The organism is Limnohabitans sp. WS1, assembly GCF_003063265.1.
In the GTDB taxonomy this organism is placed as follows: Bacteria; Pseudomonadota; Gammaproteobacteria; order Burkholderiales; family Burkholderiaceae_C; genus Limnohabitans_A.
Window position 1 is genome coordinate 337924 of sequence record NZ_NERU01000001.1, and the last position, 225230, is coordinate 563153.

Genomic DNA, 225230 nt, shown 5'->3' on the forward strand with positions numbered 1-225230 from the left:
TCATGATCTGAAAATTCGGGAGTATTGGGTTTCGTGGCGGGACGACAGGATGGCCAGCATGGGGCTGAAGGCTTGCCGGTCTTCGTCGTTCGTTTGCATGGCGGTTTGCACCGCCAGCGGGATTTCGCGGGCCAGCCGCGCCAGCATGCGTTGACCTGCGCTTTGACCCAAAGGCACGGACTTGAGTGCTGCCTGGGTCATGTTCTCGGCCCAGCCAAAGGCATAAGCCTGCAGGGCTTGGTCCAGTGGCGTATTGGCCAGGGACAAAGCCAAGGACATGGCCAGCGGGTAGGTCACAGGCAGGCTGGCGCAAAACTGCAGTTGCGCGTGGCTGGCCTGCTGCAGGTTGCGCAGCCAGTCAAGCAGAGAGCGGCCCATTTGTTCGGTTTGCAAGCGCATCTCGGCGGTTTCTCGGGTAGCCATGACCCAGTCGTTCAGCGCTTGCAGGCGGGCGGTGTCATGGCGCTGCCAAGCTGGAATGGCTTGTGCCAGCACCGCCATGTCGCCGCGAGACTGCGTCAGGTGCAGCTGGTCCACCACCCAATCGGTGGCGCTGGCTTCGTTGTGCACCAGGCCTTGCTCGATGGCGGCTTCCAGGCCTTCGGAATACGAAAAGCCGCCGATGGGCAACGCTGGCGATGCGAGCCAGATCAGTTGCAGCAAACCCGAAGGCGCGGTGTCAGTGCTCATGCTCGCAGTCGGGGCCGAGCACATGGGGCGCGGCTTGCACGGTGCGGATTGGGATGCCGATAGGAATGCGCTTGGCCACTGCCGGGCTTGAAGCAGGTGCTGCATGCCCGTGTTGGCAATCTGGGCCATGCACATGCGGCTCGGCAGTTGCGGCGTTGTCGGTGTGTGGGTGATCGTGGCCATGAGCTGGTGAGTGTCCGTGACCGGCATGCCCACCGTGGTCACCATATGCACCGTTTTCGGGCTCAAAAGATTCAGACACCTCGATCACCGTCATGTGCATGGCACGCAGCATGTCGGCCAGCACATGGTCGGGTTCGATCTTCAGGTGGTCGGGTTGCAGCTCGATGGGCACATGCCGGTTGCCCAGGTGGTAGGCGGCGCGGGTCAGGTCAAAGGGCGATCCGTGCTCGGTGCAGGCGGTGATGCGCAGCACGGCTTGTGGTGCGGCTTGCACGCACACGAGCGAGCCGTCTTCGGCCACCAGCACATCGCCGCCGCGCACCACGGTGCCTCTGGGCAAAAAGATGCCCAGGGCACGGCCTTCGCTGTCGGTCGCATCAAAGCGGCTTTTCTGGCGGGTGTCCCAGTCCAGGGTGATGGTGCTGGCACGTTGGATCAGCACGCGGGCCAGTCCACGGCCTTGGGGCATGAGTTTGGAGCAGAGGAGTAACGAGGTCATGGCTTTGGGTTTTGTAGGAGCCCACCCTGTGGGCGATGCCTGTGTGGGGTGTGTGCCACGCCCATCGCCCAAGGAGTGGGCTCCTACAGAGGAGTTTGTTTTAGAACAAAAAGTAGCGTTGAGTCATGGGCAGGCTGGTGGCCGGTTCGCACACCAGCAATTGACCGTCGGCACGCACCGCATAAGTTTGGGCATCGACTTCCATGCGGGGCGCGTAGTCATTGTGGACCATGTCGCGCTTGCCTACTTGGCGGATGTTTTTCACGGCCGACAAGGTTTTTTGCAGACCATAACGTGCACCCACGCCCGCCTGCAAACCCGCTTGCGAGACAAAAGTCAGCGAGCCGCGCGACAGCGCCCCGCCATAGCTGCCAAACATGGGGCGGTAGTGCACCGGCTGCGGTGTGGGGATGGAAGCGTTCGGGTCGCCCATGGCGGCCAGCGCGATGAAGCCACCCTTCATGATGAGGGCGGGTTTGACACCAAAAAACGCAGGCTTCCAGATCACCAGGTCGGCCCATTTGCCCACCTCGATGCTGCCCACTTCGTGGCTCATGCCGTGTGCGATGGCGGGATTGATCGTGTATTTGGAGATGTAGCGCTTGACGCGGGCGTTGTCGTGCCGATCCGTGTCACCGGGCAGGCTGCCGCGCTGCTGCTTCATTTTGTGCGCGGTTTGCCAAGTGCGGATGATGACCTCGCCCACGCGGCCCATGGCTTGGCTGTCGCTGCTCATCATGCTGATGGCGCCCAGGTCGTGCAGGATGTCTTCGGCCGCAATGGTTTCTTTGCGGATGCGGCTCTCGGCAAAGGCCAGGTCTTCGGCAATCGCCGGGTCCAGGTGGTGGCAGACCATGAGCATGTCCACATGCTCGTCGAGCGTATTGATGGTGTAGGGGCGTGTGGGGTTGGTCGAAGACGGCAGCACGTTGGCCTCGCCCACCACTTTCAAGATGTCGGGGGCATGCCCGCCGCCTGCGCCTTCGGTGTGGAAGGTGTGGATGGTGCGGCCCTTGAAGGCGGCCACGGTGTCTTCCACAAAGCCCGATTCGTTGAGCGTGTCGGTGTGGATGGCGACTTGCGTGTCGGTCTCTTCGGCCACGTTCAGGCAGTTGTCGATGGCCGCAGGCGTGGTGCCCCAGTCTTCGTGGAGCTTGAGGCCAATCGCACCTGCGCTGATCTGCTCGTGCAGTGCGGCAGGCAAGCTGGCATTGCCCTTGCCCAGAAAGCCAATGTTCATCGCAAAGGCATCGGCCGCCTGCATCATGCGTTCGATGTTGAAAGGGCCAGGCGTGCAGGTGGTGGCAAAGGTGCCGGTGGCCGGGCCGGTGCCGCCGCCCAGCATGGTGGTCACACCGCTGGCCAGCGCTTCGTCGATCTGTTGGGGCGCGATGAAGTGGATGTGTGAGTCAATGCCGCCTGCGGTGACGATCAAGCCTTCGCAGCTGATGATCTCGGTGCCGGGGCCAATGATGATGTCGACACCCGGTTGTGTGTCGGGGTTGCCTGCCTTGCCAATGGCTGCGATGCGATTACCCTTGAGGCCGATGTCGGCTTTGACAATGCCCCAGTGGTCGATGATGAGGGCGTTGGTGAGTACGCAGTCCATGGCGCCAGGTGCTTCAGGGCCCGTTCCGTGGGCGGCATTGGTCCGCTGCGATTGCGACATGCCATCGCGGATGGTTTTGCCGCCGCCGAACTTGACCTCTTCACCGTAGCCACCCGCTTGCAGTGTGAAGTCCTTTTCGACCTCGATCACCAAGGCCGTGTCGGCCAGTCGGACGCGATCGCCCACGGTGGGGCCGAACATTTCGGCATAAGCGCGTTTGTCGATGTGGGCCATGTCAGAGTTTCCCTTGCGTTAAGCCGCGAAAGCCGTACACCACACGGTCTCCCGCATAGTCCACCAATTCGACGGTGCGTTGCTGACCGGGTTCAAAGCGCACCGCGGTCCCCGACGCGATGTTCAGACGCATGCCTCGTGCCGCGGCCCGGTCAAAGCTCAGGCCACCATTGGTTTCGGCAAAGTGGTAGTGCGAGCCCACTTGAATCGGGCGGTCGCTGGCGTTTTGCACCACCAGGGTGCAGGTGCGGCGGCCCACATTCAGCGCGTGCTGACCGGGGTCAATCAAAAGTTCTCCGGGGGTCATGCGGGGCTCACTTCTTGCCGAAATAAACAGCCACCGCCAGCACCGCGGCGATGGCGATGAAACCCAGCACATCGGTGGCGTGCCAATGGGTGCCACTCAGGCCGTGCCCATCGTGTGCCAAGGCGGTGTTGGCCAGCTGTGTGAAGGCCAAAGACAAAGTGAATGCAAATTTTTTCATGACAGCTCCTGGGTGTTTTTAAACAATGGGTTGGTGCACGGTCACCAATTTGGTGCCGTCGGGAAAAGTCGCTTCGACCTGGATATCGGGGATCATTTCAGCGATGCCATCCATGACGTCGGCACGCGTCAAAACGGTGCGGCCTTCGCTCATGAGTTGAGCCACGGTCTTACCGTCGCGTGCGCCTTCCATGACAGCAGCGCTGATCAGCGCGATGGCTTCGGGGTAGTTGAGTTTGAGGCCGCGTGCCTTGCGGCGCTCGGCCAAAAGTGCCGCCGTGAAGATCAGCAGTTTGTCTTTTTCGCGAGGTGTAAGTTCCATTTTGGTGCGTGCTTTGAATGTGTTGGGCGAGCTGAACATCAATGTAGCAAAGAGCATGCCTCTTTATAGGGACTGTGTGATTTCCCTAGGAAGTCGCTCAGGCATGTTCTGGTGCATTCCTGCATTTTGAAAAGTTGGCACGGTGATTGCAAGAGGGGTTGCAGCGTTGCAAGCGCTCCGCCCTTTTTTGAATCCATTTACTTTCCTGATTGGAGTGATCACATGATGAACCGCCGTGGCAATCTTAAAGCCCTCGCAACTGCTGCAGCCATTGTGGCTGGCAGCCTGAGTTTTGCAAACCAAGCCCAAGCGCAAGCGGGCAACACCATCAAAGTTGGCGTGCTGCACAGCTTGTCGGGCACCATGGCCATCTCTGAAACCGTGTTGAAAGACACCGTGCTCATGGCCATTGATGAAATCAACGCCAAGGGCGGCGTGCTCGGCAAAAAGCTCGAGCCCGTGATCGTGGACCCGGCCTCCAACTGGCCTTTGTTCGCTGAAAAAACCAAGCAACTGCTGGGTCAAGACAAGGTTTCGGTGATCTTCGGTTGCTGGACTTCGGTGTCGCGCAAATCGGTCTTGCCCGTGGTTGAAGAAATGAATGGCCTGCTGTTTTACCCCGTGCAATACGAAGGCGAAGAGCTGAGCAAAAACGTGTTTTACACAGGCGCTGCGCCCAATCAGCAAGCCATCCCAGCTGTCGATTACCTGATGAGCAAAGAAGGCGGCGGCGCCAAGCGCTGGGTCTTGCTGGGCACCGACTATGTGTACCCCCGCACCACCAACAAAATCTTGCGCGCTTACCTGAAAAGCAAAGGCGTGGCTGACAAAGACATCGACGAAAAATACACCCCGTTTGGTCACAGCGATTACCAAACCATCGTGGCCGATGTGAAGAAATTTTCTGCCGGTGGCAAGACCGCTGTGGTGTCCACCATCAACGGTGACTCCAACGTGCCTTTTTACAAGGAACTGGGCAATGCAGGCTTGAAGGCCAAAGACGTGCCTGTGGTGGCCTTCTCGGTGGGTGAAGAAGAGCTGCGCGGTGTGGACACCAAACCTTTGGTCGGCCACCTGGCGGCATGGAACTACTTCATGTCCATCAAGAACCCTGCCAACGACGAGTTCACCAAAAAGTGGGCGGCGTATGCCAAGGCCAAAAACATCGCAGGTCACAAAGACAAGCCTCTCACAAACGATCCGATGGAAGCGACTTACATCGGCATCAACATGTGGAAGCAAGCGGTTGAAAAAGCCAAGTCCACCGACACCGATAAAGTGATTGCAGCCATGGCCGGACAAACCTTCAAGGCTCCTAGCGGCATCACCAGCAAGATGGACGAGAAAAACCACCACCTGCACAAGTCGGTGTTCATCGGCGAGATCAAGGCTGATGGCCAGTTCAATGTGGTGTGGAAGACGCCTGGCCCCGTCAAGGCCAAGCCATGGAGCCCCTTCATCGAAGGCAACGACAAGAAGCCTGACGAGCCAGCCAAGAAGTGATCGTTTGAGCGTGTTCTGAAAAAGGGAGGGCACAGTCCCTCCCTTTTTCCAAATGGCAACAGCGTTTTGTAGGTCGGTGGCTTCAGCCCCGACATGGGTGCTTGTCGGAGCTGAAGCTCCGACCTACGGCCAAAGTCATGTGAGGCCAAGAGATGATCAAAATGAAAAGATGGATTGTGAAAGGCGCGTTGATCGCCAGTGCGCTGTGGGGCCTGACGGCTGCGCATGCTCTGACGATGGACGAGGCCCGAGGCATCGCGATTGGAGAGAGCGATGCGCGTGTTGAAGCCTTGGCCAAAGCGGTGGCCCAAGGCGATGAAAAAACGGCGGCCTATTTGCAAGCGCTGGCCGACGATGTGGTCAAAATTGCCAAAGACCAAGTGCTGGTCGTGCGCGACGGTCAGGGCACAGACCCGGTCACCGGCCAATCGGTGCCTGTGCCCGATGATGCCGAAGACGTGATGCTGAACAACCGCTTGCGGGGTGAACTCGACACCGCCTTGGCGGCGCTCAAGTTGTTCAGCACCGATGTGAAGGTGCGCCGCCTGGCCGCCTTGTCGCTGCTCAAAGAGCCGGACGCCAGCCGTGCGCCCCTGCTTGACAAAGCGCTGGCCACCGAGCCTGACGAGACGGTCAAGAGCTTGGTGCGACAGGCCCGTGCGGCTGCCTTGCTCAGCAGCGAGACCCCCAATGACCGCTTGCTGGCTGCGCAGGAATTGGCGGCCAGTCGGCAACCCGAAACACTGCTCTTGCTCAACCAGCGCTTGGCTCAAGAGCAAGACCTATCGGTCAAAAAACAAATTCAGACCTCCTTGGCTGCCGTGCAGCAAAGCCTGCGTTGGGGCGAGCGATTGGGCACCTTGTTCACAGGTGCCAGCTTGGGTTCCATCTTGTTGTTGGTGGCGCTGGGCTTGGCCATCACCTATGGCTTGATGGGCGTGATCAACATGGCGCACGGCGAGCTGATGATGATCGGCGCCTACGCCACCTATGTGGTGCAGGCGGCGTTTCGCCAATACCTGCCGGAAGCCTTTGACTGGTATTTGCTGGCGGCGGTGCCTTTGGCTTTCATGGCATCGGCTTTGGTGGGGGCCGTGATGGAGCGCACCGTGCTCAAGCATTTGTATGGCCGTCCTTTGGAAACCCTGCTGGCCACCTGGGGCATCAGCTTGGTGCTGATGCAAGGCGTGCGCAGCCTGTTTGGTGCGCAAAACGTGGGCGTGGAAAACCCCTCGTGGATGAGCGGCTCCTTGCAGCTCTTGCCCAATTTGCAACTGCCTTGGAACCGTGTGCTGATCATCGTGTTCGCAGCGGCTGTGCTGATCGGCATGTCGCTCATGATCGGCAAGACACGCTTGGGCTTGTTTGTAAGGGGCGTCACGCAAAACCGTCCCATGGCGTCGTGCATGGGCGTCAACACCGCCCGCATCGACACCTATGCGTTTGCATTGGGTTCGGGCATTGCGGGCCTGGCCGGTTGTGCACTCAGCCAGGTGGGCAACGTGGGTCCTGACTTGGGTCAGAGCTACATCGTGGACTCGTTCATGGTGGTGGTGCTGGGTGGTGTGGGCCAATTGGCGGGCACGGTGTATGCCGCTTTGGGCCTGGGCTTGGCCAACAAGCTGCTGGAAGGCTGGACCGGTGCGGTGCTGGCCAAAATCTGCGTGCTGGTGTTCATCATCGTCTTCATCCAGAAGCGCCCGCAAGGCATCTTCGCGATGAAGGGTCGCAGCGCCGAAGCGTGAATAGGGGCATGAACATGACTAAATTCCAATTACCCACAGCGGAGCCCTTGCTGACCCGCAAAGCCTGGTCGGTGTTTTTGCTGGCGCTGATCATCGTCGGTGTCGTGGCTCCGGTGTTCAACCTGCTGGTGCCTGCGGGCAGCGCCTTTCACCTGAGCGATTACGCCATTGCCCTGATCGGCAAGATCATGTGTTACGCCATCTGCGCCTTGGCCATGGATTTGATCTGGGGCTACACCGGCATTTTGTCCTTGGGCCATGGTCTGTTTTTCGCTTTAGGCGGCTATGTGATGGGCATGTACCTCATGCGCCAGATCGGCCAAGACGGCAACTACAAAAGCAACTTGCCCGACTTCATGGTCTTCTTGGACTGGAAAGAACTGCCTTGGCACTGGACGCTGTCGGACAGCTTCATTGCCACCGTGCTGCTGGTGGTGCTGGTGCCCGGTTTCATCGCCTTTGTGTTCGGCTATTTTGCTTTCCGCTCGCGCATCAAAGGGGTGTATTTCTCCATCATCACCCAGGCCATGACCTATGCGGCCATGCTGCTGTTCTTCCGCAATGAAACCGGCTTTGGTGGTAACAACGGCTTCACCGACTTCAAGCGGATTTTGGACCTGCCGATTGCCACCCCCGGTATGCGCATGGTGCTGTTCGTCATCACCGGCTTGACGCTGCTGGGCTTTTACTTGTTCTCGCGTTGGTTGGTGGGCAGTAAGTATGGCCGTGTGCTGATGGCCATCCGTGATGCCGAAACGCGCGTCATGTTTTCGGGCTATTCGCCCTTGCCTTACAAGCTGAGCATCTGGGTGATTTCTGCCGTGATGTGCGGCATCGCGGGCGCACTGTATGTGCCGCAAGTGGGCATCATCAATCCGGGCGAGATGAGCGCTGCCAACTCGATCGAGATCGCGGTGTGGGCGGCGGTCGGCGGCCGGGGCACCTTGATCGGCCCGATCGTGGGGGCCTTTCTGGTGAACGGCGCCAAGAGCTGGCTCACGGTCACAGCGCCTGAATTTTGGCTCTACTTTTTGGGTGCACTGTTCATTGCGGTGACCTTGTATTTGCCGCAAGGCGTGGTGGGCTTGGTCGCCAAGATCAAGGCCAAGACTCTGACAAAAAAAGGCGGTGCTGCATGACGCCCGATCTCTTGCAAAAAGGCGCCCAGCGCGTGGCCGAACACGCCAAGCTGATGAGCCAATCGACCGAGTCCGGTGGCCGCAGCGCAGGCTATGGCCGCGTGGTGCAAGACGCCAACGAAGTGGATGTGACCCATGGCCGCATCTTGTATTTGGAAGACGTGAGCGTGAGCTTTGACGGTTTCAAGGCCATCAACAAGTTGTCGCTCGACATCGCGCCTGGCGAGTTACGTTGCATCATTGGCCCCAACGGCGCGGGCAAGACCACGATGATGGACATCATCACCGGCAAGACCCGTCCTGACGAAGGCAGCGTGTTCTTTGGCAGCACCATCGATTTGCTGCGCCACAACGAACCCGAGATCGCGCAGCTGGGCATTGGCCGCAAGTTTCAAAAGCCGACGGTGTTCGAGCACCTGACGGTGTTTGAAAACCTGGAGTTGGCCTTGAAAACCAACAAGGGCGTGAAAGCCTCGATGTTCTTCAAGCTCGACTCAGCGCAGTCAGACCGCCTGGCCGAAGTGCTGCACACCATCCATTTGGCAGACAGCGTCAGCACCCTGGCCGGTGTGCTCAGCCACGGCCAAAAGCAGTGGCTGGAGATCGGCATGCTGCTCATGCAAGACCCCAAGCTCTTGCTGCTGGACGAGCCCGTGGCCGGCATGACCGACTTTGAAACCGAACGCACCGCCGAGCTGTTTTTGACACTCAAGGGCAAGCACTCGCTGATGGTGGTGGAGCACGACATGAGCTTCATCCGCACCATCTCGGACATTGTCACCGTGCTGTGCGACGGCTCGGTGCTGGCCCAAGGCACGCTCGATCAGGTGCAAGCGGACGAGCGGGTGATTGAAGTTTATTTGGGGCGTTGATGAGTCCGAGTTCTTATAGGTCGGAGCTTCAGCTCCGACAAGTGCCGCGATAAACCTTGTGTCGGACCTGAAGGTCCGACCTACTTGAAGAGTGAAACATGATGAGTCCGAGTTCTTGTAGGTCGGAGCTTCAGCTCCGACAAGTGCCCCCATTGACCTTATGTCGGACCTGAAGGTCAGACCTACTCAAAGAGTGAAACATGCTTGAAGTTCAAAACATCCATCAGTACTACGGTGGCTCCCACATCCTGCGCGATGTGAGCCTGAGCGCCGCACAAGGCCAAGTCACCGTGCTGCTGGGCCGCAACGGCGTGGGCAAAACAACCTTGCTCAAATCGCTCATGGGTTTGGTGCCGATCAAAAGCGGCACAGTGACCCTGAACGGCCAAGATTTGACACTCGCCAAGCCTTACGAGCGCGCCGCCGCAGGCATTGGCTACGTGCCCCAGGGCCGCGAAATTTTTGCCCGCTTGACGGTCGAAGACAACCTGCTGATGGGCATGGCCACGCAGCCCGGCGGCACCCCGATCCCGCCCGAGTTGTTTGAACTGTTTCCGGTGCTCAAACAAATGTTGCACCGCCGTGGCGGTGACCTCTCAGGCGGCCAGCAACAGCAACTGGCCATTGCCCGAGCGCTGGCAGCCAAGCCGCGTTTGCTGATTCTGGACGAGCCCACTGAAGGCATCCAACCCAGCATCATCAAAGACATCGGCCGCGTGATTCGCCAACTGGCCGACGTGGGCTTGCAAGGCCAGCGCATGGCGGTGCTGCTGTGCGAGCAGTACTACGACTTTGCCGAAGAACTGGCCGACCAGTACTTGGTGATGGAGCGTGGTGAGGTGATTGCACGCGGGCCGGGCAGTGAGATGAAAGAAAAGAACATTCAGCAGTTGGTGGCGATTTGATGTGCTTTGGACTACTGATGTGACAAGGGTGAGTTGGCCAATTACTGATATGCAGCGAAAGCAGTCGTCCGCATAAAACAGCTGCCCGTCTGCTACCTGCTTCAAGCCGTCATTAACTTGCATGCAGTAACAGATCAGATGATGTGGTGACCGGCCAATCGAAATGTGCGCTCCTAAAAGTGCACTAAATGATGAAACGCCGACGTGTGCCATTGCTGCCATATAACTTCCTAATGCACGTTGCGGTAGGCTCGCATCATGACTTCTCAACAACTCAAACGCACTGGCTTTGCGCTAACGATCTGGGCAATTGCCTGGGCTGCGATGACCCTGTTGGAGCACAAGCTGGATCTGGCCAATCTTGCCATGTTGCTGGTATTGGCCTCGGCGCTGTCCTCTTTATGGCTCGCAGGCTGGGCGAGCATGCTCGTCAGTTCAGGGGCTGTGTTGGCCTTCAACTGGTTTTTCGTCCCGCCAAAGTTCACCTTCACGGTGGATATTTACCAAAACGCATTGCTGCTGTTGGCATTGCTTCTGGTGAACTGGATCATTGCAGGACTTGTCATTCGCCAGCGTCGCTTGACAGAGGCCGCACGCAACTTGGCTGATCAGGAAGTACGACTTCGCCAATGGGGGGACACACTGCGTGATGCCAGCGACCCGGCGGCCCATGCCGCTGCGTTGCGCATAGCTCTTCAAGAGGCGACCGGCACCCCTGTGGCTGTATCGGTATTGCGATCGATCGATGAACAAACAGAAAAAACTGCAGCCTTGCTTCTTGGCGAAACCACCGATGAACAACGCTCTGGTCTGTCTCTGTGTGTACGAGAAGGCAATGCGATGGGGCCTGGAAGCGGTCGTTATGAACAATTGGCTGATGTCTATTTGCCATTGCGCGGTCGTCAGGTCACACTGGGCGCTGCACTGATCACCGGCTTGGGCGGTCATGCAAATGGGCTGCAGCTTCGACCCCATTTGCAGGCGCTCTGCGATCAAATGGGGGGTGCCTTGCAGCGCTCATTGATCACTGCACAGGAGCAACAGGCTCGGGAACAAGCCCAGCTGCAGGCTGTGCGCAATGCATTGCTGGCGGCCATCTCGCACGACTACCGCACGCCACTGGCCACCATAATGGGCGCTGCGTCTTCCATTTTGGAGCAAGGTGACCGTATGGAAGCTGATCAGCGGCGACGACTCGCCGCTGGCATCGTTGAAGAAAGTGAGCGCTTGGCGCGACTGACCGACAACACTTTGCAGCTGGCTCGCCTGGATGCTCCTGCAGTGACATTGCGCTGCGACTGGGAATCGACCGAAGAACTTGTGGGTGCGGTATTGCGCCGCATTCGGCGACGACCCGATGGAAGCCGGTTGCAGGTCTGGGTAGAGCCAAATATTCCCCTGCTGTGGTGTGACGCACTGCTGGTCTCGCAACTTCTGGATAACCTTTTAGACAATGGCCTCAAGTACAGTCCAGCCGACACGCTAGTGGAGTTGCATGCCAAATACGACAGCGAATTTTTAGTACTGACTGTCAGTGACCGTGGCCCCGGTATCGCTACATCGTGGCAAGAGAAAGTGTTCGAGGTGTTCCAGCGGGGCGAGATCGCGCCATCAACGAGCAATTCACATGTTGATCGAGGTGCTGGCGTTGGCTTGGCCGTGTGCCGTGCCATCGCTCGGGCGCACCATGGCGAGTTGCAGCTGCGTGCGAGGGGTGAAGGCGGTTGTCTCTTTGAATGCCGATTGCCTATTGCAGGCGGTGGCCCACCGCTACCAACGGCGCAAGTACCTGAGGTGCAAACATGAGCAGACGCATATTGCTGGTCGAAGACGACCGGTTGCTGCGCAGTTCTTTGTTTGAAGCGCTGTCAGTCGAGGGCTATGAATTGAAAACGGCCGCTAGCCTTGCCGACGCTCGGGCGCAGCTGAAGCACGTTACGCCAGGAATGGCCATGGACTTGATCGTGCTGGATCTGGGCTTGCCAGACGGGGACGGTCAATCGCTGTTGACGGATCTGCGCCGCAGCAGCAGCGTACCCGTGATTGTCATTTCAGCCCGCCAGGCCGAAGGGCAAAAAATTCAACTGCTTGACCAAGGCGCTGACGACTACTTGGTTAAGCCTTTTGGCATCGGCGAACTGCTGGCACGCATCCGCGTGGCCCTGCGTCATCGCGGCCACGCCGCCGAACCGGCACTACTGAATTACCAGCACGGTCCCTTGCAGGTGAACCTGAAAACCCGCAGAGTGCAACTGGCAGAAATTGAAGTACGGCTCACGCCTACCGAATACGCTCTCTTAGCTCGCCTTGTGCGCCAAGCGGGCCAAGTGGTCACACATCGCCAGTTGCTGCTGGACGTGTGGGGGGCTGAGCACACAGATCAGACCCATTACCTTCGTTTGTACATGGGCCAGTTGCGTGCCAAATTAGAAGCCGACAGCACCGATCCACAACACCTCCTGACCGAGCCCGGGGTAGGTTACCGCTTGGCTGAACCGGATGCCGATGCCTGAGTCAGCTCAGGCACTTATGCATTCCTAACGCGGTGTGAGGCATCGTCAAGGCTATGTTCAGCAATGGAGCCTCCATGCAAAATTCCCCAATGTCCGATACGCCCAATCCAGATGATCAAACGCCTGGCAAACAGGGCCTCGCGGCACTGACATTGGCCGCGATAGGCATCGTCTACGGTGATATTGGCACAAGCCCGCTCTACACCGTCAAGGAAATCTTTGCACCGCACACGGGCGTGCCTTTAGATGCGCTGCATCTGATCGGTGCGGTGTCCACCATTTTCTGGGCGCTGATGCTGGTGGTGACACTCAAGTACGTGATCCTGATTTTGCGTGCGGACAACCACGGTGAAGGGGGTGGACTGGCACTGACGGCGCTGGCCGCACGTGCAGTTGAAAAGCGTCCGGCTCTGCGCCGCAGTTTGTTGCTGCTGGGTGTATTGGGTGCCACTTTGTTCTACGGGGACAGTTTGATCACCCCGGCTATTTCAGTGCTCGGTGCCATGGAAGGCTTGGAGGTTCTGACGCCGGCGCTCAAGCCCTATGTGGTTCCGGCAACGATGGCCATTTTGATTGGCCTTTTCTTCATGCAGCGTTTTGGGACTGCCGTGGTCGGGCGATTCTTTGGACCCATCATCATTTTGTGGTTCGTCGTGCTGGGCGCAGTTGGGGTATGGCACATTGCTCAACAGCCTTCTATTTTGGCTGCCTTGAACCCGCTGCGCGCGTGGGAATTTTTGTCAAATCGTGGCTGGCACATGTTCGCGGCTGTGGGCGCGATCGTTCTGGCGTTGACGGGTGCGGAGGCGCTGTACGCTGACATGGGCCACTTCGGACGAAAGCCCATCCAAATTGCCTGGACCGGCTTGGTCTTACCGGGTCTGGCGCTCAACTACCTGGGCCAAGGCGCATTGCTGATGGGCGACCCCTCTGCGATCCAGAATCCGTTCTACCGCCTTTTCCCTGAAGCCTGGCTGATCCCCACGCTGGTGCTGGCCACGCTGGCAGCCATCATTGCTTCGCAGGCGGTCATTTCAGGCGCCTATTCGCTGACCAAACAGGCCATGCAAATGGGCTTTTTGCCGCGCATGAAGGTGCACTACACCAGCGCCCGCGAAATGGGTCAAATTTACATGCCTGGGGTGAATTGGGCGCTGTTGGCAGGCGTGTTGGCCGTCGTGCTGTTCTTCGGCAGTTCGTCGGCACTGGCCAGCGCCTATGGCATTGCGGTCACTCTGACGATGATGATCACCACCATGCTGACGTACTTTGTAGTCAGAGAATCCTGGCGCCTGCCTGCGCCTTTGGCCATCGGAGCCACCGTATTTTTCCTTTTGATTGATGTGCTGCTTGTAGCAGGTTGCGCTATCAAATTCCTCGACGGAGGCTGGTTCCCGCTGGCACTGGGTCTGGCGCTGTTCATTTTGATGAGCACCTGGCGGCGAGGTCGCGAGTTGATGATGGACAGCACTCGCCGTGACGGACTGTCGCTGCAAGATTTCATCGACCAACTTGACCCCGGCAGCTTGAACAGAGCAGAACGAACAGCTGTCTACGGAGTAGCCGACCCTGAGACAGTGCCCCAAGCGCTGCTCCATAACCTCAAACACAACCAGGTGCTGCATGTGCAGAACGTGATTCTCACGGTGCATTTTGAGGATGTCCCATGGGTTGCGCTGGCACGAAGACTAGAGGTCAAGCCACTGGGCAATAGCTTTTGGCGTGTTCAGGTGAACTATGGCTTTATGGATACACCTGACGTACCCAAAGCTCTGGAATTGACCTCGCCACACGGATTGACGGTACCCATGTTCGAGACCAGTTACTTTCTCAGCCGTGAAACCGTCGTACCGACCCCAGGAGCCGGCATGGCGATCTGGCGCGAAAAGCTCTTCGCGACCATGAGCCAAAACGCCGGTGGGGTAGTGGAGTTTTTCAGATTACCAGGCAACGCAGTGGTGGAACTGGGTACGCGAATATCCATCTGATGGTCAGATGATTGCGGATTTCTAGAGAGAGGTCCGCGCTACTCGAATTTATCAGTAGGCCTTCGGCTGGCATTCATTGCTAATGATCAAAATTCGCCAACAAGTGATTGGTGTCGGCTTTGGGTCAGCTACGGCCCGTCAATGACCTTGGCCTGATGTCTGCAACCAGCCTGAAGCGGAACTCAGCCTCTGGGCTTTAAGCCAATTTCTCCGCATCTTGGCTAGGGTGTCGAGGATCTTTGTTTCGCCACTGCTTCCAGCGCCTTCAAATCTTCCGCATCGGCGGCTTGGGCTTCGGCCAGGCGGCGCTGGGCGTCGAAGCTGTCGTAACGCTCGTGGGCGATTTGCTTGGCACTCTCATTGCTCAGCTTGCCGCTGCCTTGCAGGATGGGTTTGTCGTTGAAGCTCAGCAGACGATCCACTTTTGGCGCCAGTAGTCCAGTGTCAGGGGCTGTCGGTCTTTGACGCGCAGCTCGGCTTGTTCCAGAAAGATGACGACCAGTCGGTTGAGGGTGTCCACCTCGTCGGCGATCAGATAGTTTTTGGCCACAATCACGTCGGCCTTGCGAACACGGCTGCCTTCCCACGTGGTCAGACCCATGTTGGGGGCGTTTGCATTAGCCCGGTCTCGGATGATTTCGGCTGCGGTGTGTTGTGTGACGGCGTAGAGCAGCTTGTTTTGCACTTCGGCAAAGAAGAGTTGTGCGCTCTGTTAATTGGCCTGGTAGTCGCTGCTCAGGGCAAACAGCTCCCGCACCTTTTGGTAAAACCGCTTTTCGGACGCACGGATCTCGCGGATGCGCGCCAGTAGTTCGTCGAAGTAATCCCAGCCTCCCGGGTTCTTGAGGCGTTCGTCGTCCATGACGAAACCTTTGACCAGGTATTCGGTCAGGTGGGCAGTGGCCCATTGGCGGAATTGGGTGCCACGCACTGTACGCACGCGGTAGCCAACGGCCAAAATCAAAGGAAGGTTGTACAAAAAGGCCTGCCGTTGTACCTTGCGCCGACCTTCAGTTTGAACTGTCAAGGATTCCTTGACAGTTGCCTCTGACCTCAATTCGCCTTCGGCCAAAATGTTTTTGATATGCAGACTGGCGTTTTGTTTGCTTGTGTTGAAAAGCTCGGAAATCTCTTGCTGGTTCAACCAAATGTTCCCGTCCATGGGACGAAATTGCACGCCGGCCTTGCCATCGTCGCTCTGATAGATGATCAGCTCACTCATACCGTCTCCCCGTTTTTTATCCTGACTTGAGCCAAACGGTATTGTGCGGCCTAAAGATTCCAAAGCCGTGGCACAGCCCCTGGCAAGCCCCACATCTCATGCCGCCATGCCGCCCACACTTGCCGCAGCAGCTGCATCGCAGGTTCGGTGACAGGCGAAAGCACCCGCAGCACGATGACCTGTTGGTGTGGCGATGTGGCCCCGGCGGTCAGGCGCAGTTCAGCCGCTTCAAGCAATTCACGCGCACAGGCCAAGGCGCGATCTGAGCGTTCAGCCGCGATGGCGCTGCCCGCTGCAAACACCAGCGTGGCCATGCAGCGCTGGCCTGCCAGGCCCAGCGGGCTGTTCATCAATCGGGTGTCGGTGGCGCTGATCGTGCCGCGCTCCAGCCACACGCCGGGAATTTCCATGTGCTGACGGAAGGTGCCTTGAGCGAAAGGCAGGTCTGCGGCGGGCAAGCCCAAAGCGGTGATGTCCCAAGTGATCAACTCAGCCCCGGGTGCCAAGTCAAACACAGCGCGGTTGAGGCCATCACAGCCGTTGTAGGCAATGGCTTCGAGGGGCAGCCATTCCAGTCGGGCATCCGCCTCGACACGCGCATGAACCTGTTGCGTGGCCAAGCCCGCTTCTGACCGGTAAAAGCGTGTGGCCCCGGGCGTCGTGACCAAACCATGTGCGCCAGAGCCCACGGTGACACGCATGTCGAGCGTGTCGCCACCCACCAGGCCGCTGGGCGGGTGCACCAGCACGTTGTGGCACACCGCATCGCCTTCGGGGTAGAGGCTTTGCAAGATGCGCAGCGGGCCTTGGTGCAGGTAGCGGGCCACGCTGCGCTCGGCTTCGAGCGTGTAGTCCAAATCGAGTCGGGCCAGCCAAGTCATTGGATCCACTTCCTGAGGTTGGCCGACGGCATCACACGCACAAGAGCAAGCGCTTCACTCGCCTTGTGAGCCGCGATGCGCCCAGCCGGTGGTGTGCTTTTCGATGTAGCTGAACAGTTCGTACATGACCATGGCCATCGCGCCCACCACCACCAAGCCAGAAAACGCCAGACCCATCTGCATGGCCGAGCCTGCCGAGATCAGCAGGTAGCCAATGCCTTCGTTGGAAGCCGTCATCTCGGACACGGTGGTGCCGACAAAGGCCAGCGTGATGGCCACTTTGAGTGAGCCATAGAAGTAAGGCATGGAGCGCGGCAGGCCGACTTTGACCAACACGTCCCAGCGTTTGGCACCCAGCACGCGCAGCACGTCTTCGAGCTCAGGCTCCAGCGTGGCCAAACCCGTGGCGATGTTCACCATGATGGGGAAGAAGCTGATCAGGAAGGCCGTGAGGATGGCCGGGCCGATGCCGATGCCGAACCACACCACCAAAATCGGCACAAAGGCCGCTTTGGGCAGGGCGTTGAAGGCCGTCATGAGCGGGTACACAGCGGCATAGGCCAGACGTGAGCTGCCGATGACAAAGCCCAGCAGCACGCCCACCACGATGGCGATGCCAAAGCCCACCATGGTCACCCAAAAGGTGCGCCAGGCGTGACCGGCGATCACTTCTTTGAATTCGACGGTTTGCTGTGCGATGCGCGAGGGGCTGGGGAAGACGAATTCCGACACGTTGAAGGCGCGGCACAGGCCTTCCCAGATCAGAATGCTGAGGACCAGCAAAACCCAGGGGGACCAGCGTTCCAGCGTTTTTTGTTTCATGTGCGTAGCTCCCGTTTATTGGTTGATGGCTGTACCGGTCTTGCGCATGGCACCGATGTGGCCGCGCAGCTCGTGCACGATGTTGGTGAATTCGGGGGTGTAGGTGATCTCCAGATCACGCGGGCGCGGCAGGTCGATCTCGCGCTTGACCACAAAGCGGCCAGGGCTCTTGCTCATCACGTACACCGTGTCGGCCAAAAACACCGATTCGCGCAGGTCGTGCGTGACCAGAATGACGTTGAACTTTTGCTCGGTCCACAGGTCGCGCAAGATGCACCAGAGTTCTTCACGGGTGAACGCGTCGAGCGCACCAAAGGGCTCGTCGAGCAGCAGCATTTTGGGCTCATGAATCAGGGCGCGGCAGATGCTGGCGCGTTGCTGCATGCCGCCCGACAGTTGCCAGGGGAACTTGTCTTCGTAACCAGCCAAGCCCACGGTGTTCAGCAGCTTGCGGGCGCGTTCTGCGTACTCTTCGCGTTTTTGCTTGAAGTTTGACCGGTAGGGCTCCACGATTTCGAGCGGCAGCAGCACGTTGTCGAGCGTGGTGCGCCAAGGCAAGAGCGACGAGGCCTGAAACGCCATGCCGCTGATCTTGAGCGGACCAGTGACCGGCTGGCCGTCGACCAGGATGCGGCCTTTGCTGGGCATCTTCAGGCCGGTGGTCAGCTTCATGAAGGTGGACTTGCCGCAGCCTGATGGCCCAACGATGGCGATGAACTCGCCTTGCTTGACCTGCAGATTGATGTCTTCGACAGCAAAGTGGTTTTGCGCCAGCAACTCGTCGTTGTAGGCCAGCCAGACATTCTGGAAATCAACGAATGATTCTTGGGTCATGGTGAGAGCTCGAAAATGGTGTTCGAAAGTGTATACACGCTACGCCCTGTAAAAGCCCACCGACCCGTGCAGGGTGGCGGTGGGCCCGGAGCGCCGGGGCGGCATGCCCCGAAGCTGGCGCAGGATTACTTCTTGCCTTTGGGCAGGATGTCCAGCTCTTTGGCGGTGGGCAAGAACGAGCCGTTCCAGATGTCTTCAGACTTGACGCGGGTCTTGGTGTTGAAGGCATCCGACACTTGCGAAGCCATCAGCGTCATGCGGGGGCCGTTGATCTGGCCAAAGCCTTCGGCGCGGGCCGAGGGGCTGTTGATCACGGTGTCAATGGCCAGTTGCAGGCGGCGGGTTTCGAGCGCCACGTTGATGATGCCGTCGCGGGCCTTGACCGATTCAATGGCTTTGGCGGGGTCGGCCATCACGTCCTTGGCACCCTTGGTGAAGGCGGCCAGGAACGCTTTCACAGCGGCTGGGTTTTCTTTCAGGATCTTGGGCGAGGCGATGATCGCGTTGCCATACAACTTGACGCCGAAATCGGGGTACTGCATGACCACCACGTCTTCGGCTTTCACGCCACGCGCTTCGATGTTGAGCAGCGAGGTGAAGGTGAAGCCGGTGATGGCGTCCACGTCACCGCGCACCAACATGGTTTCGCGCAGCGGTGGGTCCATGGCCGTCCAAGCCACGTTGCCGATGCCGTTGGCTTTCTGGAAGATGGGGAAGGCGCGGCGGCCAGCGTCAAACACGGGCGCACCCAGCTTCTTGCCGGCCAGGTCAGCGGGGGTCTTGATGCCGGACTTCTTCAACGCCATCACCGAGGCGGGGGTGTTGTTGTAGACCATCATGATGGCCACAGGCTTGTTGGGGGCGTCGGGGTTGTTGGCGTGGAATTCCATCAGGGCGGCCAAGTCGGCAAAGCCCAAGTCATAGGTGCCCGAAGCCACGCGAGTCACCGCGCCACCCGAGCCGTTGCCTGAGTCCACCGTCACGTCCAGTTTGGCGTCCTTGAAATAGCCTTTGGCCGCAGGCAACAAGAAGAAAGCCGAAGGGCCTTCAAAGCGCCAGTCCATCTGAAATTTGATGGCCGTAGATTGGGCTTGTGCCAAACCAAAAGAGGCAACAGCAGCCAATGCGGCCGTGGCCTTGAGTAAGAAACGCTTGTTCATGAGGGGCTCCAGGGTCAAATAAACGGTGAATCTTGTCTAGCAAATTCGGTGCCATTATCGACCATGGTCCTGACGCTGAATGTCAGGTCCATCCCCTAGAGATGCGGCTGAGATGCCCTGTTGGGGTGCCATTTTGTGACAAATTCGCACCAAAAAAGGGCTTTTGAGCTGTTCAAAGCGCATGCAGCCCAGCCCCTGCGCACAGGGGCTGGGCTGCTTGAGTGCCTCAATGGTGCGCTTGCGCCACGGCCAGGGCCGTCATGTTGAGCACCCGGCGCACGGTGGCTGCAGGCGTCAGGATGTGCGCGGTGCCGGCCGCCCCCATCAGGACCGGGCCCACGGTCACACCGCCGCTGGTGGTGGTTTTCATGACGTTGTACAAAATGTTGGCCGCGTCCAAGTTGGGGCACACCAGCAAATTGGCCGAGCCGCTCAGGGTGCTGTCTTCCAAGTACACGTTGCGGATTTCAGGCTGCAGGGCGGCGTCGCCATGCAGCTCGCCGTCGCACTCGATCTCGGGGTGCTGCGCCACAAACAGGTCACGCGCTTGGCGCATCTTGCGGGCCGATGCCCGTTTGGACGAGCCGTAGCTCGAATGCGAAAGAAACGCTACCTTGGGCACGATGCCAAAGCGCTGAACTTCTTGAGCCGCCATGTAGGCGATCTCGGCCAGCTGCTCGGCGCTGGGGTCCTCATTCACATAGGTGTCGGTGATGAACAGCGGCCCCAAGTCGCTCATGAGTGCGTTCACGGCGGCGTAGTTGGTCACGCCCGCACGTTTGCCCAAAATGCTGTCGATGCGTTCCAGGTGCGTCATGTAGCTGCCTGTCAGGCCGCAGATCAGGCCATCGGCATCTCCCAGCGACACCATCAAGGCACCAATGATGGTGTTGGAGCGGCGCACCGCCGCCTTGGCCACCGCAGGCGTGGCGCCGTTGCGCTTCATCAGCTGGTGGTAGTGCTCCCAATACTGGCGAAAACGTGCATCGTCTTCAGGGTTGACGTTGTCCACGTCCACGCCCAAGCGCATGCGCAGCCCGGCTTTTTCGATGCGGGCAGCGATCACGCCGGGGCGGCCGATCAGGATCGGGTGGGCCACTTTTTCATCGATGGCCATTTGGGCGGCACGCAGGGCACGCTCGTCTTCGCCGTCGGCATAGGCCACGCGTTTGGCGTCTTGCGGCACCGCCTTGGCGGCATTGAAGATGGGGCGCATCAGGATGCCCGTTTGCGTCACAAAGCTTTGCAGCTGCTGGCGGTAGGCGTCCATGTCGGTGATGGGGCGCGTGGCCACACCGGAGTCGGCGGCGGCCTGGGCCACGGCCGGGGCGATGCGCAAAATCAGGCGAGAGTCAAACGGCGTGGGGATCAGGTAGTCGCGCCCAAAAGACAGTTCTTTGCCCGCGTAGGCGCTGGCCACTTCTTCGCTGATGTCGGCCTTGGCCAGGTCGGCAATCTGGCGCACGCAGGCGAGCTTCATGGCCTCGGTGATCTTGGTCGCGCCGCAGTCCAGGGCCCCCCGGAAGATGTAGGGGAAACACAGCACGTTGTTGACCTGGTTCGGGTAGTCCGAGCGGCCGGTGGCGATGATGCAGTCGGGGCGGGCGGCTTTGGCCAGCTCGGGGCGGATTTCAGGCTCGGGGTTGGCCAGCGCCAAAATCACCGGGTCGCGGGCCATGGTCTTGATCATGTCCACCGTCATCACGCCGGGGGCCGAGCAGCCCAGGAACACATCGGCGCCGTTGACCGCATCGGCCAGCGTGCGGGCGTCGGTCTTTTGCGCGTAGCGGGCTTTGGATTCGTCGTAGCCACCGGGGCGACCTTCGTAGATCACGCCTTTGGAGTCGCAGACAAAAATGTTCTCGATCTTGACGCCTAGGCCCACCATCACATCGAGGCAGGCGATGGACGCAGCGCCTGCGCCCGAGACGGCCAGCTTGATGCTGCCAATGTCTTTGCCCACCAGTTCCAGGCCGTTGAGCATAGCGGCCGAGGCGATGATGGCCGTGCCGTGCTGGTCGTCGTGGAAGACCGGGATGTTCATGCGCTCGCGCAGCTTCTTCTCGATGTAGAAGCACTCGGGCGCCTTGATGTCTTCGAGGTTGATGCCGCCCAGGGTGGGTTCCATGGCGGCGATGATGTCTACCAGCTTGTCCGGGTCGCGCTCGGCCAGCTCGATGTCGAACACGTCAATGCCCGCGAACTTCTTGAACAGGCAGCCCTTGCCCTCCATCACGGGCTTGGCCGCCAGTGGGCCAATGTCGCCCAGGCCCAACACGGCCGTGCCGTTGGTGATCACCGCCACCAGATTGCCACGCGAGGTGTACTCGGCCGCTTTGGACGGGTCGGCCTCAATGTCCAGGCAGGGATAAGCCACGCCGGGCGAATAGGCCAGCGACAAATCGCGCTGGTTGGACAGGGGCTTGGTCGGGTTGACTGAAACCTTGCCGCGTGTGGGAAAGCGGTGGTAATCGCGGGCCGCGTCGCGCAGGGCTTCTTCGGCGGGGGAGAGTGGTTTTTGGCTCATGGAAAGTGTCTCGTTGGCTCAGTAAGGGAATCCATTAGAAAGCGTAACCCATTTGGAGGACCGAATACCCTGCGGATTACCTGCATAAAAAGCAAAAAAGCCAAGCGCTGGGCTTGGCTTTTGGAGGGCTTGTTGGGAGAAATCATGCCGCACCCGGCGTGACCGGGTGGCCATGACTTCTGCCGCACCATCTCAATGCGAGTCGGCTTGTTTGGCCGCTTCGATGGCGTCGCTGCTGTCGCCCTTGGAGCCGTTGAAGTACAGGTTCAAGAGCACAGCGCTGATGGAGGCCAACAAGATGCCCGACTCGATCAGGGGGTGGATGCTGTGGGGCATCCACTGCAAATAGCGCGGTGCAATCAGCGGGATCATGCCAAAGCCGATCGAAATCGCCACGATGAACAGGTTGTTGCGGTTGCCCTTGTAGTCCACGTTGGCCAGAATGCGGATGCCGGTGGCGGCCACCATGCCGAACATCACCAAGCCCGCGCCGCCGAGCACAAAAGTGGGCAGCGACTCGACCAGGGCCGCCATTTTGGGCAGCAGACCCAGAACGATCAGGATCACGCCGCCTGCCACGCAGACGAAACGGCTTTTCACGCCCGTCACACCCACCAGGCCCACGTTTTGCGAGAAGCTGGTGTAGGGGAAGGTGTTGAAAATGCCGCCGATCAGGGTGCCCAGGCCGTCGGTGCGCAGACCTGCGGTGAGCATCTTTTGATCCACTTTTTTGCCGGTCAAGTCACCCAAAGCGAGGAACATGCCGGTCGACTCGATCATCACCACGATCATCACCAAGGTCATGGTCAGGATCAGGATCGGGTCAAAAACAGGGGCGGCAATTTCAAAAGGCAGCACCAGGTCAAACCAGCCGGCTTTGCCGACTTTGTCGAAATTCATGAGGCCTGCGGCCGTGGCCACGATGCCACCGATCACGATGCCCAGCAGGACCGAAATGTTGGCCACAAAGCCACGGGCGTACTTGGCAATCAACAAGATGGACACCAACACAATGGCAGCAATGCCGATGTGCGAGAGCTGTGCGTACTTGGGGTTGGGCACCGAGCCCACGATGTTCATGCCCGCTGGGACTGGAGGCACCGCGCCTGTGCTGGCCGCTTGTTTGGCGGCATCGAGCCAAGCCAGGTGTTCCGGGTTAGGGATGCTGGGCGCTGTGGGGCCAAAGGGGTTGCCAAAAATCCAGTTGATGCCCACACGCATCAGGCTGATGCCGATGACGGCAATGATGGTGCCGGTGACGACAGGCGGGAAAAACCGCAACATTCGACTGACTATCGGCGCAATCAAGATCGATATCACCCCCGCGCCAATGATGGCACCAAAGATCAGCCCCGCGCCTTGCACGCCCGGGTTGTTGTTGGCCATGGCCACCATCGGGGCCACAGACGCAAACGTCACGCCCATCATCACGGGCAGTTTGATGCCAAACCACTGTGTGGCACCCAGCGATTGGATCAGCGTGACCAAACCGCAGCAAAACAGGTCGGCCGAAATCAGCATCGCCACTTGTTCAGGGCTGAGCTTGAGGGCGCGGCCCACGATCAGGGGCACGGCCACCGCGCCGGCGTACATTACCAGCACATGTTGCAGGCCCAAAGCGGCGAGCTTGCCATTGGGCAAATGCTCGTCCACGGGGTGGATGGTTGAACTCATGGAGGGGTCTCCTGAAAAGTAAACAGAGGGGAAAACTGCAAAGAAACTAGATGTGTGCCTCTTTGTGTTCCAAACTGTATACAAAATAGAATGCGATGTGGATGCGTGAAAACCCTGTAATGACCCAGGTCAGACGATTTGCATCGGGCGGCAGACCGTCGCTGGTGCATGAGGGGGCATGCCAACCGGTGCGCCTTGGCGTGCGCTGGGCCAACTCAGCGCCAGAGGGTGAATCGATCGCGTAACATGAGCGTTCACGCCATGGGCGTGACACCACCTGCCTTCGAGGCATTGGAGCCCCGCTCCTCGTATGCGCCGACAGGTTTCTCCCTTCATTCACGGAAGTCCTTTATGACCCCCGCACGTCGCACCCTCCTCAAGGGCGCGGCAGCACTGGGCGCGCTGTCTGCTGCGTCCCGTGCTGTCATCGCTCAGCCATTTTTGTTTTCACCCACCACCGAGCTGATGCCCAAGGGCAAAAAACGCCGCGTGCTCATTTTGGGCGGCGGCTGGGGTGGCCTGGCCACTGCACGCCATTTGCGCGAAGACGCCCCCGACCTCGAAGTCGTGCTGCTCGAAAAGAACCCCATCTTCTGGTCCTGCCCGCTGAGCAACAAATGGCTGGTGGACGTGGTGGACACGTCTTTCCTTGTGCACTCGTACACGGCCGCGGCCGAACGCATGGGCTACACCTTTGTGCAGACCGAAATCACCGACATCGACCGCGACAAAAAGCGCGTGCACACCGCGCAGGGCTTTGTGGACTACGACTGGTTGGTGGTGTCCGCTGGCATTCGCGTGACCTACGAGCCCTGGTTTGGCAACGACCGTGCAGCGGCGGCCTACACCCAAAAGCATTTTTCCAGCGCCTATGTACCCAGCTCTGAGCACCTGGCGCTCAAGCAAAAAATCAAAGGCTTCAAGGGTGGCACGTTTGTGATGACGCTGCCCCCGCCACCGCACCGCTGCCCGCCCTCGCCCTACGAGCGGGCTTGCCTGATGGCTGACCATTTCAAGCGCAACAAGATCCCGGCCAAGATTTTGATCCTCGACCCCAAGCCCCGCATCATGCCCATTGGCGGCGGCTACCGCATGGCTTTTGACGAGCTTTACCACGACACCATCACCTACGTGCCCAACGCGGGCGTGAAAGAGCTGGACCCTTACAACAAGGTCGTCAAGACGATGGCAGGCGACTTCAAGTTCGACGATGCCATCTTCATGGGCCACCACCAAGCGGCCGATCTGGTCTGGAAAATGGGCGCCATTGGCAAAACACCGGACGGCAAACCCAGCACCTGGGCGGCAGTGCACCCCGAGTTCTACAACCTGAAGGACGACCCGAGCGTGTTTGTGATTGGCGACAGCGTGGGCGCGGTGTCGCCGCAGTTTGGCCACTACCCCAAGAGTGGCCATGTGGCCAACCGCATGGGCCGCAGCGTGTCGACCTACATCGCGCAGCAATCCAAAAACCAGGCCATGAAGCCGCTCATCATCGACAACCTGTGCTTCATGCTGGTGAACACCGAACCGCTCGAAGCCATCAGCGTGAAGTTTGATTACAAGATGGGCCCCGAGGGCCACATCCTGCAAACCGTGACCGACGACAACTTCCGCCGCCCCGCTCTGTGGCAAGAAGATTTGCAGTGGTACGGCAGCATGGTGAAGGACTTCACCGGAGGGTGATTGTTGGTGGCTCCGTGACGCTGAGGTGCGAAACATGGAGCCATGATCCCCATTGATCGATCGGCAGCCCGACCTTGGGTCAAGTTTGAATCAAGGGAAACAGCGCATGGTCCATCGGCACGCCTGCGGCCAGCTCTTGGTCCAGCCCGGGGAAGGGCGGTGAAGTCACCCAAGGGCGCGGCGCATGGGTCATGTCGTCACCCAAAAAGCGCACCGAGTACACGCGCCTGCGCTGCGTGCCGTCCACGCCTGCTGAGGCGTGCAGGCTGAGCATGTGAAAACACACCAAATCGCCCGGCTGCAAGTCCCAGCCCAAGATGGGGAAGTCTTCGCGGTGCTTGTCGATGTCGGGCAACTCGGCCAGCGAGCCTTCGGGGAACCATTTGGCCTGGTTCGTCATGAAGGTGCGCGGCATGAGCCAGGGGCCACGGTGTGAGCCCGCGACAAACTCCAGCGTGGAGGGGCGGGACACCGGGTCCACCGGAATCCAGAAGCTGATGTTTTGCAGACCGTCCACGTTGTAATAAGGCTGGTCCTGGTGCCAGGGCGTGCGCTGGCGCGTGCCGGGTTCCTTGACCAACAGGTGGTCGTGGTACAGACGCACCGTCTGGCTTTGCATCAACCGCTGGGCCAGTGCGGCCAGGGGCGTGTCGAAGATGAAGCGCTTGAACTGCGGGATGTCCTGCCAGTTGCAAAAGTCCTCAAAAAAGCGCCCCGGGTCGTCCGGCCGACTGGCCACCATGCCGCGTGGGCTGGGGTGGGCCAAGTTGGCCTCGATGCCGTCACGCAGCAGGGCCACTTCTTCGGGCGTGAACAAGTTGCGGATGCACACCGCGCCATCGCGCTGGTAGTCGGCCACGTCCTGGTCGGTGGTGCAGGCCTGCACACGCTGGCGCAGGGTGTTGAGGTCAGGTGAGGTCATATCGTTCAAGGTTGGTCAGTGGAGGCGGGCACAAACGGCTTAGCCAACTCGGGATTTTGCCTGCGTGCAACGATGAGATCGCGAACAAAAGCGGTTGGTAAATCTGGGTTGTCGAGCCCAGCTTTACCTACCATGGCCCAGAGATTGATCTGTTCAGCGATGGTTTGACGCTCAGCCACGGCATAGGCCTTGGCTTGGCTGTAAAGCCCATCGTGGATGTTCACTGGTTTGCCCATGGCGATCACCTTTGAAGGAAAAAAATGGCGTGGCGCTGAACTTGGAAAGTTAAGCGTGAATGAAACTCGCTTGATTTTTGAGTTCTTCAAGGTAGACACTCAACACCTCACGGGCGTGAGCCTCACTTCGCGCTGGCCCAAAAGTCATTTTCAACACCTTATCTGAATCCACACCCAGACTCGCCTTGTCATTGATCACCAGGTAACCAAAATGATCCATCAAGCCCAGCATGACGGACTCTAAGCAATCCGTACGCGTCTGGTTGAGGCGCAAGGAAAGGTTCAAATCACCTGAAACCATCCTTGCAATCTGCCGCAAAGCGCGTTTATCGCCTGTCACCAGCCGCGTGATGCGATGGTCTTCGACCAAGACAGCCAACATCTGCCGTTCACCCTCATCCAGCTGTTCGTAGCGCTCCAATAGCTCAATCGAGGCTTTAGGAATGGGCTGAGTCTTGAGCAAGAATGCTTCAAGGCAATCCAGAGCTGCGGGGTTGTTTTTGAGCTTCTTGCGGAGGACAAAAGGAATGCTCGGGATGACCCAAACTTCGGCTGGCGGTGACCCGATCCACTCCAAAAAAGAATTCAAAAGATCACAACATGCCAATTTGTGGACGATGTCGTTGTCGGCCAGGATGATCATCGCTGACAAGGCTCAAGTAAAGACGATCAGGCCAGAGCGGTCTGAAGGAATTCCAATTGATCTTCCGACACAGCTTCGGTGTCGAAGGACTGCCAGAAATAGGTGTTGACCAGTGCGCCACCGTCAGGCTCGCCGGCAATGTGCTTGAGGGCTTGGGTGGCCAAGGCATGGGCCTTTTGCGTGTTGCCGTAATTCAGGATGATGTGCCCCACATCGATGCGCTCTTTTTGGCTTAGCGCGAAGGCAGCGCGGTAAAGCGCAGCACCGCTGCGAAGGGCACCAGCGGCTGAATACGACACCGATTTGCCATTGATTAGACGGATGGCATAAGCATCTGCCTCTTTTTCGTCGGCGTCGCCTCGGTCTGCATCGCCAATTTTTTCATCCACCACAAAGCCGTTGCCCGTCAGGTGACCGTGGCCAATGTGGCCCAGCTCATGCGCCAAGTGGAACAGCAAATGCGAGGGCGAGCCTTTGCGTGATAGCACGACCGCAAAACGATCAGCGTCGCGCACCACCATGCCCGTCATCTTTTTGGCGGGCAGTTTGTGCACATACAAAACAGGGATGCCCGCTTGAGCGCACCAAGCCAGCAAAGAGGGCAGGCTCACGCAATCAGCCGATTGAAGGATGTGGTCGCGCAGTGCAGCCGCATCTTTGGGGATAGGATCTTGAGTGGGCTTGAAACCTTTGAGCGCCATCTTGGCCACAGCCGTGGCGTAGTGCGCACTGACGAAAACGTCAGCAGGGTCCACACGCTCGTTGAGCTTGAATTTGCGCTCCGTCTCCAAGAAAGTCACGGGCGCTTTGGGGTCAGCCAGACTGGCCAAGCTGATGTTGAAGGCTCGCGACAGATACATCTGGGCTTGCTGCAAGCCAGACGGGATGGTGGCGATGTCGTCGCTCCACCAGCTGGGCAAAGTTTTGCGAGCGAAAGACGCGGCAATACCCACTTGGCTCAGGCGAGCAAACAAGTTTTGGATGGGATTGACGGTAGCCACGATGTGCTCCTTGCGCTCGAAAATGACTTCTTGTATTTTGAAATCAAGAGGACTGATTCTAAAGGATTACTCATGACACTCAGAGTCGAATTCGCCGTCATTCAGACCGTCGCACACTGAGAGCAATACACATGACGCCAGAAACCAAGGCGCGCCAGTTCATTGCCCCAAAGCTTGAAAAAGCAGGTTTGCCTTTCTGAAGGTGCCTAAGCACCTTCAGTTTCAAGCCAGCAAATCCAGTAACGTCCGAGCCACCACCTTGGTCGCGCGGCGCAGGTCTTCCAGCTCCACATGCTCATCGGCACGTTTGGCGTTGGATTCGAGCACGGTGCGCGGCCCTGCGCCGTAGATCACGCCGGGGATGCCGCGCTCCACGTACAGGCGCACGTCGGTATAGAGCGGCGTGCCCAAGGCCGGGATGGCTTCACCGAAGACTTGCTCACCGTGTTTCTGGATGGCGCTGACCAGCGGTTGGTTGCCCGCCAGCGGTTTCATGGCGTTGGCCAGCAGCATGCGGCGCACATCCACTTTCAGCGCATGGCCACCGCGTGGGGGCTTGAAGCTGGCCGCAGCGTCGGCAATGGTTTGACGGATGGACGCCTCCACTTCGGCCGGGTTCTCTTCGGGGATCATGCGGCGGTCGAGCTTGAAGCTGACTTTGCCGGGCACCACGTTGGTGTTGGTGCCGCCTTCGATCAGGCCCACGTTCAGATAGGGGTGGGTGATGCCCTCGACCTTGGACGTGACCTTCAGGTATTGCGTGTTGAGCGCGAGCAGGGCGCTCAGGATGTGCACCGCGCCTTGCAGCGCGTCGGTGCCGCTGTCGGGGATGGCCGCGTGCGACATCTCGCCTTGCACGGTGACTTCCATTTGCAGGCAGCCGTTGTGTGCGGTGACCACCTGGTAGCTGAAGCCTGCCGCGATCATCAGGTCGGGTTGGGTCAGGCCCTTGGCCAGCAACCAGCCGGGGCCCATTTCGCCGCCAAACTCTTCGTCATAGGTGAAGTGCAGTTCCACGCCGCCTTTGAGCGGGGTCTTGAGTGATTCGAGTGCGCGTGTGGCAAATGTGAAGGTGGAAAAGTCGCACTTACTCACGGCGGTGGCGCGGCCGTACATGGCACCCCCATGGATCTCGCCGCCGTAGGGTGGGTGTGTCCAGCCTTCGCCGGGGGGCACCACGTCGCCGTGGGCGTTCAGGGCAATGGTTTTGCCTTCGCCATATTTGCGGCGCACGATCAGGTTGGTGATCGACTCCAGACCATAGGCGTTGACTTCGGAGGCAGGCACAGGGTGCTTTTCTGCGTCAAAGCCCATGGGCGCGAGCAGCTCGGCGGTGCGCTCGGCGTGTGGTGCGTTGTTGCCGGGTGGGGTGTCGGTGGACACCTGCACCAGAGCCTGCAAAAACTTGACCTGTTCGTCAAAGTGCGCGTCGATCCAAGTGTCGAGTTGTGCGTATTGTTGGGCGGTAGCGCTCATGACAGTTCCTGAGAGAGTTGGTTCAAAACATGGGTGAAAGCGTCGACACACAGTTGCATGTCGTCGCTGGTGGTGGATTCGCGTGGGTTGTGGCTGATGCCGCCGTTTTCGCCGCGCACAAACAGCATGGCTTGTGGCATGACTTCGTGCAGCTTCATCGCGTCGTGGCCTGCGCCGCTGGGCAGTTTGAAGAGCGGCACACCCAAGGCGCTCACGGCGCGTTCCCAGCGGGCTTGCCACTCGGGAGCGCTGGGCGCGGCGGCGGCGCTCATGGTGAGCTCGGCTTTGACGCGCACGCCACGGCGCTCGGCAATTTGGTCGAGTTGCGCCATCACGTCGGCCACCAGCGCGTCGCGCTGTGCATCGGTGGGGGCGCGCATGTCCAGGCTGAACAGGCAGCGGCCTGGCACGACGTTGATCGAGCCGTTGGGCACTTGCAGCTGGCCAATGGTGGCCACACTGTCGCCGTCTTTCGCGGCGCGTTGTTCCATGTAAAGAGCCAATTCGGCCACGGCGCAGGCGGCGTCGCGTCGGCGGTCCATGGGGGTGGTGCCCGCGTGGCTGGCCGTGCCCATGACTTCGCACAGGTAGCGCACGCTGCCGTTGATGGACGTGACCACGCCCAGCGGGATGTTCACTTCGTTGAGCACCGGGCCTTGTTCGATGTGGACTTCGATAAAGCCCAGGTATTGGGCCGGGTCGCGCTGGATGTTGGGGATGTCTTCAATGTTCAAGCCCGCGTGCTGCATGGCGGCGCGCATGGTGATGCCATCGGCGTCTTGCTGGTCCAGCCATTCTGGCTTGAAGTCTCCGATCAAGGCGCCAGACCCCAAGAAGGTGGCTTTGTAGCGCTGGCCTTCTTCTTCGGCAAAGGCCACGACCTCGATGCCAAAGGGAAGGCGCTGGCCTTGTTGGTGCAGCTGCTGCACGCAGGCCATGGGCACAAAAATGCCCAAGCGCCCGTCGTACTTACCGCCATTGCGCACAGTGTCGTAGTGGCTGCCGGTCATCAGGTATTTGCCGCCTGTGGTGGCCGGGTGGTAGCGGCCCACCACGTTGCCCACGGCATCGGTATAAACCTCGTCAAAACCGCAGTCGCGCATGTTTTGCGTGATGCGCTGGGCGCAAGCGCGGTGCGCGTCGGTGAGGTACGTGACGGTGAGTTGACCCAGTTCAGCAAAGCCGGGGTCGGAATGTTGCGCGAGTTGTTCTTGCCAGTCCCAGACCTGGTGGCCCAGCGTGGGTTCCGCACCGAACTTGTCGTTCAGCCGGATCTCGACGATGCGGTGGATGTTGCGCAGACACTCGGCCAACTCAAAGTCGGGGTGACCGAACAGGCGGCGCTCGAAGGCATCGATGATCTGTTTTTTGTTGTAGCCCATGCCGCGCGGACCACGCACCGCTAGGATGAAGGGCCAGCCAAATTTGGCGTTGTAGTCGGCGTTGAGCTTCTGGATCTTGGCGAACTCTTCGGGCGTGCAGTCGGTCAGGCCCGCCTTGGTTTGCTCGTTGGTGGACTCGGCCGTGAGCGACTTGCTCACCATGGCCTTGCCCGCCAGTTCGGGGTGGGCGCGGATCAGGCCCAGCTGCGCGTCGCGCCCGGCGTGTGCCAGCACTTCGCACATGGCGTGTTTGAGGTGCGCCAGCGAGGTGAAGGGGCGTTCGTTGAGCGCCTGCTCGGCGATCCACGGCGAATGCTCATACAGGCCGTCGAGCATCTGCGCGGCTTCAGCGTGCGATGCGCTGTTGAGTTGTTCAAGGGTCAAAGGCATGTGTGTCCTGGTGCTGTTTTTGACTTTTGTAGGAGCCCCGCCCTCGGGGCGATGACTCGTGGCCTGCGAGGATTCTTCGCGGCGGGGGCGCCGCTCCTACAGGGAATGGGCTTATCCAACATAAGGGTGTGTCGCTTTCCAGTGCCGCGCAATGTCGATGCGCCGCGCCACCCAGACCTTGTCGTGGGACTGGATGTGGTCCAAAAAGCGTTGCAGCGCGGTGATGCGGCCGGGGCGTCCCAGCAAGCGGCAGTGCATGCCGATGCTCATCATCTTGGGGGCGTTGTCACCACTGGGATCCCCCTCGGCATACAGCGCATCAAACGTGTCCTTCATGTACTGAAAGAACGGGTCGGCGTGCGAATAGCCTTGGGGCAGCGCAAAGCGCATGTCGTTGCAATCGAGCGTGTAGGGCACGATGAGTTGCGGCGCATCGGTGCCGTCCGATTTGCGCACCTTCATCCAGAAAGGCAGGTCGTCGCCGTAGTAGTCGCTGTCGTATTCAAAGCCGCCAAAGTCGGCCACCAGGCGGCGCGTGTTGGGGCTGTCGCGCCCGGTGTACCAGCCCAAGGGGCGTTCGCCCGTCAGCTTTTGAATGATCTCCATCGCCTCGGCCATGTGGGCGCGCTCGGTGGCTTCGTCGATGTTTTGGTAATGGATCCACTTGAGGCCGTGGCAGGCAATGTCGTAACCCAACTCCTGGAAGGCAGCGGTCAACTCGGGGTGCTTTTGCAGCGCGGTGGCCACGCCAAACACCGTGAGTGGCAAGCCGCGTTTTTCAAACTCCCGCAGGATGCGCCACACGCCCGCCCGCGAGCCGTATTCGTAAATGCCTTCCATGCTGATGTGCCGCTCAGGGAAGGACGCGGGGTTGAACATTTCAGACAAGAACTGCTCGGAACCCGCATCGCCGTGCAGCACCGAGTTTTCGCCGCCTTCTTCGTAATTCAACACAAATTGCACCGCTACGCGGGCGCCGCCGGGCCATTGGGCGTGCGGCACATGGCGGCCGTAGCCCTTCAAGTCGCGGGGGTAGGGGAGGGTGCTGTCATAGGTGCTCATGCTTGTACTCCGGGGGTCAGGCCAAGGCCAGGGAAATGTCGTGGGTGGGCACTTTGCGGTCAAAGGTCAGGCTTGCTTCGACGTGCAACAGGTGCTCGTGCATCAGGCGAACGGCCAAATCAGAGTCCTTCGCCTCCAGGGCGGCAACCAAGGCCACATGCTCGTCGGTGGAGTGTTCGGCCTCGTTGCGCGATTGGTACATCAGCGTGATCAGGGCGCAGCGCGAGATCAACTCGCCCAGCACTTGGGCCAGCACGTCGTTGTTCATGAGTTCGGCCATGCGCACATGAAAGTCACCCAGCAATTCGGTGCGCCCCGTGATGTCGCCCTGCGTGACGGCTTCGCGCTCTTGTTTGATGTGCTCTTTGAGGGTCACGATTTGTTCGGGCGTGACCTGCTGCACAAAGGCGCGGGTCATCTCGGCTTCGAGCATGCGGCGCACGGCAAAGACCTGTTGCGCTTCTTCAACCGAGGGGGCGGCTACAAATGCGCCGCGTGCGGGTTCGAGTCGGATCAAGCGGTTTTGCGACAGCTGAAACAGCGCCTGACGCACCAGCGTGCGCGACACGCCAAAGTGGTCGGCCAACTTTTGCTCGGCCAGTTTGGAGCCGGGCAAAAGCCGGTGCTCCACGATGGCGCGGGTCAGCGATTCGACGATGTGGTGCGTGGTGGAAGTTTCCATGTCTCGCGGTCCCTTGGGGGTGTGAACCCGGGTGTTTTTGTGTCGGTGGCGCAAATCATAGCCGCCGAAAGCAAAATTGTATACACTTCGGTCGACCGGTTTGAAGGGCTTTTGAAAGCCTTTCCAAAACCACCCTTTTTTGACCCCCATTCAAGACAAGCGAGCACACCATGGGATTGAGCACACACGTTCTGGACACCATGCACGGCTGCCCCGCCGCGGGCATGCAGGTGGCCCTCTACACCACACAAGGCGATCAGGCCACTTTGGTCAAAAGCTTCACCCTCAACCACGACGGCCGCAACCCCGACGGCATGCTCTACGACCACGCCAGCCTGCGCAAAGGCACTTACCGCTTGGTCTTTAATGTGAGTGACTACTTTAAAGCCAAAGGCGTGGAATTGCCCGAGCCTAATTTCCTGAACAAAGTCAGCCTCGACTTCGGCGTGGCCCACGAAGACCAGCATTACCATGTGCCACTGCTGGCCAGCCCGTGGAGTTATTCGACTTATCGGGGGTCTTGAGGTTCGCGAGAGGCAGGTCAGACCCCAATTAGCCCTGCGCCTGCTTCTTCACCAGTTACGACATGTTTGATCTGTGGTCATGTTTGACTGGAATTCAACTTTTATTCGGTAAGTTCCGTTAGAGTCCTTTGATGGCACCGACTGTTGTTCGCGATGGCGCATTTCGTTTGTTCTTCTTTTCGAGAGAAGAGCCTCGTATTCATGTGCATGTTGCACACCCAGACGGAGAGGCAAAATTTTGGCTTACCCCGGTGGTTGCCCTTTCAACGTCCACCGGGTTGTCAACAAAACAGCTCAAGGAAGCCCAGTCGGTGGTTGAGTCACACCTGAAGGAAATTCAAGATGCATGGAATCACCACTTCGGTGGCTGAAGTCACCAATGTGTCCAAACACGGCTTTTGGCTGCTGTTGGGCGATGAGGAACTGCTTTTGCCTTTTGATCAATTCCCATGGTTCAAGCAGGCCACCGTTGAGCAGTTGACAACTGTGGAGTGGCCAACGCCGGACCACTTGTATTGGCCGCAGCTGGATGTGGACTTGTCTGTGAGCTCTATTCGCAGGCCGCAAGATTTTCCCTTGGTTTCGCAGCACTAGCCTGCGCAATGCCATTGAAGTTTGGATGAACCGAATTTTGAGGCTTCGTTCAACCGCCTGACTCGGCTAAGCTGCAGCCATGATGAGGTCTTTGTTGTTCGTTCTTGCGGTGGCTTTGTCGGCATGCGGCGGCGGGGACGGCGCGAGTTTTGCGCCTGCATAGGGCAACATGCATTGCAGCGTGAACGTGGGCCAGCAGCAAAATTGGGGTTCGATCGGTCCAACCCCGATAAATACAGCCTAAAGACCGTTTAACTTGAGGCGGGCTTATTTCAGTTCGACTTTGGACAGGTCAAAACTGGGCTTCGGTGTCTTCAGTTTCATGTTTTCCAGGGTTTGCACGATCAGCCCGGCCACGAAGCTGTCGCGGTAGGGCTTGCAGTCGGCGGGCACCACATACCAAGGGGATTCGGGTGTGCTGGTGGCGCTCAGGGCCTCTTCATAGGCTTGGGTGAATTGGGGCCACAGCTCGCGGTCGTCAAAGTCAGAAGGCTGCAACTTCCAGTGTTTGCGCGGGTCGTCCAGCCGGGCTTGCAGGCGTTTTTTTTGCTCGGATTTGGAAATGTGCAAATAGCACTTCAACACCGTGATGCCTGCGTCTTGCAGCAAAGATTCGAAGTTCAAGATGTGGTTGTACCGTTGTTGGCAAGTTTCCTCGTCAATCAAGCCCCGCACTCGGGTGACCAGCACATCTTCGTAGTGGCTGCGGTTAAAAATCACCATTTCGCCCCGCGCAGGCGCTTTGGCGTGGATGCGCCACAAAAAGTCATGGCGGCTTTCCAGCTCGGTGGGCACGCCAAAGGCTTCGGCCCGCACGCCCAAGGGGCTGACGTGGGTGAAAACGCTGCGGATCACGCCATCCTTGCCCGCGGTGTCCATGCCCTGAAACACCACCAACAAGCCCCGGGTTTTCGCTGCGTGCAGGGTGCTCTGCAGTTTGTCGAGCTTTTGGCCCATGTCTGCCAAGTGCTCTTCCAATTCTTTGCCAGAGGCTTGCCCTTTGGCGGGGGGCTCGGTGTCAAAGTCTGAGAGTTTGCATTTGCTCTTGGGTGAGACATACCAAGGGGTGTAGTCAGTGTTGGGCATGGGGACAGTTTAGGCGCTCAGTCAGCGTCAGCTCATCTGTTGGCGCGTTGGACTATTTTTGAGCACTGGTCTGGGCCACCATGATTTGGAGGGGCGCCCCTATTTTGGCTTTGCGTACGTGCCTGGCTCGGCTAAGCTGCAGCCATGATGAGGTCTTTGTTGTTCATGATTGCAGTGGCCCTGTCGGCATGCGGTGGCGGGGACGGTGCGAGTTTTGCGCCTGCATCGGGCAACACCCATTGCGGCGTGAGCGTGGGCAAGCAGCGCATCACTGGCACGGTTACATCGGTGCACGACGGCGACACGATCACCGTGGGCGGTGAGTCGATCCGGCTGGCCAGCATCGACGCCCCTGAGTTGGATCAAGCCTATGGGCCATCGTCCAGGGCGAACTTGGCTGCCATGGTTTTGGGCCAGAGCGTGACCGTCACGTATGCCCAAAAAGACTTCTACGATCGGGTGGTGGGCACTGTCTTCAAGTCTGATTGCAGCCCCGTCAATTTGAACCAGGTTGCGTCGGGTGCGGCTTGGTATTACGAAGCCTACCAATGCGAAATTGACATCCGGCAACGCCAAGCCTATGCAGCGGCGCACTCAGCGGCCCGCACCGCCAAAAAAGGTTTGTGGGCCAACGTCGCCGTGGCCCCTTGGGTGCACCGCAATGGGGTGGAGGCCAAAGTGCCCGTTTCTTGCCCCAATGGGGATGCGGCTTCGGATTGAATGCGGGCGCTTTGTCTTGACCCAGGATGTTTGGGCAAGACCCAGGGTGTTGCAACCCCCCGTTTCAGGAGATGGAGGACGAGCCAAACGGCCAGCGACCCCCACAAATCCCCTAAAAACCCGCCATCCCAGCCCGCGCTTCCTTAGAATCGGGGGTCTTACCGTTTATTTACCCCACCCCCCGCACCATGACCCAAGTCACCAACACCGTGCGCTTTGTGCTCGACGGCCGCATCGTCGAAGCCCAAGGCGAGCGCCGCACCACCACCGTTCTGGACTATTTGCGTGAGCAACTGCACCGCACCGGCACCAAAGAGGGCTGCGCCGAAGGCGATTGCGGCGCTTGTGTGGTCATGGTGGGTGAGCTCAACGCTGCAGGCACGGGCGTGGACTATGTGGCGACCAACGCCTGCATCCAGTTGCTGCCTTCGCTGGACGGCAAATCGGTCAAAACCGTCGAGAGCCTGAAAAAAGCCGACGGCACGCTGCACCCGGTGCAGGAAGAAATGATCAAGTGCCACGGCTCGCAGTGCGGCTTTTGCACCCCCGGCATCGTGATGAGCCTGGTGAACCTGGTGCAGGTCTTGCCCATGCCCAACCGCCAGCAGATCACCGATTCGCTCAGTGGCAACCTGTGCCGCTGCACCGGCTACAAGCCGATCATCGATTCGGCCACCAAGGCCTGCGCCAAACCCGAAGCCTTGAAGCTGGACGACAGCGCCGATGTGCCGCTGCTCAAAGAAATCAAACGCGCCAGCGTGCCCACACTGAGCCTGGACGGCGACATCATCGTGCAGCCCGTGGTGCGTACTCGCAAAGGCAATGAGTTTGTCTCGCCCGCCACCCTCGCCGAAGTGGCCGACTACCTGGTCAAGAACCCCACCACCACCCTCTTGGCAGGCAGCACCGAAATCGGCTTGCAGGTCAACAAGCAGTTCAGCCGACCCGAGCACATCATGTATTTGGGCAACGTCAAAGAGCTGCGCCAAGTGACCGAGACCACCAGCGCATGGCGCATTGGTGCGGCCGTGTCGCTCACGCAAGTCGAAGCGCTGGTGGCCCAGGCTTACCCCGACTTCACCGAAGTGCTGCGCCGCTTTGGTTCGCCTCCCATCCGCTCCACGGCCACGCTGGCGGGCAACATCGCCAACGGCTCGCCGATTGGCGACACCATGCCTTGCCTGATGGCGCTGGGTGCCAGCTTGGTGCTGCGCCGTGGCGACAAGACCCGCAAGGTGCTGCTGGACAACTTCTACACCGGCATGAAGAAAAACGTGATGGAGCCCGGTGAGTTCATCGAAGCTGTGGAATTGCCCAAGCCCGTGGCAGGCCAGGTGTTCCGCGCCCACAAAGTGAGCAAGCGTTTTGAACAAGACATCTCGGCCACCTGCGCGGCCATCAACTACACGCTGAAAGACGGCAAGTTGAGCGGTGTGAAGCTGGCCTACAACGGCCTGGCCCCATCGCCATGCCGTGCGCCCAAGCTCGAAGCTGTTCTGGAAGGCCGTGCGCCTGCCGACGTGAAATCGGCCGACCTGGACGCCGCCATTACCGCCAGCTTCACCGCCCGCGACGGTCTGCGTGCCACTTGGGCCTACCGCGCCTTGGTCGCCCGCAACTTGGTGCTCGAATTCATTGAAGAACAGAAAGAGGTGGCTTGAATGAACGCTCCTACCCCCATCAAAAACCTGTTGCCTGCTTCTGACGTTCAGCAAGGCAAAGAACTGGTGCACGAGTCCGCACACCTGCATGTGACCGGATCTGCCACTTACATCGACGACATCCCTGAGCACGCGGGCACTTTGTATGCCGCGCTCATCTTGTCGCCCGTGGCGCATGGCGAGCTGATTGGTGACGGCATTGACCGCGCAGCCATCCTCAAGGAGCACGGCGTCGTGGCGGTCTACACCGCCAAAGACATTCCCGGCGAAAACAATTGCGGCCCCATCATCCACGACGATCCGTTCTTGGCTGCTGGCAAGGTCGAGTTTGTCGGCCAGGCTGTGGCCGTGGTAGTGGCGCGTGAAATGCTTTACGCCCGCGAAGCCGCCAAAAAAGCCAAAGTGCTGGTGAAAGAACTCACGCCCATCTTGACCATCGAAGAGGCGATGGCCGCCAACAGCTTCATCATGCCGCCCAAGGGCATCACGCGTGGTGACGCCGCTGCCGCCATTGCCAACGCGCCCCACAAAATCAAAGGCAGCACCAACACCGGTCAGCAAGAGCAGTTCTATCTGGAAGGCCAGATCACTTACGCGGTGCCCAAAGAAGACGGCCAGCTGACCTTGTACGTGTCGACCCAGCACCCCGACGGCAACCAGCGCGAAGCCGCCCACGCCCTGAACCTTCACACCAACGATGTGGAGGTGATCTGCCGCCGCATGGGTGGTGGCTTTGGTGGCAAAGAGGGCAACGCCAGCATCTTCAGCCAAAGCGCCGCCTTGGCCGCGCACAAGCTGCAAAAGCCGGTCAAGCTGCGCGTGAACCGCGACGACGACATGACCATCACCGGCAAGCGTCACGATTTCCGCATCGACTACGAAGTGGGCTTTGACGACAACGGCCGCGTTTTGGGCGCCAACATCACGCTCATGTCGCGCTGCGGTTACAGCACCGATTATTCAGGCCCGGTGAACGACCGTGCTTGCCTGCACATCGACAACACCTACCACCTGCCCGCGCTCAAGCTGGTCAGCCACCGCTGCAAAACCAACACCCAAAGCGCCACCGCTTTCCGCGGCTTCGGCGGCCCACAAGGCATGTTTGGCATCGAGACGGTGATGGACGAGATTGCGATGACTTTGGGCAAAGACCCACTGCAAGTGCGCAAGCTCAACCTCTACAAAGACCCGGCCATCAGCGGCTCGCCAGACACCATGACCACCCAATACAACCAGCTCATTGAAGACTGGGTGGGTGACAAGGTGATCGACCAGGTGGAGCAGGAATCCAAATACGCCGAGCGCCGTGCCGCCGTGCACGCCTTCAACGCCAAGAGCAAAACCCGCAAGCGTGGTTTGGCCTTGGTGCCGCTCAAGTTCGGCATCAGCTTCACCGCGACTCACCTGAACCAGGGCGGTGCATTGCTGGTGGTCTACATGGACGGCTCGGTCAGCTGCAACCATGGCGGCACCGAAATGGGCCAAGGCCTGAACACCAAGATGGCGCAAGTCTGTGCCGATGGCTTGGGCATCAGCGTGGACCATGTGCGCATCACCGCCACCGACTCGCAAAAAGTGCCCAACGCGTCGGCCACCTCGGCTTCGAGCGGTGCCGACATCAACGGCGCGGCCATCATGAACGCGACGATGCAGCTGCGCGAGCGCTTGAAGCCCGTGGCGGCCCGCATGTTGGGTTGCGCTGAAGGCGATGTGACTTTCGCGAACAACGAAGTCCACGGCGGCGGTAAAGCTGTGAAGTGGGCCGCTGTGACCAAGCAAGCGTACATGGAACGTGTGGGCTTGTCGGTCACGGGCTTCTACATGACGCCCGAAATCAAATATGACTTTGCGACCCTGAATGGCCGCGCGTTTTATTACTACTGCTACGGCGCTGCCGTGAGCGAAGTGGAGATCGACACCCGCACCGGCGAGTGGTGGCTCAAGGCCGTGGACATCGTGCACGACGTGGGCCGCAGCATCAACCCCGCATTGGACAAAGGCCAGATTGAAGGCGCCTATGTGCAAGGCATGGGCTGGCTCACCATGGAAGAGTGCATTTGGGACAAGAAGGGCAAGCTGCTCACCCACGGCCCCAGCACTTACAAAATTCCGGTGGCGGGCGACATCCCAGAACACTTCAATGTGAGCTTGTTCGACAACGCCAACTTGAAGCCCACACCGTTCAACAGCAAGGCCACTGGCGAGCCGCCATTGATGTTGGGTCTGTCGGCCTTCTTCGCCTTGCGCGACGCGGTGGCCGCCAGCGCCGACCACAAAGCCGTGGTCTACATGGACGCCCCGGCCACACCCGAGCGCATCCTGATGGCTTGCGAAAAAGCCAAGGCCACTGCAGGGTTGTGATGGGTTGAGCCGGATGCCTGAAACAGTTTCAGGCATCCTGTCACTTTGATCCTAAAAGCCCACAGGAGCAGGCCCATGTCAGACGATCCACGGTGCTGCGGCACCGGCACTTGCATCATCAACGCCGAAGGCCTGTGCTGGTGCGGCCAGCGCTGGGATGGCGAGAAGATGTGTTTCATGGCTGAGCCTGCGGCGCAGCCAGACCGCCAAGCCAAGAGCGACACATCTCCACAGTCGCCTCGCGCCGGGCAGGATTGAGCGCATGAGCGGCCTGCACCCGTGCCCCGGCCGCTGTGCGCTGTTGACCCATACTTTGTTCTGCACAAGGCCACGGCTGTGAGCCAGGCCACGCCGACGGCTGAACCTTCACCCGCCATGCACTGGCGAGACCCGTTCCGGGTCCGCAGTTTCCGCTTTCAGTGGCCTGCCGACCTGGCCACCTCCTGGGCCTTCGAGATGGAGTCCATCGTGCTGGGCTGGTTCATCCTGGTCGAATCCGGCTCGGTGATGATGCTGGTGGTGTTTGGCTCCTTGCAGTACCTGGGTTCTTTGGTCTCACCCATGTTTGGTGTGGCGGGCGACAGGTTGGGTTATCGGCGCATGCTGGTCCTGTCCCGTGCCCTGTATGCGGCCTTGGCCGCTACCTTCATGCTGCTGGCCTGGCTGCAAGCGCTCACGCCCATGATCGTGTTGTGCATGGCGGCCTTGGCGGGCCTGGTGCGCCCCTCTGACATGATGATGCGCAACGCCTTGATTGCGCAGACCTTGCCGCCCCGGCATTTGTTGGGCACTTTGGGCATTTCGCGCATCACCTCGGATTCAGCCCGCATTGCGGGTGCCTTGGCCGGTGCCGGTGTCGTTGCTTGGCTGGGCATGACCTGGGCCTATGCCCTGATCACGGCGCTTTACACACTCAGCTTTGTGCTCTCGCGCGGGGTGTCGGATGTGCCGGCTCCAGCCCGTGACACCGTGCGCGTGTCGCCCGTGCGGGATTTGCAGCAGGCTTTTGCTTACGTGTGGACGCGCCCGGTGCTGATGGCGGCCATGTCCTTGGCCTTCTTGGTCAACCTGCTGGCCTTTCCCTTTTCTTTGGGTTTGCTCCCCTATGTGGCCAAAAATATTTACCTGACCGACCAGACGGGCCTGGGCTGGTTGGGGGCGAGCTTTGCCTTTGGCGGGCTGGTGGGTTCGGTGGTGCTCAGTTCTCACCGCTTTGCGTTTCGCGCCGCGCAAACGATGGTGCTGGCGGGGGCGGTTTGGTTTGCGGTGGATGTGCTGCTGGCCTTCAGCACCCATTTGGGGGTGGGCATGGCTTTGCTGTGGGTGGCGGGCTTGGCACAAAGCCTGAGCATGACACCGCTGGCGGCCGTGATGCTGCGCGTGACCGAGCCCGCCTACCGCGGCCGCGTGATGGGCATGCGCATGCTGGCCATCTGGGGCCTGCCTTTGGGTTTGCTGCTGTCGGGCCCCTTGATTGTGCGCTGGGGCTATGCCGCCACGGCTGGTGCGTATTCTGTCCTGGGCTTGCTGCTCACGGTTGCCATGGCGGTGTATTGGCGGGCGCACATCTGGGACGCCAAAGCCCCAGCCAACGCGCCGTTGTGAGTGCAGCCTGATGCTGTCACGCTGTGACCAAAGCGACAGCGTTCAAATGGCCTTGAGCGCACAGTGCTGGTGCATCCTGGCCCGGGTAAATAAGCCTGTGTCTGAAAGCTGAAATTGACCATGACGACCTTGACCTCTTCTGCCGCCCCCGTGCTCGAAGCACCCGCCGACCACCCCCGCATGGTGCGCGGCCTGCTCAACATCGCGCACGCGCTGGACCATTTGTTTTTGCTGATTTTTGCGGCGGCGGTCAGCACCATCGCCCTCGACATGGGCATGGCCCAATGGCAAGACCTGATGCCTTATGGTGCGGGTGCGTTTTTCATGTTCGGTCTGGGTTCTTTGCCCGCTGGGCGCTTGGGCGATTTGTGGGGCCGCCGCAGCATGATGCTGGTCTTCTTTTTTGGCATTGGCGCGGCCTCCATCCTCACGGCCTTCGCGCAAACGCCTTGGCAGCTGGCTGGGTGCCTGACGCTGATCGGTGTGTTTGCCTCCATTTACCACCCGGTGGGCATTCCCATGCTGCTTGAGCGTTCGGCTAACCCAGGCGCGACCATTGGCTTCAACGGTCTCTCAGGCAATCTGGGCGTGGCCGTGGCCGCCTTGCTCACCGGCTTTTTGATCCAGTGGCAAGGCTGGCGTGCGGCCTTTGTTTTGCCCGGCTTGGTGGCGCTGCTGTGCGGCTGGCTGTTTGCACGCGCCTGCCCTCAAGAGGTCTCGTCGCCCGCCAAGCGCAAGGGCGGGGCCAAGGTGAGTCTGCCCCCGCCCTTGCTGATGCGGGCCATGGTGGTCATGACGGCAGCGGCCGTCACCAGCAGTGTGTTGTTCAACTTCACCACCAACGGCAATGGGCCTTTGATCACCGAGCGCTTCAAGGGGGTCATGGAAGACCCGGCCAGCTTGGGCCTCTTGCTGGCTCTGGTCTACGCCGTGGCCTCAGTCGCCCAGGTGGTGGTGGGGCACCTCATCAACCGGTTTCCGCTCAAACGCTTTTTCATGTTCATGGTCTTGGCGCAGATTCCCATGCTGGTATTGGCCTCGCAGGCGCAGGGCTGGTGGTTGTTTGCGGCGCTCATTGGGGTGATGGTGTTCATCTTCGGGGCCATTCCGTTCACCGATTTCATGATCGCCCGCTATGTGGACGACCGCTTGCGCTCGCGCGTGTCGGGCATGCGCCTGGGCGTGTCGTTTGCGGTCAGCTCCTTGTCGGTCTGGGCCCTGGGGCCGGTCGTCAAGGCCATGGGCTTTGGCAACTCGCTCTTGCTGCTGGCGGGTTTTTCGGTGGCCACTACGCTCATTTTGACTTTGCTGCCCGGCGCGGCCCACGAGCGAGAACAGGCGGCTTGAAGCCCCCGTTGCAGTTGTACCGGCTTTCTCAGGTCTTTCGGTGGGCGTGCGCGCTCAATCCTGACCTTCGGTCAGGGTGTCGAGTTGGAATTTGCCGCTTTTGTGCCACAGCCACACATCGGTATAGGTGACCTGGCTCATGTGGTAGGGAACAGGGTAGGGTGCAGCGGCTTTGACCATGCGCTCGATTTGTTGCATCACTTGGGGTGCATGGCGGGGTGCACGCATCCAGTGGATGGACTTGACTGAACCGTGCCGATCGATGTCCACGTTGAGCACGCCAACGGCCTCCAGCATCGGGGGCAGGCGACCTTTGTAGATGTGTTGGCTGTGTTGAGCGTAAAGGTGTGAAGCGGCTTCTCTTCGGTAGTCTTTGGCATTGCGAGCTGCTGATCGGACGGGCTTCGCAGGCGGCGGCTCCACCACACTGGGCTGGACAACCATGGGTTTGTCCGGCGGAGCTTGAACACTGGGGCGTGCTTCTGGTTGGGGTGCGGGTTTGATGGCGGGGCTTGAGCCGCAACCACTCAAGCAACTCAGGGCGGCGGCACCCAGAGACAGCAAGGTCAGAGTCAAGGGGCTTCGGTCTGCACTCTGGTGTCGTTGCATGTGTTTCATCGTTGAATCCTTCTCCTTGGCATACTCGGGGTTTGGCCGGGATTGTGGCATTGACAGCCAGGCTTGGCGAGTGCCTTTTTTGATGTGGGAATACTTGTGAACTGGACCTTGGCAGCGTTGGATCGATTGGCCCGTGAAGCGGCTGTGTGGGTGCTTGTGCAAGCCACCCAAGGCTCGGTGCCCCGAGGTCCTGGTACCCACATGTTGGTGTTTGCACAAGGTGAAGCAGGCACGATCGGGGGGGGGCATTTGGAGTTTCAGGCTTTGGCGCATGCACGGCGCTTGATGGTCGGGCTGACTGAACAAACGACCCTGCGCCAAGTGCTGGGCCCCAGTTTGGGGCAGTGTTGCGGCGGGGTGGTGAACTTGGCTTTTGAACGGGTGGGTGGTGCCGATGTGGCACGTTTGCGCACCTTGTTGATGCCCCCGCGCACCCCGTTGGCGCTGTTTGGCGGGGGGCATGTGGGCAAGGCTTTGGTGCACGCATTGGCCCCTTTGCCCTTTGCTGTGCGTTGGGTGGACAGCCGCGACGAAATTTTTCCGACCGATGTGCCTGATGGCGTGGACTGTGAGCACTCCAATCCGGTGCAGGCCGCCGTGTCCGATCTGGCCCCGGGCAGCCGGGTCTTGATCATGAGCTTCAGCCATGCCGAGGACCTGGACATTGTGGTGGCGTGCCTCAAACGTCAGCGAGCCCGGAACGACTTGCCTTTTGTAGGGCTGATTGGCAGTGCCACCAAATGGGCCACCTTTCGCCACCGGTTAGAAGACCGGGGCTTTAGCGCCGAAGAAATCGCCCACATCACCTGTCCGATTGGGGTGCCGGGCATCACGGGCAAAGAGCCTGAAGTCATTGCTGTGGCCGTGGCGGCACAACTCTTGCAGACACTTTGACGGGGTGCTGCTGGTTTTCCCTAGGCACAAGTGCAGAGGGAAGACTGGAAACCCAAGCTTAAACTGTATACACTTCGGTGCACTGGTCGCAGCGGCGCAGGAATCCTCGGGTTCATGTTCGCGACCGAATACCCGCTCACAGGGCCCGCGGTGGTGAGCCGGTTGGAGAATCCTTCATGGAATCGTATTTTCTGGAATGGGCCAATTTGTTGCTGCGATGGGTGCATGTCATCACCGCGATCGCCTGGATTGGTTCTTCGTTTTACTTTGTCTTTTTGGACAACAACCTGCAAAAGCCCAACTCGCCCGACTTGCTCGAAAAAGGCGTGGGCGGTGCCATGTGGGCCGTGCATGGTGGCGGTTTTTACAACCCGCAAAAATACATGGTGGCCCCCAAGATCATCCACACCAAACTCCATTGGTTTTATTGGGAAAGTTACTCCACTTGGCTGAGCGGCTTTGCGCTGTTCACGGTGCTGTACCTGTACAACGCAGGCACTTTTTTGATCGACAAATCGCTGATGGACTGGTCACCCGTGATGGCTGGCTCGGCCGCTGTGGGGCTGTTGGTGGCGTTCTGGTTGGTCTATGACACCATTTGCCGCGTGTTCGGTTTTCGCAAAAATGGCGAGTTGATCGTTGCGGGTTCGATGATCGTGGTGGTGGCATTTTGCGCATGGCTGGCCAATGAGCTGTTTGCTGGCCGCGCTGCCTTTTTGCTGGTGGGTGCCATGATCGCGACCGCCATGAGCGCCAACGTGTTTTTCTGGATCATTCCTGGACAGCGCAAAGTGGTGGCGGCCATGACGTCTGGTGAAACCTATGACGCCAATGCACTGGCCATCCACGGCAAGCGCGGCAAGCAACGCAGTGTGCACAACACTTATTTCACGCTGCCGGTCATCTTTGCCATGCTCAGCAACCACTACAGCTTTTTGTACACGCATGAACACCGTTGGGTGTTGCTGTTTGTGATGATGTTGGCCGGTGCCTTGATTCGTCAGTTCTTTGTGCAGCGCCACGCCTTCCATTTGGGGCGTGCCGCCAACCCTTGGCCCTTTGCTGCAGTAGGGGTGCTGATGATTTTGGGCGTGATCGTGGCCTTAAAGCCCGCTGCGCCCGTGGCTTCAGCCGCACCCGCTGCGCCTGTGGCTTTTGCCCAGGTCAAAGCCGTGTTGGAGCAGCGCTGCACCATGTGCCATGGCGAGCAAGTGCAAATGAAAAACGTGCGCCTGGACAACCCCGCCTTGGTCAAGCAACATGCGCAAAACGTCTACCAACAAGTGGTGGTGACCAAGCAAATGCCCATGAACAACAGCACGGGCATCACCGACGAAGAGCGCGCTTTGATTGGTCGCTGGTTTCAAGCAGGGGCCAAGGTCGATTGATCCAGGCAAAGCCTCTGGGCTGTGCGTTCCACGCACGCTCCAGCTGGCCACCTCAAGGGTGCTTGAGGCCAGCAGCAGGCAGGACGTTCGGTTTGGCCGAAGCGCCACCGTCCAGCCAGCGGTCCGTCAGGCCCGCGCCTGTCCACATGCCCACCAAACTTAGCCAAGCGGTCAGCGCAAAAATGGCCCCACCCGTCACGCCCGCGCCCACGGCGCAACCGCCTGCCAGCATGGATCCAAATCCCATCAAGATCGCGCCACCGATGTAGCGGCGCATGCTGTAACCGTCTGAAAAACCCTCCAGCTTCCAGTCGCCGCCAACCAGCGCTCCGATCAAGGAGCCGACAAACACACCCGGCATCAGACCAAAGTCAAAGCCCACATCCGGGGCTGGCCAATGCATCACGCGCATCAGCCACTCGGCCGAGGGGCCGCTGAAGGTCAGGCCCTGAATCTGAACCGGGTCAAAAGACTCGGCAGCCACCCACTGGCTAAAGCCCCAAGCGGCGGCCACTGACAAACCCGTACCCATGCCGCCCAGCCACATCCATACATTGCGTTGCGGGCTGCGCAGGGCAAAAAACAAGGCCGCAGCCAACCAGACGCCGCCCATGGCCAGGCCCGCCCAATGGTCCATACCCGCCAGTGCCAGCAGGTCACGCGGTGCACCACCCTCGACCGTCCACCAGCTGCTGATGTGCGTGCGCAGGGGCGACAAGGCCCCGCCCAAAGCCGCTTGGGCCGTGACCGCAAAAATCAAACCCGAGAGCAGGGCACGCAAATTACCATTGGCCGACAACACCAATAAACGGCTGGCACAGCCCCGTGTCATGACCATGCCCACGCCAAACAACAAACCGCCAATCAAAGCGCCCGAGATGCTGCCCTTGGCCGAAATCTGCCGCGCACTGCCTGTGTCCAGCCAACCCAAAAGCACCATCAGCTGCACGCCAATGACCGCTGAAGAAAAGGCCAACAGCCAAACAGCCAGTTTGTCGCCAAAGCGGCGGTGCCAAAATTCAATGACCGCTGCCCGCAGACAAAAGCGAGAGCGTTGCGCTAAAAATCCAAAAGACAAACCCAGCAGGCCACCCCCCGCAGCCAGCACGGTGCCTTGCCCATACGCCTCTAACCATTGCGCCATCGACATGGTTTTCTCCATTCATATCAGTGATTGCTGATATGAAATGTACGCTTTAACCGGTAGGGTGCAATTGACGCGGATCAAGCCTTCAGATCTGCCAGCCCATGCTGCGGTGAATGCGCCAAGACAAGCCTGCGCCCAACCAGATGGCGATCAGGGTCAACCAGGCGGTGAGTGAGAAGATCGAACCCCCAGACATGCCCGCACCCACGGTGCAGCCACCCGCTAACACCGCGCCAAAACCCATGAGCACCGCACCCGTCAGGTAGTGGCCGAGCTTGTTTTCGGTCTTGAAGCCCTCGAACTTGAAGTCTCCCCCCACCAAGGCACCCAGCAAAGAGCCCACAAAAGTGGCGGGCAACAAGCCTGCATCAAAGCCCCAGTTGGGGGATGTGCTGCTTGAGAGCGCCCGCATCAGCATCTCGGCCGATGCACCGCTGAAGCTTAATCCCTGAATTTGTACCGCCTCAAACGACTGGGAGGCTATGGCTTGCGTCAGGCCCCAACCCAAAGCAATGCTCAAACCGGCCACCATTGACCCGAGTGCCAAACCCCAGCGGTTTTGGTGAGTTTTGAAGAAAAAATACAAACCGAGCGCCATGGCCAGCATGGCCAACACCATGCCTCCATGAGGCCCCAAGCCCGAGGTATGCAACAAATCTCGCGAAGGCCCACCGTCAATGGGCCACCAACTGGCCAAAGTCTGACGGGCCGGTGCCAGCCAACCGGCGATGCTGGCTTGCACCGTGACGGCAAACACCAAGCCCGACAACAGGGCACGCAAATTACCGTTGGCCGACAAAATCAGCAAACGGCTGGCACAACCCCGCGTCAAGATCATGCCCGCGCCAAACAACAAGCCGCCCAGCACCGCGCCAGAAATGCTGCCTGCTGGACCGATGTAGCGCGAATCTACAGGCTTGAGCCAGCCCATCAGCACCAGCGCCTGGGAACCCACCAAGCAAGCACCAAAGGCCAACCACCACACACTGAAGCGGTCGCCGGTTCGGCCTTCGCAGCACTCCACCACAGCGGCACGGGCGCAAAACCGGGTTCGTTGGGCCGCGAAGCCAAAAATAAAGCCCACCAAAGCACCCGCCATGGCCAAAACATTTGAATCGCCCCAGGTTTCGAGCAAGCTTGCGAGATTCACGGTCGGCTCCAATAATTCACTGATTTCTTATATAAAAGGGCATTGCGTGTACAGTTGGATTCAACGCAACGAAAAACCCGCTATTGTCCACGGTTCGCAATTCATGGCCTCTTCTGTAAGCACATTTCCCTTGTTGGCCCAACGCCGCCGCGACTGGCTTGTGTGGACCGGTGCATCCTTGTTAATGCTGCCAGCGATGGCGCAAGTGTCGGCTGCCAAAGGGGGTGCCGCCACCTTGCCCGCTGCCCAATCACTGCCCGATGAACTGGCCAAAGCCCTCAAAAACAAGCAGCCTTTGATCGTCATGGTCAGCTTGGACGGCTGCGTGTTTTGCCGCCAAGCCCGGCAAAGCCACCTCTCGCCCATGCAGCGTGCAGGCGCTGCCATCGTGCAGGTAGACATGCGCAACAACCTGCCCGTGCTGGACTTTGCGGGCAAGCTCACCACCCACGACCAACTCACACGTCAGTGGAAAGTTTCCATCACACCCACGTTGCTGTTTTTTGGGCCTGGCGGCAAAGAAGTGGCTGAGCGCATGGAAGGGGCTTATCTGCCCGATTTTTACGGTCCATATCTGGAAGAGCGGATCGCGCAAGGGCGTAAGGGCCTGTAAAGTCAGCCCTTACCTCTGTTGAGGGCGCGGCAGACGTGCTAAATTCAAAACATGATCCCCATCAAGATTGACTCGGCCTGGAAAGGCACCTCGGACTGCCGCAACTGCGGCATCCGCGACATGGTGCTGTTTGCTGACCTGAATGAACAGGACTTTGGCGAAATCCACACCCCTATCGATGACATGGTGTTTGCGCCCGATTCGGCGCTTTACACCGAAGGTCAAACCGCCGTGGGCGTGTTCACGCTGCGCAAAGGCATGGTCAAGCTGGTGCGGGCCACCGCCGATGGCCGCGAACGCATCGTGCGCGTGCTGCGCCCCGGCGACGTGATTGGCCTTGAAGCCCTGGCCACCGCCCGCTACGACAGCGAGGCCATCGCCTTGGTCGAAGCCCAGGTTTGCCGCATTCCCTTGTCGGTGCTGCACCACCTGTCAGCCAACTCGCCCCGCCTGCACAAACGCCTGATGCAAAAGTGGCAACAAGCCTTGAAAGACGCCGACGACTGGCTGGCTGACTTGAACTTTGGATCGGCCCGCCAGCGTGTGGCCGCCCTGGCCCTGAAAATGCGCGACCCCGACCAACCCGGTATCACCTCGTTTTTTGCGCGCGATGACATGGGTGCCATGCTCGACATCAAACTCGAAACCGTCAGCCGCGAAATCAGCAGCTTGGTGCGCGATGGTGCCTTAAAGCCCTGCGACAAACAGGGCCGGCGCTATGAAATCACCAACGAAGTGTTGTTGCAGCGCCAGTGATTGAGGGTGAGTCAGCGGATTAAAACTCGTCTTTCACGCTGGTCAGGCCCAGGGCGTCCCAGTCCAGCATGCCGCCACGGTAGTAATAAATCTTGTTGGCCGGGAAGCCATCGCGTGTCATGGCTTTGATGGCCATTGGGCTTTGGGGGCAGACGGGGCCGTTGCAAAAGGCGTAGACTTTTTTGGCCGATGCGCAATCCCACTGGCTGCCATTTTTCTTGCAACCCAATTCGTTCATGCGGGCTGCCACTTCGGTGTAGGGGATGCCGACCGAGCCGGGAATGGTGCCTTTGACACGGTCGTTGGTGTCGCGCATGTCCAGCACGATGGCGTTGCGGTCACTCAAGGCTTCGAGGATTTCAATCTCGCCCACGGGGTGTACGCCGGGCACGGGCACCAGGGGCTGCAAGTTGCCGCCGTTTTTGGCACATGCGGTCATGGTGCGGGTGATGGTGACAGGCCCTTTGGCGGTCTGGACCACGACCGATTTTTGGGTGTCGATGATGTTCAAAGGCGTGCCCACGGCGATGGTGGCGGCTTGGCCAAAGGCCAGTCCAGAGAGGCTCATGCCCAAAATCCAGGCGGTGATGTTTTTCATGTGTTGTTCCGTTCGATCGACAAAAAAAGGCCTATGGCCCGGCGACAACGGGATTCTAAAAACGTGTGCCACAAAACGATTGATGCAAATCAATTCGTGTCCGTGCATGACCTGCAGGGTTCAGGTTTCAAGCTTTGGGCCAGTGCATGCCAAAGCGCTGCGCCAGGTGGCTTTCGGCTTCTTCGAGCATGAAGTAGCGAAAGGCCTCGGCCGCAGGCGAGAGCATTTTGGATTGGGTGTGCACCACGTTCCATGAGCGCAGCACGGGCGCGCCTTCCACATCGAGCATGCAGATCAGCTTGTGCTCCAGCTCCAGGCCAATGGTGTGCAGCGACAAAAAGCCCAGGCCCAGCCCCGCCATCACGGCCTGCTTGATGATCTCGTTGCTGTGCAGCTGGATTTTCAAGCGTGGCTCGACGTGTGTGTCTTCAAAAAACTTTTCCATGGCGGCGCGGGTGCCTGCGCCTTTTTCGCGCACGATGAAGTCATAGGGTCTCAGGTCCTCCACACGCAGGTGGTCGCGCTGGGCCAGTGGGTGGTCCACGGCCGAGACAAACACATGCGGGTGCGCCGCAAACGGCTCGGCCCGGGTTTGCAGCTCTTTGGGGGGGCGGCCCATCACGGCGATGTCGACCTCGCTGTTTTGCAGCATGCTCACAAGCTGGTCGCGGTTGCCAATCAGGATCTGGATGTCCACACCTGGATGCAGATTGCGAAAGTCAGCCAGCATGTTCATCAAAAAATACTTGGCTGTGCTGACAAAGCCAATCGTCAGCACCCCGGTTTCGGCCCGCTGCAAACGGGCTGCAGCGTCTTCGGCGTCTTTCACGGTGGCCAGAATTTTGCGGGCATAAACCAGCATGTACTCGCCCGTGGTGGTCAGGCTCACTTGCTTGCCGCGCCGGTCAAACAGGGGCATGCCCACATGGCCTTCGAGTTCCTTGACCTGCATGGTCACGGCGGGTGGGGTCAGGTGCAGGTTTTCGGCGGCACGCACAAAGCTCAGGTGACGGGCCACCTCGTTGAACACGCGAAGTTGGCGGAAGGTGGCGTTCTTCATTCAGTCTTTGCTTAATTTAGTTGCGATTAATATTGAATTTACCTTATTGCAGAAGATTTTTAAAGTCCAGTCATTGCCTCAACCCACAAATTTGACTGGAGACAGAAAATGGACCAAAGCGCACGTTATGCCGACCTGAGCCTCAAAGAAGAGGACCTCATCCAAGGTGGCCGCCACATTTTGGTGGCCTACAAAATGAAGCCCAAAGCCGGTTATGGCTACCTGGAGGCGGCCGCCCACTTTGCGGCGGAGTCTTCCACCGGCACCAACGTCGAGGTGAGCACCACCGACGACTTCACCAAAGGCCTAGATGCCTTGGTGTACCACATCGACGAAGCCACCGAGGACATGCGCATCGCCTACCCGATGGATTTGTTTGACCGCAATGTGACCGATGGCCGCATGATGATGGTCTCGATCCTGACTTTGGTCATTGGCAACAACCAGGGCATGGGCGACATCCAGCACGCCAAGATCCACGACATTTATTTTCCTGAGCGTGCCATCCAGCTGTTCGATGGTCCGAGCAAAGACATCTCGGACATGTGGCGCATCTTGGGCCGCCCCGTCAAAGACGGTGGCTACATTGCCGGCACCATCATCAAGCCCAAGTTGGGCCTGCGCCCCGAGCCCTTTGCGCAAGCCGCTTACCAATTCTGGCTGGGTGGTGACTTCATCAAAAACGATGAGCCACAAGGCAACCAGGTGTTTGCGCCCATGAAGAAAACCATCCCGCTGGTGGTCGATGCCATGAAGCGCGCCATGGACGAAACCGGCCAAGCCAAATTGTTCTCGGCCAACATCACCGCCGACGACCACTACGAGATGCGCGCCCGCGCCGACTTCATCCTGGAAGCCTTTGGCCCTGACGCTGACAAAGTGGCTTTCCTGGTGGATGGTTTTGTGGGCGGCCCCGGCATGATCACCACCGCACGCCGTCAATACCCCAACCAATACCTGCACTACCACCGCGCAGGCCACGGCATGGTGACCAGCCCCAGCGCCAAACGCGGCTACACCGCCTTTGTGCTGGCCAAGATTTCGCGCTTGCAGGGGGCCTCGGGCATCCACGTGGGCACCATGGGCTACGGCAAGATGGAAGGCGAAAACGATGACCGCATGATCGCCTACATGATCGAGCGCGACGAGTGCCAAGGACCTGTCTACTTCCAGAAGTGGTACGGCATGAAGCCCACCACGCCCATCATCTCGGGCGGCATGAACGCGCTGCGTCTGCCAGGCTTCTTCCAGAACCTGGGCCACGGCAACGTGATCAACACCTCCGGTGGTGGCTCATATGGCCACATCGACAGCCCCGCTGCTGGCGCGATTTCTCTGCGTCAGTCGTATGAGTGCTGGAAGTCGGGTGCAGACCCTATCGAGTTCGCCAAAGAACACAAAGAGTTCGCCCGCGCGTTCGCTTCGTTCCCCGGCGACGCTGACAAGCTCTTCCCAGGCTGGCGCGACAAGTTGTCCGCGCACAAGTAAAACGCCAGGCCCCAGTCCATCGCTTCACAAGGAACCCGACATGGCCAGTGAACCCCTGTACCACCCGCAAGGCGATGAGTTGGCTTTGTACGAAGCCGCTTATGCAGCGCGTTTGCCCGTCATGGTCAAGGGCCCCACGGGCTGCGGTAAATCGCGCTTTGTCGAGCACATGGCTTGGCGCTTGGGCAAGCCACTCATCACGGTGGCTTGCAACGAGGACATGACGGCCTCCGATTTGGTGGGCCGTTATTTGCTCGACAGCCAGGGCACGCGTTGGGTGGACGGGCCGCTGACACAAGCGGCCCGCATCGGGGCCATCTGTTATTTGGACGAAGTGGTGGAGGCGCGGCAAGACACCACGGTGGTGATTCATGCGCTGACCGACCACCGCCGCTGTTTGCCTATCGACAAAAAAGCCGAAGTGGTGCAAGCCCACCCAGACTTTCAATTGGTCATTTCGTACAACCCCGGCTACCAAAGCGTGATGAAGGATTTGAAACCTTCGACCAAACAACGCTTTGTGGCTTTTGATTTTGATTACCCCTTGCCCGATTTGGAAGCTCAAATCGTGGTGAGTGAAACGGGCATCGACACCGCCACAGCCACGCAGTTGGTGCGCATCGCGGGAGCAGCCCGTGCGCTCAAGGGCCACGGCCTGAGCGAAGGCGTGTCCACCCGCTTGCTGGTGTATGCGGCCCTGCTGATGCGCCAAGGTGTTGCGCCACGCGACGCTTGCCGCATGGCCATGGTGCGCCCCATCACCGATGACTTGGACATCCGACAAAGCCTGGACCATGCCATCGATGCCTGCTGGGGCTGACCCCACACCCAACACCAACGCGCCTTGGGCACATGACCCCCAAGTGTTGGCGGGCTGGCAAGCCTTGGACTGTGCTTTGCCCGCCGTGCGCCCTGTGTTTGAAGCCTGCGCACACGAAGCCATTGCGCGTCTGAGCCCGTCCTCTTTGCAGGCCTTTTGGCAGGGTGGTCGTCAGCTGGGCAAACTCGGCCGAGGCGCTGATCCTGTGCTGGCATGGCTGACCTATTGGCCCGAAGTGGTTGAAGCTTTGGGCGAGAGCGATGCGGAGCAAGCCTTCGAGGCTGTCATGGCCTTGTTGCTGCGCATGCACAAGTCGCCCAACAGTGCCGCGATGGCTCACTTGCTCACCAGTTTGGGGCCTGTGGCCCAGCGCTTGGGTGGTTTGTCTGTGTTGCAAGCGTATTTGCACACGGTGGGTCATTTCATGGATCGCACCACCGGATCTATTCATGGCCGACAAGCGACCTTGCCCAGCGCGGGTTTGCCTGAGTTGCTCTTGCAAGCCCCGCGACTGTTGCAAACACTGTCCTTGTCAGGCTGGCAAGCGTGGGTGGATTTTGGAGCGCGTGCGTATGCGCACCACCCACCCCAACAAGAAGACTACTTTGCCTTGCGTAGCCCCGACAGTTTGGCTGTGTTGCAGCGTGAACGCCACGGCATTTTGTTGCGTGATGTCGAGCGCACGCTCGGCCTGAGCCTGCAAGCCATGTGGCAATTGCAAGCGCATGTGCTGCCCCTGCCCACCGCACAAGTGAGTGCGGAGCACGGGGTGCAGGCTGTATCGGTCTTGCCCTGTTTGTTGTTGGAGTCCACCGACAAAGGGACCAGCTACGCCATGGGCTTGCCGGATGTGTTGGATGCGCGTGATGGCGTCAGCGCCTTGGACCGTTACCGCCTCATGGTGATGCACATGGCCGGACACATCCGTTGGTCCACGCCCTGCATTGCCGACAACTGGAGTCCGATGCAGAGGCTGGCGGTGGAGTGGTTTGAAGACACGCGCATCGATTGGCTTTTGATACGTATTTGGCCTGGCCTACGACACAGCTTGCTAGCACTGTACCCACCCGTGCAAGAGGGCGGCTGCAACGAGGCCACGCACGCCTGTGTGCTGCACCGCCTCAGTGTGTGGAGCCGCAGCGTTTTGGATGAACGCTTTGTGGTGCAAGACCCGCAACTGCGCGAATGGCGCGAGCGCTTCATGGCCTTGGTAGATGGGCAAGCACAGGGGGTCGGGCAGGGTACCGAAGCGGACCAGGTGAGCACGGCCCAAGTGGCGCAGTTGGCGCTGCAGTTTGTGGCCCGCACACGCCGCCCCAGCGATGCGCAGGCGCAAGTGCATTTCGAACACACGCAAGTGGACTGGCGTGACGACAACCGCCACCTGTGGCAATTCATCGAAGACGGTGACGAAGAAGACACCGCGCCCAGCCCCACACGATTGGCTGATGAAGAGCTGCACAGCTTGCCGCCGCAGCTCTACCCCGAGTGGGATTATTTGGCTGGCAGTGAGCGCCCCGACTGGGTGAGGGTGTTTGAATACCTGCACCCGCCTGCCCGTGCTGATGACATCGACCAGTTGTTGCTGCGTCATGCCGCACTGTCCAAACGTTTGCAACGTTTGCTCGATCAACTCAAACCCCAAGGCCGCACCCGCGAGCGGCATTTGGAAAACGGCAGTGAGCTGGACTTGGATGTGGCCTTGGCCGCGCACATCGACCTGAAAACGGGCCACACACCCAGTCACCGCGTGGAGCAACACATCCAACCCGTCGAGCGTGATGTGAGTGTGCAATTGGTGATGGATTTGTCGGCTTCGCTGAATGAAAAAGCGCCGGGCTCGGACCAAACCGTTTTGCAAATCAGCCAAGAGTCGGTGGCTTTGCTGGCGTGGGCTTTGCACCAGTTGGGCGACGCTTTGGCGATTGGCGGTTTTCATTCCAACACCCGACACGATGTGCGCTACATGCACATCAAAGGTTTTGAAGAGCCGTGGGCAGACCCTGTCAAGGCCAGATTGGCTGCGCTGGAGCCCGCTTACTCCACCCGCATGGGCGTGGCGATTCGCCATGCCGCGCGGACCTTGATCAAGCGCCAAAGCACCAAGAAAATTTTGTTGGTGCTCACCGATGGCGAGCCCTCTGACGTGGATGTGACGGATCCGAACTACCTGATGCACGACGCCCGCCAAGTGGTGCACAGCTTGCAAGCGCAAGGGGTGTTTGTGTGGTGCATTCAGCTGCACCCTGCGCACGAGGCGAGTGTGCGGCATGTGTTTGGTGACCATTGCACCTTGGTCGACCGGATGGGGCAGCTGCCCGAAACCTTGGCCAGTTTGTTCTTTAAGTTGACCCGTTGAGGCACCTGCAACTGCACAGGCGACAATTCCTTGGTACGCAGCAGAAAAAGTTTTTCTCTTGTCCATCCAATGGATTGATTTTGGTCAGGCCCGGCCTCAATACGCGGTGCCTGTGCTCGACGAGCAGACGGTTTGTGCGGTTGCGAGACTCAAGGAGATGAAGATGAATGGCAAACGGATTTTTTTGTGCACGCCACTCGCGCTGGGCTTGTGGGCCTGTATGGGGTGGGCACAAGCCGACGAGGCGGTGTATGTGCCGCGACCCGAACAGGTGAATGGCCCGGTGTATGCCATCGTGGGGCCTTTGGGCCAGAGAAGCCAAGCCAACGCCGGGCTCAATGCCAATTACGGGTTTGTGGTGACGCCTCAGGGGGTGATCCTGATCGACAGTGGGGCCAGTGCGCACAGTGCGGCGATGCTGGAGCAGGCGATTCAAAAAGTCACCCGCCAACCCGTGCGCTGGGTGCTCAACACGGGTTCACAAGATCACCGTTGGTTGGGCAATGCTTACTTTGCGGCCAAAGGTGCTCAGGTGCATGCCATGGCCGCAACGGTGAAGACCCAAAAAGTCTTTGCCGAGCAGCAAATCCTCAGCTTATCCCGTTTTGTGGGCGATCAGATGAAGGGGACCCAAGTCCAGCATGCCACGGTGGTTCATCCGGCAACGGAGGTGTCTTTGACCTTGGGTGGTGTGCAGTTGCAGTGGATACAAACCAATGCGCATTACCCGGGAGACACCATGATCCATGTGCCGTCACACGCCGTCGTGCTGACGGGGGATCTGGTCTATGTGGACCGTCTCTTGGGGGTGCTGCCGCAGTCCAATGTGCGCTATGCCAGTCAGGCATTTGAGCGTTTGCGCACCCTCGCGCCTCGGCACGTGGTCCCCGGCCATGGCCGCGTGACCGACATGGCGCAAGCGCAAAAAGAAACGGGCGACTATTACCGTTTTTTGATCACGCAAGTGGGTTCAGCGGCGCGCAATATGGAGCCCATGAGCGAGACCCTCGATACCCATGCGGCCCCCGCGCAATTCAAACACTTGCAGAATTTTGACGAGCTGCACCGCGCCAATATGAACCGCGTATTTGTGGACTTTGAATCCAACCCGTAGAGCACATGGCGAGCTGGCGATATGAAACGTTCCACACATAGCTAACCAAGGCCACGTCAGTCAATGTGGTAAAGTAATTGGTCAATTACTTTGCTGCCATGTCCACATCTGCACGAACCAAACTCAAAACTGAAGACCGACAAGCCGCATTGGTTCAGGCGGCACTGCAACTGGCTGCGCAGAGAAGCCCTGCGGACATCACAACCGGTGATTTGGCGGAGGTGATTGGCATCACACAAGGCGGTGTCTTCAAGCACTTCGCTAGCAAAGAGGCCATTTGGCTTGCCGTCACCGACTGGGCCCATCAATCCTTGATGGATGAATTGAATCGGGTTGCAAAAGCAGAAAGCACAGACCCATTGCAGGCGTTGAAGCAAGTTTTTTTAGCGCATATTCAATTTGTTTCGTCGTACCCGGGCGTGCCACGACTCATTTTTCAAGAGCTACAGCATGCCAAGCCAACGCCATTGAAAACAAAAGTGCAGCGCCTGATGGGCGACTACCGCGAGCTATTGATGGGCTTGTTAATGGCTGCACGTGAAGCACGCGTTATCAGCAAAGAAGTTGATACACAGGCAGCTGTTGTGATGTTGATCGGTGCAGTCCAAGGTTTGGTGATGCAAGCCTTGATTGCTGGAAGTTTTGACGGCATACACAGCAAAGCAGAGTCGATATTCACGATCTATGACGCAGGTTTGCGCGCGTGATGCACAACATGAAATGGGCAACCCTATGAAAATGATTCGACCCAACAAACAACAGTTCGTGCTAATTGCCGGCATATCGGCCTTTGTGGCATTTTTAGGATTTGTCGCATTCCAGATGGGGCCATTGGCCCCCACCAAGCTGACCGTCTCTCAAGTTAAAAGCGAAAGTTTGACGCCTGGTGTGTTTGGCATTGGCAGTGTGGAAGCGCGTCAAAGTTGGCTGATGGGGCCCACTCAGTCAGGTCGTGTTTTGAAGGTGCATGTTGATGTGGGGCAGTCCGTCAAAGCCGGGCAACTACTGGCCGAGATGGACCCTGTCGATTTAGACCAACGAATACAGGCACAAGAGGCGGCCTTGGCCAAAGCCAGTAGTGTTGAGATGGCAGCGAAAGCGCAAATGGCTGACAGCCTAGCCAAAAGAGAATTGGCCAGTGGCAATTTGGTGCGATACCAATCACTGGCAAAACAAAACTTCATCAGCTCAGCTGCACTTGAGGGTCGCTTACAAGAGCAGCACTCGGCGGATGCCGCGTATCAGGCAGCACAAGCAAATCTACAGGCGGCCAAGCAAGATGCCAATCGCCTACAAGCCGAGCGAGCAGGCGCAATGCTGCAAAAACAAAACAGCCGCTTGGTTGCACCCGCCGATGCAGTTGTGGTCAGTCGTGATGCTGAATCAGGCAGCACAGTGGTTGCTGGGCAACCCGTGCTCAGACTGGCCGATCCGAAAAGCCTCTGGGTGAAGTTGCGCGTTGACCAAGCTCGATCGGCTGGTCTGGCAAGTGGGTTGCCAGCTCAGATCGTGTTGCGTTCACAAGCCGCCAAGACATGGGTGGGCAAGGTAGAGCGGGTGGAGTTGCAAGCCGATGCGGTGACGGAAGAGCGCATCGCTCACATTGGTTTTGACAGCATACCGGACTCGCTATCGCTTGGCGAAATGGCTGAGGTGACACTTCAGTTGCAACCCATCGTCCAAGCCATGGTGTTGTCACAAGCCAGCGTGCAAACACACCAAGGACGCACGGGCGTGTGGCGTCTGAAAGAGGGCGAATTGGCATTCACCCCCCTGCAATTGGGCGCTTCTACTTTGGATGGGCGGGTACAGGTGTTGAGTGGGCTTGCTTTAAATGACACGGTGGTGGTGTACAGCGAAAAACCCCTGTCAGAAGGCAGTCGATTCAAAGTGGTGGACGCATTGGTTAAAAAGGCACAACCATGATCAGCCTCGCGGCTCGCGACATTCAGCACAGCTGGGCCAAATTTGTGTTGACGGGTTTGGGCTTGGGTTTGCTGATCGGCGTGACGCTCACCATGGCTGGGGTATACCGAGGCATGGTGGACGACGCGCAAGCGTTGCTGAGCAACAGCGGTGCTGACCTGTGGGTGGTGCAAAAAGATACACAAGGCCCCTACGCTGAGGCATCTAGCCTGAAGGACGATGTTGTGCGCAGCCTGGCGGGCATGCCGGGGGTGGCGATGGCAGCCAACATCACGTACTTCACCATGCAGGTCAAAGCCCTGGGCGGCAAAGAAGCCCGAGCGATGGTCGTTGGGATTGAGCCCGGTGCAGCTGGATTGCCGGGCCAGCCGAGCCATTTGCTGGCGGGGCGTCATCTCACACGCAGTCACTATGAGGCCGTTGCTGACATCAAAACGGGTTTGGGCCTCGGTGACAAAGTGGACATACGCCGTCACACGTACGAGGTAGTGGGTTTGACACGTCGCATGGTGTCCTCAGGCGGAGACCCCATGATCTTCATACCCATCAAAGATGCGCAAGAAGCTCAGTTTCTCAAAGACAACGACGCCATCGTCAACGACCGTGCGCGCACTGCGGCCAACCCCGCCTTCAACCGGCCTGCAGTGCCCGGCTTGTTGGATGCAGTGCAGAGCCTGCAAACCAGCAGTCGCAATGTCAATGCCGTGTTGGTGCGAGTCGCCGAAGGCTGGGAAAGTGATCGCGTGGCGGAGCCCATCAGGCGCTGGAAACACCTGAATGTCTTTACCCGTCCAGACATGGAAGACATCTTGGTAGATAAATTGATTGCCACATCGGCCAAACAAATCGGCATGTTTTTAGCTATCCTTGCGTTGGTGAGCGCAGCCATCGTGGCCTTCATCATTTACACCATGACGTTGGGCAAGATCCGCGAAATTGCCGTGCTCAAGTTGATTGGTACGCGCAACATCACCATCGCGTCCATGATCTTGCAGCAGGCTTTGGGCCTTGGCGTGATTGGCTTTGTGGTGGGCAAAGTGTCGGCCACGTTTTGGGCGCCTGTGTTTCCGAAATTCGTGCTCTTGCTCACAGGCGATGCAGTGGTTGGCTTTGTCGCTACTTTGTTGATTTGTGCACTCGCCAGCACATTGGCGATTCGCGTGGCGCTTCGCGTCGACCCGGCGCAAGCCATCAGTTAAGGCCATGACATGAGCAAGCAAACCGGTGGTATTCGTATCGAAAACTTACGCAAGGTCTATGGCCATGGGGATACAGCGGTCGAAGCCCTTAAAAACATCAACATGCAAGTGGCGCCCGGTGAAGTGGTGGGGCTCGTGGGACCTTCGGGGTCGGGAAAAAGCACGCTGCTTAAATGTTTGGGCGCGATCATCGAACCAACCTCTGGGCGTATGACCTTGGGTGACGAGATCATTTATGACGACGGGTGGAAGATTCCAGATTTGCGGGCTCTGCGCCGTGATCGAATTGGTTTTGTGTTCCAAGCGCCTTACCTAATTCCGTTCCTCGATGTGACGGACAACGTCGCCTTGCTTCCTATGCTGGCTGGCGTGCCCAATGCGCAGGCCAGACAGCGTGCGTTTGAATTGCTCTCAGCGCTGGATGTGGCGCATCGTGCAAAAGCTGAACCAGCGCAACTGTCAGGTGGTGAGCAGCAACGTGTATCAATTGCCAGGGCGTTGGCCAACAGACCCCCCGTGATCTTGGCCGATGAACCCACCGCACCGCTGGACAGCGAGCGCGCACTGGGCGTGGTGCGCATCCTCAATGACATGGCGCGTCAAGCGCAAACGGCCATCATCGTGGTGACGCATGACGAAAAGATCATCCCTACGTTCAAGCGGATTTATCACATTCGTGACGGTGAGACCGTGGAAGAAAAGGGTGAGGGTCGAGTTTGGGCTTGAGAAGTCGTGTGAATTTTTTGTTCATCGGCCCGTTTGGCTCGATCCCCATTGGTCCATCAGGCGCTGATCGCGGGCGCTTTCGGCTTCGATACTGTCTTTGGGCAGCTGGCGCAGGCAGTCGGCCAGTGCTTGCGGGTCCAGTGGGGCGGTAGGTGTCTGCGCAGCCACCACCTGGGGCGATTTACCGTCCCAGGCAAAGGGGTTGCGGAACACGGGCGGCTCGGGCAGGCAGTCGTCTCTGTACAGGGGTGGCCCGTCGTTGGCAAAGGGTGAAAACGAAATCGTCTTGTCAAAAATCAGCGGTTTGCCCGTGGGGGTGGGCGGCAGCGGCGGCATGCTTTGAATGGCTTGGCGTGCGAGTTGTTCGGCCTTGGCCGAGGTGGTCCACAGCGTGTGCAATTGCGTCAAGCGGCCATCGGGTGCGATCTCGATGCGAAAGCGCACCACGCCCTGGTCGGGGCCTTCGACGGCGGTGCCCATCATGCTGCGCACTTGCTGGCCCCAGCTGTAGCGGTAGCCTTTGCTGTTTTTGTTGGTGTAGTTCGCGGCAAAAGCCCATTCTTCGGCGGTGGGTGGCGGGGGCGCGGCCATGCTGGCGCGGGGGCGATCGGGTGAGGGCTGTGGGGCCGGAGCAGCCAAGGCTGTGTCGGGCGGGGGTGGCGTGGTGGGTGCAGTGATGGGCGTTGTGGGGGGCGCTGATGGCGGTTCAGGCAGCGGCTGGCGCGGTGGCGGGATCAGTTCCAGAAAGACAATTTTTTCAGCGGTTTGGGGCGCTTTGGCTGGGCTGACGTATTTGAACTGATAGCCACTGGCCAGCAGCCACACCCCGGCGTGCAGGGCCAGTGAAAAGATGACGGCGAAAAGGCGATGGGAACTATAGGGAGGCATATTTCGCCGTAATCATCCAGCAATGGAAGTGCAGGGGGTGCGGGTCAGGGTTAAGCGCCATGTGTATTTGTATCGGCTAATATTCTATCAATGACTAGAATATTGAAATGAACAAACGACAGCTCAAAGATGTGCTTTATGAGCAGGTGGCTCGCATTGGCAAGGCAGTTTCCAGCCCCAAACGACTGGAAATTGTGGAATTGCTGGCACAAGGCGAGAAGACGGTTGAGCAGCTGACCAGCGAGCTCGGCATCGACATCAAACTGACCAGTTCACACCTCAGGGCTTTGCGTGAAGCGCATTTGGTCACGTCGCGCAAAGAGGGTAAATATGTCATTTACCGGCTCACGGGGGAGGATGTGGCAGGCTTGTGGGTTTTGCTGCGAGAAGTGGCTCAGCGGCACTTGTTGGATCTGCGCCTCGCATTGGGTGAGATGGTGGCCGCACCTGACAAGCTGTTGACTTTGGATCGTGCGACCTTGCTCCAGCAGGCACGGGATGGCGAAGTCATCATGATTGACGTGCGTCCCTCCGAAGAATATGCCCACGCTCACCTGCCTTTTGCACGTTCCATGCCGATCAATGAGATCGCGGCGCGACTGCATGAACTGCCCAAAGACAAGCAGATCGTGGCTTACTGCCGAGGCCCATTTTGTTTGTTCTCGGAAGAGGCATACCAACTCTTGAGTGGACACGGATACCGCGTTCATAAATTACTGGATGGTGTCAGTGAATGGCAAGCGGCCGGTTTGACTTTGGCTACTTGAGCAGACTCGCCAATAAACGGCCAACGAGAAACATCGATGGGACGAAGACAGCCAACGCAGAGCAATTGATCAACATACGTTCGCAAATTCTTTAGAATGTTCGATCAATCCAAGTTCAGTTGTTGAATCTGTATCGACATTGCAAAACTTGTGAGAACGCCATGAATTTTGAACAGTTGATCCTTGCCTACGAGCCACAGATCCGTTTGGGTTTTTTTGTGGGAGTCTTCGTGATCGTTGCCCTTTGGGAGTTGGCCGCACCGCGGCGGGTGCTCAAGCTCGCGCGACAACAACGCTGGACTGCGAATTTGGGTATTGTTGTGATCAATACTGTCCTCGTGCGCCTGGTGTTTCCAACCGCTGCGGTGGGCATGGCCGCTTTGGGTGCTGAGCGAGGTTGGGGTCTTTTGAACAATTTCGAGGTGCCATTTTGGCTGGCGGTGCCGATGGCTGTTGTTGCGCTGGATTTTGTGGTTTGGCTGCAGCACGTCATGGTGCACGCTGTGCCGGTGCTGTGGCGCTTGCACCGGGTGCACCACGCAGACCTGGATTACGACCTCACAACCGGGGCGCGATTTCATCCGATCGAGATTTTGTTGTCCATGGGCATCAAGTTTGCGGCCATCGTCCTGCTGGGTGCGCCAGTTGTAGCCGTTGTCGTGTTTGAGGTTTTGCTCAGTGCTTGCGCCATGTTCAACCATGGCAACTTGCGCCTGCCGGCATCGCTAGATCAGGTCTTGCGCTGGTTTCTGGTGACGCCCGACATGCACCGTGTGCACCATTCGGTGGAAGACGACGAGAGCAACAGCAACTTCGGCTTCAACTTGACTTGGTGGGACCGAATGTTTGGCACCTACCAAGCCGAGCCACGGGCGGGACAGGTGGGCATGACCATCGGCATCCGCAGCCACACAGACCCCAAGGAAGTGTCGCGTTTGCCGGGCATGCTGCTTATGCCGTTTCGGGGCAAAGTGACGGGTTACGCGATCAATCGTCGCGAATGGACATTGACGATGGATCCCAATCACCCACGGTGACATAGCGAGCTGCAATCATTCAATTTCAAATATCATTCAAAGCTTATATCCAAGGAGTTACACATGACGTTCACACACTGGGGCATGGCCCTCTTGACCACCACTGCACTGAGCTTTGGAGGTGTTGCCCACGCCGACAACAAAGCCATTGCCACCGACGAGATGGAGGCGTATCTGGAGTTTGTGGACTACGGTGGCGGGGTGATTTTTGCCGAGCAAATTCCCAAAGACGAGTGGCCCAAGATGGTGGTGATCGATGCGCGTGACCCGGCGCAATTTGCCAAGGGGCACATTCCTGGCGCGGTCAACATGGACTGGCGACAGGTGCTGGCCAAGCGCAACACCATCCCCAAAAACAAGCCTGTGCTCATTTATTGCAACACCGGGTCGCTGTCGGCCCAGGCCGGTTTTGCGCTGCGCGTGGCGGGCTGGGAGAACGTGCGCATCTTGCAAGGCGGCATGACAGAGTGGCAGGCCAAAGGCGGTTTTGACGCGGCGGCCAAAGCCGCAGGGCCAGCCAAGCATTGAGGGGTGGATATACATGGCCAAGACCTTGAGGGCTTGCGATGGATCAATTTTGTCGATTTCACGACCGCAATTGTCACTATGCCATTCATTGCGATAACTCATGCCCAATACCTTCAGGGGTATGTACAGTTGACCCTGTCGATTGAATAAATCTCTCGATTTCTAAAACCGATAGTCAACCTCAAAGGAAACGCACCATGTCCATGCCCCTCATCAACGAAGCCGCTCCCGCCTTCAGCGCCAACACCACCCACGGCCCCCGAAGCCTCGCCGATTACAAAGGCAAGTGGCTCATCTTGTTCTCGCACCCTGCCGACTTCACGCCTGTGTGCACCACCGAATTCATCGGTTTTGCCAAGCGTGCCGAGTTGTTCAAGAGCATGAACTGCGAATTGCTCGGCTTGTCGATCGACAGCATCTACTCGCACTTGGCCTGGATGCAAAGCATTCAGAACAACTTTGGTGTGGAGATTCCCTTCCCCATCATCGACGACATCAAGATGGAAGTGGCCCAAGCCTACGGCATGATCCACCCCGGCGCTGCCGACACCCAGGCCGTGCGTGCCACCTTCTTCATTGACCCCGAAGGCAAGCTGCGCGCCATGGTGTACTACCCCATGAGCAACGGCCGCTCGATCGAAGAGTTTGTGCGTTTGTTGCAAGCCATGCAGACCAGCGATGCCAATAAGATCGCCACCCCTGAGGGCTGGACGCCCGGTTGCGATGTGATCGTGCCACCACCCAAAACCCCCGAAGCCATTGCCAAGCGCAAAGGCGAGGGTTACGCCATGAAGGACTGGTATTTCTCGACCAAGTCCCTCTAAGTTGAAGGCTTGCCCCCTTGCCGCACAGCGGCAAGGGGTGCCAAGGACCTTTGTTGTTCCACTGCCAAGGAAGTCACCATGAGTTCAGCCCACATGCACATCGAATCGTTTTTTGATCCGGCCACGTTCACCTTCAGCCACATCCTGGCCGACCTGAGCACCCGGCAGTGCGCCTTGATCGACAGCGTGCTGGATTACGACCCCAAGTCGGGCCGCACCCACACCGTCAGCGCCGACAAATTGGTGGCGCGTGTGAAGGCGCTGGACCTGCGTGTGTTGTGGATTTTGGAGACGCATGTGCACGCCGACCATTTGTCGGCAGCGCCCTATTTGCAAAAGCAGCTGGGCGGCCAATTGGCCATTGGTTCGCACATCACCACGGTGCAAAACGTGTTTGGCAAGCTGTTCAACGCGGGCACCGAATTTGCCCGCGACGGCAGCCAGTTCGACCGTTTGCTGGGCGATGGCGAGACCTTCGAGATTGGTGCTTTGCAGGCCCAGGCCCTGCACACCCCCGGCCATACCCCGGCGTGCATGACCTATGTGGTCACAGATGCCAGTGTCGATCCTGCGCGGCAGGTGGCCTTTGTGGGCGACACCTTGTTCATGCCCGACTACGGCACGGCGCGCTGCGACTTTCCTGGGGGCAGTGCCAGCGTGTTGTTCCAGTCGATCCAGAAAGTGCTCAGCTTGCCGGACAACACCGAGCTGTTCTTGTGCCACGACTACCCGCCCGAGACCCGCCAGCCCCAATGCGTGACCACCGTGGCCGAGCAAAAAAAGGCCAATGTGCATGTGCACCAAGGCGTGAGTGAGGCCGAGTTTGTGGCCATGCGCGAAAAGCGCGATGCCACTTTGTCCATGCCCGTGTTGATCTTGCCTTCGGTGCAGGTGAACATGCGTGCAGGTCAAATGCCGCCGCCCGAAGACAATGGCCAGCGTTACCTGAAGATTCCGGTGGACGCGCTGTGAAAGCGGTCTTGCGTCCTTTGCGCGTGGCTTCCTGGGCCGAAGGCGCCACCTTGCTGCTCTTGATGCTGGTGGCCGTGCCGCTCAAGCGTTTGGCCGACATGCCCGAGGCGGTGAGCCTCATGGGCCCGATCCACGGCGCGGCCTTTGTGGCCTATGTGCTGATGGTCTTGTTTTATGCCTGGAAAGGGCATTTGCGTGCGCATGCCGTGCCCTTGCTGACGATCGCAGCCTTTGTGCCCTTTGGTGCCTTTTTTGTGGGCCCCTTGTTTCGTTCAAAGGCTTGAAACATGAACGCCGTGTCCATACCCACCGCACTGCAGCGCTGGTTTCCCATTCTGGATTGGGGGCGGCGCTACAACCGTTCGTTGTTGACGGCCGATGGTGTGGCCGCTTTGGTGGTGACGCTGATGCTGATCCCGCAAAGCCTGGCTTATGCGCTGTTGGCAGGCTTGCCTGCACAGGCGGGTTTGTACGCCAGCATGGCCCCCTTGGTGCTGTACGCCTTGATGGGCAGCAGCGGCACTTTGGCCGTGGGGCCTGCGGCGGTGACCTCGCTCATGACGGCGGCCAGTGTGGGCGCGGTGGCGGCGCAAGGCAGCGTGGCGTACACCGAGGCGGCTTTGATGTTGGCGCTGCTCAGCGGGGCCATCATGCTGGTGATGGGCGCGGCTCGGTTGGGCTTTTTGGCCAACTTTTTGAGCCACCCGGTCATCTCGGGCTTTGTCTCGGCGTCGGGTTTGCTGATCGCGGCCAGCCAGCTCAAACATTTGTTGGGTGTGCCCCTGCATGGCGAGAACCTCTTGCAGCTGCTGCCGCAGCTGTGGCACAACTTGCCCAGTCTGCATGTGCCCACCACTGCGATGGGGCTGGGCGCTTTGGCTTTGCTGCTGCTGGTGCGCCGTCAGCTCAAGCCCGGGCTCAAGCGCTTGGGGGTGTCTGTGGGCGCGGCCGATTTGGCGGCCAAGGCGGCCCCGGTGGTGGTGCTGCTCTTGAGCATTGCCTTGTCAGCCGTGTGGCAGTTGGCCGAGCAGGGCGTGCGGGTGGTGGGCACGGTGCCGCAAGGCTTGCCGCCGCTCACGCTGCCGGGTGTGTCATCAGGTGCTTCGGCGACAGGTGGGTGGGCCGCCCCATGGGCGCTGGCCCAGGCTTTGTGGGTGCCTGCTTTGTTGATTTCCTTGGTGGGCTTTGTGGAGTCGGTGTCGGTGGGCCAGTCCTTGGCGGCCAAGCGCCGCGAACGCATCGACCCCGTCGCCGAGCTGCGAGCGCTGGGCCTGAGCAATTTGGGTGCGGGCCTCTCCGGCGGTTTTCCGGTCACGGGCGGGTTTTCGCGCTCGGTGGTCAATTTTGATGCGGGTGCACGCACGCCTGCCGCAGGCATTTACACCGCTGTGGGGCTGGCGCTGGCGGCTTTGTTCTTGACGCCTTGGCTCTTTCATTTGCCCCAAGCCACCTTGGCCGCCACCATCATGGTGGCCGTGCTCACCTTGGTCGATGTCAGGGTGTTTGCCCGCACCTGGCATTACGCCAAGGCCGATTTCATTGCCTTGTTGCTGACCTTTGGCCTGACCTTGGCGGTGGGTGTGGAGGCCGGGTTGATCGCGGGCGTGAGCGCCTCGGTGCTGTTGCTGCTGTACCGCACCAGCCGCCCGCACATCGCGGTGGTGGGGCAGGTGCCGGGCACCGAGCATTACCGCAATGTGCTGCGTCACGCCGTGCTGGAGCAGCCGGGCATTTTGGGTCTGCGCGTGGACGAAAGCCTGTACTTTGCCAACGCCCGTTTCCTTGAAGACACCATCGCGGCCCAGGTGGCTGTGCGGCCAGGTGTGCGGCATGTGGTGCTGCAATGCTCGGCGGTCAACGACATTGACGCCAGCGCACTCGAAAGCCTGGAAACCATCAACGCCCGCTTGCAGGCTTCAGGTGTGCAGCTGCACCTGTCCGAGGTCAAAGGCCCCGTGCACGACCGTTTGCAGCGCAGCCATTTGCTGGCGGAGTTGAGTGGTCAGGTGTTCCTGACGCACCACCAGGCGGTGATGGCCCTGGCGGGGCTGCAAGTGGCATAAAAAAACGCTTGGTCGATGAGGGCCAGGCGTTTGGATCCGTTTTGATCAGAGGAATCAGAAGCCCAGCGTTTTCACGTTGGGCTTGAGCAGGTGGGCGGCCACGTCAGCAGGTTTGGCCGGCGTCACACCGGGGATCAGGTCGCTGGCCTGTTTGCCAGTATTGGGCAGGTACAAGGCGCAGACCTCCACTTTGGCACCGCTTTTGATCAGGCCTTGAAGCATCTGCTGTGGCGTGACGTTGCGGGGCTTGAGCGTAGGCATTTCTTTGCCGACCAAGGCGATGTCGCCAGCGGCATCGCACAGCAATACGCGCACTTGGGCTTTTTGCTCCAATGCCTGGCCAGCCAGCACCAGGCCAGCGCCTTGGGCCATGGCTTGGCCGCTGTGGATGTTGACAAACAGGTCTTCAGCTTGGGCAGCACCCATCAGGCTGAAGGCGGTGACGAGAGCGAGGGTTTTTTTCATGGCAAGGTTTCATCCATAAGGGGTTGTTCAATCAGGGCAAATGATGACCGCAGCAACCCTGTGGCGGTTTGCTTTATGTCATGTGACGAATCCCAAATCATGCTTTTTTTCCGCTTGTTGTGATCTGGGTTTTTGAGGGTTGAACCGTTTGAAATCGGATACTGAAGGCGAATCAAGTCGTCATGAGATGGAGATTCAGGTTTTACTTAATTAATCGATTGCCAATATTGAATTGTCCTGAGCCTCAGACCTTTTTAAAGTGGAGCCCTTATTCCTCACGAAGGGCTCCACCCCATGCTCCAAGCACTGATCTTTGATGTTGACGGCACCTTGGCCGACACCGAAATGGCCCACTTGGCGGCGTTCAACCACGCCTTTGCCGAGATGGGGCTGGACTGGCGCTGGGATGTGCCGCTGTACACCCGCTTGTTGGCGGTGTCGGGCGGCAAAGAGCGCATCAAGGCGTATTGGCAAACGCAGGAGACCCAGCCCAAGGACATCACGGGCGCGGGCATGCAGGAGACCATTGACCATCTGCACGAGATCAAGACCGCCGCTTACGAGCAAGCCGTGCAAGACGGCGCTGTGCAGATGCGCCCAGGGGTGCTGGCGCTGCTGTCGGCCGCCAGTGCGGCGGGGCTCAAGCTGGCCATTGCCACCACCACCTCGCCTGTCAACATCGCAGCCTTGCTGCGCCAAGCCATCGGCCCGGACTGGAAACTGAATTTTTCGGTGATCGAGGACGCCTCGACCGCGCCGCGGAAAAAACCCGACCCGATGGTTTACCAGCAAACCCTCTCGCGCTTGGGTTTGGCACCCGAGCATTGCCTGGCGTTTGAGGATTCCGAGAACGGCCTGCGTGCCGCCATGGCCGCAGGTTTGCCCACGGTCATCACCCCCAATGATTTCACTGCCGAGCACGATTTCAAAGGCGCATTGCGCATCTGCCCCAGTCTGCAGGGCGTAGGGCTGGCGCAGTTGCGTGAATGGCACCACACCGCTTTCAAGGTCACCGCATGAGCACCGTCCGCATCGCCCCCTCCATCTTGTCCGCCGACTTTGCCCGTTTGGGCGAAGAGGTCCGCGCCATTGAAGCCGCAGGCGCGGACTGGGTGCACTTTGACGTGATGGACAACCATTACGTGCCCAACCTCACCATTGGCCCGCTGGTGTGCGAGGCGATCCGCCCGCATGTCCAGATCCCGATCGATGTGCATTTGATGGTCGAGCCGGTCGATGCGCTGGTGCCTTTGTTCGCCAAAGCTGGGGCCAACATCATCACCTTTCACCCCGAAGCCAGCCGCCATGTGGACCGTACTTTGCAAATGATCCGCGACCACGGTTGCAAAGCGGGCCTGGTGTTCAACCCCGCCACGCCGCTGGAGTGGATGGACCATGTGATGGACCGCCTGGACGTGGTCTTGCTCATGAGCGTGAACCCTGGTTTTGGCGGCCAGAAATTCATCCCCTCGACCTTGCCCAAACTGCAAGCGGCCCGCCAGCGCATCAACACCCATGTGACCCGGGGTGGCCAGTCCATCGTGCTGGAGGTGGACGGCGGCGTGAAGACCGACAACATCGCGCAGATCGTGGCGGCCGGTGCCGACACCTGCGTGGCAGGCAGCGCCGTGTTCGGTGCGCCCGATGCCGATGGGGGCTACCGGGGGGTGATGCAAGCCCTCAAGCAAGCCGCTGTGGCTTGAGCCAAATTCAGCATTGCCGAATTCCCGAATTTTTAAAACTTCAGAGAGTGTTTGCCCCATGTCCTTGAGCCCCCGCACCACGCCCACCCTGACGCAGTACCTGATCGAAGAGCGTCGCCGTTTTCCCGATGCCAGTGGTGACTTCAACGCCTTGATTTTGGATGTGGCCATGGCCTGCAAAGCCATTGCCAAATCGGTGGCTTATGGGGCTTTGGCCGACATGTACGGCAACCATGCGGCCGATGCAGGCGGCAGCATCAACGTGCAAGGCGAGACCCAGAAAAAGCTCGACGTGGTGAGCAACGAGTTGTTCATTCGCATGAACGAATGGGGTGGCCATTTGGCGGGCATGGCCTCTGAAGAGATGGATTTGCCTTATGACATTCCGCCGCAACACCCCCGTGGCAAATACCTGCTGGTGTTTGACCCGCTGGATGGCTCCAGCAACATCGACGTGAACGTGTCGGTGGGCAGCATTTTCAGTGTGCTGCGTGCGCCTGACGCCACCGCAGAAGGCGGGCCCTTGACCGAGGCCGATTTCTTTCAGCCCGGAACAAAGCAAGTGGCCGCTGGCTACGCCCTGTATGGCCCCACCACCATGCTGGTGCTGAGCGTGGGCAATGGCGTGGCCGGTTTCACACTCGACCCGGTGATGGGTGAGTTCATGCTGACCCACCCCGAGTTGCGCGTGCCCGAAGACACCCAGGAATTCGCCATCAACGCCTCCAACAGCCGCTTTTGGGAAGCCCCGGTCAAGCGCTATGTGGACGAATGCCTGGCCGGCAAAACCGGCCCGCGTGGCAAGGACTTCAACATGCGCTGGATCGCCTCCATGGTGGCCGAAGCGCATCGCATTTTGATGCGCGGCGGCGTGTTCATGTACCCCCGCGACACCAAAGACCCCAGCAAACCCGGCCGCCTGCGCTTGCTCTACGAGGCCAACCCGGTCGGCTTCATCATGGAGCAAGCCGGGGGCCGTGCCAGCACGGGCCAGGTGCCCATGCTGAGCGTGAAGCCCACCAGCTTGCACCAGCGCATTGGCCTGGTGTTTGGCTCCAAAAACGAGGTCGAGCGCATCGAGCGCTACCACGCCGAACCGCCCAAGCAAGACAGCTTTGCCCCGCTGTTTGCCGAGCGCAGCCTGTTTCGCGACTGAGCGGCCGAGTCCGTTCGCCAAACCATTGACAAAATTACAAGGAGATTCCCATGTCTGAACGCCACCCCATCATCGCCATCACCGGTTCTTCGGGCGCAGGCACCTCGACGGTGACACGCACGTTTTCCAACATCTTTCGCCGCGAAGGCGTGAATGCGGCCATCATCGAAGGCGACAGCTTTCACCGCTTCGACCGCAAGGAAATGAAGGTGCGCCAGGCGCAAGCCGAGCAAGAAGGCAACAAGAACTTCAGCCACTTTGGTTCGGACAACAACCTGTTTGGGGACATCGAAAACCTGTTTCGCACCTATGGTGAGACGGGGCAGGGCCAGGCACGCAAATACCTGCACAACGCCGAAGAAGCCGCGCCTTACAGCCAGGAACCGGGCACCTTCACGCCTTGGGAAGCCTTGCCCCAGGACACCGACATGCTGTTTTACGAAGGCCTGCACGGCGCGGTGGTCACGCCCGAACACAACATCGCCCAATACCCTGACTTGCGCGTTGGCGTGGTGCCCGTCATCAACTTGGAGTGGATTCAGAAACTCTGGCGCGACAAGCACCAGAGGGGCTACAGCACCGAGGCGGTCACCGACACCATCTTGCGCCGCATGCCCGACTATGTGAACTACATCGTGCCGCAGTTTGCCCACACGCATGTGAACTTCCAGCGCGTGCCCATGGTGGACACCTCCAACCCCTTCATCTCGCGCGACATTCCGTCGGCCGACGAGAGTATGGTGGTGATCCGATTTGCCAACCCCAAAGGCATCGACTTTCCCTACTTGCTCAACATGATCAACGACTCCTGGATGAGCCGTGCCAACACCATCGTGGTGCCCGGCGGCAAGATGGAAATCGCCATGCAACTGATCTTCACGCCCTTTGTGTGGCGAATGATGGAGCGCCGCAAACGCGCTCTGGGCCAGGCTTGAAGCGGAGGAACAAGCCCATGAACACCTCTATCAACACATCCGCCCACCCCACCCCCGAGATGGCCCGCCGCATGGCCAACGCCGTGCGCATGCTGGCCGTTGACGCCGTCGAAGCGGCCAAGTCTGGCCACCCCGGTGCCCCCATGGGCATGGCCGACATCGCCGAAGTGCTGTGGAACCGGCATCTGAAACACAACCCGCTCAACCCGCAGTGGCCCGACCGCGACCGTTTTGTGTTGTCCAACGGCCACGGCTCGATGCTGATCTATGCCTTGCTGCACCTGACAGGCTACGACTTGGCCTTGGACGAGTTGAAGAGGTTCCGCCAGCTGCACAGCAAAACCCCCGGCCACCCTGAAGTGGACATCACCCCGGGTGTGGAAACCACCACCGGCCCACTGGGCCAGGGCATCACCAACGGCGTGGGCATGGCATTGGCCGAAAAAATGCTGGCCGATGAATTCAACCGGGAGGAGGGCGGCCAGCGCCTGGACATCGTGGACCACATTACCTATGTGTTCCTGGGCGATGGCTGCCTGATGGAAGGCATCAGCCACGAGGCCTGTTCGCTGGCGGGCACCTTGCGATTGTCCAAACTGGTGGCGCTGTACGACGACAACGGCATCTCGATCGACGGTCATGTGGAAGGCTGGTTCACCGACGACACGCCCAAGCGTTTTGAGGCCTATGGCTGGAACGTGATCGCCAAGGTGGACGGGCATGACCCGCAAGCGGTGAACGCCGCCATCGAAGCAGCCAAGGCGCAAGCTCACAGCCCCAATGGCAAACCCACACTGATCTGCTGCCAAACCGTGATCGGCATGGGCTCACCCAACAAAGCGGGTACCCACGATGTGCATGGCGCAGCGCTGGGCGCTGCCGAAATTGCCGCCACCCGCGAAGCGCTGAACTGGCCCTATGCCCCCTTTGAAGTGCCTGCCGATGTGGCCAGTGCTTGGGATGCCCGCGAGATTGGGTCGAAGGCCGAGAGCCAATGGCGCGAGCGCTTTGCCGCCTACCAAAGCCGCTACCCGCAAGAGGCGGCTGAGTTTGAGCGCCGCATGCAGGGCGATTTGGGTGCAGCCTATGCCCAGGGTTTGCAAAAAGCCCTGGCCGTCATCGTGGCCAAGCCCGATGCCGTGGCCACCCGCAAAGCCAGCCAGAACGCGCTCGATGTGTTGGCTCCCTTGTTGCCCGAGTTTTTTGGCGGCAGCGCTGACCTCACGGGCTCCAACCTGACCAACTTCAAGACCTGCACCAAAGCCGGCCGCGACACCTGGGGCAACCACCTCTCGTATGGCGTGCGCGAATTTGGCATGGCCGCCATCATGAACGGCATGGCGCTGCATGGGGGTTACATCCCGTATGGCGGCACGTTCCTCACGTTCTCGGACTATTCGCGCAACGCCATCCGCATGGCCGCGCTCATGAAAAAGCGCGTGATCCATGTCTTCACGCACGACTCGATTGGCTTGGGCGAAGACGGCCCCACGCACCAAAGCGTGGAGCATGTGCCCAGCTTGCGCATCATCCCGGGGCTGGATGTGTGGCGGCCCGCCGATGGCCTGGAAACCGCCGTGGCCTGGGCCTGTGCGGTGGAGCGCCGCGACGGCCCGAGCGCCTTGGCGCTGTCACGCCAGAACCTGCCGCAGTTGCTGACCGACGTCGCCGATGCGGCCAAGGTGCGCCAGGGCGGTTACATCCTGAGCGACATGCCAGGGGCCCAAGCCATCATCGTGGCCACAGGGTCCGAGACCTCTTTGGCCATGAAAGCGCAAGCCGAACTGGCTACGCAAGGTGTGGCCACACGGGTGGTGTCCATGCCCTGCACCAATGTGTTTGACCGACAAAGTGAGGCCTACCAGGACATGGTCTTGCCGCTGGCTTTGCCCACCGTGGCGGTAGAAGCCGCTCACCCCGACTTCTGGCGCAAATACGTGGGCCGCACGGGCATGGTGATCGGCATCGCCAGCTTTGGCGAATCGGCCCCGGCCCCGGCTTTGTACGCGCACTTTGGCATCACCAGCGAGCGTGTGTGTGAAGCCGTGCGCACCCTGGTGCACCGCCACACCCACCGCCAAGCCCAAGCCCTGCCCGAGCACATCGTGCCTTCCGACAACTGAGCCGCGAGCCCCTTGCAAAGAGCAAAAAATGCCAACTCCACAAGCCTATTTCTTTGACCTCGACGGCACCTTGGTCGAAACCGCGCCCGAAATTGCCGACGCGGTGAACGACACCTTGCGCTATTTCGATTGGCCCGAGGTGTCGCAGCAACAAGTCAACGACTGGATCGGTCACGGCACCAAAGAGCTGCTTATCCAGGCGCTGGCCAGCGTCACCCAGACCCCGGTGGCCGCGGTGCGGCAAGGGGCCGACCTGAAGCAGGCGCTGCCGATCTTTGACCGCTACTACCAAGCCCGTTGCGGCACACGCAGCCACCTTTACCCGCAGGTGCGCGAAGTGCTCGCGGCGTTGCGCGGGCGCGGTTGCAAGCTCGCGGTGGTGACCAACAAGGAAGGCCGCTACACCGACACTGTGCTGCGGGTGCACGGTCTGCATGAGGCTTTCGACGTGGTGGTCAGTGGTGACTCGTTCCCGGTCAAAAAACCCGACCCCACCAGCGTGGTGGACTGCTTGAAGCGTTGGGACCTGAAGGCCACACAAGCGTTGTTTGTGGGGGATTCGTCGATCGACGCCGCCACCGCCCGCAATGCGGGAGTGCCGGTCTGGTTGCTGCCCTATGGCTACAACATGGGCGAGTCGGTGCACGCCTGTGCGCCCGACCGCGTGATCGAGGATTTTTCAGCACTGCTGTGATTTTGTAGGAGCCCACCCCGTGGGCGATGGGCGAGGCACACGCCTTTTAAACCATGGCCCACAAGGCGAGCGCCTACAGAATTCTCACTGCCTGCACATTCGAAATTCACTGTTTGAAGAATGAAAGAGACTGACATGAGCACAAAAATTGGCATCAATGGTTTTGGCCGCATTGGCCGCATGGTGTTCCGTGCGGCGGTGCAAAATTTTGACGACGTCGAGATCGTCGCCATCAATGACCTGCTGGAGCCCGAGTACCTGGCCTACATGCTGCAATACGACAGCGTGCATGGCCGTTTTGACGGTGACGTGAGCGTTGAAGGCAATACCTTGGTCGTGAACGGTAAACGCATCCGCCTGACACAAGAGCGCGACCCGGCCAACCTGAAGTGGAACGAGGTCGGCGCAGACGTGGTGATCGAAGCCACAGGCTTGTTCCTCGACAAAGAAGGCGCGGGCAAGCACCTGGCAGCAGGCGCCCAAAAGGTGGTGATTTCGGCCCCGTCCAAAGACGACACGCCCATGTTTGTATTTGGCGTGAACCACGCCAGCTATGCGGGCCAAGCCATCATCAGCAATGCCAGCTGCACCACCAACGCATTGGCCCCTTTGGCCAAGGTGCTCAATGACAAATGGGGCATCCGGCGCGGCCTGATGACCACCGTGCACGCGGCCACCGCCACCCAAAAAACCGTGGACGGCCCCAGCAACAAAGACTGGCGTGGCGGTCGCGGTATTCTGGAAAACATCATCCCCAGCAGCACGGGCGCAGCCAAGGCCGTGGGTGTGGTGATTCCCGAGATCAAGGGCAAGCTCACGGGCGTGTCGGTGCGGGTGCCCACCAGCGATGTGTCGCTGGTCGATTTGACGGTGGAGTTGGCCTCGCCCGCCACCTATGCCGAAATTTGCGCCGAAATGAAGGCGCAAAGCCAAGGGGCTTTGAAGCGCGTGTTGGGTTACACCGAAGCCAAAGTGGTGTCGACTGATTTTCGGGGTGAGGTCTGCACCAGCGTGTTCGACGCCGAAGCCGGCATGGCGCTCGACAGCACCTTTGTGAAGCTGATGGCCTGGTACGACAACGAATGGGGGTACTCCAACAAGTGCCTGGAAATGGCCCGTGTGGTGTCCGGCCAAGCAGGAGGTGCGCGATGAAAGTCTTGCGTTTTGCCGATGTGGTCAAAAGCGGCTTTGCCGAAAATCGTCGCGTGTTCATCCGCGCAGACCTGAACGTGCCGCAAGCCGATGACGGCAGCATCACCGAAGACACCCGCATCCGCGCCAGCGTGCCCTGCATCCAGATGGCGCTGGACGCTGGCGCTGCCGTGATGGTGACATCGCACTTGGGGCGTCCGACCGAGGGTGAGTTCAAGTCCGAAGATTCGCTCGCACCCGTCGCCAAGCGCTTGGGCGAGTTGCTCGGTCGTGATGTGCCGCTGGTCGCCAATTGGGTGGACGGCGTGAGGGTGGCCCCCGGCCAAGTGGTGCTGCTCGAAAACTGCCGCGTCAACAAAGGCGAAAAGAAGAACAACGAAGCGCTGGCCCGCCAAATGGCCCAGCTGTGCGACATCTATGTGAACGATGCCTTTGGCACTGCGCACCGCGCCGAAGGCACGACCTATGGCATCGCCCAGTTTGCGCCGATTGCTTGTGCAGGCCCCTTGTTGGCTGCCGAGATCGATGCCATCACGCAGGCCCTGGCCGCGCCGAAGCGCCCATTGGCGGCCATCGTGGCGGGCAGCAAGGTCAGCACCAAGCTGACCATCCTCAAAAGGCTGTCGAAAAATGTGGACCAGCTCATCGTGGGCGGCGGCATTGCCAACACCTTCATGCTGGCTGCGGGCCTGAAGATCGGCAAGAGCCTGGCCGAAGCCGACTTGGTGGATGAGGCCAAAGCCGTGATCGAGGCCATGAAGTCCCGGGGCGCGGAAGTGCCGATCCCGACCGATGTGGTGACCGCCAAGACCTTTGCTGCCGATGCGGTGGCCACCGTCAAAAAAGCCACTGAGGTGGCCGACGACGACATGATTTTGGACATTGGCCCTGAGACGGCTGCCAAGCTGGCCGCGCAGCTCAAGCAAGCAGGCACCATTGTGTGGAACGGCCCGGTGGGGGTGTTCGAGTTTGCGGCCTTCGAAAACGGCACCAAGGTGATTGCTCAAGCGATTGCCGAGTCCGACGCCTTCAGCATCGCGGGTGGCGGCGACACGCTGGCGGCGATTGCCAAATACGGCATCGAAAAACAGGTGGGCTACATCTCGACAGGCGGTGGTGCGTTCCTCGAAATCTTGGAAGGCAAGACCTTGCCCGCCATCGAAATTCTGAGCCGACGCGCAGCGGCGGACTGACCTCTTTGTCATTTTTTACTTTTCAAGGAGCCCCCTCATGGCATTGGTTTCATTGCGCCAGGTCCTCGACCATGCGGCCGAATTCGGCTACGGCATTCCCGCTTTCAACGTCAACAACCTCGAACAGGTGCAGGCCATCATGGAGGCGGCGCAAGCCACCGACAGCCCGGTCATCTTGCAGGCTTCGGCCGGGGCCCGCAAATACGCGGGTGAGGCGTATTTGCGCCACCTGGTGCTGGCCGCCATCGAGACGCATCCTGACATTCCGGTGGTTTTGCACCAAGACCACGGCGCCACGCCCGCGCAGTGCCAGCAGTCCATCCGTTCTGGCTTTTCGAGTGTGATGATGGACGGCTCGCTCATGGCCGATGCCAAGACGCCCGCCAGCTACGAGTACAACGTGGACGTGACGCAAAAGGTCTGCGAGATGGCCCATGCCGTGGGCGTGTCGGTTGAGGGTGAATTGGGATGCCTGGGCTCGCTGGAAACCGGCGAAGCTGGCGAGGAAGACGGTGTGGGTGCTGAGGGCAAACTCAGCCATGACCAGATGCTGACCGACCCCGTGCAGGCCAAGGATTTTGTGGCCCAAACCGGTGTGGACGCCCTGGCCATTGCCATTGGCACGAGCCACGGTGCCTACAAGTTCACGCGTCCGCCCACAGGCGACATCCTGGCCATGGACCGCATTGCTGCTATCCATGCCGCCATTCCCAACACGCACCTGGTGATGCACGGCAGCTCCAGTGTGCCGCAAGAGTGGTTGCAGATCATTCGCCAATACGGTGGCGACATCAAGGAAACCTATGGTGTGCCGGTTGAAGAGATCGTGCGCGGCATCCAAAGTGGTGTGCGCAAGGTCAACATCGACACCGACATCCGCTTGGCCATGACCGGTGCCATGCGCCAGTTGTTTGCCCAGCAGCCTTCGGAGTTCGATCCACGCAAAGCCTTGGCGGCGGCCAAAAAGGCGGCAGCGGGCATTGTGAAGGCCCGTTTTGAAGCCTTTGGTTGCGCCGGACAAGCCCACAAAATTCGTCCCGTGAGTCTGGATGTCATGGCCACGCGTTACCGTAATTGAGGCAGATCAAGACTAATTAAGTGATTTCTTATATAGTTGAGGGTTGTGGTTAAGGGTGTGTTTGGTACACACGCCCTGATTTGGGGGCTTCTTCACAGGAGCCCCCCTTTTTTGAACACTTCTACTTCCCCCTGAACAGGAGATCATTCATGCGCACTCGTGAGCTGGCTGAGCATCTGCCCGGCAACACAAGCCTGTCCACCCGCACACAAGGTGGCTGGTGATGCGGATGAGCAAAGACAGCCAGTTGGCGGTGACCGTGTTGATGGAAGTCGGTCTGCATGAGCACGAGGGCCCCGTATCTTTGGCGGCCATCCAGTCACGACACGACATATCGACCACGCGGCTGGAGCAAGTGTTCAGCAAGTTGCGCCGATCTCATTTGGTGGACAGTACACGAGGCCCAGGCGGTGGCTATTGCCTGGCCATGGCTTCAGAAAAAATCAGTGTGGCTGACATTGTTTTGGCCATGGAGCCGGCAGAGGCGGGCTTGAGCGCGACACCAAATTTTTTGGTGAGTGACCGTTTGTGGCAACAATTGAACCAAAAAATACACCAAGAACTGCAAGGCATCAGCCTGCGCCAGTTGCTGGGTGCGCAAAGGCTGGAAGACGCTCAACGTCAAACGCGCAACGCTCAACCCGGCTTGCGTGCCGTCAGGCCCAACAAGCCAGACATGCCTTGGTGGCCCGTGCCTTCGGCAATCTCCGCCTCGTAGGTGCGCAGGTCCAGGATGTCCAGCTCGCCGAAGGCGTCCAGCATCAGGGCTTCGTCGTAGAGGTGCGCCAGTTTGCCGGGGCCGCCCGTGTTGAAGTCCAGTTGACGCGGCGTGTAGCCCTGGATGATCAAGGTGCCACCGGGTTTGAGGCTGTCCAGCATGCGTGCAAACAGGGGGCCGCGCTCTTCGGGCGTGGCGAACTGGAAAAAGATGCCCACCACGTTGTCGTAATGCGCAGGCCGCCAATCGAATGACTGCCAGTCGCTGCAGACGCAACGGATCTGCACTTGTCGGCTTTGGGCCAGGGTCTGGGCTTTGCGGATGGCGTTGTCCGAAAAATCAAAGGCATCGACTTGCAGGCCTTGCTGGGCCAGCCAGACGCCGTTGCGGCCCTCGCCATCGGCCACGGCCAGCGCATTGCCGGGCGACAGGTGCGCCGCTTGTGATTGCAAATAGGCGTTGGGTGCTTCGCCAAACACATAGTGCTCAGCGGCAAAGCGTTCGTTCCAGGTCTGTTGGGGGTTTTGAAAATGGCTCATCGGTGTGTCCTGAAAATGAAGAGGCGCAGGGTGCCTGAGAGGGCTTAAGTATATTGGTCACGGCTGATGGATTAGGCCAGCGCAGCCTCTAACCCGCAGGTTGGTCCATGTCGTCGAAGGGTTCGCACAACACCTGGCGGCTTGGTTTTGTTCAGGACGACGCACGCTGATGGCCATGGCATGGGTTGGTGTGTGGGTCTTGTTGATCAGGCGACAGAAGTTTCAAATGCGCCGCGCCAGCACCACAGCAAAGGCAGATCCCGATCCGACCACCGAACACCACAGTTGCAAAAGCCAGTGAGTGCGTGGGCCTGCCAGGGCAGCGGCTTCGTCGCGGTGGTGTTGTTCGTCGGCTTGGCAGCGCAGCAGCAAAGGCAGCAGGCCTTCGGGGCCGCCGTGCACCTGCAGGTGGTCTATTTGCTGTTGGTAATGCACGTCCACAAAGGTCTCGACCGCGGCGATGGTGCCGTAGACGGCGCGGCGGCCAAACAGCGCAGGCAGCGCCCCGGTCAGCCAACCCGCCATGCGCCAGGGCAGCAGCAAGCGGCTGGGGGAGTAAGCGGGCAACCAGGCTTCGAGCAGTCGCAAATGTTCGGCCTCGGTGTCGCCGTGTTCTTTGGCAAAGGCCAGCAATTGAGCGTCTTGCCGCCAGCGGGCCACGGCCGTGATGCCTTTGTAAATGTAGACCGCGCCGGTCTCGCCTGCATGGTCTGAGCGCAGTTCGCGCACCATGTGCCTCGACAGCTTGTTTGAAGGATGTTCAGGAGGTGCAGGGTTTTTCACGGCAGGGATGGCATGGCGGTCGAGTTTCGACCCGGAGGTGCATCCTATCGGTCAAACCTTGTCCCTGAGCTGCCGGGGTGCATCGGTGTTCTTGCAGGTCCTTGCAGGCAACTTGGTTTTTTTCCATTGCATGCGCTCCCGGGGGGAGTGTCTGAATCATGGTTAAATATAAGCAAAAGCTGATACACAAAGGAGTGATGCCATGTCTGTTGTTTTTGCCCGATGCTTGGGTGCCTTGGTGATGGCGCTGAGTTTGCAAGCCTGCAGCCCTGAAGTGGCACTGCCCAACGTGACCTTGGAGCAAGCCCGCGCCGAGCACGAGGCGGGCAAAGTGGTGATGATTGACATCCGCGAGTCCCAAGAGCACGCCACGGGCGTGGCGCAGGGCGTGGTTTTGCTGCCCATGAGCCAGGTGGCGCAGCGCGTGGCCGAGATCCCCAAGCAAGCCGATCAACCGGTTTTGTTGATCTGCAACACCCAAAACCGCTCACGCGCCGTGACCGAGGCACTGCAAGAGCAGGGCTTCACCAACATCCGTTATGTCAACGGCGGCATGAGCGAGTGGGCCAAACGCGGCTGGCCCATGGTCAAGCCACAAGATTTGGTAGGACCGTCCAAGCCTTGATGTAGGGCAAATTGGGGTTTGATTGACGGGCATAAACTGAAGCCAACAGCAGGTTGTGTTGTGCGTTCCAACGCACTGGGCCTGTGTTCAGTTGTTCAACCCCATAGAAAAGCCAAGTCCCATGAGCTCGACTGATCACCCCGGCTTGATGCAAGACACCCATGGGTGCCGCTTGATCACACCAAAGCCATGAGCGAAAAACTGATCTCTGTCACGCTGACCCAGCAGCACGATTACCGTTTTGACATCCGTTTTGACGACAACATGCCCGTGCTGACCAGCGACGAGCCCGCGCCCTTGGGCACGGGTTTGGGGCCGTCGCCCGTGCAGTTGCTGTGTGCGGCGGTGGGCAATTGCCTGAGCGATTCGTTGCTGTTTGCCTTGCGCAAATTCAAGCAAGCGCCCGAGCCTTTGCGCTGCGAGGTGCAGGCCCAAGTGGGCCGCAACGCAGACGGTCGCATGCGCGTGCTGGAGATGGTGGCCACTTTGCACTTGGGGGTGAGCGCCGCCAAACTTGAGCAGCTCGAACGTGTATTGGGCCAGTTTGAAGGCTTTTGCACCGTCACCCAAAGCGTGGGGCAGGGCATCCCGATCCAAGTGCGTGTGCTCGACGCCGATGGGGTGGTGCTCAAGTCCTGAGTAGCCTCAAAACAGGCTGAGCTTGGAACTCAGGCGAACTTGGTCAGCATTTCTGCGACGTGCTCGGGCGACTGGTCCCCTTGTTCGATCATGCAGCCGACCATGGAGAAAAAGGATTTGTCCAGCGCCTTGCGGGCAGCGGCCATTTGCTGGGCGATTTTTTCGCAATCGGCATCGGCTTCGATCAGTTTTTGCAAACCGCGCAGCTGACCTTCAATGCGGGCCAGGCGGGCACACAGGTTTTTCTTCTTCTCGGCGTTCACGATGCGGCTCATGCAGGTCTCCTGAGGGGCCCCTGGACGAAGGGTGGGGCCATTGGAGCGCCATGATAGCCATTTGCGATGGGGCTTGAAGTTGACGCAATTGATCGGGTGCCACTGGAGAAGGGGCAAGTGATCAAAACTCGATCGGCCGTGAATTTCAACCCGGCGTGAACAAGGCCCGGTCGCTGGAGGTTTGTTCGTATTGCCGCGCGATGTTGGCGCAGACCAGATCGCACAGGGCGTAGATGGAGGGATCGCTCACTTTGTAAAAGACGCTGGCACCCCGGCTTTCGCGGGCGACGATGCCGTGTTGCGCCAAGTAAGACAGGTGGCGAGACACGTTGGCCGACGAATAACCCGACAGTTGGGCCAATTCACCCACGTTGTGCTCGGCGTCGCGCAGCAGATTCAGGATTTTCAGGCGTGTGGGCTCCGACAACGCCTGGAAATAAGCGGCTATCTGTTCGAGGGCTTTGGCTGGCAAATCTTTCATGAGCGCTCCATTACACAACAAATTCAAACAATCCAAGACAGTGTTTGACGTGGTGCTGTGATTGATTGTATCATTGCGCATATACGCAAACAACCAAATGTGCAAAACCAACGGTTTGACGGAGAAGCTTTGATGAACAGACGATTGATATTGGCCTCGGCCATGGCACTGGCTGGTTTGACCAGCACCCCGATTTGGGCCAATGCCGATGCGGCAGCGGTCAAAAGTGTGGCCGCCCAAGCCAGTTCGGCAGGTGCTCAAGAAGTCAGCCTGGATGCCGTGGTCGAGGCGGTGCGCCAGGCCACTTTGTCGGCTCAGGTCCCTGGGGCCATTGTCAGTTTGAACGTGAAACCCGGTGACCGGGTGCGTGCCGGCCAAGAGTTGCTGCGCATCGATGCCAGCGCTGCCCAGCAAAATGTGGCCGGCAGCAGCGCCCAGCTCGAAGCCGCGCAGGCCAATTTGCGCGTGGCCAGCAAAGAGCTGGAGCGCCAAAAGCAACTCTTCCAGAAGCAATACATCAGCCAGGGCGCACTTGAACGCGCCCAAGCCCAGTACGAAGCCGCTCAGGCCCAGGTGCAGGCCCAGCAAGCCCAAACCCGCGCAGCCCAAACCCAAACCGGTTTCTTCAGTGTGCGTGCCCCTTTTAACGGCGTGGTGTCCGATGTGCCCGTCACCTTGGGCGACATGGCCATGCCGGGCCGCCCCTTGGTGACTTTGCATGACCCCTCGGCTTTGCGCGTGAGTGCAGCCGTGCCGCAGTCGATGATTGAAGGCGTGCGTCAGCAAGTCAAAGCGGTGCGCTACGAGATCGCGGGCCATGCCAGCGTGCCAGCGGCCAGCGTACAACTGCTGCCCGCTGTGGATCCGGTGACGCACACCGCGCAGTTGCGCGTGGCTTTGCCTGCGGGCGTTGAGGGCTTGGTGCCCGGCATGTTCGCCCGGGTTTGGGTGCCTGGCAGCTCAGCCAACGCTGCGGCCCAAAACGGGACCAAGGATGCAGCCCAAGCGGGCCGCGTCTTCTTGCCGCTCACAGCCATCGTGCGCCGCGCCGAAATGACCGGTGTTTACGTGATGGATGCAAAAGGCCAGCCGCGTTTGCGCCAAGTGCGCTTGGGGCGCACCACGGGTCAGACCGTCGAGGTGTTGTCGGGTGTGAGCGCGGGTGAGCAGGTGGTGACCGAGCCCGCCAGCCTTGGCAAGAAACTCTGAAAGCAAACCCCATGAGCGAGCAAAAAATGGGCATTTCGGGCCGCATTGCGGCGATGTTTCAGAGCGCACAAATCACGCCTTTGCTGGCGCTGGTGGCGTTTTTGCTGGGCGTGTTTGCCGTGATGATGACGCCCCGCGAAGAAGAGCCACAAATCAACGTGACCATGGCCAACGTGATCGCGCCTTTCCCGGGCGCGTCGGTGCGCGATGTGGAGCAAATGGTGGCGATCCCGGCCGAGCAGGTGCTCTCCAAGATCGCGGGTGTCGAGCATGTGTATTCGGTCTCTCGCCCCGGCGTGGCCATCTTGACCGTGCAGTTCAAGGTGGGCGTGCCGCGCACCGAGGCGCTGGTCAAGTTGCACGACACGATCCGCGAAAACGCCGACTGGTTGCCCCGCAACCTGGGGCTGCCTGAGCCTTTGATCAAACCCAAGGGCATCGACGATGTGCCCATCGTGTCCCTGACCTTGCACGGCAAAACCGCAGACGTGAGCGCCTTTGATCTGGAGCGCGTGGCGCACAGCATCGAGGCCGACATCAAGCGCGTGCCCGGCACGCGCGATGTGGTCACCATTGGCGGCCCGCGCCGCGCGGTGCTGGTCCAGATCGACCCGCAGCGCATGAACGGTTCGGGCGTCACGGTGCACGACTTGCGCATGGCCTTGCAATCGGCCAACCTCGGCTTGCCCGTGGGTGAGTTGTTGGGGGCCAACCAGAGCGTGGCCGTCGAAGCCGGTCCACACCTCGCGCAAGCCAGCGACGTGGCCGATCTGGTCGTGCAAGTGGTGCAGGGCAAGCCTGTCTTTTTGAAAGACGTGGCCAGCGTGAAAGACGGCCCCATGCCGGCTGAGCGTTATGTCTGGCACGGCAACAACGACAAAAATGGCGGCGAAGAGTTTGCCGCCGTGACGCTGTCGATCACCAAAAAATCAGGCGAAAACGCCATCGATGTGGCCAATGGCGTCAAGAGCCGCGTCGAGAAGCTGCAGGGCACGGTGATCCCTGACAACGTGCAGGTGGTGGAGACCCGCAACTACGGTGAAACCGCCAACGACAAGGCGCAAAAACTGATTCAGAAGTTGCTGTTTGCCACCGCTTCGGTGGTGGCGCTGGTGTTCATGGCGCTGGGTCGCCGCGAAGCTGCCTTCGTCGGCGTGGCGGTCATCTTGACGTTGACCGCGACCTTGTTCGCATCTTGGGCTTGGGGTTTCACGCTCAACCGCGTGTCGCTGTTTGCCCTGATCTTCTCGATCGGCATTTTGGTGGACGACGCGATTGTGGTGGTGGAGAACATCCACCGTCACCAGCAGCTCTACCCAGGCAAGAGCATCCGCGAGATCATCCCCGGTGCGGTGGACGAAGTCGGAGGCCCCACCATCTTGGCCACCTTCACTGTGATCGCGGCCTTGTTGCCCATGGCTTTTGTGAGCGGCCTGATGGGCCCCTACATGAGCCCGATCCCGATCAATGCCAGCTTGGGCATGTTGCTGTCGCTGGCCATTGCCTTTGTCATCACGCCTTGGTTGTCGGGCATGTGGATGAAGCCGTCTGGCCATACGCACGACGAGAATGCAACGGGTGGGGGGCACACCGGTCTGAGTGCCAAGCTCGAACCTCTGTTTGAAAAAATCTTCAAGCCTTTGCTCGACACCCAATCGGGTGGGCGCAACCGCAAACTGTTGGGTCTGGGCATTGCGGGTTTGATTGCCTTGTCTTTGGTGCTGCCGGTCACCGGACTGGTCATGCTCAAGATGCTGCCCTTTGACGACAAGTCGGAATTCCAGGTCGTGGTGGACATGCCTGCGGGCACACCGCTTGAGAAAACCGCTGCCGTGATGCGCGAGCTGGGCGGCCACCTGGCCACCGTGCCTGAGGTCACGCATTACCAAGCCTATGTGGGGACCGCCTCGCCGATCAACTTCAACGGTCTGGTGCGCCAGTACTACCTGCGTGCAGGCGCTGAGCTGGGCGATATCCAGGTGAATCTGGTGCGCAAGTCCGAGCGCAGCGACAAGAGTCATGTGATTGCCACGCGTGTGCGTCCGGCCTTGCAAGAGATTGGCCGCAAGCACGGTGCCAATGTCAAGGTGGTTGAAGTGCCACCGGGCCCGCCCGTGATGTCGCCCATCGTGGCCGAAATTTATGGGCCTGACGCCGAAGGTCGCCGCCAAGTCGCCCAGTCGGTGCGCGCCGTGTTTGAAAAGACCGAAGGTGTGGTGGACATCGACGACAGCTCGATTGCCGATGCACCGCGCAAACTGCTGCTGGTGGACCGCCGCAAAGCAGCCGTGTTGGGTGTGTCACAACAAGCCATCGTGACCACCTTGCGTGCCGGTTTGGCGGGCGAGTCGGTGACCTATTTGCACGACGGCAGCAAGTACCCGGTGCCCGCCTTGATTCAGCTGCCCGAGCAGCTGCATGGCGATCTGGACGCCTTGCTGCAGTTGGGCGTGAAAAGCGCCACAGGCAAGGTGGTGGCCATGCGTGAACTGGTCACTGTGAGCGACACCCTGCGTGAGCAGCCCGTCATCCACAAAGACATGCTGCCCGTGAACTTTGTCAACGCCGACATGGCCGGTAAAGTGGACAGCCCCTTGTATGGTTTGTTCAAGATGCGCGGTGACGTGGCCCAGATCATTGGCCCGGACGGTGAGCGGATTGAAGAGTACTTCATCAGCCAGCCCGACGACGCCTGGCGCGGCTACAGCATCAAGTGGGATGGCGAGTCGCAAATCACCTACGAGACCTTCCGCGATATGGGCGCAGCCTACGGTGTGGGCCTGATCCTGATCTATTTGCTGGTGGTGGCGCAGTTTGGCTCTTACCTCACGCCGCTGATCATCATGGCGCCCATTCCGCTGACCATCATTGGCGTGATGCCAGGCCACGCCTTGCTGAATGCCCAATACACCGCCACCAGCATGATCGGCATGATCGCGTTGGCCGGCATCATCGTGCGCAACTCGATCTTGTTGGTGGACTTCATCAACCTGCAGGTGCAAAGCGGCATGGAATTCAAGCGGGCCATTGTCCAGTCGGCCATCACCCGTGCCCAGCCCATCATGCTCACGGGCCTGGCGGCCATGATCGGGGCCTTCTTCATTGTGGATGACCCGATCTTCAACGGCCTGGCCATTTCGCTGATCTTTGGCATCTTTGTGTCCACGGTGCTGACGCTGGTCGTCATCCCGACTTTGTATTACGTGGCGTACCGCAAAAAGTACGGCGCTTGACTTGTTTCTTTCTTTCATCAACTGGAGTAAATCATCATGAAATCTTGGCAAATCGTTCGTTTGGTCGCAGGCTTTTTTGTCTTGTTGTCTTTGGCTTTGGGCGTGCAGGCCAGCCCCGTTTTTGTGAATGAGTGGTGGTTGGCTTTCACAGCTTTTGTGGGCGTTAACCTGCTGCAAAGCGCCCTGACCCAGTGGTGCTTGATGGAGACCATCTTGCGCAAATTCGGCGTCGAGTGCGGCTGCTGATCTGACCGTCATGCCCGCCATGCGTTCGCCCTTGTTCAAACCCCGGCCCCTGAGCGGCTGGGTGCTGGCGGCCCTGCTGGCCGCTCCATCCGCGCAAGCCCTGGATCTGCTGCAAACTTGGGAACAAGCGCGCCAGCACGACCCCCAAATGCAGGTGGTCGCCGCCACACGCTCATCGGTTCAAGCCTTTGAAGATCAGGCCAAAGCCCTGTGGCGACCTGTGCTGATGGGCAGCGCCACGGTGGGTGGCATGTCGGCGGATTCCAGCACGCAGGGTGCGCAGTTTTCGATGGGTGGATCACCCATGTCGGGGAACTTTGCCACCTCTGCCAACGCCGCCACTTCCACCCGTTGGTCATTGCAGGCCAAGCAGCCGCTGTACAGCCCCGAGCGCCAGGCCCAACAAGCCCAATTGCACACTGCAGCGGGCGTGGCTGAGTTGCGTGCCGATCTGGCCCAGCAACAGTTCATGCTGCTCACGGTGCAACGGTATTTCAATCTGCTGCTGGCCGAGCGTCAGCAGCAGGTGTTGAAAAGCCAACATGCGGCTGTGCGCCGATCGCTGACCGAAGTGCAAGACCGTTTTGCCTTGGGTGACTTGCCGGTCACCGACACGCACGAGGCCACGGCCCGTGCCGCCGGTTTGCAAGCGCAACTGTTGGCCGCAGACAACGAAGTGCACATGGCCCGCAGCGTGCTGGCCGACTCCACGCGCTTGAGTGCAGATGCTTTGAAGCTGCAAGCGCCCAAAACCGAGACGCCAGCGTCTGCTGTGCCTTCTTTGGAGCAGGTGCTGGCCCAAGTGCAACAAGCCAACACAGGCGTGCTGCTGAAAAAAGCCCAACACGATGTGGCGCGCCAAGAGCTCCAAAAGCACGCGCGCAGTGGCGGCGTCACGCTGGACTTGGTCGCTTCTGTCGGACGCGACCGTTTGAGCGGCGAGGGTGACTTTGGCACATCGTCCAACACGCAAAGCCAGCAAATGCTGGGCTTGAGCCTGAATGTGCCTTTGTACACAGGCGGTTGGCGCAGTGCCAAACTGCAAGAGGCGCTGAGTGCGCAGGCCCAAGCGGCGGCTGAAGCTGACATGGCCCTGCAACAAGCGCAGCAACAAGCCCGCTCTGTCTGGCTGGCACTGCAAACAGGCCCGTCCCGTTTGTCGGCCATGCAAGCGGCGTGGAAAGCCAGCACAGCGCGTCTGGACGCGACCCGTTTGGGACGGCAAGTGGGTGACCGCACCACGCTCGAACTGTTGCAAGCTGAAAATGACGCGGCCCAAGCCGAATTGGCTTGGTTGCGTGCACAAACCGACTTGCTCAGCACCCGCATGCAACTCGATGCCTTGACCGGGAGCCTGTCGGTGCAAAGCCTGCAAACCCTGAACGCACAATTGCAGCCTTGATATCCAGTTTTTAACGAAGGAGACACAACATGAAAAATGCCCAAGATCTGGTCATGCAGGCCAAAGCCACTGTCCACGAAGTCAGCTTGGCCGATGCCGAAGAGGCCATTCGCCAAGCCGATGTGCTGATCGACGTGCGGGAAGCGGATGAGTTTGCCGCAGGCCATTTGCCCGGCGCAGTGCTGGTCCCCAGGGGCTTGCTGGAGTTCAAGCTCAGCGGCACGCCCGCCTTGTCTGGGCGCGACTTGAAGGTGGTGCTTTACTGCAAAACCAGTGGCCGCGCTGCATTGGCCGCGCAAACCATGCAAGCCATGGGTTACCTGAATGTCAGCTCCATTGCGGGTGGTTTTGATGCCTGGGCTGCCTCAGGCAAAACGGTGGTCAAGCCCGAACAACCCAACTTTGGCTGAGATGGATGGCCGCTTGGGTGGCAAGGATTTAGGGCTTGTATCTACTGACACTCAGTAAAATCCCCAACGCAAAACCTGTGACGGTGCGCACCAAGACGAGTTGATTTCGGTTAAATTAGCGTCTGGTTATATTTAAATCCCCCATTTGGAGCTCTTATGAAATTGATTTTTGCTGTTGCCGCTGTCGCTGCGCTGGCTTCTTCTCCTGCTTTCGCCAACATGGACATGGCCAAGAAAAATGCTTGCATGGCCTGCCACGCGGTGGACAAGAAATTGGTGGGTCCCTCTTACCAAGACGTTGCCAAGAAATATGGCGGTCAAAAAGACGGTGCTGCCACATTGGCCAAGAGCATCAAGGCCGGTGGTTCAGGCAAGTGGGGCCCAGTGCCCATGCCCGCCCAAGCTGCTTTGAGTGACGCGGATGCTTTGACTTTGGCGACTTGGATCATGGCGGGTGCCAAATAATTCCAGGCCTCCAGAGGCTTGTTCAAAAATTGGATTGTTTTAGAAGCTCGATTGGTACTCGTGGCTTTTGTTTGCCGCTCAGGGGTTCGCCCTTGAGCGGCTTTTTTAATGGGTAATTCCTATGAAATTGCACACAAAGATGCTTGGTTTGATGGTGGGTACATGGTTTTACCTTGGAGCACAGGCTCAGCCTGCAATCTTCAAGGATGCCGATTACAAATTGGGCGAAAAATTGATCGCCGAAAGCAAATGCGTCGCTTGCCATGTGACCAAGGTGGGCGGTAACGGCAGCGCCATTTACAAACCACAAGGTCGCATCAACAACGCTTCTTTGCTGCGCGGCATGGTGGAGCAGTGCAATACTGAACTGAACTTGGGCATGTTTCCGGAGGATGTGTCATCAGTGGCTGCCGTGCTCAACCGCGACCACTACAAGTTCAAATGATTGTTTGGACGCTGCAGATCAGCCAAGCTTGCACATACCTTACCCCATAGGGTATAGGGTATCTGCCAATACCCAAACTTTCTCCTGTCATGGATGATCAACGTCAATCCGGCAAGACACACTGTCTTCGCTTGGAGTTCATCAATGCATGTCCAAAGGAGAAAACAATGCAGAAATCTTTCACATGGCTGAAATGGGCCGTTTTGGCCAGCTCAATTTGGTTGACCGGTTGCGGCACCATCAGCACTTTGGGCAAACTTGAATCGGGCGCTGGTTCAGAAGCCAGCCGCATGTGGGACCGTTGGGTCGAGGGTGAAGGCGACATTGCTGTAGCCACTACCTGGGAGCGCAAGGTCAAGGCGGGCGTGACTGCCCAAGAGGTGGAGCAAGTCCTCAAACAAGTGGCCACCGAGCGCAACATGCGTGATGTGGGCACGCTGCCCTTGTCCAAAGAACTCGAAGCCCGTTCGGGCAAAAAAGAAAAGCTGTTGACCGTTTACTCGTTCTGCTCGCCTGCCACGGCCCGCCGCATGGTGGATTTCAGCCCACACATGGCCGCTTACCTGCCTTGCCGTGTGTCCATGGTTGAAAAAGAAGACGGCCTGTGGCTTTACACCCTCAACATGGACATGATGGTCAAGATGGGCCGCAAGCTGCCATCGCCCTTGAAAGAAGAAGCCAAAGCCGTTCGCGACACCATCTGGGAAATGATGGAACGCGGCAGCAAGGGTGAGTTTTGACCGGTCATCACGAGGAGACATCCATGAAAAAAATCAACACTTTGCGTGCCACCGTGGTGGCAGCTGTTTTGGCCACAGGCTCTGCAGCTTGGGCGACTGACGGTTATTTTCCGCATGGCTTTGGCATGAAATCCAAAGGCATGGGCGGGGCAGCCGTGGCCGTCACCGACAACGCGTTTTCGGGCATCAACAACCCGGCCGCTTCGGTGTGGGCAGGCAACCGTGCCGAGATTGGGGTGGACATTTTTATGCCCAAGCGCAGTGCGGCACGCACAGCTCCCGGCTTTGGCGGCATGCTTGAAGGCGATGTAAAAAGTGATGGCAGCGCCTTTGCCGTGCCGGAATTTGCCTACAACAAGAAGATCGATGATCGGATGAGTTGGGGGCTCACAGTTTATGGCAACGGTGGCATGAACACAGAAATGCCCGGTGCCAACGTGATGTGCATGAATCCGAACACCGGCGACCCATATCAAGGCAACCTCTTGTGTGGTCAGGGCAAATTGGGTGTGGATTTGATGCAACTCATCGTTGCGCCCACTTTCGCGTACAAGCTTGATGCACAACACTCTGTGGGTGTCTCGCCTTTGCTGGTGATGCAACAGTTCAAGGCCACAGGTTTGGATGCGTTCACTGGTTTTTCAATGGCCCCCACCAAAGTGAGTGACACTGGCACTGACCGTTCAACAGGCGTGGGTATGCGTTTGGGCTATCTGGGTCAGTTGTCCGATACCTTGAAATTTGGTGCGACCTATTCGCCCAAAATCAAGATGAGCAAATTCGACAAGTACGCGGGTTTGTTTGCAGGTGAGGGTTCGTTCGACATTCCTGAAAACTACGCCTTGGGCATCAACGTGCAGGTCACCCCCGCCGTGTCAGTGGCAGCGGACTACAGCCGCATCAACTACAGCGGTGTTCCGTCCATTGGCAATCCGATGAGCAACCTGATGCTGGGTAACCCGATGGGTTCTGCCAATGGTCCTGGATTTGGCTGGTCTGACGTCAACGTGTTGAAGTTGGGCGTTCAGTGGCAGGCGACATCGACCATGGTTTTGCGTGCGGGTTACAACCAGTCGACCAACCCGGTCAAGGCTGAAAACATCACCTTCAACATCCTGGCACCCGGTGTGATCACCCAGCATGTCACCGTGGGTGGTACTTATGCCTTGTCCAAAGATTCCGAGTTGACATGGGCGTACATGTACGCCCCTAAAAACACGGTGACTGGACCATCGATGTACAACGGCATGATGCCCGGTGCATCTGGCATCACCGAAACCGTCCGCATGTCCCAACAATCGTTGGGTGTGCAGTACGGCTGGAAGTTCTGAGCCTTGAAAAAACCATCAGATCAGGGTTTGTCCGGATCTGATGGTGCTGATTCTGTAATCTTTGATTCAGGATCATTGTTTATCCTATATATTCGCATATCCGAATATAAGAACTTAATGGCAGGTAGTGCATGAGCGATGAAAGCGATCAGGTCTACGACAAGGCAGCAGAACTGTTTGCTGTACTTTCAACACCGATTCGTTTACGCATCATCAGTGAACTGTGTCAGGGTGAGAAAAATGTAGGACAGCTCTTGAGCAACATTGGTGTTGCGCAACCGAACATGTCACAGCATTTGAACATCATGTACAGATCGGGCATTTTGGGAAAGCGCCGTGACGGTGCCCAAATGTTTTATCGGATTGCAGACGAAACTGCAGCGAAGGTTTGCCGTGCAGTGTGCACACAAGTGGCCATCGATACAGCCGTAAATTGACAACTCAAAACGAGGAGTTCGTGTGAAAGAAGACAGCATCAACTCAGGAAGGGTGCAAAAAGCACCTGAAAACTTCCTGACCCAAAGTGGCATCAAGGAGGTTTTTACCGAAGGCAAAAAAGGCCGCCGAGATTTCATCCGCAATGCCTTTGCTGCAGCTGCAGCAGGTGCAGCTGCCCCCATGGCCATGGCCCAGGGCAACCCTGTTCCCGTCGAAGGCGGTGACCCCAATATTCTGACTTTGCCTGAGCACGCTGTGGGCTTGGGTCAAGGTGTGGCCGTGGAAGGTTATGGCAAGCCCTCCAAGTTCGAAGCGAACTTGCAGCGCCGTCAAAGCCCAGGCCTGACACAAACCACCCAAGCCTCGGTGTCGTTCGCGCCCTTGCAGTCCTTGTTCGGCATTGTCACACCCAGCGGTTTGCATTTCGAGCGTCACCACCAAGGCTGGTGGGACATTGATCCGTCCAAGCACCGCTTCATGATCAACGGCATGGTCAAAAGAAACATGGTCTTCACCATGGACGAGATCATGCGCTTGCCATCCGTCTCGCGTTTCCACTTCATTGAATGTGGTGCCAACAGCGCCACCGAATGGGGCAACGTCGCGGTGCCCACCGTGCAATACACCCATGGCATGTTGTCCTGCAGCGAGTTCACGGGTGTGCCTTTGATCACGTTGTTGGAGCTCGCCGGCGCGGACCTGAAAAACGGCAAGTTTGTGCTGGCCGAAGGCGGTGACGGTTCTTCCATGACCCGCACCATTCCGATGAGCCTGATCACTTCAGGTGAAGTCATCGTGGCCTATGGTCAAAACGGTGAAATGCTGCGCCCCGAAAACGGCTACCCTCTGCGCTTGGTGGTGCCCGGCGTGCAAGGTGTGAGCTGGGTCAAGTACCTGCGCCGCGTTGAAGTGGGTGACAAGCCTTACGCTGCCAAAGACGAAGCGATTCACTACATTGACTTGCAGCCCGGTGGCCTGCACCGTCAATACACCAACTTGCAGGAAGTCAAGAGCGTGGTGACCACACCTTCTGGTGGTCAAGTGCTGTTGGACAAAGGGTTTTACAACATCACCGGACTGGCTTGGTCGGGCAAAGGCAAGATCAAGCGTGTGGACGTGTCCACCGACGGTGGTCGCAACTGGCGACAAGCGCGTTTGGAAACCCCTGTTTTGTCCAAAGCCCTGTCTCGTTTCAACCTCGATTGGGTTTGGGATGGCAAGCCAGCCATTATTCAAAGCCGTGCACAAGATGACACGGGCCATGTGCAACCCACATACCAGCAAGTGCGCGGTGTTCGCAGCACACGTTCTATTTATCACAACAACGCCATCCAGTCGTGGTTGGTGCAGGAAAACGGTGAGGTGAAAAATGTCCAGGTTTCGTAATGCCGTTTTGACGGTTGCGTTGTTGGCAGTGGCCACGGTGGCGGCTGCTCAAAATACACAATACCCAGGTGTGGGTCGAACAGCCACGCCCAAAGAAGTTGCCAAGTGGGACATTGATGTGCGTCCTGACTTCAAGGGCTTGCCTCCAGGGTCGGGCTCGGTCGCCAAAGGCCAAGACGTCTGGGAGGGCAAGTGCGCCCACTGCCACGGCGTGTTTGGTGAGTCGGGTGAAGTGTTCAGTCCTTTGATTGGTGGCACCACGGCCGAAGACATCAAGACAGGGCGCGTGGCCAATTTGAACCGTGCCGACTACCCGGGTCGCACCACCATCATGAAGGTGGCCACGGTTTCAACACTTTGGGATTACATCAACCGTGCCATGCCTTGGACCAACCCCAAGACCTTGACCACGGAAGAGGTGTATTCTGTGACTGCGTTTTTGCTGAACTTGGCCAACATCGTGCCGGACAACTATGTGTTGTCTGACAAGAACATTGCCGAAGTTCAAGCCCGCATGCCCAACCGCAATGGCATGACCACAGCGCATGCGATGTGGCCAGGCAATGAGTTTGGTGGTGTGAAAAAGCCTGACACAGACAACAAAGTGTGCATGAAAGATTGCACACCTGAGCCTAAGGTCGCTTCCTTTTTGCCTGATTTTGCACGCAATGCCCATGGCAATTTGCAAGAGCAAAACCGCATTGTTGGACCGCAGCGCGGAGCAGATACCACCAAACCTGAAGCCAAAGCCGGCATGCCAGTTGCTGCTGCAGCTCCAGTGGTCGCCGCCAAGCCTGAAAACAATGAAGCCAAAGCGGCCATTGCACTCTTGAACAAACACAGTTGCACGGCGTGCCATGGTGTGGACAAGAAAATCGTGGGCCCTGGTTTCAATGAGATTGCCAAAAAGCAAGCGGGTAAAACCGACTATTTGGTCGGCAAAATCAAGGCCGGTGGTGTGGGTGTTTATGGTCAAATCCCCATGCCTGCGCAAGCTTTGCCAGATGCTGATGCCAAGCAAATTGCCGAATGGATTTCCAAGGGGGCCAGCAAGTAATTCGGGCTCACCCCGATGCGCTGCTGAACCTGTTTCTATAGCATCACTCAATCATCAAGGAGATATCAGATGCAAAACCGTCGCGAGACACTCAAGCAAACCGCTGTTGTGGCTGGCCTCTTGGCCACTGCAGGCTTTCCTCAGTTCGCCCAAGCAGCTTTTAATAAAGCCGCTTTTGAGGCCAAATCAGTGCAAGACGCTGCCAAAGCGGCAGGCGCTGCCAGCATGGCAGAGAGCAAAGACGTGACCATCACCGGTCCGGACATCGCTGAAAACGGCGCTGTTGTGCCTTTGGGTGCGAGCACCGCTTTGGCTGGCGTCAAGCACATGTTGATTTTGGTTGAGAAGAACCCAGCGGCTCTGGTCGCCATGTTCCACGCATCCGATGCAGTGGAAACCAACTTCACCACCCGCGCCAAGATGGGCCAGTCCTCCGATGTCTACGCTGTGGCCATCATGAACGACGGCAAGGCCTTGTGGGCGAAAAAAGAAGTCAAAGTCACTTTGGGTGGTTGCGGCGGCTAAGCCACTGTCCACACAACGTTCTTACATTGATTCACTGAAAGATTTAGGAGAAAAACATGGCAGATCCAATGCGCATTCGTGCCCAGGCCTCTGGTGACAAAGCAACCGTTCGTGTGCTCATGAGCCACGAAATGGAGTCCGGTCAGCGCAAAGACGCTTCCGGTAAAACCGTGCCTGCCTGGTTCATCCAGGAAGTCACAGCCAGCCTCAATGGCAAACAAGTGATGGCCGCTGAGTGGGGCCCTGCAGTTTCTAAAAACCCGTTTTTGCAATTTGCCGTCAAAGGCGCCAAAGCGGGCGACAAAATTGCGGTCACTTGGAAAGACAACAAAGGCGATACCCGCACCGACGAAGCCACTGTGTCGTGATCGACCGTTGAGTTGAAAAAGGGTGAAGCTATAACTTCACCCTTTTTGCGTTTGAACAATCCCAAGAGGTGACAATGAAAAAAGTAGCGACTCTTTCGGTGGCAGCGGCCTTGGCCATGTCCGTCTTGCCAGCCCTGGCCCAAAAAACTGCAAGCCAAGGCATCGACGAATACCGTGCCATGCTGCAAGACGGCAACCCTGCCGATCTCTTCGAAGCCAAAGGCGAAGACCTCTGGAAAAAAGCCCGTGGTCCCAAAAATGCATCGCTTGAAAAATGCGATCTGGGTCAAGGACCGGGTGTGGTCAAGGGGGCATTTGTGACCTTGCCACGTTATTTTGCAGACACGCAACGCATGCAAGATTTGGAGTCGCGCTTGGTCACCTGCATGGAAACTTTGCAGGGCTTCAATGCCGCCGACATCAACAAGACCGCATTTGGTCGAGGCGAGATGGCCAATGTGACCGCCTTGGCCACCTGGATCGCTGCCGAATCCAAAGGCTTGAAGTTCAACCTGTCGCAATCACATGCCCAGGAAAAAACGTTTTATGAAGTGGGCAAGCGCCTGTTCTTCCAGCGTGGCGGTCCACATGACTTCTCGTGCGCGTCATGCCACGGTGAAGAAGGCAAGCGCATCCGCTTGCAAGACCTGCCCATCCTGACCAAGAACCCCGGTGATGGCGTGGGCTTTGCTGCCTGGCCTGCGTACCGCGTGTCGAACGGCCAGATGTGGAGCATGCAACTGCGCCTGAACGACTGCTATCGCCAGCAGCGGTTTCCCTATCCAGGTTTTGCCAGCGAAGCCACCATCGCTTTGTCGACTTATTTGGGTGTGAACGCCAAGGGTGCTGCGTCGGTTGCACCGGCCATCAAACGCTGATCTGAGCAGGAGAAACACATGAACAAAAAAACCCAACTCGTTTTGACCTGCTTGGCGGCCGCTTTGGTGGCGGCAGGCTGCGCCTCCGCCCCTTCGGTTGCCGAGCTCAACGCCCTGACCGACAAGATCGTCAAGGCTTCTTTCCGTGATGAAAGCCATGTGAAAGTGGAGCGCATCACCGCCACCGATGAAACCAACCGCGTGTGCAGTGAAGCCGACGTGGCAGGCAAGCCCTTGGACGAAAAAACCGCCAAACGCATCGAAGAAGCCAACCTCAAAGCCATCAAATGGCCATCGGACGGCAATTTCATCGGTGACTGGAAGCAAGGTGAAGCCATTGCGCAAAGTGGTCGTGGCTTGACATGGACCGACTCGGCCACGGCCGTGAACGGTGGCAATTGCTACAACTGCCACCAGATGGACAAGAAAGAAATTTCTTACGGCACCATTGGACCGAGCCTCTACAACTACGGCAAGATCCGCGGTGTCACGAACCCGAACGATCCGGCCAGCAAGGCCATCGTGGAGTACACATGGGGCAAGATCTGGAACGCCAAGGCCTACAACGCTTGCTCCAACATGCCTCGCGCTGGCCACATGGGCATCTTGAACGAAACACAGGTCCGCCACATCGTTGGCTTGTTGCTCGATCCCAAATCGCCCGTGAATCAATAAGCTCTGAAAAACCCGGTTCGCCGGGTTTTTTAGCTCCCTATATATCAGTGATTGCAAATATGAATCTCTCCAAACGCGAATTTATCCAGGTCATGGGTGCCGGCACGATGGCTGGCATGAGCATGGGCGCTTACGCCCAATCCAGCGCGAGCACAGCCGCCAATGGTTTGTATGACATCCCCAAGTTCGGCAATGTGTCTTTCCTGCACATGACCGATTGCCATGCGCAGCTCAAGCCGATTTATTTCCGTGAGCCCAGCATCAACTTGGGCATTGGCTCCATGCAGGGCAACCTGCCGCATTTGGTCGGTGAGTATTTGTTGCAAGTGGCCAAGATCCGCCCGGGCACGGCGGAGGCCCATGCGCTGACCTATCTGGACTACGAAAAAGCCGCCAAGCGCTACGGCAAGGTGGGTGGTTTTGCGCACCTGGCCACACTGGTCAAGCGCATGAAGGCCAGCCGCCCCGGCGCTTTGCTGCTCGACGGTGGTGACACCTGGCAAGGCTCGGGCACCAGTTTGTGGACCAACGGCCAGGACATGGTCGATGCCTGCAAACTCTTGGGCGTGGACGTGATGACCGGCCACTGGGAATTCACCCTGGGCATGGAGCGCGTCAAGGAAATTGTCGAAAAAGATTTTGCAGGCAAGGTCGACTTTGTGGCGCAAAACATCAAGACCAGCGACTTTGGCGACCCGGTGTTCAAGCCCTACGTGATCCGCGAGATCAATGGTGTGCCTTGCGCCATCATCGGCCAGGCCTTCCCCTACACCCCGATTGCCAACCCGCGTTACATGGTGGCCGACTGGGAGTTCGGCATCCAGGATGAGAACATGCAAAAGATGGTCGATGAAGCCCGTGGCAAAGGTGCCCAGGTGGTGGTCGTCATCAGCCACAACGGCATGGACGTGGACCTGAAGATGGCCAGCCGCGTGAGTGGCATCGACGCCATCATGGGTGGTCACACACACGACGGGATGCCCGTGGCCTCTATTGTGTCCAACAAGGGCGGCAAGACGCTGGTAACCAATGCGGGCTCGAATGGCAAGTTTTTGGGCGTGCTGGACTTCGAGGTCAAGGACAAAAAAGTCAGCGATTTCCGCTACAAGCTGCTGCCCGTGTTCTCCAACATGCTGCCCGCCGACAAAGAGATGGACGCCTTGATCACCAAGATCCGTGCACCCTACGAAAGCAAGCTGGCCGAAAAACTGGCCGTGACCGATGGCTTGCTTTACCGCCGTGGCAACTTCAACGGCACGGGTGACCAGTTGTTGGTCGACGCGCTGCTGGACGTGCAAGGTGCCGAGATTGCGTTTTCGCCAGGCTTCCGTTGGGGGACAACACTTTTGCCGGGTCAAGCCATCACGCGCGAGTGGCTGCTCGACATGACCGCCACCACCTACTCGTACGCCACTGTGACCGAGATGACGGGTGAGACCATCAAGACCGTTCTTGAAGACGTGGCCGACAACCTGTTCAACCCGGACCCTTATTACCAGCAAGGCGGTGACATGGTGCGTGTGGGTGGTTTGAGCTACAGCTGCAACCCGGTGGCCACCGCAGGCAAGCGCATTGGTGATCTTCGCCTGAAAGGCCAGCTCATTGAATCGGGTAAAAAGTACAAGGTGGCGGGCTGGGCCCCGGTGGCCGAAGAAGCCCGTACCCAAGGCAACAAGCAAGTCTGGGATGTGGTTGAGACTTGGCTCAAGGCACAAGGCGGGCGCATCAAGCCTCGCCAACTCAACGCACCCAAAATCATGGGCGCATTGCCCAACAAGGGCTACGCCGTTTGATGCGCAATGGCAGCGCCAGCTGGCGCTGCATCGTTGGAGGAGGGATCACCATGAAAAGAAGACAACTGTTGTGGGTCGGCGCTGCCATCGGTGGTGCGGCCATGTGGCCAGAGGCCCGATTGCTGGCTCAGCAAGCGCAGGAATTCATTGAGGGTCCGCCTGTGGCCGATATTCCGGCCAGGCAACTCTCGCCGCATGTCTGGATGGTGTTTTCTCCGGATGGTTTTCCAACCGTTGAAAACCGGGGCATGATGTCCAATGTGATCTTTGTCGTGACCTCCGCAGGCGTGGTGGTGATCGATTCGGGTGCTTCACTGCAAATTGGTCAAATGGCCATTCGCATGATCCGCAAGGTGACCGACAAACCCGTGGTGGCCGTGTTCAACAGCCACTACCACGGTGACCATTGGTTGGGCAACCACGCTTTTGTCAAAACCTATGGCAACAAACTGCCCATTTACGCACTGCCCAGCACCATTGAAAAACTCAAAGGTGCCGAAGGCAATTTGTGGCGCAGCCTGATGGAACGCTGGACCAACCAGTCCACCTTGGGCACGCAGGTGGTCTTGCCCAACACGCCGGTGCAGCATGGCCAAGTCATCCAGATCGGTGACGTGAGCTTTCGCATGCACCACTATGGCACGGCCCATACACCGTCTGACCTGTGTGTTGAGGTTGTGCAAGACAAACTCACAGCGGTGGGTGATATCGCCATGGCCAACCGCATTGCCAACATGGACGAAGGTTCGTACGTGGGCACTTTCAAGTATTACAAGGCCTTGATGGCGGCCACGGGTGAACAAATGTGGGTGCCCGGCCATGGCCTGGGCAGCAAGGATTTGCTCAAGTCATATGGCGAGTTCATGGCGGGCATTTGGGAGCCTTGTTTGCAAGCCGTCAAAGACGGCAAGAGTGAAGCAGATGCCCGCAGCATGGTTCTCAAAGATGCTCGGGTGCAGGCACGAGCCAAGTCCATGCAGGGGTTTGAGGGCAACATTGGCAAATACATCAGCCTGGCGTATCTAGAGGCTGAAAAAGAAGCGTTTTGAGCCGATCAGCACGGATGTCATGACCGTTGTGCATGGACTGGGCACGGCCAGGTCCCGTGATTCAAAATAAAAATTCGGGGGGTGGGGATGACAAATTTCAATGCAAAACAGCCTGTTCAAGCCATGGGTTTGCTCTGGTTCAGAAGTCGCGATGATGTGACGCCCTTCATCAATGACACAGCGGTTCGCATTCGAGCGGGGATCATGATGGCGGTGCCTGTGTTCATGGTGTTCACCTTGTTGGACATTGTTTTTGGCACTCGCTGGGTGGTGACGGGTGAGGTCATCACTGACACGTTTGAGACCGATTTCGACGGACGCATTTTGTACATGGTTGAGGCGGTCAGACGCACTTATGACTACACCTTGCAGACAGGCATTTTGTTTTATGCTTTGTTTGAAATGCTGGCGGGCATGAGTGTCAAAACGGCTTATCTGTCGCCAACCATTTGGCTGTCCAGCTGGCTGGCCAGAAGGTCGAAAGCGGTTTGGAAGCCCTTGGCCCCTAAACGCTTTGCATGGACCATCGGCACATGCATGATCGGTTTTTGTTTGATTTTTTTCCATCCAGAAAAGTTTGCAGCCGCCGTGAATTTTGTGCTTCGAACGCCAGTGCTGCCCACCACCGAGCAATACCTGGCTCGATGGTTGCCCTTGGTGATGGTTTGGGTTTGCTTGGGCTTCATGTGGCTGGAGGCTGTGCTCGGGTATTGCCTTGGCTGTGAGTTACATGCCCTGTTGGTCAAGGTGGGCCTGTTCACACAAGAATGCGAAGCCTGTCATAACTTGGACTTTGGGCCTTCTTCTTAAAAGCCTTGCCCATTGAGCTTTGTGGTGAGGCGTTTTGCTGGGGTTCACCCTCTCTTTTGTGAATCCGCCCCATGGCTTTTTGTCTCGTTCAGTCCGACGGTTTTCTGGGGTAGAGTGTCCTGATGAACAGACGCTATTTATTGAAGGGCCTGTCCCTGGCGAGCCTGTCGGCGCTCTGTGCCAAGCCTGCCTTGGCGCAAAGGCCCAGAGTTTCCCGCTTGGTCATCGTGGGAGGGGCCGAAGATCGATTGAGAGATCGCCTTATTTTGCGCAAATTCACAGAATATTGCGGCGGCCCTATGGCCAAAATTCGCCTGATCACCGCCGCCAGTGGTGACCCCCAAGGGGTTTGGCAAAGTTACCAACAGGCCTTCAATGCCTTGGGTGTGCACGATGTGCTGCCACTGGACTTGTATGACCGGGACAGCGCCCAGTCACCCGAGGTGCAGGCGGGAATTTTGCAAGCCGATGGCCTGTTCATCAGCGGTGGTGACCAGTCCAAACTCATGGCCATTTTGTGGGGTACTTTGGCGTACCAATCCCTGCATCAGGCGTTTCATGCCAGCGGGTGTTGTATTGGGGGTACCAGTGCGGGTGCAGCGGTCATGTCGCGTCACATGATTGCGCAAGGTCCGGCCGTGTTGCGTCCCAGCAAAGAGGCGGTGGACACCGACATGGGATTGGGGTTGTTGTCTCAGGCGGTGATAGACCAACATTTTTCCGAACGCAGACGCTTGCCACGACTCTTGTCCACACTGGCGATTCGACCGGATTTGCTGGGCGTGGGCATTGACGAGGACACTGCTTTGGTGATTGAGCCAGGCCAAGGCATTGAAGTGATGGGTCAAGGCAGTGTGACCTTGGTTGATCCGACACAAATGCGGTCGAACGTGGACGAGATTGAAGCGCTGGAGTCGATTGAAATGCTCGGTGTGCAGTTGCACATGCTGCCGGCGGGGCATCGCTACACATTGAGTTCGATGGCTCAAGATGCCAAGTCTGCACCTTTGCGCCGAGCCATTGAGCGGCTGGTGACCGTGGGCCCCATGAGGGCCTGATGGTGCCCCCGACAGGAATCGAACCTGTATCACTCCCTTAGGAGGGGAGAGTTCTATCCATTGAACTACGGTGGCCAGTTGTCTATTTTACGGGCGAAAGAGGGTGATTGAATCGGCGAAAGCCGAAGTCGGCTGGTCAGGCTGTGGATGGGCAAAGATCGGCTGTACAGTGCACGACTCAGTCGGGGCGTGGTGGGTGGATATGATCCATTGAGTCAGTGGCCTTTCACAAGGCTTGTTTTGTCACATTTCCACCTTGCCTGTTGACCATGAATTTGGACACGCCCATTCCTGATCGCGTTGAAAAACCGACGCTGATCTACCCTTTTGAATCTGCACCGCAGCCGGGACAGTCCCTGGAGGTCGTGCCGGGGGTCCTTTGGATGCGGTTGTCTTTGCCGATGGCCTTGGACCACATCAATGTCTGGGCTTTACAAGACGAGGGGGGATGGGCAGTGGTGGACACTGGCATGCGCAACGAAACCACCATCGCGGCTTGGCAGGGGTTGTTGACCGGTTTGCCGCAGCCACAGCCCTTGACGCGGGTCCTGGTGACCCACATGCACCCTGACCATGTGGGCATGGCGGGCGCTTTGACCCGTCAATTCCATTGTCGCTTGTGGATGACGCGTCAGGAGTACCTGCATTGCCGTGTGTTAGCGGCCGATACGGGGCGGCAAGCGCCCGACGATGCCATTTCGTTTTTGCAACGGGCCGGTTGGGGCGAAGTGGCCATTCAAAATTATCGGGCACGGTTTGGTCATTTTGGAAAGTACATCCACCCCATGCCTGACAGTTATCGGCGCATGCAAGACGGTGAAGACATTCGCATTGGTGAACATGTGTGGCGCGTGATTGTGGGGACGGGGCACTCACCGGAGCATGCTTGTTTGTATTGTCCCGATCTCAAACTCTTGATTTCAGGTGATCAAGTGCTCCCCCGCATTTCCTCCAATGTGTCGGTGCACCCCACAGAGCCCGATGCCAATCCCATGCAAGATTGGTTGGCTTCGCTGGCCAAATTGCGGCGTGAAGTGCCCGACGATGTCTTGGTCTTGCCATCGCACAATGAATGCTTTCGGGGGCTGCACGCTCGGCTGGATTATTTGATGGCCTCTCAAAAGCGTTCCCTAGACCGCTTGCACAAAACCTTGAAAGAGCCTCGGCGGGTGGTGGACGTTTTTACGACTTTGTTTGGACGGCGGATTGACGAGTCCGATGCGGGTCTGCTGAATTTGGCCACGGGTGAAAGTGTGGCTTGTTTGAACTATCTGGTGTCTCAAGGCTTGGTCCGTCAAACCTTGGACGACAAAGGCGTGGCCCATTATCAGATGCGATGAAATTCTCCTTGAGAAAGAATTCAAAATGATCAAGTTTGTCCTTCCTTTTTTGCAAAATCGCATTGAACGGTCTCCACAGCGCTGCGATCTGGATTTTGAAGATTCACCTTTTGGTGTGGTGTTTGTCGAAGCAAAAACAGGCCGTTTCAAGCGTGTGAATGGTGTTTTTGCCAACTTGATGGGGCGTTCGGCCGATCAATTGCTGGGTGTGCGATGGCCTGACTTGTCGCCTTTGGCGCTGCAAAAAACACCTGTTTATGCGGAACAAGGGCCAGATCATTCGCGGCCATCACCCGATACCTGGGTGCAATCTTTTTTAACGGAACCCGGCAAATCCGTCGTGGCAGAGGTCTCGTGCTTGACGTCCATGAAAGATTCGCAAGATGAGCTTTTGTGGATTTACATCGTCAAAGACCTTGCTGACAAAATCGATGCACAAACTCAATTGCGGGTCAGTGAACAGCGCCACCGCGTGGTGGCCGACAGTGCACGCGATGTCATTTGGAGCATGAGTACCTTGGGTGAAATCACCTATGTCAGCCCTGCGGTTGAAAAGCTTCGGGGTGTGACGCCTGCAGAAGCCATGCAAATGCCCCTCCATGAAACACTGACGCCTCCATCGGCTGAGGTCAGCATTGCCTATTTTCAGCAAGTGGCCAAGGCGGTGCAGTGCGGAAAAACACCCGATAGTTTTCAAGGCGAGTTGGAGTATTTTCGCAAGGATGGTTCCACGTTTTGGACCGAGTGCCTGTCTTTTCCATTGATGGATACCCATGGCAATTTGGTTGAAATCGTGGGTGTGACCCGTGACATCAGTGAGAGAAAACACTACGAAGACTGCCTTCTTCAGGCCCGTCAGCAGGCTGAAATGGCCAACACGGTCAAAACCCGATTTCTCTCTCAAATCGGCCTTGCTGTGCAAACAGCGGTCAAGGATTTTCTACCGCACCTGAGCGCCACCGAGCCGGGTTCTGGCGGGGAGGGCGAGTTGAATTCAAAGTCGCTTCAAAAGGCGCAAAAGTCTGCCGCCTTTTTATTGAGCATGGCCCAGGATATTTTGGATTTCTCTCGTCTTGAAAACCGGGAATTGGTGTTGGTGCGTGAGCGATTTCAATTGTCCGATGTGTTGGAGACCTTGAATCGTTTGTGGGCCCAAGATGGGCCAGTGTCCAGACCCACCATCACCATCCATGTGGCCTCGGGTGTGTCCGATCATTATTCGGGTGATGCCTCGCGATTGGTGCAAGCCTTGTTCAACTTGCTGTGGGTTGCTGTTCAAAGTTCAGACTCGGGTTCTTTGGTGTTGCAGGTGGTGCATTTGGAGCGGGATCGGGATTTTGAAAATCTGCTGTTGACCGTTCGATCGCAAGCGGTTGACCCAAATTGTCATGTGCCAACCAGCGATGAGCGCCAGACGCAAGCTACATGTGGTGTTGTCGAGCAACAAAGGTCGATGGACTGGCATGTGGCCCTTTGCAAGCAGCTGGCTTTGCTGATGGGAGGCGATCTGCAAGCCCAGCCCGATGAGGATGGCAGAACCGTCTGGGGTTTGAAGCTTCGGCTTCAAGCGTGCAACGCTGGGGTCCATCGGACGCCAGAGGCCTTGGCGCGGTCTTGGCCTGGCACCCGCATCCTGGTGGTGGACGATCACCGTTCCATTCGGGATATTGTCAAACACGTTTTGGAAATGTCACAGGTCACGGTGGATGCGGCCGAAAATGGTTGGATGGCGCTGCAGATGATGGAAAGCCTCTCTTATGACCTGGTGTTGATGGATTTGCAAATGCCTGTGATGGGGGGGATGGATGCCACCCGCCATATTCGAAAGCAAGCCCGGTTTCAAAATTTGCCCATTGTGGCTTTGTCAGCTTCAGGTGATGACGATGAGCTTGAGCGGTGGAAGTCTGAGGGCATCACGGACCATTTGGTCAAACCTTTTGACTCTGAGCGATTGTGGTCCGTTGTGCAGCGACACTTGTCGGCCAAAAAAGTCGATTCGCCAAATTGAATGCATGACCCGATCGTCGGGCGGCTTCAGAGTGATCTTGTCTTGAAAAGCCAATGGGCCGCGCCATCGGGAATGCCACTGACGGGTCGACCTTGAAAAAATACCTGCAAGCTGGACCACTTGGGGCTGTGCACCAAAAATGGCGGATCGCCATAGACGCTGCGCGATGCCCCTGCCTTGAGTTCAAGGCTGGTCAGCTGATTTTGTTGGTCACGAACGCACAGGCTGACATCTTGCGAGGCTAAAAAGTGGATGTAATTGCCCGCCTTGATCGGATGGGCGGGTTCGTAAGCAAAGCTGGCGTGCCGAAGTTGGCCATCGCAGGCACTGACTTCTGGCTTGGGGGAGTGGGTCCAGGCGGTGCCTACGGCGGCTGAGCTGGGCATTGGCTGCAGGGCGTTCAAATTCAGCGAGGAGATGGCGATGTCGTCACTCGGGTCTGAATGAGGCTTTGCTGCATGGCCCGGCTCGGTTTGTGGCTTGCTCAGATTGAACAAGGGCTGCGCGTTTGGGGTGAATGCCAAACGCGGCCCCCACAGCTGCCAAGTCATCCAAGTCAGGCCACCCATCAGCAGCAAGGCGCTGGCTTGACGAGGGGTGATGAAACGAAAGCTTGGCCTGTGGCTTGGTGGTGTAACGGGGCCCAAGCTGGCAACTGTTGAAGTGCCCAGAGTCTGCTCAATGTTCTGCGGTTCATCAGGGGGAACCCATTCATGGCCTAATTTTTTGAGCAATTTGATGCCGGTATTGGCTTTGATCTGCGGGTTGTAGAAGCTGCCTGTACCGTGGCCTTCCAGTTCTTGGAGTTGGGCCAATGACAGGGCGTTGAGTCGAGCAAAGACCAAGCTGTCGGTTTTTGCTTTTTCTCTCAGTTGCTGAAGAAGCTGGGCTTCCTCTGTTCGCCAAATCAGGTTTGTATTCATGGTGCACCCTCTTCGAATCGAGCATGTTCCCAATGATTGAATGTCACGGCGTCGGCACAGTTCATGGCTTGTCGTTTGTCATGATGGCAAGGAGTGTTGCGCTTGGGCCCATGGCGTGATCTCTTTCAGGGAGTAATAAAGAGGATTTTAGAGTTACTTTTTTGAAATACTCAAGCCCCCTTAAGGCCACCCACCCCAGAGATGGTCGTCGTGTTTCAAAACTGCCGAGCCCATGGCGCTGCCCTGGAGTCCCAGGGGTATGGCTGCCCCTGATGGCGGGGTGGAGATCAGTCCTTGCGCACAGTAAAGATCAAGTCCAGCGCACTTTGCTGCCCCGCTTGCGCTCGCAGTGTCAGACGCCGCGAAAGGTCGTAAAAAATGTACAGACTGCCAAACGTGCCGCTCAGGCTGCTTTCATACGCCATGTAAAAGTCTTTGGACAGGCGCTTGCCCAGGGTGACAGCCGCGCCTGTGGCGTTGATGTCTGAGCGGCTGCCGCTGGCCAGTGAGATTTCGTCCAGGCCCAGACTGTTGGCCAATTCACCACTCAGGCTCTTGCCGTTGCCGCTCAACAGGACCAAAGCGGCTTGTTGCAGAACGGCCGATTCGGCCCCGCCGCTGGCCGCCGAGCGACCTAAAACAAGCCAAGCGAGCTTGTCGGCATCGGGCATCTCGGGGTCGGCGTAAAGGCGTATGCGTGGCAGCAAGGCGGTGCCAGACACCTGCACCCCGACACGCTGAGAGAGGTTGGGGCGCAGGGCAATGATGTCCAGATCGGGGTTGTCATAGGCCCCATTGAACCGCAGCACCCCGGTGTCGATGTCCAGTTGTTGGCCATACGCTTTGTAACGGCCACCTTCTGTGCGCACTTGGCCTGTCAACCTGGGCAGTCCCCGTGTGGCGCTGTTGCTGACCAGAAGGACTTGCCCGGCCAGACGCGTTTGAAGTCCTTGGCCTTGCACCTGAAAGTCCGATCCCAAGTCCAAGCGAATTTGGACATCGGGTGTGCCCAACCAGGATGTGGCGCTGGTGTGAGGGATTTTGGCAGGAGGGGTGATTTCGGTTCGCACCACCTTCACATCACTGCTCAGGCTGGGTGTGCTTTCTTCGGGCAAGATGAACAGGGCCTGGTCTGCTTGCACCAGACCCGACATGCGCCATTGCCCTTTGTCCATTTCGGCTGTGACCTCACCCGAGACGGCCAAGCGCCGATCGGCCCGGTTACTCACGCGCAGGCCCTTGGCTTGCATTTTCAGCAGCAGTTTGGCACTGCCCATGGGGTTGGCCAGCTCAAAAGCCGCGTTGCTGGCTTGCCAACCCAGCTGCCCTTGGGCCTGCAACTCACCACCTTGAGTGCCCGCACCGCGCAGATTCAATCGCTCCAAAATCAGTTGCTGCCCTTGCAAATGTGCGATCAGTTGGCCTTGGCTGAATTCGATGCCTTGCACCGCTGAGCGAACGGCCAGGTTGTCGGCTTGCAAACGGCCCTGCCACTGAGGCTGGCTGCGCGTGCCCGACAGCTCGACGCGGGAAGCCAAAGTGCCTTGAACGCGCCAGCCCGGTGGGGCCAGCAAAGACCAAGCCCCGACTTGTGGCAAATTGGCCTCGATCCAGCCCTGCACGGGCGCTTGTGCTGACCACTGCACACCTGCATCCGACCAATTCAATTGCGTGCTGGCTTGGGCTTTGACAGTGCCCATGTGTTCACTGTCCCAGTTCAGCGTGGTGTCCAGTGCCGAGCCATGGAGGTTCAGTTGCAAGCGGGCGTCACGCAGGCCCGCAGGCAGCCGTTGGCCTGGCATGCTGTCGGTCAGGATGCGCAAGTCACCCCGGCTGCGTTGAATTTGGGCGCTCATGCTCAATTGGGGTTGGGTGCGCATTTGCCATTGACCTTGCAGCAGCACATCACTTTGCATGTCAGCCCCAAGCAGTCCTGGTAGCCATGCCAAAGGCACGTCCTCCCATCGGGCTGCAGCTTGGGTTTGCGCCGCTGCGCCTGAGCCCATCGATTGCCACAAGCCCGCTTCCAGGAACAGCTTGGCCAAGCCTGGTGATGGGCCTTGCACCAGCCATTGCGCTGCATCCCACTGCACACGGCTTGGGGGCATGGCGAGTCGGGCTTGCCAAAGCCAGGGTTTTTGCAATTCCACTCGCCATGGGCGAGAACCCGATGGCACCGCCGCCTCCAGGCGAAAACTTTGTACCTGACCACGCCAATCTGGGCTCGTGGGGTCGTTGCGGTTGGCCGACATCTGGGTTTTCAGGTTGAGCGTGTCGTTGCCATGTGCCAAGCCCAAGTCGGCTTGGGCCTGCAGTTCTTTCAAATGGCCTTGGATTTGAATTTGTCCTGATCGTAGCAACCAAGGCGTCGCTTTGGCTGGGCTGTACTGCAGGCGCGGCGCGGACATGGTGACTTGGATGGCTGTGTCAGCCTGGTCAAATCCACCTTGCCAATCGGCTTTGATTTGACCCCGTCCGGACGCCTGCAGGCCTTGTATTGCGGGGGCCAAAAAAGGAAAACGCAACAGCCAGGCCAGGCTTTGTTGGGCATCTTGGACATCGACCTCCAGTCGGCCTTGGCCCTGGTTGGGCGCACCAAGGCCCTGCACTTGGGCTTGAAGTCCAGGCAAGCTCAACTGTGCCTGGCCTTGCAAGGATTGTTGCTGGGGGTGGTATTTGAATTGGCCGTTGAGCCGCGCTTGAGCGGCCTCCAAGTTCAAGCTGCGGATGTCCCATTCTTGCGGGGACCACTGACCTTGAAGTTGCAGATGCTGCCATTGCAGTGGGTTGCTGCTGTTTGGGGGCGCGGTGGGTGTGCCCGACCGTGAAGAGGGCACCACACTCAGGTCTGCCGACAAGGCGATGGGGCCAATGCCCGTGTCGCTGGCTTTGAGCTGGCCTTGCACGGGCGGGCCGGCCAAGGCGGTGTGCAACTGGGCCGGTGTCAGTGCTTGGAGCTCAATGTGGCCAGTCCAGCCTTTGGCGGTTTGTTGTCCAGCACCTGCCAACTGCCCCCCCGCCAACTGTGCTTTGGCCTGTGACACGGTCCAAAGACCTTGTTGGTAATCGGCTTGGAGCGTGAGTTGCGACGCGGGCAAGCGTTGCTGGTCCCAGGGGCCTGCATGCGTGTTTTGCCATTCGGTGTCCAAGTGCCAGCCCTGGCCATCGGGCGTGAGTTGGGTTTGTCCGCTCAGTCGGGTTTGGGGGGCACCAGGCCACAAGAGGGCCAAGTCCAAGGCTTGGGCTTGCAGCAGCGCCTGCACGACAGGTTGCGCTTGCCAGGGCTGAAGGCGGGCTTGCATTTGCAGTGCCATGGCCTCGAGAGGCGCGTTTGCATTTTTTCGGGCGGTAGGCTTGGAGGGGGCGAGTTGGGCTTGCGCGGTCAGCTCGGCCTTGTCACCAGAAAGCGGACCTTGCACCGAGGCCTCCAGTGACAGCACACCGGCCTTTTGAGCCCACGGGTCCGCTAGTTGGATCTGTCCTTGGATGCGCATGTCCAAAGCCATGGGGGCCACCGCTTGCAATTGCGCGGTCCCGCTGTACTGCCCCTTGGCCACTTGGCCTTCGTCCAGGGTGAGCGTGTGCAAGCGCTGGTCGTAGCCATAGTGGCCGCGCAGACCGGTGGCCACGGCTTGTGCTTTGTTGTGCCAAGTGATGCGGTCGATTTGCCAGTCCAATTGCACAGGCATGGGCAAGGTCAGTGAACTCAGGGCGGAAGTGGAGGACGCGGGGCTTTGGTCGTCGAGGTGCAATGCGCCCACACGCAAGGACTGGATGGGCCAAGGTTGATGCCAAAAACGGGACCAATCAAGTTGCACATGGGCTTGGTTCAGCTCGATGCGCAAGCCATTTTTTTCCCACACGAGTTGGCCAATCGGGCCGCCTTGTTGCAAATTGCCCGAAACTTCCAGTGCTTGCAAGCGCTGACCTGCGGGCAGCGCCCAGTTCACCCCTTTGATCACAGCGCCCAAAGAGCCTGAAGTGCCTGACCACAGCCACAAAGCCCATGCCAAACCCATCAAAACCAAAGGGCCCAGCAAAGCCGACAAGGCCATGGCTGAGCCCGCACGCCAAAAGGCGAACCGTCGCAAGGTCGGTGGGGCCGGGGAGGGCGTGGGAGGAGGCGTCAAAATGTGAATCCCACATTCATGTGCAAGCGCAGTTTGTGCACGGATTGACCATAAGCCAAATCAATGCGAACAGGCCCCACCGGGCTGCGCCAGCGGGCCCCCACGCCCATGCCCACTCGGGCTTTGAGCTGCTGGGTGGCATTGGTCACGGTGCCCGCATCGATAAACACAGCGCTCTCCCATTCGCTGCGTTGGTGATTCACCGTGATGGGCCTTTGCCACTCCAGACTGCCCGTGGCCAAGTAGCGACCGGCCAGCACCAAACCATTGGCCTGTTCGATGCCAATGCTGCCAGGCGCATAGCCCCGCACACTGTGGTCACCACCGGCCAAAAACAGCTGGGTCGATGGCAACTCGTTGGAGTTCTTGCTCACCACACCGCCCAGTTCGGCCCTCAACGACAAGCGCCCCGCCTTGTCCCCCAAGGGCTGCAAAAACAATCCCTTGGACAACCAGCGAACGTAGGGAATTTTTTGGTTGCCCAAGGTGAAACCAGCCCCCAACTCAACGCCCCAGCCCAGCCCCTGATTGGGAAAAGGCAGGCTGTCAAAGTTGCGCCAAGTCCAGGCGTAATTGCCGCTGATGGACTCTTGTTGTCCCCCAAGTCCATCTAGATTGATTTCTGCCGCATCGTATTGGGCATAGTACGAGCGGTCGATGCGCTCACCCAATTGGGTGCGACCCGCACGCCAGCGCTGGCTGTTGACCAGAAAACCGGTCAGTTTTTCTTGCTCCAGTTTGAGTGAGGTGTTCCAACGCCAAAGGCTGCTGTCGGGGGGGGCCAACAGGTCCAGGCCTGCGCTTTGCAGCTGCTTGTCCCAAGCCAATTTGCTGACCGAGCGCCAGCCCAGACCCGGAACTTGGTGGTGGGTGTGTTCCGCGGTGAGGCGTGCACCACTGTCACTTCGCACGCCCACACCCAAGACCCATTTTTGTCGCATGGCCTCTTTCAGTTCAATTTTCACCGGGGCCGCTTGCGCAGGCCCTTCCGAGTCAAGACTGACAAACACCGAGTCATAGAAACCGCTGGTCACCAAGCGCTGCTGCGCTTCGAGCAATGCGCTCTGGCTGTAGAGGGTGCCCAGGGGCAAGCGGGCCAATCGTTGGACCTGTTCGCTGCCATAGTGTGCTGTGCCGCTGATGTTCGTTGGCCCCAACAAAACCGAGGGCCCTGAATCGAAACTCAGGCTCAGCTGGACTTGGTTGCTGGTGGCATCCACCAAGGCCTGACTGTCCACCATGCGGCCCCATGGGTAGCGTTGGGCCAACAGTTGGCGCAGTGCCTGCGTTTTGGCACGGGTCCAGTCGGCCTGTGTAAAGGGCTCCCCTTCAGGCAAAGTCCATCCTTGAACGATCTCTTGTTTTTGTGTCAAGGCTTGCTCGTTTTGAGCAATATCGCCTTGCCACTGCCACTGCACTTGGGCGATGCGGGCAACGGGACCTGTGACCACGGACAAGTGCACCCGTCTGGCCGCTGTGGCACCTTCTGCAGGTGTTTGTGTCCAGGCGATTTGCGGGTTGAAAAAACCCAAAGTCGCCAGCAAGTCACGCACCTGCACATCGGCATCCAGGAGCAAACGGGACAACTCGGTGTCATCCAAGTCATTCAGACTGGCATAGCGTTGCAAGGCCAAATGTTGCTCCAGCCAAAGGCGGATGCTTTTGTCTTCGGTACTCACCACCAAATCAAAGGCTGGGGGGGAAGGAGAGGGTGGCGTGTCGGCCACGCAGGCTGTGGCCAATGTCAGGCCAAGCAGCAAGGTGCAGGCGGCAGAGCTGAGGCCTGTCTTGCGCGGCCCAAAGGCCTGGCCACCTCGTGGGGTCATTGAAAAGATGGCCAGCAACGCTGGCCGTTTCATTTGCTCAGCATGCGCATCGCATCTTCCAGGCCCTTGAGGGTCAGTGGAAACATGCGGTTGCTCATCAGCTGCTGGATGATGGAGATGCTTTGGCGGTATTGCCACACGCCTTGCGGCTCGGGGTTGATCCAGGCGAACTTGGGGAAAGTGTGGGTCAGGCGTTGCAGCCATTCGGCCCCGGCTTCTTCGTTGTTGTATTCAACGCTGCCGCCTTTTTGCAAAATCTCATAGGGGCTCATGGTGGCGTCCCCGATGAAAATCAGCTTGTAGTCCTTGTTGTACTTGCGCAAGATGTCCCAGGTCGGGAACTTCTCGGCGTAACGGCGCTTGTTGTTCTTCCACATGAAGTCATAGACGCAGTTGTGGAAGTAATAAAAATCCAGGTGCTTGAACTCGGCCTTGACGGCCGAGAACATTTCTTCGACGCGGGCAATGTGCTCGTCCATGGTGCCGCCCACGTCCATGAGCAGCAGCACTTTCACATTGTTGTGGCGCTCTGGCCGCATCAAGATGTCGAGGTAACCCGCGTTGGCCGCGGTTTTGCGGATGGTGCCGTCCAGATCGAGTTCTTCCACCGAGCCTTCACGCGCAAAGCGGCGCAGGCGGCGCAGCGCCACTTTGATGTTGCGCGTGCCCAGCTCTTGGCTGTCGTCATAGTCTTTGTAGGCCCGCTGGTCCCAGACCTTGACCGCGCTTTTGTTGCCGCCCTTGCCGCCGATGCGGATGCCTTGTGGGTTGTAGCCGCCGTTGCCAAAGGGTGAGGTGCCCCCAGTGCCGATCCACTTGTTGCCGCCCTCGTGGCGTTCCTTTTGTTCTTCGAGGCGCTTCTTGAGGGTCTCCATCAACTCGTCCCAGCCCATCTTCTCGATGGCGGCTTTTTGCTCAGGCGTGAGTTCTTTTTGCAGGATTTTTTCCAGCCAGTCGAGCGGCACGTCCTTGGTGAAGTCGGTCAGCATCTCCACGCCCTTGAAGTAAGCGCCGAAAGCCTTGTCGAACTTGTCGAAGTGCTTTTCGTCCTTGACCATCACGGTGCGGGCCAGGTGGTAAAAATCGTCGATGCTGCAGGCATCAGACGCCGGGCCCACCACATTGGCCTGCAGTGCTTCGAGCAGCGTCAGGTATTCGCGCACAGACACAGGCAATTTGGCAGCGCGAAGGGTGTAGAAAAAATCGATCAGCATGACGTCTTTCTGTCCTCAGGCTCGCAGGCGTGCGAGTTGGTAGTCCAAGTGCGTTTTCACATTGGGCCATTCACTGGCAATGATGCTGTAAACGCAGGTGTCGCGCAGTGCGCCAGCGCCCAAAGGGTGCGGGTTGATCTGGTGGCTGCGCAGCACGCCGTCCAGTTTGGCACCCAAACGCTCAATGGCGCGGCGGCTTTGTTGGTTGAAAAAATGCGTGCGGAACTCCACCGCGATGCAGTTCAGATGCTCAAAGGCGTGAGCCAGCAAAAGCCGCTTGGCCTCCGTGTTGAGCGGGCTGCGCTGCACACTTTGGCGGTACCAGGTCGAGCCGATTTCCACCCGTCGGTTGGCCGCGTCGATGTTCATGTAAGTGGTCATGCCCACGGCCTGGCCTGTGGCCGGGTCGATGACGGCAAAAGGGCACATGCTGCCCTTGGCCTGCAAGTCCAGGCGGCGGCTGATTTCAGCCGCCATGCCTTCGGGTGTGGGGATGGCGGTGTACCAGTGGTTCCACAGCTCACCGTCGCGCACGGCTTCCACCAGGGCGTCATGGTGTGCGTGCGACAGTGGCACAAGCTGCACGTGCCGAGCCGAGAGACTGATGGGTGAGGTCCAAGGATTCATGATGGGTCGCTGTCGTGGTGTTTGGCTTTTTGTTTGCCGCGCCAATAGCGGGCCAAGTGCAAACCCGCTCCACCGCCTAAGCCCACCAGCAAAATGCCGCCAATGCTGGCGTTGTCGTAGCCGGCGCTGAAAATATTCAGCCCCAACCATTGGCCTGCCCAGTAACCGGCCAAAGCACCGCCGACAAAACCAACAGCGTCCGAGATGCCTTCCATGAAAGGGTTGGGAGTGGTCATGGGATCTCGTTCAACGGTTGCGCTGGTTCATGAAGACCAGCTTTTCAAACAAGGTCACGTCCTGCTCGTTTTTGAGCAAGGCACCCACCAGCGGAGGCACCGACAATTTTTGGTCTGCGCTTTGCAGGGCTTCGAGTGGAATGTCTTCGGCCACCAGCAGCTTGAGCCAATCGAGCAGTTCGCTGGTTGATGGCTTTTTCTTCAAGCCGGGCAAGTTGCGCACGTCGTAAAAAGTCTTGAGGGCCAGGGCCAGCAGGTCTTTTTTGAGCGTGGGGAAATGCACATCCACGATCTGGCGCATGGTGTCCGCTTCGGGGAACTTGATGTAGTGGAAGAAGCAGCGGCGCAAAAAGGCGTCAGGCAGCTCTTTTTCGTTGTTCGAAGTGATGAAGACCAGCGGGCGGGTCTTGGCCTTGATCAATTGGCGTGTCTCGTAGCAATAAAACTCCATGCGGTCGATCTCACGCAGCAGATCGTTCGGGAACTCGATGTCGGCCTTGTCGATCTCGTCGATCAGGATGGCCACAGGCGTCTCGGAGGTGAAGGCCTGCCACAGAACACCCTTGATGATGTAGTTCTCGATGTCCTTGACCTTTTCTTCACCCAGTTGGCTGTCACGCAGACGGCTCACGGCGTCGTATTCGTACAGGCCTTGCTGGGCCTTGGTGGTGGATTTGATGTGCCACTGCAGCAGGGGCAAACCCAAGGCCTCGGCCACTTCTTCGGCCAACATGGTTTTGCCAGTCCCAGGCTCACCTTTGACCAAAAGGGGACGTTTGAGGGTGATGGCGGCGTTCACCGCCAGCATCAGGTCGGGTGTGGCGACGTAGTTTTCGGTACCTTGGAATTTCATGGTGGACAGTTCTCAAAAACAGGAATGAAGCTTGTCAGGATTATGAGGGCCAGCCCGATATAATCCGCAGTTGATTTTTATCAATCATTTGGATTGTGTGAGCAAAATGAACAAGCTGTTGACCTCGATGTTTGCCTTGGCTGTCGCTTCTGTGACCGCCGTTTCCGCCCATGCCCAGGAAATCAAGGGCGATGCCAAAGCTGCAGAGCAAAAAATTGCCATGTGCATTGGCTGCCACGGTATTCAAGGCTACCAAGCCAGCTTTCCTGAGGTCTATCGCGTTCCGATGATTTCTGGTCAAAACGCCAAGTACATCGTTTCCGCGCTCAATGCCTACAAAAAAGGCGAGCGCAAGCACCCCACCATGCGCGGCATTGCCGACACTTTGACAGACCAGGACATGGCCGATCTGGGTGCCTACTATGAATTGCATGGCAAAACCGAGCCTGTGACCAAGGCCCCCAAGGCGCCCGATGCCAAAGTCGCTGCTTTGTTGCAAAAAGGTGCCTGCATTTCTTGTCACGGTGACAACTTCGCCAAGCCCATTGACCCGAGCTACCCCAAAATTGCAGGCCAGCACAAAGATTTTCTGTTTGTGGCGCTCAAGTCCTACAAGGTTGAAAACCAGTCCACATGGGGCCGCAACAATGGTGTGATGGGCGGCATTGCCAAGCAGTTCTCCAATGCAGAACTCAAAGCCATGGCCTCTTACATTGGTTCTTTGGAAGGCGACATGAAAGTGGTGCCGCAGTCCAAATTCCGCTGAACTGTCTGAACCTGATACCCAACAAAAAACCCGCTGCTGCGGGTTTTTTGTTGTCTGTTCGCCTGGGTTCGTGGGCCCTGGCTTCAGTCTTGTGTGGCGTTGCGCTGCACACAGGCGATGTAGGACTCGCCGTCCGGCATGCGGCCTGAGCGCTGACTTTCAAAGATCATGCTTCCGAGGCATTCCATGGCCCGGTGGTGCGCGTCGTGCAGCGAGTTGAGCCGATGCGTCAGCAATTCCACGGCCTGCCTGATACCCCGGGGTTGGTCGATGCTGGATTGTTCGCTGATGGACAGGTGCATTGAGAGGTGCAAAAACGGATTGGTCCGGTTCGGGTCGTCGCTCAGCATGTTGGCCAGGGCGGCATCGACGTCGGCGAGTTCGGCATGGTATTCGGGGTGCTCATCGATCCACTGGCTGACCAGCATTTCCATGGGTTCGAGCGTTGCAGTCGTGCGGGCTTTGGCGTAAACACCACAAAAAAAGCGCCGAACATCGGCTTGAGAAGGTTGAATCAACATGGTTCAAAAAAGCAGTAAAACCGACCGATCGGTCGGTTAATGACATAAAATCTGAAAGTCAGCACAATACTGCATGTTAAACGCAGACACTTCCATCACCTTCCAGAGACAAACATGAATCAAGCCTTTATTTGCGACGCGATCCGTACCCCCTTTGGCCGCTATGGCGGTGCCCTGAGCAGCGTGCGCACCGACGACCTGGGTGCAGTGCCCCTGCGTGCCTTGATGGCCCGCAACCCCAACGTGGACTGGGCTGCCGTGACCGACGTGCTGTACGGCTGCGCCAACCAGGCGGGTGAAGACAACCGCAACGTGGCCCACATGGCCAGCTTGCTGGCGGGATTGCCCATCGACGTGCCCGGAGCCACCATCAACCGCCTGTGCGGCTCGGGTCTGGACGCCATTGGCACCGCAGCCCGCGCCATCAAGGCCGGTGAAGCCGGTTTGATGATCGCCGGTGGTGTGGAAAGCATGAGCCGCGCCCCGTTTGTGATGCCCAAGGCAGAAACGGCTTTCAGCCGCAACAACGCCGTGTACGACACCACCATTGGCTGGCGTTTCATCAACAAGCTGATGAAGGCCAAGTACGGCGTGGACTCCATGCCCGAGACGGCTGAGAACGTGGCCACCGACTACAAGATCGAACGCGAAGCACAAGACCTGATGGCCTACAACAGCCAATTGCGTGCGGTGGCCGCCATCAAGGCCGGGCATTTGGCCCGTGAGATTGTGGGCGTGAGCATCCCGCAGAAAAAGGGCGATGCGATCATCGTGGACACCGATGAACACCCGCGTGAAACCAGCCTCGAAGCGCTGGCCAAGCTCAAAGGCGTGGTGCGCCCGGACGGCACCGTGACCGCGGGCAATGCCTCGGGCGTGAACGACGGTGCTTGTGCCTTGCTGCTGGCCGACGAAGCCACTGCCGCCAAAAACGGCTTGACTCCCAAAGCCCGCATCGTGGGCATGGCCACGGCCGGTGTTGCCCCACGCGTCATGGGCATTGGCCCTGCGCCCGCCACGCTCAAAGTGCTGGCGCAAACCGGCTTGACCATCGACCACATGGACGTGATCGAGCTGAACGAAGCCTTTGCCGCGCAAGGTCTGGCCGTGATGCGCATGTTGGGCCTGAAAGACGATGACGCCCGCGTGAACGCCTGGGGCGGCGCGATTGCCCTGGGTCACCCACTGGGTGCTTCGGGTGCCCGCTTGGCCACCACCGCCATCAACCGCCTGCAGCAAACGGCTGGCCGCTACGCACTGTGCACCATGTGCATTGGCGTGGGCCAAGGCATTGCGTTGATCATCGAGCGGGTGTGATCCTCGTTTATCTCGCAGTTCGTAGGTCGGCACCTTCAGGTCCGACATGAAGCGTGGTGGGCAGTTGCCGTTTGAAAATGTCGCCTCGCGAGAGGATGGCTGTCGGACCTGAAGGTCCGACCTACAAGAAAGCTGTCTGACCGGCCACGCTCAAATTACATGGTGCTCGTTGATGGGTTGCCGTTTTGCCACCAGCCCCTTCGGGGGCTTTTTTCTGCCTGCTCAAGCTCCTCGGCACTGACTTCGATGACGAGGCGCAGCAGCGCCGCGCCCATGGCTTTGCCCAGGTTGTCGAGGCGCAGGTTGCGTGCACCGCCGCCTTGCAAAGCGCCGTGCAGAACGAACTTCATGGCCAAAATGTTGGGCAAAGGCCAGGCGTCCACCTGCCCGGGCAGCCAGGGCGCAAAGTGCGCTTGCACTTTGGCGGCCGTGACTTCGCGTTCCAAGAGGCGATAGCCCGCTTCGTTCCAGGCAAACAGGCCAAAGTCCACCCAGTCGGCTTTATCGCCGCTGCGGGCGTGGGCGATGCGGGTCAAGGGGATTTTTAAAAGGGTTGTGGTCATTCGCCGGGCTCCAAAATCTCAACACGGGCCTGAACACGGTCACGCGGGATCAAGGTGGGCCAAATGCCCAGCAAGGCGCTGGAGGCGTTCAAGCCCTGAAAGCCGCAGGTGTAAGCCGGGCCACTCAACGCCATCCAGGGGAACAATCGGCCAAAGCCATCGGCCACCGCTTTGGAGCGGGTGCGCAAGACCATGCGCACCCAGATCTCGGCGCGTTCGTTCAACTCGGCAGCAGGCGGCAAAGGTGCCAGGGGGCCGTGCGCCGAATTCAGCCCGGGGTATTCCACAAACAGCTCGTCAAAAGGCATTTGGCGCTCTTTGAGTTGGCTGCGGACCATGGTTTCGGCTGCTTGCACCTTGTCCCAAGCATCGGGCCAAGAAAAGCCCCAAGTGATGTCGGCCTTGAAACCGTCCTGAAAACCGGCCACCACTTTGAGTTGGTCGGTGGGGGCGCTGCCTTGGGCACCGGTCAAGCGCACGCGGTGCTGGCCTTCGTCGTGCAACTGAATCTGACCTATGTCGAGCACCACATCGGGTGAGAAATATGCATGGGGGTTGTGCACCTCGTAAAGCAGCTGCTGTCGCACGGTGTCAAAGTTGACTAGGCCGCCTGTGTCCGGGGCTTTGGTGATGTAGGCTGTGCCGTCGGGCCATACCTCCGCAATCGGGTAGCCGATGTGCGCCAAGTCCGGGATGTTTTGCCAGCTGCCTTGGCTGCCAAAGTTGCCGCCGCTGCCTTGGCCCGAGCATTCGAGCAAATGCCCCACCGTCAGGCCCTGCGCCAGGCGGTGAAAGTCTTCGGGTGTGGCCGCATCGGCGAGCTTCCAGCCCAGCGCGTGCACCAGCGGCCCCAGAAACAAGGCGGCATCGGCCACCCGCCCGGTGATCACTATGTCGGCCCCTTGGTCCAGTGCGTCCACGATGGGTTGTGCGCCTAAATAGGCGTTGCCAAACACCAGCCGCTCGCGCACGCTGGCCACGTCGGCACCGTCCATCATGTGGTCAAAGCGCATGTCTGGCGCTTGCAATTGGGCCAACACATCGTCGCCGCTCACCACCGCAATGCGTGGGTGCCAGCCTGCGGCGGCCAAGGCTTTTTGCACCGCCTGCGCCGCGCCCAGGGGGTTGAGGCCGCCCGCGTTACACACAAATCTGACGCCACGCGGCTGCATTAAGGGCCACAGCCGCAAAAGCATGGGCACCGCATCGCGGGCATAGCCCAAAGAAGGGTCTCGCTGGCGGTCTTTTTGCAAAATGGCCAGCGTCAATTCGGCCAGGTGGTCACTGGCGATGAATTGCACTTGGCCGCGTTCGATGCTGGCGACCACGGGCTCCCAGTTGTCCCCGTAGAACCCGAGCCCGGATCCGATGCGTATGGCATTTGTCATGAAGGGATATTGAAGCCTTGTGTGTGAGTTCGAATGGGGGACAACCCCTAGGGAAAGTCTCGTGTAAGACATGCACAATCGCACGATCGTTCGCAAATGCTTTTTCGGCACTTCAAGAGTGTCCAATCAGCGCGTGAACATGGCCAGACAGAAACAAGAGGAGACAGGTGTGCAATTGCTGCAACTGCTGATCAGCGGTGTGGCCCAGGGCTGTATTTACGGACTCATTGCCCTGGGTTTCGTGCTGATTTACAAGGCCACCGAAACGGTGAGCTTTGCCCAGGGCGACCTGATGATGGTGGGGGCTTTTTCGGGCCTGGCTGCCATGACGCTGTTGGGCTTTCCCTTTTGGATTGCGGTGCCCGCCGCCATCGTGGCCATGGGCATTTTTGGTGTCTTGGTCGAGCGCCTGGTCATTCGCCCCATCCTCGGACAACCGGCTTTTTCCATCGTCATGCTGACCATTGGTGTGGGCTATGTGCTGCGCGGCCTGATCACCATGATTCCCGATGTGGGCACCGACACCCACACCATGCCTGTGCCTTATGCGGGTGAGGTGTTGCGCTTGGGTGGTCTGGTGATCGCGGCCGAGCAAATGGTGGTGATCGGTGCCACCGGCATCTTGTGCCTGGGCCTGTTTGCCATGTTCAAGTACAGCAAGCTGGGCATCGCCATGCAGGCGGCCTCGCAAAACCAGTTGGCCGCTTATTACATGGGCATCCCGGTCAAGCGCATCAACGGCTTGGTCTGGGGTCTGGCGGCCGGTGTGGCGGCGGTGGCCGGTCTGCTCTTGGCACCCATTACTTTTGTGCACGCCAACATGGGCTTCATTGGCCTCAAAGCTTTTCCGGCTGCTGTGGTGGGGGGCTTTGGCAGTTTGCCCGGTGCCATCGTGGGCGGTCTGGTGATTGGCATCGTCGAGTCGCTCTCGGGCTTTTATCTGCCCGAAGGTTTCAAGGACATCGCGCCCTACATCGTGGTGTTGCTCATGCTGGTGCTCAAGCCCAATGGCTTGTTCGGCGAGCAACTGCGCAAGAAAGTCTGAGGCTCCGGCATGCGTTTCATCTTCAAAACCGAATACAACCAGGACATCACCCTGGCCAAACATGGCGGCCATGTGTTCTGGTACAGCTTGCTCGCCATCTTTTTGGTGGTGGCACCCTGGGCCGTGCCCGAGTACTGGCTGGCGCAGCTGACCTTTGTGCTGATCTACGCGGTGGTGGGCCTGGGTCTGATGCTGCTGGCGGGTTTCACGGGTCTGTTCTCGCTGGGTCACGCCGCGTTTTTGGGCGTGGGAGCTTACACCCAGGCTGTCATGGTCAATGCCGGGGTGCCGTTTCCGCTGGCGCTGGTGTGTGCGGGCGTGTTCTCAGCCATGGCGGGCGTGATCGTGGGCCTGCCTGCGCTGCGCGTCAAAGGCATTTACCTGGGCATGGCCACACTGGCTTTCGGCTTTATTGTTGAAGAGGGCATGGCCCGCTGGGAAAGCGTCACGGGCGGCAATGCGGGCCTGATGGTCAGCTACCCCAAGCTGGGCGGCTGGACACTGGACAGCACCGAAGAGTTTTACTTCCTTTGCCTGGTGGTGACGGTGGGCGCCACGCTGGCCATCGTCAACCTGCTGCGCTCGTCCACGGGCCGCGCTTTTGTGGCCATCCGTGACTCCGAAATTTCGGCGCAAAGCATGGGCATCCACCTGGCGCGGTACAAGACCTTGTCATTCGCCTTGTCGGCCGCACTGGCAGGCATTGGCGGCGCTTTGTACGCGCACAAGATCCAGTTCCTCTCGCCCGAGCAGTTCAGCATCATCCAGTCGATTGACTTGCTCTTGATGGTGGTGATCGGTGGCCTGGGCTCGATCCACGGGGCTTTCCTCGGCGCGATCTTCCTGATCGTCATGCCTCAGCTGATCTCCTTGGGCAAGGACTTTTTGCCAGCCGCGATTGGTGGTGCTGCCGGCTTGCAGGGCACGGTCTACGGCATGGTGTTGATCGCCTTTGTGTTGTTCGAGCCCATGGGCCTGTATGGGCGCTGGCTCAAGGTGCGCACCTGGTTCCAGTTGTTCCCGTTTTACCGCCGTGGCCTGTTCAAGCGCCAGAAATCGTTCCAGAAATCGGACCGCCTGAAATGAACGCAGACATCCTTTTATCCGCTCAAGACCTGAGCGTGCGCTTTGGCGGTGTGCTGGCCGTGAACAAGGTCAGCTTCGACGTCAAGCGCGGCGAGGTCTTCACCCTGATTGGTCCCAACGGCGCAGGCAAGACCACGGTCTTTAACCTGATCAGCCGCATCTACACGCCCACCACGGGCGTGATCGACTATGCCGGGCCACAAGGCACGCTGCGCCTGACCGACCAGCAGCCGCACCAGATTGCAGGCCTGGGCATTGCCCGCACGTTTCAAAACATTGAATTGTTTGAGCACGCCACCGTGCTGCAAAACCTGCTGATTGGCCGCCACACGCACCGCAAGACGGGCGTCTGGAGCGAGATGTTTTTCTCTTCCAAAACCCGCGCCGCCGAAATTGAAGCGCGTGAAAAGGTCGAGGAAGTCATTGACTTTTTGGACCTGCAACACCACCGCGACTCGATGGTGGCGGGCCTGCCTTACGGCGTGCGCAAAGTGGTGGAGCTGGCGCGGGCCTTGTGCACCGAGCCGAAATTGCTGCTGCTCGACGAGCCGTCGTCAGGCCTGAACGTCGAAGAAACCGAGGACATGGCCTTCTGGATATCGGACATCAAAAACGAGCTGGGCATCACCGTGCTCATGGTCGAGCACGACATGAGCCTGGTGTCCAAAGTGTCTGACCGTGTGTTGGCCATGAGCCAGGGCGAAGAACTCGCCACCGGCACGCCCAGCCAGGTGCAAAGCGACCCGGGTGTGATCGAGGCCTATTTGGGCTCGGTCGACGATGTGTCCAGCCTGCGCCGCGAAAACTATGTGCCCGGAGGTGCCGCATGAGCGCAGCCAACCCCATTCTGAACGCGACCGCTGAGCCCGTTGCTGACAACGTGATGCTCAAGCTGCTCAACGTGGAGAGCGCCTACGGCCCGATCAAGGCCATCCGTGGCGTGAGCCTGCAGGTGCGCCAAGGCGAAATCGCCACCGTGCTCGGCTCCAACGGCGCGGGCAAGACCACCATCCTCAAAACCATCAGCGGCATCATCGACCCGCGCAAGGGCTCGATCGAGTTCAAGGGCCAGAGCATCACCGCGCAAGACCCGGCCATCATCGTGCAGCGCGGCCTGATGCATGTGCCCGAAGGCCGCGAGGTCTTCCCGCTGCTGTCGATTCGCGACAACCTGCTCATGGGTGCCTTCACCCGCAAGGACCGCGACGGTGTGGCCCGCGACATGGAAGCGGTGTACAACTACTTCCCCATTCTGCGGGAACGCGCTGCGCAAGATGCGGGCTTGCTCTCGGGCGGGCAGCAGCAGATGCTGGCGATCAGCCGCGCCCTCATGGCCAACCCTGATTTGATCTTGCTGGACGAGCCCAGCTTGGGCCTGAGTCCCAAGTTGACGAAGGAAATCTTTGAGATCGTGGTACGCATCAACCGCGAGCGCGGCACCACCATCTTGCTGGTGGAGCAAAACGCCAACATGGCGCTCAATGCCTCCGACTACGGCTATGTGCTGGAAAACGGTCGCATCGTGATGGAAGACAGCTGCGCCCGTTTGCGTGAAAAGGACGACATCAAGGAGTTCTACTTGGGCATGAAGGAAGAAGGCGTGCGCGCCGACCGCCGCTGGAAAAAGAAGAAGACCTGGAGATAAGACATGAGCAAACTCTGGGACACCTCCGGCATCGCGCCGCAAAAAAATGTCGTCATGGCGGGCGAGACCATCCCCGCCATTTTCTGGAACGCGGTGGCCGCACGCGGGCCCAAGGTCTGGATGCGCCAAAAAGACCTGGGCATCTGGCGCAGCTGGACTTGGAATGAGACCGCGCAAGCCGTGCGCGAAATCGGCCACGGCCTGATGTCGCTGGGTTTTGAGGCTCGGCACACCGCCTCCATCTTGTCCAACACCAACATCGAATGGGTGCTGTGCGACCTGGCCGTGCTCAGTGCCGGTGGCGTGTCCAACGGCATTTACCCGACCGACGCGGCCGAGCAGGTGCATTACCTGTGCGAAGACTCGGGCACCCGCGTGCTGTTTGTCGAAGACGACGAGCAGCTCGACAAGGCCCTGGCCGTGCGCGACACCTTGCCCTTGTTGCAAAAAATCGTGGTCTTTGACATGGACGGTTTGCGCGACTTCCATGACCCCATGGTCATCAGCTTGAAGCAGCTGCAAGCTATGGGCCGCGAACATGCCCAGCAGCACCCCGACATGCTCACGCAGCGCAGCGCTGCCTGCAAACCGGAAGATTTGGCCATTTTGGTTTACACCTCGGGCACCACCGGCAAGCCCAAGGGCGGCATGCACAGCCACCACGGGCTGGTCTACACCGTGCGCGGCTACAACACTTTGATCGCCCGCGACGAGCGTGACGAATGCATGTGCTTCTTGCCTTTGTGCCACATCGCCGAGCGCATGGGCGGCGAGTACTTCTCGATGTACACCGGGGCCAAACTCAACTTTGTCGAGAACCCCGAAACGGTGCCCGAAAACGTGCGGGAAATCGCGCCCACCGTGTTCACCGCCGTGCCCCGTGTGTGGGAAAAGTTCTACTCGGGCGTGATGATCGCGCTCAAGGAAGCGGGCGGCTTGCAGCAAGCGGTGTATGGCTGGTCGATTGGCGTGGGCCAGCAGGTGGCCGATTTGGTGTTGGCGAAAAAGCCGGTGCCCGCCAGCCTCAAGCTGCGCTTTCATGTGGCGCGTTTGTTGGCGCTCAACAACGTGCGCAAGATGATCGGTATCCACCGCGCCCGCTTTTTGGTGACGGGTGCAGCCCCCATTTCCCCGGATTTGGTGCGCTGGTATTTGGCGCTGGGCTTGCCCATGCTCGAAGTCTGGGGCATGACCGAGACCTGCGGTGCCGCCACGGGCGTGCCCGCCGACCGCATCAAACCCGGCTCGATCGGCCCAGCGGCCGAGTACAACGAAATGCGCTTGGACCCGGTGACCAGCGAGATTTTGGTGCGCGGCCCCAACGTGTTCATGGGTTACCTGAACCTGCCCGAAAAAACCGCCGAGACCATCGATGCCGACGGCTGGCTGCACACGGGCGACGTGGGCGTGGTGGACGAGGAAGGGTTTTTCCGCATCACGGACCGGATGAAAGACATCATCATCACAGCCGGGGGCAAGAACATCACCCCGAGCGAGCTGGAAAATGAACTGAAATTCTCGCCCTACGTCACCGACGCGGTGGTGATTGGCGACAAGCGACCTTATTTGACCGTGATCATCATGATCGACCAGGAAAACGTGGAGAAATACGCGCAGGACAATGACGTGCCCTTCTCCAACTACGCCAGCTTGACGCACAGCGCCGAAGTGCAGGGTTTGATCCAAGCCGAAGTGGACCGCGTCAACAAGAAGTTTGCCCGCGTGGAGCAGATCAAGAAATTCTGGCTGCTCGACACCCAACTGACGGCCGAAGACGAAGAACTGACCCCGACCATGAAGCTCAAGCGCAAACTGGTCGAGAACAAATACGCGCCCCAGATCGAGGCGATGTACCGCTGATTTTTACCCATCACCCACAGGAGACCTGCAACATGAAACTCAAACTCAGCCTCGTCGCCGCTGCGATGGCCCTGACCGCTGGCGCGGCCATGGCCCAGACGCAAGGCGTGTCCAAAACCGAAATCACTCTCGGCTCCATCCAGGACTTGTCTGGCCCGCTGGCTGGATTTGGCAAGCAGGTGCGCCTGGGCATGATGCTGCGGGTGGACGAAGCCAACGAGCAAGGCGGTATCAATGGCCGCAAGTTCAAACTGCTGGTCGAAGACTCGGCCTATGACCCCCGCCGCGCCGTGCTGGCCGCGCAAAAGCTGGTCAACCAGGACAAGATTTTTGCCATGATCGGCCACATCGGCACGGCGCAAAACATGGCCGCGATGCCTGTGCAGTTCCAGAAGAACGTGATCAACTTCTTCCCGGTCACGGCCGCGCGCGAAATGTACGAGCCCTTCCACAAGCTCAAGTACTCTTTTGCCGCCACCTACTATGACCAGATGCGCTTGGGTGTGCCGATTCTGGTGAAGGAAAAGAACGCCAAACAAATCTGCGCTATGCACCAAGACGATGAATTCGGCTTGGAAGTGTTTCGTGGTGCTGAGGCAGGTTTGAAGACCATGGGCATGCAGTTCGCCGAAGTCACCACCTACAAACGCGGCGCGACCGACTTTGCATCGCAGATGCAAAAGCTGGCCTCGTCCAAGTGCGACTTCGTGGTCATGGGCACCATCATCCGTGAAACCATTGGCGGCATTGCCACGGCTCGCCGCTTGGGCTTCAACCCGACCTTCCTGGGTTCAAGCGCAGCCTACACCGACCTGATCCACAAGCTCGGTGGCCCCGCCATGAATGGTTTTTACGCCACCATGTCGACCCAGCACCCCTACCTGGACGAGGCGGCACAGCCCATCCGTTTCTGGGCCAACAAGTACAAGACCAAGTTCAACGAAGATCCCACCGTGTTCTCGGTTTACGGCTACAACGCCATCGACTCGTTCATGCGCGCCATTGAAAAGTCGGGCGCCAACGTGACCACCGAAAGCATCATCAAGGCCATGGACACCATGGTGATCCCACCCGATATTTTCGGCACGGGCGAGATGACCTTCACCGCCACCAAGCGTTTGGGCAGCAACGCATCGCGCATGTCGCAAATCACCGACGGCCGCTGGAAAGTGACCTCGGGCTACTTCAGCGACAAGAAGTAAAGCCTGCAGCGATCGCTGCATGACAAAAACCGCCAGCGCTCGCAAGCGCCTGGCGGTTTTTTTGTGAACAATCGGTGCCTGGATACGCCTGCCTTGGAGCGACGCCGTTTGTACACCACCCGCAGATGCCAGCGGCGTTTGTGCAGCACACTCGATCAAAAAGCCCACCTGCTCTGACAATAACCAAACCCTGTAAAAGGGGCCAGTGAATTTCTGCACGTTGTTGGACCACCCCCCAACAGGGACGTTTTCTGTTGTGACCTTGGTACCTGGAGAAAATTGGCTCAAGGACCTGGTCACTCAGAGCCAAAATCTGAAGATGAATGGCTGGGTGTGCATGGTCAACACGGCTGCATCCGGCATTGAAAGAAGGGTTGGCCCAGCGTGCTGCACAAGGTATTCGCGAGGCGGTATGGTTTTTTGCACAGACCCCCGGATGGATCGAAGAAAAAAATGACTCATGCCGTCGACAGATGTTCTACCTCTGTGCCCGTGGCCAGGTCCCGCAAACAGCACTGAATTCCAGTGCAACACTCTTGTTTTTAAGGAATGTTAATTCCAATAATTCAGTAAAAATAAAGGCCTTCAGTCGTTGCAAGCGACCCGGCGTCAGGAATCATCCTCACGCCATGTGGCCGGACTTTCTGGCTGATGAATTGTCTTTAATAACAAAGAGGTGTTTTATGGAAACCATTGCCCCCCTGTGGCTTTGGGCCACGTTCGTGGCCATTGTGTTGGTGTCGCTGTTTGTGGATTTTGTGGTGCTCAAAAAGCAGGGTGCCCATGACATTGGCGTCAAAGAGGCACTGAACTGGTCCCTGATCTGGATCGCGCTGAGCTTTTTGTTCAATGGCTTGTTTTGGTGGGCCATCAAGGACACCACGGGTTCGGTGGAAATGGCCAACACCAAATCCTTGGAGTTCCTCACCGGTTACCTGATTGAAAAATCACTCGCGGTGGACAACATTTTTGTCTTCCTGATGATCTTCACCTACTTTGCGGTGCCCACTAATTTCCAAAAACGTGTGCTCATGATCGGCATCATCGGTGCCATCGTGCTGCGCACGGTGATGATTTTGGTGGGAGGCTGGTTGTTGGCCGAGTTCCACTGGGTGCTGTATGTGTTCGGGGCTTTCCTGATCCTCACCGGTGTGAAGATGTGGTGGGCTGCAGGGCAAGAGCCTGATCTGGAAGACAACCCGGCACTCAAGTTGCTGCGCAAGGTGTTGCCGGTCAGCAAAAACTACGATGGTGAAAAATTCTGGACCGTGGAAAACGGCAAGAAGATTGCCACCCCGCTGTTCATGGTGATTTGCCTGATCGCCTTGACCGATGTGATCTTTGCGGTGGACTCCATCCCGGCGATTTTTGCGATCACTTCAGACCCCTTCATCGTCTTGACCAGCAACGTGTTCGCCATCTTGGGTTTGCGTGCCATGTACTTCTTGCTGGCCGCTGTGGCCAACAAGTTCCACTTGCTCAACTACGGTTTGGCTGTGATCCTGGTGTTCATCGGCACCAAGATGTGCTTGATCGATGTGTTCAAGATTCCGGTGGGCGTCTCGCTGGGTGTGGTGGTGGGCATTCTGGCCGCGACCATGCTGCTGAGTGTGCGCTCGGCCAAAACCTGACGCGCTGCGTTTGTGAACAAGCCTCCAGGGTCACAAGCCCTGGGGGCTTTTTCACGTCTGCCGCTGAGGCGCTTTAATGGGCCGAAACGCTGGCCTGCAAGAGACGCTGCACCAGCGGGTGTTGCACTTTCTTTTCGGTGCCGATGGCAAAAAAGTTTTCTTTGACGCCCTCACAAGGCCCCAGGCGCTGCACCTCGTAGTGGGCCAACAATTCGTCGTGCACCCATTCGGCCGCTGGAAAAACGCCCATACCGCTTTCACCAAAGGTCTTGAGCAAGGCGCTGTCTTCAAACTCACCCACAATGCGCGGGGTGACGCTGTGGTGCTCAAACCAGTGGTCCAGCCGGGTTCGCACGGCCGTGTGGCCCGTGGGCAGCAGCACCGGCACATCGGCCAAGCTGCTTGGAAACTTCCTTTTGGCCGATTTGACGAGTGCAGCACTGCCGTACCAAGACACTGCCGATGAGCCCAGCGCATGGTTGTAGAGCTTGATGTTGGCGTTGCTTGGGGCTGGACGGTCTGACAGCACCACATCCAGTCGGTGCAGCGCCAGGTCGCCCAAGAGTTCGTCAAACTCGCCTTCGTGGCACAGCAGGCGCAAATGGGGTTCTGCCAAGACGGGTTGCAACAGGCGTCGCACCACCAGCTTGGGCAAACCGTCTGAAATGCCCACCGCCAGACGCACAGTGGGGGAACTCACCGCATCGCGCACTTTGGCGGGCAAATTTTCACCCAGCTGAAAAATTTGGTCGGCTTGTTGCATGGCAGCCACGCCTGCATCGGTCAGTACCAATCCTCGGCCAGCGGGTTTGAGCAAGGCGTAACCCAAAGAGCGCTCGAGCTCGCGCACCTGGGCACTGACGGTTTGCACCGCCATGTCCAGTTTGTCGGCCGCTCGGGTGATGCCCCCTTCCTTGGCGACCACCCAAAAATAGTACAGGTGCTTGTAGTTGAAGGTGGTTCTCATGGTCGATGAATCAGGGGTTTGATCGAATGATTATCAGTTTTTTCATGCACATTCACAGGCCACTGCACCTGTCGCACAAAAGCCAAGCAAGTGGACTGTGAACGGTTAAATTGCTCATTGAACTTTCACAGGCCATTCCATGAACCTCCTGAGCGCACTTCGCCCGGCCCTTCCCATTTTGCTTGGCGCGGCGCTGATGCTGTCTGTCAGCATGGGTCTGCGCCAAAGTTTGGGGGTCTTCATGCCGGCCTTGACCAAAGACTTGGGGATTTCGGTCTCGCAGTTCACTTTGGCCATTGCGGTGCAAAACCTGGCTTGGGGTTTTTTGCAGCCCTTTGCCGGGGCCTTGGCGGTGCGCATAGGTTACCGACCGTTGATGATGGCGGGGGCGGCCTTGTACGTCACAGGCATGGGCACGCTTTGGATGGCACAAGGTCTTTGGGGGGTGACCTTTGGGGCAGGGCTCGCCATTGGCGCTGCCATGGCGTGCAATGGTTCGGCCATCGCCATGGCTGTGGCCTCGCGTCCGGTCTCGCCTGCCTTGCGCAGCACGGTGTTGGGCATCGTCTCGGCGGCCGGGTCACTGGGCGCTTTGATGGCGGCCCCCATGGGGCAAATGCTCGCGCAAGCCCATGGCTGGCGCGTTGGGGTGGCTGGGTTTGTGGTGTTGGCCTTGATCATTTTGCCGGCCGCATGGTTTGCGGGTCGTGTTGATGCCTTGCCTGTGCCGCCATCGCCCGCAGGAGAAAAAGACAATGCCCGGGACATGGCGGTGTTTGCGCTCAAGCACCCGCCGTTTGCGGTCATGACGGTGGCCTATTTTGTGTGCGGCATGCAATTGGTTTTTTTAACCACGCACCTGCCTTCTTACCTGGACCTGTGTGGCCTGGACCCGATGCTCAGCGCCCAAGCCTTGGGCATGATTGGTGGCTTCAACGTTTTGGGCAGTCTGTTTTTTGGATGGGCTGGCGGGCGTTACAACAAGCTCTTGTTGTTGGGCGGCATTTATGTGCTGCGATCCATGGGACTGGCGTGGTATTTTTTGGCGGTGCCCACGCCGGAAAACACCTTGGTTTTTGCCGCCATCATGGGTTTCCTGTGGCTGGGTGTGGCTCCCTTGGTCACGGGTTACATTGGCGAAACTTTCGGCTTGAAATGGCAAGCCATGCTGGGGGGCATTGCTTTCATGAGCCACCAAGTGGGCAGTTTCATGGGCGCATTGGGCGGTGGTCTGGTGTTCGATGCCATGGGCTCTTACAACCGCGCCGTGCAAGTCGGCGTGTGTGTGGGTTTGTTGGCTGGCATGGTGCAAATGGCCTTTGCTTTGAAGGCCGAACTGCCACCTGGGCAACCCAGATTGGCGTGATCCAAGTGGCTTGAGGTCGAATCGCTTGCTTGATAGGCGAGAGATTGAGAGAGCGGGCCCTCATCGTGGTTTTGAGGGCGAGGCTCACGCACATGTTGGGGTGCTTCCACTCTGTGGCAAGCGCCTAACTTTCATTTTTTTGGCCAAGTGAAGGTTAAAAATATTTAATTATTTAAAATAAAATAACAAATAATATTTAAATAATTTTGATGCCCGCGGAGTGCTTGTCGATGAAATCGGCAATTCATGGCTCCCAGGTGCATCCCTTCCACACCCGCCATGAGCCATCCCCACGGTAGAAGCAACAACTTCAATGCCTTGCGCTTTTTGTTTGCCAGTCTGGTGATCTTGTCGCATGCGCCGGAGCTTCAGGACGGTGACAGAAGCCGTGAAGTTTTGACGCAAATTTTTGGCACGATTTCTTTTGGCGAGATGGCGGTGCAATGCTTCTTGCTCATCAGTGGCTATTTGATTGTCAAAAGCTGGCAAGAGCGGCCACAGGTGGCGGTGTTTTTGACACACCGAATTTTGCGCATCTACCCGGGCTTTGTGGCGGCCTCTTTGGTGTGTGCTTTGCTGATAGCGCCTGTGTTTGGTGCCAGCGATTACTGGGTCCAATTCAAAATGGGCGACTACCTCAAATCCTTGTTGTTCCTCAAGCAGCCGGCCATTCCGGAGGTGTTTGCGGGCAGCCACTACGCGGCAGTCAATGGGTCGATGTGGTCGATCTCTTATGAATTCAAGTGCTATTTCATCGCCTTGGTGTTTGGCTTGCTGGGGGGCTTGAAAAAGAGAAACGTGTGGCTGGCCTTGGCCATTTTTTGCACAGTCTTTCACGTCATCAACCGTTCGGGCTGGGCCAATCTGCCCTCTGATTTGACGATTCGCTTGCTCATGGCGTTTGCGTATGGCGGGTGTTTTTACTTGTATGAAAACGCATTGCCTTGGCGTTCTTCTTTGGCTGGCTGGGGTCTTTTGCTGATGGCTGTGCTGTTGTTTTTTCCGATGACGGCGCAGCCAGCCTTGTGCCTGCTGGGGGGCTACGCCATCTTGTACTTTGCCAAGTCCGGCCCTCTGGTTTTGGGTTTTCATCGTTGGCCAGACATCTCTTATGGCGTGTACCTTTACGCTTGGCCATTGAACAAAATATGGCTCTGGTACTTTCCAGAAATGAACCTGGCCGCACTGGTGCTGCTGGTGTTTTGCAGTTCGGTGCTGGCCGGTCTGCTCAGCTGGTATGCGGTCGAAAAAACCTGCTTGAAACTCAAAGCGCTGTTGCCTCGATCCCCAGCATGAGGGCCTGCGCTGTGGCAAGGGGTAGATTTTTCCAAGAGCCAAACCCTGTGGGCGATGGGGCGTGGAACGCGCCCTTCACTGGATCCAATTAGGCGAGTCCACCGGCCTTGGACACTCGGTTTAAATCCCCAACTGCTTGGCCGCCAGCTCTTTCATGATCTCTTCGGCGCCGCCGCCGATCATCATCACTTTCACTTCGCGGTAAACCCGCTCGCTCACGGTGCCGCGCATGTAGCCCATGCCGCCCAGCAGTTGCACCGCGGCATCGGCGCAAAACTGCATGGTTTGGGTGGCGTGGTTTTTGAGCAGGCACACCTGGGCTACCCACTCGGCACCGGTCTGGCCCGCATCGGCTTGCTGCGTCACGGCATCGACCCAGGCTTGGGTCGATGAGATGCGCATTTGCATGTCCATCAATTTGTGCCGGATGACCTGACGCTCGATCAGGGCCGCGCCAAAGGTCTGGCGTTGGCGTGCCCAGTCCAGCGCTTCGTCAAAACAAGCCTCGGCAAAACCCAGTGCCATGGCCGACATGGCCAGGCGCTCGCCATTGAAGTTGCCCATGATCATCTTGAAGCCCGCGCCTTCGTCACCCAGCCGGTAACGCTGGGGTACACGAACGCCGTCAAAACGCAGCTGCGCGGTGTCCGAGCTGTGCCAGCCCATTTTGTGAAGGCGGGTGCGCGAGATGCCCGGGGTGTCGCCCGGCACCACCACCATCGAGATACCGCTGGCCCCTTTGCTGGCCGGGTTGGTGCGCACGGCCAGCGTGATCCAGTCGGCCCGCAGGCCCGAGGTGATGAAGACTTTTTCGCCGTCGATCACGTAGTCGCTGCCGTCTGCGCGTGCGGTGGTGCGCAGGCCGGCCACGTCCGAGCCGCCGCCGGGCTCGGTGATGGCCAAGGCCGCGATGCGCTCGCCGCGCAGCACGGGCGGCACCACTTCGGCCTGCAGCTCGGCACTGCCATGCGCCATGACCGGGGGCAGGCCGATGTTGAGCGAAAACAGGCTGGCCATCACGCCGCCGCTACCGCCGTATCGGGCCAGGGTTTGCGACAGCAGGTTGCGCGCACGCCAGGGTGCGGGTGTGCCGCCCAAATGCTCGGGATAGCCCAGGCCCAGCAGGCCCAGCTGTGCGGCTTGGGTGTAAAGCGATCGGTCAAACTGACCGGCTTCTTCCCAAGCGGGCACCTGCGGGGCAATGGCTTGTTTGGCAAAACGCTCCACCGTGGCCTGCAGGCTTTGCAGGTCTTCGGTGGTGAAATCATTGGTGATTCCAGTGGTGCTCATGCAGCGTCCTTCCATTGCACCAGCACCTGGCCGGGGCTCACTTGTTGGCCTACGCTGGCCGAAATGCTGTGCACCACCGCATCGCGGGGAGCACACAAAATGTGTTCCAGCTTCATCGACTCGATCACCAGCACGGCATCGCCTTGTTGGACCGATTGGCTTTCTTGCACATGCAGTGCGATCAGCTTGCCATTAAAAGGCGCGCGCAAAGACTGTGCGGCTTGTGCGCTGGCGCCTGTGCTAGGCGCGCTGTGGCTTTGGTCGGTGAGCCACAGCTCAAAACATTCGGGGCCTTGCAGCTGCACATGCCACTGCACGGCGTTGGTGGCGCCCCGGCATGCCACGGCGCGGGCATGCCAGCGGCAGCCGTCCAGGTCGATGTGCAGCTGTTCAGCGATATGCTGAATTCTGGCTTCGTGCGTGGTATCGCCTGTGTGAATGCGCACGCGGCCTTGCCCCAGTTCCTGCAGGTTCAGCGAGAGGGTGTCCGAACCCCAGCCCATGTGCACCGGTCGCGTGAAGGGGTTGGGCATGGCGTTTGCAGGGGCTTGGTTGGCATACAGCACGGCCAGCGCTGCCACGGTGCGGGCTTCGTTCGTGGCTTGCAAGCTTTGGCGCACCGCATCGGCCTGTTCGGCCAGGAAAGGGATCAAGGCTTCACCCGCACGGAACATCGGGTGCTGCAAGCACGCAGCCAAAAAGGCGCGGTTGGTGGGCAGGCCCAGCACAGCGGTCTGGTCCAAGCCCGTGCGCAGGCGGTCGATGGCTTCAGCGCGGGTGGGCGCGTGGGCAATCAGCTTGCCCAGCATGGCGTCGTAGTTGGGCGTCACGACTGCGCCCGCGTGCAGCGCATGGTCAAAGCGCAAGCCCTCAGGCGCTGCAAAGGCTTGCACCGTGTCGGTTTGCGGGGTGAAGTGCTCGTCTTCGGCGCACAGCCGCACCTCGATGGCGTGGCCTTGCAGGCGCACATCGGCTTGCGCCAGGGGCAGCGCTTCACCGCGTGCGATGCGCAGCTGCCACTCGACCAAGTCGAGCCCCGTGAGCATCTCGGTCACCGGGTGCTCTACCTGCAGCCGGGTGTTCATCTCCATCAAATAGAAAGGTTTGTCGGCCTGTGCCTCGTCCAGCAAAAACTCCACCGTGCCCGCGCCCACGTAGCCCGCCGATTGTGCGAGGGCAATGGCCGCTTGCCCGAGTTCCTTGCGCAGCGCAGCGCTCACCGCCGGGCTGGGCGATTCTTCGATGATCTTTTGGTGACGACGCTGCACCGAGCAATCGCGCTCACCCAAGTGGATGCAGTGGCCTTGGGCATCGGCCATGATCTGCACCTCGATGTGGCGGGGGCGCAGCAAGGCGCGTTCCATCAGCAAGTCGCCGTTGCCAAAACCGGCCAGCGCTTCGGAGCGGGCGCTGTGCAAGGCGGGCAGCAGTTGCGCCATGTCGGTGACCAGGCGCATGCCGCGCCCGCCACCCCCGGCCACGGCTTTCACCATGAGCGGCAAGCCCAGCTGCTCTGCTTGTGCGGTGAAGGTGGCATCGCTCTGGTCCGCGCCAAAGTAGCCCGGCAAGCAAGGTACACCGTGCTGCAGGGCCAGTGCTTTGGCGGCCGACTTGCTGCCCAGGGCGCGGATGGCCCCGGGCGGTGGCCCGACCCAGGTCAGGCCCGCATCGATGACCGCTTGGGCAAATTCGGCGTTCTCGCTCAAAAAGCCATAGCCCGGGTGCACAGCGTCAGCCCCGGTGGCTTGCGCTGCTGACAGCAGTTTGTCGATGCGCAAATACGAATCGGCCGAGAGCGTCCCGCCCAAGGCGAACGAGGTATCGGCTTCGTGCACATGCAAGGCATCGCGGTCGGTATCTGAATAAACGGCCACCGTCTGGATGCCCATCGGGCGGGCGGTGCGGATCACGCGGCGGGCGATTTCGCCCCGGTTGGCGATCAGCAGGCGGGTGACTTGTGTGGGCAAGGTCGATGTCATGCAGGCTCCTTGCCAGAAAGTGTCCAGGGCGCAGGCTTTTTGCGTGCAAACGAGGCCAGTCCTTGCGCGGCTTCGGCGCTGCGCAAGCCTTGAGCAAAAGCGTGTGCAGCGGCATCGCGCAAGTCGGGCACAGGGCTGCGCAAGCTGCGCAGCAGTTGTTTGGTGCTGGCCACCGCGCCGGGCGCAGCGCGCATCATGCGCGTCAGTGTTTGTTGCCAGGCTGCATCGCTGTCCTCTTCAATCACCTCGTTGACCAGCCCCACTTGCATTGCTTGATCCGCGTTGTAACTCAGGCCTTGCAACAGACACTGGCGTGCCGCACTCTCGCCCAAACGTTGCCACACAAAAGGTGCGATCTGCGCAGGCGGCAAGCCCAGCGTGACTTCGGGCGTGCCCAGCACCGAACGTTTTGTGGCCACCACATGGTCGGCACAGCACACCAGGCCAAAACCGCCGCCCATGGCCGCACCATCGACCCGGCACACCAAGAGTTGGGGCAGGGCGCAAAGGGCATACAGCAGGTCACCGAATCCCCGGTTCATGGCCAGCAGCGGGTCGGTTTGTCCGTCTTGCAGGGGTTGGCCGATCAGGCTGGCAAACCCGCCCAAACTGCCGCCCGCACAAAAAGCACCACCTGCGCCGGTCAGCACCACGATGCGCAGTGTGGGGTCCGCTGCAGCCCGAGTGCAGGCTTGCAGCATGCCGTCCACCACCGCATCGCTCAAGGCGTTGCGGGTGGCCGGGTCGTTCAGCGTCCAGGTCTCGACTGCGCCCTGGCGTTCGATCAACAAAGTGCTGCTCATTTCTGAGGCCGCTTGGCAATGCCCATCATCTTGGCCAGGATGCCCAACATCACCTCGTCCGCCCCGCCACCGATCGAGGCCAGACGCCCATCGCGGTACATGCGCGAGACCTTATTCTCCCAGGTGAAGCCCATGCCGCCCCAGAACTGCAAGCAGGTGTCGGGCACGGTGCGGTTCAAACGGCCCGCTTTGAGCTTGGCCATGGTGGCCCACTCGGTCACGTCTTCGCCCGCGATGTAGTGTTCGCAGGCTTGGTAGGTCAGGGCGCGCAGACACTCCACATCGGCTTTGAGTTCGGCCAGCTTGAACTGCACCCACTGCTGGTCAGCCAAGGTGCTGCCAAACAGCTTGCGCTCTTGCGCCCACTCCACCGTCCACTGGATGCAGTTGGTGAGCGACTGCAGCGTGCTGGCTGCGCACCACAGGCGCTCTTCCTGAAACTGCTGCATCTGGTAGATGAAGCCCTGGCCCTCGGCCCCGATGCGGTAGCGCTGGGGTACGCGCACTTCGTCGAAATAAATCAAGCCCGTGTCGCTGCTGTTCATGCCGATCTTTTTGATCTTTTTGCCCACCTCGATGCCGGGCAGCAGCTTGCCGTTCTCGCGCATGGGCACCATGACGAGACTCTTGTTTTTATGGATCGGGCCTTCCCCCGTGTTGACCAGCATGCACATCCAGTCGGCCTGAAGGCTGTTGGTGATCCACATTTTTTGCCCGCTGATCACGTAGTCGTCGCCGTCCTTGCGGGCCACGGTTTTGATGCCCGCCACATCGCTGCCCGCACCCGGCTCGCTCACGCCAATGCAGCCCACCATGTCGCCCGCAATCGCCGGGGCCAAAAATTGGGCACGCAATTCGTCACTGCCAAAACGCGCCAAGGCGGGTGTGGCCATGTCGGTCTGTACGCCAATGGCCATGGGGATGCCGCCGCAGTCGATGTGCCCCAGTGCCTCGGCCATGGCCATGCTGTATGAATAATCCAAGCCCGCACCGCCAAAGGCTTCGGGCTTGGTCAGGCCCAAGAGGCCCAAGTTGCCCATTTTCTTGAAGACCTCATGCGCAGGAAAGATCTCGGCCGCTTCCCACTCGTCCACATGGGGGTTGATCTCGGCTTCGATGAAGCGCTTGAGCGTGTTCTGGATTTCGCGGTGTTCGTGGGTGTATTGCATGGTGTGTCTCCGTGGGGTGGGTTCAGGGGTGCAGATCGAATTGGCCAATGCTGTGCGCGTGTCCATTGAGGACGATCTCGACGGTGTGGCGGCCCGGGTGGTGGGTGCGGGTGCTCATTTGGCGCAGCGACAGTGTTTTTTCGAGCACGCCATGGCCGTGAGCATCAATCTGCACGGTGCTGCCTTTGAAAACCTTGGGGCTGAGCGTGCCGTTGGCCTTGACGTAAAACACCCGCCAATCGGCCAAGGCGCTGGCCGTCTGTGTAGTGGGGTTGTGCAGGGTGCAATGCAGGGTGACGCTTTCGCCGATTCGGGCTTTTGATGGGGTGATGTTGGCGCTCTGAATCTGCAACACCGATTGTTCCCCGTGGCCGAACAAGGCCAGCACCTGTGTATCGCCGCGTTTGATGGCGGTGCGCAGGGCATGGCGCAGCAAGGCTTGCCGCGAGGCGGGCACCGGCGCATCGTCCAGCCATTGGCGGGCCAGGCTGGTGAGCAGCTCGGAGTGGTCTTTGCCGATGTCGTTCAGGTGGTTGGCCACCGAGCGGCGCACATACGCCGACGGGTCGTCACGCAATCGGGCCAGCAGGGGCAGCACGGGCGCGGGGTCACGCACAAAATCGGGCAAACGCGCGGCCCAGGGCAAGCGCGGGCGTGTGGCTTCACTGACGGCGCGGCGCACATGCGCGTTGTCGTCTTGCGCCCACTGTGCCAAGCGCGCCAAGGTGGCCTGGGTGTGCTGCTGCAAAAACGGGCGCAGGCTGAATTCGGCGGTGAAGCGCTGGGTCAGGGCGTGTTGGGCGTGCAGGGCCTCGGGCAGATGCTGCAGGCCATGGCTGGCGATGTACATACTGTGCGGCAGGTAAAAGAAGCTGCTGGGCACATCGCCACTGGCGGTGGGCTCGCCGTGTTTGTCCAGCCCCATGGGGCGGCCCATGGCCCGCACCAGCAAAGGGGCGGCCTCTGCAAAATCGGGCGGCAAACATGTCGCCATGACTTGGGCCAGGCGGCGGCCTCGGTCCATCAGGCCCAGGGCCTCAAAGTCGACCCCCATGGCCTTTTGCCATTGGCCCCGATGTACCGAAGCCCCGGCCGCAGCCAGCTGCTCGGCTAACTGGTGGGCCGCGTCCAGCGAGAGCATGTGCTTCAAATCGGTGGCCATGTGGGGGCCTTCACATGCGGGCCACGCCAAAGGTACTGGCGCGGGGTTGGCGGGCTGCACTCTCGGCGCAGGTGTCGAGGCAAAAGCTGAGCACGCTGCGCGTGTCACGCGGGTCGATCACGCCGTCGTCGAGCACCAGCCCGCTGGTGTAGAAAGCATCGGCTTGCGCCTCAAACAGGGCCACGATCTTGTCAAACTGCGCCTGCATCTTGTCGGGGTCGGGCGTGATGCCTTTGCGGGCCATGCCGGCCTCGGCCACGATCTGCATGGTGCGGGCCGCTTGCTCGCCGCCCATCACCGCCGTCTTGGCACCGGGCCAGCTGAACAAAAAGCGCGGTGCGTAGCCACGCCCGCACATGCCGTAGTTGCCCGCCCCAAACGAGGCCCCGCACTGGATGGTGATTTGCGGCACGGTGGCGCTGGTCACCGCCTGGATCATCTTGGAGCCGTGTTTGATCATGCCGCCTTGCTCGCTGTCTTTGCCCACCATGTAGCCGGTGGTGTTTTGCAAATAAATGATGGGGTGACCCAGCTGGCACATCCACTGGATGAAGTGCGTGGCCTTGTTGGCCCCGGCCACATCGATCGGCCCGTTGTTGCTGATGATGCCCACCGCATGCCCACCGATGCGCGCCTGCGCACACACCGTGGCCGCGCCAAACAAAGGCTTGAATTCCAGAAAATCCGAGTCATCGACCAGCCGCAAGATGACCTCGCGCATGTCGATCGGTTCGCGGTGGTGGGCGGGCATCAGGCCCAGCAGTTCTTCGGCATCCCAGCGAGGGGGCTTGGCTTGTCTTTGTGTGGAGTGCGCAGCCCAGTCCCAACGCGCCACCACATCGCGGGCTGTGCCCAGCGCGTGGCGGTCGTCTTCGCACAGGTACTCGCCCAAGCCCGACACGCTGGTGTGCATCTCGGCCCCGCCCAGTTCTTCTTCGGTCGCCACTTCGCCCGTGGCGGCTTTGAGCAAAGGTGGCCCCGCCAGAAATGCGCGTGAGCGGCCGCGCACCATGATCACGGTGTCACTCAGCCCCGGCATGTAGGCCCCGCCTGCCGTGCCCGAGCCGTGTTGCACCGTGAGCACCGGCAAGCCTACCGCCGACAAGCGGGCCAGGTTGCGGAACAGGCTGCCGCCCAGCACAAAGCCCTCGACCTTGTACTGCATCAGGTTGGCCCCGGCGCTTTCGACCAGGTGCACAAAGGGGAGTTTGTTTTCCAAGGCCAGCTCTTGCACCCGCAAAATCTTTTCGAGGCCCCGCGCCTGAATGGCTCCGGCCTCGATGCCCGAGTCGCTGGCCACCACCATGCAGCGCACGCCGTTGATAAAACCAATGCCCGCGATCATGCCGCCGCCAGGCACAGACTTGGCCGGGTCGGGTGTGTCTTGCATGAAGCCCGCCAGCGCGCACAGCGGCAAGAAAGGTGCGCCAGGGTCCAGCAGCAAGGCCACGCGCTCACGCGGCAGCAACTGCCCGCGTTTGTCAAACACGGGTTTGGATTGGGCCGAGGCCTTTGCGGCCCGCTCTTGCAAGGCATGCCACTGCGCCAGGCGGGCCAGCGCCGCTTCGCGCCTTTGCTGCGCCACAGGGCTGTGGGGGTTCCAGGTGGATTCAAACGTCATTGGAATACCTTGGGGGTCACGGCGCGGTGAAAGCCGTTAAACGGTTTGACCGCATCGCGTGTTTGCACATCGGTTTGGGCCACGGCTTGTTGCCAGCCCATGCGCATTTGCGGGCGGGCACCGTCCACACGCAGCACGGTGCCGCTGATGAAGTTGGCGGCGGGCGAGAGCAGGAAAACGATGGCGGCCGAGGTCTCGGCCTCTGTGCCAAAGCGGCCTTGTGGCACCGTGTTGCGCATTTCGCGCAGCATGGGGCCCGCCTCGGGTGGGTAGTGGTCCATGCCGCTGCTGGCGATGTAGCCCGGTGCCACGGCGTTGACGCGCACACCTTGAGCCGCCCACTCCAATGCAGCGGTTTCGGTGAAGCTGACCATGCCGGCCCGCGCTGCGCCGCTGTGGCCCATGCCCGGCATCGAGCCCCACATGTCGGCCACGATGTTGACCACCGCGCCGCCGTGTGTGTTCATGCTCTGGTTGAAGCACTCGCGCGCCACCAAAAAGCCGCCGGTGAGGTTGGTGTCGATGACGGCTTGCCAGCCTTTGGCACTGGTCTTGGCCAAGGGCGAGATGTATTGCCCGCCCGCGTTGTTGACCAAGCCGTGGATGCGGCCATGCTGCTGCAGCACCTGCGCGACCATGGCTTTCACATCGTCTTCGCGCCGGATGTCGCAGCTGTGCCAACTGGCTTGCCCACCGTCACCGGTGATCTCTTGCGCAGTGGCGGTCAGCTTGTCGGGGTTGCGGCCCACCATCACCACATGCGCGCCCAGGCTGGCCAATTCGTGTGCGGTGCAGCGGCCAATGCCCGATCCGCCGCCGGTGACCAGGATGACTTGACCGCGCAGCAGGCCGGGCGCAAAGACGGATTGGTAAGGTGTGGCGGGGTTCATGTGGGGTCTCTCAAAAACAAGGCCAAGGCGGCCTCGGTCAAATCGTCCAAGGAGGCGCGTGGGGCACTGGGCTCTGTTGCTTTCGCCGCCGTTTGGCTTGAGCGTTTAACCGAGTGCTTGGCCCCAGTTGACGTCAAGTTCTGGCCGGTCGGCTGGTACCACTGCACCGCCCAATTCAAAGCGCCAAAAATCATCAGCCGGGCCAAACCCACGGGCGCTTGCAGTTGCCCGCTGTCATGCAGGGCTTGCAGCACAGGCGTCCAGACGGCTTCGTACCCGTCCTTGATCTGCGTGATGGTTTGGCGCTGTTCGGCGCTCAGCGAGCGCCATTCGTAAAGCATCACCGGGATGAAGTCGCTGTCCGGTCCCAGCAGCACATCGAACTGGTTGCGGATCAGGGCGCGAAGTTGTTCGCGTGGGGGCAGGTCATCCGGCAGACCGGCGCAGGCAGCTTCTTGGCGCTGGCTTGCTTGCTTCATGCCCTCCACCATAACCGCCAGCAACAGGTCTTGTTTGTTGCCGAAGTGATAAAACGGCGAGCCCGGCTGCATGCCCACTTGCGCCGCGATTTCTCGGGTGCTGGTGGCGTCGTAACCTTTGCGGTGAAACAGCTTCGCCGCCGCCGCGATCAGCGCTTGACGCCGGTTGCCATCGTCGCGCTCGTCCTCGGTCTTGCGGGGGCGGCCGCGTGCGCGTTTGGGCTCGGCCAGTTCGGTCATGGCAGAAAACCTTCGCGACGAGGTCGTCGCTCCCACAGAGAGCATTGTTCCCACAGAGCACTTTGCTCCCACAAGGGGGCAGGGATGGCGGGCATTCAGCGCCCCGCCAAACCCATGCTGCGCGAGATCACTTCTTTCATGATCTCGTTGGTGCCGCCATAGATGCGTTGCACGCGCGCGTCGGCATAGGCGCGGGTGATGGGGTATTCCCACATGTAGCCGTAGCCGCCGTGCAGCTGCACGCACTCGTCCATCACCTTGCATTGCAGGTCTGAGCACCAGTACTTGGCCATGCTGGCGGTCGCGGTGTCGAGTTTGTCTTGCAGCAAAAGCTCTGAGCACTTGTCCACAAACACACGGGCGACTTGCACCTCGGTCTGCAACTCGGCCAAGGTGTAGCGGGTGTTTTGGTAGTTGCCCACGGCCTGGCCAAACACCTTGCGGTCTTTCACGTACTGCACTGTCCAGTCGATGGCCGCTTGCGCAGCGGCAATACCGCCAATGGCGATTTGCAGGCGTTCCCAAGGCAGCTGCTCCATCAGGCAAATGAAGCCCTTGCCCTGCATGGCGGTGCCGCCCAGCAGTTGGTCGGCGCTGACCTTCACGTTGTCAAAAAACAATTCCGAGGTGTCTTGCGCTTTCAGGCCCAGCTTCTTCAAGCGCTTGCCTTTTTCAAAGCCGGGCATGCCGCGCTCGATCAAAAATAAGCTGGTGCCTTTGGCGCCTGCGGCCGGGTCGGTCTTGGCCACCAGAATCACCAAGTCGGCGTGCCAGCCGTTGGTGATGAAGGTCTTGCTGCCGTTGATCAGGTAAGTGCCATCGGGCTGCAGCATGGCCGTGGTTTTGACGCCCTGGAGGTCCGAGCCCGCTGCGGGTTCGCTCATGGCAATCGCTCCCACCATCTCACCGCTGGCCAACTTGGGCAGGTACTTTTGCTTTTGTGCTTCGGTGCCGTAATGCAGGATGTAAGGGGCGACGATCTCGCTGTGCAGGCCATAGCCGATGCCGCTGAAACCGGCGCGTGCGAGTTCCTCCATCTGCACCACCGAATAGAGCTTGTCCGCGTCTGACCCGCCATAGGCTTCGGGCAGGGTCATGCATAAAAAGCCGTTTTCACCGGCTTTGTCCCAGACGGCGCGGTCTACGTAGCCTTGTTCTTCCCATGCCTCATGGTGGGGGGCGATTTCCTTGTCCATGAAGCGGCGAAAGCTGTCGCGAAAGGCTTCGTGGTCGGGGGTAAAGAGTGTGCGTTCAATCATGGTGTCACCTTCAGGACTTGGGGTTTTATTTATACAAAGCGGTTGCTTGGTAAAAGTCTATACTGATTGCTGAAACCCACAACTCAGGGCAAACCCCTTGATGACCCCCAGGAGACATTCATGAGCGAAGCATTTGTTTATGACGCCATACGCACACCGCGTGGCAAAGGCAAAAAAGACGGCAGCCTGCACGAGGTCAAGCCCATCAGTCTCTTGAGCGGCGTGCTGCGCGAGCTGCAAAGCCGCAACCAGTTCGACACCGCTGCGGTGGATGACGTGGTCATGGGCGTGGTCTCGCCGATTGGCGAGCAAGGCTCGGTCATCCCCAAAGTGGCAGCCCTGGCCGCAGGCTGGGACTGGCGCTGCTCGGGCGTGCAGCTCAACCGCTTTTGCGCCTCGGGCCTGGAAGCGGTCAACATGGCCGCCATGAAAGTGCGCAGTGGCTGGGAAGACCTGGTTGTGGCCGGTGGCCTGGAGAGCATGAGCCGCGTGCCAATCGGCTCCGACGGCGGCGCTTGGGCGCAAGACCCTGAAACCAACAGCGCCACGCTGTTTGTGCCGCAAGGCATCGGTGCCGACCTGATCGCCACCATGAGTGGCTTCACGCGCCACGATGTGGACGCCTTTGCGGTCGAGTCGCAAAAGCGCGCCACGGCAGCGCGTGCGGCGGGTTACTTCGATGGCTCGGTGGTGCCCGTCAAAGACAAACTCGGCCAGGTCATCCTGGCGCAAGACGAATTCATCAAGCCCAGCACCACGGTGGAAACACTGGGCGGCCTCAAGGCCTCGTTTGAACAACTCGGTGCCATGGGCTTTGACGCCGTGGCCTTGCAGCGCTACCCACAGGTTGAACGCATTCACCATGTGCACCACGCGGGCAACTCGTCGGGCATTGTGGATGGCGCAGCGGCCGTATTGATCGGTTCCGAGGCCGCAGGCAAAACCCACGGCCTCACGCCCCGCGCCCGCATCGTGTCGGTGGCCTTGTCCGGGGCTGACCCGACCATCATGCTCACAGGCCCCATGCCCGCCGCTCGCAAGGCGCTGGCCAAGGCGGGCCTCACGATTGACCAGATCGATCTGTTTGAGGTGAACGAAGCCTTTGCCGCTGTGCCCATGAAGTTCATGCAAGAGATGGGCGTGTCGCACGACAAGGTCAACGTCAACGGTGGCGCGATTGCCATGGGCCACCCGCTGGGGGCCACGGGCGCGATGATTTTGGGCATCCTGATCGACGAGCTGCACCGCCGCCAACTGCGCTACGGCTTGGCCACTTTGTGTGTGGGCGGCGGCATGGGCATCGCCACCATCGTTGAACGCGTTTGATTGGGGAGACACCATCATGATTTTGAAAACACTGCGCTACGAACTGGCGGACGGCATCGCCACCATCACCTTTGACGAGCAAGGCTCGCCGGTCAACACCATGTGCCTGCAATGGCAGGCCGATCTGACTCAGGCGGCCGAGCAAGTCCTCCAAGACAAAGCCCAGATCAAGGGCGTCATCCTGGCCTCGGCCAAGTCGACCTTTTTTGCGGGGGCCGACCTCAAGGGCGTGATGCGCTCGCAAGCCTCGGACGGCCCGCGTGTCTTTGTCGAGATCGAAGGCATCAAGAAAGCTTTTCGCACCATCGAGACCCTGGGCGTGCCTGTGGTCAGCTGCCTGAATGGCACGGCGCTGGGCGGCGGCTGGGAAGTGGCCTTGATCGGCCACTACCGCATCGCCACCGCCAACCCCAAAACACAATTTGGCTTGCCCGAAGTCACGCTGGGTTTGATTCCTGGCGGTGGCGGCATCACCAAGATGACGCGCCAGCTGGGCCTGCTGGCCGCGCAGCCCTATGTGCTGGAGAGCAAACTCTTTGGCCCCGAAGAGGCACAAAAGTTGGGCTTGGTGCACGAGATCGTGGCCAGTGATGACGAGCTGCGCCCCCGCGCTTTGGCGCACATTGCGGCAGCCCAAGGCCAGCCCGAAGCCGCCCAACACCCGTGGGACCGCAAGGACTACAAAATGCCCGGCGGCACGCCCAGCAACCCCAAGATCGCGGGCATGCTGAGTGTGGCCCCGGCCGTGCTCAAGCAAAAAACACGCGGCCTGTATCCTGCGCCCGAAGCGGCGCTGGCCGCCATGGTCGAGGGCGCGATGGTGGACTTTGACACCGCCATGCGCATCGAAAGCCGTTACCTCGCAGGTCTGATGACCAGCAAGGTGGCGCGCAACATGATCAACACCTTCTTCTTCAACATGAACAGCATCAAAGGCGGCCAAAGTCGCCCCAAGGCTGCACCGCGCTACAAGCCACAAAAGGTGGGCATTTTGGGCGCGGGCATGATGGGTTCGGGCATTGCGTATTCACAAGCCAGCCGGGGCATCGCCACGGTGCTCAAAGACGTGAGCGTTGAAGCAGCTGAAAAAGGCAAGGCCTACAGCCACAAGCTCACGCAAAAACGCGTGGAAAAAGGCCGCATGGCGGCGGACAAACAAGCGGCCTTGTTGTCACTGATCCAGCCCACGGCCAGCGCCGCGGACCTTAAAGGCTGCGACCTGATCATCGAAGCTGTGTTTGAAAACCGCGAACTCAAAGCCCGCGTCACGCAAGAGGCCGAGCCCATGCTGGCCGAAGGTGGTTTCTTTGCCAGCAACACCTCGACCTTGCCCATCAGCGGTTTGGCCACGGCCAGCGCCAATGCGAATAAATTCGTGGGCATCCACTTCTTCAGCCCTGTCGACAAGATGCAGCTGGTGGAGATCATTCGTGGCGCACAGACCGACGACGAGACCATTGCCCGTGCGTACGACTATGTGCAGGCGCTGGGCAAGCTGCCGATTGTGGTGAACGACTCGCGTGGCTTTTACACCAGCCGCACCTTCGGCACCTTTGTCATGGAAGGCGCGGCCATGCTGGGCGAGGGCATCCCCGCCCCCGTGATCGAGAACCTGGCCATGCAAGTGGGCATGCCCGTCGGCCCGCTGGCCGTGCTGGACGAAACCGCGCTGTCGCTGTCGGTGCATGTGCTGGACCAAACCCGCGAAGACTTTGCCAAAGAAGGCAAAACGCACACCGCCACGCCCGGCGAGCTGCTGGTCGAGCGCATGGTCAAAGAACTCCAACGCCCCGGCCGCGCCGCAGGCGGTGGTTTTTACGACTACCCCGCTGGTCAAAAGAAAGTGCTGTGGCCTGAACTGAAAACCCGCTTTGAAAAAGCCGACGTGGCCTACAGCCAGCAAGACATCAAAGACCGCCTGCTGTACCGCCAAGCCGTGGAAACCGCCCGCTGCCTGCAAGAAGGCGTGCTGACCTCGGTGCACGACGGCAACATCGGCTCGATCTTCGGCATCGGCTTTCCGGCCTGGACGGGTGGGGCGCTGCAGTTCATCTATGGCCAAGGGGTGGATGCGTTTGCCAAGCGTTGTGCTGAATTGGCTGCCTTGTATGGGGCGGGGTTTGCGCTGACAGCGGAAGTGATCGCGAGTTTGAAGCAGCATCAGCCGTTGTATTGAAGGCTGGATGCCAGTCAAAACATGGTTGTGGCTATCTGGAAACCAGCTTTTCGTGCAACAGTTCAATGACCGAATTGAGCGGTGGCGCCTGAAGCTGGTTCTTTTGAAGGAAGGCATGCCATTGCTTGCTTTTCTGCGGATCGTGACCAAAGACTGGTGAAAAACCAATGGGCGTCGATGTCGGCATGGGTGTTTGACGCCGTTCAAGCGTGGCTGCGATGGCCGTTTGCATCATTTCAGGATCGAGCGCTTGGGTCGAGAGTAAGACCCACAGGTCAAAGTAGTCTTTGAGGCGGGTGTTGGCCATGCCCAACGAAACGATGGCTTCGAACTTCTCGGCCACCACGGTGTAACGCGGATAGACCCTGATCCTGGGTGCAGGCAGGTCCGCCAACATCACCGGATAGTCGGCCAGCTCCGGCGCTGGTGTGACGGCATCACCGTAGCCAATGTCGACTTGCACTGGGCAGCGTGCACCATCGAGCTGACCTTGCAGCGTGACGCGCAATCCCGAGTAATTGGCATCCTTGCGAATCTCGGTGACTTGAATGCTGCTTGCGTCAAACACAATGGCGTCATCGCATTCAATACCGCAAATTTCGCGAAACACCTCATGCACAACGGGTTCTTCTGCCAATCCAAAACCGAGCAGGTCGATGTCGCGGGTGGGCCGATGCGGAACATCGAACCACATGTCAAACAGCAATGCGCCCTTGAGCAAAAAATGGTCTTTGTTGGGTGAAACACTCAAACGGTAGAGCAGACGCTCCAAGCCGTAGCGGGTCAAAACCAGCGAGAAATCTAGCTTGTCGGCTTTGGCCTTGTTGAGTAGTCTAGCCCTGACCGATGCAGGCTTGTTGATCATGCGGTCAGCCCTTCCAGGTAAGGCCGCATCACGTTTTGCACGCGGCAAATCTGCCCGTAGTGCCAAAGCTCATCCATCGTGACCCGCTTGGCGCGCCATGCTTCTTTCAGCGCTTCCAGTGCCACGTCCAGGCCGATTTTGTTTCGGAACTTGAAGCAGTCCGCGATGGTTTTGGCCACGCACGTCACATTGACTGAAACGCCTTCAATGTCGTGTACCGCTACGCCCTCGGTCAGCGCTGGGCCACTGAAACGCGCAACGCGCAGGGGCGGGTAATCGAACTGTGGTGCGCGGGCTTTGTTGTCCACAGCCACCCACACCTCAAAGGGTGCTTGCGTCGTCAGTCCGTGAAAAGCCAGTGCAGACAGCAGGCACACCAAAACTTGCGGGTGTTTGCTTGCCACTTCGGCCAAGCCAGCGAACTCGGAGGCTTGGCGCTGGGGCAGTGCATACAGCCCACGACTGAGCTTGTGAACCAGCCCTCGGCTGGCCAGTTGCGCCAGATATAGACGCGAACGGCCCTGTGCTACGGCATCACTGGGGCGCAGCAGTGCCTTGCCTTGGGCAAGAGCAGCGAGGGAGGCTGGGGTGGGTGACATGGCTTAATTATTTCATAATGTCGGTAGTTGTCAATAAATACCAGCAATATGCAATATTTCAAGTCGACTCATGACCTGATTGGCGGCCAAACGCAGAGCGCCCAAGACGCCCGCATGCTGGAGTTCCGCTGGCTACTGGAAGAACTGTGTGTGAGCTTCTTCGCGCAAGAGCTGCGCACCCCGCAGCCCTTTAGCATCAAGCGGCTGAAGAAGGCTTGGGGGCAGTTGAATCATTGAGGGGGAAATTTTCTATGTCACTAAGTGGCATAATTTAAATTATCCACCGCGTCTTCAAAACCCGCCAATTTGCCAAATGGATGCGTAAAAACGATCTGACGGATGAGACTTTGTGCTTGGCCGTGAGCGAGATGGTCAGTGGCTTGGTGGATGCCGATTTGGGTGGTGATGTGCTCAAGAAGCGGGTTGCTTTGCCGGGTCGCGGCAAGCGGGGCGGCACCCGCACATTGGTGGCGACGCGCAGGGCCAGCCGTTGGTTTTTTGTGTTCGGGTTTGAGAAGAACGAAAAGGCCAGTGTGTCCCGCACTGAGCTGGAAGCTTTGCAGTGGCTGGCCAAACAACTGTTGGACTTGTCCGGGGCTCAGTTTGAAGTCGCGGCGCAAGACGGTTCATTACAGGAGATTTGCCATGAGCACTAAAGCGAAATCGAAGGCCAAACCCCAAACCGCCAGCCGCGTGTTGGAAACGGTTTACGAAACAGCGGCCGATCTGGAGCGTTTGGGCTTCATCGACAAGCGCAAGATGCAAAAGCTCGACGCCCTGTGCATGGAGCCGATTGCGCCCTATGACAGCGCCCAAATCCGCGCCCTGCGTGAGCAGCACAACCTGAGTCAAACGGTGATGGCCTCGGTGCTCAACACCAGTGCGTCCACGGTGCGCAAATGGGAGATCGGTGAGAAGCACCCCAGTGGCCCTTCGCTCAAGCTGCTGAACTTGCTGGACCGAAAGGGGTTGGATGTGTTGTTGTGATGCGCTGGAAAAAAAACGCGCTGACCCTGCCCGCGATGCCCAGCGCCTGGCCACGGGCGGCTTGCGCAAAGTGCACTGGTCGCGCCCTGGCATGGGTAAGCGCAGCGGTGTTCGTGTCATTTACAGGCTGCGCAATGCTCAAGGAGCGTTGGTGTTGTTGACGGTCTATGCCAAGGCTGAGCACGACACTCTGTCCCCCCTGCTTTTTTGCGTAGCCTTGCGCAACTTTATGAGGAATGAACCATGTCCAAAATCTCAGCATCTGTCGACGCGGAAATGACGGAATTTGAAAAGGATTTGTTGGAGTCCATTCGGCAGGCCAAACGTGGCGAAGGCCGTGTCACGCAAGTGGCTGTGACTGCCGCGACCGAGGCACGCCTGAAACTGGGCGTTTCCAAATCCGCCTTTGCCCAATTGCTGGGCGTTTCCGTTCGTACCCTGCAAGAGTGGGAGCAGGGCCTCCGAGAGCCATCAGGCGCGGCGCGCACATTGCTGCGCATTGCCTTGAAGTAGCCCGAAGCCATTTTGGAAGCGGGTTGATTTGATCTATTGCTGGTTGAGGGGCACAACGCGAAGGCGCGCAAGATGCCCGCAAGCTTGGGTTTTCGCTGGCTACTGGAAGAGCTGTGCGTGAGCTTCTTCGTGGAAAAACTGCGCACCCCGCAGCTGGCGAGCATCAAGCGTCTGGAGAAGGCATGGGGGTAGTTGAACCATTGATTTCTTAGGTGTCGCATCCCGGATGATCGGCGCGGCTTCCGAAATCTGGTCAACTCGTCGTCGGCGAGGAAAAAGCTTGTTTTTTAGAATGCTTTGCATTAGTCTATAGTGGCTATAAAAACTAATTTATAGAATAAAAATGTTTAAATATTTACAAAATTTAGCGATTGTCCTGGCACTTTTGCCCCTTTTGTCTTTTGCTCAGAACACTGAGTTTTCCATCAAGGGCAAGTCTATTGGGATGACGCCAGAGCAAGCTTGCGAGGGTGCTGAAGTCGAGGACCATGCGGCCATACGGAAAATAGCGGATCAACGAAAAATTATCTACAAGGGTAATTCATGTTCTGTTGCCATAGCGAGCATTGGGGGTCTTAGCAATCCTGAGCCATTGAAAATGTTTTTTTGGGATGGGAGGCTTGTTCGACTTGCTGCAAGAGTTGAAGACTTGGATTTGGCTGAGGCCTTCACTCTTGGGGAAGGTTTGTCTGAATCTTATGGAAGATCATTTATTAAACGAAACCCACCCTTTACAACCGACACTTGGCGGAAAAAGGGGGAGAAGCTTGAGCTTGAGATAACACGCATTAGTGATCATCGAAGATCAGCGGGCATCTATTTGAGTGATGAGAATGAATGGGCTCGTTTTCAAAGGTCACTGGCTCAAGTTCAAAGCGCTTCGAAAGAAATTATTCGGCAAGCAGGAAAAGCAGATATTTTAAATCGCTGAAGCAAGATACAGCAGCTGGTGAGTATCTATCAATCGGAGGGAAAAGGTTTGAGGGTAGTTAGATCATTAAATTTTTTCGATGGAATTTTTATATTTTTTGTGTTTATTTCATATTAAAATTCCGTGGCATTCTTTAAATCGCTTACCACTTGCACACCAGCACGAAGAATTTCGGGGTTGATTCCAATCGGGAATAATGTGTTCATTGATGAATGTTATTTTGGAATTATTTTCTTGATTTATATTTTTCAAAGAACCTGGAAAATTATTCTCCGTATAAAACAACGATTCAAAAGCTTTGAATTTTTCTGATTTTATGGCTTTTGATTTTTTTGGTGCCACGTACATTGCTGCACCTATTCCTGAAATAGATGAAATAAAATCGTCAAAACCAAATTTTTTAGCAAAAGTAAAACCACCATTAAATGCCAATCCTATTCTTGGTAAGTCTGATAATAATGTGCCAATTTTAAAAGATGGAATAATATTTTCAATCCAACTTCTGTCCGTCGCTCGTTGAATATCAGTAATTATTTTTTGTATTTCCTTAATTTTTCTATCTTCTTTTCTTTCAGGGTTGGAGGAATTTGATATATCGTCAACATAGTCTTCAATCTCATACTGAAGAAGTTGAATTAGTTTTCCATGTTTATATTTAAATTCTAAAATATCGCATAATGGCGTGTCGTTGGGTGGGCATGGTAAAGAATTTACTAAATTTATTTCTAGTATATTTTTTTCTATAATGCTATTGCTAATTGATGTCAATTGGTTAGGGGCGAATTGGCCTATTGTCCAAGTTTTTTCTTGAATTTCTTGAAGTTTTTGATAGGCGAGAAGTTGTGTTGTTAAGTTATCTTTGTATATATTTAAATTATCTGAAGGCAGATTTATAAATACTTCCGAAGCAATATTTTGATCTAACAAAAGACGCAGATCTGTTGAATCAATATGGTATTTATTATTTCTTGAGATGACAATTTCATCCCAGTACAGTAATGATTTTCTTAATTCGTGCTGATCAATTCCACCTGTAATTGTTGTTGAATTGGTTTGTGAGTTAAAGTCAATTTTTGCAGGTTGTAAAATAATACCTTTTTTCAATTTATTTTCCTTAATTTTAATTTGTGATTTAATTCGAATACAAATACCGCTGCATCCCCACAAACGCCTGCCTGACCTGCACCGCATCCCCCAATTCCGCCATCGCGTCATTCAGCGCGTTGTAGCGCAGCTTGAGCAGCGGGGTGAGTTTGTCGGCGTCGAGTTGGTCTACGCCTTGGGTCACGTATTGCTCCAGCACAAAGGCCAGAAAGGCTTGTTGCTTTTCCCCATACGTCACCGCGTTGTGGGCCTTGGCTCGATTCGCGCGGGTGGCGCGTGTCTCGGTGGGCAGGGCAAAGGCCACGTAGGCCAGCACGTCGAAGAGGTCGCTTTTTTCGGCTTCGATGATGCGTTGCATTTCGCGCAGCGGGTCGCGGCCAAAGCCTTTGTCGGCTAGGCCGTTCAGCAGCGCTTTGCGTGTGGTCGGGTCGGCCCACAGGGTGCGCAGTTCGTCTTCGTTTTTGAAGAATTCGGGTAGGGCACCGAACAGGCTTTCCAAAAACTGCGCGGGTGACAGCGGCTTGCCGTCTGGGCCCCAATAACTGGTGGACGTGATGTGCTGGATGGTGCGGGTTTTGCCGTCGGCCAGTTTGACCACCAGCTTGGCCGGGCGCTCTTCGCCCGGCATGCTCGCTTTGGGTGGCTCGGTCGGGTCTTGCGGTTGCCAGCTTGGCGGCAAAGGCTTTTCGGCGGGTGGCTCGGGCTCCACGGGTTCGCCATCCCATTCCGGGTCGCTGAACAGGTGGTGCGCCTTCACAAAGTCATAGATCGTGAAGTAGTCTTTGCCGTCATACAGGCGGGTGCCGCGCCCGATGATTTGCTTGAACTCGATCATCGAATTGACGGGCCGCATCAGCACGATGTTGCGCACATTGCGGGCGTCCACGCCTGTGGAGAGTTTTTGCGACGTGGTCAGGATGGTGGGCAGTGCTTTTTCGTTGTCCTGAAACTGGCTCAGGTGCTGCTCGCCCAGCTTGCCGTCGTTGGCCGTCACGCGCACGCAGTAGTCGGGTGCGGGGCTGGTCTTGATCTGGTTGATCAGGTCGCGCACCAGCAGGGCGTGCTGCTGGGTGGCGCAAAACACGAGGGTCTTTTCGCGCTGGTCGATGCTGTCCATGAACAGCTTGACGCGATAGGCCTCGCGCTCTTTGATCTCGATGCTGCGGTTGAAGTCTTTTTCTTCGTAACGCTTGCCTTGCTGCACTTCGCCGTCCATCACCATGTCGTCGGCGGTGTAGACGTAATCGTCCAGCGTGGTCACGATTTGCTTGACGCGAAACGGTGTCAAAAAGCCATCGTTGATGCCGTCCTTGAGCGAGTAGGTGTAAACCGGGTCACCAAAATAGCCATAGGTGTCGGCGTTGATCGTGCGCTTGGGCGTGGCCGTCAGGCCCAGCTGCACGGCGGGGCTGAAGTACTCCAGAATCGCCCGCCAGCTGCCTTCGTCGTTGGCGCCGCCCCGGTGGCACTCGTCGATGATGATGAAGTCAAAAAAGTCCGGTGGGTATTCGCCAAAGTAGGGGGTCTCCCCCGGCCCGCTCATGAAGGTCTGGAAGATCGTGAAGAACACGCTGCCGTTCTTGGGCACGCGGCCTTTCTTCTTGATGTCGCTAGGGTCGATGCGCACCACCGCATCTTCGGGGAAGGGCGAGAACGCGGTGAACGCCTGATCGGCCAGGATGTTGCGGTCTGCCAAAAACAAAATGCGCGGGCGGCGGCTGGGCGAGGCATCGGCAGAAAGGCCGTCTTTCCAGTCCTTCAAATTCCAGCGGCTGTGAAACAGCTTCCACGCCAGCTGAAACGCGATGAAGGTTTTGCCCGTGCCTGTGGCCAGCGTCAGCAGCACACGGTCTTTGCCATTGGCCACCGCCTCCAGCACGCGGGTGATGGCGCTCTCCTGGTAATAGCGGCCCATCCAGGTGCCGCCTTTGTCTTCGAGCGGCACGGCGGCAAAACGTTTGCGCCAGGCGGCCGTTTGCGCTTCGCTCTCGCCAAAGGCCATGTCCCACAGTTCGTCAGGCGTGGGGTAGCGGGCTACCTGCGCTTCAGCCCCTGTTTGCATGTCGATGCCGTAAATGCCCTGGCCGTTGGTGGCGTAGGTGTGGCGAATGGCCAGCTTGGCCGCGTAGCTCTTGGCCTGGCCCACCCCCTCGGTCAGCGGCTTGGCCCAGGCCTTGGCCTCGATCACCGCCAGCTTGGTGTTGCGGTAGACCAGCACATAGTCGGCAATGTCGGCCCGCGCCCGCTTGCCCGCGCCCTGCAGGCGACCCGCCGTGATGTTGTGCTCCCGCAAGATGCGGCTGCCATCCACCTGGCCCCAGCCTGCGGCGGCCAGGGCGGGGTCGATGTGTTCGGCGCGGGTTTCGGCTTCGTTCATTTGCTTGACTTCTTTTTGGCAGCAATGGCTTTGCGCTTGGTAGGTGGAGCCAGATAGTTGTCGCCTGTCACCACAGACCGGCCTGTTTTCTGCTCCAGCTGTTGGCGTGCCTGTTTGGCAATGCGCCCACCCACCACTGCAGCCCCTTTGTTCTCTTGTAAGCCCGTGGCTTGCTGCGTTTCCGCCACTTGTCGGGTTGAGAGTTCAGCCAAGGCTGTGAAGATCAGCTCGGCCTCACTCATGTGGTCGCGCAGGTTGTGGGTTTTCAGGCCCTTGATGTTCTTGTGCTCTTTCACACTCACGCCCGACCACTCTTGGTGAATGATGTTGGTGAGAAAAGCGAATTCGTCGCCGCTTTTTACATCGTGTTCGCGCCAATAGTCGGTCAGTTTGTTGCGGGTTTCCTGTCCCGTCATGCGCTGCTGAATCCACTTGTCGCTGCGGCCATGCTGTTGCCACGTCTCGCGGGCGCGGTTGAGGGACAGGGCGGGGTCGGCCATTTCCAGCATGCGCTCGTAGCCCACCTTGGCCAGCCAGAGCTTTATGGGCTCAGCCTTGGGGCTAGGGATGGACTGCACCAAGCGAAGCAGCGTAGTGACTTCTGCACAGTCTGTTTCACGCAAACGGCCGTCTGTTGAGGCCAATTTCAACTGTACGATTTTCTCGTACAGTTGCTCGGAACCCGCTTCTTTTGCCAGTTTGCGCTTGAGATCCGACCAGTAGCGACGAGCGTTGCTGCTATCAGTCAGAACCTGCACGACGTCCACCACCGAGAACCACCAAGTCTCACTGGCTTCGTCATAAACACGGCGAATGTCTTTGCCGTCGAAGTGCGCTGCTGCAATGTTCATGAACCAGTCCTCAAATGCTTGTGATGATTTGGACCATATGGAGGACATCCTCTATAGGGGCGCCCAACCGATAGCTGCATGTTGCGCGCGTTTCGCAGTCGCTCCGACCGGGGTCGATGTATTCGGCGCAGGTTTCGGCTTCGTTCATGGTTGAAGCCATCCGTCCGCGTCCATGCGGGTGCCGGATGACACGCTGGTTTGTTGAGCATCCGTCAACTTGACCTGCGCACTCTGGAGCCAGGCCACTGCGTCCTTGGCGTTGGTCGCTTGCTGTTTGACGGGGGCATCTGGCTCACTGGCCAGGCGCTGAAAAGATCGCAGCATCAAAATGTCCAATCAGCGGAATGCGAGGGCTTTGGGCGACCTCTTGTACAAAGCTTTCACGGTCTAGCACCTGTTTTTTGAATGCTTCTATCGTACACGCAGTGGCGTGCACTTTTCTGCCCAACTGACGACCTGCAGGCCTGAGTGCGGCGTTGACCTTGAGTTCAGAAGCTGCACCCAGAATCAGCACGTCGACATCGCTGTTGGCGGTGGCTTGGCCCCGGGCCACTGAGCCAAACACCAAGGCCAGTTCGATCCCATCCAGCGTCTCAAGGGTTTCACGCAGCGTACGCACCAGCGCGCTGTCTTGCTGCATGAGGGTCACCAGTGGTGACAGCTGCGGGTCTGTACTGGCGTAATACCGGGGCAGGCCATCTTGCTGGCGGCGCTGTACCAGGCCCGCCTCTGTCCAGCGCTTGAGCAGCCGCGCCGTGTTGCCGGGGTCGATGCTTGAGGCTGCAGCCAGCTCACGCGGACCAAAGCCCCGACCCGGTTCGGCAAACAGTGCTTGCAGCACTTTGAATCGGGCTTGACCGCCAAAAACCTCGATGAGCTGGGCTTCGTTCATGGTTTGATGTTGAATTGACAACGATGTTGTCGAATATACATCACTGTAGTTAAATCAACAATAAAGTTTGACCCCAGAGACGCCGTGTTCAAAGCTGTCCGCTGAAGGCTTGGTGCAGCAGGGGGTGTCTGAAGGCGTCGAGGGCAGTGATTTTGGTGGGGTAATCAAAACCCAGTTAAGAAAATTTGGGTGTTTAAGAGTGTCCCAAGTTATTGATTTCTATGAAAAATCAATTTTCCAGGAGTCAATGGGATGGGAGTTGATCAAAACCCAATCAAGAAATTTGTGTCTCAAAAAAGCCAGTGGGATGAGCCGCAAATGGGTTTGTGACTCGCGGGTGAGTCACAAACACTCAAATAAAGTCCGAGCGCCACACATGCGCTGCCCGCTGGGCCATGCGTTCTTGGCGCAGTGCCAGGGTGGCGGGTGACCAATCGGCCTGATCGCTTAGCCCCAACGCGTTGGCGGTGGCATAACTACTTCGCCCGTACTCGGTTCGTTTGTCTTCAAAACTGCCGTTTTGGCATTGGCGGTTGATGGTTGGCTCCAGCAGCATCAGGTTGCCCAAACGGTAGATGAAGTCTTTCTGGCGATCCGGGTTGAAGGGTTCGTCCCATTGCGCAGAGGGGTTCTCGGGCAGGATGTGCTCGATGGTGCCGGTGTCGCTTTCCCAATCGTGATGCTTGCCCGATGCGTCGCTTTCCAGTTCGCACAGCAGGTACTTGACCACTTTCTTGCGTCGACCGGTGGTGTCCATCTCTTTATGCGAAAAGTCGCGGACAAATTTTTCATCGTCCACGTACACGCTGCGCAGCTGCGCAAACACTTCTGCAGGCGTGCGGACAGCCCCATCCAGCAAGGCCTTGGCGGCCCGGTGATAGACAGGTTCCAGCTCGTTGGTGTTCAGGCTGCCAATCACGGTGTAGCGCACCGACAGCACGCACAGCAGCTTGAGAACGCGGGTGAAGTCGTCCGCGCTCATTCGCTCCCAAGCGGCAAACACCAAGGGCATGTGCTGGCGCACGCCAAACAACTGCAAGTCCCGCACATAGGGCTTGGCAGCTGGGCGGTCCAGCCAAAACTCGTGCGCAGTGTCGTCCATGGCAGCGAACAGGTCTGCGCGTTGCTCCAGTGCATCCATCAGGGCAAACACATCTGCCGATGTTTTGACCTCTTCGCGCACCTTCTTGAACAGGCGTTGTTTGCGAATCTGTGGAGACTGGCACAGCAAGTGGTAACGCAAAAAGTCTGGAAAGCGCTCGTGCTTAATGGTACCGATCATGTGACGCCACCGGCGCTGCAACGCTTCCAAATCGCTACGAACTGGTACGCGGGAGAACAAGTAGTTTTTCAGCAGATCGGTAGACGACAACTCCAGCCCTCGGGCATTGAGTGTTTCGAACACGGTGTAAGCGCTGATGTCATCTTCGACCGTGATCAGGATGAAAAGCAGTTGCCGCGCAACCGTGTCAGACAGCATGCGAGCAAGGGCCTCACCCTCCAATCCGGAGTCTGCAAGCCGCTTTTGGAACCAACCAAAACATTGCCACAGCATCCGATTGGACTTTGGCAGTCCACGCGGGTTGTTTGGCTTGCGCAGTTGAACCAGATAGTCTTGATAAAACCCATCATCGGTATCGTTGAGGAACAGCTTGCTGCTTTGCATCAGAGACGCGGGGTCTTTCCGGCCTATGAACAGTTGGCGCAGCTCAGCCGCTCGTTCGGCATTGGCTGTGTTTGTGGCTTCATCACCGGGTAAATTCAAGAGACGGTCGATCACCGCTAAGGCCAACACACTCAGTGTCGCAACACGTTGCTGGCCGTCAATGATCTGGAATTCACGGTCCGTGACGGCCTCGACCACCAAAGCGCCCATGTAATGGAAGCTTCGTGGCGCATTCAGCAACTCCTGAATGTCGTTCCACAGGTCTTCCCACTGTTCCTCTTCCCAAGCGTAGTCGCGTTGAAACGAAGGTACACGGTATTTCTTGCCGTTACCAATCAAGTCCAGAAAGGTGACGTCTTGGGTCTTTAACAAATTGCTTTTGGCCATGGTCGTCATCCTAATTTATTTGGACAGCGTGGATTTTCTGCGGGTGACAGTGTGCTTAAATTTGCACCTACTGCGTCAACTGCCCGCTGAAGGCTTGGTGCAGCAGGGATTTTTTGAGGTCGTCGAGGGCTGTGAGTTTTTGGCGGTAGATGGATTCGAGGCGAGTAGTCTCGGTTGCGATCTCATCCAAATTTTCTGAAATGCGCGTTTGCTCTTGCACCGAAGGTAATGCGACCTGATAGGCGAACAAGTGCTCTCGATTGACTTTAGGCATTCCCGCACGGGCCGAACCCTTGATTGCATACTCGGTAAAGGCTGGAGCCAGTAGCAGGTAGTAAAGATAGTCACGGTTGATGACGCCCGGCTTGGGAGCCAATGGATAAATATCTGCACTGCAAAGTCCATTGAAATCTGGACGAACCACTTTCATCAAGTAGGGCCGAATCTTGCTGTACAGAACCATTGATTCGTCGAACAAGAACTTGCCAGAAATCAGATTTTCTTCACGAGCAGTTTTGACATCAACCAGTGCGCTGGTTTTGGTTTCGATGTTTCCAGCGCCTACGTGGGGCAGATCTAAATATTGATTTTCTCTTGGATCAACCAATTTAGAGGTGATGTCGCACACATCAGCCATTGACTGTTTGGTTCTACCGCATGATGTGCAGTCAACCAGTGATTGCAGCGTATTGTCAAAAAGCTCGCGGGCGTTTTGGAGGTTCTTTTCGGTGTTGGCTTTGGCGGTGGCGATGTCGGCAAAGGCTTCGTCGAGGAGGGTGACGATGCGGCGTTGTTCCGCAAAGTCAGGATAGATAACGCTATGTTCCTTGAGTAATCGGTAGTGTCTTGCGTACCCAAGAGATTCGAGCTTTGCAGTTTGAAGCTGAAAATAAAAGTAGCGAGGATGCAAAAAGGCTTTTGGCTTGAGTATCTTGACGCCATCCGCACCAAGAACGAAGTCGAAATCTACATATTTGAATGACCGAGTGTGGTCACCAAAAAGAACAAGTGGCCGTTCGACTTTAAATAAGTCCGCATCGTTTTCCCATCTTCCGTTGATGAGGTCGTCTTCTTGGGAAACGATAGGAAATGTGCCCTCACTCAAAAAATCCTTACGTTGAATTTTTGTGGTGTAGGTGACTGGCTCAATGCAGTCTTCAAAAGGGGTGGTTTTCCAACCCGCCTTCACGCCAACAACCCCCGAATACTCCCCAATACCGCTGCCGCTTCGGCATCCAGCGCCGCAATCTCATCCAGAATGTCTGCCGGGCTGCGGTGCACCACTTCTTCGCCGCCATTCGGGTTTTTCACCGACAGGTCAAACGTGTCCAGGTTCACGCTGCCTGCGGCCACGCTCCAGCTTTTGGGCGAGTCGGCTTGCGCCTTTTGCAGCTGCACAAACTCCACCAAGTCCGCGTCGTTCAGCGGGTTGGTTTTGCCCATGTTGCGGCCGGGGTCCAGTTGGTAGAACCAGGTCTTGCTTGTCGGTTCGCCTTTGGTGAAGAACAGCACCACGGTTTTCACACCCGCGCCCTGAAAAGTGCCGCCGGGGCAGTCCAGCACGGTGTGCAGGTTGCAGTCGGTCAGCAGCTGTTTGCGCAGGGCCACGCTGGCGTTGTCAGTGTTGCTGAGGAATGTGTTTTTGATGACCACCGCCGCACGGCCCCCGGCTCGCAGGCTTTTGATGAAGTGCTGCATGAACAAGAAGGCGGTTTCCCCGGTTTTGATGGGGAAGTTTTGCTGCACCTCTTTGCGCTCTTTGCCGCCAAAGGGCGGGTTGGCCAAAATCACGTCGTAGCGGTCACGCTCTTGAATGTCGTTGATGTTTTCGCCCAGCGTGTTGGTGTGCACGATGTTGGGCGCTTCGATGCCGTGCAGGATCATGTTCATGATGCCGATCACGTAGGCGAGGCTCTTTTTCTCTTTGCCGTAGAAGGTGCGCTTTTGCAGCGTGTCCAGGTCGTCGGCCTTGGTGGCTTTGGGGCTGAGGTACGCAAAGGCTTCGCACAAAAAGCCCGCCGAGCCGCAGGCTGCGTCGTAAATGCGTTCGCCAATTTGGGGCTGCATCACCTCGATCATGGCGCGGATCAGTGGGCGCGGTGTGTAGTATTCGCCGCCGTTGCGCCCGGCGTTGCCCATGTTTTTGATCTTGGCTTCGTACAGGTGCGACAGCTCGTGCTTTTGCGCCTGGCTGCAAAAGCGCAGCTCTTCGATGCGGTCGATCACGTCGCGCAGGTTGTAGCCGCTTTGGATTTTGTTGGTGATCTCGCCAAAGACTTCACCGATTTTGTATTCGATGGTCTGCGGCCCGCTGGCGCGTTGCTTGAATCCCGCCAGATACGGGAACAGTTTGCCGTTGACAAAGCCTTTGAGGTCGTCGCCCGTCATGGCGGCGTTGTGGTCGATCTTGCCGTCGGCAGCTTTGGGCGCAGCCCATGCGGCCCAGCGGTATGGCTCGCTCAAGATGAACTGGTAGTCACGCCCCTCCAGCACCGCCTCGGTGGCCTTGTCGGCTTCGAGGGCGTCGAGGTACTTTAAAAACAGCAGCCAACTGGATTGCTCGGTGTAGTCCAGCTCGCTGGTGCACCCCGCGTCTTTGTGCAGGATGTCATCGATATTCTTAAAGGTTTGCTCAAACATAGGTTTGCATTTTAGGGGGCGGCCATACCCCGCATTCGGGCTGCTGAGCTTCCGGCTTCAAAAAACGTGACAATCCACCAGCCAATGCTGATAACCCTGTAACTTTTGGCCTTCTTTAACGAATTGGGTCATGAAGCCCCGTGTTTCAGCAACCCACCAGGTCACTCCCATGAAACGACGCCACATGATCAAAACCATCTCGGCCTGGCTGGCCAGTGCCACCGTGCCCTTGGGCGCTGTAGCAGCGGCTTTTCCACTGAAGAAAACCAAAGCCGAGTGGCGCAAGTTGCTTGCGCCAGCTGCGTATGCGGTGCTGTTTGAGCACGGCACCGAGCGCGCGGGCAGCAGCCCACTCAATGCCGAGAAGCGGCCCGGGACTTTTGTGTGTGTGGCCTGCAACTTGCCCTTGTTCAGCTCGGCCCACAAATACGAGAGCGGCACGGGTTGGCCCAGTTTTTTCCAAGCCTTGCCGGGTGCTTTGGGCACCACCACTGATTTCAAGCTCATCTACCCGCGCACCGAATACCACTGTTCGCGCTGTGGCGGTCACCACGGGCATGTGTTTGATGACGGGCCCAAACCCACGGGCAAGCGCTTTTGCAACAACGGTGTGGCTTTGGCGTTTGTGCCCGAAGGCCAAACTCTTCCCGAATTGAGGACATGAGCATGAACCGCATGACTGTTTCGAGGCCCCTGCGTTGCTTGGCCATGGCATGTGCCGCTGCCGCGTTCTTGTTGACGGCTTGCACGCCCAGCCAGTCTTCCAGCGCGGGCCAAGCCCCTGCGGCCCAGACCACGCCCACCGAGGTGGTGGCCGCGCCCGTGGTCAACGGCAAGCCCATGGCTTACGCCCTGTTTGCCGGTGGTTGTTTCTGGTGCATCGAGGCCGACTTTGAAAAACTGGCCGGTGTGGTGGCCGTTGAGTCGGGCTACACCGCCGGCCAAACGCCCCAGCCCACCTACGAACAAGTCAGCGCCGGCCACACGGGTCACACCGAGGCGGTGCGGGTGCTGTACGACCCGAGCCAAGTCGGTTATGCGCAGTTGGTCGACTATTTTTGGCGGCACATCGACCCGACCGTCAAAGACCAGCAGTTTTGTGATGTAGGCCCGCAATACCGCAGCGGGATCTATTGGCAAAATGAGGCCGAACGCGCCATCGCCGAAGCCAGCCGTGACGACTTGATCCGCAGCGGCCGGTTCAGCATCATTCACACTGAGCTGGCCCCCAGCTCAGTGTTTTATTTGGCCGAGGAGTACCACCAGGACTACTACAAGAAGAACGAGCTGCGCTACAGCTACTATCGCTTGAGTTGCGGGCGGGACGCGCGGGTTAAAAAGCTCTGGGGGTGAGGCCCCTGCGCCGGGCCAGTCGTCTTGGCTTGGGCATATCACACACCATTCGCCCCGTTGTGGGCGTTTGTTTTTTTGGAAGCTGTGCATGGAAATTAAAGTCAACTTTCTCGACAAACTGCGCTTGGAGGCCAAGTTTGACGACTTCACTGTGCTGGCCGATCAGCCGATTCGCTACAAGGGCGATGGCTCGGCACCGGGGCCGTTTGATTATTTTTTGGCGTCTTCGGCTTTGTGTGCGGCGTATTTTGTGAAGCTGTATTGCGAGACGCGGGGCATCTCTACCGAGCACATCCGCCTGTCGCAAAACAACATCGTGGACCCCGACAACCGCTACCTGCAGACCATCAAGATCCAGGTGGAGTTGCCGGCTGACATGTCCGACAAAGACCGCCAAGGCATCTTGCGTTCCATCGACCGTTGCACGGTCAAAAAGGCGATTCAAGCGGGCCCCACGTTCATTGTTGAGGCGGTGGACAACCTCGACGCCGACGCGCAGGCCTTGCTCTCCCTGAGCCCCGATGCGCAGTCGCAGACCTTGATTGCGGGCAAGGACTTGCCGCTGGAGCAGACCATCGCCAACATGACGGCGGTGTTGGCCAATTTGGGCATCAAGATCGAGATCGCGTCGTGGCGCAACCTGGTGCCCAATGTGTGGTCGCTGCACATCCGCGACGCGCATTCGCCCATGTGTTTCACCAACGGCAAGGGTTCGAGCAAAGAGAGCGCCTTGGCCTCAGCCTTGGGTGAATACATCGAGCGCCTGAACAACAACCACTTTTACGCGGGCGTGTTTTTTGGCGAAGACCTGGCGCAGGCCGACTTCGTGCACGACCCCCGCGAGCGTTGGTTCCAACCTGGCAAGCGCGACGCGCTGCCCAAAGGCTTGTTGGACAAGCATTGCTTGGCCATTTACAACCCCGACGGCGAGCTCAAGGCCTCGCACCTGTTTGATACCAACTCGGGCAACCCCTCGCGCGGCATTTGTGCGCTGCCCTATGTGCGCCAGTCCGATGGTGAGGTGGTGTACTTCCCGTCCAACCTGGTGGAAAACCTGTTTGTGAGCAACGGCATGAGCGCGGGCAACACGCTGGTCGAAGCGCAGGTGCAGTGCCTGTCAGAAATTTTTGAGCGGGCCGTGAAGCGCGAGATCCTGGAAGGCGAAATGGCCTTGCCCGATGTGCCGCAGGACGTGCTCGCCAAGTACCCCGGCATCGTGGCCGGCATCGAGGCTTTGGAAGCCCAGGGCTTTCCAGTCTTGGTCAAAGACGCATCGCTGGGCGGGGTGTACCCGGTGATGTGCGTGACCCTGATGAATCCGCGCACGGGCGGTGTGTTCGCGTCGTTTGGCGCACACCCGCGTTTGGAGGTGGCGCTGGAGCGCAGCCTGACCGAGCTGCTGCAGGGCCGCAGTTTTGAAGGTCTGAACGACTTGCCCGCGCCCACCTTCATCACCAACGCCGTGACCGAGCCCAACAACTTTGTGGAGCACTTCATTGACTCCAGCGGCATCGTGTCGTGGCGGTTTTTCAGCGCACAGGCCGATCACGATTTTGTGGAGTGGGACTTTTCTGCGCAGGGCGAGGACGCCACTGCCCAAGAAGCCGCCACGCTGTTCGGCATCTTGCAGGCCATGGGCAAAGAAGCCTATGTCACGGTGCACGACCAACTCGGTGCCACCGCCTGCCGCATCTTGGTGCCGGGCTATTCCGAGGTGTACCCGGTCGACGACCTGATTTGGGACAACACCAACAAAGCGCTGTTGTTCCGCGCGGATGTGCTGAATCTGCACCGCTTGGATGACGAAGCCTTGGAGGCCTTACTCGACCGCTTGGAGAACAACGAGCTCGACGATTACCTCGACATCGCTACCCTGATCGGCATCGAGTTTGACGACAACACGGTGTGGGGCCAGTTGACGGTGATGGAGCTCAAGCTCTTGATTCACTTGGCGTTGCAGCAGCTGGAAGAAGCCCACGAGCTGGTGGGCGCTTTCTTGCAATACAACGACAACACCGTAGAGCGCCGCTTGTTTTACCAAGCCCTGAACGTGGTGCTGGAAGTCACGCTGGACGAGGAGTTGGATTTGGCAGATTACGCCGTCAACTTCCGGCGCATGTTTGGCAACGAGCGCATGGATGCGGCCACTGGCTGTGTGGACGGTAGCGTGCGCTTTCATGGCCTCACGCCCACCAACTTGCAGCTGGAGGGCTTGGACCGCCACCAGCGCTTGCTTGACAGCTACAAAAAACTGCATGCGGCACGGGCGCGTGTGGCCCAGATGTAGAACGCAGGCCATAGTCCACGGGCACCGCTCGTTTTTGGTGCCCGCCTTTAGCCAAGTCTGGCCAAAGTGGCTTGCAAGCCCGCCAAGGTTTTATCAAGTACGGCTGCCTTGAACCCGTGTGGCAGTTGGGCTTGGGTGTTGGCGATGGCTTGCGGTGCTTGGGTCACGATTTCTTCGATCATGGCGTCCACATCGGCTTGGAGGCCGCAGATTTTGGCGGTGCTGACCAAGTGGCGTGGCTGCACTTCTTTGTGCAGGTAATGCTTGTTTTTTCCCAAAAAAGCCATGGCCAATTTGAGCTTGTGCAGGGACCATTGTTGGGGGCCGGGTCCTTCAATGGGCCAGATGGACATGACGTCGTACAGCGGAGCCAGTTTAAATTGGCCTTGCGGCAAGATCTGGATGCTGAAGTTTTTGGCGTGGCCATCGGGTGCGGCCAGCAGCCAGAACAAAATCTGGCTTTTCATGAAGTGGCGCAAATCGGTCTGGGCTTGTGTTGAGCGCATCAGGACTTGGGCAATGTCTCGCACACCAGGGCCACCATCGGCTTCGTATTTGAGGTGCGATGGCAGGCCTAGGGCCTGACAAAAATCTTCTTGCGGCAGCCGCATCCACCATTGACCGGATGAATGCAGTTGCCGGTCAAAGCGCTCGACGGCCAACACGCGTTGCGTGCCAAAGCTGAGAACGGCGCAACGTGCCACGGGCAGACCGAATTCACGCAGCAGCGTCAGGCACAGCCATTCGTTGTCGACCGAGCTGCTTAGGTCCACTTTCTGGTTGCCGACCAAGCCCAGTGGCATTTTGAGGATGTGGGTGGTGGGTGTGGTGCCTTGGGGTCGCATCCACTGGCCTTGATGCCAGAGCAGCGCTGTTTTTTCCTGTGCGCCAGCCAAGGAGATGCGCAGATCGTCATCGCTGTTGGGGCTGCCCAAAGCCCCGGAGGGGTTGACCACGCGCAGCAGGTGTTGTTCAACGTCGGACTCGCTCATGCGGGTGCCTTCGATTTGGGTCACGTTGTGTGGCGTTTCGTCCTCTCCCAGCAATTGCACAGCACCCACGCAGTCGCGGCCGATGGCGCGCAGCAAATCAAACGCATCGGTCGAGGCGGTTTTGAACCGTGTCGCCAGCCGACGGCGGATGGCCTCGTTGTCGGGCAGCAGGTTGTCAAAAAAATGCGCGACCGCTGGACCCTTGAGCGGGCTGTTGTCCATGCCAAAGGGCAACGACAGTGAAAGCGGCCTGCCAGCGGGGGCACGCATCCAGTCGGTGTCGTATTGCAAGGACATGCCGGCGCGGCCACCCATGCGCCAAGTGCCCACGCGCACGCCGTTCGTCCAGATGGACAGTGCCTGGGTCTGGGCGGGCCGACCCATGTCACCACTCCGGCGCGTCGCTGTCCCGCGCAAGCTGGGCTTGCGGTGCGGTGTTCTGACGCGGTTGAATGGTGAGCTCCAGACCCAGGACATTGAGCACAGACAGCAGCTGCCCCAGACCGATGTTCTCGGGCTGTTGCTCAAAAGCAGAAATGCGGCTTTGACTTAGCCCCACCCGGGACGCCAGTTTGGTTTGGCTGAGTTGGCTGGTTTTGCGGGCGGTTTTGAGAATTTGCCCCATTTGTATGGGGGTGACGAGGGTATGCGGCATGGCATTTGTATCCGTAAAGCGAATAAAAGCAATATACCCGCAAATTGAATAAATGACAAATATTCGAAAAACGAATCAAATCGCCTTGACCCGCACCCCGCCGATCACCCCCGCCACCAGCAGCGCAATGCCCGCCAGTGTGACGGGCTCGGGCCATTGGCCGCGCAGCATAAACGCGTAGCTGAGCGCGGCCAGGGTTTCAAACACAATGAGCTGCCCGGCCAGTGCGGTGGGCAATCGTTGGCTGGCGGCGTTCCAGCACAAGGTGCCCAGCCAGGAGGCGAACAGGCCGATGGCCATCATGAGGCCGATGAATTCGAGGGGGCGTGGGCCCAGTGGCATGGGCATGGGGTCGTTTGTGGCGAGGGTCCAGAGCCAAAACGCGGCATAGCCCAGCAAAGCCAGTGGCAAGGTGGCCATGCCTTGTGCTGTGGCCCACACGCGTGGATTGCGATCGGGGTGGCCACGCAGCCAATCGGCGTTTTGAAGCGGGTACCAGGTCCAGCAGACCACCGCCCCCACGGCCAGTGCGGCCCCGGTGATGTAGCGCGTGGTGTCGGCTGCCGGGTTTTGCACCAGTGCGGTCCATTCCACATGGTTGACGCAGGCGATGCCCAACAAGATGAGGGCCAGCGGTGACGCCAACTTGAGCCAAGGAAAACGGCCGTCGCGCTGGTGGTTGAGCAGGTTGGCCGCAACGGCGATCACCACCGGCAGTGTGCCGATGATCATGGTGGGCAAGGCACCGCCCGCACGCTGGATGGCGCTGGCCAAAAACAGGTAATACAAGACGTTGCCAATGGCCGCCAGTTTGAGGGCCGCCAACCAGTCGCTGCGTGTCAGACGCCGGATTTCGGTGCGGTCCATGAATGCCAAGGGCAGCGCGATCAGGCCAAAGGCCAGATACCGGCCAAAGGTGTGCAGTGCGGCGGGGTAGTCGGGCAGCATGAGTGGCCCCACAAACACCAAACCCCACATGAGACCAGCGGCCAAGGAAAACAGGATGCCACTCAGCATGGGCAGTGTCTCGTGGTGGGTGAGCCTTCAATCGGTCTGTGGTGTTTCATCATGGCTCGGATTATCGGACTGAGTCTGGGCATGCCCATGCCCATGCGCTTGTTTGTATAGAAGCTTGTCGCCCCAAAGACCCGTACTTCAATGGGATTGTTCAGCGTTGTTCCTGAACAAAGGGAATACACCCATGGTAAGGGCAGCTTGGCATGGGTATCTTCGATGTCGCCATGTGAGAGTGGCTGGGTGTTTGGGATTTGAGAAAAACGGAGACAGGGAATGACCGCAACGCAATGGCAAAACATCTTGGTGCTGTGCACCATCATGGGTTTTGCAACGATGGAATATGTGAGCCGACGTTACAAAAATACGGTGACCGCCACGGGCAACGACACCAAGCTGGAGGTGTTCATGTTCCTGAGCGTGCTGGCGATCACCCAGCCCTTGGCGATTTTTGTCACGTCCAAGCTGGGGCACGCTTGGTTTCCAGACTACAAAAACGCTTTGGCTGATTTGCCTTGGTGGGGCATGGTCGGTATTTTGTTGGTGGCCGATGACATGACGCAGTACTGGTGGCACCGTTTGTCGCATTCGCCTTTGTTGTGGCCTTTGCACCGGGCGCACCACTCGGCCGAGTACATGAGCATCCGCGTGACATTCCGCAACAACTTTTTCTATTACCTGATGATGCCGGGTTTGTGGGCTGCCGGTGCTTTGCTGTATTTGGGTTTTGGCGGCATGGTGTATGCGCTTTACATCGCGGTCAAGTTGCTGGTCATCTTAGGTGCGCACTGCGCGTGGCGTTGGGACGAGCCGCTGTACCGGGTGCGGGCCCTGCATCCCCTCATGTGGGTGTTGGAGCGCACCATTTCGACCCCGGCCACGCATTGGGCACACCACGCCATCACCAATGAAGACGGTGTGGGTCATTACAAAGGCAACTTTGGCAACTTGCTGTTTTTGTGGGACATCATTTTTGGCAGCGCCCACATCACACGCCAATACCCTGCGCGTGTTGGATTGATCGACGACAAGTTGTTTGGGCAAGAGCGTTGGTACCACCAGATGCTTTACCCGGTGTTGCAGTCCAAGCGTGAACATTCTGCTTTGCGCGTGGGGGGCTCGATCTACGCAGGTCCGGAAACCTTGGACACAAAATCTTGATCTACCAAGCCTTGTGCTTTGTCATTTCGGCCTTGAGCCGTGTTTCAGAGTGCACAGTGGGTGTTGTCAAAGGGCGGCGGCACACGCTGGATTGTGTTGAGCACCTTGGGTGTAAAACGGTTTAAGCCCGCCAAGCCGGCAGTTGCCAGTTGCGCCAAAGCCCCAGCGCGCGCAAACCCACCGTGACCACCAGGCAGCCCAGCAAAGCCACCCACCCGGGCGCGTCGGTGAACCACAAACCCACATAAGTCCAGCCGCCCGCAAAGGCGCAGACTGCGTAGGGGCGGTGGTCTTTGAAGGCGGTAGGGATTTCGTTGCACACCATGTCGCGCAGCACGCCGCCAAACACGCCGGTGATCAGGCCCATGAGCACGGCCACCACTGGGGGCATGAGCGCCTGCAGCGCTTGGTGTACGCCGGTGGCGGTGAACAGGCCCAGGCCCAGTGCGTCAGGCCAGAGGATGGCTTTTTCGGTGACTTCAAAGTGGCGCTGGCGCATGAAGGCCATGGCGAGTACACACAGGGCCAACACACCCCAAAGCATTTCGGTGTGTTGCACCCAGAAGAAAGGGCGTTGGTCCAGCAGCAAGTCGCGCAGTGTGCCGCCGCCAAATGCCGCCAAAAAAGCGACCACACACACGCCCACCGCGTCCAGCCGTTTACGCGCCGCTTCCATCAGGCCCGAGAGGGCAAAGGCGGCGGTGGCCGACAGCTCGACCAGCAGGCGAAGGGTGTCTCCCCAAGATTGAATTCCGTACATGTTGGGGATTATCGATGTTGCTGCATCGAAACCCAAAGCGTCGGACCTGAAGGTGCCGACCTACAGAGACGTGGCTTTTGTAGGTCGGCGGCTTCAGCCCCGACATGTCATTGCGCTGGAGCGGGCCATGTCGGAGCTGAAGCTGCCGACCTACAGGGACGTGGCTTTTGTAGGTCGGCGGCTTCAGCCCCGACAAGTTTTAGAGCCAGACTTGACGATAGCGCCCTTGCGCGTCGTGGTCCTGGGTTTGTTTGGCAGGATTGAAGCGTCTGCCCACACGCGGGTCGGTGCCTCGGCCGCTCACGTACAACCAGTTGCCTTGGTTGCTGCACACGTCAAAGTCCACCAATTGCGATTCGAACCAGGCCGCGCCCGCACGCCAGTCGCAAGACAGGTCGTGCACCAGAAAGCTGGCCACGATTTGGCGCATGCGGTTGGAGGTGAAGCCCGTGGCCTCCAACTCGCGCATGCCCGCGTCCACGATAGGCTCGCCCGTTTGGCCGTTGCACCAGCGTGCAAAGTCTTTGGGGAAGTGCGAGGGTTGGGGCAGCTTCGACAAACCCCGTGCCGCATAGAGTAGTCGGCCATGTTGCAGGTGCAACATGCGGAAGTTGTCGCGCCACAGCAGCTCAAACCACAACCAATAGGTGCCGTCGTTGCTGCCGTGCTGCTTTTCGTAGGCATGGAGTTCCGCCCAAATGCGGCGGGCCGACACCGCGCCTGTGGCCAGCCAAGGTGACCAGTGGCTGCTGGTGTGCTGGCCTTGCAGAGCGTTGCGGGTTTGTTTGTAGCGGTCGGGCCATGGCGGGGTGAGGTAGCTTTGCAGGTGGGCCAAGGCGCTGGCTTCGCCGCCCCGGCATACGGCTTGTGTGTAGGGGAAATTCGAGCGTGGGTGCGCGTCGCCCTCGTTGTCGGCTTGCAGCAGCGTGAAGGGGTTGTCGGTCCAGCCGGGCAAGGCGGTCATGTTGTCACTCGGAGGCGCAGGCAGCTGGGCGGGCGCAGGCAGCGGTGCCAAGGGCTGTAGCCGCGCCGATTCGATGCGCTGGCGAAACTCGGTGAAGACCTGCGGCATGTCTTCGGCCGCAAAGGGCAGGGCGTCGGGTTCGATCAGGCTGGACTGCCACAGCGTTTTGACGGTGAGGCCCACGTTGATCAGCGCTTGCACTTGGGCTTCTTCTTCTGGCGCGGCGATGTTTTCACAAAACACAGTGTCGGCTTGCACGGTGCGGGCGCAGGCGGGCAGCACCTCGGCCACAGGGCCATGCAGCAACACCAGGCGTTGGCCCAAAGCCTTCAGCCCGTTTTGCAGGTCTTGCAGCGTGTCGGCCAAAAAGCGCCTGCGGTGTGCGCCCATGCGGCGAAAGCCCCAGGCGGTGGGTGTGTCTTGAACGGGTTCGTGCACAAAGACCAACAGAAGAGCTTGGCCATGGGCTTGGGCGTAGTTGATGGCTTGCACAAGGGCACGTTGATCGTGCAAGCGCAAGTCGTTTCGAAACCAGAAAAGGGTGGTGCGCATCGTTTAAAAATCAAAGCCCAGCTGCTTGCTGGGTGGGGTGTTGGTATCGGAAGACGGTCGCGTTTTTCGGCGGATGGTCTTGGGGCTATCGCTGTCACGGTCTCGGGTGAACACGTCACGTTGAGCGCCGCTGCCATGTTTGCGTGAAGCGTGCTTCTCGACGATGGCTTTTTTGCCCGCTTTCACACCGGGTTCGGCCCGTCGGGCGTGCAACGCTGCTTTGGAGTTGCGTGTGGCTTCGGCCAAATCCACCAACGGCAGGGGAATGTCGGCGTCTGGCCCGCTGCCCACCGTCAGGCCGCAGTGGCGCAACACCTCGGGCGGCATCAGCCAGGGCTCAAACAACCAGGTGTCGGGCACGCGGCGCATGTGCGGCAGCCAGCGGCGCACAAAGATGCCTTTGGGGTCGTGGTCTTGTGCTTGTTTGATCGGGTTGTAAACCCGCGTGGTGTTGATGCCGGTGGTGCCCGACTGCATTTGCAACTGGCTCCAATGGATGCCGGGTTCGTAGTCCAGAAACTGTGTGGCCAGCCAATGGCCCACGGGCCACCAGTCGAGCCACAGCGGGTAGGCTGCCACCGACACCAGCATGGCCCGCATGCGAAAGTTCAGCCAGCCGGTCTGGTGCAGCATGACCACACAAGCGTCCACCATGGGCCAGCCCGTGCGGGCCGAGGTCAGTGCCGCAAAGTGCGCGTCGTTCCAGCCGTCTTCGCGCAGGCCGTCGTAACCCCGGTGCATGTTGCGCCATTCGATTTCGGGCTCGCTTTCGAGCTTTTGGATGAAGTGGCAATGCCAATACAAACGGCTGATGAAACCGACCAGACCCGCCCGGTGCCTGCCCGCTTGCGGCGGCAAGGTATCGAGCGCCGCGCGGGTGGCCTGCACGACCTCGCGCATGCTGATGCAGCCCCAAGCCAAATAGGCCGAAATGCGTGAACAGGCGGTGGGCGAACTCAACGGCGATGAGATGCCACCTCGGTAACCCAGCGCCCGCACATCCAGAAAGCTGTGCAAGGTCTCCAAACCCAGGCGACGCCCACCGCGCTGGCGCTGGCCGGGGTTGTGCTGCAGGCCGGGTGGCGGTGTCATCACTTCGGGGCCAAAATGGTCAGCCGCATCAACAAAATGCAACTCAGGCAAGACCGCTTGCGGCGCGGCCATGTGCGCTTCCCAGCGGGCTTGCCAGGTGTTGCGGCTTTTCAGACGTCGCACCACGCCAAATTGCGCGAACTCGGTCCAGCCCACGCCCGCACTGCGGCACCACGCGCCCACCTGCAGATCGCGCTCGTAGGTGAAGGCGTTGCCGGTTTCTTGGTGCGCCACCAGTTCGGCAAACGGCGCTTGTGCGTGCAGGGTCGCCAGCACCTGCACTGCAGGGCCCACGCGCACCTGCAAGCTGCCGCCCAGTGCTTGTAGTTCTTGGTGCAGTTCACATAAAGATTCGCGCACGAATTCAAAGTGCTGCAAAGCCGCATCGGGCTGCGCCCACAGACCCGGCTCGACGATGTACAGGCACAGCACCGGCCCTTGCGTGGCGGCATGCGCCAGCGCCGCATGGTCTTGCAGGCGCAGGTCGCGTTTGAACCAGACCACTCGGTATGTCATGGCTGGCTGTTCTGGATGGAATGCCCCGGTCCCAGTCCGCTTGGCCCCGTGCCGTAACGCGTTGAATCGACAGTCACACACGAGAGCAATTCAGACGGCAGATCGGGCGCTTGTTGGCGCAGGTAGCGGCGCACCAGGTCACCGCTGTGCCAAGGGGCGGTCGATCCGCTCCACACCGCTTGGTCTTGTACCTGCCACTGACCGGCCTTCAGGCGCAAGACCACCAGACTGGGGTGGAGCGTGTCAAAGGCCACCTCGGCCACAGTCCATTCCCCCCATTGTTGCAACTGCAAAGCGCGTGCACTTTGCGAGTCGGGCGGGCTGTGTTGCCGGATCACTTTCAGCACCGCATGGGCGGTGGGGTCCTCTGTTGACAAGGCGCGAACGTCGGTGCAATCACGACGCCATTGCAGCATCTGATCTGCCCCCCATCCACGCACATCGAAGCGCAAGCCATTCACCTCCAGCAAGCCTCGGCCGTCCTGTTGGACCCAGTCCACATGGCTGTCGATCACCAACAAGCTGGTGAGCACAACCAGCACAGCACCGACATGCCGTTTCATGCGAGGTCACCCCCGCTCAAATGCGCTGTGCAAAGGGGGTCTTGATGCAGGTAGCAGAGAAAATCAGCCCATTTTGTGAATATCAAATAAGTCATTTTTAGCTAATTTCAATTGATTTGAAAATTAAGAGTTGTTTTGTGACTGTGTGGTCATAGAATATCTCATCGTTAACGGAGAACGTCATGATCCTCAAGAAAACAGTCAAAGCCCTTGATATTGCTGTGTTCATCACGTCGCGTGCGGTGGTCAAGCCCGTGACCACTGAAGAGATCGCCAGTGGCTTGTCTTTGTCGTCTTCGTACACCGAATCCATTTTGAAAGAGCTGCGTGAAGCTGGTTTGATCCGCGCCCACCGAGGCCCGGGGGGCGGTTACCAGATTCGGGGCAATCCTGAAGACATCAGTTTGTGGGATGTGGTCAAGCATTTTGAAGAGGTGCACAGCTTCGATGCGCTTTACCCGCAAGGGGGGCATCCCATGAAAAACCTGGAATCCGACATCCAAAGCACCATGCAGTCCTTGCTGCAGGCGCAAAGTCTGTCCGATGTGGCCGTGCCCTTCATGCCACGGGATGCGCGTGTGACCTCGATGATGGGTCAGTTCCGACTCAAACCCCTGCCTGCCCCGGTCATGCCCCGTGCGCCGAACTCGGTGTTTCAGCTCAGCATGATGATGTAAGGCATCAATTCGGGACCCAGGCAAACTCGCGCAGTTGGGCCAGGGTCACGAACTGCAAGGCTTTTTGGTGGGTGCTTTCAAGGACCACATGGGGTGCCACACCGGCTTGAAACGCTTCGAGCCATCTCAGGGCACACAGGCACCACCGGTCTCCGGCTTTCAGTCCCGCAAAACGGTGTGATGGACGCGGCGTCATCAAGTCGTTGCCACGGGCGCTGGAGTAATCCAAAAAGGCTTGGGTGACTTTGGCACAAATCACATGGGTTCCCACGTCTTCGTCGCTGGTGTTGCAGCAACCGTCCCTGAAATAACCCGTGAGTGGGTCATAAGAGCAAGGCATCAATTCGCCACCGAGAACATTCAAGCCGGAGCGAGTCATGGGGTTCCAAATAAAAAGTGAGCAAGTGCCCGATTGTGTGGTGCTTGGGTGTGTTGCTGTGTCACACGCGGGCAATAGGTTCCCACGGTGCAGGGTTTTTGGAGCCAAGTGGGCAGATACACACATGACAGCTGCAGGTGTGTGGGGCCAGTAAGATCATTTCAAAGCTGTCGCACCATGAACTTTCCGCTGATCACTGATCCCTATTTTTACGCCATTGCCGCGCCTGCGGTGGTGATGCTGGGTTTGAGCAAAAGCGGTTTTGGCGCAGGTTTTGGATCGCTGGCGGTGCCCCTGATGGCGCTGACGGTCACTGTGCCCCAGGCGGCTGCCATCTTGATGCCCGTCTTGTTGGTCATGGACTTGTTGGGCATGGCGGCGTTTCGCAAGGATGTGGACAAGGCTTTGCTGCGGTTCATGCTGCCCTTTGCCATGCTGGGCATTGTGATCGGGGCCCTGTTGTTCAAACTGCTGGACGCCAAGCTGGTGGCGGCCATTGTGGGGGCTTTCACCTTGCTGTTTTTGGCACAGCAAATGCTGTTTAAGCCGCGCTCTGACAGCCCACCGCCGCCTCCTTGGTTGGGCGCTGTTTTGTTGACCACGGCGGGATTCACCAGTTTCATCTCGCATGCGGGGGGGCCACCGGTCAATGCGTATGTGATGCGCTTGAAGCTCAAGCCGATTTTGTTCACCGGCACCATGGCATTTTTGTTTTTCTTCATCAACATGGCCAAGTGGCTGCCTTACGCCTGGCTGGGTTTGCTGGATCTGCGCAATTTCGCCACGTCGCTGGTGCTTTTGCCCTTGGCCCCCTTGGGGGTGTGGTTGGGTGTTCGATTGGCACGGCGCATCAACCCCGCTCTTTTTTATCGCTTGATCCGCTTGGGCATGTTCCTCACGGGGTGCAAGCTCTTGTGGGATGGCTTGCGTTGAGCCAACATTTTTATTGCAACGAGGAGATTTTCATGAAAGCAGCCTGGTACAGCCGCAATGGCGAAGCCCAAGATGTGATGGTGTTGGGCGATTTGCCCAAGCCCAGCGTGCAAGCTGGCGAGGTGCTGGTGCGCTTGGCCACTTCGGGTGTCAACCCCTCGGACGTCAAGTCGCGCCGCGCACGCCCTGTGAGTGACCCTTTGATCGTGCCCCACAGCGATGGGGCCGGCGTGATCGAAGCCGTGGGTGAGGGCGTGCCCGCTGCGCGAGTGGGTGAGCGGGTCTGGATCTGGAACGGTCAGTGGCAGCGCCCTTGGGGCACTTGCGCCGATTACATCGCTGTGCCTGCCGCGCAGGCGGTGCAACTGCCTGACAGCGTCGATTTTGCCGCTGGAGCTTGCATGGGCATCCCTGGTTTGACGGCGGTGCAGGCGGTGATTTTGGCGGAGCGCTTGAGCGGCGATTTGCGCGGGCAAACGGTGCTGGTCACCGGGGCCTCATCGGCCGTGGGCCACTACATCACCCAAATGGTGACGCAGCTTGGAGCTCGGGTGATGGGCACCGTTGGCTCTGAGGCCAAAGCGGCCCATGCCCAAGCTGCAGGCCTGCAAGAGGCGATTTTTTACAAAACCGAGTCAGTGCCTGAGCGGGTCAAGGCCTTGACCCAAGGCCGAGGTGCCGATGTGATCATCGACATGGATTTTTCGACCACAGCGGCTTGGGCCAGTGAGGGGGCTTTGGCTGCGCACGGGCAAGTGGTGTGCTACGGCTCCAACGCGCTGTCTGTTCCGCTGCCGTTTCGGCCTTGGTTGTACCAATCGATGGGGGTCAAATTTTTCCTGGTCTATGACCTGACGCCTGCGGATCGCCAAAGGGCGGTGGCCCGCTTGTCTGAGCTCTTGGCTGCTCAGTCATTGCAGCACAGCATCGGGGCGCGGTTTGCGCTGGACCAAGTGGCCCAGGCGCACGTCACGGTTGAAGCCGGGCAAACGGTGGGCAATGTGGTGATCGATCTGTGAGCCCTGCTTGGCGCTGATGGATCTGGCCGCCCGCACAGCACAGCGCGGCACTCCCGCCATCGGCTTGGGGGGGTAGACCCCAATGGGGCTGGGTTTGCCGTTATGCTTGACGGGCTGCTTGTGTTCCTTGTTTTTGCATTGGTTTTTGATCGTCCATGGCTACATCTCCCAAATCGCTTTCGGGCCTGGCCCCGTTTATCAAGCCCTACCGCATGGCCATGGGCTTTGCCGCTTTGTTTTTGTTGCTGGCGGCAGCGACCACACTGGCGTTCCCTTGGGTTTTGCGGCAGTTGATTGACAAGGGTTTGGCCAGTGGTGCTTCGGCCGAGCAGTTGTCCGGCAATTTTTTGCAGCTGTTTGGTGTGGCCGTGGCTTTGGCGGTTTTTTCTTCGGGGCGCTACTACACCGTGAGTTGGCTGGGTGAGCGCATCACAGGCGACCTGCGTAATGCGGTCTACGGCCATGTGCTCAAGCAAAGTCCTGCCTTTTTTGAAACCACCCAGTCGGGCGAAGTGCTCTCGCGGCTGACCAATGACACCACCTTGGTGCAAACCGTGGTGGGGTCTTCGTTCTCGATGGGCTTGCGCAATCTGGTCATGGGAGCGGGGGCGCTGATCATGCTGGTGTGGACCAACCCGGTGCTCATGTTGCAGGTGGTGGCCGTGTTGGCAGCGGTCATTTTTCCGAGCGTGTATTTGGGCCGACGCGTGCGGCGTTTGTCGCGAGCCAACCAGGACCGGGTGGCCGATTCGAGCGCCATTGCCTCTGAAGTGCTCAATGCCATCAGCGTGGTGCAAAGTTACACCGCCGAGGACCGTGAAACCGATCGTTTTGTAGCGTCCACCGCACGGGCCTTGGGCACGGCGCTGGGGCGCATTCGGGCACGCGCAGTGCTGGTGGGCTTCATCATCATGGCCTCCAGTGCCGTGCTGCTTTGGGGTTTGTACATGGGCACGCTGGCCGTGCGGGCAGGTACCAGCACGGCGGGCCAGCTGGGCGAGACGGTGTTTTACGTCATCTTGCTGGCCAGTGCCTTTGCGGTGCTGGGCGAGGTTTATGGTGATTTGTTGCGAGCAGCCGGTGCGACCGAGCGCTTGATGGAGTTGCTGCACACCGAGTCCAACCTCAAGATGGCTGCTCAGCCGCAAAAAGCGCTCTGGCCGCAAGGGGGCTCATCCTTGCACCTCGAGTCGGTCCGATTTCATTACCCTTCGCGCCCCGACACCTGGGCGCTGGACCAGCTTTCAGGCCAGATCCACTCCGGGCAGACTGTGGCCGTGGTGGGCCCCAGTGGTGCCGGCAAAACCACTTTGTTTGATTTGTTGATGCGCTTTCACGACCCGCAATCGGGCCGCATCGTCCTCGATGGCGTGCCGATTGAGCAAATGGACCTGCACGACTTGCGTCACCGCATGGCCATCGTGCCCCAGGAGCCAGTGATTTTTTCGGGCACAGTCATCGAGAACATCCGCTATGGCCGACCCGAGGCCAGCTTGGAAGAGGTGCACGCCGCTGCCGAGGCGGCTTATGCGCAAGAGTTCATCCGCGAGCTGCCCGAGGGTTTTGACACCTATTTAGGTGACCGGGGCGTGCGTTTGTCGGGTGGGCAGCGCCAGCGCATCGCGATTGCGCGGGCCATTCTCAAAAACCCCCCACTTTTACTGTTGGACGAAGCCACCAGTGCGCTGGATGCACAAAGCGAAAAAATGGTGCAAGCCGCACTGGACAAAGCCATGGTTGGGCGCACCACCTTGGTCATTGCCCACCGCCTGGCCACGGTGCAACGCGCCGATGTGATCTGGGTGCTCGAGCGTGGCCGGCTGATGGAGCAGGGCACACACGCCGAGTTGCAAGCCAAAGGCGGCTTGTATGCCAGCCTCGCAGCGCTGCAGTTCAACGCCGTTCACTGAGGGCCTTGGCCTGCGGGTCAGGCTTGCACGCCCGAAAAAAAAGCCGCTTTGCAGCGGCTTTTTGGGGCAACTGAAAAAGATCAGTTGCGGTTGTCGCGGTAACCGCTGCCATAGCCTGTGCTGGGCTCTTTGGGCTTGGAGATGTTCACCACAATGGAGCGACCACCGACCGACATGCCGTTCAGGCCTGTGATGGCAGCTTGGGCTTCTTCAGCGCTGGACATTTCAACGAAAGCGAAGCCTTTGGAGCGACCGGTGTCACGGTCCATCATGACTTTGGCTGACAAGACGCCGCCAAACTCGGAAAAATTTTGACGCAAGCTGGCGTCGTCGATGGTGTAAGGCAAGTTGCCTACGTAAATTTTGCTGCTCATGGTTGAGCCTTTCAGAGAGTGGCAAGCCAGTTTTGAGGACAAAACGGCTTGCAGGGGAAAAGCGGTTTCTGAGAAGATTCCGCCAGGAAAAGTGCCTTGCCTTGCGGCATGGGCACATTTATGGGGTGCGTGGGCTTGTTTGCAGCCAGTCGCGTGTCAGGTCAAGAACCCGACGTGCCGCCAGTTGGGTTGAGGCACACGGTTTGGGGGCCTCGTTGGGCTTCAAGTCCAGGCCTTGCAGACTTGCCAACACATGCCGAGAAAGGCAACGCGCTGGCTTGCGGGCGTGGACCCCATTGAACGGAGATGTCGGCGGCAAAGCGACGGTGGTGCCGGTGCGGGGAGTCAGCTGAGAAATCAAATCAAACAAATGGCAAACCATCCAGGGGTTTGCTGAGAGCTGTTGAGAAAAATACAGGTCTTGCAGCTCAGCAAGACGTGCAGTTCGAGTTCAATCGAAAAAAACAATCTGGCAACATTTCAGGCCATAAAGCCTTTGAAAACCGCCAGAAGAGCCTGATCATATTCCTCTTTCGACTATAAGTCAATTTCTTTATTTCAAATGGTTTTAATCCGAGGGCGAGAGAACCCTGCAAAAACGCGGTTCAAGTGTGAAGACCGCCAGGCCGTCACAGCAGGCCATTCATATAAAATGAATCATGATCAATCGAAAAGGCATCATCCTCGCAGGCGGCTCCGGCACCCGCCTGTACCCCGTGACCCAAGCGGTGAGCAAGCAGCTCATGCCGGTGTACGACAAGCCCATGGTGTATTACCCGCTGACCACGCTCATGCTGGCGGGCATCCGCGATGTGCTGCTCATCAGCACGCCGCAAGACACGCCACGTTTTGCCGAGCTGCTGGGCGACGGCAGCCAGTGGGGCATGAACATCCAGTACGCGGTGCAGCCCAGCCCCGACGGTTTGGCACAAGCCTTCATCATTGGCAAGGATTTTGTGGGCAACGATCCGAGCGCCTTGGTGTTGGGCGACAACATTTATTACGGCCATGACCTGGTCAAGCTCTTGGCCAATGCCAACCAGCGCAGCAGCGGAGCCAGCGTGTTTGCCTACCATGTGCACGACCCTGAGCGCTATGGTGTGGTGGATTTTGACGCACAGCAGCGTGCACTGACCATTGAGGAAAAGCCCAAGACGCCCAAAAGCAACTATGCCGTCACGGGCCTGTATTTCTACGACCAACAGGTGTGCGACATCGCCGCTGACATCCAGCCCTCGCCACGCGGCGAGCTTGAAATCACCGACGTGAACAAACGCTACCTGGAACTGGGCCAATTGAACGTCGAGATCATGGGCCGGGGCTATGCCTGGCTGGACACGGGCACACATGACAGTTTGCTCGAAGCCGCGGGCTTTATTGCCACGCTGCAAAAGCGCCAAGGCTTGATGGTGGCTTGCCCTGAGGAAATTGCGTTCACGCAAAAGTGGATCGACGCGGCGGCCGTTCAAAAACTGGCGGCCCCCTTGGCCAAAAACGGCTACGGTCAGTATTTGCTGAACTTGCTCAAATGAATGCCTCGCAAGTCGGTGGTTTGAACGCCGACCTGCGTGTTTGAAAAATCCATCTCGGGGCATTGGCCTCCGACCTCGCAGGTTCCACGTCATGCCTTACACCGTCACCCCCACCGCCATCCCTGAAGTCCTGATCCTAGAGCCCCAGGTGTTTGGTGATGCGCGTGGTTTTTTCTTCGAATCCTTTAACCAGCGTGACTTTGCCGAGAAGACCGGTGTGAACCTGCCTTTTGTGCAAGACAACCACAGCAAGTCGGCGCAAGGCGTGCTGCGCGGTTTGCACTACCAGATTCAAAATCCCCAAGGCAAGCTGGTGCGGGTGGTGCAGGGCCGGGTTTTTGATGTGGCGGTGGATTTGCGCCAAAGCTCAGCCACCTTGGGCCAATGGGTGGGGGTGTATCTGGATGCGGACAAACACCAGCAACTGTGGGTGCCGCCAGGCTTTGCACACGGCTTTGTGGTGCTGAGCGAAACGGCCGAATTTTTGTACAAAACCACCGATTATTGGTACCCCGCGCACGAGCGCAGCCTGCGCTGGGACGATCCCACCCTTGGCATCGAGTGGCCCATGCAGGGCCTGCCTCAATTGGCGGCGAAAGACGCAGCAGCGCACCTGTGGGACCAAGCCGAAAAATTTGCCTGAAGCTGGCCCTCAATACCCCTTGGGATTTTGCGACTGCCAGCGCCATGCGTCTTCGCACATGCGCTCCACACCCAACTGGGCCTGCCAGCCCAGAGCTTGGCGGGCCAGCTGGGTGTCGGCATAGCAGGCCGCCACATCGCCCGGGCGGCGTGCAACAAACCGGTAGGGCACGGGCACACCTGTGACGCGGGCAAAGGTGTCGGCCAATTCCTTGACACTGACACCGCGCCCAGTGCCCAGGTTGACCGTGATGCTGGCTTGCTGCTTTTCCAGGTAATTCAGCGCAGCCAAATGGCCCAAGGCCAGATCGACCACATGGATGTAGTCGCGCACGCCCGTGCCATCGGGCGTGGGGTAGTCCTGGCCAAAAATGCTCAAAAACTCGCGTTGACCCACCGCCACTTGGGTGATGAAGGGCATCAAGTTGTTGGGAATGCCGTTGGGGTGTTCGCCGATGCGGCCGCTGATGTGCGCCCCCACCGGGTTGAAGTAACGCAGGATGGCCACTTGCCAGCGGGCATCTGAGGCCTGCAGGTCGCGCAAGATGTCCTCGCACATGAGCTTGGTGCGCCCATAGGGGTTGGTCACGCGCAAAGGGCTGGCTTCGTGGATGGGGACCTGATCGGGGTCGCCATAAACCGTGGCCGATGAACTGAACACGATGCGGCGAACGTCTGCACGGTCCATGGCTTGCAACAGGGCCAGGGTGCTGCCAATGTTGTTGTCAAAGTAGCGCACAGGCTGAGCCACCGATTCGCCCACAGCTTTGAGGCCCGCAAAATGGATCACGCCCTCGATGGGGTGGTCTTTGAAAATCTGATCGAGTGCCGCACCATCGCGCACATCGGCCTGCACAAAGCTCAAGTGCCCACTGGCCAACGCCTGGATGCGGCCCAGCACCTCGATGCTGCTGTTGCCCAGGTTGTCCACGATGACAACGCGGTGACCCGCGTTCAGGAGTTCAACGGCAGTGTGCGAGCCGATGTAGCCCGCACCCCCCGTGATGAGAATGGTCTTGGACATGAACGTTCAAACCACCACGCGGATTTTGGCGGCAGCGTCCCGCGCCCTTTGCAGGGCTTGGGGGCCTTGGGCCAAGGCCACGGCCATGCGCCTGTAAGGCCGGGTGGTGGGCTTGCCAAACAAACGCACATCGACACCGGGCTCGCTGAGCGCCTCTTCTACGCCGGTGAATCGGGGGTGTGTGCCTTCCTTGTCGGCCAGCACCACGGCGCTGGCACCTTCCACGCAGTCGATCTGTGGAATCGGCAGGCCCAAAATGGCGCGGGCGTGCAAATCGAATTCGCTCAGGTTCTGGCTGATGAGCGTCACCATGCCGGTGTCGTGTGGTCGGGGGCTGAGCTCGCTGAAGATCACTTCGGTTGGCGTGACAAAAAACTCCACGCCAAACAGGCCCGCGCCGCCCAAGTCGGTGGTGACTTTTTCGGCCATTTGCTGCGCTGCGAGCAGATGCTCGGGTTTCATGCCCTGAGGCTGCCAGCTGTATTGGTAATCGCCGCGCTCTTGCACATGGCCAATGGGGGGACAAAACAGCGTGGGGCCTTTGCGCTGACGCACGGTCAGCAGGGTGATTTCATAGTCAAAGTGAATGAATTCTTCGACGATGACTTTTTGGCGGTCGCCGCGCATGCCCGCGCAGGCATAGTCCCAACTGGTTTGCACATCGGCAGCGTTTTTGGCCACGCTTTGGCCCTTGCCCGATGAGCTCATGACCGGCTTGATGACAACGGGAAAACCAATGTCGGTGGCGCGTGCCAGCAGTTCGGCGGCCGAGTCGGCATAGCTGAACTTGGCGGTGCGCACGCCCAGGCCCACGGCCACGTCGCGGATGCGGTCGCGGTTCATGGTCAAGTTGGCGGCGCGGGCGCTGGGGATGACTTCAAAGCCTTCTTTTTCCACATCGAGCAGCACTTCGGTGCGGATGGCTTCGATCTCGGGGACGATCAAATCGGGCTGGTATTGGGCAATCGCGGCGCGCAGTGGGGCTTCGTCGAGCATGCTGAACACGCAAAACTCGTCGGCCACTTGCATGGCAGGAGCACCCGCATAGCTGTCGCAGGCGATGACGTGGCAACCCAGGCGTTTGGCGCTGATGACGAATTCTTTGCCAAGTTCACCAGAACCCAAAAGCAGTATTTTTTTCATAAGGATAAGGAAGGTGTCAAGAAGGGACAGTCCTTATTGTTGCTCAGTTGCCTGACGCAAGACCTGCGCAGGGTGTCTTCTTGACCTGGATCATCAAGCTCAACGCATGGGACCCCCACAATGGGCCGCATGAATGCTGTTTGGTCCTGGATTCGCCCACACATCGGCCAATTGTTGTGGGGCGTGCTGTTCCTTTTTTTGGGCGCTACCGCACTGCGCTGGTGGGTGGGGCCTCAGGTGCAGACCGAGGCGGTGCAGCGCCGTGATTTGTTGCAAACCGTGGTGGCCAGTGGCCGGGTGGAGACACCGCACCGGGTGGACATCGGCGCGCAGATCACCGGGACAGTGGCGCGTGTGCCTGTGGCCGAAGGGCAGGTGGTCAAGGCGGGCGATGTGCTGATTGAATTGGCCAGCACCGAGCTGGAGTCTGCCCAGCGGCAGGCCGAGCAGGCCGTGATGCAGGCCAAGGGCAGGTTGCGGCAGTTGAACGACTTGCAGGGGCCGGTGGTGCAGCAAACGCTGCGTCAGGCCCAGGCCAGTCTGGACGCGGCGCGGGCCAGCGGGCAGCGCAATTTGGCTTTGTTCGAGCAGGGCTTCATTGGCCAGGCGGCGCTGGACGAGTCGCACAAGGCCTTGGCTCTGGCCGAAGCCCAAGTGTTGGCCGCGCAAAAACAAGTGGCCTCGACCCAGGCTGGCGGTGCTGAGCACAGCCTGGCCACGGGCGCTGTGGCCGAGGCGCAGGCCAACGCCGAAGGGGTCAGGGCCAAAGCCCGCTATGCGGTGATCAAGGTGCCCGTGAGCGGGCAGCTGATTGGCCGCAGCGTGGAGGTGGGCGATGTGGTGCAAGCGGGCAAGGTCTTGATGACTTTGTCACCCGAAGGGGCCACGCAGCTGGTGGTGCAGATCGATGAAAAGAACCTGCGTTGGATCGCATTGGGGCAGCAGGCATTGGCCTCGGCCGATGCCTACCCGCAGCAAAAATTCAAGGCCCAAGTGGCCTACATCAACCCCGGCATCAATGCCCAGACGGGCGCGGTGGAGGTCAAGCTCGATGTCAGTGAACCTGTTCAAACCTTGCGGCAGGACATGACCGTCTCGGTGGACTTGGTGGTGGCACGCAAAGCGCAGGTGTTGGCCTTGCAGGTGGGGCACGTCAACGACATCAACGGACCCGCGCCTTGGGTGTGGCTGCGCGATGCGGGTCATGCGGTGCGCCGCCCGGTGCGGCTGGGCTTGCGCGGTGGCGCGTGGGTCGAGGTGCTGGACGGCTTGCGCGAGGGCGATGCCGTGATCACATCGCCCATTGCTTTGCGCGAAGGCCAGCGCGTGCGTGCGCAACCTTGATTGGGCCGCAGCATGTTCAAGCCTTGGGTACCCTTTGAATGGATTGTGGCCATCCGCTTTTTGCGTGAAGGCCGCATGCAGACGGTGTTCATTTTGGTGGGCGTGGCCATTGGGGTGGGCGTGATCGTGTTCATGTCGGCGCTGATGGCGGGCTTGCAGGGCAACTTCATCGCGCGGGTGCTGTCGGCGCAGGCGCACATTCAGCTTTTGCCGCCCCAAGAGTTCACCCGCACTTTGCACACGGCCACGCCCAGCGAGGTGAATGCCGCCATCGTGCAGCCGCCTTTGCAAAGGCTCAAATCGATGGACCAATGGCAATCCTTGATCACCACGGTGCGCGACATGCCCGATGTGACGGTGGTCTCGCCCGTGGTCGGCGGCTCGGCGCTGGCGGTGCGTGGCAGTGCCAGCCGGGCGATCGGTCTGACGGGGGTGGAGCCCGAGGGCTATTTCCAGATCGTCAAGCTGCCCGACAAAATCGTGCGCGGCACCCCACGCCTGACGGGGCAAGACATGTTGATCGGCACCGATCTGGCCAGCGACTTGGGCGTGGATGTGGGCGACAAACTGCGCGTGACCAATGCCGCAGGCGTGGCCACCACCTTGACCATCAGCGGCGTGTTTGACCTGGGCAACAAGGGGGCCAACCAGCGCAGCACCTTTGTGGCGCTGCGCACCGCCCAAAGCCTGCTGGGCTTGCTGGGTGGGGTGACCAGCATCGAAGTCACCGTGCGCGATGTGTACGCGGCCGAAGTCATCGCCCAGCGCATTCAGGTGGCCACCGGGGTGCAGGCCGACAGCTGGATCAAGACCGGGGCACAGTTTTTTGCAGCGGTGAGTGCGCAAAGCACCGCCAACACGGCCATCCGGTTTTTTGTGGGCCTGTCGGTGGCCTTTGGCATTGCCAGCGTGCTGGTGGTGTCGGTGGTGCAAAAGTCGCGCGAGATCGGGATCATGCGGGCCATGGGCATTTCACGCGGGCAGGTGCTGCGCGTGTTTTTGTTGCAAGGCGGCTTGCTGGGCTGGGGTGGCGCGGTGCTGGGCTGCGTGGTGGGTGCTTTGGGGCTGGTGCTGTGGCAGCACCTGGCCTTGAATGCCGATGGCACGTCGCTGTTTCCGCTGGTGCTCGACCCGACCTTGTTTGCGCTGGCGCTGGGACTGGCCACACTGACGGGCTTGGCCGCAGCCTATGCGCCAGCCTTGAGGGCGGCGCGTCTGGACCCGGTGGAGGCGATCCATGGATAAGTCGGATGTGGTGGTGCGCTTGCAAGGCGTGCGCAAAGCCTTCAACGTGGGCACCGGCATCGAGACCGAGGTGCTGCACGGCATTGACCTGACGCTGCACCGGGGCGACTTTTGTGCGGTGATGGGGCCCTCGGGCTCGGGCAAGAGCACCTTGCTCAACATCATCGGTTTGCTGGACCGGCCCACCTCGGGCCTGCTGCAGATGGCGGGCGAAGAAACCACGCTGTTGGCCGACCAAGCCCTGACGCGCTTGCGCGGCCACCACATTGGCTTTGTGTTCCAGTACCACCACCTGATCTCGGCCTTCACGGCACTCGAGAACGTGATGATGCCCCTGCTGGGTGCTGCAGGCTTCCCGAATCAGGCCATGCGCGAGCGGGCCGAAGCCTTGTTGGAGAGTGTGGGCCTGACGCCTTGGAAAAACAACATGGCCAACAACTTGAGCGGCGGGCAGCAACAGCGTGTGTCTTTGGCCCGTGCCTTGGCCATGAACCCGGCCTTGCTCTTGGCCGATGAGCCTACCGGCAACCTGGACACCAAAAGTGCAGATGCCGTGTTTGCGCTGCTGCGCCGCATCAACCAAGAGCAGGGCACCACCGTGCTGCTGGTCACACACAACCCCGAGCTGGGCAGGCGCTGCGACAAGACCATCCAGGTGGTGGATGGCCTGATCCAGACGGATTGAGTCCAGTTTGATGAAGTATCGCGCAACGGGTATGTCCTGCACTGTGTAGGAGCCCCGCCCTCGGGGCGAGGGTGCGTGGTCTGCGAGGGTTTTCGCGACGGGGGCGTCGCTCCTACAGGGGGTATGCCCTGCAAGTTGATCGCGACGGGGGCGTCGCGCCCACAAAGGGCATGCCCTGCATTGTGTGGGAGCCCCGCCCTCGGGGCGATGGGGTGTGGTCTGCGAGGGTTTTCGCGACGGGGGCGTCGCTCCTAGTGCGCCCGTGAAGGCGCGTACACAGCATGGTGAGAGTCCATGTCGGGGTAAGCCAAGGCCCCGTAGTCGAAGGTAACTGCGTCGCTGCGAAGCGGGGTGGAGAGCAACCGGAGGCGAACTGGCGGTGCGCAGTAAAGCGAACTCGATTCGGCAGGGAGTGGCGGCGAGCTGGCTAGGAGAAGGCGAAGCCTGAAACACATCGCATGCGTTGTTTTGGTGGATAAAACGACATGCGGGCCACCCATGTGGTTGGAGGCGCAACGTCAGGAAGTGTGCGTGAGATAAGCGGGGAGAGCTGTGGCCTGAGGTGACGGGCTGCAGCAGTCAGAGCCATCGTAGTAGCGATGGGCTGCCAGAGCAGACAGGGCCAAACCGCACTGGAAACGGTGTGTGCAAACGAGAGTTTGAAATGACCGGGGTGCGCCCCTTGAGCCTAAACCGAGCAGACGGCAGCCTGAGAAATGCGGAATAGGAAAGCCGCATGAGCCAAGGGTGGCAGGAAAGTGGATACGAAAAGGACAGAGATGAACGAGAGCGAAAGCGAAACGGTGGCAGTGCCTCTTAGGGCTAAACAAGCCGAGTCAGACCCTGCCCAATGGGCATGGGTGGACCGTGAAGTCTGGACGGATCGTATGTTGGCGGCGCTGGGCAACGGCGTCAAAGGAAACAATTGGTCAATGATGGCCAAACGCGTACTTCGCAGAGTTGGGGCTGTTCACCATGACGCAGGTCCGATTGAAAGCGAGCCAATCCCGATGTGGAAACCACTGACTGGAGAGCCGTGTGCGGGAAAACCGCACGCACGGTTCGGAGGGAGGGGAGGCCTTGGCCTTTCCTACCCCTATCGGGGGAGTGCCCTGCATTTTGTAGGAGCCCCGCCCTCGGGGCGATGGGCGGTGGTCTGCGAAGCTTGATCGCGACGAGGGCGTCGCTCCTACGGGGGGGTGCCCTGCGTTTTGTAGGAGCCCCGCCCTCGGGGCGATTCTTGGTGGTCTGCGAGGCTTGATCGCGACGAGGGCGTCGCTCCTACGGGGGATTGCACTACCTTTTGTAGGAGCCCCGCCCCCGGGGCGATTCTTGGTGTTCTGCGAAGCTTGATCGCGACGAGGGGCGTCGGTCACACGGAAAAAGTCATTGGGCAGATCAATAAACCCTGTCTGTAATCAGATATTTACACTATTGAAAGTCAGTTCGACATTACACTGATCGAACATGCAACCCGAGGCCATGAAACCGCGCACCTCGGCGGTCCCTGATGGCTTTCAACCAGGAGATGGCCTTGAACATCTACATAGCACTGTTCCTCTTGTTTGGCGCAGTATTTGGTCTCTCGACGTATTCTTATCAGCACATCTTCAGCGAAGGGCCGCACAAGGTCGAGACACCCCAAGGGGGCTCCACCTTGGGCGGTCGCGTGTTGTGGGCCTTGGTCTGCAGTTTCTTGTGGCCCATCATGGTCCTCACCGGACTCAACTCAGCACGAATACTGGCCAAGCGAAAACGTCAAGCGGCGGCTGCAAACCATTGAGTGGCCTCGGGTTGACTGCTTGCCTGACGTCAACCAGGCATCCCCCCCTGTGACCTTCGCATCAACACTTTTTTGTAGGAGCGACGCCCCCGTCGCGATCACCCTCGCACACCCCCAAGCATCGCTCCGAGGGCGGGGCTCCTACAAAAAGCAGGGCATCTCCCCTGTAGGAGCGACGCCCCCGTCGCGATCACCCTCGCACACCACCAAGCATCGCCCCGAGGGCGGGGCTCCTACAAAATGCGGGGCATCTCCCTTGTAGGAGCGACGCCCCCGTCGCGATAAGTCTCGCAGACCCCTAAGCATCGCCCCGAGGGCGGGGCTCCTACAAAAAGCAGGGCATCTCCCCCTGTAGGAGCGACGCCCTCGTCGCGAAAAGCCTCGCACACCCCTAAGCATCGCCCCGAGGGCGGGGCTCCTACAAAATGCGGGGCATCTCCCATGTAGGAGCGACGCCCCCGTCGCGAAAAGCCTCGCACACCACAAGGAATCGCCCCGAGGGCGGGGCTCCCTCACGGATCGCGTCTCTGGCGTCTGCAGGCGACGCGGTGGATGCGGTGGGTTTTTAGCGGCCTTTCAAAGACCTCAGTCGGTTTGGCGGGCAGCCTGCAACGCCTCGCGCAACACGCGCAAGTCGCCAATGTGGTTGGCCAGCAGCAAGATCAGGCGGGCGTTGAGCGCCTCGCTTTGTTCGTCGCTCAGGCCGTTGTGCGCGTCGATCAGGTGTTCATAAAACTCGTCGCCAGGCGAAAAGTCGCGGAAGAATCGGCGGCCGGTTTCGTGGAAATTGGGCGCGGTGTTCAGGGCGGTGGGGGTGTTGGTGGGCATTTCTGTTTTCTCTTCCATTCAGGCCTGTGCGCCCACTTGCCCCAAGGCACGGGCCAGGGCCGTTTGCAGCCGGGCACTGTCCAGGCTGCGCCAGCGGGCCAGCACATGCTGGTCGGGGCGCAGCAAATAGGTGGTGCCGGGCTGGGCGTCGTAGCGCTTGGCCATCAGGCCTTGGGCGTCGACGATGACGGTGATGCCGGGGACGTCGAGCGCATGCGGGGTGACGATGAGGGGGGTGACTTGGACGGGCTCATTCGCGCACAGGGGTGCGCTCCTACAGGATGCCAGTTGCGCCAGCACCTCGGGCGAAGGCGGGGCATCGGCAAACAGCATCACTTGAAACCCCTTGCCCACTTGGTCCAGCAGCCAGGCGTCTTGGCCGTCCACTTGCACGGGCGCATCGTCCATCGGTGCGCCGGGCACCATTTGGCCTTCAAAGGCGTCGGCATCGGGCGTGTTGAGCACCGAGTCGGTCAGGAAAGACGGCATGGACAAGCGGCCCGAGTTGACCAGCTTGCGCGCAAAGGGGTGGTGCTTGGCCAGCGCCAGCACCTGGTTGCGGAAGGTCTTGCTGGTGCGGCTCTTGGGCGTGATGAAGTCGGTCGAGCGCGTCGAGTTCATGATGTTCTCGTCGGCTGCAAACTGCCGGTCCATCGCGTAGGTGTCGAGCAATTTTTCGCTGGCCTGCCCCTTGATCACCAGGCCCAGTTTCCACATCAAATCGTCCGCGTCCTGAAAGCCCGAGTTGGCCCCGCGTGCGCCAAAAGGTGAGACCTGGTGCGCCGCATCGCCCACAAACAGCACACGGCCATGGCGAAAGTCGGTCATGCGGCGGCACTGGAAGGTGTAGATGCTGACCCACTCCAACTCAAACGGGCGGTCATCGCCCAGCATGGCCTTCAGGCGCGGGATGACTTTTTCGGGTTTCTTTTCTTCTTCGGGGTCGGCGTCCCAGCCGAGCTGAAAATCGATGCGCCAGACGTTGTTGCTTTGCTTGTGCAGCAGAACGCTCTGGTTGGGGTGAAACGGCGGGTCGAACCAGAACCAGCGCTCGGCGGGGTAGTCGGCTTTCATGATCACGTCGGCGATCAAGAAGCGGTCCTGAAACACGCGGCCTTCAATGTCCAGCCCCAGATGGCGGCGGATTGGGCTGCGTGCACCGTCGGCCACCACCAGCCAGTCGGCCTCGATGTCAAAGTGGCCTTCGGGCGTTTCCACCGAGAGCGTGGCGTGCGTGTCGTGACGCGTCACCGCCGTCACCTTGTGCTGCCAGCGGATGTCGGCCCCCAATTCGAGTGCGCGTGCAATCAGCATTTCCTCAACGTGGTACTGCTGCAGGTTGATCATGCCGGGGCGCTTGTGGCCCGCATCGGGCACCAGGTTGAACTGGTAGACCTCGTCTTCTTCCAAAAAAGTGCGGCCGATGTTCCAGCTCACGCCTAAGCCGCAGGCCTCGTCGGCAATGCCCAGGCGGTCCAGGATTTCGAGCGAGCGCTTGGCGTAACACACCGCCCGCGAACCGACCGAGACGGTCTTGTCGTCGTCCAGCACCAGCACGTCCAAGCCTTGCAAACGCGCATCGATGGCCGCCGCCAAGCCCACCGGCCCTGCACCAATCACGATCAGCGGTTTGCGCTGCGGCGGCGTGGCCATCAGGTCGGCAGGCGACTTGTAGGGATAAATCGGGTTGACGTAAGCACCCATGTGCACAGCTCCAAAATGGTCAAAAAGCACCCTGTGGTGCCCAGACTGTAATTTACCATTGATAAATCGGTTTACCTAAACGTAATTTTTCGCGTTGAGGGTTCAGCGTCCAACATGGTGGGTTGAACGCTCAACGCCCAACGACACCTGTTTGACAGCACCCCGTCGCATGGTCCGTTATGCTTGAACTTGTTTCTTGTATGACAACCACATGAGTCAACACTTCACCCCCGTCTCCAGCGGCGCTCGCCTGTCCGATCAGGTGGCCGAGCAATTGAGCGCCGAGATCAAGCAAGGTCGTTTGGCACCGGGCGACAAACTGCCCACCGAGGCGCGACTGGTTGAGCAGTTCGCCGTCAGCCGCACCGTGGTGCGCGAGGCGGTGTCGCGCCTCAAATCGCTGGGCTTGGTGGATTCGCGCCAGGGCAGTGGGGTGTTTGTGAGTGTGCAGCAGCCTTTTGCGCCCCTGAACTTCGAAGCCCGGCATGCTGCTTCGCAAGAGGCGGTGGTTCAGATCGTGGAGGTGCGCCGCGCCCTGGAGGCCGAGGTGGCAGCGCTGGCGGCTGAGCGGCGCAGTGCCAGCGACCTGCAGGCCATCGAGCAGGCGGTCCAGGCGCTGGACCAAGCCGTGCAGTCGGGTGGTGATGGCGTGGCCGAGGATGTGAATTTTCACCGCGCCATTGCCGAGGCCACGCGCAATCCATTTTTGATCCAGACGCTGGGCTATCTGAGCCAGTTTTTGCACGGGGCCACCCAGGTGACCCGGGCCAACGAGGCCCGGCGCGGTGACTTTGCGGCCGCTGTGCGCAGCGAGCACCAGGCCATCTTGCAGGCCGTGCAGGCGGGTGATCCCGAGCGGGCACGCGAAGCTGCTTCCGCCCACATGGGCAACGCCATTGGCCGCATTCGCAAAGCCGATCCGGTGTTCTGGGTGCAAGAAGGCGAGCGGCTGGCGCAGCCCCTGGTCAAGGGGCTGCAGGGCTGAGTTACTCGGCCTTGATGTTGGCCGCCTTGACCACCGCCGCATAGCGCGACAGGTCACGCGCCATGTCGCGGCCAAACTTCTCGGGGCCGCCCGGGCTGGCCGTGATGCCCAGGGTGTTCAGGCGCTCGCGCACGGCCGGGTCGTTCAAGACCACATTCAGCTCGGTGTTGAGTTTGTCCACAATCGCCCGGGGCGTTTTGGCCGGGGCCAGCAAACCGACCCATGAGTTGATGTCGAAATCGGCCACACCCGCTTCGATGAAGGTCGGCACCTCGGGCATGGACGGGGCGCGTTGTGCGCTGGACACCGCCACCGCATGCAACTTGCCCGACTTGACGTGCGAAATCGCCCCCGCCACGGCGGTGTAGACCAGCGGAATGTTGCCGCCCATCACATCGATCATGGCCTGACCGCCGCCTTTGTAGGGGATGTGCGTGAGGTTGGCCCCCGTGCGCTGCTTGAGCAATTCACCGGCAATGTGGGGGGTGCCGCCCGTGCCGGAGGTGCCATACGACAGGCCGCCCGACTGGGTTTTGGACAGGGCGATCACTTCCTGCAGCGTCTTGGCCTTCACGCCGGGGTGCGCCACCAAAATCAAAATCGCATCGCCAATTTTGCCGATGGGGGCAAAGTCTTTGGCGGTGTCAAAACCCACTTTGGGAAACACATGGGGGTTGATCACCATCGTTCCGTCAAAGCCCAAGAGCAAGGTGTAGCCATCGGGTTCGGCCGTGGCCACCATTTGTGTGCCGATGTTGCCCGAGGCACCGGGTTTGTTGTCCACGATCACCTGCTGGCCCAAGCGCTTGGACAGCTGCTCGGCAATCAGGCGGCCGCTGGTGTCGGTCACGCCGCCGGTCGCAAAGGGAACCACCAGGCGAATGGGTTTGGCGGGGTAGGCTGCTTGGGCAGCGGCTGTGCCAGCGCTCAGGGCCAGGCCGCCGCAGGCAGCGGCCATCAAGCCCGTGCTGAGCGCGGCTTTGAGCCATTGGCGTCGGGGTGTTGGGGTCTTCTGGGTCATCGTTGTCTCCAATGGGTTTGTAGGTGAATCAATTGGTTTCAGCGTAGCGCTTTTCAAAAGCCCACACGTCTTCAAAACCCATGAGCTTCGTCAGGTCGGCAAAGTCGTACAAAGGCGTGCTGCCTTGGGCCGACGAGCCGGTGTCTTTGAACTGCTGGTACACCTGCGTCATGGCCTGCACACCCGCCAGCAAGGCCGTGACGGGGAAGATGGCGATCTTGTAGCCCAGCGCTTCCAGCTCGGGCTTCGTCAGCACCGGGGTGCGGCCTTTTTCGACCATGTTGGCCACCAGCGGCACATCAAAGCTTTGGCCGATGCGGCGCATTTCTTCTTCGGACTCGGGCGACTCGACAAACAAGATGTCGGCACCGGCTTTGGCGTAAGCCTCGGCCCGGCGCAGCGCCTCGTCCAGGCCCAGCGTGGTGCGGGCGTCGGTGCGGGCGATGATCAAAAAGTCTTTGGACTCGCGCGAGTCCACCGCCACCTGGATCTTGCGCACCATGTCGGCCATGGGGATCACGCGGCGGCCCGGCGTGTGGCCGCATTTTTTGGGGAACTCCTGGTCTTCGAGCTGGATGGCGCAAGCGCCTGCCGCCTCGTAGCCCCGGATGGTGTGGCGCATGTTGAGCAGGCCGCCGTAGCCAGTGTCGGCATCGGCAATGAGTGGCGTGCGGGCCATGCCCGCCATGGCGGTGACGCGGCCGACCATGTCGCTGTAGGTGGCAAGGCCCGCGTCGGGCAGGCCCATGTGCGAGGCCACGGTGCCATAGCCGGTCATGTACAGCGCATCAAAGCCAAAGCTGTCGGCCAGGCGCAGCGAGACCATGTCAAACACACCGGGGGCGACCACCAGGCCAGCTTGGTTCAATCGCGCACGCAGCGCAGAGGTTTTGGAATTCATGGAACAGGACTTGTGCAAGAGTGATTAAAGTGACATGGTCAGAATTTTTGATTTCATCAGATAACAACACCATGGACCTGCACCTAAGCGACAAACACATCCTCATCACCGGCGGCAGCAAAGGCATTGGCCTGGCCTGTGCGCGGGGCTTTTTGGCCGAAGGCGCCCGCGTGAGCCTGGTCTCGCGTGACAGCGCCAACCTCGAGGCCGCACGCGCCCAGCTGCAGGCCACATTTCCCGCCGAGCGCATCCACACCGTGGCCGCCAATTTGCGCGACGCCTCGGCCGCCTTGGTGGCCCTGAACGCGGCCGAAGCCGCGTTCGGCCCCGTCGACGTGTTGGTCAACTCGGCGGGTGCGGCCAAGCGCACACCCGCCCCCGAGCTCACACCCGAGGCCTTTGCCGACGCCATGCAGGCCAAGTACTTCACCACCATCCACATGGTCACGCCCTGCATCCAGCGCATGGCCGCACGCGGGCAAGGCGCGGTGGTGAACGTGGTGGGCAACGGCGGCAAAGTGGCCAGCCCCATCCACCTGCCCGGTGGCGCGGCCAACGCGGCGCTGATGCTGGTGAGCGCGGGCTTGGCCGCTGCTTATGGGGCGCAGGGCGTCCGCGTGAATGCCGTCAACCCCGGCCTCACCCTGACCGACCGCCTCAACGAAGGCTTGGCCGCTGAAGCCCGACTCAAAGGCATCAGCCCCGACGAGGTCATGGCCCAGTCGGTCGCCAAAATTCCGCTGGGCCGCATGGCCGAGCCCGAAGAAATCGCCAACGCCGTGCTTTTTTTGGCCTCGTCCAAAGCCAGCTACGTCACCGGCATTTGCATGAGCATGGACGGCGCACTGAACCCGATCGTGGTGTAACGGACAGACGCTGTGTGATCGCTGTGGCAAGCTTGCTGCAGCGACACCGCCTTCCTGCGACTGCCCAGACACCTCCCAAAGGACAAGCCCATGAGCCCCACAACCCACGCGATGAATGCGCCTAAACGAGGGGCCGGTCAAGCCGCCACGCATCGAATGGCGGCAGCTCTGATGACTTTGGCCTTGACTGTTGGGGTGGCCATCGGCCCGGCGCAGGCCAACCCCGCGCCCTTGCAAACCGTGCCCTCGGTCGATGTGCCGCGCTACATGGGCACTTGGCACGAGATTGCCAAATACCCGAACTGGTTTCAGAAAAAATGCGTCAGCAGTACGCAGGCCACCTACACCCTGCAAGCCGACGGCCGGGTGCAGGTGCTCAACCGCTGCAAAACCGACAAGGGCGAATGGAGCGAGGCGCTGGGCGCAGCACGCCAAATCGGCGGACCGAACTCTCCCCGGCTCAAGGTGCGCTTTGCCCCCGAGTGGCTGTCCTTCATTCCCATGGTCTGGGGCGACTACTGGATCATCGATCTGGACCCGGACTACCAGTGGGTGGTGGTGAGCGAGCCTGATCGGGACTATTTGTGGATCTTGTCACGCACGCCCCAAATGCCTGCGGCCACCTACCAGGAATTGCTGGGCAAGCTGCACGACCGGGGCTTCGACCTGAAACGGATCGAACCCAGTAAACCTTGATTTGTCGACGCCAGAGTTAAAGGCGGTCGCCCCACAAAGGCCCGCCCTTCGGTGAAGTTTTTACCCAGTGTCGATCTTTTGTAGCCCGGAGCTTGAGCTCCGACAGTGGTTTCAATGGCGCTGGCCATCGGGGCTGAGCCAAGGCCTCATGTCGGGGCTGAAGCCGCCGACCTACAAAGCCGGTGCTTCTTCGGGGCAGAGGTATTTGGTAGGTCGGAGCTTCAGCTCCGACAGTGGTTTCAATGGCGCTGGCCATCGGGGCTGAGCCAAGGCCTCATGTCGGGGCTGAAGCCGCCGACCTGCGAAGCCGGTGCTTCTTTGGGGCAGAGGTATTTTGTAGGTCGGAGCTTCAGCTCCGACAGTGGTTTCAATGGCGCTGGCCATCGGTGCTGAGCCAAGGCCTCATGTCGGGGCTGAAGCCGCCGACCTACGAAGCCGGTGCTTCTTCGGGGCAGAGGTATTTGGTAGGTCGGAGCTTCAGCTCCGACAGTGGTTTCAATGGCGCTGACCATCGGTGCTGAGCCAAGGCCTCATGTCGGGGCTGAAGCCGCCGACCTGCGAAGCCGTTGCTTCTTCGGGGCAGAGGTATTTTGTAGGTCGGAGCTTCAGCTCCGACTGATGCAGGCTTCGGCGCGTCCAGTCATGTCGGGGCTGAAGCCGCCGACCTACGAAGAGACCACTTCAGTCTCGTGCACTTGACGCGCTTCACTGGCTTGCAGCCAGCCTTGGCCCGCCGCGTCTTGGGCCAGTTGGGCGATCAGGGCGCGGGCATCGGCGTTGACCAGGGCCACGGGTTGCAGGCGCAGGGCGGCGTCTGAAAAGTGGTGCACCACCTCGGCCACGTCGTCGGCGTCCAGGGCGGTGGGTTTAAAGACCGGGCTGCAAGAGACTTTTTGGCCTAAGGCGCGGTAAAACACCGCCGCCAGATGGGCCGAGGCACCGTACACACTGCGCTGCTGGCCAGCAGCGGTCACACGCAGGGTGTAGCCGTATTTGCCTTTGACGCACTCGGCCTGGGTGATGTCTTTCAAGGCCAAGTGGTGCACCAAGGTGCCCGTGTCGTTTTCTGACACCAGCAGTTGGCGGTCGGTCAGCAGCCACAGGCCACGGCCAGACAGCACCACGCGGCCCAGCACATAGCCCAACACCCGCTCGTCGGGCTGGATGTGGTTGCGCATCTGGTCCACATCGGCTTGCTTGAGCAGCTGGGCGCTGTAGGGGTTGTTCCCCTCGATCAACAGTTCACTCAGTTCGTTGCCGTTTTTCAAAAAGTCCAACCAAGCCATACGGGTATCTCCAAAATTGAGCCCTGCATGTTCGGCCATGGTCTCGGGGTACAGCCCCCTTGCTTGTGCAATGGACTTGTTTTGTGCCGGGTTATTGGGTCGACAAGCCGCGCTGCAACCCAGTTCTTGGCCCTGGCCATTGCCCTTGATCGTGCATGGCCCCAAGGTTCACGGCTGCTGGATCGTCTCGAGGTACTTGAGCAAAGACGCGATGCGTTGGCGTGCTGACCACTCGGCGGTGCGGGGTGAGTCGCCGGGTTCGGTCATGGCCCGGGCCTTGAACTCTTGGCCCCACACCGGCATCTCGCGCGAGCCGTGCGGGCCACCGTCGCCCGACCAGCGGCCATCGATCACCTCCCACATCAGCTCCTGCGGAAACTGGCCGCCATGGCGCTGCGCAATGCGTGTGAGATCGGAAGGTGGCTTGAGCAAAAATGAATGCATGGGGCCATCACCCTTGCCCGACGCGCCGTGGCAGCTGGCGCAGTTGTCCTTGTAATCGGCGCGGCCCAAGCCCACTGAAGTCTGTGCCCACGAGGCGGCGGTGATGCTGAGCAAGCTGGCAACGACGCAACGGCAAATGCTTTGTTTGTTCAAGTGGGCTCCTGACGTTTTGGTATGAGCCCCATGATCGTGAAAATACCCGCCGCCGTCTGTGCGCTGGCATGCCAAAACGGTGGGATAGAACGCCCATGGACAGGTCATGCAGTCGGGCGAACAGGCGGCGTTCTCGCAGTGACGGTTTTTTGCCTTTGTAGGAGCCCCGCCCTCGGGGCGATGGTGGGTGGTCTGCGAGGCTTGATCGCGACGGGGGCGTCGCTCCTACGGGAGTGCCCTGCGTTTTGTAGGAGCCCCGCCCTCGGGGCGATTGTTGGTGGTCTGCGAGGCTTGATCGCGACGAGGGCGTCGCTCCTACGGGGGGGTGCCCTGCGTTTTGTAGGAGCCCCGCCCCCGGGGCGATTGTTGGTGGCCTGCGAGGCTTGATCGCGACGGGGACGTCGCGCCTACGGGGGGCCCTGCATTGTGTGGGAACCCACCCCCCTTGGCCAAACCGGGGTGCTTCAGTTCAAGGTGCCGCCACTGATGGCCGCATCGGCCAGGCCTTGCTGGCGCTGCGCCAGGAGCAAAGTCAGGGCCTGCGTCACGCCGGCGATTTGCAAGCTGGCCGGCCAGCTGGGCAGGGTGGGGCCTTTCCACTGCGCGGCTTGCTCGGGCAGCAGCGGCAGGTGCATGAAGCCGCTGTGCACGCCCAGCCCCGCCAGCGTGTGCTGCAGGGCATAAAACACCTGGTTGCAGACAAAGGTGCCCGCCGTTTGCGACACCGAGGCTGGAAAACCCGCGGCCTTCAAGCCCGCCACCAAAGACTTGATGGGCAAGGTGCTGAAGTAGGCCGCAGGTCCCCCCGCGATCACCGGCACATCGATGGGCTGCGCCCCCGCGTTGTCGGGGATGCGGGCGTCTTGCACGTTGATGGCCACACGCTCAACCGAGAAATCACAACGCCCCTCGGCCTGGCCCAGGGACAGCACGATGTCAGGGCTGAGGTGAGCCAAGGCTTGCTGCAAAGCGGGCAGGGCCTTGGCAAACACACAAGGCAACTGCACCGCCGTGACTTGAGCGCCTTGCAGTTGCAAACCGTGCAAGGCACGCGCCACCTCCCACGACGGGTTGAGGCTTTGCCCGCCAAAGGGCTCAAAGCCGGTGACCAGGATGTGCATCACGGTCAGGCCCTTCAGGCGTTGAAGATCGACACCGTCTTGCTGTTCAGGTAAGCCTCCAGCGCCTCAGGGCCGCCTTCGGAGCCGTAACCCGAATCCTTGACACCGCCAAAAGGCAGCTCAGGCCAAGGCGCGGCAGGCTGGTTGACCCACAGCATGCCCACGTCCAGACGCTGGCTGAGCTGGTGCATGGTTTTCATGGAGTTGGTGAAGGCATAACCGGCCAGGCCAAAGGGCAGGCGGTTGGCTTCGGCAATCGCGTCTTCGATCTTCTCGAAGCTGCGGATCGCGGCGATCGGGCCAAAGGGCTCGTTGACCACCACATCGGCGTCCAGCGGCACATGCGAGAGCACTGTGGGCGCAAAGAAGTTGCCTTGGGTGCCAATGCGCTCACCACCTGTGAGCACCTTGGCACCCTTGGCGCGGGCGTCTTGCACGATGGACTGCATGGCGGCCAAGCGGCGATCGTTGGCCAGTGGCCCCATTTGTGTGCCTGCGGCCAGGCCATCGCCCACTTTCAGGGCCTGTGCTTGTGCGGCAAATTGTTCGGCAAAGGCGTCGGCAATGCTGTGGTGCACCAAAAAGCGGGTGGGCGAGATGCAGACCTGGCCCGCGTTGCGGAACTTGGCCGCACCGGCGGTCTTCAGCGCCAAGCCAATGTCGGCGTCTTCGGCCAGGATGACCGGGGCGTGGCCGCCCAGCTCCATGGTCACGCGTTTCATGTGCTGGCCGGCCAAGGCGGCCAGTTGCTTGCCCACAGGTGTGGAGCCGGTGAAGGTGATCTTGCGGATCAGCGGGTGCGCGATCAGGTAGTTCGAGATCTCGGCGGGTGTGCCATAGACCAAACCAATCACGCCAGCGGGCACGCCAGCGTCGTGAAAGGCGCGGATCAACTCGGCGGGCGCGGCAGGCGTTTCTTCGGGTGCTTTGACGATGATGGAGCAGCCGGTGGCCAAGGCGGCGGACATTTTGCGCACGGCCTGGTTGATGGGGAAGTTCCAGGGCGTGAAGGCGGCCACAGGCCCCACAGGCTGCTTGAGCACTTGCTGCTGCACGTGGATGTTGCGCGGTGGCACGATGCGGCCATACACGCGGCGGCCTTCTTCTGCAAACCACTCGATGATGTCGGCGGCCGACATGGCCTCGACCTTGGCTTCGGCCAAGGGCTTGCCTTGCTCTTGGGTGAGCAGCTCGGCAATTTGGGGGGCACGTTCACGCATCAGGGCGGCGGCCTTGCGCAGGATGGCGCTGCGCTCGTTGGCCGGCACATCGCGCCACAACTCAAAGCCCTTTTGCGCCGCTTGCGCGGCACGCTCCAGGTCGGGGATGCCCGCATGCGCCAGGCGGCCGATTTCGGTGCCGGTGGCGGGGTTGAACACGGCCAGGGTGCGGCCGCCTTCGGCATCGCACCACTGGCCGTTGATGAAGAGTTGGGTGTTGGGGTAGGTCATGGCGGGGTCCAGTCAAAAAAACAGGCGTTCAATATGGAGAGAAAAGGAGGCGTAAAAACAATGGGCTGATTGTGGCTTGAAACCCGAGGGCTGCCGTCAACACCGTGACAGCGGGCAGGCCCATCAAGGTCCCGCCAGACAAGCCGAGAGGTGTTCAATCAGCACATTCACCCGGTGCGGGATGTAGCGGTTGCTGGGCAAGACGGCGTAAATGCCCAAGGGCGGCGCTTCGAAGTCTTGCAAGATCTCGACCACTTCGCCGCTTTGCAAGAACGGCTCGGCGATGAAGTCGGGTTGCAAGGTGATGCCCATGCCCTGCGCCGCCGCCTGCACCAAAGCCAGGCCATTGTTGGCCTGGATGCGGCCGCGCACCGCAAACAACTGCGGCTGGCCTTGAACGCGATACGGCCAGCTTGCGCCTTTGGCGGTGATGGAATAGACCAAGCATTCGTGGTGACGCAACTCATCGGGGTGGCGCGGTGTGCCGTGTTCGGACAGGTAAGCGGGTGACACCAAGGTGAGCAATCGGCAATGCCCCAGGCTGCGCACAATGTCGCCGGGCTGCAGGTCGGCGGTGATGCGGATCGACAGGTCGATGCCCTCTTCGATCAGGTTGGCCCTTTGGTCCGAAAAGTCCATCAGCAGCTCGATGTGCGGCTGCGCTTTGGCGAACTCCAGCAAGGCGGGCATGAGCCGCTGCAGGCCAAAGCTCAGCGGCAGGCCCAGGCGGATGCGCCCGCGTGGCACCGCTTTTTCTTCGTCCAGGCTGGCTTCGGCGGCGTCCACCATGTTCAGGATGACGCGGCATTTTTCGAGGTAGGCCGCCCCTGCGGGGGTGAGGGTCAGGCTGCGGGTGCTGCGTGTGATGAGTTTGACGCGCAGGCGCTTTTCAAGTGCCGCGATTTGGCGCGTGACCACCGAGCGGGCCACCTGCAGTTGGTCGGCCACGGCGGTGAAGCTGCCCGCTTCGGCCACCCGCACAAAGGTTTGCATTGCATCGAGTTTGTCCATTGTTGCCAATTGTGCAACAAAGATTTGAAAATTCGATACTTTTTCAAATCGACAGAGCCGTCTAAAGTCCAAAACAACACCACACAAGCCACACCACCATGTCTGCCCCACGTCCCGTTCTGTTTGTTCCCCATGGCTCACCCATGTTTGCCTTGCAGCCCGGTGCAGCGGGCGCGGCCATGAGCCACGTCGCGACCCAACTGGGCACGCCCCGCGCCATCGTGGTGGTCAGCCCGCACTGGGACACGGCAGTGCCTACTGTGGGCTTTGCCACCCGGCCCGAAACCATTCACGACTTTGGCGGCTTTGACCCGCGCTTGTACGAGATGCAATACCCCGCCACGGGCTGCCCCGAAGTCGCCGCTCAGGTCGTCAAAGCTTTGCAACAGGCCGGTTTGCCCGTGGCACAAGACGCCCAACGCGGCCTGGACCATGGGGCCTGGATTCCGTTGCGCCAGATGTTCCCCGACGCCGACGTGCCGGTGGTGCCGCTGTCGGTGCAAAGCCATCTGGGCCCGGCCCACGCTTACCGCGTGGGCCAGGCCCTGGCCTCTCTGGCTGCGCAAAACATTCTGGTCATGGCCTCGGGCAACATCACCCACAACCTGCGCGACCTGATGGTGTTGCGGTCACAAGGCGGTGCCACACCCGCTTATGTGCAGGCCTTTGCCGACTGGATCCACACCCACATGGTCCAGCGGGATGTGACTGGCCTGCTGGCCTACCGACAGCAAACCTCGGGCCAACGCGCCCACCCGAGCGACGAGCACCTGTTGCCCCTGTTCACCGCACTGGGTGCTGCGGGTGCCGACGCACAGCCAGAAGCGTTTTTCCGGGGTATCAGTGACCATGTGATCGCCATGGACGGCTACACATTTCACTGAACCCCCTCAAGGAGCACACACCATGCACACGCCGCACTACACGCGCACCGCCAAGAGCCTGCACTGGCTCATGGCCCTGATGATTTTGGGCCTGCTGGCACTGGGCTTTTACATGAGCGACCTGCCGCTCTCGCCCCAAAAACTGCAGTACTACGCGTGGCACAAATGGGCGGGTGTGAGCGTGTTTTTGCTGGTTTGGCTGCGCCTGCTGTGGCGCCTCACGCACCGTCCACCGGCCCTGCCGGACAGCATGCCGCGTCACATGCAGTGGGCGGCCCACGCGGGCCACTTTTTGCTGTATGCGCTGATGATCGCCATCCCTTTGAGCGGCTGGCTCATGAGTTCGGCCAAAGGCGTGCCCACCGTCTGGTTTGGCGTGCTGCCGATTCCCGACCTGATTGGCAAAGACAAGGCACTGGGCAAAAGCCTGGCCGAGTTGCATGAGGCCTTGAACATCGGCTTGCTGGTGCTGATGGCAGGCCATGTCGCAGCTGCGTTTTTCCACCACTTTTTTCACAAAGACGACACGGTGCGCCGCATGTTGCCTGCCCGTTGAATGACCCCTTGATTTGACCCCGTGATTTGAGACCCCCCATGAAAACCGCTTTGAAAAATACCTTCCCCCTGGCGGTGCTCGCCCTGGCCATGCAAACTCAGGCCGCGCCATACACCGCCATCGTGCCAGCCAAAAGCAGCGTCACCTTCAGCTACAAACAAATGGGCGTGGCCATGGACGGCCGTTTCAAGAAATTTGCCGCCCAGGTGAACTTTGACCCCGCCAAAGCAGAACAAGCCAAGGTCAGCTTTGAAGTCGATCTGGCCAGCGTGGATGCGGGATCGAGCGAGGCCGATGACGAAGTGGTGACCAAATCGTGGTTCAACGCGGCGGCTTTCCCCAAAGCCCAGTTTGTGGCCAAACAGATCAAACCCACCGCGCTCAACCAGTACGAAGTGCAGGGCACGCTGAGCATCAAGGGCCTGGCGCGTGAGGTGAAATTTCCCATGAAACACACCGCACAAGGCAAGGACGGCCTGCTGACGGGCGGTTTCACCCTCAAACGCGCCGACTACAGCATCGGTGAAGGCATGTGGGCCAAATTCGATGTGGTGGCCAACGACATCCAGGTCAACTTTTCCATCGCCACCACCTTGGGCAAATAAACCAGCGATGCCCCCCGGTAGGAGCCCACCCTGTGGGCGATCGGCGCGGCACGCGCCGCCCAGCAGTCCAACACTTGCCGACAAGCACAAGATCCCTTTTTTTCAACCGCAAATTTCTTTTTTCAACAGGAGCTTTCTCATGACATCGTTCAAAAAAATCGCCGCCGCTTTGGCCTTCGCATCGGTGGCCGCAGGCTCGGCCCTGGCCGCGCCCGTGACCTACAACGTGGACGGCTCGCACACCTTCCCTCGTTTTTCGTATTCGCACTTTGGCCTGTCCACGCAGCTGAGCAGCTTCAGCAACACCACCGGCAAAGTGGTGTTTGACGCCGACGCCAAGACCGGCTCGGTGGACATCGTGATCGACATGAAATCGGTGAACACCGGCTCGGCGCTCTTCAACGGCCACATCCAGGGCGAAGACTTCCTGGATACCGCCAAGTTCCCCACCGCCACGTTCAAGTCGACCAAGGTGGTGTTTGAAGGCGACAAGCCCAAAACCATCGAAGGCGAGCTGACCATCAAAGGCGTGACCAAGCCCGTGACCTTGACGGTCACCAGCTTTCAGGCCATGCCCCATCCCATGATGAAAAAACCCGCTCTGGGCGCCAACGCTTTCACCACCGTCAAGCGCACCGAGTTCAATGCCGGCAAATACGCGCCTTACGTGGGTGACGAGGTGCGCATCGACATCGCCATCGAAGCTGTGGCCCCTTGATCCGTTGAGTGCTGGGCGTTGAGCAGGTGATACCCTGCGAACGCCCCCCCTGTAGGAGCGACGCCCTCGTCGCGATGGTCTCGCAGACTACCCTTGGTGCCTTGGCTAGCAGAGCCGACCGGTCATGGCATCGCGGCAGGCAGCACCAAGGTGACTTGCAGACCCGCGCCCGAACTGGGGGTTTGCAGTGAAAGTTCACCGCCATACACATCCACCAAGTCCCTGACGATGGCCAGGCCCAAGCCGCTGCCGGGCACTGACTCGTCCAAGCGCACGCCGCGCTGCAAGACCTGCGGCATTTGCGCCGGTGACATGCCCGGCCCATCGTCTTCGATGTCGATGCGGCAGCGCCTTGGGCCCTCATCCCTTGTGCCCGTCGGTACGCCATCGGCCCAGGGCATCACCCGAATGCGCACCGCGCTGTGCGCCCATTGGCAGGCGTTGTCCAGCACATTGCCCAGCATCTCTTGCAGGTCTTGCGCTTCACCGGCAAATTGCACTTGGGCGTCGGCGTCATCCCAGCTGATGCTCAGGCCACGATCGGCGTGCACGCGCTGCATCACTCGAACCAAGCCTTGCAAGGTGGGCACCACGGGCACGCGCTGACCGGGCAAGCCCACTGTGGCGGCCATGCGCGAGCGGGCCAGGTGCCAGTCGATGTGCCGCCGGGCCGCTTGCACCTGCTCCTTGACCAGCAGCGCCAAACCCGAGTCTTCGCTCGCATGCGCAGCCTGCCCTAGCACCGTCAAGGGCGTTTTCAGGGCGTGCGCCAGATTGCCCGCCTGTGTGCGGGCGCGGCTCACCACCTCGTCGTTGCGGTCCAGCACGCTGTTGAAATCGCTCACCAAGGGCTGCACTTCGCTGGGAAAATCGCCTTGCAGACGGGGCGAACGACCGGCCCGAACGCTTTGCAAACTCTGGTGCAGGGCCTGCAATGGCCGCAAGCCCAAAGCCACTTGTGCCCATGCGGCCGCCAGCAAAAGCACCAGCAGCGCCGCGAGCGAGACACCCAACACCCGCTGAAAACCCGCCACCGCTTCGTGTGTGTCTTTCAAATCGCCCGCCACACTCAAGCGCCAACGCAGCCGCTCATCGGGCCGCACCGTGCGCTCGAGCACGCGCAAGCGGGTGTCGCCTGGACCGGGCAATTCGTGGGCGTGCGTTTCGCCGTCGCGCAGCACATCCGGGGGCAAGGCCAATTGCGTGTCCCACAAAGAACGTGAACGCAGCACCCCCGGCCGCACCTGGCCAGGTGTGAGCTCGTCCAACTGCCAATACAGACCCGACAAGGGCCGCTGCCAGCGCGGATCGGACAGCGCCAGCGCATCAACCACGGGCTGGCCCTGCGCATTGACCGACAGACGGGCGGTGACTTGGGTCAGCTGTTGGGCCAGGCTTTTTTCAAACTGCCGCAGCACATGCTCGTGAAACAAGCCATTGAGCACCAAGCCCGCCAACACCAGGGCCAGCGACAAACCCAGCAGCGTGGCCGCCAGTAAGCGAAAACGCAAAGAGCCCAGCAGGCTGTGGGGCCGCGTGCCCAAGGGGGTCATCGTCCCCCGTCCTTGAGCTGGACCAGCCGGTATCCCAGGCCACGCACAGTCTCGATGTTCAGCGTGGGCAGCTTCTTGCGCAAACGCCCGACAAACACCTCGATGGTGTTGGAGTCACGGTCAAAGTCTTGCGCGTAAATGTGCGCGATCAGTTCGCTGCGCGAGACCACCGCCTCGGGGCGGTGCATCAGGTAGTCCAGCACTTTGTATTCGTGGCTGGTCAAGGGCACGGTCTGGCCCATGGCGGTCACGCGGCCGCTGCGGGTGTCCAGCGCCACCTCGCCATGGCGCAGCACCGCAGAGGCCACCCCATGGGCCCGCCGGATCAAAGCGCGAACGCGGGCCAGCAACTCTTCCATGTGAAAGGGCTTGGTCAGGTAATCGTCGGCTCCGGCATCGATGCCCGAGACCTTGTCGTGCCAGTTGTCACGCGCCGTCAAAATCAGCACCGGCATGCTGTGGCCTTGGTCGCGCCAGCGCTGCAGCACGGTCAAGCCATCCATCAGCGGCAAGCCCAAATCCAGCACCACGGCGTCAAACGCTTCGGTCTCGCCCAAAAAGTGGGCATCTCGCCCGTTGTCAGCGGGCACCACCACATAACCGGCCTCGGCCAGACCTGAGCGCAACTGCTCACGCAAGGTGGGTTCGTCTTCAACCAACAAGATGCGCATGGGGGGTCTCAGCGTGTTTTTTGCTCAAGCAAGGCACCCGTGCGGGCATCGATCTTGAGCTTGCTCAAACGGCCATCGGGCTTGAGCAATTTGATTTCGTACTGCCATTGCCGGTCGCGGCTTTCCAGCTCCACCTCAAGCACTTGCCCGGGATGGTCTCGCTCGATGTTGGCCAACACCTTGGACAAGGGCATGACCTGCCCGGACTGCACCGCTTGCCGGGCGCGTTCGTGGTCGCCCTTGTCGCTGGCCCCTGCGCCGCCATGCCAGCCCAAGGCAGACACGGCCAGCAGGGCGCAGATGGCCTGGGTCCTCAAAGCAAGCGGCAAGCAGGCGGAGTGGGAGGTGTTTTTCACAGCGCCATTGTCCTGCACAAAAGCTGAACAGACCCTGAACAAAGGCTTCAGCTGCCGTTCAAGTGGGGCTTCACACAATGCAGCCATTCGCTCATTGAACCCCTGAAAGGAGAACCCCCATGCGCCCATCGCAACATTCATCTCATTCGTCCCGGCTCCCCACCCGCCTGTGGGCACTGGCAGCGTTGTGCGCCGCCCAAACCCTGATCATGCCCGGAGCCCAAGCCGCCGACACCACCCCTGCCCAGCAATTGAGCCACTGGACAGCGCAAGCGGGTGCCCCGGCTCAGGCCGATCGGGGCGAGGCCTTTTTCAAGCAAGGCCACGGCGGCGAATGGTCTTGCGCCTCGTGCCACGGCACACCGCCCACCGCGCAGGGCAAGCACGCCAGCACCGGCAAAAGCATCGAGCCCCTGGCCCCGGCCTTCAATGCCAAAGCCTTCACCGACACGGCCAAAACCAACAAATGGTTCAAACGCAACTGCAAAGACGTGCTCAGCCGCGAATGCAGCGCCCAGGAAAAAGCCGATGTGCTGGCTTACCTGACCCGCATCAAACCTTAAAGCCCCCACGGCTCGCATGATGGACACAAAGACCATGAACCCGCACTTGAAAACCACCCCCTCCAGACACTGGGCTCACCCCGTCGCGCCGACTTGGGTGCGGCACACCTTGGCTGTCGTCATGTTGAGCAGCTTGGGCTTGACCGCCGCACACGCCGACGGTTCACGCATGCCCGCCAAAATTTTGCCGTCTTACACCGCCGAATGCGCCGCATGCCACACCGCCTACCCGCCCGGCATGCTGCCCGCACGGTCCTGGCAACGCGTCATGAAAGGGCTGGACCAACACTACGGCAGCGACGCTTCCCTGGACGCCAAAACCGTGACCGAGATCGGCCAGTGGCTGCAAACCCATGCGGGCACCTACAAGCGCGTGGCCGAAGAGCCGCCGCAAGACCGCCTGACCCGCTCGGCCTGGTTCGAGCGCAAGCACCGCCAGATCGACAAGGCCGTCTGGCAGCTGCCCAGCGTCAAGTCAGCCGCCAACTGCGCCTCCTGCCACACCGGCACCGAACGCGGCATGTTCGACGACCACAACTTGAAACGCCCGGCTGGCCTGAGCGCCTCGCAAAGCCGCGCCTGGAACGACTGAAGAAAGCCCCTCATGACCCACACCAGGCCCCTCATTCCCGCCTCGCCGCCATCGGCTCCGGTGCGCACATCGTCCCCATCCATGGCCTCAGCCCCCCCTCAAACGCCCAGCAACCCGGCACCGGGCCGCTTGGTCATCGATGCGCCCATGCGCATGTTCCACGCCCTGTTTGCCCTGAGCTTTTGTGGGGCCTACATCACGGCCGACAGTGAACACTGGCGCTTGGTGCATGTGGTGCTGGGTTACACCTTGGCTGGCATGCTGGCCTTTCGGCTGGTGTACGGACTGGTCGGCCCCAGACCGGCGCGGCTGAGCACCTTGTGGCGCAAAAGCAGCGGCACCTGGGCCTGGCTCCAAACGGTCAAAGCGGCGTTGTCCAAAGGTGGCAGTTGGCAAACTGTGGCCTGGCGACAAGGCCCCATTTTGCTCATGGCCGCATCGCTGACCAGCTTGTTGCTGGTCGTGTTGCCCTTGACCCTGAGCGGTTACGGCACCTTCCACGAATGGGGCGGGGATGTCGGGGTCGAGGTGTTCGAGGCGCTGCACGAATTTTTTGGCAACACCGCTTTGGCTTTGGTGTTGGCGCACCTGGCTTTGTTGGCCGGACAAAGTTTTTGGCGCAAAAAGAACCTGGCCCTGCCCATGCTGACCGGCCGCATCGAAGGCAAAGGCCCGGACCTGGTGCCCAGCAACCGCGCCTGGCTGGCCGCCGGGCTGTTGCTGAGTGTGGGGGTCTATTGGGCTTGGGAGTTTTTTCTGAGCTTGGCCTGATGCCGGTGCCCAAGACCCCCACAAGAGGGACTGAAAACGATGGTTTTCAAGTGAGCGGCTGGCGCTTGTAAATGACGTGGTAAACCCCGGCCACCAGCACCGCGCCCCCCAGCACATTCCCCAAAATCACGGGCAGCAGATTGCCCAGCATGCCGGCCCAAGTGACGGTGGGGTGGCCCGTCAGGCCGTCGTGCTGCAGCAGCATGGCCAGCGGCATCAGGTACATGTTGGCAATGCTGTGCTCAAAGCCAGCCGCCACAAAGGCCATCACCGGCAGCATCACCGCCACGGCCTTGTCGGTCACGCTGCGCCCGGCCATGGCCATCCACACGGCCATGCACACCAGCACATTGCACAGCACGCCGCGCAACAAGGCCGTGACAAAGGGCAGCTCCTGCTTGGCCACGGCGATCTGCACCACCTTGTGGCCAATCGCGCCGCCGTTGAGGCTGGCGTGGCCGCTGGCAAACACCAGCAGCGCCAGACCGGCCGCGCCCACGAAGTTGGCCAGGCACACAATGCCCCAGTTGCGCAGCACCTGCCCTGTGCTGACCCGGCCGTCGGCCCAGGCCATGACAATCAAGTTGTTGCCGGTGAACAGCTCGGCCCCGGCCACCACGACCATGAGCAAGCCCATGGCAAACACCAGGCCGCCCAGCACCGAACTGGCCGCAAAGCCCAGGCTCGGGTCGGACTTGACCAGCACAAACAACATGGCCCCCAAGCCAATGAAAGCCCCGGCCAGCACGCCCAGCAAAGCCAGCGGCAGCGCGGCCATGCGGGCCTTGGTCTCGCCCACGGCCTCGATGCGGCGGGCGATGTCGACGGGACTGTAGGCGTCCGAGCCATAGAGATCTGACATGCGTGCTCCTGAAAAGGGCGGGTGGCGTTCGTCATATACTTGACCCATGCGCCGATTTGAACCCGATTGCGGGCGCCGAAACCGTGATGGTTTCGAAATTCAGCTAAATGGCGTGTGTTTCATCTCACAGAAACCCGGCCCAGCTGACTGCGAAGCCGGGTTTTGTTTTTTTGCACACCTGAACACATTCGATGCTGATCGCCGAATCCCAAAGCATGCTGTTTGAAGCCCCTTTGCCTTTGCAAAGTGGTGCGTCCCTCCGTGGCTATTCGCTGAGCTACGAAACCTACGGCACGCTCAACGCCGACCAATCCAATGCCGTGTTGATCTGCCACGCGCTCAACGCCTCGCACCATGTGGCAGGCGTGTATGCCGACCAACCCAAAAACCTGGGCTGGTGGGACAACATGATCGGCCCGGGCAAGTCACTCGACACCGACCGCTTTTTTGTGATCGGCGTGAACAACCTGGGCTCGTGCTTTGGCTCGACCGGCCCCATGCATGTGAACCCCGACACCGGGCGCGTGTATGGCGCGGACTTTCCCGTGATCACGGTGGAAGACTGGGTCAACGCCCAAGCTCGCTTGCTGGACGCTTTGGGCATTGAACAACTGGCCGCCGTGATGGGTGGCAGTTTGGGCGGCATGCAGGCATTGAGTTGGACGCTGCAGTACCCCGAGCGCGTGAAGCACGCGGTGGTGGTGGCCAGCGCCCCCAACCTGAACGCCGAAAACATCGCTTTCAACGAAGTGGCCCGCCGCGCCATCGTGACCGACCCCGACTTTCATGATGGGCACTTTTATGCCCACGGCGTGGTGCCCAAACGCGGCCTGCGCATCGCCCGCATGATCGGCCACATCACGTATTTGAGCGACGACGTGATGAACGAAAAGTTTGGCCGCGAGCTGCGCAGTGCTGTCAACAGCCCCACCGGCTACAAATACTCCACGCAGGAAGTCGAATTCCAGATCGAAAGCTACCTGCGCTACCAAGGCGACAAGTTCAGCGAGTACTTTGACGCCAACACCTATTTGCTGATCACCCGGGCGCTCGATTACTTTGACCCGGCCCGCGCCTTTGGCGGCGACCTGTCCAAAGCGCTGGAGCGTGCCATCTGCAAGTTTTTGCTGATCAGCTTCACCACCGACTGGCGCTTTTCGCCGGCCCGCAGCCGCGAAATCGTCAAAGGCCTGATCGACAACCGCCGTGACGTGAGCTATGCCGAAATCGACGCCCCCCACGGCCACGACGCCTTTTTGCTCGACGACGAGCGCTACATGAACGTGGTGCGGGCCTACTTCGGCCAGATCGCCAACAGCCTGGGAGGTGCCGCATGAGCGACCCTTTGATCATGCAAGCCATCGCCCGCCTGGTCCCTCAAGGCGCACGCGTGCTCGACCTGGGCTGTGGCGACGGTGCCTTGCTCGCTTACCTGCAAGAACACAACGGCTGCACCGGCTACGGTGTGGAGCTGGACGACGCCAATGTGCTGGCCTGTGCCCAGCGTGGCGTGAACGTGTTGCAGCTCAACCTCGACCAGGGCCTGAAAGTTTTTGCCGACCAGTCGTTTGATGTGGTGCTGCAAATCGACACGCTGCAACACCTGCGCAACGCCGAAACCATGCTGCGCGAGACCGCCCGTGTCGGAAAAATCGGCATCGTCGCCTTTCCCAACTTTGCGCACTGGTTCAACCGCCTGAGCGTGCTGCGTGGCCGCATGCCGGTGACCAAGCGCCTGCCCTACCAGTGGTACGACACGCCCAACATCCGCGTGGGCACTTATGCCGACTTTGCCGACCTGGCCGGCAAGAACGATTTGCGCATCCTCGATGGGTTTGGCCTGCAACACGGTCAAGAAGTACGGTTTTTGCCCAACCTCATGGCGGGCACGGCGGTGTTCAAGTTGCAGCGTCCTTGAGCCCTTGCCCGGGCTGATCCTGTGGGTCATGCGCACCCCATTTTTTGGCCTTTCATGACTCCCTCTGCCGCTCACACCGATCATCCCGCCCAATCCCGCAGCCACTCCCCGTGGCTGATTGCCAATGTGTTGGCCCAAATCGCATTTGGCTTGCTGGCCATGACCTTGTGCCTGCCCTCCATGCAGGAATGGGGCACCCTTTTTGCCACCGATCAGGCCCATGTGCAGCTGACCTTCAGTGCTTATGTGGTCGCCTACGGTGCTTTGCAGCTGGTGTATGGCCCCTTGTCGGACCGACACGGGCGCAAGCCCATGTTGATGCTGGGCCTGGGGGTGGCGGGCTTGGCCTCGGTGATGGCCGCGTTGGCCACCGACATCACGATGCTCACTGCCGCTCGGGTGCTGCAAGGCGCGGGCAGTGCGGCCAGCATGGTGGTGGGGCGCTCCATGGTGCAAGACCTGTTCACGGGTCCACAGCGCACCCGCGTCATGGCCTATATAGGCATGGCGCTGGGCATGTGTCCGCCACTGGCCACGTTGATTGGTGGGCAGATCCATGTGCGCTTTGGCTGGCAAACCAACTTTGTGCTGTTGGCGGTGCTGGCGCTGTTGCTTGCGGTGGCGGCGTGGCTCGGTTTGCCGCGTGTGACCCCCGCTGCGCCAGCTGCTGGCCATTGGCTGCGGGCCATGCTCAGCGCTTATGCCCGCCTGTTGCGCGAGCCCCGCTATGTGCTTTATGTGGTCATCCTTGCCGCCACGACCGCCACGTTTTACGCTTTTCTGGCCGGGGCACCCATCGTGCTCAAGGGTTATGGCATCGGGCCGGACGGCATTGGTTGGTTCATCATGGCCGTGCCTGTGTCCTATATTTTGGGCAATTTCATGACCTCCCGGTTCATTGCGCGTGCAGGCGAATCGCGCGTCATGGCCTGGGGTCAGAGCCTGACGGTCGCAGGATTGCTCATCATGCTGGCGCTGGGTTTGGCGGGCGTACAAACACCGCTGGCCGTGGCGTTGCCACTGCTTTTGCTGGGGCTCGGTCACGGCTTCATCAACCCGCCAGCACTGGCGGGCACGGTTGGCGTGCTGCCCGCACTGGCTGGATCAGCCGCAGCGGTGGCTGGCCTGATGCAACAACTGACCGGGGCCACGGGCGGCTATTTGGTCGGGCTGGTGCCGCACCAAGGCGCAGTCAATCTGGCTTGGATGATGTTGGCTTTCACATCGATGGCGGTGGCTGCGCAGTGGGGTTTGCGCCGTCGTTGAGCCGTGTTTCAGGCGGCGTTCTTTTTTTGCTGCACCACCATCCACATCAAGGCTGCCCCTGTCAGGGTCACAGGCAAGAGCGAGCCGATGTTGAGCCAAGTCCAGCCCTGTGTGGTGACCAGTGCCCCAGAGGCGAACGAGGTCACGGCCATGGTGGCGAACACAAAGAAGTTGATGGCCGCCTGACCCCGGTCTTTTTCGGCGGGGGTCCAAGCCTGCATGGCCAGTGTGGTGCTGCCGGTGAACAGGAAGTTCCAGCCCAGGCCGAGTAAGAACAGCGAGATCAGGAACTGGTGCAGCTCCACGCCCGACAAGGCAATTGCAATGCACACAAAGTTGATGACCACGCCCACCGCCATGATCTGCAGCGTGCCGAATTTCTTGATCAAGTGGCCCGTGAAAAAGCCTGGCGCAAACATGCCGATCACATGCCACTCCAGCACCAGTGCCGCATCGTCAAAACTGAAGCCGCACACCTGCATGGCCAGCGGTGTGGCTGCCATGAGCAAGTTCATCACGCCGTAGCTGAGTGCCGCAGCGGCGGCCGCCACAATGAACACCGGCTGGCGCATGATCTCGGACAGGGGCCTGCCCACGCTGTCGCCCGGCTTTTTGGCGGGCACTGCCGGAAATCGGATGAAGGCCATGCACACCATGGCCAAAATCGCCACGATGCCCAGCGCCATGTAAGCGCCCAAAAACGGCGTTTCATACAAAGTGCGGGTCCGCGAGGCCAGGTTGGGGCCGACGATGGCGCCGATTAAGCCACCCGCCAGCACCAGCGAAACCGCTTTTTCCTTGAATCCGTCTGCCGCTAATTCGGCCGCCGCAAAACGGTACAACTGGCCGTTGGCGCTGTAGTAACCCGCAATGACCGTGGCCGACACCAGCAGCCAGAAGTTGTGGCTCCAGGCAGCATAAGCGGCCAGCAGCGCCGAAAACAAAGCCACCACCAGCCCCAGCTGAAAAGACACCTTGCGCCCCCAGCGTGACTGGCTCTTGGCCACCAGCCCGGTCGACAGCGCACCGCCCACCACATAGCCCATGACCGGCAAAGTGGCCATCCAGCCCAGCGGTGCCATGGACAAACCCACCAGCCCGTTGATGGCGATGAAGGTGACGTTGTTGGTGAAGAACAGGCCCTGGCAGAGCGTGAGGAGGATCAAGTTGGGGTTCATGACAGGCAGTGTATCGCCAGCCACTTATAAAACCCTGTCGCCTCGGCGCACTGCCCGCGATGAACCTTTGCGCCCCACCCCCCATCGCCCCGAGGACGGGATTCCCACAAAAAGCAGAGCGACCCCCCTGTAGGATCGACGCCCCCGTCGCGAAAACACTCGCAGACCCCCAAGAATCGCCCCGAGGGCGGGGCTCCTACAAAACGCGGGGCATCCCCCTGTAGGAGCGACGCCCCCGTCGCGAAAACCCTCGCAGATCACCAAGAATCGCCCCGAGGGTGGGATTCCCACAAAACGCAGAGCACCCCCCCCTGTAGGAGCGACGCCCCCGTCGCGATAACCCTCGCAGACCACCAAGAATCGCCCCGAGGGCGGGGCTCCCACAAAACGCGGGGCATCCCCCTGTAGGAGCGACGCCCCCGTCGCGAAAACCCTCGCAGACCCCCAAGAATCGCCCCGAGGGCGGGGCTCCCACAAAACGCGGGGCATCCCCCTGTAGGAGCGACGCCCCCGTCGCGATAACCCTCGCAGACCCCCAACAATCGCCCCGAGGGCGGGGCTCCCACAAAAAGCAGAGCATCCCCCCTGTAGGAGCGACGCCCCCGTCGCGATAACCCTCGCAGACCACCAAGAATTGCCCGCAGGCTTCAGGCGCAGATGGCCAGCACCGCCAAGGGCGCGGTTTCAGCGCGCAGCACACGCGGGCCCAAGGTGACAGGCACAAATCCTGCCGCCAGGGCGCAGGCTTCTTCGCTCGGGCTCAGGCCCCCTTCGGGACCGCTGAGCACGGTGACGGGGCCGCTGCCGGTCATGGCCGACAGGGCTTGGGTGCCTTCGGACAAAGACAAGACCCAGCACTCCCCGGCTTCGGCCCGCGCCAACCACTCCTTGAGGGTCACGGCCGCGTGCACCGTGGGCACCCGGTTGCGCCCGCACTGCTCAGCAGCAGCCACGGCCACGCCTTGCCAGTGCGCCAGTTTTTTCTCAGCGCGTTCACCTTTGAGCTTGAGCACGCTGCGCTCGGCCACCAGGGGCGTGATGCTGGCCACGCCCAGCTCGGTGGCTTTTTCGACCAGCCAGTCCATGCGCTCGTTGGCGGTGATGCCGGCCAGCAGGTGAATGGCGCGTGCCGCTTCGCGCTCCACCGCGCGGTGCGCCCCCACTTCCACATCCACATCGCTGCGGCCCATGCGGGTGACGGTGGCGTCAAACTCGCCGCCTTCGCCGTTGAACAAGGTGATGACATCGCCCGGCTGCAGGCGTAGCACCTGCACATGGCGGGCGGCTCCCGCAGGCAGGCTGAGCGACAAGCCTGTGGCCAAAGGGGCGGGGCAGAAAAAGCGCGGCATGCTCACATGCGCCCGTAGGCAAAACTGACTTGGGGCGTGGTGCCTTCGATCTCGTCGATCAATTTGAGCAGCGGGCCCAGTTCGCGGTAACGGTCACAGGTGCTGCGGATGTAGTGGAGGAAGCGCGGCGCATCGGCCAGGTATTTGGGCTTGCCGTCGCGCAGGGTCAGGCGGGCAAAGATGCCGGCCACTTTGAGGTGGCGCTGCAGGCCCATCCATTCGACTGCGCGGTAGAACGAGCCAAAGTCGCTGTGCCAGTCTTCAAAGTCCATCAAGCCCGCCTTGCGGGCTTTTTCCCAGTAGCGGATGGTGATGTCGAGCACAAAGTCTTCGTCCCAGGTGAGGAAGGCGTCGCGCATCAGGCTGGCGATGTCGTAGCTGATGGGGCCGTAAACCGCGTCCTGAAAATCCAATACACCCAGTTGTGCACTGCTGCCACAAGGCATCATCAAATTGCGCGGCATGAAGTCGCGGTGCACATACACACTGGGCGCGGCCAGATTGCGTTGCACGATCAGGGCGAAGGCCTTGTCGAACACCTCGCGCTGCGCACCTTGCAGCTGCACGCCCCGGTGCTGGGCCAAATACCAATCGGGGAACAGGCTCAGTTCGCGGTTCAGCAAAGCGGCGTCATAGGGTGGCAGCACGCCCGGGCGCGAGGCCAGCTGCCACTGCACCAGTGCATCGACCGCCTGCATGTACAGGCCGTGGTTGGCCTGAGGGCGCTCGGGGTCGATGGCCGACATCATGGTGGCGTCGCCCAAGTCGCTCAGCAGCATGAAGCCGTGGGCTTCGTGCCAGTCCAACACCTCGGGTGCCTTCAGGCCTGCGTTTTGCATCAATGTGGCCACCTGCACAAAGGGACGGCTGTTTTCCTTGTCCGGTGGTGCATCCATGATGATGCGGGTCTGGCCTTGTTGGGTGTCCACCCGCAAATAACGCCGAAAGCTCGCATCGGCAGAGGCGATACGGACCGATTCGGGCACAAGACTGTGGGGACGGGACAAGCTTTCAAGCCAAGCATTGAAGTGACTTTGGCGCAGGGAATCGGCCCAAAGGACCTCGTGGCTCGCAGCGTCAGCGCTGGTGTGGGGCAAAGTGGGGGGCAGGTGGGGGTGGCTCATGGATAATCCGATTCTACAAAGCCTGTTGTTGCACCCGCCGTGTGACCTGACTGCCTCCTCTACCCTGCCCTCTGTCTGTGAAGTTCATCTCTGCCCGTTTTTTGCTGCTGCCCACGTTGGCTTCGCCCTTGGCCCTTGGCCTGGCGGGCGCAGTGTTGTGCGGCATGCCTGTGGGCACAGTTTGGGCGCAAGCCCGCGTCGATGGCTCCGTGCTGACTTTGCGCAGCAGCCCTTTGCTGGAAGAGGCGGTCTCAGACAGGCAAAAAAAAGAAGCCCCAACCTTTGTACAAGCGCAGCAGCTGACGGTGCGGCCCGACCTGGATGTGCAATTGCAGGGTCAGGCCACCATCCGCCGTCCGGGCCTGAGCATCCGGGCCGATCGCCTGGACTATGACCAGACACAAGACGAGGTGAAGGCCTCGGGGGATGTCCGTGTGAGCCGGGATGGGAGTTTGTTTGTGGGCCCAAGTCTGGTCCTTCAAATGGACAGTTTTCGGGGCCAGTTGATGCAACCGCGCTTTGAGTTGTACAAAAGCAGTGGCTATGGCGATGCGGCATCTTTGGTGTTTTTGGACAGCGATCGTGCGGTGATGCAGCAAGTGAGCTACACCACCTGTCGGCGCAAACCCGGTCCCGAGTGGCTGCCAGAGTGGGTGCTCAAGGCCACGCGCCTGACACTGGACAACGAAGAGTCCAGTGCCTTGGCCGAGGGGGTTCAGTTGCGCTTTCAGGACGTGCCATTGATGGCTTTGCCGGCCGTCAGTTTTGCCCTGACCGAAGACCGCAAGTCGGGTTTGCTGCCGCCTTTGGTGGGCATTGACACGACCAATGGTGTGCAGGTCTCGCAGCCCTATTACTTCGACATTGCGCCCAACCGCGATGCCACGGTCAACACCCATGTGATGAGCAAACGCGGCGTGGCCGTGGACACCGAGTTTCGTTACTTGGAACCCGATTACAACGGTCAGTTGCGCTTGAACCTGATGCCCTCAGACAGCTTGCGTCAGCAAAACCGCTGGGGCTTGTCGGCCCAGCACCAAGGCGGTATCGAGACTGGTCTGCAAGGTCTTGGGCGGATCGGTCTGGGCTTGAGCGTGAACCGGGTCAGTGACGACAATTACTGGCGCGATTTTTCGCGGTCGGGCCAAGTCCTGACCCAACGTTTGCTGCCCTCGACCGGCACTTTGGCCTGGGCCTTGGGTGATTTGAGCATGAGCGCTCAGGTGCAGCGCTGGCAAACTTTGCAGGACGTCAGTGCGCCCATCACCCCGCCTTATGACCGGGCCCCTCAAATCACTTTGCGCTACGGCCAATGGCAAGCCGATGGCATGGATTGGTCCATCGTCGGGGACACCACCCGGTTTGAGGCCGACTATTCACGCATCCCCAACAGCACCGCTTTGCCGCGCAACGGCGAGCGCAGCTTTGTGCAAGCCCAAGTCAGCCGCCCCTGGATACGGCCCTGGGGCTTTGTCACACCCAAGTTGCAATTGCACGCGACCCGCTACCAGCTCGATGGGGTCATGGACAACGGCAACCGCTCGGCCAACCGGGTGTTGCCCACCTATTCGCTCGATTCGGGTCTTGTGCTGGAGCGCGAAACCCAATGGTTTGGCCGCCAAGTGGTGCAGACCCTGGAGCCTCGGGCTTTTTATGTGCGCACACCCTACCGCGATCAGAGTTTTCTGCCGGTGTATGACAGCGGTGCCACCGACTTCAACCTCTCCACCATTTACAGCGAAAACGCCTACGTGGGTCACGACCGTTTGATCGACAACGACGCCTTGACGCTGGGCGTGACCAGTCGCTTTTTTGATGCGGCCAATGGGGCTGAGATGCTGCGCGTGGGCATGGCGCAGCGCATCCGTTTTTCTGACCAGCAGGTGGTCTTGCCCGGACAAACCGCTGCCAAGACCGGTTTGAGCGACATGCTCTTGGGGGCCGGTGTGCGCTGGGATGACCGGTGGGCGCTCGATGCCACCGTGCAACTGAACAACCAAACCAACAAAGTCAGCCGCAACACTTTGCAAGGCCGCTACAGCCCCAGTCCCTACCGCGTGGTCAACGCGGCTTACCGCCTTAACCGCGATGTCAGTGAACAAGTGGACCTGGGCTGGCAGTGGCCACTGAGCGACCTCATGGGGCGACGCGACGACGCGGCAGAATCGGCCTGGACCCGTGCCCCCGGTCAAGGCTTGGGCCCTGACCGCTGGTACACCGTGGGGCGCATGAACTTCAGCATCAACGAGCGCCGTTTGGTGGACAGTTTGTTGGGCTTTGAATACGACGGTGGCTGCTGGCTGGGGCGCATTGCTTTTGAGCGTTTGCAAAGCACCGTGAGCACCGCCACCAGCCGTTTGCTGTTCCAATTGGAGTTCATTGGCTTGGCTCGTGTGGGTGCCAGTCCTTTGTCGGCCCTGCGCAACAACATTCCCCGTTATCAGAATCTGCGCGATAACTTTGTCGCACCCAGTCGTTTTCAAAACTATGAATAAATCCATGTCTTCTGTTCGATGGGCTTTGCTGACCACTCTTTGCATGGGCACTGTGGGGTTGGCAACGGCTCAGGCCCCGACCTCTGCAGTCGCCATTCGCCCGGCCGATTTCATTGTGGCTGTGGTCAATTCAGAACCCATTACCAACCAGGAAGTCCAAGCACTGGCCCAGCGCCTGACGCGTGAAACACAAAACCAAGCCCAGCGTCCCCGTGCTGAAGACATCAAGGCCCAGGCGCTGGAGCAACTGATTGGCGAAAAAGTCCAGCTTCAGCAAGCGCGGGACATGGGCATCGTGATCGATGCCGAGGCACTGGACATGGCCGAACAGAATGTGGCCAGCAGCAACCAGCTCACGCGCGATGAGTTGCGCAAACGCGTGCAACAAGAAGGCATGTCGGTCAACCAATACCGCGAGCAACTGAGCAAGCAACTGACCCTGACGCGCATTCGCGAGCGTGAAGTCGAGGGACGTGTGCGCGTGAGCGACCTGGAAGTCGAGAAGTTTTTGCAGGACCGCCTGAAAGAGCAAGCGGCCCAATCTGCCCAAGCCCCTGCTGAGTTGAACCTGGGCATGATCCTGATTGCGGTGCCCGAAAACAGCACCGAGGCCCAAATCCAGCAACTCGCCGGGCAGGCCCGCCAAATTGCACAACGGGCACGCACCGGTGAAAATTTTGCGGCCCTGACCAAAACCTATTCACAAGCCCCTGACCTGGCCGCCAACAGCGGCGTGCTGGGTCTGCGCTCGGCCAGTCGTTATCCCGAATTGTTTGTCAATGCAACCCAAGCTTTGGCCGTAGGGGGCGTGACCGAGCCCGTGCGCTCAGGGGCTGGTTTTCATATTTTGAAAGTGCTGGAGCGTCGGCAACCTTCGGCCAATTTGACCATCACCCAAACCCGCGCTCGGCACATCTTGTTGCGCCCGGGGGCTCAGTTGTCGCAAGACCAAGCATTGGCGCAGTTGGCCAGCGTTCGGCAAGACATTCTCGCGGGCAAAGCTGATTTTGCAGCGGTGGCCAAACGCCTGTCGCAAGACGGCAGCGCTCAACAAGGTGGTGATTTGGGCTGGGCCAATCCGGGCATGTTTGTGCCCGAGTTCGAACAAGTCATGAACCGATTGCGCCCGGGCCAGCTGGCAGAGCCCTTGGTGTCTCGTTTTGGCGTGCACCTGATCGAGGTGACCGATCGCCGCAATGCCCCGCTGTCCGATGCCGAGCAACGCGACATGGTTCGCAAAGTCTTGCGTGAGAAAAAGCTCGACGAGGCCTACACCGTCTGGGCCGAAGACCTGCGTGGCCGCGCCTATGTCGAGATGCGCGAGCCGCCCCAATGAAGCACATTGCCCGCAAACGATTTGGTCAGCACTTTCTGACCGATGGCGGCATCATCGATGCCATCGTCGACGCGATCAGCCCACAGCCAGGGCAAGCCATGGTCGAAATCGGGCCTGGCTTGGCCGCTTTGACCCAACCCCTGGTGGAACGCCTGGGACACTTGACGGTGATCGAGCTGGACCGTGATTTGGCCGTGCGCTTGCGTGAACACCCCCACCTGTCGGTGGTGGAGTCCGATGTGCTCAAAGTGGACTTTGGCGCATTGGCCACGCACATGCTGGCCTCGTCTGAAGCCGCTGCAAGCCCAAAAATCCGTGTGGTGGGCAATCTGCCGTACAACATCTCCACCCCCATCTTGTTTCATTTGCTGGCGCAAGTCGATGTGATCGAAGACCAGCATTTCATGCTGCAAAAAGAAGTCATCGACCGCATGGTGGCCAAACCCGCAAGCTCGGACTACAGCCGCCTGTCGGTCATGCTGCAGTGGCGATACGAGATGGCCAATGTGCTGTTTGTGCCCCCCGAAAGTTTTGATCCACCGCCCAGGGTGGACAGCGCGGTGGTGCGCATGGTGCCACTGGCCACTCCGCCAGTGGTGAACGTCAAAACCTTGGAGACCTTGGTGCAAGTGGCCTTCAGTCAACGCCGCAAGATTTTGCGTAACACCTTGGGCAAATGGTTGGATGAAAAAGGCTTTGCTGGGCAGTTTGATTTGCAGCGCCGCGCCGAAGAGGTGCCCGTGGCCGAGTTTGTGGCCTTGGCCCAAGCCGTCTGAACGAACGTCAGCCTCGGGGTGGGTTCCTACAGGGGGTCAGCAGCTGATGCTTGTCTTTGTGGGAGCCAGCCTGCTGGCGATGGGTGTTTGCCCTTGGCCAAAGAAAAAGCCCGTCGATGACGGGCTTTTTCTGGAGGGCCGCTGAAAGCGGCTCATGGTGGGGTCAGGCGGCTGCGAGCCAGTAACCTGCGTTGAATGGGCTGCTCATGCGCAGCGCCAAGGGCGACACGTCCACCAATTTGTCGGTGGGCATTTTTTCGCCGTCTTCGACCGATTCGGCCATCACGGCGTCTTCGGTTTGTGCCTCATTCGCCCGTCCTGCTTGGCTGTTTTGCGCAGAACGGGCTACAGAAAAGAATAGAAGCATCGGAAAGGAACTTTCCGGTCTCCCCAGTAATCGGCCGTGTCACGGAAGATGTCGAGCAATTGCTCGCGGGCTTCCTTGTCAAACTTGACGTGCGCAGGAATTTGCTCCAGCACCACGATGAAGCCAGGCTGTGGGCCAGACTTGTGCAAAGGGTCGGTCATGCAGTCGTACAAGGCATCAAAGTTCTTGCCAAAGTGCGAAGGCAGGGTGAATTGCGCACCAATCAGGTCCAACACGTCTTGTTTGCTCTGGGCTTCTGCCAGGTTGGCGTACAAAAAGTGGTGGCCCAGGCCTTGGGCGGCTTCTTGCAAATCGCTCACGCGGTAAGCGCGAATCGACTGCACGATGTTGGACCGCACACCTTTCAAGGGTGTCTCTTGGTCCGGGCGAATCGGCATGTCCATCTCCGTGGTCTTTCTTAAAGTCTAAAAAAATCAGGGCTTGTCGACAATCATGCGAAAACTCGCGTAATGGTCTTGCGTGTAGTAACAGGCTTTCGGTTCAGCGGGCACCAAACCACCGCAAACAATGCGGCGAGCTCCCCGGTTCCTCGCACCCGGCGTCCTGACGGTGTATTCACGGTAATAGCCCCTCGCCTCACGCGGCAGAATGCGCTCGCGGTTGCCAAAAATCGTACCGTCCTTTTCGTAAGGAAAAGGACCTCCTTGACGGATCTTCAGGTACGTTTCTTGGCCTTCGCGGGGCAATTCTGTTGTCAACATGGTTGACAAAGCTTGCACCTCTTGGGATGTGCGGGCCTGCACAGCATGTGTGCAAACCATCAAAAACAAACCCATCACCATGGCAAGCCAAGGATGACGGGTCACGGCTTGTTGTGCCACCCTCATGAATTTACCTTTCAGGAGCATCCGGGTTTACCCGAAAACTCGAAGGCGCTAGTGTGCGACAAATGCGACAAAAATGCAAGCGATTGCCCAATAATTAGGCAAAGACAGTTTGCATACTTTTATCAAATGTGAACTTACACCGTCTTCATGCCGCTCAACGGGCCGCGTTGGCGTCTGCCACCGTGAGCGCCGTCATGTTCACAATGCGACGCACCGTGGTGCTGGGCGTCAAAATGTGCACGGGCTTGGCGGCACCCAGCAAAACCGGGCCGACGGCAATGTTGCCGCCCGCAGCGGTTTTGAGCAGGTTGTAGGCAATGTTGGCGGCGTCAATATTGGGCAAAACCAGCAAATTGGCATCACCCACCAAGGTGCTGTTGGGCATGATGACCTTGCGCGAGGCAGCGTCGAGGGCCACGTCACCGTGCATTTCGCCATCCACTTCCAGCCAGGGCGCGTTTTGACGCAGCAGGTCCAGCACCTCACGCATCTTGACGGCGCTGGGCTGGTTGGACGAGCCAAAGTTCGAGTGCGACAACAGGGCAGCCTTGGGCTGGATACCGAAACGGCGCATTTCTTCGGCGGCCATGATGGTGAACTCAGCCAATTGCGCGGCCGTGGGGTCGTAGTTCACATGGGTGTCGACCATGAAGACCTGGCGGCCCGGCAGCATCAAGCCGTTCATGCAGGCAAAGGTGTTGACGCCCGCCCGCTTGCCCACCACTTGGTCGATGTAGTTCAGGTGCATGGGGTTGGTGCCCCAGGTGCCGCAGATCATGCCGTCCACATCGCCTTTGTGCAGCAACATGGCGCCAATCAGGGACAAGCGGCGTCGCATCTCGATCTTGGCAATTTGCTCGGTGATGCCCTTGCGCTCGGTCATGCGGTGGTAGGTCTGCCAAAAATCACGGTAGCGGTGGTCCATCTCGACGTTGACCACGTCGTAGTCCAGCTCTTCTTTCAAGCGCAGGCCAAATTTTTCGATGCGCTCGGCGATCACAGCCGGGCGACCGATCAAGGTGGGGCGTGCAATGCCCTCGTCCACCACGATTTGGGATGCACGCAGCACGCGTTCTTCTTCGCCTTCGCTGTAGGCGATGCGCTTTTTCAGGGCGCGTTTGGCGGCCGTGAAAATCGGCTTCATCATGGTGCCTGATGCATAGACAAAGCCTTGCAGGCGTTCGCGGTAGGCGTCCATGTCGGCGATCGGGCGCGAAGCCACGCCGCTCTCCGCTGCAGCCTGGGCCACGGCTGGGGCGATTTTCATCATCAGGCGCGGGTCAAAGGGCTTGGGAATCAGGTACTCGGGGCCAAAGGCCAGCGGCTCGCCCACATAGGCTGCAGCCACCACTTCGCTTTGCTCGGCCTGGGCCAGCTCGGCGATCGCGTGCACCGCGGCGATTTCCATCTCCAGCGTGATGGTGGTCGCGCCGCAATCCAAAGCACCCCGGAAGATGTAGGGGAAGCACAGGACGTTGTTGACCTGGTTGGGGTAATCGGTGCGGCCTGTGGCCATGATGGCGTCGTCGCGCACAGCTTTGACGTCTTCGGGGTTGATCTCGGGGTTGGGGTTGGCCAGCGCAAAAATCAGCGGCTTGGCGGCCATGGACTGGACCATGTCCTGCTTGAGCACACCGCCTGCCGACAGGCCCAGGAACACGTCTGCACCGGCAATCACTTCACGCAGGGTGCGGTGCTCGGTTTTTTGTACGAACTGGATCTTGTCTTCGTCCATCAGCTCGGTGCGACCTTCGTACACCACGCCGGCCAGGTCGGTGACCCAGATGTTTTCACGCGGGATGCCCAGCTTGACCAACAAGCCCAGGCAAGCCAAGGCCGCTGCGCCAGCACCCGAGGTGACCAGCTTGATCTGCTTGGGGTCTTTGCCCACGATCTTCAGGCCGTTCAAGATGGCCGCGCCCACCACGATGGCGGTGCCATGCTGGTCGTCGTGAAAGACCGGAATCTTCATGCGCTCGCGCAACTTGCGCTCGATGTAGAAGCAATCGGGCGCCTTGATGTCTTCAAGGTTGATGCCGCCAAAAGTGGGTTCGAGCGAGGCAATGATCTCGACCAGCTTGTCCGGGTCTTTTTCGTTGATCTCGATGTCGAACACGTCGATGCCCGAGAACTTCTTGAACAACACGCCCTTGCCTTCCATGACTGGCTTGCTGGCCAGCGGGCCGATGTCGCCCAGGCCCAGCACGGCGGTGCCGTTGGTCACCACACCCACCAGGTTGCCCCGGCTGGTGTACTTGAAGGCGTTGGCCGGGTCTTTGACGATTTCTTCGCAAGGGGCAGCCACGCCGGGCGAATAGGCCAGGGCCAGATCGTGCTGGTTGACCAGCTGCTTGGTGGGGGCGATGGCGATTTTGCCGGGGGTGGGGAACTCGTGGTATTCGAGTGCGGCTTTGCGCAGCTGGGCGCGTTTTTCTTCGGCTTGGACCTTGTTGGTCATTTTTTGGCTCCGTTGTAGGGAAGTGCTGTCAGGGCTGCCGGGGTTCAGCAGCCAAGGCGCATGGCAAAGAATTTGTCAACGCGCATGGCGACAGTCGGGCGGTATTTTCATTGTAGACCCGGGATTCAAGGTGTTGAGTCCGGGTAATGCCCATAGAAAGTGAGTTGGCTTTTGACTTTTGCGCACAAATGGAGGGGGTTCAGCGCAAATGCTTCCAGGCTTTGTGCTGCAAGGCCTCGGTCACGCGGGTGGAACGCGACCCTGCCAGCACTTGGCATGTGGCCCCAGCTTGCAAAAAGCCGGGTTTGTCGACCGCCAAATAAAAGCCACAGCGCCCGCTTTGCACCATGTCTTTGGCGGCCCCGGCGTAGCCCATGACGGCGTTGAATTTGCCGCAGGGCTCGCGCGGTTGAGTGACACGCAAGACCACGTCGCCAAAGTCGAGGCGGTCGCCAATGAAAAGTTCATGTTCGAGCAGGCCTTGCAAGCTCAGGTTTTCGCCCAAATAGCCCGGCGCCAACGCTTCTTCAAACATCGTTGCCCCCTGAGCCTGGCGCTGCGCCTGCCACCAGGGCAGATGTTCTGAAGGCAAGGCGTACACCGCCTTGCTCAGGCCCCCATGCACCGACAAGTCGGCTTGCTCGTCACCGGCCAAGCCCAGCACCCCCACCTCGACGGGGCCATAAACCGTGGTTTTGCCTATGGCCGACACCAGTTTGCGCCCGCCCACCATGAGGGGGCGCACCTGACCGGTCTGAATAGAGAGCAATTGCCCTGATGCGTGTAGCTGCATGGGCCTTTCAGCCCCGCATCAAGGCTTCGATCTCGTCGGCCTTGACCGGCACGCCGCGCGTGATCAGCTCGCAACCCGTGGCGGTCACGATGGCGTCGTCTTCGATGCGGATGCCGATGTTGTGGAACTGCTCGGGCACGCCGGGGGCAGGGCGCACATACAAGCCTGGCTCGATGGTCAGCACCATGCCCGGCTGCAGGATGCGGCTGGGGCGGTCTTTGATCAACTCGCCGCTCAGCGGGTCTTTGCGTTCGCTGACCTGGCCCACCTGTGAAGGCTCCACATAGCTGCCGCAATCGTGCACGTCCATGCCCAGCCAGTGGCCCGTGCGGTGCATGTAGAACTGGAAATAGCTGCGGTTGGTGATCACGTCTTGCGCGTTGCCCACCTTGTTTTTGTCGAGCAAGCCGACGTCGAGCAGGCCCTGCGCCAGCACGGCGACGGTGGCCTCGTGCGGGTCCACAAAACGGGCACCGGCCTTGGTGGCGGCCACTGCCGCGTCTTGCGAGGCCAGCACCAGGTCGTACAAAGCGCGTTGCGGCCCGGTGAATGTGCCGTTGGCCGGGAAGGTGCGGGTGATGTCGCTGGCGTAGCCGTCCAGCTCGCAACCTGCATCGATCAGCACCAAGTCGCCGTTTTGGATCAAGGCCGTGTCGGCGCGGTAATGCAACACGCAGGCATTGGCCCCGCCCGCCACGATCGAGCCATAGGCCGGGTACTGCGAGCCGTGTTGGCGAAACTCGTGCAGCAACTCGGCGTCCAGGTGGTATTCGCGCACCTCTTGGCCCGCACGCAGCATGGCCGCGCTGCGCTGCATGGCGCGGATGTGGGCGCGGGCGCTGATGACGCTGGCGCGGCGCATGATGTCTTGTTCGTGTGCGTCTTTGACCAGGCGCATTTCGTCCAGCAGGCTGCACAAATCGCGCTGCTGCTCGGGGCACAAAGCGCCGTAACGCACACGCGCCCGCACCGACTGCAGCCAACCGTTCACCAGGCTTTCCAACCCTGTGTGGATGGCAAAGGGGTACCACACGGTGCTGCGGTTTTCCAGCAACTTGGGCATGTGCGCGGCCATCTCGCCGATGGGCAAAGCCCGGTTCACGCCCAAAGCAGCGGGTGCCGCGTCTGGTCCCAGGCGGATGCCGTCCCAGATTTCGCGCTCCAGGTCTTTGGGCTGGCAAAACAGCGTGCACTCACCCTCGGCGGTGATCACCAAACTGGCATGCGGCTCGGTGAAACCGGTCAGATAATAAAAGTAACTGTCGTGCCGGTACAGGTAATCGCTGTCACGGTTGCGCTGGCGCTCGGGTGCGGTGGGGATGATGGCGATCCCGCCTGCGCCCAATTGGGCAGCGAGGCGGGCACGGCGTTGGGCGTAGAGGGGGTTTGAAGTCATTTGAACATTGTAGAAGGCCACCCCTGTGACCCAGGCCTGCGCAACGTTAGACCCATGCACAAACAGGGGCTCGCGCCCGCCCAGTTTGTGCGACTTTGAGGGTTTACTTTTTGCAACCGGCCTTGACCAAGGCCGTGTCCACCGCCTCGACTTCGCCCTTCCACTTTGCGACGTCGCCTGCGTGATCGCCAGAAAGTTTGCTGGCAGGAATCAAGGCAACAAAGACCGTGGCCGCATCAATGTTGGCTTTGGAGTCTTGCATGGACGAGAACTTTTGTAACTCGGCACGGGCCGTGCTCATGTCCGTGTTCAGCTGTGTGCAGTCACGGCCGGCATATTTTTCGTGCGACACATACGAGGCAGAAATACTTTCCGGACGTGTGGCGCATGCGGCCAAGGTCAACAAAGACACTGTAGCCAAGCAGAATTTGAGTTTTGAGTTCATTGATATGATTTTTTTGATAAAAATGCCCATTAAATGGGTACTTTGATCATACCAAGTCGGCCAAACGCTGCG

Annotated in this window: 219 protein-coding genes, 1 tRNA gene and 1 pseudogene (2 of these 221 only partly in view); 120 read left to right on the plus strand and 101 right to left on the minus strand. The window is 59.4% G+C overall.

From position 1 onward, the window contains the following. Positions 1-4, minus strand: the 5' end (the start) of a protein-coding gene (gene ureG / locus B9Z48_RS01600; RefSeq protein WP_108376918.1) for an urease accessory protein UreG. It extends 656 nt beyond the left edge of the window; only the first 4 of its 660 coding nucleotides appear in the window; it begins with the start codon at positions 2-4; its stop codon lies off the left edge, out of view. Next, on the minus strand, positions 1-690 hold the full coding sequence (locus tag B9Z48_RS01605) for an urease accessory protein UreF (protein WP_233260979.1): 690 nt from the start codon (positions 688-690) through the stop codon (positions 1-3). Before B9Z48_RS01605 ends, ureG begins: the two co-directional genes overlap by 4 nt. Beyond that, complete coding sequence (gene ureE, locus B9Z48_RS01610; RefSeq protein WP_199233433.1) at positions 680-1372, minus strand: urease accessory protein UreE; 693 nt, start codon at positions 1370-1372, stop codon at positions 680-682. Before ureE ends, B9Z48_RS01605 begins: the two co-directional genes overlap by 11 nt. A 100-nt stretch (positions 1373-1472) precedes the next feature. After that, positions 1473-3215, minus strand: a complete 1743-nt coding sequence (gene ureC, locus B9Z48_RS01615; protein WP_108376921.1) for an urease subunit alpha — start codon at positions 3213-3215, stop codon at positions 1473-1475. A 1-nt stretch (position 3216) separates the two neighbouring features. Further along, complete coding sequence (locus B9Z48_RS01620; protein WP_053170605.1) at positions 3217-3522, minus strand: urease subunit beta; 306 nt, start codon at positions 3520-3522, stop codon at positions 3217-3219. A 7-nt stretch (positions 3523-3529) separates the two neighbouring features. Continuing rightward, positions 3530-3700, minus strand: a complete 171-nt coding sequence (locus B9Z48_RS21505; RefSeq protein WP_158273190.1) for a hypothetical protein — start codon at positions 3698-3700, stop codon at positions 3530-3532. An 18-nt stretch (positions 3701-3718) separates the two neighbouring features. Next, entirely contained in the window at positions 3719-4021 is a 303-nt protein-coding gene (locus B9Z48_RS01625) for an urease subunit gamma (RefSeq protein WP_089953629.1), read from the minus strand. Between the two features lie 225 nt (positions 4022-4246). On the opposite strand from B9Z48_RS01625, the gene urtA reads away from it, so the two are divergent. The 8 genes from urtA (at position 4247) to B9Z48_RS01665 (ending at position 14686) form a co-directional block, all read left to right on the plus strand. Next, complete coding sequence (urtA, locus tag B9Z48_RS01630; protein ID WP_089953626.1) at positions 4247-5524, plus strand: urea ABC transporter substrate-binding protein; 1278 nt, start codon at positions 4247-4249, stop codon at positions 5522-5524. A gap of 161 nt (positions 5525-5685) precedes the next feature. After that, positions 5686-7269 carry an urea ABC transporter permease subunit UrtB gene (gene urtB, locus B9Z48_RS01635; protein WP_108377169.1) on the plus strand — a complete coding sequence of 528 codons (1584 nt, stop codon included), beginning with the start codon at positions 5686-5688 and terminating at the stop codon, positions 7267-7269. A gap of 14 nt (positions 7270-7283) precedes the next feature. Next, positions 7284-8408 carry an urea ABC transporter permease subunit UrtC gene (gene urtC / locus B9Z48_RS01640; protein ID WP_108377170.1) on the plus strand — a complete coding sequence of 375 codons (1125 nt, stop codon included), beginning with the start codon at positions 7284-7286 and terminating at the stop codon, positions 8406-8408. After that, positions 8405-9280, plus strand: coding sequence for an urea ABC transporter ATP-binding protein UrtD (gene urtD, locus B9Z48_RS01645; RefSeq protein ID WP_108376922.1), 876 nt, complete (start codon positions 8405-8407; stop codon positions 9278-9280). Before urtC ends, urtD begins: the two co-directional genes overlap by 4 nt. Before the next feature lie 200 nt (positions 9281-9480). Continuing rightward, positions 9481-10185, plus strand: coding sequence for an urea ABC transporter ATP-binding subunit UrtE (gene urtE / locus B9Z48_RS01650; protein ID WP_108376923.1), 705 nt, complete (start codon positions 9481-9483; stop codon positions 10183-10185). 258 nt (positions 10186-10443) lie between these two features. Beyond that, positions 10444-11991: an ATP-binding protein gene (locus tag B9Z48_RS01655; protein WP_108376924.1), complete on the plus strand. Its 1548-nt coding sequence runs from the start codon at positions 10444-10446 to the stop codon at positions 11989-11991. After that, on the plus strand, positions 11988-12698 hold the full coding sequence (locus B9Z48_RS01660) for a response regulator (protein WP_108376925.1): 711 nt from the start codon (positions 11988-11990) through the stop codon (positions 12696-12698). The genes B9Z48_RS01655 and B9Z48_RS01660 overlap by 4 nt, the downstream gene beginning before the upstream one ends. Positions 12699-12772: 74 nt before the next feature. Next, positions 12773-14686: a potassium transporter Kup gene (locus B9Z48_RS01665; RefSeq protein ID WP_233260980.1), complete on the plus strand. Its 1914-nt coding sequence runs from the start codon at positions 12773-12775 to the stop codon at positions 14684-14686. Between the two features lie 221 nt (positions 14687-14907). Here B9Z48_RS01665 and B9Z48_RS21755 read toward each other — a convergent pair whose 3' ends face one another. The 8 genes and pseudogenes from B9Z48_RS21755 to B9Z48_RS01700 all read right to left on the minus strand — a co-directional run bounded on the left by B9Z48_RS21755 (position 14908) and on the right by B9Z48_RS01700 (position 23806). Next, on the minus strand, positions 14908-15108 hold the full coding sequence (locus B9Z48_RS21755; RefSeq protein WP_233260981.1) for a hypothetical protein: 201 nt from the start codon (positions 15106-15108) through the stop codon (positions 14908-14910). After that, a pseudogene (gene rhuM / locus B9Z48_RS01670) lies at positions 15093-15908 on the minus strand (RhuM family protein). The gene B9Z48_RS21755 and the pseudogene rhuM overlap by 16 nt, the downstream one beginning before the upstream one ends. Before the next feature lie 50 nt (positions 15909-15958). Next, positions 15959-16789: an urease accessory protein UreD gene (locus tag B9Z48_RS01675; protein ID WP_108376927.1), complete on the minus strand. Its 831-nt coding sequence runs from the start codon at positions 16787-16789 to the stop codon at positions 15959-15961. A 54-nt stretch (positions 16790-16843) separates the two neighbouring features. Continuing rightward, complete coding sequence (locus B9Z48_RS01680) at positions 16844-17611, minus strand: ABC transporter permease (protein ID WP_108376928.1); 768 nt, start codon at positions 17609-17611, stop codon at positions 16844-16846. A gap of 15 nt (positions 17612-17626) precedes the next feature. Further along, complete coding sequence (locus B9Z48_RS01685) at positions 17627-18445, minus strand: ABC transporter ATP-binding protein (RefSeq protein ID WP_108376929.1); 819 nt, start codon at positions 18443-18445, stop codon at positions 17627-17629. Positions 18446-18570: 125 nt separating this feature from the next. Continuing rightward, on the minus strand, positions 18571-19605 hold the full coding sequence (locus B9Z48_RS01690) for an ABC transporter substrate-binding protein (protein WP_108376930.1): 1035 nt from the start codon (positions 19603-19605) through the stop codon (positions 18571-18573). A gap of 226 nt (positions 19606-19831) precedes the next feature. Beyond that, a complete protein-coding gene (locus B9Z48_RS01695; RefSeq protein WP_108376931.1) occupies positions 19832-22132 on the minus strand; it encodes an NADP-dependent malic enzyme in 2301 nt (766 codons plus the stop codon). A 192-nt stretch (positions 22133-22324) separates the two neighbouring features. Further along, positions 22325-23806 carry a nucleobase:cation symporter-2 family protein gene (locus B9Z48_RS01700; RefSeq protein WP_108376932.1) on the minus strand — a complete coding sequence of 494 codons (1482 nt, stop codon included), beginning with the start codon at positions 23804-23806 and terminating at the stop codon, positions 22325-22327. A gap of 351 nt (positions 23807-24157) precedes the next feature. On the opposite strand from B9Z48_RS01700, the gene B9Z48_RS01705 reads away from it, so the two are divergent. Continuing rightward, positions 24158-25492 carry an FAD/NAD(P)-binding oxidoreductase gene (locus B9Z48_RS01705; protein ID WP_108376933.1) on the plus strand — a complete coding sequence of 445 codons (1335 nt, stop codon included), beginning with the start codon at positions 24158-24160 and terminating at the stop codon, positions 25490-25492. A 79-nt stretch (positions 25493-25571) separates the two neighbouring features. On the opposite strand, the gene B9Z48_RS01710 is transcribed toward B9Z48_RS01705, so the two are convergent. The 8 genes from B9Z48_RS01710 to B9Z48_RS01745 all read right to left on the minus strand — a co-directional run bounded on the left by B9Z48_RS01710 (position 25572) and on the right by B9Z48_RS01745 (position 33286). Continuing rightward, the gene (locus B9Z48_RS01710; RefSeq protein WP_108376934.1) at positions 25572-26414 is read right to left on the minus strand and encodes a phytanoyl-CoA dioxygenase family protein; all 843 of its coding nucleotides are present in this window, start codon (positions 26412-26414) and stop codon (positions 25572-25574) included. 5 nt (positions 26415-26419) lie between these two features. Beyond that, positions 26420-26740 carry a hypothetical protein gene (locus B9Z48_RS01715; RefSeq protein WP_233260982.1) on the minus strand — a complete coding sequence of 107 codons (321 nt, stop codon included), beginning with the start codon at positions 26738-26740 and terminating at the stop codon, positions 26420-26422. Further along, positions 26700-27293, minus strand: a complete 594-nt coding sequence (locus B9Z48_RS01720; RefSeq protein ID WP_089952984.1) for a hypothetical protein — start codon at positions 27291-27293, stop codon at positions 26700-26702. The genes B9Z48_RS01715 and B9Z48_RS01720 overlap by 41 nt, the downstream gene beginning before the upstream one ends. Positions 27294-27319: 26 nt before the next feature. Next, entirely contained in the window at positions 27320-28294 is a 975-nt protein-coding gene (locus tag B9Z48_RS01725; protein ID WP_108376936.1) for a hypothetical protein, read from the minus strand. A 222-nt stretch (positions 28295-28516) separates the two neighbouring features. Continuing rightward, complete coding sequence (locus B9Z48_RS01730) at positions 28517-29770, minus strand: M20/M25/M40 family metallo-hydrolase (protein ID WP_108376937.1); 1254 nt, start codon at positions 29768-29770, stop codon at positions 28517-28519. Next, positions 29767-31542: a 2-oxo-4-hydroxy-4-carboxy-5-ureidoimidazoline decarboxylase gene (gene uraD, locus B9Z48_RS01735; RefSeq protein WP_108376938.1), complete on the minus strand. Its 1776-nt coding sequence runs from the start codon at positions 31540-31542 to the stop codon at positions 29767-29769. The genes B9Z48_RS01730 and uraD overlap by 4 nt, the downstream gene beginning before the upstream one ends. A gap of 111 nt (positions 31543-31653) precedes the next feature. Then, complete coding sequence (gene puuE / locus B9Z48_RS01740) at positions 31654-32604, minus strand: allantoinase PuuE (protein ID WP_108376939.1); 951 nt, start codon at positions 32602-32604, stop codon at positions 31654-31656. A gap of 16 nt (positions 32605-32620) precedes the next feature. Continuing rightward, on the minus strand, positions 32621-33286 hold the full coding sequence (locus B9Z48_RS01745) for a GntR family transcriptional regulator (RefSeq protein WP_089953615.1): 666 nt from the start codon (positions 33284-33286) through the stop codon (positions 32621-32623). Between the two features lie 170 nt (positions 33287-33456). On the opposite strand from B9Z48_RS01745, the gene uraH reads away from it, so the two are divergent. The 3 genes from uraH (at position 33457) to B9Z48_RS01760 (ending at position 34404) form a co-directional block, all read left to right on the plus strand. Further along, the gene (gene uraH / locus B9Z48_RS01750; protein ID WP_089952974.1) at positions 33457-33810 is read left to right on the plus strand and encodes a hydroxyisourate hydrolase; all 354 of its coding nucleotides are present in this window, start codon (positions 33457-33459) and stop codon (positions 33808-33810) included. A gap of 131 nt (positions 33811-33941) precedes the next feature. After that, a complete protein-coding gene (locus B9Z48_RS01755) occupies positions 33942-34181 on the plus strand; it encodes a DUF4160 domain-containing protein (RefSeq protein WP_108376940.1) in 240 nt (79 codons plus the stop codon). Next, positions 34153-34404 carry a DUF2442 domain-containing protein gene (locus B9Z48_RS01760; RefSeq protein WP_108376941.1) on the plus strand — a complete coding sequence of 84 codons (252 nt, stop codon included), beginning with the start codon at positions 34153-34155 and terminating at the stop codon, positions 34402-34404. The genes B9Z48_RS01755 and B9Z48_RS01760 overlap by 29 nt, the downstream gene beginning before the upstream one ends. Positions 34405-34671: 267 nt before the next feature. Here B9Z48_RS01760 and B9Z48_RS01765 read toward each other — a convergent pair whose 3' ends face one another. Next, positions 34672-35490 (minus strand): PPK2 family polyphosphate kinase, encoded by an 819-nt coding sequence (locus B9Z48_RS01765; RefSeq protein WP_108376942.1) that lies wholly within the window; start codon positions 35488-35490, stop codon positions 34672-34674. 144 nt (positions 35491-35634) lie between these two features. On the opposite strand from B9Z48_RS01765, the gene B9Z48_RS01770 reads away from it, so the two are divergent. From B9Z48_RS01770 to B9Z48_RS01795, 6 genes are all read left to right on the plus strand, one after another. Further along, positions 35635-36210 carry a thermonuclease family protein gene (locus B9Z48_RS01770; RefSeq protein WP_108376943.1) on the plus strand — a complete coding sequence of 192 codons (576 nt, stop codon included), beginning with the start codon at positions 35635-35637 and terminating at the stop codon, positions 36208-36210. 188 nt (positions 36211-36398) lie between these two features. Then, positions 36399-37871, plus strand: coding sequence for a xanthine dehydrogenase small subunit (xdhA, locus tag B9Z48_RS01775; RefSeq protein ID WP_108376944.1), 1473 nt, complete (start codon positions 36399-36401; stop codon positions 37869-37871). Then, entirely contained in the window at positions 37872-40232 is a 2361-nt protein-coding gene (gene xdhB, locus B9Z48_RS01780) for a xanthine dehydrogenase molybdopterin binding subunit (protein ID WP_108376945.1), read from the plus strand. A gap of 75 nt (positions 40233-40307) precedes the next feature. Beyond that, positions 40308-40490, plus strand: coding sequence for a hypothetical protein (locus B9Z48_RS01785; protein WP_108376946.1), 183 nt, complete (start codon positions 40308-40310; stop codon positions 40488-40490). 78 nt (positions 40491-40568) lie between these two features. Then, a complete protein-coding gene (locus B9Z48_RS01790; protein WP_199233434.1) occupies positions 40569-41837 on the plus strand; it encodes an MFS transporter in 1269 nt (422 codons plus the stop codon). A 120-nt stretch (positions 41838-41957) separates the two neighbouring features. Continuing rightward, positions 41958-43184: an MFS transporter gene (locus tag B9Z48_RS01795; protein WP_233260983.1), complete on the plus strand. Its 1227-nt coding sequence runs from the start codon at positions 41958-41960 to the stop codon at positions 43182-43184. A gap of 54 nt (positions 43185-43238) precedes the next feature. Here the strand turns inward: B9Z48_RS01795 and B9Z48_RS01800 are convergent, their stop codons facing one another. Beyond that, entirely contained in the window at positions 43239-43802 is a 564-nt protein-coding gene (locus B9Z48_RS01800; RefSeq protein WP_368665907.1) for a hypothetical protein, read from the minus strand. Positions 43803-43898: 96 nt separating this feature from the next. Here B9Z48_RS01800 and xdhC point away from each other — a divergent pair, with 96 nt between their 5' ends. Together xdhC and B9Z48_RS01810 are read left to right on the plus strand one after the other, a co-directional pair. Further along, on the plus strand, positions 43899-44696 hold the full coding sequence (gene xdhC / locus B9Z48_RS01805; protein ID WP_233260984.1) for a xanthine dehydrogenase accessory protein XdhC: 798 nt from the start codon (positions 43899-43901) through the stop codon (positions 44694-44696). A gap of 176 nt (positions 44697-44872) precedes the next feature. Then, positions 44873-46084: a urate hydroxylase PuuD gene (locus B9Z48_RS01810; protein WP_108376947.1), complete on the plus strand. Its 1212-nt coding sequence runs from the start codon at positions 44873-44875 to the stop codon at positions 46082-46084. Between the two features lie 52 nt (positions 46085-46136). Here the strand turns inward: B9Z48_RS01810 and B9Z48_RS01815 are convergent, their stop codons facing one another. Together B9Z48_RS01815 and B9Z48_RS01820 are read right to left on the minus strand one after the other, a co-directional pair. Next, positions 46137-47234: a YeeE/YedE family protein gene (locus B9Z48_RS01815; protein ID WP_233260985.1), complete on the minus strand. Its 1098-nt coding sequence runs from the start codon at positions 47232-47234 to the stop codon at positions 46137-46139. An 82-nt stretch (positions 47235-47316) separates the two neighbouring features. Then, positions 47317-48381, minus strand: a complete 1065-nt coding sequence (locus B9Z48_RS01820; RefSeq protein WP_233260986.1) for a YeeE/YedE family protein — start codon at positions 48379-48381, stop codon at positions 47317-47319. A gap of 103 nt (positions 48382-48484) precedes the next feature. Here B9Z48_RS01820 and B9Z48_RS01825 point away from each other — a divergent pair, with 103 nt between their 5' ends. Further along, complete coding sequence (locus tag B9Z48_RS01825; protein ID WP_233260987.1) at positions 48485-48994, plus strand: thioredoxin fold domain-containing protein; 510 nt, start codon at positions 48485-48487, stop codon at positions 48992-48994. Positions 48995-49045: 51 nt separating this feature from the next. Next, positions 49046-49750: a Crp/Fnr family transcriptional regulator gene (locus tag B9Z48_RS01830; RefSeq protein WP_108376949.1), complete on the plus strand. Its 705-nt coding sequence runs from the start codon at positions 49046-49048 to the stop codon at positions 49748-49750. A gap of 19 nt (positions 49751-49769) precedes the next feature. Here the strand turns inward: B9Z48_RS01830 and B9Z48_RS01835 are convergent, their stop codons facing one another. Both B9Z48_RS01835 and B9Z48_RS01840 read right to left on the minus strand, forming a co-directional pair. Continuing rightward, positions 49770-50348 carry a rhodanese-like domain-containing protein gene (locus B9Z48_RS01835; protein ID WP_108376950.1) on the minus strand — a complete coding sequence of 193 codons (579 nt, stop codon included), beginning with the start codon at positions 50346-50348 and terminating at the stop codon, positions 49770-49772. A 127-nt stretch (positions 50349-50475) separates the two neighbouring features. Beyond that, a complete protein-coding gene (locus tag B9Z48_RS01840) occupies positions 50476-51408 on the minus strand; it encodes a LysR family transcriptional regulator (protein WP_108376951.1) in 933 nt (310 codons plus the stop codon). 108 nt (positions 51409-51516) lie between these two features. On the opposite strand from B9Z48_RS01840, the gene B9Z48_RS01845 reads away from it, so the two are divergent. From B9Z48_RS01845 to B9Z48_RS01880, 8 genes are all read left to right on the plus strand, one after another. Continuing rightward, positions 51517-52896 (plus strand): ribulose-bisphosphate carboxylase, encoded by a 1380-nt coding sequence (locus B9Z48_RS01845; protein ID WP_108376952.1) that lies wholly within the window; start codon positions 51517-51519, stop codon positions 52894-52896. Positions 52897-52936: 40 nt separating this feature from the next. Beyond that, on the plus strand, positions 52937-53716 hold the full coding sequence (locus B9Z48_RS01850) for a CbbQ/NirQ/NorQ/GpvN family protein (protein WP_108376953.1): 780 nt from the start codon (positions 52937-52939) through the stop codon (positions 53714-53716). Then, positions 53661-56075, plus strand: coding sequence for a nitric oxide reductase activation protein NorD (locus tag B9Z48_RS01855; protein ID WP_233260988.1), 2415 nt, complete (start codon positions 53661-53663; stop codon positions 56073-56075). Before B9Z48_RS01850 ends, B9Z48_RS01855 begins: the two co-directional genes overlap by 56 nt. 58 nt (positions 56076-56133) lie before the next feature. Then, entirely contained in the window at positions 56134-57189 is a 1056-nt protein-coding gene (locus B9Z48_RS01860; protein ID WP_233260989.1) for an MBL fold metallo-hydrolase, read from the plus strand. A gap of 98 nt (positions 57190-57287) precedes the next feature. Further along, positions 57288-57896, plus strand: coding sequence for a TetR/AcrR family transcriptional regulator (locus B9Z48_RS01865; protein ID WP_108376956.1), 609 nt, complete (start codon positions 57288-57290; stop codon positions 57894-57896). Further along, complete coding sequence (locus B9Z48_RS01870) at positions 57820-59115, plus strand: efflux RND transporter periplasmic adaptor subunit (protein ID WP_233260990.1); 1296 nt, start codon at positions 57820-57822, stop codon at positions 59113-59115. The genes B9Z48_RS01865 and B9Z48_RS01870 overlap by 77 nt, the downstream gene beginning before the upstream one ends. Then, positions 59112-60314, plus strand: a complete 1203-nt coding sequence (locus B9Z48_RS01875; protein ID WP_108376957.1) for an ABC transporter permease — start codon at positions 59112-59114, stop codon at positions 60312-60314. Before B9Z48_RS01870 ends, B9Z48_RS01875 begins: the two co-directional genes overlap by 4 nt. Positions 60315-60323: 9 nt before the next feature. Next, positions 60324-61040: an ABC transporter ATP-binding protein gene (locus tag B9Z48_RS01880; protein ID WP_108376958.1), complete on the plus strand. Its 717-nt coding sequence runs from the start codon at positions 60324-60326 to the stop codon at positions 61038-61040. Between the two features lie 21 nt (positions 61041-61061). Here the strand turns inward: B9Z48_RS01880 and B9Z48_RS01885 are convergent, their stop codons facing one another. Next, complete coding sequence (locus tag B9Z48_RS01885; RefSeq protein ID WP_108376959.1) at positions 61062-61928, minus strand: energy transducer TonB; 867 nt, start codon at positions 61926-61928, stop codon at positions 61062-61064. Between the two features lie 107 nt (positions 61929-62035). On the opposite strand from B9Z48_RS01885, the gene B9Z48_RS01890 reads away from it, so the two are divergent. The 7 genes from B9Z48_RS01890 to B9Z48_RS01920 all read left to right on the plus strand — a co-directional run bounded on the left by B9Z48_RS01890 (position 62036) and on the right by B9Z48_RS01920 (position 68119). Continuing rightward, positions 62036-62695 (plus strand): metalloregulator ArsR/SmtB family transcription factor, encoded by a 660-nt coding sequence (locus B9Z48_RS01890; RefSeq protein ID WP_108376960.1) that lies wholly within the window; start codon positions 62036-62038, stop codon positions 62693-62695. Between the two features lie 161 nt (positions 62696-62856). After that, the gene (locus tag B9Z48_RS01895; protein WP_108376961.1) at positions 62857-63732 is read left to right on the plus strand and encodes a sterol desaturase family protein; all 876 of its coding nucleotides are present in this window, start codon (positions 62857-62859) and stop codon (positions 63730-63732) included. A gap of 63 nt (positions 63733-63795) precedes the next feature. Beyond that, positions 63796-64260, plus strand: a complete 465-nt coding sequence (locus tag B9Z48_RS01900) for a rhodanese-like domain-containing protein (RefSeq protein ID WP_233260991.1) — start codon at positions 63796-63798, stop codon at positions 64258-64260. A 197-nt stretch (positions 64261-64457) separates the two neighbouring features. After that, positions 64458-65084 (plus strand): peroxiredoxin, encoded by a 627-nt coding sequence (locus B9Z48_RS01905; protein ID WP_062402895.1) that lies wholly within the window; start codon positions 64458-64460, stop codon positions 65082-65084. Positions 65085-65162: 78 nt separating this feature from the next. Beyond that, a complete protein-coding gene (locus tag B9Z48_RS01910) occupies positions 65163-66056 on the plus strand; it encodes an MBL fold metallo-hydrolase (RefSeq protein ID WP_233260992.1) in 894 nt (297 codons plus the stop codon). Further along, positions 66053-66340 carry a DUF3817 domain-containing protein gene (locus tag B9Z48_RS01915; protein ID WP_199233435.1) on the plus strand — a complete coding sequence of 96 codons (288 nt, stop codon included), beginning with the start codon at positions 66053-66055 and terminating at the stop codon, positions 66338-66340. Before B9Z48_RS01910 ends, B9Z48_RS01915 begins: the two co-directional genes overlap by 4 nt. A 3-nt stretch (positions 66341-66343) precedes the next feature. Further along, the gene (locus tag B9Z48_RS01920; RefSeq protein WP_108376962.1) at positions 66344-68119 is read left to right on the plus strand and encodes a SulP family inorganic anion transporter; all 1776 of its coding nucleotides are present in this window, start codon (positions 66344-66346) and stop codon (positions 68117-68119) included. Between the two features lie 54 nt (positions 68120-68173). On the opposite strand, the gene B9Z48_RS01925 is transcribed toward B9Z48_RS01920, so the two are convergent. After that, positions 68174-68584 (minus strand): hypothetical protein, encoded by a 411-nt coding sequence (locus B9Z48_RS01925; protein WP_108376963.1) that lies wholly within the window; start codon positions 68582-68584, stop codon positions 68174-68176. 294 nt (positions 68585-68878) lie between these two features. Between B9Z48_RS01925 and B9Z48_RS01930 the strand changes: the two genes are divergently transcribed. The 10 genes from B9Z48_RS01930 to B9Z48_RS01975 all read left to right on the plus strand — a co-directional run bounded on the left by B9Z48_RS01930 (position 68879) and on the right by B9Z48_RS01975 (position 79336). Further along, entirely contained in the window at positions 68879-69604 is a 726-nt protein-coding gene (locus B9Z48_RS01930; protein ID WP_108376964.1) for an HAD-IA family hydrolase, read from the plus strand. Next, positions 69601-70287, plus strand: a complete 687-nt coding sequence (gene rpe, locus B9Z48_RS01935) for a ribulose-phosphate 3-epimerase (RefSeq protein WP_108376965.1) — start codon at positions 69601-69603, stop codon at positions 70285-70287. Before B9Z48_RS01930 ends, rpe begins: the two co-directional genes overlap by 4 nt. Positions 70288-70345: 58 nt before the next feature. Then, on the plus strand, positions 70346-71443 hold the full coding sequence (locus B9Z48_RS01940) for a class 1 fructose-bisphosphatase (protein ID WP_108376966.1): 1098 nt from the start codon (positions 70346-70348) through the stop codon (positions 71441-71443). A 50-nt stretch (positions 71444-71493) separates the two neighbouring features. Then, positions 71494-72378, plus strand: coding sequence for a phosphoribulokinase (locus tag B9Z48_RS01945; protein WP_108376967.1), 885 nt, complete (start codon positions 71494-71496; stop codon positions 72376-72378). Between the two features lie 17 nt (positions 72379-72395). Next, a complete protein-coding gene (gene tkt / locus B9Z48_RS01950) occupies positions 72396-74501 on the plus strand; it encodes a transketolase (RefSeq protein ID WP_233260993.1) in 2106 nt (701 codons plus the stop codon). A gap of 28 nt (positions 74502-74529) precedes the next feature. Then, positions 74530-75195 (plus strand): phosphoglycolate phosphatase, encoded by a 666-nt coding sequence (gene gph, locus B9Z48_RS01955; protein ID WP_089953586.1) that lies wholly within the window; start codon positions 74530-74532, stop codon positions 75193-75195. Positions 75196-75330: 135 nt separating this feature from the next. Beyond that, positions 75331-76347: a type I glyceraldehyde-3-phosphate dehydrogenase gene (gene gap / locus B9Z48_RS01960; protein ID WP_108377181.1), complete on the plus strand. Its 1017-nt coding sequence runs from the start codon at positions 75331-75333 to the stop codon at positions 76345-76347. Then, positions 76344-77540: a phosphoglycerate kinase gene (locus B9Z48_RS01965; RefSeq protein ID WP_108376968.1), complete on the plus strand. Its 1197-nt coding sequence runs from the start codon at positions 76344-76346 to the stop codon at positions 77538-77540. Before gap ends, B9Z48_RS01965 begins: the two co-directional genes overlap by 4 nt. Positions 77541-77577: 37 nt before the next feature. After that, complete coding sequence (fba, locus tag B9Z48_RS01970; protein WP_108376969.1) at positions 77578-78618, plus strand: class II fructose-bisphosphate aldolase; 1041 nt, start codon at positions 77578-77580, stop codon at positions 78616-78618. Positions 78619-78847: 229 nt separating this feature from the next. Then, positions 78848-79336, plus strand: coding sequence for an Rrf2 family transcriptional regulator (locus B9Z48_RS01975; protein WP_158273191.1), 489 nt, complete (start codon positions 78848-78850; stop codon positions 79334-79336). Here B9Z48_RS01975 and B9Z48_RS01980 read toward each other — a convergent pair. Together B9Z48_RS01980 and B9Z48_RS01985 are read right to left on the minus strand one after the other, a co-directional pair. Further along, positions 79255-79875 carry a bifunctional 2-polyprenyl-6-hydroxyphenol methylase/3-demethylubiquinol 3-O-methyltransferase UbiG gene (locus B9Z48_RS01980; RefSeq protein WP_089952913.1) on the minus strand — a complete coding sequence of 207 codons (621 nt, stop codon included), beginning with the start codon at positions 79873-79875 and terminating at the stop codon, positions 79255-79257. The genes B9Z48_RS01975 and B9Z48_RS01980 overlap by 82 nt on opposite strands. Before the next feature lie 222 nt (positions 79876-80097). Then, on the minus strand, positions 80098-80607 hold the full coding sequence (locus B9Z48_RS01985; protein ID WP_089952911.1) for a demethoxyubiquinone hydroxylase family protein: 510 nt from the start codon (positions 80605-80607) through the stop codon (positions 80098-80100). 253 nt (positions 80608-80860) lie between these two features. Here B9Z48_RS01985 and B9Z48_RS01990 point away from each other — a divergent pair, with 253 nt between their 5' ends. Together B9Z48_RS01990 and B9Z48_RS01995 are read left to right on the plus strand one after the other, a co-directional pair. Then, complete coding sequence (locus tag B9Z48_RS01990) at positions 80861-81283, plus strand: rhodanese-like domain-containing protein (protein WP_194944591.1); 423 nt, start codon at positions 80861-80863, stop codon at positions 81281-81283. A gap of 189 nt (positions 81284-81472) precedes the next feature. Next, positions 81473-81922, plus strand: a complete 450-nt coding sequence (locus tag B9Z48_RS01995) for an OsmC family protein (RefSeq protein ID WP_089953579.1) — start codon at positions 81473-81475, stop codon at positions 81920-81922. A gap of 29 nt (positions 81923-81951) precedes the next feature. On the opposite strand, the gene B9Z48_RS02000 is transcribed toward B9Z48_RS01995, so the two are convergent. Together B9Z48_RS02000 and B9Z48_RS02005 are read right to left on the minus strand one after the other, a co-directional pair. Continuing rightward, the gene (locus B9Z48_RS02000; protein WP_019430145.1) at positions 81952-82197 is read right to left on the minus strand and encodes a metal-sensitive transcriptional regulator; all 246 of its coding nucleotides are present in this window, start codon (positions 82195-82197) and stop codon (positions 81952-81954) included. Between the two features lie 145 nt (positions 82198-82342). Then, positions 82343-82678, minus strand: coding sequence for a helix-turn-helix transcriptional regulator (locus tag B9Z48_RS02005; protein ID WP_089952909.1), 336 nt, complete (start codon positions 82676-82678; stop codon positions 82343-82345). A gap of 132 nt (positions 82679-82810) precedes the next feature. On the opposite strand from B9Z48_RS02005, the gene B9Z48_RS02010 reads away from it, so the two are divergent. From B9Z48_RS02010 to B9Z48_RS02105, 20 genes are all read left to right on the plus strand, one after another. Continuing rightward, the gene (locus B9Z48_RS02010; RefSeq protein ID WP_089952907.1) at positions 82811-83887 is read left to right on the plus strand and encodes an efflux RND transporter periplasmic adaptor subunit; all 1077 of its coding nucleotides are present in this window, start codon (positions 82811-82813) and stop codon (positions 83885-83887) included. Between the two features lie 11 nt (positions 83888-83898). Then, entirely contained in the window at positions 83899-87120 is a 3222-nt protein-coding gene (locus B9Z48_RS02015) for an efflux RND transporter permease subunit (RefSeq protein WP_108376970.1), read from the plus strand. 36 nt (positions 87121-87156) lie between these two features. Continuing rightward, the gene (locus B9Z48_RS02020; RefSeq protein ID WP_089952903.1) at positions 87157-87366 is read left to right on the plus strand and encodes a DUF2892 domain-containing protein; all 210 of its coding nucleotides are present in this window, start codon (positions 87157-87159) and stop codon (positions 87364-87366) included. Between the two features lie 10 nt (positions 87367-87376). Further along, complete coding sequence (locus B9Z48_RS02025) at positions 87377-88768, plus strand: TolC family protein (RefSeq protein ID WP_228769068.1); 1392 nt, start codon at positions 87377-87379, stop codon at positions 88766-88768. A 29-nt stretch (positions 88769-88797) separates the two neighbouring features. After that, positions 88798-89178, plus strand: coding sequence for a rhodanese-like domain-containing protein (locus tag B9Z48_RS02030; protein ID WP_089952901.1), 381 nt, complete (start codon positions 88798-88800; stop codon positions 89176-89178). A gap of 156 nt (positions 89179-89334) precedes the next feature. Continuing rightward, positions 89335-89643: a c-type cytochrome gene (locus tag B9Z48_RS02035; protein ID WP_089952898.1), complete on the plus strand. Its 309-nt coding sequence runs from the start codon at positions 89335-89337 to the stop codon at positions 89641-89643. Positions 89644-89764: 121 nt separating this feature from the next. Then, the gene (locus B9Z48_RS02040) at positions 89765-90088 is read left to right on the plus strand and encodes a hypothetical protein (RefSeq protein WP_089952896.1); all 324 of its coding nucleotides are present in this window, start codon (positions 89765-89767) and stop codon (positions 90086-90088) included. A 167-nt stretch (positions 90089-90255) separates the two neighbouring features. Beyond that, positions 90256-90828 (plus strand): DUF302 domain-containing protein, encoded by a 573-nt coding sequence (locus B9Z48_RS02045; protein ID WP_089952894.1) that lies wholly within the window; start codon positions 90256-90258, stop codon positions 90826-90828. 23 nt (positions 90829-90851) lie between these two features. After that, positions 90852-92159, plus strand: a complete 1308-nt coding sequence (locus B9Z48_RS02050; protein ID WP_089952892.1) for an OmpP1/FadL family transporter — start codon at positions 90852-90854, stop codon at positions 92157-92159. Positions 92160-92290: 131 nt separating this feature from the next. Next, on the plus strand, positions 92291-92596 hold the full coding sequence (locus B9Z48_RS02055; RefSeq protein ID WP_089952890.1) for a helix-turn-helix transcriptional regulator: 306 nt from the start codon (positions 92291-92293) through the stop codon (positions 92594-92596). A gap of 22 nt (positions 92597-92618) precedes the next feature. Beyond that, positions 92619-93983 (plus strand): sulfite dehydrogenase, encoded by a 1365-nt coding sequence (soxC, locus tag B9Z48_RS02060; protein ID WP_228769067.1) that lies wholly within the window; start codon positions 92619-92621, stop codon positions 93981-93983. Further along, positions 93967-95040: a c-type cytochrome gene (locus B9Z48_RS02065; RefSeq protein ID WP_089952887.1), complete on the plus strand. Its 1074-nt coding sequence runs from the start codon at positions 93967-93969 to the stop codon at positions 95038-95040. Before soxC ends, B9Z48_RS02065 begins: the two co-directional genes overlap by 17 nt. A gap of 69 nt (positions 95041-95109) precedes the next feature. Continuing rightward, positions 95110-95565 carry a thiosulfate oxidation carrier protein SoxY gene (gene soxY / locus B9Z48_RS02070; protein WP_089952885.1) on the plus strand — a complete coding sequence of 152 codons (456 nt, stop codon included), beginning with the start codon at positions 95110-95112 and terminating at the stop codon, positions 95563-95565. Positions 95566-95621: 56 nt separating this feature from the next. Further along, positions 95622-95933: a thiosulfate oxidation carrier complex protein SoxZ gene (soxZ, locus tag B9Z48_RS02075; protein WP_194944590.1), complete on the plus strand. Its 312-nt coding sequence runs from the start codon at positions 95622-95624 to the stop codon at positions 95931-95933. Positions 95934-96007: 74 nt separating this feature from the next. Then, positions 96008-96811 (plus strand): sulfur oxidation c-type cytochrome SoxA, encoded by an 804-nt coding sequence (soxA, locus tag B9Z48_RS02080; protein ID WP_108376971.1) that lies wholly within the window; start codon positions 96008-96010, stop codon positions 96809-96811. An 18-nt stretch (positions 96812-96829) separates the two neighbouring features. Further along, positions 96830-97486: a sulfur oxidation c-type cytochrome SoxX gene (soxX, locus tag B9Z48_RS02085; protein WP_108376972.1), complete on the plus strand. Its 657-nt coding sequence runs from the start codon at positions 96830-96832 to the stop codon at positions 97484-97486. Between the two features lie 59 nt (positions 97487-97545). Then, positions 97546-99279, plus strand: a complete 1734-nt coding sequence (gene soxB / locus B9Z48_RS02090) for a thiosulfohydrolase SoxB (RefSeq protein WP_089952878.1) — start codon at positions 97546-97548, stop codon at positions 99277-99279. A 50-nt stretch (positions 99280-99329) separates the two neighbouring features. Further along, positions 99330-100328 (plus strand): MBL fold metallo-hydrolase, encoded by a 999-nt coding sequence (locus B9Z48_RS02095; protein WP_108377182.1) that lies wholly within the window; start codon positions 99330-99332, stop codon positions 100326-100328. A 123-nt stretch (positions 100329-100451) separates the two neighbouring features. Then, entirely contained in the window at positions 100452-101138 is a 687-nt protein-coding gene (locus B9Z48_RS02100) for a DUF4395 family protein (RefSeq protein ID WP_233260994.1), read from the plus strand. Positions 101139-101260: 122 nt separating this feature from the next. Next, a complete protein-coding gene (locus B9Z48_RS02105; protein ID WP_108376973.1) occupies positions 101261-102196 on the plus strand; it encodes a cyanophycinase in 936 nt (311 codons plus the stop codon). Here the strand turns inward: B9Z48_RS02105 and B9Z48_RS02110 are convergent. Further along, positions 102197-102271, minus strand: a tRNA-Arg gene (locus tag B9Z48_RS02110). A 194-nt stretch (positions 102272-102465) separates the two neighbouring features. On the opposite strand from B9Z48_RS02110, the gene B9Z48_RS02115 reads away from it, so the two are divergent. Together B9Z48_RS02115 and B9Z48_RS02120 are read left to right on the plus strand one after the other, a co-directional pair. Further along, positions 102466-103536: an MBL fold metallo-hydrolase gene (locus B9Z48_RS02115; protein WP_108377183.1), complete on the plus strand. Its 1071-nt coding sequence runs from the start codon at positions 102466-102468 to the stop codon at positions 103534-103536. Between the two features lie 25 nt (positions 103537-103561). After that, a complete protein-coding gene (locus tag B9Z48_RS02120; RefSeq protein ID WP_108376974.1) occupies positions 103562-105544 on the plus strand; it encodes a response regulator in 1983 nt (660 codons plus the stop codon). Positions 105545-105570: 26 nt separating this feature from the next. Here the strand turns inward: B9Z48_RS02120 and B9Z48_RS02125 are convergent, their stop codons facing one another. The 7 genes from B9Z48_RS02125 to B9Z48_RS02155 all read right to left on the minus strand — a co-directional run bounded on the left by B9Z48_RS02125 (position 105571) and on the right by B9Z48_RS02155 (position 115353). Beyond that, positions 105571-106467, minus strand: a complete 897-nt coding sequence (locus tag B9Z48_RS02125) for a hypothetical protein (RefSeq protein WP_089952870.1) — start codon at positions 106465-106467, stop codon at positions 105571-105573. Positions 106468-106754: 287 nt separating this feature from the next. Further along, positions 106755-110558, minus strand: a complete 3804-nt coding sequence (locus B9Z48_RS02130; RefSeq protein ID WP_146186216.1) for a translocation/assembly module TamB domain-containing protein — start codon at positions 110556-110558, stop codon at positions 106755-106757. 35 nt (positions 110559-110593) lie between these two features. Further along, the gene (locus B9Z48_RS02135; protein WP_108376976.1) at positions 110594-112456 is read right to left on the minus strand and encodes an autotransporter assembly complex family protein; all 1863 of its coding nucleotides are present in this window, start codon (positions 112454-112456) and stop codon (positions 110594-110596) included. Then, positions 112453-113637, minus strand: a complete 1185-nt coding sequence (locus B9Z48_RS02140; RefSeq protein ID WP_089952864.1) for a VWA domain-containing protein — start codon at positions 113635-113637, stop codon at positions 112453-112455. The genes B9Z48_RS02135 and B9Z48_RS02140 overlap by 4 nt, the downstream gene beginning before the upstream one ends. A 15-nt stretch (positions 113638-113652) precedes the next feature. Further along, entirely contained in the window at positions 113653-114264 is a 612-nt protein-coding gene (locus B9Z48_RS02145; RefSeq protein ID WP_108376977.1) for a GNAT family N-acetyltransferase, read from the minus strand. Beyond that, entirely contained in the window at positions 114261-114500 is a 240-nt protein-coding gene (locus B9Z48_RS02150) for a hypothetical protein (RefSeq protein ID WP_089952859.1), read from the minus strand. Before B9Z48_RS02150 ends, B9Z48_RS02145 begins: the two co-directional genes overlap by 4 nt. Before the next feature lie 10 nt (positions 114501-114510). Then, a complete protein-coding gene (locus tag B9Z48_RS02155) occupies positions 114511-115353 on the minus strand; it encodes a MoxR family ATPase (RefSeq protein ID WP_089952857.1) in 843 nt (280 codons plus the stop codon). A 106-nt stretch (positions 115354-115459) separates the two neighbouring features. On the opposite strand from B9Z48_RS02155, the gene B9Z48_RS02160 reads away from it, so the two are divergent. Further along, positions 115460-116119, plus strand: a complete 660-nt coding sequence (locus B9Z48_RS02160; RefSeq protein WP_108376978.1) for a cytochrome c — start codon at positions 115460-115462, stop codon at positions 116117-116119. Between the two features lie 83 nt (positions 116120-116202). Here B9Z48_RS02160 and B9Z48_RS02165 read toward each other — a convergent pair whose 3' ends face one another. Next, positions 116203-116637 carry a DUF1841 family protein gene (locus B9Z48_RS02165; protein WP_194944606.1) on the minus strand — a complete coding sequence of 145 codons (435 nt, stop codon included), beginning with the start codon at positions 116635-116637 and terminating at the stop codon, positions 116203-116205. A 117-nt stretch (positions 116638-116754) separates the two neighbouring features. Here B9Z48_RS02165 and pcaF point away from each other — a divergent pair, with 117 nt between their 5' ends. Beyond that, on the plus strand, positions 116755-117957 hold the full coding sequence (gene pcaF, locus B9Z48_RS02170) for a 3-oxoadipyl-CoA thiolase (RefSeq protein WP_108376979.1): 1203 nt from the start codon (positions 116755-116757) through the stop codon (positions 117955-117957). A 155-nt stretch (positions 117958-118112) separates the two neighbouring features. Here the strand turns inward: pcaF and B9Z48_RS02175 are convergent, their stop codons facing one another. Next, a complete protein-coding gene (locus B9Z48_RS02175) occupies positions 118113-118520 on the minus strand; it encodes a hypothetical protein (protein ID WP_108376980.1) in 408 nt (135 codons plus the stop codon). Continuing rightward, positions 118517-119908: an acyclic terpene utilization AtuA family protein gene (locus B9Z48_RS02180; RefSeq protein WP_108376981.1), complete on the minus strand. Its 1392-nt coding sequence runs from the start codon at positions 119906-119908 to the stop codon at positions 118517-118519. Before B9Z48_RS02180 ends, B9Z48_RS02175 begins: the two co-directional genes overlap by 4 nt. Positions 119909-120077: 169 nt before the next feature. On the opposite strand from B9Z48_RS02180, the gene B9Z48_RS02185 reads away from it, so the two are divergent. From B9Z48_RS02185 to B9Z48_RS02215, 7 genes are all read left to right on the plus strand, one after another. Beyond that, a complete protein-coding gene (locus B9Z48_RS02185) occupies positions 120078-120953 on the plus strand; it encodes a branched-chain amino acid ABC transporter permease (RefSeq protein ID WP_062407557.1) in 876 nt (291 codons plus the stop codon). 9 nt (positions 120954-120962) lie between these two features. Next, a complete protein-coding gene (locus B9Z48_RS02190) occupies positions 120963-122039 on the plus strand; it encodes a branched-chain amino acid ABC transporter permease (protein ID WP_089952846.1) in 1077 nt (358 codons plus the stop codon). Beyond that, on the plus strand, positions 122036-122869 hold the full coding sequence (locus B9Z48_RS02195) for an ABC transporter ATP-binding protein (RefSeq protein WP_108365323.1): 834 nt from the start codon (positions 122036-122038) through the stop codon (positions 122867-122869). Before B9Z48_RS02190 ends, B9Z48_RS02195 begins: the two co-directional genes overlap by 4 nt. Further along, on the plus strand, positions 122866-123684 hold the full coding sequence (locus tag B9Z48_RS02200; RefSeq protein WP_108376982.1) for an ABC transporter ATP-binding protein: 819 nt from the start codon (positions 122866-122868) through the stop codon (positions 123682-123684). The genes B9Z48_RS02195 and B9Z48_RS02200 overlap by 4 nt, the downstream gene beginning before the upstream one ends. A gap of 3 nt (positions 123685-123687) precedes the next feature. Beyond that, positions 123688-125544: a long-chain fatty acid--CoA ligase gene (locus tag B9Z48_RS02205; protein WP_108376983.1), complete on the plus strand. Its 1857-nt coding sequence runs from the start codon at positions 123688-123690 to the stop codon at positions 125542-125544. Positions 125545-125576: 32 nt separating this feature from the next. After that, entirely contained in the window at positions 125577-126746 is a 1170-nt protein-coding gene (locus B9Z48_RS02210; protein WP_089952837.1) for an ABC transporter substrate-binding protein, read from the plus strand. Between the two features lie 683 nt (positions 126747-127429). Beyond that, complete coding sequence (locus tag B9Z48_RS02215; protein WP_108376984.1) at positions 127430-128377, plus strand: TerC family protein; 948 nt, start codon at positions 127430-127432, stop codon at positions 128375-128377. A 73-nt stretch (positions 128378-128450) separates the two neighbouring features. On the opposite strand, the gene B9Z48_RS02220 is transcribed toward B9Z48_RS02215, so the two are convergent. Then, on the minus strand, positions 128451-129344 hold the full coding sequence (locus tag B9Z48_RS02220; RefSeq protein WP_108376985.1) for a LysR family transcriptional regulator: 894 nt from the start codon (positions 129342-129344) through the stop codon (positions 128451-128453). A gap of 139 nt (positions 129345-129483) precedes the next feature. Between B9Z48_RS02220 and B9Z48_RS02225 the strand changes: the two genes are divergently transcribed. Beyond that, positions 129484-130710: an MFS transporter gene (locus tag B9Z48_RS02225; RefSeq protein WP_089952831.1), complete on the plus strand. Its 1227-nt coding sequence runs from the start codon at positions 129484-129486 to the stop codon at positions 130708-130710. Between the two features lie 279 nt (positions 130711-130989). Further along, positions 130990-132006, plus strand: coding sequence for an acyltransferase (locus tag B9Z48_RS02230; protein ID WP_158273192.1), 1017 nt, complete (start codon positions 130990-130992; stop codon positions 132004-132006). A 120-nt stretch (positions 132007-132126) separates the two neighbouring features. On the opposite strand, the gene B9Z48_RS02235 is transcribed toward B9Z48_RS02230, so the two are convergent. The 9 genes from B9Z48_RS02235 to B9Z48_RS02275 form a co-directional block, all read right to left on the minus strand. Continuing rightward, entirely contained in the window at positions 132127-133296 is a 1170-nt protein-coding gene (locus tag B9Z48_RS02235; protein WP_108376987.1) for an acyl-CoA dehydrogenase family protein, read from the minus strand. After that, entirely contained in the window at positions 133293-135275 is a 1983-nt protein-coding gene (locus B9Z48_RS02240) for a biotin carboxylase N-terminal domain-containing protein (RefSeq protein ID WP_108376988.1), read from the minus strand. Before B9Z48_RS02240 ends, B9Z48_RS02235 begins: the two co-directional genes overlap by 4 nt. Further along, positions 135272-136078, minus strand: coding sequence for an enoyl-CoA hydratase/isomerase family protein (locus tag B9Z48_RS02245; RefSeq protein ID WP_089952825.1), 807 nt, complete (start codon positions 136076-136078; stop codon positions 135272-135274). The genes B9Z48_RS02240 and B9Z48_RS02245 overlap by 4 nt, the downstream gene beginning before the upstream one ends. Beyond that, positions 136075-137247 carry an acyl-CoA dehydrogenase family protein gene (locus tag B9Z48_RS02250; protein WP_089952823.1) on the minus strand — a complete coding sequence of 391 codons (1173 nt, stop codon included), beginning with the start codon at positions 137245-137247 and terminating at the stop codon, positions 136075-136077. The genes B9Z48_RS02245 and B9Z48_RS02250 overlap by 4 nt, the downstream gene beginning before the upstream one ends. Positions 137248-137269: 22 nt before the next feature. Further along, positions 137270-138409: a DNA alkylation repair protein gene (locus B9Z48_RS02255; RefSeq protein WP_108376989.1), complete on the minus strand. Its 1140-nt coding sequence runs from the start codon at positions 138407-138409 to the stop codon at positions 137270-137272. Positions 138410-138419: 10 nt separating this feature from the next. Beyond that, positions 138420-140030, minus strand: a complete 1611-nt coding sequence (locus tag B9Z48_RS02260) for an acyl-CoA carboxylase subunit beta (RefSeq protein WP_199233436.1) — start codon at positions 140028-140030, stop codon at positions 138420-138422. Further along, positions 140027-140920, minus strand: coding sequence for an SDR family oxidoreductase (locus B9Z48_RS02265; protein WP_108376991.1), 894 nt, complete (start codon positions 140918-140920; stop codon positions 140027-140029). The genes B9Z48_RS02260 and B9Z48_RS02265 overlap by 4 nt, the downstream gene beginning before the upstream one ends. Next, a complete protein-coding gene (locus B9Z48_RS02270; RefSeq protein ID WP_108376992.1) occupies positions 140917-141639 on the minus strand; it encodes a TetR/AcrR family transcriptional regulator in 723 nt (240 codons plus the stop codon). The genes B9Z48_RS02265 and B9Z48_RS02270 overlap by 4 nt, the downstream gene beginning before the upstream one ends. A gap of 95 nt (positions 141640-141734) precedes the next feature. Further along, on the minus strand, positions 141735-142898 hold the full coding sequence (locus B9Z48_RS02275) for an acyl-CoA dehydrogenase family protein (RefSeq protein WP_108376993.1): 1164 nt from the start codon (positions 142896-142898) through the stop codon (positions 141735-141737). Positions 142899-143018: 120 nt separating this feature from the next. On the opposite strand from B9Z48_RS02275, the gene B9Z48_RS02280 reads away from it, so the two are divergent. Both B9Z48_RS02280 and B9Z48_RS02285 read left to right on the plus strand, forming a co-directional pair. After that, positions 143019-144224, plus strand: coding sequence for an acetyl-CoA C-acetyltransferase (locus B9Z48_RS02280; RefSeq protein WP_108376994.1), 1206 nt, complete (start codon positions 143019-143021; stop codon positions 144222-144224). Between the two features lie 22 nt (positions 144225-144246). Then, positions 144247-146400: a 3-hydroxyacyl-CoA dehydrogenase NAD-binding domain-containing protein gene (locus B9Z48_RS02285; protein WP_108377184.1), complete on the plus strand. Its 2154-nt coding sequence runs from the start codon at positions 144247-144249 to the stop codon at positions 146398-146400. Positions 146401-146431: 31 nt separating this feature from the next. On the opposite strand, the gene B9Z48_RS02290 is transcribed toward B9Z48_RS02285, so the two are convergent. Together B9Z48_RS02290 and B9Z48_RS02295 are read right to left on the minus strand one after the other, a co-directional pair. Continuing rightward, positions 146432-147265 (minus strand): nucleotidyl transferase AbiEii/AbiGii toxin family protein, encoded by an 834-nt coding sequence (locus B9Z48_RS02290; protein WP_108376995.1) that lies wholly within the window; start codon positions 147263-147265, stop codon positions 146432-146434. Continuing rightward, positions 147262-147864 carry a type IV toxin-antitoxin system AbiEi family antitoxin domain-containing protein gene (locus tag B9Z48_RS02295; RefSeq protein ID WP_108376996.1) on the minus strand — a complete coding sequence of 201 codons (603 nt, stop codon included), beginning with the start codon at positions 147862-147864 and terminating at the stop codon, positions 147262-147264. Before B9Z48_RS02295 ends, B9Z48_RS02290 begins: the two co-directional genes overlap by 4 nt. Positions 147865-147912: 48 nt before the next feature. Between B9Z48_RS02295 and B9Z48_RS02300 the strand changes: the two genes are divergently transcribed. The 6 genes from B9Z48_RS02300 (at position 147913) to B9Z48_RS02330 (ending at position 150295) form a co-directional block, all read left to right on the plus strand. Next, positions 147913-148101 carry a DUF3418 domain-containing protein gene (locus B9Z48_RS02300; RefSeq protein WP_089952804.1) on the plus strand — a complete coding sequence of 63 codons (189 nt, stop codon included), beginning with the start codon at positions 147913-147915 and terminating at the stop codon, positions 148099-148101. A gap of 41 nt (positions 148102-148142) precedes the next feature. Beyond that, on the plus strand, positions 148143-148520 hold the full coding sequence (locus B9Z48_RS02305) for a type II toxin-antitoxin system RelE/ParE family toxin (RefSeq protein ID WP_108376997.1): 378 nt from the start codon (positions 148143-148145) through the stop codon (positions 148518-148520). Beyond that, positions 148510-148851, plus strand: coding sequence for a DNA-binding transcriptional regulator (locus B9Z48_RS02310; protein ID WP_108376998.1), 342 nt, complete (start codon positions 148510-148512; stop codon positions 148849-148851). Before B9Z48_RS02305 ends, B9Z48_RS02310 begins: the two co-directional genes overlap by 11 nt. A gap of 243 nt (positions 148852-149094) precedes the next feature. Then, on the plus strand, positions 149095-149364 hold the full coding sequence (locus B9Z48_RS02320) for a DNA-binding transcriptional regulator (RefSeq protein ID WP_108377000.1): 270 nt from the start codon (positions 149095-149097) through the stop codon (positions 149362-149364). A gap of 36 nt (positions 149365-149400) precedes the next feature. Further along, the gene (locus B9Z48_RS02325) at positions 149401-149556 is read left to right on the plus strand and encodes a DUF3418 domain-containing protein (RefSeq protein ID WP_108377001.1); all 156 of its coding nucleotides are present in this window, start codon (positions 149401-149403) and stop codon (positions 149554-149556) included. A 151-nt stretch (positions 149557-149707) separates the two neighbouring features. Further along, on the plus strand, positions 149708-150295 hold the full coding sequence (locus tag B9Z48_RS02330) for a hypothetical protein (protein ID WP_108377002.1): 588 nt from the start codon (positions 149708-149710) through the stop codon (positions 150293-150295). A 108-nt stretch (positions 150296-150403) separates the two neighbouring features. Here the strand turns inward: B9Z48_RS02330 and B9Z48_RS02335 are convergent, their stop codons facing one another. The 8 genes from B9Z48_RS02335 to B9Z48_RS02370 all read right to left on the minus strand — a co-directional run bounded on the left by B9Z48_RS02335 (position 150404) and on the right by B9Z48_RS02370 (position 160212). Next, the gene (locus tag B9Z48_RS02335; protein ID WP_158273193.1) at positions 150404-151399 is read right to left on the minus strand and encodes a DUF6236 family protein; all 996 of its coding nucleotides are present in this window, start codon (positions 151397-151399) and stop codon (positions 150404-150406) included. A gap of 28 nt (positions 151400-151427) precedes the next feature. Then, positions 151428-153776 carry an EcoAI/FtnUII family type I restriction enzme subunit R gene (hsdR, locus tag B9Z48_RS02340; RefSeq protein WP_108377004.1) on the minus strand — a complete coding sequence of 783 codons (2349 nt, stop codon included), beginning with the start codon at positions 153774-153776 and terminating at the stop codon, positions 151428-151430. Further along, the gene (locus B9Z48_RS02345; protein WP_108377005.1) at positions 153773-154627 is read right to left on the minus strand and encodes a Bro-N domain-containing protein; all 855 of its coding nucleotides are present in this window, start codon (positions 154625-154627) and stop codon (positions 153773-153775) included. Before B9Z48_RS02345 ends, hsdR begins: the two co-directional genes overlap by 4 nt. Positions 154628-154771: 144 nt before the next feature. Beyond that, entirely contained in the window at positions 154772-154951 is a 180-nt protein-coding gene (locus B9Z48_RS02350; RefSeq protein WP_089952795.1) for a hypothetical protein, read from the minus strand. Next, complete coding sequence (locus B9Z48_RS02355; protein WP_108377006.1) at positions 154920-155519, minus strand: nucleotidyltransferase domain-containing protein; 600 nt, start codon at positions 155517-155519, stop codon at positions 154920-154922. Before B9Z48_RS02355 ends, B9Z48_RS02350 begins: the two co-directional genes overlap by 32 nt. Before the next feature lie 352 nt (positions 155520-155871). After that, the gene (locus tag B9Z48_RS02360) at positions 155872-157572 is read right to left on the minus strand and encodes a DUF262 domain-containing protein (protein WP_108377185.1); all 1701 of its coding nucleotides are present in this window, start codon (positions 157570-157572) and stop codon (positions 155872-155874) included. Between the two features lie 67 nt (positions 157573-157639). After that, positions 157640-158761 carry a restriction endonuclease subunit S gene (locus B9Z48_RS02365; RefSeq protein WP_108377007.1) on the minus strand — a complete coding sequence of 374 codons (1122 nt, stop codon included), beginning with the start codon at positions 158759-158761 and terminating at the stop codon, positions 157640-157642. Then, on the minus strand, positions 158758-160212 hold the full coding sequence (locus B9Z48_RS02370) for an N-6 DNA methylase (protein ID WP_108377008.1): 1455 nt from the start codon (positions 160210-160212) through the stop codon (positions 158758-158760). Before B9Z48_RS02370 ends, B9Z48_RS02365 begins: the two co-directional genes overlap by 4 nt. A gap of 169 nt (positions 160213-160381) precedes the next feature. On the opposite strand from B9Z48_RS02370, the gene msrB reads away from it, so the two are divergent. The 3 genes from msrB to B9Z48_RS02385 all read left to right on the plus strand — a co-directional run bounded on the left by msrB (position 160382) and on the right by B9Z48_RS02385 (position 163852). Continuing rightward, positions 160382-160876 carry a peptide-methionine (R)-S-oxide reductase MsrB gene (msrB, locus tag B9Z48_RS02375; RefSeq protein ID WP_108377009.1) on the plus strand — a complete coding sequence of 165 codons (495 nt, stop codon included), beginning with the start codon at positions 160382-160384 and terminating at the stop codon, positions 160874-160876. A gap of 2 nt (positions 160877-160878) precedes the next feature. After that, complete coding sequence (gene msrA / locus B9Z48_RS02380; protein WP_233260996.1) at positions 160879-161565, plus strand: peptide-methionine (S)-S-oxide reductase MsrA; 687 nt, start codon at positions 160879-160881, stop codon at positions 161563-161565. A gap of 88 nt (positions 161566-161653) precedes the next feature. Then, complete coding sequence (locus tag B9Z48_RS02385) at positions 161654-163852, plus strand: OsmC domain/YcaO domain-containing protein (RefSeq protein WP_108377010.1); 2199 nt, start codon at positions 161654-161656, stop codon at positions 163850-163852. A 47-nt stretch (positions 163853-163899) separates the two neighbouring features. On the opposite strand, the gene B9Z48_RS02390 is transcribed toward B9Z48_RS02385, so the two are convergent. The 3 genes from B9Z48_RS02390 to B9Z48_RS02400 form a co-directional block, all read right to left on the minus strand. Then, positions 163900-165228 (minus strand): type II toxin-antitoxin system HipA family toxin, encoded by a 1329-nt coding sequence (locus tag B9Z48_RS02390; RefSeq protein ID WP_108377011.1) that lies wholly within the window; start codon positions 165226-165228, stop codon positions 163900-163902. Between the two features lies 1 nt (position 165229). Beyond that, the gene (locus tag B9Z48_RS02395) at positions 165230-165499 is read right to left on the minus strand and encodes a helix-turn-helix domain-containing protein (RefSeq protein ID WP_089952782.1); all 270 of its coding nucleotides are present in this window, start codon (positions 165497-165499) and stop codon (positions 165230-165232) included. Positions 165500-165574: 75 nt separating this feature from the next. After that, on the minus strand, positions 165575-166516 hold the full coding sequence (locus B9Z48_RS02400) for a DMT family transporter (RefSeq protein ID WP_108377012.1): 942 nt from the start codon (positions 166514-166516) through the stop codon (positions 165575-165577). Positions 166517-166789: 273 nt separating this feature from the next. Between B9Z48_RS02400 and B9Z48_RS02405 the strand changes: the two genes are divergently transcribed. Further along, complete coding sequence (locus B9Z48_RS02405; protein WP_108377013.1) at positions 166790-167674, plus strand: sterol desaturase family protein; 885 nt, start codon at positions 166790-166792, stop codon at positions 167672-167674. Positions 167675-167795: 121 nt separating this feature from the next. Here the strand turns inward: B9Z48_RS02405 and B9Z48_RS02410 are convergent, their stop codons facing one another. The 4 genes from B9Z48_RS02410 to B9Z48_RS02425 form a co-directional block, all read right to left on the minus strand. Beyond that, positions 167796-168434 carry a trimeric intracellular cation channel family protein gene (locus B9Z48_RS02410; protein ID WP_108377014.1) on the minus strand — a complete coding sequence of 213 codons (639 nt, stop codon included), beginning with the start codon at positions 168432-168434 and terminating at the stop codon, positions 167796-167798. A 199-nt stretch (positions 168435-168633) separates the two neighbouring features. After that, entirely contained in the window at positions 168634-169950 is a 1317-nt protein-coding gene (locus B9Z48_RS02415) for a DASH family cryptochrome (protein ID WP_108377015.1), read from the minus strand. A 3-nt stretch (positions 169951-169953) separates the two neighbouring features. After that, the gene (locus tag B9Z48_RS02420) at positions 169954-171558 is read right to left on the minus strand and encodes an FAD-binding domain-containing protein (protein ID WP_108377016.1); all 1605 of its coding nucleotides are present in this window, start codon (positions 171556-171558) and stop codon (positions 169954-169956) included. After that, entirely contained in the window at positions 171555-172121 is a 567-nt protein-coding gene (locus B9Z48_RS02425; protein WP_108377017.1) for a hypothetical protein, read from the minus strand. Before B9Z48_RS02425 ends, B9Z48_RS02420 begins: the two co-directional genes overlap by 4 nt. A gap of 182 nt (positions 172122-172303) precedes the next feature. On the opposite strand from B9Z48_RS02425, the gene B9Z48_RS02430 reads away from it, so the two are divergent. After that, positions 172304-172798 (plus strand): Rrf2 family transcriptional regulator, encoded by a 495-nt coding sequence (locus B9Z48_RS02430; RefSeq protein ID WP_089952767.1) that lies wholly within the window; start codon positions 172304-172306, stop codon positions 172796-172798. A gap of 4 nt (positions 172799-172802) precedes the next feature. On the opposite strand, the gene B9Z48_RS02435 is transcribed toward B9Z48_RS02430, so the two are convergent. Beyond that, positions 172803-173177: a DUF2237 family protein gene (locus tag B9Z48_RS02435; RefSeq protein ID WP_089952765.1), complete on the minus strand. Its 375-nt coding sequence runs from the start codon at positions 173175-173177 to the stop codon at positions 172803-172805. A gap of 177 nt (positions 173178-173354) precedes the next feature. Here B9Z48_RS02435 and B9Z48_RS02440 point away from each other — a divergent pair, with 177 nt between their 5' ends. The 3 genes from B9Z48_RS02440 (at position 173355) to B9Z48_RS02450 (ending at position 177039) form a co-directional block, all read left to right on the plus strand. Beyond that, a complete protein-coding gene (locus tag B9Z48_RS02440; protein WP_089952763.1) occupies positions 173355-174110 on the plus strand; it encodes a sulfite exporter TauE/SafE family protein in 756 nt (251 codons plus the stop codon). Positions 174111-174142: 32 nt separating this feature from the next. Next, positions 174143-175129 carry an NADPH:quinone reductase gene (locus B9Z48_RS02445; protein WP_108377186.1) on the plus strand — a complete coding sequence of 329 codons (987 nt, stop codon included), beginning with the start codon at positions 174143-174145 and terminating at the stop codon, positions 175127-175129. Positions 175130-175284: 155 nt separating this feature from the next. Continuing rightward, the gene (locus B9Z48_RS02450; protein ID WP_108377018.1) at positions 175285-177039 is read left to right on the plus strand and encodes an ABC transporter transmembrane domain-containing protein; all 1755 of its coding nucleotides are present in this window, start codon (positions 175285-175287) and stop codon (positions 177037-177039) included. An 80-nt stretch (positions 177040-177119) separates the two neighbouring features. On the opposite strand, the gene B9Z48_RS02455 is transcribed toward B9Z48_RS02450, so the two are convergent. Beyond that, a complete protein-coding gene (locus B9Z48_RS02455) occupies positions 177120-177413 on the minus strand; it encodes an RNA-binding protein (RefSeq protein WP_089952758.1) in 294 nt (97 codons plus the stop codon). Positions 177414-178075: 662 nt separating this feature from the next. On the opposite strand from B9Z48_RS02455, the gene rfbA reads away from it, so the two are divergent. After that, positions 178076-178945: a glucose-1-phosphate thymidylyltransferase RfbA gene (gene rfbA, locus B9Z48_RS02460; protein WP_089953553.1), complete on the plus strand. Its 870-nt coding sequence runs from the start codon at positions 178076-178078 to the stop codon at positions 178943-178945. Positions 178946-179036: 91 nt separating this feature from the next. Beyond that, positions 179037-179588 carry a dTDP-4-dehydrorhamnose 3,5-epimerase gene (gene rfbC / locus B9Z48_RS02465; protein ID WP_089952756.1) on the plus strand — a complete coding sequence of 184 codons (552 nt, stop codon included), beginning with the start codon at positions 179037-179039 and terminating at the stop codon, positions 179586-179588. A gap of 9 nt (positions 179589-179597) precedes the next feature. Here rfbC and galE read toward each other — a convergent pair whose 3' ends face one another. Continuing rightward, positions 179598-180611, minus strand: coding sequence for a UDP-glucose 4-epimerase GalE (galE, locus tag B9Z48_RS02470; RefSeq protein ID WP_108377019.1), 1014 nt, complete (start codon positions 180609-180611; stop codon positions 179598-179600). Positions 180612-180617: 6 nt separating this feature from the next. Beyond that, positions 180618-181754 (minus strand): formate-dependent phosphoribosylglycinamide formyltransferase, encoded by a 1137-nt coding sequence (gene purT, locus B9Z48_RS02475; protein ID WP_108377020.1) that lies wholly within the window; start codon positions 181752-181754, stop codon positions 180618-180620. Positions 181755-181883: 129 nt separating this feature from the next. On the opposite strand from purT, the gene B9Z48_RS02480 reads away from it, so the two are divergent. The 4 genes from B9Z48_RS02480 (at position 181884) to B9Z48_RS02500 (ending at position 186811) form a co-directional block, all read left to right on the plus strand. Further along, positions 181884-183098, plus strand: a complete 1215-nt coding sequence (locus B9Z48_RS02480; protein ID WP_158273194.1) for an efflux RND transporter periplasmic adaptor subunit — start codon at positions 181884-181886, stop codon at positions 183096-183098. A 12-nt stretch (positions 183099-183110) separates the two neighbouring features. Next, positions 183111-184343 carry an FtsX-like permease family protein gene (locus B9Z48_RS02485; RefSeq protein ID WP_108377187.1) on the plus strand — a complete coding sequence of 411 codons (1233 nt, stop codon included), beginning with the start codon at positions 183111-183113 and terminating at the stop codon, positions 184341-184343. After that, entirely contained in the window at positions 184336-185028 is a 693-nt protein-coding gene (locus B9Z48_RS02490) for an ABC transporter ATP-binding protein (protein ID WP_108377022.1), read from the plus strand. The genes B9Z48_RS02485 and B9Z48_RS02490 overlap by 8 nt, the downstream gene beginning before the upstream one ends. Positions 185029-186562: 1534 nt before the next feature. After that, entirely contained in the window at positions 186563-186811 is a 249-nt protein-coding gene (locus B9Z48_RS02500; RefSeq protein ID WP_146186220.1) for a hypothetical protein, read from the plus strand. Positions 186812-187396: 585 nt separating this feature from the next. Here B9Z48_RS02500 and B9Z48_RS02505 read toward each other — a convergent pair. Together B9Z48_RS02505 and B9Z48_RS02510 are read right to left on the minus strand one after the other, a co-directional pair. Continuing rightward, a complete protein-coding gene (locus B9Z48_RS02505) occupies positions 187397-187639 on the minus strand; it encodes a DUF2783 domain-containing protein (RefSeq protein ID WP_089956263.1) in 243 nt (80 codons plus the stop codon). A gap of 18 nt (positions 187640-187657) precedes the next feature. After that, the gene (locus B9Z48_RS02510; RefSeq protein ID WP_108377025.1) at positions 187658-189343 is read right to left on the minus strand and encodes an FAD-dependent oxidoreductase; all 1686 of its coding nucleotides are present in this window, start codon (positions 189341-189343) and stop codon (positions 187658-187660) included. A gap of 211 nt (positions 189344-189554) precedes the next feature. Between B9Z48_RS02510 and B9Z48_RS02515 the strand changes: the two genes are divergently transcribed. Then, positions 189555-190328 carry a FadR/GntR family transcriptional regulator gene (locus B9Z48_RS02515; RefSeq protein WP_089955366.1) on the plus strand — a complete coding sequence of 258 codons (774 nt, stop codon included), beginning with the start codon at positions 189555-189557 and terminating at the stop codon, positions 190326-190328. Position 190329: 1 nt separating this feature from the next. Here B9Z48_RS02515 and B9Z48_RS02520 read toward each other — a convergent pair whose 3' ends face one another. Continuing rightward, positions 190330-191349 carry a tripartite tricarboxylate transporter substrate binding protein gene (locus B9Z48_RS02520; RefSeq protein WP_089955370.1) on the minus strand — a complete coding sequence of 340 codons (1020 nt, stop codon included), beginning with the start codon at positions 191347-191349 and terminating at the stop codon, positions 190330-190332. 28 nt (positions 191350-191377) lie between these two features. Next, on the minus strand, positions 191378-192250 hold the full coding sequence (locus tag B9Z48_RS02525; protein ID WP_089955373.1) for an oxaloacetate decarboxylase: 873 nt from the start codon (positions 192248-192250) through the stop codon (positions 191378-191380). A gap of 71 nt (positions 192251-192321) precedes the next feature. Between B9Z48_RS02525 and B9Z48_RS02530 the strand changes: the two genes are divergently transcribed. After that, on the plus strand, positions 192322-193116 hold the full coding sequence (locus B9Z48_RS02530; RefSeq protein WP_089955377.1) for an SDR family oxidoreductase: 795 nt from the start codon (positions 192322-192324) through the stop codon (positions 193114-193116). 171 nt (positions 193117-193287) lie between these two features. After that, a complete protein-coding gene (locus B9Z48_RS02535) occupies positions 193288-193812 on the plus strand; it encodes a lipocalin family protein (protein ID WP_228769170.1) in 525 nt (174 codons plus the stop codon). Positions 193813-194477: 665 nt separating this feature from the next. On the opposite strand, the gene B9Z48_RS02545 is transcribed toward B9Z48_RS02535, so the two are convergent. The 5 genes from B9Z48_RS02545 to B9Z48_RS02565 all read right to left on the minus strand — a co-directional run bounded on the left by B9Z48_RS02545 (position 194478) and on the right by B9Z48_RS02565 (position 199278). Then, entirely contained in the window at positions 194478-195098 is a 621-nt protein-coding gene (locus B9Z48_RS02545; RefSeq protein ID WP_089955390.1) for a hypothetical protein, read from the minus strand. A gap of 168 nt (positions 195099-195266) precedes the next feature. Beyond that, complete coding sequence (locus B9Z48_RS02550; RefSeq protein ID WP_089955392.1) at positions 195267-195695, minus strand: c-type cytochrome; 429 nt, start codon at positions 195693-195695, stop codon at positions 195267-195269. Positions 195696-196159: 464 nt separating this feature from the next. Further along, positions 196160-196816, minus strand: coding sequence for a pyroglutamyl-peptidase I (gene pcp / locus B9Z48_RS02555; protein WP_089955395.1), 657 nt, complete (start codon positions 196814-196816; stop codon positions 196160-196162). Between the two features lie 14 nt (positions 196817-196830). Further along, positions 196831-198267, minus strand: coding sequence for an NAD-dependent succinate-semialdehyde dehydrogenase (locus B9Z48_RS02560; protein ID WP_089955398.1), 1437 nt, complete (start codon positions 198265-198267; stop codon positions 196831-196833). A 123-nt stretch (positions 198268-198390) separates the two neighbouring features. Further along, the gene (locus B9Z48_RS02565; RefSeq protein ID WP_089955402.1) at positions 198391-199278 is read right to left on the minus strand and encodes a LysR family transcriptional regulator; all 888 of its coding nucleotides are present in this window, start codon (positions 199276-199278) and stop codon (positions 198391-198393) included. A 98-nt stretch (positions 199279-199376) separates the two neighbouring features. On the opposite strand from B9Z48_RS02565, the gene B9Z48_RS02570 reads away from it, so the two are divergent. The 4 genes from B9Z48_RS02570 (at position 199377) to B9Z48_RS02585 (ending at position 202041) form a co-directional block, all read left to right on the plus strand. After that, positions 199377-200162, plus strand: a complete 786-nt coding sequence (locus B9Z48_RS02570; RefSeq protein ID WP_108377027.1) for a class III extradiol ring-cleavage dioxygenase — start codon at positions 199377-199379, stop codon at positions 200160-200162. A gap of 22 nt (positions 200163-200184) precedes the next feature. Next, positions 200185-200718 carry a cytochrome b gene (locus B9Z48_RS02575; protein ID WP_108377028.1) on the plus strand — a complete coding sequence of 178 codons (534 nt, stop codon included), beginning with the start codon at positions 200185-200187 and terminating at the stop codon, positions 200716-200718. A 38-nt stretch (positions 200719-200756) separates the two neighbouring features. After that, a complete protein-coding gene (locus tag B9Z48_RS02580; RefSeq protein WP_089955409.1) occupies positions 200757-201323 on the plus strand; it encodes a YceI family protein in 567 nt (188 codons plus the stop codon). 139 nt (positions 201324-201462) lie between these two features. Continuing rightward, positions 201463-202041, plus strand: a complete 579-nt coding sequence (locus B9Z48_RS02585; RefSeq protein ID WP_089955412.1) for a YceI family protein — start codon at positions 201463-201465, stop codon at positions 202039-202041. A 122-nt stretch (positions 202042-202163) separates the two neighbouring features. Here the strand turns inward: B9Z48_RS02585 and B9Z48_RS02590 are convergent, their stop codons facing one another. From B9Z48_RS02590 to B9Z48_RS02600, 3 genes are read right to left on the minus strand one after another with little or no spacing between them, the layout of a single operon-like run. Then, positions 202164-203594 carry a sensor histidine kinase gene (locus B9Z48_RS02590; RefSeq protein ID WP_108377029.1) on the minus strand — a complete coding sequence of 477 codons (1431 nt, stop codon included), beginning with the start codon at positions 203592-203594 and terminating at the stop codon, positions 202164-202166. Next, positions 203591-204265 (minus strand): response regulator transcription factor, encoded by a 675-nt coding sequence (locus tag B9Z48_RS02595; protein WP_108377030.1) that lies wholly within the window; start codon positions 204263-204265, stop codon positions 203591-203593. The genes B9Z48_RS02590 and B9Z48_RS02595 overlap by 4 nt, the downstream gene beginning before the upstream one ends. A gap of 8 nt (positions 204266-204273) precedes the next feature. After that, on the minus strand, positions 204274-204621 hold the full coding sequence (locus B9Z48_RS02600; protein ID WP_233260997.1) for a PepSY domain-containing protein: 348 nt from the start codon (positions 204619-204621) through the stop codon (positions 204274-204276). Positions 204622-204740: 119 nt separating this feature from the next. Between B9Z48_RS02600 and B9Z48_RS02605 the strand changes: the two genes are divergently transcribed. The 3 genes from B9Z48_RS02605 (at position 204741) to B9Z48_RS02615 (ending at position 206547) form a co-directional block, all read left to right on the plus strand. Further along, positions 204741-205184, plus strand: a complete 444-nt coding sequence (locus tag B9Z48_RS02605) for a DUF1924 domain-containing protein (protein ID WP_108377032.1) — start codon at positions 204741-204743, stop codon at positions 205182-205184. Positions 205185-205305: 121 nt separating this feature from the next. After that, positions 205306-205776, plus strand: a complete 471-nt coding sequence (locus B9Z48_RS02610) for a diheme cytochrome c (protein ID WP_108377188.1) — start codon at positions 205306-205308, stop codon at positions 205774-205776. Between the two features lie 81 nt (positions 205777-205857). Further along, on the plus strand, positions 205858-206547 hold the full coding sequence (locus B9Z48_RS02615; RefSeq protein WP_158273195.1) for a cytochrome b/b6 domain-containing protein: 690 nt from the start codon (positions 205858-205860) through the stop codon (positions 206545-206547). Positions 206548-206593: 46 nt separating this feature from the next. Here B9Z48_RS02615 and B9Z48_RS02620 read toward each other — a convergent pair whose 3' ends face one another. Then, positions 206594-207409 (minus strand): formate/nitrite transporter family protein, encoded by an 816-nt coding sequence (locus B9Z48_RS02620; RefSeq protein WP_108377034.1) that lies wholly within the window; start codon positions 207407-207409, stop codon positions 206594-206596. 191 nt (positions 207410-207600) lie between these two features. On the opposite strand from B9Z48_RS02620, the gene B9Z48_RS02625 reads away from it, so the two are divergent. From B9Z48_RS02625 to B9Z48_RS02635, 3 genes are read left to right on the plus strand one after another with little or no spacing between them, the layout of a single operon-like run. Further along, positions 207601-208746, plus strand: coding sequence for a homoserine O-acetyltransferase (locus B9Z48_RS02625; protein ID WP_089955430.1), 1146 nt, complete (start codon positions 207601-207603; stop codon positions 208744-208746). Then, a complete protein-coding gene (metW, locus tag B9Z48_RS02630; RefSeq protein WP_108377035.1) occupies positions 208743-209327 on the plus strand; it encodes a methionine biosynthesis protein MetW in 585 nt (194 codons plus the stop codon). Before B9Z48_RS02625 ends, metW begins: the two co-directional genes overlap by 4 nt. Positions 209328-209381: 54 nt before the next feature. Then, complete coding sequence (locus B9Z48_RS02635) at positions 209382-210593, plus strand: Bcr/CflA family efflux MFS transporter (protein ID WP_146186221.1); 1212 nt, start codon at positions 209382-209384, stop codon at positions 210591-210593. Between the two features lie 8 nt (positions 210594-210601). Here B9Z48_RS02635 and B9Z48_RS02640 read toward each other — a convergent pair whose 3' ends face one another. The 3 genes from B9Z48_RS02640 to B9Z48_RS02650 form a co-directional block, all read right to left on the minus strand. Continuing rightward, entirely contained in the window at positions 210602-211771 is a 1170-nt protein-coding gene (locus B9Z48_RS02640) for an MFS transporter (RefSeq protein WP_089955440.1), read from the minus strand. A gap of 647 nt (positions 211772-212418) precedes the next feature. Further along, complete coding sequence (locus B9Z48_RS02645; protein ID WP_089955443.1) at positions 212419-213120, minus strand: 16S rRNA (uracil(1498)-N(3))-methyltransferase; 702 nt, start codon at positions 213118-213120, stop codon at positions 212419-212421. A gap of 2 nt (positions 213121-213122) precedes the next feature. After that, positions 213123-214244: an aminoglycoside phosphotransferase family protein gene (locus tag B9Z48_RS02650; protein ID WP_089955447.1), complete on the minus strand. Its 1122-nt coding sequence runs from the start codon at positions 214242-214244 to the stop codon at positions 213123-213125. A 77-nt stretch (positions 214245-214321) separates the two neighbouring features. Between B9Z48_RS02650 and B9Z48_RS02655 the strand changes: the two genes are divergently transcribed. From B9Z48_RS02655 to rsmA, 3 genes are read left to right on the plus strand one after another with little or no spacing between them, the layout of a single operon-like run. After that, entirely contained in the window at positions 214322-216739 is a 2418-nt protein-coding gene (locus tag B9Z48_RS02655) for an LPS-assembly protein LptD (protein ID WP_228769146.1), read from the plus strand. A gap of 4 nt (positions 216740-216743) precedes the next feature. Next, positions 216744-218075 carry a peptidylprolyl isomerase gene (locus B9Z48_RS02660; protein WP_228769147.1) on the plus strand — a complete coding sequence of 444 codons (1332 nt, stop codon included), beginning with the start codon at positions 216744-216746 and terminating at the stop codon, positions 218073-218075. Continuing rightward, positions 218072-218851, plus strand: coding sequence for a 16S rRNA (adenine(1518)-N(6)/adenine(1519)-N(6))-dimethyltransferase RsmA (rsmA, locus tag B9Z48_RS02665; protein ID WP_089955457.1), 780 nt, complete (start codon positions 218072-218074; stop codon positions 218849-218851). The genes B9Z48_RS02660 and rsmA overlap by 4 nt, the downstream gene beginning before the upstream one ends. 163 nt (positions 218852-219014) lie before the next feature. Here the strand turns inward: rsmA and B9Z48_RS21325 are convergent, their stop codons facing one another. From B9Z48_RS21325 to B9Z48_RS02700, 8 genes are all read right to left on the minus strand, one after another. After that, on the minus strand, positions 219015-219218 hold the full coding sequence (locus B9Z48_RS21325) for a hypothetical protein (RefSeq protein WP_089955461.1): 204 nt from the start codon (positions 219216-219218) through the stop codon (positions 219015-219017). Then, positions 219197-219622, minus strand: a complete 426-nt coding sequence (locus B9Z48_RS02670; protein ID WP_089955465.1) for a barstar family protein — start codon at positions 219620-219622, stop codon at positions 219197-219199. The genes B9Z48_RS21325 and B9Z48_RS02670 overlap by 22 nt, the downstream gene beginning before the upstream one ends. 30 nt (positions 219623-219652) lie before the next feature. Next, positions 219653-220066 (minus strand): ribonuclease domain-containing protein, encoded by a 414-nt coding sequence (locus B9Z48_RS02675; RefSeq protein WP_089956292.1) that lies wholly within the window; start codon positions 220064-220066, stop codon positions 219653-219655. 154 nt (positions 220067-220220) lie between these two features. Further along, positions 220221-222524: an NADP-dependent malic enzyme gene (locus B9Z48_RS02680; RefSeq protein WP_089955469.1), complete on the minus strand. Its 2304-nt coding sequence runs from the start codon at positions 222522-222524 to the stop codon at positions 220221-220223. Positions 222525-222723: 199 nt separating this feature from the next. Further along, positions 222724-223317, minus strand: a complete 594-nt coding sequence (locus B9Z48_RS02685; RefSeq protein ID WP_108377036.1) for an MOSC domain-containing protein — start codon at positions 223315-223317, stop codon at positions 222724-222726. Between the two features lie 7 nt (positions 223318-223324). After that, the gene (locus B9Z48_RS02690; protein WP_108377037.1) at positions 223325-224713 is read right to left on the minus strand and encodes an aminopeptidase P N-terminal domain-containing protein; all 1389 of its coding nucleotides are present in this window, start codon (positions 224711-224713) and stop codon (positions 223325-223327) included. A gap of 103 nt (positions 224714-224816) precedes the next feature. Then, positions 224817-225158 carry a hypothetical protein gene (locus B9Z48_RS02695; protein WP_108377189.1) on the minus strand — a complete coding sequence of 114 codons (342 nt, stop codon included), beginning with the start codon at positions 225156-225158 and terminating at the stop codon, positions 224817-224819. 46 nt (positions 225159-225204) lie between these two features. After that, positions 225205-225230 carry the 3' portion of a sugar phosphate nucleotidyltransferase gene (locus tag B9Z48_RS02700; protein ID WP_089956298.1) on the minus strand. The gene runs 682 nt beyond the window's last position, so the window shows 26 of its 708 coding nt (coding positions 683-708); its start codon lies beyond the right edge, outside the window; its stop codon occupies positions 225205-225207.

Bases quoted from the DNA above. Each gene is read 5' to 3' on its own strand.
- B9Z48_RS02215 (WP_108376984.1), top strand. From the start codon at position 127,430: ATGGAAACCATTGCCCCCCTGTGGCTTTGGGCCACGTTCGTGGCCATT.
- B9Z48_RS02000 (WP_019430145.1), bottom strand. From the start codon at position 82,197: ATGAGCCGCATCGTGAACGCCGAGAAGAAGAAAAACCTGTGTGCCCGC.
- B9Z48_RS02395 (WP_089952782.1), bottom strand. From the start codon at position 165,499: ATGCCGCATACCCTCGTCACCCCCATACAAATGGGGCAAATTCTCAAA.
- B9Z48_RS02565 (WP_089955402.1), bottom strand. From the start codon at position 199,278: ATGGACAAACTCGATGCAATGCAAACCTTTGTGCGGGTGGCCGAAGCG.
- B9Z48_RS02045 (WP_089952894.1), top strand. From the start codon at position 90,256: ATGCAGAAATCTTTCACATGGCTGAAATGGGCCGTTTTGGCCAGCTCA.
- B9Z48_RS02100 (WP_233260994.1), top strand. From the start codon at position 100,452: ATGGGTTTGCTCTGGTTCAGAAGTCGCGATGATGTGACGCCCTTCATC.
- B9Z48_RS01905 (WP_062402895.1), top strand. From the start codon at position 64,458: ATGTCCATGCCCCTCATCAACGAAGCCGCTCCCGCCTTCAGCGCCAAC.
- B9Z48_RS02310 (WP_108376998.1), top strand. From the start codon at position 148,510: ATGAGCACTAAAGCGAAATCGAAGGCCAAACCCCAAACCGCCAGCCGC.
- B9Z48_RS02140 (WP_089952864.1), bottom strand. From the start codon at position 113,637: ATGCTGATCGATTTTTTCTACACCCTTCGCGCTGCCAAATTGCCTGTG.
- B9Z48_RS01995 (WP_089953579.1), top strand. From the start codon at position 81,473: ATGAGCGAAAAACTGATCTCTGTCACGCTGACCCAGCAGCACGATTAC.
- B9Z48_RS01720 (WP_089952984.1), bottom strand. From the start codon at position 27,293: ATGATCATCCTGGCCGACAACGACATCGTCCACAAATTGGCATGTTGT.
- urtA (WP_089953626.1), top strand. From the start codon at position 4,247: ATGAACCGCCGTGGCAATCTTAAAGCCCTCGCAACTGCTGCAGCCATT.
- B9Z48_RS02010 (WP_089952907.1), top strand. From the start codon at position 82,811: ATGAACAGACGATTGATATTGGCCTCGGCCATGGCACTGGCTGGTTTG.
- B9Z48_RS01985 (WP_089952911.1), bottom strand. From the start codon at position 80,607: ATGGTGCGCGAACTGCGCTCAGACCATGCAGGCGAGACCGGCGCGGTC.
- B9Z48_RS02440 (WP_089952763.1), top strand. From the start codon at position 173,355: ATGAACTTTCCGCTGATCACTGATCCCTATTTTTACGCCATTGCCGCG.
- B9Z48_RS02270 (WP_108376992.1), bottom strand. From the start codon at position 141,639: ATGACCGAACTGGCCGAGCCCAAACGCGCACGCGGCCGCCCCCGCAAG.
- B9Z48_RS02155 (WP_089952857.1), bottom strand. From the start codon at position 115,353: ATGAAATTCCAAGGTACCGAAAACTACGTCGCCACACCCGACCTGATG.
- B9Z48_RS02695 (WP_108377189.1), bottom strand. From the start codon at position 225,158: ATGAACTCAAAACTCAAATTCTGCTTGGCTACAGTGTCTTTGTTGACC.
- B9Z48_RS02280 (WP_108376994.1), top strand. From the start codon at position 143,019: ATGAGCGAAGCATTTGTTTATGACGCCATACGCACACCGCGTGGCAAA.
- B9Z48_RS02240 (WP_108376988.1), bottom strand. From the start codon at position 135,275: ATGACATCGACCTTGCCCACACAAGTCACCCGCCTGCTGATCGCCAAC.
- B9Z48_RS01875 (WP_108376957.1), top strand. From the start codon at position 59,112: ATGATCAGCCTCGCGGCTCGCGACATTCAGCACAGCTGGGCCAAATTT.
- soxY (WP_089952885.1), top strand. From the start codon at position 95,110: ATGCAAAACCGTCGCGAGACACTCAAGCAAACCGCTGTTGTGGCTGGC.
- B9Z48_RS01680 (WP_108376928.1), bottom strand. From the start codon at position 17,611: ATGAAACAAAAAACGCTGGAACGCTGGTCCCCCTGGGTTTTGCTGGTC.
- B9Z48_RS02405 (WP_108377013.1), top strand. From the start codon at position 166,790: ATGACCGCAACGCAATGGCAAAACATCTTGGTGCTGTGCACCATCATG.
- B9Z48_RS01830 (WP_108376949.1), top strand. From the start codon at position 49,046: ATGATCCCCATCAAGATTGACTCGGCCTGGAAAGGCACCTCGGACTGC.
- B9Z48_RS01835 (WP_108376950.1), bottom strand. From the start codon at position 50,348: ATGAAAAACATCACCGCCTGGATTTTGGGCATGAGCCTCTCTGGACTG.
- B9Z48_RS01975 (WP_158273191.1), top strand. From the start codon at position 78,848: ATGAGCAAAGACAGCCAGTTGGCGGTGACCGTGTTGATGGAAGTCGGT.
- B9Z48_RS02020 (WP_089952903.1), top strand. From the start codon at position 87,157: ATGAAATCTTGGCAAATCGTTCGTTTGGTCGCAGGCTTTTTTGTCTTG.
- B9Z48_RS02225 (WP_089952831.1), top strand. From the start codon at position 129,484: ATGAACCTCCTGAGCGCACTTCGCCCGGCCCTTCCCATTTTGCTTGGC.
- B9Z48_RS02355 (WP_108377006.1), bottom strand. From the start codon at position 155,519: ATGAACGAAGCCCAGCTCATCGAGGTTTTTGGCGGTCAAGCCCGATTC.
- B9Z48_RS02105 (WP_108376973.1), top strand. From the start codon at position 101,261: ATGAACAGACGCTATTTATTGAAGGGCCTGTCCCTGGCGAGCCTGTCG.
- B9Z48_RS01815 (WP_233260985.1), bottom strand. From the start codon at position 47,234: ATGTCGATGGCGCAATGGTTAGAGGCGTATGGGCAAGGCACCGTGCTG.
- B9Z48_RS01665 (WP_233260980.1), top strand. From the start codon at position 12,773: ATGCAAAATTCCCCAATGTCCGATACGCCCAATCCAGATGATCAAACG.
- metW (WP_108377035.1), top strand. From the start codon at position 208,743: ATGAGCGACCCTTTGATCATGCAAGCCATCGCCCGCCTGGTCCCTCAA.
- B9Z48_RS01845 (WP_108376952.1), top strand. From the start codon at position 51,517: ATGGACCAAAGCGCACGTTATGCCGACCTGAGCCTCAAAGAAGAGGAC.
- B9Z48_RS02505 (WP_089956263.1), bottom strand. From the start codon at position 187,639: ATGCCCACCAACACCCCCACCGCCCTGAACACCGCGCCCAATTTCCAC.
- B9Z48_RS01865 (WP_108376956.1), top strand. From the start codon at position 57,288: ATGTCCACATCTGCACGAACCAAACTCAAAACTGAAGACCGACAAGCC.
- B9Z48_RS02485 (WP_108377187.1), top strand. From the start codon at position 183,111: ATGTTCAAGCCTTGGGTACCCTTTGAATGGATTGTGGCCATCCGCTTT.
- urtE (WP_108376923.1), top strand. From the start codon at position 9,481: ATGCTTGAAGTTCAAAACATCCATCAGTACTACGGTGGCTCCCACATC.
- B9Z48_RS01840 (WP_108376951.1), bottom strand. From the start codon at position 51,408: ATGAAGAACGCCACCTTCCGCCAACTTCGCGTGTTCAACGAGGTGGCC.
- B9Z48_RS21505 (WP_158273190.1), bottom strand. From the start codon at position 3,700: ATGAAAAAATTTGCATTCACTTTGTCTTTGGCCTTCACACAGCTGGCC.
- B9Z48_RS02480 (WP_158273194.1), top strand. From the start codon at position 181,884: ATGAATGCTGTTTGGTCCTGGATTCGCCCACACATCGGCCAATTGTTG.
- purT (WP_108377020.1), bottom strand. From the start codon at position 181,754: ATGAAAAAAATACTGCTTTTGGGTTCTGGTGAACTTGGCAAAGAATTC.
- B9Z48_RS02620 (WP_108377034.1), bottom strand. From the start codon at position 207,409: ATGTCAGATCTCTATGGCTCGGACGCCTACAGTCCCGTCGACATCGCC.
- B9Z48_RS01625 (WP_089953629.1), bottom strand. From the start codon at position 4,021: ATGGAACTTACACCTCGCGAAAAAGACAAACTGCTGATCTTCACGGCG.
- B9Z48_RS02350 (WP_089952795.1), bottom strand. From the start codon at position 154,951: ATGCTGCGATCTTTTCAGCGCCTGGCCAGTGAGCCAGATGCCCCCGTC.
- B9Z48_RS02320 (WP_108377000.1), top strand. From the start codon at position 149,095: ATGTCCAAAATCTCAGCATCTGTCGACGCGGAAATGACGGAATTTGAA.
- gap (WP_108377181.1), top strand. From the start codon at position 75,331: ATGAGCACAAAAATTGGCATCAATGGTTTTGGCCGCATTGGCCGCATG.
- B9Z48_RS01655 (WP_108376924.1), top strand. From the start codon at position 10,444: ATGACTTCTCAACAACTCAAACGCACTGGCTTTGCGCTAACGATCTGG.
- B9Z48_RS01785 (WP_108376946.1), top strand. From the start codon at position 40,308: ATGTCAGACGATCCACGGTGCTGCGGCACCGGCACTTGCATCATCAAC.
- B9Z48_RS02675 (WP_089956292.1), bottom strand. From the start codon at position 220,066: ATGAGGGTGGCACAACAAGCCGTGACCCGTCATCCTTGGCTTGCCATG.
- B9Z48_RS02670 (WP_089955465.1), bottom strand. From the start codon at position 219,622: ATGGACATGCCGATTCGCCCGGACCAAGAGACACCCTTGAAAGGTGTG.
- B9Z48_RS01940 (WP_108376966.1), top strand. From the start codon at position 70,346: ATGTCCTTGAGCCCCCGCACCACGCCCACCCTGACGCAGTACCTGATC.
- B9Z48_RS02650 (WP_089955447.1), bottom strand. From the start codon at position 214,244: ATGAGCCACCCCCACCTGCCCCCCACTTTGCCCCACACCAGCGCTGAC.
- B9Z48_RS02300 (WP_089952804.1), top strand. From the start codon at position 147,913: ATGCAATATTTCAAGTCGACTCATGACCTGATTGGCGGCCAAACGCAG.
- B9Z48_RS01800 (WP_368665907.1), bottom strand. From the start codon at position 43,802: ATGAAACACATGCAACGACACCAGAGTGCAGACCGAAGCCCCTTGACT.
- B9Z48_RS01925 (WP_108376963.1), bottom strand. From the start codon at position 68,584: ATGAAAAAAACCCTCGCTCTCGTCACCGCCTTCAGCCTGATGGGTGCT.
- B9Z48_RS01675 (WP_108376927.1), bottom strand. From the start codon at position 16,789: ATGACTTGGCTGGCCCGACTCGATTTGGACTACACGCTCGAAGCCGAG.
- B9Z48_RS02120 (WP_108376974.1), top strand. From the start codon at position 103,562: ATGATCAAGTTTGTCCTTCCTTTTTTGCAAAATCGCATTGAACGGTCT.
- B9Z48_RS01980 (WP_089952913.1), bottom strand. From the start codon at position 79,875: ATGAGCCATTTTCAAAACCCCCAACAGACCTGGAACGAACGCTTTGCC.
- B9Z48_RS02245 (WP_089952825.1), bottom strand. From the start codon at position 136,078: ATGAGCAGCACTTTGTTGATCGAACGCCAGGGCGCAGTCGAGACCTGG.
- pcp (WP_089955395.1), bottom strand. From the start codon at position 196,816: ATGCACATCCTGGTCACCGGCTTTGAGCCCTTTGGCGGGCAAAGCCTC.
- B9Z48_RS02275 (WP_108376993.1), bottom strand. From the start codon at position 142,898: ATGATTGAACGCACACTCTTTACCCCCGACCACGAAGCCTTTCGCGAC.
- urtB (WP_108377169.1), top strand. From the start codon at position 5,686: ATGAAAAGATGGATTGTGAAAGGCGCGTTGATCGCCAGTGCGCTGTGG.
- B9Z48_RS02290 (WP_108376995.1), bottom strand. From the start codon at position 147,265: ATGATCAACAAGCCTGCATCGGTCAGGGCTAGACTACTCAACAAGGCC.
- B9Z48_RS01755 (WP_108376940.1), top strand. From the start codon at position 33,942: ATGGCACCGACTGTTGTTCGCGATGGCGCATTTCGTTTGTTCTTCTTT.
- B9Z48_RS02645 (WP_089955443.1), bottom strand. From the start codon at position 213,120: ATGCCGCGCTTTTTCTGCCCCGCCCCTTTGGCCACAGGCTTGTCGCTC.
- xdhB (WP_108376945.1), top strand. From the start codon at position 37,872: ATGAACGCTCCTACCCCCATCAAAAACCTGTTGCCTGCTTCTGACGTT.
- B9Z48_RS02420 (WP_108377016.1), bottom strand. From the start codon at position 171,558: ATGACATACCGAGTGGTCTGGTTCAAACGCGACCTGCGCCTGCAAGAC.
- B9Z48_RS02640 (WP_089955440.1), bottom strand. From the start codon at position 211,771: ATGAACCCCAACTTGATCCTCCTCACGCTCTGCCAGGGCCTGTTCTTC.
- msrB (WP_108377009.1), top strand. From the start codon at position 160,382: ATGAAACGACGCCACATGATCAAAACCATCTCGGCCTGGCTGGCCAGT.
- B9Z48_RS01890 (WP_108376960.1), top strand. From the start codon at position 62,036: ATGAACAAACGACAGCTCAAAGATGTGCTTTATGAGCAGGTGGCTCGC.
- B9Z48_RS02525 (WP_089955373.1), bottom strand. From the start codon at position 192,250: ATGAATTCCAAAACCTCTGCGCTGCGTGCGCGATTGAACCAAGCTGGC.
- B9Z48_RS02015 (WP_108376970.1), top strand. From the start codon at position 83,899: ATGAGCGAGCAAAAAATGGGCATTTCGGGCCGCATTGCGGCGATGTTT.
- B9Z48_RS01855 (WP_233260988.1), top strand. From the start codon at position 53,661: ATGACTTGGACATCCGACAAAGCCTGGACCATGCCATCGATGCCTGCT.
- soxA (WP_108376971.1), top strand. From the start codon at position 96,008: ATGAAAAAAGTAGCGACTCTTTCGGTGGCAGCGGCCTTGGCCATGTCC.
- B9Z48_RS02595 (WP_108377030.1), bottom strand. From the start codon at position 204,265: ATGCGCATCTTGTTGGTTGAAGACGAACCCACCTTGCGTGAGCAGTTG.
- B9Z48_RS01795 (WP_233260983.1), top strand. From the start codon at position 41,958: ATGACGACCTTGACCTCTTCTGCCGCCCCCGTGCTCGAAGCACCCGCC.
- B9Z48_RS01930 (WP_108376964.1), top strand. From the start codon at position 68,879: ATGCTCCAAGCACTGATCTTTGATGTTGACGGCACCTTGGCCGACACC.
- B9Z48_RS01965 (WP_108376968.1), top strand. From the start codon at position 76,344: ATGAAAGTCTTGCGTTTTGCCGATGTGGTCAAAAGCGGCTTTGCCGAA.
- B9Z48_RS02160 (WP_108376978.1), top strand. From the start codon at position 115,460: ATGAACAAGCTGTTGACCTCGATGTTTGCCTTGGCTGTCGCTTCTGTG.
- B9Z48_RS02625 (WP_089955430.1), top strand. From the start codon at position 207,601: ATGCTGATCGCCGAATCCCAAAGCATGCTGTTTGAAGCCCCTTTGCCT.
- B9Z48_RS02545 (WP_089955390.1), bottom strand. From the start codon at position 195,098: ATGGCTTGGTTGGACTTTTTGAAAAACGGCAACGAACTGAGTGAACTG.
- B9Z48_RS01895 (WP_108376961.1), top strand. From the start codon at position 62,857: ATGAATTTTGAACAGTTGATCCTTGCCTACGAGCCACAGATCCGTTTG.
- B9Z48_RS02370 (WP_108377008.1), bottom strand. From the start codon at position 160,212: ATGTTTGAGCAAACCTTTAAGAATATCGATGACATCCTGCACAAAGAC.
- B9Z48_RS02570 (WP_108377027.1), top strand. From the start codon at position 199,377: ATGTCTGCCCCACGTCCCGTTCTGTTTGTTCCCCATGGCTCACCCATG.
- B9Z48_RS02235 (WP_108376987.1), bottom strand. From the start codon at position 133,296: ATGAGCACCACTGGAATCACCAATGATTTCACCACCGAAGACCTGCAA.
- B9Z48_RS02360 (WP_108377185.1), bottom strand. From the start codon at position 157,572: ATGGCCAAAAGCAATTTGTTAAAGACCCAAGACGTCACCTTTCTGGAC.
- B9Z48_RS01910 (WP_233260992.1), top strand. From the start codon at position 65,163: ATGAGTTCAGCCCACATGCACATCGAATCGTTTTTTGATCCGGCCACG.
- B9Z48_RS21325 (WP_089955461.1), bottom strand. From the start codon at position 219,218: ATGCTTCTATTCTTTTCTGTAGCCCGTTCTGCGCAAAACAGCCAAGCA.
- B9Z48_RS02195 (WP_108365323.1), top strand. From the start codon at position 122,036: ATGAACGCAGACATCCTTTTATCCGCTCAAGACCTGAGCGTGCGCTTT.
- B9Z48_RS02610 (WP_108377188.1), top strand. From the start codon at position 205,306: ATGTTGAGCAGCTTGGGCTTGACCGCCGCACACGCCGACGGTTCACGC.
- xdhA (WP_108376944.1), top strand. From the start codon at position 36,399: ATGACCCAAGTCACCAACACCGTGCGCTTTGTGCTCGACGGCCGCATC.
- B9Z48_RS02435 (WP_089952765.1), bottom strand. From the start codon at position 173,177: ATGACTCGCTCCGGCTTGAATGTTCTCGGTGGCGAATTGATGCCTTGC.
- B9Z48_RS02135 (WP_108376976.1), bottom strand. From the start codon at position 112,456: ATGAAACGGCCAGCGTTGCTGGCCATCTTTTCAATGACCCCACGAGGT.
- B9Z48_RS02255 (WP_108376989.1), bottom strand. From the start codon at position 138,409: ATGGCCACCGATTTGAAGCACATGCTCTCGCTGGACGCGGCCCACCAG.
- B9Z48_RS02585 (WP_089955412.1), top strand. From the start codon at position 201,463: ATGACATCGTTCAAAAAAATCGCCGCCGCTTTGGCCTTCGCATCGGTG.
- ureC (WP_108376921.1), bottom strand. From the start codon at position 3,215: ATGGCCCACATCGACAAACGCGCTTATGCCGAAATGTTCGGCCCCACC.
- B9Z48_RS01710 (WP_108376934.1), bottom strand. From the start codon at position 26,414: ATGACCTCACCTGACCTCAACACCCTGCGCCAGCGTGTGCAGGCCTGC.
- B9Z48_RS01605 (WP_233260979.1), bottom strand. From the start codon at position 690: ATGAGCACTGACACCGCGCCTTCGGGTTTGCTGCAACTGATCTGGCTC.
- B9Z48_RS02055 (WP_089952890.1), top strand. From the start codon at position 92,291: ATGAGCGATGAAAGCGATCAGGTCTACGACAAGGCAGCAGAACTGTTT.
- B9Z48_RS01660 (WP_108376925.1), top strand. From the start codon at position 11,988: ATGAGCAGACGCATATTGCTGGTCGAAGACGACCGGTTGCTGCGCAGT.
- B9Z48_RS02425 (WP_108377017.1), bottom strand. From the start codon at position 172,121: ATGAAACGGCATGTCGGTGCTGTGCTGGTTGTGCTCACCAGCTTGTTG.
- B9Z48_RS02615 (WP_158273195.1), top strand. From the start codon at position 205,858: ATGGCCTCAGCCCCCCCTCAAACGCCCAGCAACCCGGCACCGGGCCGC.
- B9Z48_RS02005 (WP_089952909.1), bottom strand. From the start codon at position 82,678: ATGAAAGATTTGCCAGCCAAAGCCCTCGAACAGATAGCCGCTTATTTC.
- B9Z48_RS02145 (WP_108376977.1), bottom strand. From the start codon at position 114,264: ATGAATCCTTGGACCTCACCCATCAGTCTCTCGGCTCGGCACGTGCAG.
- B9Z48_RS02220 (WP_108376985.1), bottom strand. From the start codon at position 129,344: ATGAGAACCACCTTCAACTACAAGCACCTGTACTATTTTTGGGTGGTC.
- rpe (WP_108376965.1), top strand. From the start codon at position 69,601: ATGAGCACCGTCCGCATCGCCCCCTCCATCTTGTCCGCCGACTTTGCC.
- B9Z48_RS02520 (WP_089955370.1), bottom strand. From the start codon at position 191,349: ATGACCCAGAAGACCCCAACACCCCGACGCCAATGGCTCAAAGCCGCG.
- B9Z48_RS02685 (WP_108377036.1), bottom strand. From the start codon at position 223,317: ATGCAGCTACACGCATCAGGGCAATTGCTCTCTATTCAGACCGGTCAG.
- B9Z48_RS02115 (WP_108377183.1), top strand. From the start codon at position 102,466: ATGAATTTGGACACGCCCATTCCTGATCGCGTTGAAAAACCGACGCTG.
- B9Z48_RS02345 (WP_108377005.1), bottom strand. From the start codon at position 154,627: ATGAACATTGCAGCAGCGCACTTCGACGGCAAAGACATTCGCCGTGTT.
- B9Z48_RS02210 (WP_089952837.1), top strand. From the start codon at position 125,577: ATGAAACTCAAACTCAGCCTCGTCGCCGCTGCGATGGCCCTGACCGCT.
- B9Z48_RS01945 (WP_108376967.1), top strand. From the start codon at position 71,494: ATGTCTGAACGCCACCCCATCATCGCCATCACCGGTTCTTCGGGCGCA.
- tkt (WP_233260993.1), top strand. From the start codon at position 72,396: ATGAACACCTCTATCAACACATCCGCCCACCCCACCCCCGAGATGGCC.
- B9Z48_RS02530 (WP_089955377.1), top strand. From the start codon at position 192,322: ATGGACCTGCACCTAAGCGACAAACACATCCTCATCACCGGCGGCAGC.
- B9Z48_RS01730 (WP_108376937.1), bottom strand. From the start codon at position 29,770: ATGAGCGCTACCGCCCAACAATACGCACAACTCGACACTTGGATCGAC.
- B9Z48_RS02580 (WP_089955409.1), top strand. From the start codon at position 200,757: ATGAAAACCGCTTTGAAAAATACCTTCCCCCTGGCGGTGCTCGCCCTG.
- B9Z48_RS02205 (WP_108376983.1), top strand. From the start codon at position 123,688: ATGAGCAAACTCTGGGACACCTCCGGCATCGCGCCGCAAAAAAATGTC.
- B9Z48_RS01690 (WP_108376930.1), bottom strand. From the start codon at position 19,605: ATGAACAAGCGTTTCTTACTCAAGGCCACGGCCGCATTGGCTGCTGTT.
- B9Z48_RS02230 (WP_158273192.1), top strand. From the start codon at position 130,990: ATGAGCCATCCCCACGGTAGAAGCAACAACTTCAATGCCTTGCGCTTT.
- B9Z48_RS02295 (WP_108376996.1), bottom strand. From the start codon at position 147,864: ATGTCACCCACCCCAGCCTCCCTCGCTGCTCTTGCCCAAGGCAAGGCA.
- B9Z48_RS01810 (WP_108376947.1), top strand. From the start codon at position 44,873: ATGGAATCGTATTTTCTGGAATGGGCCAATTTGTTGCTGCGATGGGTG.
- B9Z48_RS02040 (WP_089952896.1), top strand. From the start codon at position 89,765: ATGAAATTGCACACAAAGATGCTTGGTTTGATGGTGGGTACATGGTTT.
- B9Z48_RS01900 (WP_233260991.1), top strand. From the start codon at position 63,796: ATGACGTTCACACACTGGGGCATGGCCCTCTTGACCACCACTGCACTG.
- galE (WP_108377019.1), bottom strand. From the start codon at position 180,611: ATGTCCAAGACCATTCTCATCACGGGGGGTGCGGGCTACATCGGCTCG.
- B9Z48_RS02175 (WP_108376980.1), bottom strand. From the start codon at position 118,520: ATGACCACAACCCTTTTAAAAATCCCCTTGACCCGCATCGCCCACGCC.
- msrA (WP_233260996.1), top strand. From the start codon at position 160,879: ATGAACCGCATGACTGTTTCGAGGCCCCTGCGTTGCTTGGCCATGGCA.
- B9Z48_RS02390 (WP_108377011.1), bottom strand. From the start codon at position 165,228: ATGGGTCGGCCCGCCCAGACCCAGGCACTGTCCATCTGGACGAACGGC.
- B9Z48_RS02025 (WP_228769068.1), top strand. From the start codon at position 87,377: ATGCCCGCCATGCGTTCGCCCTTGTTCAAACCCCGGCCCCTGAGCGGC.
- B9Z48_RS02250 (WP_089952823.1), bottom strand. From the start codon at position 137,247: ATGCAATACACCCACGAACACCGCGAAATCCAGAACACGCTCAAGCGC.
- B9Z48_RS02265 (WP_108376991.1), bottom strand. From the start codon at position 140,920: ATGAACCCCGCCACACCTTACCAATCCGTCTTTGCGCCCGGCCTGCTG.
- hsdR (WP_108377004.1), bottom strand. From the start codon at position 153,776: ATGAACGAAGCCGAAACCCGCGCCGAACACATCGACCCCGCCCTGGCC.
- urtC (WP_108377170.1), top strand. From the start codon at position 7,284: ATGACTAAATTCCAATTACCCACAGCGGAGCCCTTGCTGACCCGCAAA.
- B9Z48_RS01620 (WP_053170605.1), bottom strand. From the start codon at position 3,522: ATGACCCCCGGAGAACTTTTGATTGACCCCGGTCAGCACGCGCTGAAT.
- B9Z48_RS02430 (WP_089952767.1), top strand. From the start codon at position 172,304: ATGATCCTCAAGAAAACAGTCAAAGCCCTTGATATTGCTGTGTTCATC.
- puuE (WP_108376939.1), bottom strand. From the start codon at position 32,604: ATGAGCACCTATGACAGCACCCTCCCCTACCCCCGCGACTTGAAGGGC.
- rfbC (WP_089952756.1), top strand. From the start codon at position 179,037: ATGCCTTACACCGTCACCCCCACCGCCATCCCTGAAGTCCTGATCCTA.
- B9Z48_RS01880 (WP_108376958.1), top strand. From the start codon at position 60,324: ATGAGCAAGCAAACCGGTGGTATTCGTATCGAAAACTTACGCAAGGTC.
- B9Z48_RS01695 (WP_108376931.1), bottom strand. From the start codon at position 22,132: ATGAGCCAAAAACCACTCTCCCCCGCCGAAGAAGCCCTGCGCGACGCG.
- B9Z48_RS02680 (WP_089955469.1), bottom strand. From the start codon at position 222,524: ATGACCAACAAGGTCCAAGCCGAAGAAAAACGCGCCCAGCTGCGCAAA.
- B9Z48_RS02450 (WP_108377018.1), top strand. From the start codon at position 175,285: ATGGCTACATCTCCCAAATCGCTTTCGGGCCTGGCCCCGTTTATCAAG.
- B9Z48_RS02590 (WP_108377029.1), bottom strand. From the start codon at position 203,594: ATGACCCCCTTGGGCACGCGGCCCCACAGCCTGCTGGGCTCTTTGCGT.
- B9Z48_RS01705 (WP_108376933.1), top strand. From the start codon at position 24,158: ATGACCCCCGCACGTCGCACCCTCCTCAAGGGCGCGGCAGCACTGGGC.
- B9Z48_RS02035 (WP_089952898.1), top strand. From the start codon at position 89,335: ATGAAATTGATTTTTGCTGTTGCCGCTGTCGCTGCGCTGGCTTCTTCT.
- B9Z48_RS02095 (WP_108377182.1), top strand. From the start codon at position 99,330: ATGAAAAGAAGACAACTGTTGTGGGTCGGCGCTGCCATCGGTGGTGCG.
- B9Z48_RS02445 (WP_108377186.1), top strand. From the start codon at position 174,143: ATGAAAGCAGCCTGGTACAGCCGCAATGGCGAAGCCCAAGATGTGATG.
- B9Z48_RS02190 (WP_089952846.1), top strand. From the start codon at position 120,963: ATGCGTTTCATCTTCAAAACCGAATACAACCAGGACATCACCCTGGCC.
- B9Z48_RS01760 (WP_108376941.1), top strand. From the start codon at position 34,153: ATGCATGGAATCACCACTTCGGTGGCTGAAGTCACCAATGTGTCCAAA.
- B9Z48_RS02065 (WP_089952887.1), top strand. From the start codon at position 93,967: ATGTCCAGGTTTCGTAATGCCGTTTTGACGGTTGCGTTGTTGGCAGTG.
- B9Z48_RS02510 (WP_108377025.1), bottom strand. From the start codon at position 189,343: ATGGGTGCTTACGTCAACCCGATTTATCCCTACAAGTCGCCTGCCGAC.
- uraH (WP_089952974.1), top strand. From the start codon at position 33,457: ATGGGATTGAGCACACACGTTCTGGACACCATGCACGGCTGCCCCGCC.
- B9Z48_RS01990 (WP_194944591.1), top strand. From the start codon at position 80,861: ATGTCTGTTGTTTTTGCCCGATGCTTGGGTGCCTTGGTGATGGCGCTG.
- B9Z48_RS01770 (WP_108376943.1), top strand. From the start codon at position 35,635: ATGATGAGGTCTTTGTTGTTCATGATTGCAGTGGCCCTGTCGGCATGC.
- B9Z48_RS01920 (WP_108376962.1), top strand. From the start codon at position 66,344: ATGAACGCCGTGTCCATACCCACCGCACTGCAGCGCTGGTTTCCCATT.
- B9Z48_RS02200 (WP_108376982.1), top strand. From the start codon at position 122,866: ATGAGCGCAGCCAACCCCATTCTGAACGCGACCGCTGAGCCCGTTGCT.
- rsmA (WP_089955457.1), top strand. From the start codon at position 218,072: ATGAAGCACATTGCCCGCAAACGATTTGGTCAGCACTTTCTGACCGAT.
- B9Z48_RS02490 (WP_108377022.1), top strand. From the start codon at position 184,336: ATGGATAAGTCGGATGTGGTGGTGCGCTTGCAAGGCGTGCGCAAAGCC.
- B9Z48_RS02125 (WP_089952870.1), bottom strand. From the start codon at position 106,467: ATGAATACAAACCTGATTTGGCGAACAGAGGAAGCCCAGCTTCTTCAG.
- B9Z48_RS02400 (WP_108377012.1), bottom strand. From the start codon at position 166,516: ATGCTGAGTGGCATCCTGTTTTCCTTGGCCGCTGGTCTCATGTGGGGT.
- B9Z48_RS02050 (WP_089952892.1), top strand. From the start codon at position 90,852: ATGAAAAAAATCAACACTTTGCGTGCCACCGTGGTGGCAGCTGTTTTG.
- B9Z48_RS02415 (WP_108377015.1), bottom strand. From the start codon at position 169,950: ATGCGCACCACCCTTTTCTGGTTTCGAAACGACTTGCGCTTGCACGAT.
- B9Z48_RS02560 (WP_089955398.1), bottom strand. From the start codon at position 198,267: ATGACCTACCCCAACACCCAACTCTTCATCAACGGCCAGTGGTGCGAT.
- B9Z48_RS02030 (WP_089952901.1), top strand. From the start codon at position 88,798: ATGAAAAATGCCCAAGATCTGGTCATGCAGGCCAAAGCCACTGTCCAC.
- soxB (WP_089952878.1), top strand. From the start codon at position 97,546: ATGAATCTCTCCAAACGCGAATTTATCCAGGTCATGGGTGCCGGCACG.
- B9Z48_RS02410 (WP_108377014.1), bottom strand. From the start codon at position 168,434: ATGTACGGAATTCAATCTTGGGGAGACACCCTTCGCCTGCTGGTCGAG.
- pcaF (WP_108376979.1), top strand. From the start codon at position 116,755: ATGAATCAAGCCTTTATTTGCGACGCGATCCGTACCCCCTTTGGCCGC.
- B9Z48_RS01765 (WP_108376942.1), bottom strand. From the start codon at position 35,490: ATGCCCAACACTGACTACACCCCTTGGTATGTCTCACCCAAGAGCAAA.
- B9Z48_RS01825 (WP_233260987.1), top strand. From the start codon at position 48,485: ATGGCCTCTTCTGTAAGCACATTTCCCTTGTTGGCCCAACGCCGCCGC.
- B9Z48_RS02535 (WP_228769170.1), top strand. From the start codon at position 193,288: ATGACTTTGGCCTTGACTGTTGGGGTGGCCATCGGCCCGGCGCAGGCC.
- B9Z48_RS02515 (WP_089955366.1), top strand. From the start codon at position 189,555: ATGAGTCAACACTTCACCCCCGTCTCCAGCGGCGCTCGCCTGTCCGAT.
- B9Z48_RS01745 (WP_089953615.1), bottom strand. From the start codon at position 33,286: ATGGAAACTTCCACCACGCACCACATCGTCGAATCGCTGACCCGCGCC.
- soxZ (WP_194944590.1), top strand. From the start codon at position 95,622: ATGGCAGATCCAATGCGCATTCGTGCCCAGGCCTCTGGTGACAAAGCA.
- B9Z48_RS02150 (WP_089952859.1), bottom strand. From the start codon at position 114,500: ATGACCACTCCCAACCCTTTCATGGAAGGCATCTCGGACGCTGTTGGT.
- B9Z48_RS01700 (WP_108376932.1), bottom strand. From the start codon at position 23,806: ATGAGTTCAACCATCCACCCCGTGGACGAGCATTTGCCCAATGGCAAG.
- ureE (WP_199233433.1), bottom strand. From the start codon at position 1,372: ATGACCTCGTTACTCCTCTGCTCCAAACTCATGCCCCAAGGCCGTGGA.
- B9Z48_RS02690 (WP_108377037.1), bottom strand. From the start codon at position 224,713: ATGACTTCAAACCCCCTCTACGCCCAACGCCGTGCCCGCCTCGCTGCC.
- soxX (WP_108376972.1), top strand. From the start codon at position 96,830: ATGAACAAAAAAACCCAACTCGTTTTGACCTGCTTGGCGGCCGCTTTG.
- B9Z48_RS02260 (WP_199233436.1), bottom strand. From the start codon at position 140,030: ATGACGTTTGAATCCACCTGGAACCCCCACAGCCCTGTGGCGCAGCAA.
- gph (WP_089953586.1), top strand. From the start codon at position 74,530: ATGCCAACTCCACAAGCCTATTTCTTTGACCTCGACGGCACCTTGGTC.
- B9Z48_RS02180 (WP_108376981.1), bottom strand. From the start codon at position 119,908: ATGACAAATGCCATACGCATCGGATCCGGGCTCGGGTTCTACGGGGAC.
- B9Z48_RS02575 (WP_108377028.1), top strand. From the start codon at position 200,185: ATGCACACGCCGCACTACACGCGCACCGCCAAGAGCCTGCACTGGCTC.
- B9Z48_RS02385 (WP_108377010.1), top strand. From the start codon at position 161,654: ATGGAAATTAAAGTCAACTTTCTCGACAAACTGCGCTTGGAGGCCAAG.
- B9Z48_RS01885 (WP_108376959.1), bottom strand. From the start codon at position 61,928: ATGCCTCCCTATAGTTCCCATCGCCTTTTCGCCGTCATCTTTTCACTG.
- fba (WP_108376969.1), top strand. From the start codon at position 77,578: ATGGCATTGGTTTCATTGCGCCAGGTCCTCGACCATGCGGCCGAATTC.
- uraD (WP_108376938.1), bottom strand. From the start codon at position 31,542: ATGCCTTTGACCCTTGAACAACTCAACAGCGCATCGCACGCTGAAGCC.
- B9Z48_RS01685 (WP_108376929.1), bottom strand. From the start codon at position 18,445: ATGACCCAAGAATCATTCGTTGATTTCCAGAATGTCTGGCTGGCCTAC.
- B9Z48_RS02455 (WP_089952758.1), bottom strand. From the start codon at position 177,413: ATGAGCAGCAAAATTTACGTAGGCAACTTGCCTTACACCATCGACGAC.
- B9Z48_RS02660 (WP_228769147.1), top strand. From the start codon at position 216,744: ATGTCTTCTGTTCGATGGGCTTTGCTGACCACTCTTTGCATGGGCACT.
- B9Z48_RS02605 (WP_108377032.1), top strand. From the start codon at position 204,741: ATGCGCCCATCGCAACATTCATCTCATTCGTCCCGGCTCCCCACCCGC.
- urtD (WP_108376922.1), top strand. From the start codon at position 8,405: ATGACGCCCGATCTCTTGCAAAAAGGCGCCCAGCGCGTGGCCGAACAC.
- B9Z48_RS02635 (WP_146186221.1), top strand. From the start codon at position 209,382: ATGACTCCCTCTGCCGCTCACACCGATCATCCCGCCCAATCCCGCAGC.
- B9Z48_RS02330 (WP_108377002.1), top strand. From the start codon at position 149,708: ATGTTTAAATATTTACAAAATTTAGCGATTGTCCTGGCACTTTTGCCC.
- B9Z48_RS01850 (WP_108376953.1), top strand. From the start codon at position 52,937: ATGGCCAGTGAACCCCTGTACCACCCGCAAGGCGATGAGTTGGCTTTG.